Source organism: Millisia brevis NBRC 105863, assembly GCF_001552615.1.
Taxonomy (GTDB): Bacteria; Actinomycetota; Actinomycetes; order Mycobacteriales; family Mycobacteriaceae; genus Millisia; species Millisia brevis.
Genome location: NZ_BCRN01000011.1, coordinates 1 through 201,272, shown reverse-complemented (window position 1 = coordinate 201,272; position 201,272 = coordinate 1). Strand labels below are relative to the sequence as shown.

Genomic DNA, 201,272 nt, shown 5'->3' with positions numbered 1-201,272 from the left:
TTCGATACCGAGTCGACCGCATACAACATTCCGATGGCTCTGCGCCTGACCGGCGACCTCGATGTCACCGCGCTCGAGCAGGCGCTGGCGGACGTGATCGCCCGCCACGAGACGCTGCGCACGATCTACCCCGAGTTCGACGACGGTGCGGTGCAGAAGATCCTGGCCCCCGAGCAGGCGCGGGTCGAACTGCCGGTCGAGAAGGTCAACGAGGCCCAGCTGCCGGAGGCATTGCTGGAGTTGGCGACCACCCGATTCGACGTGACGACCGAGGTGCCGATCCGGGCCCGGTTGCTGCGGGTGATCTCGGAGACCGGCGACGCGCGGACTCACATCCTCGGCGTGGTCATGCACCACATCAGCGCCGACGGCTCCTCGCTGGCGCCGCTCGCCCGCGACCTGGTGCTGGCCTACAGCGCCCGGGCCGCAGGGATCGAACCCGATCAGCCGGCGCTCGAAGTCCAGTACGCCGACTACGCGCTCTGGCAGCGCGACGTGCTCGGCTCGCCGGACAACCCGCAGTCGACCGCCGCGGCCCAAATCGCTTACTGGAAGCAGCGTTTGGCGGGGGCTCCCGACCAGATCGAGCTGCCCGCGGACCGTCCGCGGCCGGCGGTGCAGTCCTTCCGCGGCGGTCGGGTGCACACCCGCGTCGACGCGGACACGCACGCCCGGCTGGCGGCGTTGGCGCGCGGACACTCCGCGACGCTGTTCATGGCGGTGCACGCGGTGTACGCGACCCTGCTCGCCCGCCTGACCGGCACCGGCGACGTGGTGATCGGTTCGCCGATCGCCGGACGCGGCGAACGCGCCCTCGAGGACGTCGTCGGCATGTTCGTCAACACCCTGGCGCTGCGCACCGAACTCGATCCGGCGATGCCCTTCGAGCGGGTCCTCGACCTGGCTCGCGAGGTCGACCTGGCCGCCTTCGACCACGCCGCGGTGCCCTTCGAGCAGTTGGTCGAGGCCATCGATCCGGTGCGCTCGACCGCCCGTCATCCGATCTTCCAGGTCGGCTACACGCTGCAGAACCAGCAGCAGGCGAGCGTCGAGTTGCCGGGTCTGGAGGTCTCCACCTTCGAGGTCGATGCGAACCTCTCGCAGTTCGACCTGCACCTGATCGGCACCGATCGGTACGTCGACGGTGTGCCGGACGGCATCGACATCACCTTCACCTATGCGCAGGACCTGTTCGATCCGATCACCGCGCAGTCGTTCGCGGATCGCTTCCAGCAGTTGCTCGGTGAGGTTCTCGACCGACCGACGACACCGATCGGTGACGTCGATCTGCTCGGGGTCGGCGAGCGGCAGGTGCTGCTCGACGAGTGGTCGTCCGCCTCGGCGCCGATCGGACCGGACGGCCGCAGCGCCATCGACGGTCGCGCATTGCCGATCGGTCTGGTGCTCGAGCAGGCAGCGCTCCACCCGGACGCGATCGCCCTGCGCACCGCCGACCGCGCCCTGACCTATCGCGAGATGATCGACGACGTCGAGGACGTCGCGCGGGGACTGGTCGCCGCCGGCGCCCGACCGGAGCAGCGGATCGCCCTGGCGATGCGCCGGTCGATCGACCTGGTGATCGGCATGTACGCGATCTCGCGGGCCGGTGCGGTCTACGTTCCGGTCGACCCGACGCAGCCTGCCGAGCGCGTCGCCGCGATCCTCGGCGCCGCGCAGCCGATGGCGATCCTCACCGACGCCGACTCGGCCGACCGGCTGGGCACCGCCCCGCCGACCGATGCCCCGGTGCTGCGGATCGAGGCGCTGCGCGGCAGCGCGCCGACCGCCGAACTGCCGAGCAAGCTGCGGCCCGCGTCGGCGATGTACGTCATCTTCACCTCGGGCTCGACCGGCCTGCCGAAGGGCGTCGTGCTCACCCACGGCGCCGTCGCGAACCAATTGCAGTGGAAGCGCAGCTGGTTCGGCCTCGGGCCGGACGATGCGGCGCTGCTCAAGACCGCCGCGACCTTCGACCTGTCGGTCTGGGAGTTCTGGTCGTTGACCACCGCCGGCGGCACGATCGTGATCGCCGGACCCGACGATCATCGCGACCCGGCCCGCCTGCTCGAGCTGATCGTCGACGGCGGGGTCACCACCCTGCACCTGGTGCCGACCATGCTCGAGGCGCTGCTGGTCGAGGGCGACGGCGCCCTGCCCGGTGGACTGCGCCGCATCCTCGCCATCGGTGAGGAGTTGCCCGCGGCGACCGCCCAACGGGCGCTGGGGACCGGAGTGGAGCTGTACAACCTGTACGGACCCACCGAGGCCGCCGTCTCGGTGACCGCCCATCGCGTCGACGCCTCCGAGCGTTCGACGGTGCCGATCGGCGGACCGGAATGGAATACCCGCGTCCTGGTCCTCGACGACCGGCTGCACCTCGCCCCGGTCGGCGTGGTCGGCGAACTCTACCTCGCCGGTGTCCAGCTCGCCCGCGGCTACCACGGACGCCCGGACGCGACCGCGGAACGGTTCGTCGCCGACCCCTTCGGCCCGCCCGGATCGGTGCTCTACCGCACCGGCGACCTGGCCCGCCGCAACGATCGGGGCGAGCTGATCTTCCTCGGCCGTGTCGACTTCCAGGTCAAGGTGCGCGGATTCCGCATCGAGCTCGGCGATATCGAACACGCCCTGCGGTCGATCGACACCGTCGCCACCGCGACCGCCGCCCTCTGGCAGGACGAGCGCACCGGTGACCGCCTGGTCGGGTACGTCACCCCCGCCGCGGGGGCGACCGTCGACGTCGAGGACATCGAACGGCGCCTGGCCGAGGCGCTGCCGTCGTACATGGTGCCCTCGGCGATCGTCGTACTCGACGTGCTGCCGATGAACGTCAACGGCAAGGTCGATCGCAATGCGCTGCCCGCGCCCGCATTGACCGCCGGCGACTTCGTACCCCCGGCCACGCCGATCGAGCAATTGGTCGCCGCGGTCTACGAGGACGTGCTCGGTATCGAGCGGGTCGGCGCCGGTGACGACTTCTTCCGCATCGGCGGCAACTCGCTGGCCGCCACGCGGGCGGTCGCCCGGATCGGTGCCGCCCTCGGCAGCCGGGTACCGGTGCGGCTGATCTTCGAGGCGCCGACGGTGACCGCGCTGGCCCGCCGGGTCGAGTCCGCCGCCGACGGCGACCTGGCCCGCATCCCGCTCGTCGCCGGACCGCGGCCCGATCGCATCCCGTTGTCGCTTGCGCAGCAACGGATGTGGGTGCTCAACCGGGTGGACCCGGGCTCGGCCGCGTACAACATCCCGGTCGCGATCCGGCTGTCCGGGTTGCTCGACGTGCCGGCGATGCGCGACGCGGTGCGCGACGTGATCGCCCGGCACGAGGTGCTGCGCACCCGTTACCCGGAGGACGCGGACGGCCCGTACCAGTTGATCGAGCCGGTCGCGGCGGTCGACACCACGCTCACGCTCGACCAGGTGACCGAGGCCGACCTGCCCGCGGCGGTGATCGCGCTGGTGACCGAGGGCTTCGACGTCACCGAGCAGGTGCCGCTGCGGATGCGGCTGTTCGAGCTGAGTCCGACCGAGTACGTGCTGGTCGTGGTGCTCCACCACATCGCCGGTGACGGCTACTCGCTCGGACCGATGGTCCGCGACGTGATGACCGCCTATTCGGCGCGGCTCGACGGCGAACTGCCCGGCTGGGCGCCGCCGGCCGCGCAGTACGCCGACTACGCGATGTGGCAGCGGCAGGTCCTCGGCGAGGAGACCGACGCGACCAGCGTGGTCTCCGCGCAGCTGCGGTACTGGGCCGACCAGTTGGCCGGTGCACCCGACCTGCTCGAACTGCCCACCGACCGGCCGCGTCCCGCGCGGCAGTCGATGCGCGGCGACTCGATCGACTTCACCGTCGACGCGGAGTTGGTGGCGCGGGTCGAGACGCTGGCCCGCGAACGCGGCAGCACGGTGTTCATGGTCGTGCACGCGGCGCTGGCGATCGTGCTCGGCACGCTCGGCCGCACCGACGACATCAGCATCGGCACCCCGGTGGCCGGTCGCGGCGAGGAAGCCCTCGACGACATGATCGGCATGTTCGTCAACACCCTGGTGTTGCGGACGCGGATCGACCCGGCCGCGACCTTCGCGGACGTCTTGACCTCCGCCCGTGAGGTCGACCTCGGGGCCTTCGCGAACGCCGACATCCCCTTCGAGCGGATCGTCGAGGAACTCGGCCACGCCCGGTCGTCGGCGTACTCGCCGCTCTACCAGGTGATGTTGACCTTCCAGAACGCGCCGAAGGTGCACATGGCGTTGCCCGGACTCGAGATCAGCGCCTTCGACAGCGATATCCAGCAGACCAAGGCCGATCTGCAGGTCGCCTTCGACGGGTCGGCGGCCGGCACCGGCGAGGGCATGCGGGCGATGATCAGCTACGCGACCGATCTGTTCGACCGGTCGACGATGCTCGCCTTCGCCGAGCGCCTCGTCTCGGTGCTCGAACGGGTCACCTCCGACCCGGAGGTCGAGGTCCGCGATATCGATGTGCTGACCGAGGCCGAACGGCGGGAGCTCGCTCCGAGCTTCGGGGTCGAGGACCTGCCGCAGTTGGTGGCCGCCGCCGCCCAGAGCGATCCGGACGCGACCGCCATCGAGCACGACGGCCGGGTCGTGACCTATCGACAACTGCACGAACGTCTGGAGCTGGTCGGGGCCCTCGCCCCGGCGGCGCGGGTACCGGTGGCGCTCAACGGCCTGCTGCCGGGGATGCTCGCGTCCCTCGGGGCGGACGGCTACGCGGCCGCCCTGCAGGCCCTGGTGGCCGACGCCGCCCGCGGCGGCGCGCGATTCTGAGGTGACCGAATCCGAGGGTGGCCCATACCACTCTCGGCTTCGGTCTCCGGCCTGCGCGGGTGTCGCGGAAGTGCAAGGATGAGAAGGTCTCCATCCGACGCGACGAAGGGGAGGTCATGGGCGACGACGTTGTTGTTGAGCTCGACGAAACGCAGGCATGGGAACTGCTGTCCGCGGCACACTTCGGCCGGCTTGCCCTGGCCATCGGTGGCGAGCCGGACATCTTTCCGATCAATTTCTACGCCGGTGAGGGGCGGATCGTCTTCCGCACCGCCGAGGGCAGCAAGCTGGTCGAGGTAGCGGTGAACCCGCGGGTCGCCATCGAGACCGATTCGGTCGACGGCCATACCGCCTGGAGCGTGATCGCGAAGGGTGAGGCCCGAATCCTGGTCTCCACCAGCGATATCGAGGCCGCGGACAAGCTCCCGCTCACCCCGCAGGTACGGACGCTGAAGTACAACTACGTCGAGGTGACCGTCGAGTCGATCACCGCGCGGCGCTTCGCCCTCGGCCCCGAGCCGGAGCGGTACCCGACGTAAAGCCGGCCGCGCGGCGTCGTCCGGTACAGCGCCGGACGACCCCGCGGTCCGCCGTCATCCGGTGGAGCGGGTGTCGCCTACACTTCGGCCCGGTACGTACCGGTTGGTCGAAGGGTGGCGCATGCGAAAGTTCGCTCGGTGGGCGTTGGTCGGCACGGCGGCGATGTGCGCGATGGTGTTCGCGCCGGCCGCGGCCTCGGCCCAGCCGGCCCCGGAGAACGACTGCGCACGCGAACTGGTCCTCGGCGTCGACGGCACCCTGGCGTTGAACTCGCCGTTCTCCTCCGCGTATTCGATCACCAGTCGGTACCGTGACCGGCCGGGCGTCGAGGTGCGACATATCCAGTACCCGGCGGAGATCCGCCCCATCGGAGCGCACACCTACGACGAGTCCAAGGCGATCGGGATCCGGGAGTTGCGCCGCGCGGTCGACGAGCAGACCGCCCGCTGCCCGGACACCGTCATCAAGGTGATCGGCTTCTCCCAGGGCGCCGCGATCGCCGGGGACTACCTGGCCGAGGTCGGGCGCGGCGAGCACGGCTCACCCCGGATCCAGGGTCTGCTTGCGGCGGATCCGCGTACCCCGGACACCGGCTTCGAGGTGCAGGTGCACGGGGCGATCGAGGGGCTCGGCGTGACCTTCACCGGTGAGCGCGGCGGATTCGGCGATGTCCCGGTGACCACGATCTGCGCCAACCGGGACGGTGTCTGCGACATGGTCCCGCTCGATTCGCCGCCCGCGCTGCTGGCCGATCGCTTCTTCGGCTACCTGACCAAGCACACCGGCTACGAGCGCATCACCGTCGACGGACGCCCCTTCGTCGACGTGGCGGTCGACCTACTCGACAACCCCACCGGCGGAGTCCTGCGCATCTGAGCCGGCGGGACCCGAGCCGCCGCGAGCGGCCATACCGTCCAACAACACGGCCAGTCCGAGCCGGAAGTCCCGTTCGCGGGCAGCGTCGTCGCGGGCATCGGGCGCGCGCCGGGTATCGATGTGGAACAGCGACGCCCCCTGCACGAAGCTCCAGATCGTCCGGGTGAGCCCGCGCGCGAGGTCGACGTCGGACGTCAACGGCAGCAGCGCTTCGCGCATCCACTCGAGGCAGTGCTCGTCCGAGTAGTACCGCGGATTGCCGATCACCGGGATCGTCCACGGGTGGCGCCGGTAGACCGCCCAGTCGATCTCGGCGGCCACGGTCATCGCCGCGCGCCAGTCGGAGGGAATCGGCCGCGGATAGGGCGCCCGGTCCATCACGGCGGTGATCATCAACCGGATCAGCGCGTCCTTGTCCTCGACGTGCCGATAGAGCGACATCGCGCCCGCGCCCAGTTCGGAGGCGACCCGGCGCATCGAGACCGCCGCGAGCCCCTCCCGGTCGGCCAGGCTCGTGCCCGCGGCGACGATCTGTTCCGCGGACAGCGCGGTTGCCCGCGAGGTGATCATGCGTACAGTGTACCCACGGAGTGCGTACGGCGTACGCGTCTCCGCGGGTGCGTACGCCGTACGTGTCGAGCGCGCGTGGTCGATCGAAGGGATCCCACATGACAGCCGTCGCATCGTCCTCGGGCCGGGCCACGCGCCGGGACTGGATCGCCCTCGGGCTGCTGACCGGTCCGATCCTGCTGGTGTCGATGGACGGCTCGATCCTGTTCCTGACGATGCCGCGGATCAGCGAGGCGCTCGCGCCGACCGCGCCCCAACAGCTGTGGATCCTCGACATCTACGCCTTCCTCGTCGCCGGCCTGCTGATCCTGATGGGCAACCTCGGCGACCGACACGGGCGCCGCCGACTGATGTGGCTCGGCGCCGCCGTCTTCGGGATCGGTTCGTTGGCGGCGGCATTCGCGACGAGCCCGGAGATGTTGATCGCGGCCCGCGCGTTGATGGGCGTCGGCGGATCGACGCTCCTGCCGTCGTCGCTCGCGATCATCGGGACGGTCTTCACCGACCCCAAACAGCGCTCGACCGCCATCGGGATCTGGGCTGCCTGGTTCGGCGCCGGCTTCGCGATCGGACCGTTGGTCGGCGCGGTCCTGCTCGACCACTTCTGGTGGGGCTCGGTCTTCCTGGTCAACCTGCCGGTGGTGATCGCCTTCCTGGTGCTGGCGCCGCTGTTGCTGCGCGAGGCGCGCACCGAGGAGTCCGCGCCGCTGGACCTGCTCAGCGCGGCACTGTCGTTCGCGGGCATCCTGATGGTGGTCTACGCGCTCAAGTCGATCGCCGCCGACGGGCCCACCGCGGTCGCGATGGTCGTCGGCGCACTCGGCGTGGCGCTGTTGGCGGTCTTCTTGAGCCGGCAGTTCCGATTGCCGGCGCCGCTGGTGCAGGTGCAGTTGTTCCGGCGGCCGCTGTTCACGATGGCGATCGTCGCGGCCGGCTCGTCGGTCTTCTCCTTCTCGGCCGCAACCTATCTGGGCGCGGTCTATCTGCAGACCGTGCTCGGGATGGGCATCGTCGCGGCGGGGATGATGGCGATCCCGGCGGCGATCACTACCTTTGCGCTGTCGACCGGCTCCGGTGCGCTCGTCGATCGGGTCGGCTCCCGTGGGGTGCTCAGCGCAGCCTTCGCGTTCATGGGCACCGGCCTGTTGGTGCTCGCGGCGGCGCCGACGTTCGGTGGTCTGGTGACCTACGGGATCGGCACCGCCGTCTCGGGTATCGGCTACGGACTGGTCTTCGCGGTCGCGTCCGAGATCGCGGTCACCGCGGTGCCCGAACGCAACGCCGGGTCGGCGTCGGCGATCTCCGAGACCAGCTTCGAACTCGGCCAGGCTCTGGGGTTGGCGATCCTCGGGTCGCTGGCCGCGCTGATCTTCCGCCTCGCCGGACCCGGTGTCGCCGACACGCTGAGCGAGACGGTCCGGCTCGCCGGCGACGACGCGGTGATCGCCGAGGCGCAGCGCGCCTTCACCCTCGGCTTCGGTACGGCGGTGGTCGTCGGCGGCCTGATGCACCTCGCGCTCGCCGTGGTCGCCGCGGTGGTCCTGCGCCGGCGGTAGGCGGTGGCGCCACGGATGTCGCGGTGGTGGCGGTGGCGGTGGCTCAGGAAAGCTCGGCGCGGCGCAGTCGCAGTTCGCGTTGTGCGCCCCGCAGGGGAGAGCCGGCGAAGCCCTGTGCGGCGAGATCTACACCGGACGCGGCGCGCAGGGCGACTCGGTGTGCCGACTCCGCAGCCCTGCGCGGCAGGCCGATCGTCTCGGCGAACGCCAGCCAGTGGCGGGCGCGCAAACGTCGGGTGGCCCCATCGACGGGCAGTGCCATCGAGTTGTCGCCGTACGGCAGCGTGCACAGGACGTCGTAGATCGGTGCGACCGACCACACCCCGTTGGGTGCGCGCAGGATCGAGAGATTCTTGGCGTGCAGATCACCATTGCCCACCAGCCAGGCGAAGACGAACTGCAGATACAGCGCGCGCAGCGCCACCATCGGTGCACGACACGGCTCCGCCAGGGCGACGGCAACCTGCTCGGCCGCGGGTCGGTACTTGTCGGCCGGCGGCAGGTCCATGACCTGGGTGGCGTCCTCCACCGCCAGCCGAATCCACCGGTCGCCCTCGAGGAGTCGATCGAATCGACGGACCAGCAGTCCGGAACGACCGCCGACATCATCGACGATGCGGGCGGAGGCCACCGGCAATCTCAGTTCGGCCGCCGCCCGCAGGTGCGCTGCTTCATTGGCAACGATGTTCGGCAGATCCTGGAGCGGAGCAAGTTTCAGAATGAAGTGGCCGGCGTCGCTGCGAACCGGCAGCGTGAGGCGAGAGGCGCTGACCTTCTCCTGCACGCCCGGAAGCGCGTACCGATCGATGACTCCGGTGATCGTCCCGAAGTCGACATCGTCGGCGGCGAGGTCGACCAGCGCCGAGGCGTTCCCGGCGGGTGCGCCGGTGCGCACGACCCGAACGTCCCCGGGGGTGTCCTCGCCGACCGCCAGGAGCAGGCTCAGCTCGTCGTCGGCGCTGGTCTTGAGCGATCGTTGGAGAGCGGACAGGCGACGTCCCTCGGGGAGCAGCCCGGTGAAGAACGCGGGCAGCGCTCCGCCGGAGGTCGTGATCCGCTCGCCCCCGAGCGGCAGGGTGGTCGCCACCGGCCGGGCGTCGACGCGGGCGAGGTAGTCGGGCAGATAGGCAAAGTTCACGGTGCCGCGCTCGCCACGATCGAGGACCGCGGCCTTGTGCTCGCCCACGTATACGTCGGCGGAGGTGACAAAGCGGAAGGACTCCAGGTCGTCGGTCACGTGGCGGTGATCTCCACGCCGACCGTGGCCGCGACGCGCAGAAAGACGCCGAGACCGGTTGATCCGGTGCCCTTTTCGATGTCCCGGATCGTTCGTTCCGAGGTCTGCGCCAGATCGGCGAGTTCGGCCTGCGTCAGCCGGGAATCGCGGCGAGCCCGCCGAACTGCCGCGCCGAGCAGAGCTGCGGTCATAATCACCTCCATTTCGGCAGCATCCTGCCGATCTGACCAGGGTAGAGGCCGAGCGTGCCGGATGCCACCGGATTCGGCAGAATTGTGCCGAATTGCAGGGGCGGGCCGGTTGCGATCCGGACCTGATGTAGAAACCGGCAGGATACTGCCGTCGGTGGCCGGCGCGGATATCGTTTGTCATCGCCGCGCCCCGCGCCGGGCGGGCTAGAGTGACCGGTGTGACAGGGCCGAGCGTCGCCGAACCGCACGTCGCGGTCTACATCGACTTCGACAACGTCGTCATCTCCCGCTACGACCAGGTGCACACCCACACCCGCGATGCGTGGCGATCCGACAACGCGCGGCGGCACGCCGCCGACGAGGACAGCGACGACCCGATCGACGTACGGCTGGCGACCGCCCGCGTCGACGTCGGCGCGATCCTCGACTACGCCGCCTCCTTCGGCCGGGTCTCGCTCTCCCGCGCCTACGCGGACTGGTCGGTGCCCGCCAACGCCGCCTATCGCCACCAACTGGTCGACCGCGCGGTCGACCTGACGCAGTTGTTCCCGGTGAGCGGCACCAAGAACGGGGCCGACATCCGGCTGTCGGTCGACGCGATGGAAGACCTCGGCAAGTACTCGGACCTGACCCATGTGGTGCTGGTCGCCGGGGACTCCGACTACATCGCGCTCGCCCAGCGCTGCAAACAGCTGGGCCGCTACGTCGTCGGGATCGGGGTGGCCGGGTCGACCAGTCGGGCCCTGATCGCCGCCTGCGACGAGTTCAGCTCCTACGACGCGCTGCCCGGCGTCACCCCGGCCGCCGAGATCCAGGCCGAGGCGCAGGAGGCGGCGGCGCAGGAGGCAGCGGCGCAGGAGGCGGCGCTACAGGAAGCCGCGGTAACCGAAGGCGGGACCTCCCACGAGAAGGCGCAGGCCGCGTCCGCGGCCTTGGCCGAGGTCTCCCGCGGGGTGGCGTCCGGCCGGATCGCGGCCGAGACGCCGCCGCCGACGCGGAAGCGGGCCCGCAAGGTCGCCGCCGAACCGTCGCCGGAGGAACTGCGTCAACGCGATGCAACCAATCTGCTGGTCCGCGCGATCCGCATCGCCCAGGACCGCAACGACGAGGACGAGTGGCTCTTCGGCGGCGGGGTGAAGAGCCAGATGCAGCGCATGGACGCCGGCTTCAAGGAGAAGCCGCTCGGCTACAAGACCTTCACCGCCTTCGTCGAGTCGCGCTCCGAGGTTGTCGAGTCCCGCGTCGACCCGGACGATGGGCAACTGCGGCTGCGCCTGCGCGGTCGCTGAGCCACGCTCCCGCCGAGCCACCTCCCGCCGAGCCACCCTCCCGCCGATCGCGCCGACCGCGTGGCAGGGTGAAGGAATGCGTGATCCGCTCGCGTCGCCGCGGCCGACCCGCCGGATCGTGACCGGTGACCTGGTGGTCGCCGGCCTGTTCGGCCTGGTCGCGATCCCGGTGCACCTGACGGAGGGGCCACTGTTCGCGGTGGTGACGGTCATGGTGGTCATCGCGCTGGCCGTGCGGCGGATCGCGCCGAGTCTCATGCTGGCCCTGGCGTTGGCCTCGGCGATCATCCAGGTGGTCTCCGGAGAGGTCACCATCCTGCCGTCGCTGGCCTATGCGGTGCTCTTCCACACCGCCGGCGGCCACTCCAACCGGTGGGTGCGCTGGGGTTCGCTGGCGGTCGGCATCGTCGGGGTGGTCTTCGCCGGCGTCGTGCTGCGCAACGGTATGGGCATCACCGCGGCGGACGGCACGGGGCTGTCGCCCTATCTGCCGCTCTTCGTCGCGATCGCCGCTGCAGCGGCCGTCGTGATCGGCGGGTGGGCAACGGGATTCATCGCCCACCAACGGCGCACGGTCGAACGGGCCACCGTGGCGGCGACGATCGCCGACCTCGAACGCCGCCGCATTCTCGACCGCTACGACGAGCAGGCCGAACGGACTCGGCTCGCCCGCGACATGCACGACGTGGTCGCGCACTCGCTGGCGGTGGTGATCGCCCAGGCCGAGGGGGCCCGCTATGCCCTCGACACCCGACCGGACACCGCCCGCGACGCCCTGCAGGTGATCGCCGGCACCGCGCGCGACGCGCTCGGCGACGTTCGTGACCTGCTGACCGATCTGCGCACCCCCGCGGAGGACGGCGACGGCCGCTCCGACCGTCGGCGGCTCTTCGATCGAATGCGCGCGGCCGGAATGACTCTCGACGTCCGGGAGATCGGTGATATCGACGCGATCGATCCCGGCAGGTCGGCGGTCGTGTACGCGGTGCTGACCGAGTCGCTCACCAATGCCCTCAAGTACGGCGACCTTCGGCTGCCGGTGCGGGTACATCTCGAACGGACCGAGGGGATGCACCTGACCGTCGACAACACCGTCTCGCCGATTAGCAACGCCGGCAGGGGCGCCGGCTACGGGGTGCTCGGCATGCGCGAACGAGCGGCCGAATGGGGCGGCACGCTCACCAGCGTCGGCGACGGATCGCAGTGGAGCGTCGAGCTGACCCTCCCGGCCGGGACGGCGGGCGACCGGTGATCCGGGTGGCGCTGGTGGACGATCAGCCGCTCTTCCTCGGCGGGATCGCGATGATCCTCGACAGCCAGGACGATATGCGGGTGGTCGCGAAGGAGAACTCCGCGGTCGGCCTGGCCGCCGTGGTGGCGGCAACCCGTCCCGACGTGATCCTGATGGACGTGCGCATGCCGGGCGTCGACGGGATCACCGCCACGGCCGAACTGGTGCGCACCCTGGGGGAGCGGGCGCCGAAGGTATTGGTCCTGACCACTTTCGACGCGGACGAGGCCGCGGCGTCGGCCATCGAATCCGGCGCCAGCGGATTTGTGCTCAAGGACGCCCAACCGGAATTCCTGCTCGCCTCGATCCGCGCGATCGCCGCCGGCAACCAGGTGGTCGCCGCCGCGGCGACCCGCAAACTGTTCGAACGGTTCCGCGCCCGGGCGGCGGCCCCCGGGCCCGAGTACGACGAGTTGACCGCCCGCGAGCGGGAGATCCTCCTGCAGACCGTACGCGGCCTGTCGAACGCCGAAATCGCCCGCGCGGAGTCCCTTTCGGAGGCGACGGTCAAGACGCACGTCTCCCGCATCCTGGCCAAGCTCGGTGTGCGCGACCGGGTCCAGTTGGTGGTCTACGCCTACGAGAACAACCTGGTCTGAGCCGGCCCGCCGCCGGGTGGATCCGTCGCACGAACGATGCGGATCATCCCTGCGACGGACCGGGAATTCGATCCCGCGGCCGATGTGTCCGCGCAGGTCACGGACCTACCGTCGAGGCCATGACCACCACTACGACCCTGGCGACCGCCGTGGAGATGCGCTCGGTCCGGCGCATCTACGGCGACGAGTCCCGACCGATATACGCACTGCGCGACGTGAACCTGGACCTGCGACGCAGCGAATTCACCGCGATCATGGGGCCGTCCGGGTCGGGCAAATCGACGCTGATGAACGTGATCGCCGGACTCGACGAGGTCTCCGCCGGCGATATCCGCATCGACGGGCGGTCGATCGTCGGCATGGACGACACCGCGCGCACCGTCCTGCGGCGCCGCGCCATCGGCTTCGTCTTCCAGTCGTTCAACCTCGTGCCGACGCTGACCGCGGACGAGAACATTCGACTGCCGTTCCTGCTGGCCGGTATTCGCCCGGACGACGCGGTCGAGGCGTGGATCGCGCACCTGATCGAGACGCTCGGCCTGACCGACCGGCTGCACCATCTGCCGGCGCACCTGTCCGGTGGGCAACAGCAGCGGGTGGCGATCGTCCGAGCGCTGGCGGGCCGGCCGTCGATCATCCTGGCCGACGAACCCACCGGTGCCCTCGACACCCGCACCGCCCGAGAGGTGCTGACGCTGTTGACGTTGGCCGCCCGCGAATACGAACAGGGCATCGCGATGGTGACCCACGACCCGGTGGCCGCCTCCTACGCCGATCGGGTGCTGATGCTGGCGGACGGTCGGATCGTCGGCGAGTACCGCGGCCTCGATCCGCGGCGCATCTCCGAGCTGATCATCGCGCTGCAGGAGCCGACCGCATGAGGGCTACCGACAGCAGACTGGTCGTCGGGTCGTTGCGGGAGCTGTCCACCGTCGCGGTTGTCGTCGGCCTCGGCACCGCCTACGCGGTCACCCTCCTCGGGGTCAGCGACATCCTCACCCGGGTCGGCGAAGCCGAAGGCGAACAGCTCGGGTCGGCCCTCGACATCGTCGCCGGGGTCTTCATCGCGATCGCGCTGTTCGTCTCGGCGATCGTCATCACCTCGGGCATCGACACGGTGATCGCCGGTCGCCGCCGGCAGCTGACGCTGCTGCGGTTGGTGGGCGCCTCCGCCCGGCAACTGCGCGTCGCGGTGGCCCGCGCGGTCGGGACGGTCGCGGTGATCGGTGCCGTCGCCGGGATGATCCTCGGCGCCGCGCTGACCGCGCTCGGGCGCACCCTGCTGGTGCGCGGCGGGCGCATCCCCGACCTGCCGTACGCCACCGTTCCCCTCGGCGCGCCGGCCGCAGCGATCGCGATGGTCGCCGCCGCGGTGATCGCGACGCTGATCGGTACCCGCACGGTGCTCGGATCGCTCGCGGTCGGCCCGACTGTCGGGTTCGAGCGGCCCGGCCGCGGCCGCGCCGTCGCGGCGGTCCTGGTGGCGGCGGCGTCGGTGGCCGTCCTGGTCGCCGCCTGCGTACGCGGGGAGCAGGGGCAGTCGGACGGCTTCGTGCTCGCCTTCCTCGGCAGCATGCTGCTGGCGATCGCGGTGCTCACCGGCGCGCGGTACGTCGTGCCGACGGCCGTTCGTCTGGTGGGGGTGGTTCTCGGACGCGGTCCCGCCGGACTGGTCGCCCGCCGCAACGCGGTCGCCGATCCGGCGCGCACCACCCGGTCGACGATCGGCCTGCTGATCGGGGTCACCCTGGTCACCACGATCGCGGCCGGCATGTACTCGCTGCAGGGCGCGATCTCCGGTGCGGACGGGCTCGATGCGCAGCAGTCGGGTGAGAGCGCCCGGATCCTGTCGATCGTCACCGCGGTGCTCTTGGCGATGGTCGCGATCTCCGCGGTGATCGCGGCGGTCGGCTTCGTGTCGACCATGTCGTTGACGGTGATCACCCGCACCCGCGAGATCGGGATGCTGCGGGCGATGGGCTTCACCTCGGCGCAGGTCCGATCGATGATCACCCGCGAGTCGATCGCCCTGTCCGCGGCGGCGGTCGGTGCGGGTCTGATGCTCGGCATCACGCTCGGCGCCGTCGGCACCCAGTCGCTGGTGGGATCGAACGTCGAGGGCGTGACGATCGGGCTGCCGCCGGCCACCCTGGCGGTGATCGTCGTGGCCACCACGGTCCTGGTGCTGGTGGCGTCGGTGCCCCCGGCGCGCCGGGCGGTTCGGGTGTCGCCGGTCGACGCCCTCGCGACCGTCTGACTGTCGACCGACCGGTTCTCGAACGCCCGTGCGAGCCGTCCTTCGGGTGGGCCCCGGTGCCCGGTGACTGTAGCGCTCGCCGCCGCAAATACGATGGCTAGATTCGGGGTCTGTATGCGGCGGACCCGTCGAAGGTCGTCCGCGACCGGATGCACGCATCCGGGCATGTCCGGGCGACCGTCGGCGTGCGCTGCGCGATCCCCGTACGCGATCGGTGACGGAGGGAATCGGATTGATGGTTGACGGCGGCGCTCACGGCACCGGCGACGCGGGAGCGGGCGACAGCGGCCACTCCCCGAACGCTCTGCCGGGGGTGCGAGACGTTCCGCGACTGGTCGCGGAACTGGCCGAGAGTCAGCCGGACCGTGCGGCGTTGTCGCAGGGTGACATCGTTGTCACCTACTCCCAGTTCCACGAACAACTCGTCGCCTTCGACGCGTCGATGGGCGGCGCGCTCGACGCCGAGTCGCTGGTGCCGGTCGTCGTGTCCACCGTGCTTCCCGATCTGGTCGCCGCCGGCGGCGATGGTCTGGGCCGAGCGATCGACGATCTGCGCGCCGACCTGGCCGAGGCGCTCGCCGGCACCGCGGGCGCCCCCGCACAGTCCCCGGACACGCTGCCCGCGCTCTTCCGGGCCGGGGTGGAGCAGTTCCCGGACGCGATCGCGCTCGAATTCGGCGACGAGACCCTCACCTACGACCAGTTCGCCGGCCGCGCCCGGGCGCTGGCCCGTCGGCTGATCGCGCTCGGCGTCGGCCCCGAGGTGCGCGTCGGCCTGTCGATCCGCCGGTCGTTCGAACTGCTGATCGGCATGTACGCGATCGTCGAGGCCGGTGGCGCCTATGTGCCGATCGACCCCGACCAGCCGGCCGACCGCGTCGGCTACATCCTGTCGATCGCGACGCCGCCGTTGGTGCTGACCACCGCCGCCGATCGGTCCGCCGGACTCGACGCCGCCGTCGCCGAGCACCCGTCGATCACGGTGCTCGAGATCGACGCCGCGACCGACGCCGCGGCCGCCGATGCCGAGCCGATCACCGACGCCGAGCGACTCGGCCCGCTGCTGCCGGAGCACACCGCCTACGTGATCTTCACCTCCGGTTCGACCGGCCGCCCCAAGGGCGTCGCGGTCCCGCACCGGGCGATCGTGGCGAACCTGCGGTGGCGCCAGAACCGCTACCGCTTCACCCCGGACGACGTGATCATCCAGAAGACGCCGTTCACCTTCGACGTATCGGTCTGGGAGTTCTTCTGGACCCTGCAGGTCGGCGCGCGGCTGTTCATCGCCCCGCCGGACGCCCACCGGGACCCCGAGGTGCTCGCGACGCTGATGGCGCGGCGATCGGTGACCGTGGCCCACTTCGTACCCTCGATGCTCGCGGTTTTTGTCGCCGAACCGGCCGCCGCCGCGATCGACTCGCTGCGCATGGTGATCGCCTCCGGTGAGGCGCTGCCCGCGCACACCGCCGCGCGGCTGCGCGAGATCTCCACCGCCGCGCTGCACAACCTCTACGGACCGACCGAGGCCGCGGTCGACGTCACCCACCACGAGGTGACCGCCGCCGACGCCACGTCGGTACCGATCGGCAAGGCGGTCCCCGAGACCGGCCTGCTCGTCCTCGACGATCGCCTGCGCGCGGTCCCGCCCGGCGCCCCCGGCGAGCTCTATCTGACCGGTATCCAGCTCGCCCGCGGCTATGTCGCCCGCCCGGACCTCAGCTCGGACCGCTTCGTCGCCGACCCGACCTCGCGCGCCGGCGGCCGGATGTACCGCACCGGCGACCTGGTCCGCCGACGCCCGGACGGCACCCTGGACTACCTGGGCCGCACCGACTTCCAGGTCAAGCTGCGCGGCCTGCGGATCGAACTCGGCGAGATCGAGTCGGCGCTCACGGCCGTACCCGGCATCGAACAGGCCGTCGTGATCGCGCACTCCTCGGAGCGCGGCGACCATCTGGTGGCCTATATCGTCACCGATCCCGGCGTCGCCTTCGAGCGTCGATCGGTGATCGCCGCCCTCGGCAAGCGGCTGCCGGACTATATGGTCCCGGCGATCTACATGCCGCTGCAGGAGATCCCGCTCAACGCCAACGGCAAGGCCGATCGCGGCGCCCTGCCGGAGCCGGACTTCTCCGCGGCGGTGCGCGAATACCGCGCGCCGTCCACCGATACCGAGCGCGCTATCGCCGGCGTCTTCGCGGAGATCCTGGGCGTCGACCGGGTCGGCCTGGACGACGACTTCTTCGAACTGGGCGGCAACTCGCTGTCCGCCACCCGGGTGATCTCGCGGGTGAACGCGGGCTTCGGTGTCCGCCTGGACGTGCGCGGCTTCTTCGACGCGCCGTCCGTGGCCGAACTGGCCGCGGCCACCGACGTCGCCGTGGCGTCCGGCGGACCCGGAGTGGCCCCGCTCGCCCCGCGCGAGCGGGGTGAGCGCATCCCGCTGTCGTTGGCTCAGCAGCGGATGTGGTTCCTCAACCGCTTCGACGTCACCAGCGCGGTCAACAACATTCCGGTGGTCGTGAGACTGTCCGGGCTGCTGGACCGTCGCGCCATGCAGGCCGCGATCGGCGATGTCATCGAGCGGCACGAGTCGCTGCGCACGATCTTCCCCGAACACGAGGGCGTCGGGCATCAGGTGATCGTGCCCGCCTCGCACGCGGTACCGCAGCTGTCGCCGGAGGCGGTGTCCGAAGCCGAGGTGGTCGACCGGGTGCGCGACGTCGTGCGCCGCGGATTCGACGTCGCCCTGGAGACACCGTTCCGGGTGGCGTTGTTCGAAGTCGGTCCGCTCGAGCACATCCTGGTGCTCGTCGCGTACCACATCAGCGCCGACGGTTTCTCGATGGCGCCGCTGGCCCGCGACGTGATGACCGCCTACGCCGCCCGCACCGCCGGCCACGCGCCCGGCTGGGAGCCGCTCGCGGTCCAGTACGCCGACTACACGCTGTGGCAGCGCGAGGTCCTCGGTGCGCCGGACGACGCCGACTCGGTGTTGAGCCGCCAATTGCAGTACTGGCGTGACGAATTGGCCGATCTGCCCGACCAGATCGACCTGCCCGCCGACCGTGCCCGGCCCGCGATCGCCACCAATCATGGTGCGGCGGTGTCCTTCTCGGTCGACGCGGTGCGCCACGGTCGACTGCTGGCTATGGCCCGCGAGAAAAACGCCAGCCTGTTCATGGTGGTGCACGCCGCCCTGGCGACCGTCCTGGCGCGGCTCTCCGCCGGCGACGACATCGTCGTGGGTACCCCGATCGCCGGACGCGGCGAGGAGGCGCTCGACGACCTGGTCGGCATGTTCGTCAACACCCTGGTGCTGCGGCTGCGAGTCGACGCGGGGGAGTCCTTCGCCGCCCTGCTCGACCGGGCGCGCACCGTGGACCTCGGCGCCTTCGGCAACGCGGATGTGCCCTTCGAGTACCTGGTCGAAGACCTCGACCCGCCGCGCTCGCAGGCCCGTCACCCGCTCTTCCAGGTGATGCTGTCGTTCCAGAACCAGCAGATGCCCGCCCTCGAACTCGACGGTCTGTCGGTCGAGGTGGTCGCCCTCGAGGAGGACCAGTCCCGCGTCGACATCCAGGTCACGCTGATCGAGCAGACCACCGAGACCGGGGAACCGGCCGGCCTGGCCGCGACGATCGCGTACGCCACCGACCTGTTCTCCGCCGACACGATGCGCAGCTTCGCCGACCGGCTCGTCCGGGTCCTCGGCGCCGTCCTCGACGACCCGACCGTGGTGGTCGGCGACATCGACCTGCTCGACACCGCCGAGTCGACCGCCGTGCGCGCGGACGCCGACGGCGGGGACCACCCCGTCCCCGACCGCAGTGTCATCGAACTGTTCCTCGACCGGGCCGCCGCGACCCCCGATGCCGTCGCCCTGCGCCACGAGGGCTCCTCGATCACCTTCGCCGAGCTCGCCGGGCGGGTCACCGCCCTGGCCGCGCGTCTGCGCGACGCCGGAGTCGGCCGGGAAAGTGCTGTGGCGCTGGTGATTCGACGGTCACCCGAATGGGTGACCGCCATGCTCGCCACCATGGCCGCCGGCGGCGCCTATGTGCCGATCGACCCGGACCACCCGGCGGATCGCATCGCCTACGTCCTCGAGGCCGCCGCCCCGACGGCCGTGCTGGTCACCGCGGACACCGCCGCGATCGTGCCCGCGACGGCGACGATCCTCGACGTCGCGGCCGCGCCGGACACGTCGGCCGAACCGTCCGCGATCCCGGTGCAGATCCTGCCGGATCAGGCCGCCTACCTGCTGTTCACCTCCGGGTCGACCGGCAAGCCCAAGGGCGTGGTGATCTCGCACCGCTCCCTGGTCAACCAGATCGCCTGGATCGCCGACCGGTTCGCGGTCAACGCCGACGACGTCGTGCTGTTCAAGACCCCGGCGACCTTCGACGTGTCGCTGTGGGAGCTGTTCTCCGCGTTGTGCTTCGGCGCGCGCCTGGTGGTCGCCTCCCCGGACGGCCACCGCGACCCGGCCTACCTGCAGCAGGTGATCGCCGACGAGGCGGTCACGCTGACCTCGTTCGTCCCGTCGATGCTCGCCGCCTTCGGCGCGGGTGTCGACCCGGCCGCGATCACCTCGCTGCGCGCCGTGCTCGTCGCCGGTGAGGCCTTCGACGCGGAAACCTTGCGGACGCTGTCCGCGGTCTCGAACGCCAAGGTCCACAACCTCTACGGGCCGACCGAGTTCACGGTGCACGCCACCGAATTCGAGGTCGACGGCCCGGTGGAGCGGGCGGTGCCGATCGGTCGGCCGGTGTGGAACTCGCGCGCCTACGTCCTCGACGCCCGGCTGCACCCGGTCGCCAATGGCGTCCCGGGAGAGCTCTATCTGTCGGGCACCCAGGTGGCGCGGGCCTATCACGGCCGCGGCGACCTGTCGGCCGAACGCTTTGTCGCCGATCCCTTCCGGACCGGCGAGCGCATGTACCGCACCGGCGATCTCGTGGTCCGGCGCGGCGACGCCGGAGTTCTGACCTACCTTGGCCGCACCGACTTCCAGGTCAAGCTGCGGGGCCAGCGCATCGAGCTCGGCGAGATCGAGGCCGCGCTGCTCGCGCAGCCGTCGATCACCCGCGCGGTGGTCACGCTGGTCTCCGGCGACCTCGGCGGCCGCCTGGTCGGCTACGTGGTGCCCGCGGCGAACGCGGTCGTCGACGAGGCGGCCGTGCTGTCGGCGGTGCGCGCGGTGGTGCCGTCGTATATGGTGCCCGCCCAACTGGTGGTGCTCGAGGCCTTCCCGCTCAACGCCAGCGGCAAGCTCGACCGGCGCGCCCTGCCGATCCCGACCTTCGAGGTGCGCGACTTCCGGGCGCCGAGCGGTCCGATCGAGGAGATCGTCGCCGGAGCGTTCGCGCAGGTCCTCGGTATCCCGCGAATCGGCGCCGACGACAACTTCTTCGACCTCGGCGGCAACTCGCTGACCGCCACCCAGCTGGTGTCGCGGCTGAGCGCGGCGCTCGGCACCACCGTGCCGGTGCGGCTGGTCTTCGACTCGTCGAGCGTGCGCGAACTGGCGGCCGTGGTCGATGCCGCCCCGTCGCAGGACCGTCCGGCGCTGGGTGCCTACCCGCGCCCGGAGCGCATCCCGCTGTCGGCGGCCCAGCAGCGCATGTGGTTCCTCAACCGCTTCGACTCCTCGTCGGTCGCCTACAACATGGCCGTCGCGCTGCGGCTGAGCGGCGACCTGGACGTCGAGGTGCTGCGCGCGGCGATCGGTGATGTCGTCGAGCGGCACGAGGTGCTGCGGACGGTGTACCCGGAGCACGAGGGTGTCGGCTATCAGCGGATCCTGCCCGCGGCATCGGTGCCGATCGAGCTGACCGCGGTCGACGTGGCCGCCGATCGGATCGAGGCGCTGGCGCTCGAGGCCTTCGAGACGTCCTTCGACGTGCGGTCCGAGGTGCCGCTGCGGGTGCGGCTGCTGCGTCCGGACGGCTCGCCGACCGAACACGTGTTGATCATGGTGGTCCACCACATCGCCGCCGACGGCTTCTCGATGGGGCCGCTGACCCGCGATGTGATGATCGCCTACGAGTCCCGCCGACGCGGTGAGGCGCCGCAGTGGCCGCCGCTGGTCGCGCAGTACGCCGATTACTCGCTGTGGCAGCGGGAGGTGCTCGGCGACGAATCGCAGGAGCAGTCGCCGGCCGCTCGGCAGATCGACTACTGGCGTACGACATTGGCGAATCTGCCGGAGCAGCTGAACCTGCCGGCGGATCGTCCGCGCCCGGCCGTCGCCGGAAACCACGGTGGCGCCGTGCCGTTCGCCATCGATGAGCAGGTCCACGCCGGCCTCGAGCGGTTGGCCCGCGACCGGGGCGCCACCGTCTTCATGGTGGCCCATGCCGTCTGGGCGGCGCTGCTGGCGCGGTTGTCGGCGAGCAGCGATATCGCGATCGGTACCCCGATCCTCGGCCGCCCCGATGCCGCCCTCGAGGATGTCATCGGCATGTTCGTCAACACCCTGGTGTTGCGTACCGACGTCGAACCGCAGATGTCCTTCGACGACCTGATCGCGCAGACGCGCGACGTCGACCTGACGGCCTTCGCGAACGCCGATGTGCCGTTCGAGCGGCTGGTCGAGGTACTCAACCCGGTCCGTTCGACCGCCCGGCATCCGCTCTTCCAGGTCGCCCTGTCGTTCCAGAATCTGCCGCAGACCCGCTTCGAGCTGTCCGGGCTCACGGTCAGCCCGATCGTCGCCGATGCGGAGATCTCGCAGTTCGACCTGCACCTGATGTTGACCGACACCCACGCCGCCGACGGTGCGGCGTCCGGGATCACCGGCCGATTGACCTACGCCAGTGAGCTTTTCGATCGGTCCACCGCTGAGGCGATCGCCGGCTACTACGCCACCGTGCTCGCGGCGCTCGTCGCCGAGGGCGGCTCGGCGCGCGCCGTCGGCGATATCGACATCCTGACCGCCGCCGATCGCGAGCGCATCGTGGAGCGGGTCAACGCCACCGATCACCGGTGGCCCGCCGACGCGCCGACCACGCTGGCCGATGTGCTGCGTCGCCGCTTCGACGACTCGGCCGACCGCCCGGCGATCACCTCCGGCGGTCGCACGATCGACTACGGGCAGCTGCGTGCGGCGGTCGAACCGATCGCGGCCGGACTGCGCGATCGTGGTGTCGGGCCGGAGGTTCCGGTCGCGATCGCGATCCCGCGCAGCGTCGAGCTGGTGGTCGCGATGTACGCGATCACCCTCGCCGGCGGCGCCTACCTGCCGATCGATCCGGCCCAGCCGGTCGAGCGGCTCGAGCGCATCCTGGCCACCGCCGGGGCGACGATCGTGCTGACCGTCGACGGCGTCCGGCTGCCGGACCTCGGCGACCGCGAGGTGCTGACCCTCGCGGCGGCGCCGGCCCCCGGTGGGGCCGCCCTCGCCGAGGTCGCGGTCGACCCGAGCAATGCCGCCTATGTGCTGTTCACCTCGGGTTCGACCGGCACGCCCAAGGGGGTGACGCTGCCGCACCAGGCGGTGGTCAACCAGTTGCTCTGGATGACTGACTATTTCGACCAGTCCGCCGACGACGTCGTGCTGCTGCATACCGCCGCGACCTTCGACCTGTCCGTCTGGCAGTTCTGGTCCGCGGTCTTCTGCGGCGGCCGACTGGTGATCGCCGACGCCGAGGCGAGCGGCGACCCGGAAGCGCTGGCGACCCTGCTGCGCGACGAGTCGGTCACCACCCTGTCGTTGGTGCCCTCGGCCTTGCAGGCCCTGCAGACCACCGACACCCAGCCCTACGGTCCGGCGCTGCGGCGCATCCTGTCGATCGGCGAGGCGCTGCCGGCCGATACCGCCGTCCGCCACCTGGCCGACGGCACGGGCGAGCTGTTCAATCTCTACGGGCCGACCGAGGCCGCGGTCTCGGTGACCCGCATCCCGATCACCGCGGCCCCCGCCGGGCCGTTCGCGTCGATCGGTTCTCCCGAATTCAACTGTCGGGTCTACGTTCTCGACAGCCAACTGCGCCCGGTCCCCGAGGGGGTCGTCGGTGAGCTGTACATCGCGGGCGGCCAGCTCGCCCGCGGCTACGCCGCCGCGCCGGCGCTGAGTTCCGAACGATTCGTCGCGAGCCCCTTCGTCGCGGGCGAGCGGATGTACCGCTCGGGTGACCTGGTCACCTGGCGACGCGGCGCCGACGGCGAACTCGACTTCGTCGGCCGCGCCGACTTCCAGGTCAAGCTGCGCGGTTTCCGCATCGAGCTCGGCGATATCGAAGCGGCACTGCGGGCGGCGCCGGGCGTGGTCGACGCCGCGGCGACCGTCTTCTCCGGCGACCTCGGCGATCGGCTGGTCGGCTACGTCGTCCCGCGCCCGGGCGGCGCGCTCGACCTCGAGGCGATCGACGCATCCCTGCGCGCGGCGATCCCGTCGTACATGGTCCCCGAGTCGATGATGATCCTCGACGCCCTGCCGCAGAACAGCAACGGCAAGGTCGACCGCAAGGCGCTGCCCGCGCCGGTGCATCGGGAACGCGAATTCCGGGCGCCGCAGACCCACATCGAACGGGTGGTCGCCGACGTCTTCGCCGAGTTGCTCGGCCGCGATCGCGTCGGCCTCGACGACGACTTCTTCGAGCTGGGCGGCAACTCGCTGATCGCCACCCGACTGGTCTCCCGACTGGGCAACGAGCTGCACACCACCGTCGCGGTGCGCACCGTCTTCGAGGCGCCCGACGTCGAACACCTCGCCCGACTGCTCGAGCCGACCGTGGGCAGCGGCTCGCGGCCGGTGCTGCGTCCGGTCCGTCGCCCGCAGCGGATCCCGCTGTCCCCGGCGCAGACCCGGATGTGGTTCCTCTCCCGCCTCGACACCGAGTCGGGGATCAACAACATCCCGGTCGTGTTGCGGCTGACCGGTGAACTCGACGCGCCCGCGCTCAACGCGGCGGTCGCCGATGTGGTGGCCCGGCACGAGTCGCTGCGCACGGTCTATCCGGAGCTCGACGGGGTCGGCCACCAGGAGATCCTCGATGTCGATGACGCCCGGGTGCCGCGGCTGCGGCACGAGACGGTCTCGGCGGCGGAGGTCTCCGACGCGGTGACCGCCGCGCTGGCGGAGGGCTTCGATGTCACCGCCGCGGTACCGATCCGGGTGACCGCCTTCGAGGTCACGCCCACCGATCACGTCCTGGTGCTGGTGGCGCATCACATCGCGGCGGACGGCTTCTCGATGGAGCCGCTGACCCGCGACATCGTGATCGCCTACGCCGCGCGCCATTCCGGCGTCGCGCCGCAGTGGACGCCGCCGGCGGTGCAGTACGCCGACTACGCGGTCTGGCAGCGGTCGCTGCTCGGCGACGAGACCGATCCGCAGTCGATGGCCGCCCAGCAGGTGGCCTACTGGCGCGATCGCCTCGCCGGAGTCCCGGACGAGGTGGGCCTGCCGCTCGACCGCCAGCGGCCGCTGGTCGCGTCCGGCCGCGGCGCGTCGGTGCGATTCGACGTCGACGCCGGCGTCGTCCAGGGCGCCCGCGAGGTGGCCCGGGAATTCGGTGCCACCGAGTTCATGGTGATGCACGCCGTCCTGGCCACCCTGGTCGGACGGCTGTCCGGCAGCGCCGACGTCGTGGTCGGCACCCCGGTCGCCGGTCGCGGTGAACGCGCCCTCGACGACGTGGTGGGCATGTTCGTCAACACCCTGGTGTTGCGCACCGCCATCGACCCGAACCGTTCCTTCGGTGAACTGCTCACCGAGGCCCGCGAGGCGGATCTCGGTGCCTTCGGCAACGCGGACATCCCGTTCGAGCGGCTGGTGGAGGTGCTCGACCCGCCGCGTTCGCGCGGGCGGCATCCGCTCTTCCAGGTGGCGTTGGCCTTCCAGAACCTCGGCGGCGACACCTTCGAGGTGCCCGGGCTGTCGGTGACCGCGCCGGAGATCTCGGAGCCGGCCGCCAAGTTCGACCTGCAGGTCACCGTGGCCGATACCGCCGCAGGCGGCTGGGCGATCGAATTGATCTACGCCACCGATCTGTTCGATCGGGCGACGATCGAGTCCTTCGGTCGCCGGCTCGAGCTGCTGCTGCGGGACGTGCCGGGCCAGGCGAAGACCCCGGTCGGCGACCTGAACATCCTGCTGCCCGGCGAGGCCCGCGAACTCACCGCTGCGGTCGGCGCCGGCGGGTGGGCGGACGAGACGCTGCTCGATCTGCTCGCCGCCCCCGCCGCCGACGCTCTCGCGCTGATCGACGGCGACGTCGAGGTGACCTACGGCGGGCTGCGGGAGTCCGCGCATCGCATCGCCCGGTACCTGTGGACGATCGGCGTGCGGCCCGGCGATGTCGTGCCGATCGCGCTGCCGCGCTCGGTCCGGCTCGCCGAGGCGATCTGGGGCGTGCTCGCCGCGGGCGCCACCTTCGTCCCGATCGATCCGAGCTATCCGGCGGATCGCATCGCGCATATGGTGTCGGACTCCGGTGCGACCGTGGGGATCACCTCGCTCGCCCACCACGACGAGGTCGCCGCCGCGAGCGGTGCAGCCGTGCGTTGGACGGTGCTCGACGACGCCGATGTGCTCGACGCGATCGCCGCCCTGTCGGGTGCCGCGATCGACGACGCCGAGCGCGGCGTGGCGATCCTCTCCGGTCGCCGGGCGTACATGATCTACACCTCCGGTTCGACCGGTCGCCCCAAGGGCGTCGCGGTCAGCCATCGCGGCGTGGCGAGCCTGGTCGCGGATCTGCGCGACCGGATCGCCGTCGACGAGCGGTCGCGGGTGCTGGCGGTGTCCTCGCCGAGCTTCGACGCGTCGATCCTGGAGTTGGGGATGATGCTCGCCGGCGTTGCGCCGCTGGTGATCTCGCCGGCCCGCGTCTACGCCGGGGCCGAGCTGACCGACCTGATCGCAGCCTCGGGGGTGACCCATGCCTTCATCACCCCGGCGGTGCTCGCGTCGATGGACCCGGCCGCGGTACCGGATCTGCGCTGGCTGCTCGCCGGCGGCGAGGCGGTACCCGCCGAGCAGGTCGCGCGTTGGGCGCCCGGCCGCAACCTGCTCAACGTCTACGGACCGACCGAGACGACCGCCGTCTCGCTGGCCTCCGAACCGCTGACGGCGCGGTCCGGCGCGGTCCCGGTCGGCCGGCCGATGCGCGGCGTGCTGGCGGTGGTCCTCGACGACCGCCTGCAGCCGGTGCCCTTCGGTATCGCCGGTGAGCTCTACCTGTCGGGGCCGGGCGTCGCGCTCGGCTACCACGGGCAGCGGTCGCTGACCGCGGAGCGCTTCGTCGCCAACCCGTTCCGCGACGCCGACGGCCCGCTCGGCGGGCCGCGGCTCTACCGCACCGGCGACATCGTCCGCTGGGTGGCGAACCCGAACGACGGGGACGACAGCGTCGACGGCCGTGTCCTCGACTACCTGGGCCGCTCCGACGACCAGATCAAGATCCGCGGTCTGCGCATCGAACTCGGCGAGATCAGCTCGGTGCTGGCCGCCGCGGACGGGGTGGCCACTGCCGTGACCCTGGTACGCGAGATCGACTCCGCCGGAGAACAACTGGTCGGCTACGTGGTGCCCGAACCGGGAGCCCGCCCCGAGCCGAGCCGACTGATCGCCGAGGCCACCGAGCACCTGCCCGGCTATATGGTCCCGGCGGCGGTCGTGGTCGTCGAGTCGATTCCGGTGACCGCGAACGGCAAGATCGACCGGGCGGCGCTGCCGATCCCGCAGATCACCGCCCGCGACTTCCGGGCCCCGGTCGGCCCCGCCGAACAGATCGTCGCGGGCATCTTCGCGGAGGTCCTCGGCCGCGAACGCGACGGTGCTCCGGTCGGCGCGGACGACGACTTCTTCGACCTCGGCGGCAACTCGCTGGTCGCCACCCGATTGGCCGCACGCCTCGGCGAGGCCTTCGGCACCACCGTCCCGGTGCGGGTGATCTTCGAGGAATCGACCGTCACCGCCCTGGCCGAGCGCGTCGCGCCGACCGCCGGCAGCGGCCGAGTCGAACTGACCGCGCGCCCGCGCCCGGAACGAATCCCGCTGTCGTACGCGCAGAACCGGATGTGGTTCCTGGGGCGCTTCGACGCGACCTCCGGTGCGAACAACATCCCGGTCGCCGTCCGGCTGACCGGGATGATCGACCCGGCGGTCTTCGCCGAGGCGGTCGCCGACGTCGTCGCCCGCCAGGAGATCCTGCGGACGATGTACCCGGAGCACGACGGGGTCGGCTACCAGCTGATCCTGCCGGCCGACGATCCGCTCGTGCCGACCCTCCGGGTCCGCACGAGCAGCCCGCAACGGGTCCACGACGACGTCGTCGCGCTGATGTCCGAGGGCTTCGACGTGACCGCCGCCGTGCCGGTGCGCGTCGCGCTGCTGGAGGCCGCGGTCGACGAGTACGTCCTGGTCGTCGTCGCGCACCATATCGCCGCCGACGGGGTCTCGATGGGACCGCTGACCCGGGATCTGGTGGCCGCCTACGCCGCCCGCGCCGCGGGGCTGACCGATGACCGCCCGGCGCCCGCGGTGCAGTACGCCGACTTCGCGCTCTGGCAGCGCGACTACCTCGGCGACGAGGCGGATCCGGACTCGGTGATCGCCGACCAGATCGCCTACTGGCGGCGCACTCTCGAAGACCTGCCCGAGCAGCTCGACCTGCCCGCGAGCAAGCCGCGACCGGCCGAGTTCTCCGGTCGCGGGGCATCGAAGCGGCTGTCGCTCGACGAGACGATCCGGGCGGGCGTCGAGGCGCTGGCCCGCAGCCGCGGCGTCACCCCGTTCATGGTGGTGCACACCGCGCTGGCGATCACCCTCTCGCGCCTGGGCTCGAGCCGCGATGTGGTGATCGGTTCGCCGATCGCCGGTCGTGGCGAACGCGCCCTCGACGAGCTGATCGGCATGTTCGTCAACACCCTGCTGCTGCGCACCGCCGTCGCCCCCGGCGACACGGTGACCGAGCTGCTCGCCCGCGTGCGCGACGCCGACCTCGGCGCCTTCGGGCACGCCGACGTGCCGTTCGAGCGTCTGGTCGAGATCCTCGATCCGCCGCGCTCGCCCGGCCGCCACCCGCTCTTCCAGGTCGCCCTGTCGTTCCAGAACATGTTCGGCGACGTCGACATCGAGCTGCCGGGGCTGACGGTCTCGGCGATCGAGGACCCGGTCGCCTTCGCCCGGTTCGACCTGCAGGTAACGATCGGTGAGACCGCCGTGAACGCCAACGCGCGCGGCTCCTATGTGGTCGACCTGACCTACGCGGCGGACATCTTCGACGACGTCGACATCGACGCCTTCGCCCGCCGATTCGAGCGGGTCCTGCGCGCGGTGATCGCCGAGCCGTCCTCGACGGTCGCCGCGATCGAACTGCTCGAGCCGGCCGAACTGACCGCGCTGACCACCCGCCGCGGCGACGGCTGGTGGGACCACGAGACGCTGCCCGCGCTGCTGGCTGCCGCGGTCGAGATCGACCCGGACGCACCGGCGGTCGTGCTCGGTGACCGGTCCGCCGGTTCCACCCCGGCTCAGGTGTCGTTGACCTACGACGAACTCGACATGTGGACCTCGCGCATCGCGCGGATGCTGATCGAGCGCGGCGCGTCGACCGAGACGTTCGTCGCGATCGGCATCACCCGGTCGATCGAGTCGGTCGCCGCGGTGTGGGCGGTTGCAAAAACCGGTGCGGCGTTCGTGCCGGTCGACCCGAACTATCCGGCCGACCGTATCGCCCACATGCTCACCGATTCCGGTGTGCGCCTGGGTATCACCACCTCCCGGTTCGCCGACGCGCTGCGCCCGGCCGCCGACACCGAGTGGATCGTGCTCGACGACCCGCAGATCGAGAGCCGGCTCGCGGCACTGTCGGACGATCCGATCAGCTACGTCGATCGGCTGCTGCCGATCTCGTCGCAGGCCGTCGCCTACGTCATCTACACCTCCGGCTCGACCGGTCTGCCCAAGGGCGTCGAGGTCACCCACAGCGGGCTGGTCTCGCTGGCCGAGGAGATGCGCGAGCGGTTCGTCGTCGACGAGCGGTCGCGCACCATGGCCTTCTCGTCGCCGAGCTTCGACGCCTCGATGCTCGAACTGCTGCTCGCCGTCGGCTCCGGCGCGGCGATGGTGATCGTTCCCGACACCGTCTACGGCGGACGGGAACTGACCGAGGTGCTCGCCGACGGTGGGGTGACCCATGCCTTCATCACCCCGGCCGCCCTGCAGTCGATGGATCCGGGCGACCTGCCGCGGATCGAATCGATCATGGTCGGTGGCGAGGCCTATCCGATCGACGTCATGGTGCGGTGGTCCCGCGGACGGCGTTACTTCAACGTCTACGGACCCACCGAGGCAACGATTCTCGCCACCAGCTCGCGACCGCTGGTCGAGGGCGACCCCATGCCGATCGGCGAGCCGCTGCGCGGGGTGACCGCCCTGGTCCTCGACGACGGCCTGCGTCCGGCGCCGGTCGGTGTCGCCGGCGAGCTCTACCTCGCCGGACCGGGCGTCGCTCGCGGCTATCACGACCGCCCCGGCCTGAGCGCCGAGCGGTTCGTCGCCAATCCCTTCCCCGTCGGCACCACCGAGGGCGATCGGATCTACCGCACCGGTGACGTGGTCCGCTGGATCGTCGATGCCGACGGTTCGCTGCAGCTGGACTACGTGCGCCGAGCCGATACCCAGGTCAAGGTCCGCGGCTTCCGCATCGAGCTCGGCGAGATCGACGCCGAACTGGTGCGCCACCCGGCGGTCGAGTTCGCCACGACGGTCGTCCACCGCGGCGCCGACGACACCGCGACCCTGGTGTCGTATGTGGTGCCGCGCGCCGGGGCGTCCGTCACGGCGGACGAGCTGATCGACGCCGTCTCCGAACGCCTTGCCGCGCATATGGTTCCGTCTGCGATCATGGTGCTCGACGAGATGCCGCTCACCGCGAACGGCAAGATCGACCGCCGCGCGCTGCCGGAGCCGACGTTCACCGCCGGACGGTTCCGGGCGCCGGAGACGGCGACCGAGGTGACCGTGGCCGGTGTCTTCGCCGAGGTACTCGATCGCGAGCGGATCGGCCTGGACGACGACTTCTTCGCCATCGGCGGCAATTCGCTGATCGCCACCCGCCTGTCGGCGCGCCTGAGTGACGCCCTCGGGGTGCGGGTCGGTGTGCGCACGGTCTTCGAGAACCCGACCGTCGAGGCCCTGGCCGCGCACCTCGCGCACGCCGAGGCCGGGGTGGCGGTGCCGGCGCTGGTCGCCGGACCGCGCCCGGCGCAGATCCCGCTGTCGTCGGCGCAGAACCGGATCTGGTTCCTCAACCGCCTCGACCCGACCTCCGCGATGGAGAACATCCCGATCGGGCTGCGCCTGATCGGCGACCTCGACGTCGATGCCCTGCGCGCCGCGTTGAGCGATGTGGTCGAGCGGCAGGAAACCCTGCGCACCTTCTACCCGCAGGTCGACGGGGTCGGCCACCAGGTGGTCCTGCCCGTCGACGACGAGCGGGTACCGCATCTGGTTGTCGAGGATCGCACCGGAGCCGACCCGACCGCCCGGGTGGTCGACCTGGTCACCACCGGGTTCGACGTCACCACCGAGGTGCCCGCGCGGGCACATCTGCTGCGGGTCGGCGACGACGAACATCTGCTGGTGGTCGTGGTCAACCACATCGCCGGCGACGGTTCCTCGATGGTGCCGCTGACCCGGGATGTGGTGGTGGCCTATGAGGCTCGCCGCCAGGGGACCGCCCCCGGCTGGGCGCCGCTGACGGTGCAGTACGCCGACTACACCCTGTGGCAGCACGCCGTCCTCGGCGACGATGCCGATCCGACCTCGACCGCCGCCCGGCAGATCGGCTACTGGCGGCAGCGATTGGCCGGTATCCCCGACGAGGTGGCCCTGCCGACCGATCGGCCGCGGCCGCTGGTCGCGACCGGGCGCGGCGGTGCGGTGCGCTTCGACCTCCACACGGACGTCGTCGACCGGGTGCACGCCCTCGCGCGGCAGCTCGGCGTTTCCGAGTTCATGGTCGTGCACGCGGCATTGGCGGTGCTGATCGGCCGGCTGTCGAACGCGGCCGACGTCGTGATCGGCACCCCGGTCGCCGGTCGCGGCGAACGCGCCCTCGACGACCTGGTCGGCATGTTCGTCAACACCCTGGTGCTGCGTACCGGGATCGACCCGACCGCCGGATTCGCGGACGCGGTTGCCGTCGCCCGCGACGCCGACCTCGGGGCCTTCGCCAACGCCGACGTTCCCTTCGAGCGGTTGGTCGAGGCGATCGACCCGCCGCGTTCGCAGGGCCGTCATCCGCTCTTCCAGGTGGCGCTGTTCTTCCAGAACCTCGGGGTCACCGACCTCGAGCTGCCGGGCCTGCGGATCGAGGGGTTGACCGCGGACGCCGAGATGGCGCGCTTCGACCTGCAGCTGACCGTCGTCGAGCAGACCCTCGCGGGCGGCGACGGCTGGTCGGTGCAGTGGACCTACGCCACCGATCTGTACGACGAGGCGTCGGTGATCGGTCTGCAGCAGCGGTTCGCCGCGCTGCTCGCGGCGGTCACCGCGCAGCCCGACGCGGCGGTCGGTGATATCCCGCTGCTACTCGACGGGGAATGGGCCGATTCGGTATCGCTGTGGGGCGGTGCGCCTTTGGTGGTGCCTACCGTGGTGACCGTCGCCGAGACCGGCGCGCTGCTGCCCGGTGGTGACGCCTCGGCGCCCGCGCCGATCGACAAGGCCCCGGCGGCCGGCTTCATCGGCGCCGGCGATGTGCTCGCCGGCTTCCGCGGGTGGGTCGAGCGGACCCCCGACGCGCCCGCGCTGATCACCGACGACGGTGCGACGCTGACCTATGCGCAGCTGGGGGAGCGGGTCGGCCGCCTGGCCCGCCTGCTGGTCTCCCTCGGCGTCGAGGCCGAGGTGCCGGTGGTGCTCGGCCTGCGCCGCGGCGTCGACCTGGTGGTCGGCATGTACGCGGTGCTCGAGGCCGGCGGCGTCTTCGTCCCGATCGACCCGGACCATCCGGCCGATCGGGTGCGGTTCGTGCTGTCGGTGATCGGGGAGTCCGCGACCGTGCTGTCGTCGTCGGACCTCGGCTTCGCCGAACGCTTCGACATCGACCCGGCCCGGGTGATCGCTATCGACACCCCGGCGGCGACCGCCGCGGTACCGGCCGATCGCGGGCTGCTGACCGCCGCGGAGCGCACGGGTGCGCCGGCCGGATCGGCCGGCGCCTATGTGCTGTTCACCTCCGGATCGACCGGCAAGCCGAAGGGTGTCGTCGTCTCCCGCGAGGCGATCGTCAACCAGATGCTGTGGATCGCGGATGAATTCGCGTTCGCGCCGGAGGACATCTACCTGCAGAAGACGCCGGTGACCTTCGACGTGTCGATGTGGGGCTATCTGGTCCCGCAGGCGACCGGCGGCTCGGTGGTGCTCGCCTCGCCCGAGGGGCATCGCGACCCGCTGTACCTCGCCGGACTGGTCGATCGGTTCGCGGTGACGCTCACCGACTTCGTGCCCTCGATGCTGGTGGTCTTCGCGCAGACGGTGAAGGGGCCGGACGCGCGCCGGCTGCTGGGTTCGCTGCGCGACGTCCTGGTGATCGGCGAGGCGCTCTCGGTCGAGGCGGTGCGCGCCTTCACCGAGGTCGCCGCCGCACGGGTGTGGAATGTCTACGGCCCGACCGAGGCCGCGGTCTCGGTGACCTGGGCGCCCGCGGAGGGCTCCGGCTCCGGTGCGGTGTCGATCGGCGTCGGTGAATCCGGTGTGCGGTTGTACGTGCTCGACGCGCGACTGCATCCGGTGCCCGTCGGGGTTCCCGGCGAGCTCTACCTCGGCGGCGTTCAGGTCGCCCGCGGCTACCTCGGCCGGCCGGGTCTGTCGTCGGAACGCTTCATGGCCGACCCCTTTGCCGCCGGTGCGGACGCCCGCGCGGTCTCGGGTATCGCCGGCGAGCGCATGTACCGGACGGGCGATGTCGTGGTGCGCTCCGCCGCCGGTCTGGAATACGTGGGGCGCAGCGACTTCCAGGTCAAGCTGCGCGGCCAGCGCATCGAACTCGGCGAGATCGAGTCGGTCCTGCTCGGTATCGACGGGGTGGCCGCCGCGGTGGTCACCGTGGTCGGCTCCGGCGGCGCGGAACGGTTGATCGGCTACGTGGTCGGCGAATCCGGCTCGGCGCCGGTCGAATCGGAACTGGTGCGCACCTCCGGCGACGCGCTGCCCGGCTACATGGTGCCGGACCGCATCGTCATCCTCGACGCCTTCCCGCTCAACGTCTCCGGCAAGGTCGACCGGGCGGCGCTGCCGGTCCCCGACGCCGTCGTCCGGGAATTCCGCGGTGCGGTCACCCCGGTCCAGGAGATCGTCGCGGGCATCTTCGCCGACGTGCTCGACGCCGAACGGGTCGGTCTCGACGACGAGTTCTTCTCCCTCGGCGGCAACTCGCTGCTCGGCATGCGGGCGGTCGCGCGGCTCTCGGAGGCCTTCGGGGTCCGGGTGCCGGTGCGGGTGCTGTTCGAGAACGCCACGGTCGCCGGGGTCGCCGACGCGGTCACCGGCCTGGCCGGCGGCACCGGTGCGGCGCCGCTGACCGCCGGGGAGCGGCCGGACACGATCCCGTTGTCCTATGCCCAGCAGCGGATGTGGTTCCTCAACCGCTTCGACGAGCGGTCCGCGGCCTACAACCTGCCCGCCGCGATCCGGCTGACCGGCAACCTCGACGTGGCCGCCCTGCGTGCGGCGGTCAACGACGTCGTCGCCCGGCACGAGGTGCTGCGCACGGTGTACCCGGAGGTCGAGGGGACCGGTGTGCAGGTGATCACCTCGATCGACCACGCGCGCATCGATCTGGACGTCGACGAGATCGACGAGGCGGACCTGGTCTCCGCGGTCGGCGCCATCGCGACCGCGCCGTTCGACGTCACCACCGATACGCCCCTGCGGGCCAAGCTGTTCCGGGTGAACGGCGAGCGCGGCGCCGGAGCGGACGAGTACATCCTCGTCTTCGTGGTGCACCACATCTCGGCCGACGGATCCTCGCTGGGACCGCTGACCCGCGATGTGATGGTCGCCTACGAGTCGCGCCGTCGCGGCGAGGACCCGGCCTGGCAGCCGCTCGAGGTGCAGTACGCCGACTACACGCTCTGGCAGCGTGCCGTGCTCGGTTCGGAAACCGATGCGGCATCGGTGATCTCCGCGCAGATCGACTTCTGGCGCGGGGCGCTGGCCGGGGTGCCCGATCAGCTCGATCTGCCGACCGACCATCCGCGCCCGGCGATCCAGACCCTGTCCGGACGTTCGGTCGAGTGGTCGATCGACGCCGACCTGCACGCCCGGCTCGTCGCCGCCGCGCAGGCCCGCGGTGCGACGCTGTTCATGGTGATCCACAGCGCCTTCGCGGCGTTGCTGGCTCGACTGTCCGGCAGCGACGACATCGCGATCGGCACCCCGATCGCCGGGCGCGGCAATGCGGCGCTCGACGATCTGATCGGCATGTTCGTCAACACCCTGGTGCTGCGTACCCGGGTCGACGCGGCGGAGCCCTATGCAGCGCTGCTGGCCCGCACCCGCGAGGCCGACCTGTCGGCGTTCGCCAACGCGGACGTGCCCTTCGAGCGTCTGGTGGAGGTGCTCGCGCCGGAGCGGTCGACCGCCCGGCACCCGATCTTCCAGGTGGGCCTGTCCTTCCAGAACCTGACGGCGACCCGGCTCGAACTGCCGGATCTGACGGTCTCGGCGGTCGAGGCCGACTTGGGGACCTCCCAGTTCGACCTGCACCTGATCGTCGGCGATACCTATGCGCCGGACGGTTCGGCCCGCGGCGTCTCCGGTGTGATGACCTATGCGACCGATCTGTTCGACGAGTCCACCGTGCGCACCATGCTCGATCGGCTCACCCGGGTGCTGGTGGCGGTGGTCGCCGATCCGACCGTGGCGGTCGGGGATATCGAGATCCTCGACGCCGACGAGCGGCGCGCCCTGGAGACCTCCAACGACACCGGACACGACCTCGGTGCCGATGCGACCGCCACCCTCGCCGGGCTGTTCGAGCGGACCGTCGCCGCCCACCCGGCGCAGCCGGCGCTGATCACCGACGACACCCGGATCGACACGATCACCTTCGCCAGGCGGGTGCGGCGATTGGCCCGCCTGCTGATCGATCGTGGTGTCGGACCGGACGTTCCGGTCGCCGTCGCGATCGAACGCGGTATCGACCTGGTGACCGGGATGTACGCGATCGTGCTCGCCGGCGGCGCTTATGTGCCGATCGAACCGTCGCAGCCGACCGACCGCGTGCGGGCGATCGTCGACGGGGCGCATCCGCAGCTGCTGCTGGTGGCCGCGGGCGGCGATACCGCCGAGCGGGTCGGCTATCCGACCGACCGCGTCATCGCGGTCGACACCGTCGCCCTCGACGGCTGGTCGGACGCCCCGGTCACCGACGCGGACCGGATCGCGCCGCTCGACGCGCAGCACCTGGCCTACGTGATCTTCACGTCCGGCTCGACCGGTGTGCCCAAGGGTGTCGCCCTGCCGCACGCCGCGGTGGTCAACCAGATGCTCTGGAACCGTGACTACTTCGGCCTCGACGCCGACGATCGGGTCCTGCTGAAGACCGCGGCGACCTTCGACCTGTCGGTCTGGGAGTTCTGGGCGTTGGCCGTCTACGGTGCGGCCCTGGTGATCGCCGCACCCGGTGGTCAGACCGACCCGGCGTACCTCAACGCGGTGATGCGCCGCGAGGCGGTCACCACCCTGCACGTGGTGCCGTCGATGTTGCAGGCGTTGACGATCGACGGCGACCTGCCGACCGATCTGCGACACGTCCTGGCGATCGGCGAGGCGCTGCCCGCGGCGACCGCCCAGCAGTACCGCGCCGCCGGCTCCGGCCGGCTGTACAACCTGTACGGGCCGACCGAGGCCGCCGTCTCGGTGACCGTGCATCCGGTCGGGGACACCGACACCTCGGTCGTGCCGATCGGTGTGCCCGAGTGGAATACCGCGGTGCGGGTCCTCGACGCACGTCTGCGGCCCGTTCCGGTCGGGGTGCCGGGCGAGCTCTATCTCGCCGGCGTTCAGTTGGCGCGCGGCTACCACGGACGGACGGATCTGACCGCGGACCGCTTCGTCGCCGACCCGTACGCCGGTCGGGACGACGTCACCGCGCCGGGCACCCGGATGTACCGCACCGGCGACGTCGTGATCCGCACGGCCGGCGGCGCGCTCGAGTACGTCGGGCGTTCGGACTTCCAGGTGAAGGTGCGCGGCTTCCGCATCGAGCTCGGCGATATCGAGACCGCGCTGACCGCGGGACCGGACATCGCCTCGGCGGCGGTGCTGCTGCACACCGACCGCGCGGGGGAGCGGCTCGTCGGCTACGTCGTCGCCCACCCGGGCGGGTCGATCGACACCGCCGCCACGCTCGACGCACTGCGCAAGGCGTTGCCGTCGTACATGGTTCCGGCGGTCCTGGTCGTCCTGGACACCCTGCCGCTCAACCCGAACGGCAAGCTCGATCGCGCCGCCCTGCCGGCGCCGCCGATCGAAAAAACGCAGTACCGCGCCCCGACGACCGCCAAGCAGATCGTCGTGGCCACCGCCTTCGCCGAGGTCCTCGGGGTCGGCGAGGACGCCGCGGACGACGAGGTCGGCGGGGACGGCCGCACCGGCGTCGGACTCGACGACGACTTCTTCGCCCTGGGCGGCGACAGCATCGCCTCGATCCGCCTCGTCGCGCGGGCTCGCGCGCTGGGGCTGACCCTGCGGCCGGCCGACGTCTTCGAGCGGCGCACCGTCGAGGGGATCGCCGCCGCGGCGACCGAGGGCGTCGCGTCGTCGACCGACCCGCAGGCCGACATCACCGTCGAGGTCGGCGAGGCCGAACGCGAGCGGTGGGCGCTGCGATACCCGACGCTCCAACACATCTGGCCGCCGGCGCCGCTGCAGGCGGGCCTGGCCTTCCACGCGCTGATGAGCGACGACGGGCCGGACGCGTACACGATGCAGGCGGCGGTCGATCTGACCGGAACCGTCGACGTCGACCGCATGCACGCCGCGGCGGCGGCGCTGCTCGACCGGCACGAGAACCTGCGCGCCGCGTTCGTGCTCGACGACGCCGGCCGCACCGTGCAGCTGATCGTGCGCGATATCGACCTGCCGTGGACGTATCTCGACGCGCGCGAGCAGAGCGACCCGGAGGCGGCCGCCGCCGCGGCGACCGCGGCCGACGTCGCGCGCGGCTTCGACCTGGCGACCCCGCCGCTGGTGCGGATGTCGCTGATCCGCCTCGCCGACGACCGGTATCAACTCGGGATCACCGTGCACCACGTGGTGATCGACGGCTGGTCGATGCCGATCCTGCTGCGCGACCTGTTGGTGCTCTACGCCGCCCGGTCCCACGCGGCGGCGCTGCCCTCGCCGGCGAGCTATGGCTCCTTCCTGCGGTGGCTCGACGCCCGCGATCGGGAGGACTCGCTCGCGGCCTGGCAGCGCGCGCTCGACGGCACCACCGAGCCGACCCTGCTCGCCCGCCGCGAGGCGACCGGCGACGGTGTCGTCGAGAGTCGGGACGTCGTGCTCGACGCCGAGACCACCACCGCCCTGGCCGCTTTGGCCGCCGAACTGGGCGTGACGGTCAATACGATCGTGCAATCGGCCTGGGGTGTGCTGCTCGGTCGAACCGTCGGCCGCACCGACGTGGTGTTCGGCTCGACGGTCTCCGGCCGGCCGGCGGAACTGCCCGACGCCGATTCGATCGCGGGCCTGTTCATCAACACGATCCCGGTTCGGGTCCACCCGCGGTCCGGAGCGACGATCGCCGAGGTGATCCGCGAGGTCCAGACCGACTCGACCGCACTGCTCGAGCACCATCACATCGGGCTGCCCGATATCGTCCGGGCCGCCGGCGCGGGCGCGGGCTTCGACACGTTGTTGGTGTACGAGTCGTACCCGATCGACGCGTCGACGATCGAGACCGCCGGCGCCGACATCGACGGCATGACCGTCGCCGGCGTCGACCTGCGCGACGGCTCGCACTACCCGCTGACGATCCTGATCGCTCCCGGCGAGCGGATGCGGGTGCGGTTGAAGTGGCAGACCACCGTGATCGACTCCGCCGAGGCCGTGGCGCTCGGCGAGCGTCTCGCCCGGGTCCTGCGGGCCTTCGTCGCCGACCCCCGGGCGGCCGTCGAGGACATCGCCCTGGTCGACGCCGCCGAGATCGCCGCGATGAGCGCCGCCGCCGCGCACGTGCCGATCGCGGAGACCACCCGCACGACGATCGCCGCCGCATTGGCGGAGATGGTCGAGACCGATCCGGACGCGCCGGCGGTCGTCCTCGGTGAGAGCGATCTGACCTACGCCGACATCGACGCCGGCTCGTCGCGCCTGGCGCGTGCGCTGATCGATCGGGGGGTCGAACCCGGATCGCGCATCGCGGTGGCGATCGACCGGACCCCGCGAACGGTCGAACTGCTGTGGGCGCTGGCGAAGATCGGGGCCGCCATCGTGCCGTTGGAGGGCTCCGCCGCGACGATCAGCGGTCCGGACCACCCGGTCGACCTGCTGATCATCGACTCGGCCCGGCAGGCGGCGATCGCGGCCGACGCCGGCGCCTCCCGGTGGGCCGATGCGCGGCTGCTGCTCGACGACCCGGAGTTGGTCGCCGAGACGGCCGGAAGGTCGGCAGCGCCGATCAGCTACGCCGACCGCGGCAGCCGACTCGAACCCGAGGAGCCGTTCCTGATCACCGCGACCGGCCGGACGTTCAGCCGGGCGGAGGCGATGGGGGTGGTCGATGACCTGCGCGAGCGGTTGGCCGTCGACGAGCAGTCCCGCACCTTCGGCGCGGCGGGTCCGGTCGCGGCGGCGTTCGAGATGTTCACCGCGGCGGTATCGGGCGCGGCGGTCGTGCGCGCGGACGAACCGGTCGCCGACGGGACCGCCCTGATCGACGTGCTGGTGGAGGAGTGGGTGACCCACGCCTTCGTACCGATCGGTCTGCTCGGCGACGACCCGAGCGAGGCGGAGGATCTGACCGCCGTCGTGGCGGTCGGGTCCGGACCGATTCCGGCGCGGTGGAGTGCCGACCGCACGGTGTTGCGGGCGGCGACGGACGGGGATTGGCCGGCGGAACGGACCTGATCCCGAAGGCGGCGGTCGGCGCCGGAGCGCGCCCGACCGCTACAGGTTGACGACCACGTCATCAGACGTGTCACTCCTGTCCCGGGCCGCGGAACGGTAACAAAAACCGGGCGGCCCGCGAGGTTTGCTGTGGGTGGTCGGACCTAGACTGCCCAAGTGCAGCGCGCCGAAAGGCGACAAACATCCCCGTGGTGACCGCGGGGGCGGAAGGACTCCTACGAATGACTGCGGACGAGAAGCAGGCCCCTCGCACGCGTCGGGCTCGCCCGGCGCGGCCCGCACGACGCAGGACCGCCGCCACGCCGATCCTGGCCCAGCTGCTCACCGCGGCGGTCGAGGCCAACCCGACGGGTATCGCCGTCGAGGACGGTGACCGGACGCTGACCTACCTCGAGCTCGACGCCTGGTCCTCACGCCTGGCACGGGTGCTGATGGCGCGCGGTATCGGCCCGGAGTCGTTCGTCCCGTTGGCGATGTACCGCTCGATGGACCTGATCGTCGCCACCTGGGCGGTCATCAAGACCGGCGCCGCCTACGTGCCGATCGACCCCGCGCATCCGCGCAGCCGCATCGACACGATGCTCGGTCGCGTCCGCGCGAGCCTCGGCCTGACCGTCGGCTCCCACCGCCTCGCCCTCCCCGACGACCTCGACTGGCTGGTGCTCGACAACGAGGCGACGATGATCGCCGTCGAGTCGGCGCTGTCCGACCCGATCGGGTACGCCGACCGCCTCGGCCGCGTTCGCCCGGAGAACACCGCCTACGTCATCCACACCTCCGGGTCGACCGGCATGCCCAAGGGCATCGAGCTGACCCACGCGGGCGTCGCGGTTCTGACCGCGCAGCTGCCGCGGCTCTACCACATCGAGAAGTCCTCCCGGGTGCTCGTATTGGCCTCGCCGAGCTTCGACGTCGCGGTGCTCGAACTGCTGATGGCGATCTCGGCCGGGGCGACGATGGTCATCTCGCCGCCGACGATCTACGGCGGCCCCGAGCTGGCGGAGTTCATCCGCACCCGCGCGATCAGCCACGCCTTCATCACCCCGTCGGTGCTGACCTCGATCGACCCGGCCGGCCTCGACGGGCTGACCGACCTGCTCGCCGGCGGCGAGGCGATCTCGCCCGAGGTGGTCGCGATCTGGGCGCCCGGCCGACGGCTCTACAACGTCTGGGGACCGGCCGAGGCGACGATCGAGAACGCGACCAGCGACGTCCCGATGAGCCCCGATCGGCCGGTCACCCTCGGTCGAGCGCTCGACGGCCTGGCGATCCGGGTCCTCGACGAGCGGCTGCGCCCGGTACCCGCCGGCGTCGTCGGCGAGGCCTACCTCGGCGGCCACTGCGTCGGCCGCGGCTACCGCGGCCAGCACGCCCTGACCGCCTCGCGCTTCATCGCCGACCCGGACGGCCTGCCCGGGTCGCGGCTGTACCGCTCCGGCGACCTGGTGCGATGGACGCCGGACGGCGAGCTCGAGATCATCGGACGCTCCGACTTCCAGGTGAAGATCCGCGGCCTGCGGATCGAGCTCGGTGAGGTCGAGTCGGCGATGGCCGCACATCCCGACGTCGAGCACGCGGTGGCCGTGGTGCGCCGCGATGCCCCGAACCAGGTCGATCTGGTCGGCTACGTCGTCGGCATCCCCGGCCGTGAGGTCGACGGCGATGCGGTCCGCGCCGCGGTCGCCGAACGGCTGCCCGGCTACATGGTCCCGGTCGACGTCGTCGTGCTCGACGCCTTCCCGCTCAACACCAACCGAAAGCTCGACCGCGAGGCCCTGCCCGCCCCGCAGCGGCGCCGGGCCGAGTCGCGCGCACCGCAGACCCCGAGCGAGATCGCGGTCGCCGACGTCTTCCGGGAGGTCCTCGACCTGCCCGAGGTCGGCGCCGACGACGACTTCTTCACCATGGGCGGCAACTCGCTGTCCGCCACCCAGGTGATCACCCGCATCAACTCCCGGCTCGGGGTCTCGCTGGCCCTGCGCGCGCTCTTCGATTCCTCGACGGTCGCCGGGCTGGCCGCCCGGGTCGACGAGAGTTCCGCCGGCGGGCGCATCGAGCTTTCCCCGCGGCCGCGCCCCGACCGGGTACCGCTGTCGATGGCCCAGCAGCGGCTGTGGTTCCTCAACCGCCTCGACTCGACCGCCGCCGGGTACAACATCGTGGTCATCCTGCGGCTGACCGGCGCGCTGGACGTCCCGGCGCTGTCCGCGGCCGTCGGCGACCTGTTCGCCCGCCACGAGGTGCTGCGCACGGTCTATCCGGAGATCGACGGCATCGGCTATCAGGACGTGCGGCCGCTCGAGGAGGTCGCCTTCGATCTGGTCGCCCAGCCCGTCGACGAGCGCGACGTGCAGAAGCTGGCGATCGCGACCTTCGAGGCCGGCTTCGACGTCACCTCCGAGATCCCGATCCGACTGCTGCTGCTGCAGATCGGCGCCGACGACTACGTCCTGGTGATCGGGGTCCACCACATCGCGGCCGACGGCCTGTCGATGGGCCCGCTGACCCGCGACATGATGCTCGCCTACGAGGCGCGCCGCTTCGGCGACGCCCCGTCCTGGCAGCCGCTGCCGGTCCAGTACGTCGACTACACCCTCTGGCAGCGCGAGGTCCTCGGCGACGAGAGCGCCCCGGACTCGCTGATCAGCCGCCAGATCGAGTACTGGCGTGGACAACTCGACGCATTGCCCGAACAGATCGACCTGCCGACCGACCGCCCCCGGCCGCGGGTGTTGTCCTCGCGCGGCGGTGCGGTGTCGATCGACATCTCCGCGGACGTCCACCTCGGCCTGGCCGAACTGGCGCGCCGCGCCAACGCCACGATGTTCATGGTGGTGCACACCGCGCTGGCGATCCTGCTCGCCCGGCTGTCCGCCGGCAACGACATCGCGGTCGGCAGCCCGATCGGTGGTCGCGGCGAGGAGAAGCTCGATGGCCTGATCGGCATGTTCGTCAACACCCTGGTGTTCCGGACCCGAATCGACCCCGCCGACAGCTTCGACGACATCCTGGCGCAGGTGCGCGAGACCGACCTGCAGGCCTTCGCCCACGCCGATGTGCCCTTCGAGCGGCTCGTCGAGGTGCTCAACCCCGCGCGTTCGCGGTCGCGGCACCCGCTCTTCCAGGTCGGCCTGTCCTTCCAGAACCTGGGTGCGAGCGCCTTCGACCTGTCGGACCTGCAGGTCTCGCGGATCGAGGCGGACGCGGACATCTCCCAGTTCGACCTGCACGTGATCGTCTCCGACCAGTTCGGCCCCGACGGCGAACCCGCCGGCCTGATCGGCGAGATGACGTACGTCTCCGACCTCTACGACCGCGCGACCGCCGAAGCCTTCGTCGAGCGACTGGTCGGGCTGCTCGGCGTGATCGGCTCCGGGTCGACCGGCGGCCCGGTCGGCGACCTCGACCTGCTCAACGCCGGCGAATACCGCGAGCTGGTCGGCCTGCGCAATGCCACCGCCGTCGAGCGGCCCGTCGAGACGCTCGCCGACCGCTTCGCCGCGGCCGCCGCGACCCACCCCGACGCGATCGCGATCGACGCCGAGGACGGCACGCAGACCTATGCGCAGTTCGCCGCGCGCGTGCACCGGCTCGCTCGTCGGCTGATCGGCCTCGGTGTCGGACCGGATACGCCGGTGGCGATTCGGATGCGCCGCAGCTCGTCGATGCTGGTGGCGATCCACGCGGTGATCCAGGCCGGTGGCGCCTATGTGCCGATCGACCCGGACGCGCCGCAGGATCGGATCGACTACGTCCTGTCGACCGCGAATCCCGCTGTGATTCTGGTGGATTCGACCGACGGCGGCGACGGCGTCGAGATCCCCGCCCTCGTGGTGACCGAGGACGTCGCCGCCGACCTGCCGGCCGGGCCGATCCGGTCGGACGAGCGGCTCGCCCCGCTGCGGCCGGGCAATACCGCCTACATCATCTTCACCTCCGGATCGACCGGTCGCCCCAAGGGCGTTGCGGTCAGCCACGCGTCGATCGTCAACCGACTCGACTGGATGCAGTCGGAATACGTCCTGACGCCGGCGGATGTCGTGCTGCACAAGACCCCGACGACCTTCGACGTGTCGGTATGGGAGTTGTTCTGGCCGTTGGAGATCGGCGCGACGCTGGTCATCGCTCGGCCGGACGGCCACCGCGACCCGGTCTACCTCGCCGATACGATGCGCAGCCGGCGGGTCACCACGGTGCACTTCGTGCCCTCGATGCTGGCGGCCTTCCTCGACGACGAGTCCGTCGCCGCCCGCGCCGACGCGCTGACGAAGATCTTCTGCTCGGGTGAGGCGCTGCCGGCGCACGTGGCCGGCCGGGTCGAGCAGATCCTGCCGAATACGCGGGTGCACAACCTCTACGGCCCGACCGAGGCCGCGGTCGACGTCACCTATCACGAGGTCGGCTCCGCGGACACCATCGTGGTGCCGATCGGCCGCCCGGTCGACAACACCTCGGTCTACGTCCTCGATTCGCGGCTGCGCCTGGCCCCCGACGGTGTGGTCGGCGAGCTCTACCTCGGCGGTGTCCAGCTCGCGCGCGGCTACGTCTCGCAGCCGCGGCTGACCGCGGAGCGCTTCGTGGCCAACCACTTCGGCGTCCCCGGCACGCTGCTCTACCGCACCGGCGACCTCGTGCGGTGGGAACACGGCGAGCTGGTCTACATCGGCCGCAGCGACTTCCAGGTCAAGCTGCGCGGACTGCGCATCGAGCTCGGTGAGGTCGAGTCGGTGCTGGCCGCCGACGATGCCGTCGCCGAGGCGGTCGTGCTGGTGCGCAACGACCAGTTGGTCGCCTATCTGGTGCTGCGGGATACCGCCGCCGACCCGCATACGGTGGTCTCGGCCACCCGCCGCAGCCTGCCCGACTACATGGTCCCCGACCGGGTGATCGTGCTCGACGCGCTGCCGACCAATGCCAACGGAAAGCTCGATCGCAGCGCGCTGCCCGATCCGTCGTTGACCGCGCAGTCGATCCGGGAACCCTCCACCGCGGCCGAGAAGGCCGTCGCCGCCGTCTTCGCCGAGGTCCTCGACCGGGACCGCGTCGGTGCCGACGACGATTTCTTCGAGCTCGGTGGCAACTCGCTGATCGCGACGCGGATGGTCTCGCGCCTGGGCGCCGCCTTCGGCGTCGCGGTTCCGGTGCGGCTGATGTTCGAGGCGCCGACGGTGTCCGCGCTCGCGCAGATCCTGCCGTCGCTGACCAATGCCGAGCACGTCGCGCTGACCGCGCAGGAGCGGCCGGACCGTATCCCGTTGTCCGCCGCGCAGACTCGCATGTGGTTCCTCAACCGCTTCGACACCGCCGCCGGTACCAACAACATCCCGGTGGTGCTGCGGCTGACCGGTTCGGTCGACGTCACCGCCCTGACCGCCGCCTTCGCGGACGTCTTCGGTCGGCACGAGTCGCTGCGGACGATCTACCCGGAGTTCGACGGCGAGGGCTCGCAGCTGATCCTCCCGCAGGACGACCCGCGCATCCCCGGTCTGCAGGTCGTGGCGGTCAGCGAGGCCACGGTGATCGAGCGGGCCGTCGAGATGGTGTGGGCCGGTTTCGATGTCACCACCGAGGTGCCGGTGCGTGCCGGGCTGCTGGTGGTCTCGCCGACCGAACACGCGCTGGTGGTCGTGCTGCACCATATCGCCGCCGACGGTGTGTCGATGGGACCGCTGACCCGCGACGTGATCGTCGCCTACGAGGCGCGTCGGACCGGCACTCCATTGGCCTGGACGCCGCTGCCGGTGCAGTACGCGGACTACACGCTGTGGCAGCGCGCGACGCTCGGCGACGAATCGCACCCGGAGTCGCTCGCAGCCCGGCAGCTCGCCTACTGGCGCGGGAAGCTGGCCGGCGCCCCGGAGGAGGTCACCCTGCCCGCCGATCGGCCCCGGCCGACGGTGATGTCCGGGCGCGGCGGCACGGTCCGCTTCGACGTCGACGAGCAGGTCGTCGTCGGTATCCGGGAGCTCGCGCGCCGTCTCGGCGTCACCGACTTCATGATCGTGCATGCCGCCCTGGCGGTGCTGGTGGGCCGGCTGGCCAATACCTCCGACGTCGTGATCGGTACGCCGGTCGCGGGGCGCGGCGAACGCGAACTCGACGACGTCGTCGGCATGTTCGTCAACACCCTGGTGCTGCGCACCCAGCTCGACTGGTCGGCGTCCTTCGCCGACGTGGTCGCCCTCGCCCGCGATGTCGACCTCGGCGCCTTCGGGCACGCGGACGTGCCCTTCGAGCGGTTGGTCGAGGTGCTCGACCCGCCGCGCTCGCAGAGCCGCCATCCGCTCTTCCAGGTCGCGGTGTTCTTTCAGAACCTCGACTCGGCCCGCTTCGAACTGCCGGGGCTCGAGATCACCGTCCCGCAGTTGGACAACCCGTCGGCGAAGTTCGACCTGCAGGTGACCGTCGGCGATGTGCCCGGTCCGGACGGCGAGGCCGGCCGCATCACCATCGAATTGCTGTACGCGGAGGACCTTTTCGAACCGCGTTCGATCGAGAACTTCGGAGCCCGCCTGCGCGGGATTCTCGCGGCGGTCACCGCCGACGCGAGCGCGGTCGTCGGCGATCTGCCGGTGACCCTGCCCGGTGAACGGGATTCGGCCCTGGCCACCTGGGGCGGCGCGCCGCTTGTGGACGCCGACGGCGGCGCCGAGGTGCTCGACGGATTCTGGGCCCACGAGCGGTCGCAGCCGAACGCGCCCGCATTGGTGACCGATTCCGGTGCGGCGGTGACCTTCCGGGATCTCGGCGATCGGGTCGGCCGCCTCGCGCGGCTGCTGGTCGAGGCCGGGGTCGGCCCGGAGGTCCCGGTCGTCCTCGGGCTGCGGCGCGGCGTCGACCTGGTGGTCGCGATGTACGCGGTGCTGGAAGCCGGGGGTGTCTTCGTCCCGGTCGACCCGGATCATCCGGCCGAGCGGGTGCGCTACGTGCTGGGCGTCGTCGGCGACACCGTGGTGCTCTCGGCCACCGAGATCGGTTTCGCCGACCGCTTCGGGATCGCCCCGGACCGGGTGCTCGACCTCGACGTCGTCGATGCCTCCGCCCGACCGGGCGGCCGACTGCTCCCCGCGGAACGCCGGGCGACGGTCACCGGGACGAACGGCGCCTATGTGCTGTTCACCTCGGGGTCGACCGGTCGCCCGAAGGGTGTGGTCGTCTCCCGTGCGGCGATCTCGAACCAGATCGCCTGGATGGCCGACGAGTTCGACTTCGGGCCGCGCGATGTCTACCTGCAGAAGACTCCGGTGACCTTCGACGTGTCGCTGTGGGGCTATCTGGTGCCGCTGTCGACCGGGTCCGCGGTGGTGCTGGCCTCGCCGGAGGGCCATCGGGATCCCGGATATATCGCCGGCCTGGTCGAGCGCTTCGCCGTCACCCTGACCGACTTCGTGCCCTCGATGCTCGTGGTGTTCGCCCAATCGGTCGGGCCCGCCGCGGCGTCCGCGCTGGCCACTCTGCGGGACGTCTTCGTCATCGGTGAGGCGCTGACCACCGAGGCGGTGCGCGCCTTCGGCGAGGTCTCCGCGGCGCGGGTGTGGAATATCTACGGGCCGACCGAGGCCGCGGTGTCGGTCTCGCTGGCCCCGGCGATCGCGCCGACCGAGGCGCCGGCGGATGCCCGCCGCGGCGGCTCGGTGTCGATCGGTGTGGGCGAGCCCGGTGTGCGGCTCTACGTGCTCGACTCCCGGCTGCGCCCGGTCCCCGACGGCGTCCCCGGCGAGTTGTACATCGGCGGCGTGCAGGTCGCCCGCGGATATCTCGGTCGCCCCGGGCTGTCTGCGGAACGGTTCACGGCGGATCCGTTTGCGCTCGACCCGAGCGCCCTCGGCGTCGGCGGCACCGCCGGCGAGCGGATGTACCGCACCGGTGACGTCGTCATTCGCGACGGTGCCGGGCTGAACTACGTGGGCCGCAGCGACTTCCAGGTCAAGCTGCGCGGCCAGCGTATCGAGCTCGGCGAGATCGAATCGGTGCTCGTGTCGCTGTCCGGGGTGGCGGCCGCGGTGGTCGTCGTCGCCGGCAGTGGCGGCGGCGAGCGGCTGGTCGGCTACGTCGTCGGCGAGTCCGGCGTCGCGATCGACGAGGCCGCGATGCGGGAGCGGCTCGGCGGGCACCTGCCCGGATACATGGTCCCGGAGCGGATCGTGGTCCTCGAGGCGTTCCCGCTCAACCCGGCCGGCAAGGTCGATCGGGCCGCCCTGCCCGATCCGGGCGTTGTCGCCCGCGAATTCCGGGTGCCGGTCACCGTCGTCCAGGGTGTGGTCGCCGCCGTCTTCGGTGACGTCCTCGACCTGGGCCGCGTCGGACTGGACGACGACTTCTTCGAACTGGGCGGCAACTCGCTGACCGCGATGCGTGTTGTCGCGAGACTCGGTGCCTCCCTGGGGATCACCGTGCCGGTGCGCACCCTCTTCGAGGCGCCCACCGTCGAGCGCATCGCCGCGGCCGTCGAGGGTCTGTCGACCGCGTCGCGGCCCGATCTGGTCGCCGTCGTTCGGCCGGAACATATCCCGCTGTCGCTCGCCCAGGCGCGCATGTGGTTCCTCAACCGGCTCGAGCCGGCCTCGGTGGCCAACAACATCCCGATCGTGCTGCGGCTGACCGGCGAGATCGATCTGCCGGCCCTGGCGAACGCCTTCGACGATGTCGTCTGCCGGCACGAGGTGCTGCGCACGGTGTACCCCGAGCGGGACGGCACCGGCACACAGATCATCCTGCCCAGCGATGACCCGCGGATCCCGCGGCTGCAGCAGCGCGAGGTGGCGTCGCCGGACGAGGTCGTTCCGGTGGTCACCGAATTCCTCACGCGCGGTTTCGATGTCACCACCTCGATCCCGGTGCGCGCCGGCATCGTGCGGGTGGCCCCGCAGGAGCATCTGCTGCTGGTGGTGATGCACCACATCGCCGCGGACGGCTTCTCGATGCTGCCGCTGACCCGCGACGTGCTCGTCGCCTACCAGGCGCGGCGCACCGGCGGGGAGCCGAACTGGCAGCCGCTGGAGATCCAGTACGCGAACTACACGCTGTGGCAGCGCGAACTGCTCGGTGACGAGGCCGATCCGTCCTCGATCGCGCACGCCCAGCTCGCCTATTGGCGCGATCAGCTCGCCGGATACCCCGAGGAGGTGACGCTCCCGCTCGACCGGCCCCGGCCGTCGAAACAGAGCGGCGCCGGTGCGGCGGTACGTTTCGGCATCGACCCCGCGACGACCTCCGCGATCGCGGCCGTCGGTCGTCGACTCGGCGCCACCCCGTTCATGGTGGTGCACGCCGCGCTGGCCGCCCTGCTGGCGCGCAGCACCGGCGGCAACGATGTGGTGATCGGTACCCCGATCGCCGGTCGTGGCGAGCGGGCCCTCGACGACCTGGTCGGCATGTTCGTCAACACCCTCGTGCTGCGGACGGACGTGCGGTCGTCGATGACCTTCGCGCAGCTCGTCGACGAGGTGCGGCGCGTCGATCTCGACGCTTTCGCCCATGCCGACCTGCCGTTCGAGCGGCTGGTCGAGGTGCTCGATCCGCCGCGTGCCGGCGGCCGCCCGCCGCTGTTCCAGGTGGCGCTGTCCTTCCAGAACTTCGGACCCGGCACCGGCGCGGCGATGCGGTTCGACGAGCTGACGGTCGAACCGATCGAGGATGCGGCCCCGCCGGCGAAGTTCGACCTGCAGGTGACGCTCACCGAGCCGGCCGATGCGAACGCCGGATATGCCGTCGACGTCACCTACGCGACCGACCTATTCGACCGGGCGACCATCGACGGCTTCGTCGGCCGGTTCACCCGCGTCCTGCGGGCGATCAGCCGAGCGGACGCCGACCCGGTGGTCGGCGACATCGATCTGCTCGAGGAGTCCGAGTTCGGCGCGCTGACCACCGTGACCGGTGGCGGCGAATGGGGCTTCGACACGATGATCGACGTGCTCGAGCACGCGGTGGCCGTCGATCCCGATGCCGACGCGCTGGTGCTGGGGTCCGCGGTTCCGGGGTCGGCGCGACTGACCTACCGCGACCTCGACGAGCGGTCCTCGCGGCTCGCCCGCGAGCTGATCGCCCGCGGGGTGGCGACCGAGACGTTGGTCGCGATCGCGCTCCCGCGATCGTTCGAGCTGATCACGGCGATCTTCGCGGTCCTCAAGGCCGGTGGCGCGTACGTGCCGATCGACGTCCGGTACCCGGTCGATCGGGTGCGCTACATCCTGGAGGCCTCCGGGGCGGCGATCGGCCTGAGCACGTCGGCATTCGTCGACACCCTGGTGTCCGAGGGCGACGCGGCGGCGAATGGGGTCGACTGGCTGCTCACCGACGCCGCCGACATCGACGACCTGCTGGCCGCCCGGTCGGCCGCGCCGGTCACCGACGCCGATCGCCCGGCGCTCGTGCACGCCGGTTCGCCCGCCTACGAGATCTTCACCTCGGGATCGACGGGTCTGCCGAAGGGTGTCGTGGTCCCGCACGGCGGCCTGGTCGCCCTGCTCGGTGAGGTCGCCGAGCGCACCGCGACCTCGACCCCGGTCCGGTCGTTGGCGGTCGCCTCGCCGAGCTTCGACGCCTCCGTCCTCGAGCTGCTGGTGATGCTGGCCTCCGCCGGGACGATGGTGATCGCCCCCGGGGAGGTCTTCGCCGGCGACGACCTGGTCGAACTGATCGACCGCGAGTCGATCACGCACGCGTTCGTGACGCCCGCGGTACTCGCCTCGATGGACGCCGAGGCCCTGTCGGGACGGCTCGAGGTGCTGCTCAGCGGCGGCGAGGCCGTGCCGTCGACCGTGGTCGACGCCTGGGCGCCGGGCCGCCGGTTCTTCAACGCCTACGGGCCGACCGAGACCACGATCGTCTCCGCGATCGCCGGTCCGCTGACCGCCGGACGGTCGGTGCCGATCGGTGGACCGCCGCGCGGTACGACGCTCTACGTGCTCGACGAGCGGCTGCACCCGGTACCGCAGGGCGTGGCGGGGGAGTTGTACGTCTCCGGCGCCGGCGTCACCCGCGGCTACCAGGGACGACCCGATCTGACCGCCGATCGATTCGTTCCCGACCCCTTCGCGGGGACGGACGCACCCGGCCGACGGATGTACCGCACCGGCGACGTCGTCCGGTGGGTCGAGCCGGGTGTGGTCGAATACCTCGGCCGCTCCGACGATCAGGTCAAGATCCGCGGTCTGCGCATCGAACTCGGCGAGATCGACGCGGTGCTCGCGGCGATCCCGCGGGTCTCCGCGGCGGCGACGCTGGTGCACACCGACGACGCCGGGCGCCCGCATCTGGTCGCCTGGGTGGTCGGAGACCCGGCGACGACCCTCGACCCCGACGCGGTGATCGCCGCGGCGGCCGCCTCGCTGCCCGGGTACATGGTGCCCTCGGTGGTGACGGTGATCGAGGCGCTGCCGGTGACCGGCAACGGCAAGCTCGATCGCAAGGCGTTGCCGGCGCCGGTCTTCGCCGCCCGCGAATTCCGGGCGCCCACCACGTCGGTGCAGCAGGCGGTGGCCCTGGTCTTCGCCGAGGTGCTCGCGGTCGACAAGGTCGGCGTGGACGACGACTTCTTCGACCTCGGCGGGCACTCGCTGTTGGTCACCCGCGTCGCGCGTCGGCTGCGCGAGCTGACCGGGGCGCCGGTCAGCCTGCAGCAGGTCTTCGACCACAGCACGGTCGCCGGGCTCGCCCGATCGATCGAGGTCTCCGAGGTGACCGACGAGGCGTCCGACTTCACCCACTACGTGCGGTTGGCGTCGGACATCGTGCCCGCGGCGTCGGGCCCCGGACTCGAGCGGCCCCGGGTGGCCCTGCTGACCGGTGCGACCGGCTTCCTCGGCAGCCACCTGGTGCGGGAGCTGATCGACGCGTCGATGACGGTGATCGCTCTGGTGCGCGCCGACACGGAACAGGACGGCTTCGACCGGGTCGCCGCGTCGATGCGTCGGTACGGCTCCTGGCGCGACGGTGACGCCGACCGGATGCGGATCATCCCGAGCGATCTGGCGACGCCGGGTCTCGGGTTGACCGAGGAACAGTTCGCCACGTTGGCGCGGGAGGTGGACGTGATCGTCCACAACGGTGCCCGGGTCAACCACGTGGAGAACTATCGACGGCTGCACGAGCCGAACGTGCGGGCGACCGAGGACCTGCTGCGATTGGCGGTCACCGAGCGCAACAAGCCGTTCCACTACGTCTCGACCGGCTCGGTGCTGACCGACATCACCGCGTTGGCCGCGGCCGGTCGGATCGTCGTCGGCGAGAACGATCGTGCGCCCGCCGCCGGTCTGCTCGACAACGGCTACGTCCAGTCGAAGTGGGTGGCGGAGGAGATCGTCGAGATCGCCCGCACCCGCGGCGTGACCGCGACGATCCACCGCCCCGGGCAGATCACCGGCGACCTGGTGACCGGCGCGGCCGGTACCGACGACGCGTTCTGGAATATGGTGCGCGCCATCGCCGGTTTGGGCATCGTGCCCGATCTCGCCGAGGGGTCGGTGGCGATGGTCCCGGTCAACTTCGTCGCCCGCGCGATGGTGGCGTTGGTGCTCGAGCCCGCGGCCCGCGGACGCGATTTCAACCTCATCAACACCGAACGGGTGTCGATGGCGCTGCTCGGCGAACGGCTCACCGCAGCGGGATTCGACCTCGAACCGGTGACGACGGAGCGTTTCGCGACCGAATTGTTCACCGTCGGTGAGGAACTCGCCGCGCAGGGTGACGAGGGATTGGTGCGCGCGATCCTGGTGGCCGGCGAATTCGCCGGTGGTATGGCCGAGACGATCGTCATCACCAACGATGCGACGCGCGCGATGCTCGAACCGATGGGCGTGGTCTGTCCGGTCGTCGACCGGGCGGTGCTCGACCGGTATATCGACTACTTCGTGGGGATCGGCTTCCTCAAGAGGCTGCGGTGAAGGCCCGCCGGGCCCGGCTTCCTGCGGGTTCCGGCGGGTGTTCGGTAACTGCGGGGTCGGTCGGTTAAGGTCTAGCGCGAACGCGGTTTAGCCGCGGGGAAGCCAGCGTACGGACGCTAACGATCGGCCGATTCGGGCCGATGCTCAGTGCAGTGAAAGACCGGGGTCGTCGCCAACGGTGGCCCGAGACGACGGATGACGTGAGGTGCATGTTCCCTATGGCCCGGCCTACTTTCCGGAAGGCTCGAACACTGATGGGTTCGATGGCGGTCGCCGCCTCGTTCCTCGCCTCCTCGGTGCTGATGGCGCCGACCGCGACCGCCGACCCGTTGGTCGACAACCCGAACTCGAGCACCGGCGGACCGTCGTCGCTCGGTTCGTACGTCGCCGACTACACCGTCGAGGGCGATCAGTGGCTGCTCCTGGACGTGTACTCGCCGTCGATGGATCGGGAGATCCCGATTTCGGTGTGGCGTCCCGCCGATACCAGCGTTCCCCGGCCGACGCTCTACCTGCTCAACGGAGCGGGTGGTGGTGAGGACGGCGCGAACTGGCAGGCGCGTACCGACGCCATGGAGTTCTTCGCGGACAAGAACGTCAACGTGGTCACCCCGCTGCAGGGCAAGTGGAGCTACTACACCGACTGGATCAACGACGACCCGGTCCTCGGCCGCAACAAGTGGCAGACCTTCCTGACGCAGGAACTGCCGCCGGTCATCAACAGCTTCCTGGGCACCAACGGCGTCAACTCGATCGCCGGCATCTCCTCCTCGGGTACCTCGGTGTTCAACCTGGCGCTGCACGCCCCGGGTCTCTACCGCGGCATCGCGGCCTACTCCGGCTGCGCGCAGGCGTCCGACCCGATCGGTCGCGACTTCATCAAGACCACGGTCGAGGTGTGGGGCGGCGGTGACACCCTCAACATGTGGGGTCCGGACGATTCCCCGCTGTGGGCGCAGAACGATCCGCTGGTGCGGGCCGAGGAACTGCGCGGGTACGACCTGTACATCTCCAACGGCAGCGGCCTGCCCGGCCCGTACGACACCCCGTCGGGTCCGGACCTCAACGGTGATGTCGCGTCGACCGCGAACCAGATCATCGTCGGCGGCGTGATCGAGGGTGCCACCAACTACTGCAGCCACAACCTGCAGCGTCGTCTCGACGAGTTGGGCATCCCGGCGACCTACGACTTCCCGCCGGTCGGCACCCACTCGTGGGGCTACTGGCAGGATCAGATCAAGCTGTCCTGGCCGGTGCTGGCCCGGTCGCTCGGAGTCTGACCCAACGTCGTTTCCGATCCAACGGCGGGTACCACGGCATGAGCCGGGTACCCGCCGTTGGCGTTTGTCCGCGGGGTGAGCCACATCGCCGGCCGGGGTTGTGGGACAACGCGGCGGCCGTGGGGTGTCCCGGTGCCGGGGTCGGGCCGGTGCGGGGGGTGCGGGGGGTGCGGGGGGTGCGGGGTGCCGGGGGCGTCCGCTTACCTCCTGCGCGGCGCTGATCGTCCGAGGAGCGCGGGACGGCTCCGGGATGAGCCGCGCCGGGGCAGGGGCCGACATCGCGACCGTCACCCCGATGGCGGCTGTGGCGCCGGTCGGGCTTCCCGGGGGGGGGGGAGAGGGGGACGCTCAGGAGCGTCGAGCGGCGCTTCGGTATCCGATGATCGCGGGAATGGTGAACACCAGGATCAGGCCCAGCGACCAGGCGAGCGACTTCATCGCCGGTTCGAAGACATCGCCGCCGACCGCCATCGCCCGCATCGCGTCGATGGTCACCGACATCGGCTGGTTCCCGACGACGCCCTGCAGATCCCGCGGATAGGCCTGCAGCGGCACGAAACCGGTGTTGAAGAACATCATCAGGGTGCACAGGATTGACACCAGCTCGACCAGACCGGCCTGGGCGGCCTTACCGGAGGCCAGGAAGGTCACGAAGGTCGAGAAGGCGATCCCGAAGAGGACCGGCAGGGCGATGAACCCGAGGAACTCGATCGGACCCTGGGTGAACCGGAAACCGAGCAGGATCCCGATCAGCAGGATCAACAGCGAGGTGATGACCACGCGGATCGCCTCGGCCATCAACCGGCCCAACAGGCCGGCCGCCCGATGCGTCGGCAGCGTCCAGAATCTGCCGAGCAGCCCCTTGGCCGCTTCCTCGCGCAGACCGACGCCGCTGGCGATCGACCCGTACATCGCGCCGACCAGGATGATCATCGGCACCGTGCCGTTGATCGCCGGTGCGCCGGTCGCCCGGGTGATCGTGTCGCCGAGCACGATGTCGAACATCAGCAGGGTCAGCGCCGGGTACAGCAGGGCCTGGATCATCGTGGCGGGGTCGCGCGACCAGCGGGTCAGCAGCCGTTTGCACTGCAGAGCGCTGTGGACGAACAGCGCCCGCAGCGAGGACTCCTTCGCCGCGCCGACGACCTCCGGCAGCGGAGCGTCGTAGGGGGAGTTAGCGGTCGACTGTGTGGTCATGTTCGCCTCATACTCGCCCAGACGGCCAGCGGCGCGAAGACGAGCACCAGCCCGATGAACCACAGCGCCGCGGGCATCAGTACCGACCAGGTGATCCCGCCGTCGGCCATATCGCGCATCGCGTAGGCGAACTGTGAGATCGGCTGGTTGCGCACGAACGGGCGGATCCACTCCGGGAAGCCCTCTTCGGGTACGAAACCGCAGGACAGCATGCCCAGGATCAGCTGCGGCAGGGTCAGCGCCTGAGCGGTGGCCTCCGGGCTCTTCGACAGGTTGCCGATCGCGTCGCCGCCGAGCGACAACGCCAGTCCGATGCCGAGCGCGGCCAGACAGAACATCACCGCCTGCCCGATCCCGGCCTGGAAGCGGAAACCGATCATGTACCCGTAGGTCAGCGCCGCCGCCAGGGAGACGATCGAGCGGACCATGCAGGCGGTCATGCGGGCGCACAGCGGCACCCAGCCGCCGACGGGCATCGTCTTCATCCGGGTGGTGAAGCCGCGGGCCCGTTCACCGGCCGCGAGCTGGGCGGCCGAGATCGCGGTGAACGCGACCGCCTGCATGACGATGATCGGCATCACGAACTGTGCGTAGTTGATGCCGCTCAACTGCATGACATGCCGCAAGGGCAGGTAGAAGCCGAGGGTGAAGACCAGCGGGGCCAGGGCGGCGATCACCAACTCGCCGCGCACGACCATCGTGCGGATCAGACGGGAGCTCAGCGCCCACCACTGACCGATCGCCGACGGCCTGGCCGCCGGGCCGGTCGTGGTCGGGGCGGCCACGATATCGGCCGTCACGTCACGCGCCTCCGTGTGGACGACGCCGCTGTGGAACCGGGCGGCCACGCGGCGGGAGCGGTTCGCCGAAGGTGCCGTAGTCGGCGGGCTCGTCACCGTCGGTGGACGGTGCCGGACGCAGCGGACGCGGGCCCATCGCCGGCTGCGGGCGGGCGCCCGGTCGGGCGGTGTGGTCGGCGCCCGGTCGGGCTGTGTGGTCGGCGCCCGGTCGGGCGGTGCGGTCGGAAGGTCCCGGGGCCTCGTCCTGCGCTACGGGGTCGGCGGAGCCGTCGCGAGGCACCACCTCGATCGGACCGCTGACCGGGTGGCCGGGCGGGCGGATCCGCGAATGTGCGACATCGCCCGCGTCACCGGCCGTCGGTCGCATCCCGATGCGTCGGACATTGCCGGGACCGTCGCCGTCGGACTCGTCGCGCCGGTGCGCTGTCGCCGGTGGGTCGACGCGGCTGGGGCGGGCCGGTCGGTGCGGTCGGGGCATGCCGTGCCGCGGCGCATCGCCGCGCCGCTCGACCCGGACCGGCTCGTACGCCGGCGAGTCGTACTCCGGCACCGCCGAATGGCGACCGGTGGAGCCGGGGGAGCGCGGAGCCTGCTCGTAGGGCGTTTCCGACAGCAGTTCGGCGGGCACATCGTCGTAGGCACGCGGCCGATCGTCCGCGTCGGCGTCGTCGACCGACGCAGCCGCCGCGGTGTGTTCCGCGGCATGCGCCCCGGTGTCGGCGTCCGCGTGTTCGGGCTCGTACACCGGGCCGTCGTCGAGTTCGTCGACGCGATGATGATCGTGGCCGTTGCGCGGTGGTACGTCGTCGATCGGAGCCGGGGCGGCCTCGACCGTCTCGCGGTGTGCCGTCGGGCGGGGGCGCCGGATCGATTCGATGCCGGAGGCGGCCGGGTCCGGCGGATATGGTCCGCGGATGGCCGGACCGATATCGGTGGGCCGGTCGTCCGGGGGAACAGGCTCGTACAGGGTCGGGTCGAAATTTGCCAACTGCTCGTCGGTCAGATCGTCGAAGTAATCGTCGATCGGCCCGTCGACCGGAGGGTCGCCCCGGTACGCGTCGTAGTCCTCCGGGTGTTCGTTTGCCCCGTGCAGATCGGCCCCGTGCAGATCGGCCCCGTGCAGATCGGCCCCGTGCTGGTCCTCGTGCACTTCGGCCCCGCGTTGGTCGGCACCGTGCAACTCGGTCTCGTGACGGTCGGCGTCGTGCCGGCCGGCGTCGTGCTGGTCGGCCCGGTGCAGATCGGCTCGATCGCTGCGGTGGCGGGGGAAGGCCTCGGCCACCGGGCCGCGATCCGGCGATCCGGTCGTGCTCGACCAGGCGTCGAAATCGTCGTCGAGCACCGGCGGCAGGTCGAAGTGCGCCGCCAACTCGGTGGTGGTCGGACGATCCCCATTGGACCCATTGGACCCATTGGACCCATTGGACCCATTGGACCCGTTGGAAGGCGCGTGCGAGTCGTCGCGGAAGCGTCGCTCGGTCGGCATGTCGAGGTAATCGAAGGACCGCTCGTCACCCGGGTCGTAGCTGGGGCGCTCGTAGCTGGGGCGGTCGAATTCGGCCGCGTCGAAGCCGGTGGCGTTGTAGTCGGCGTCCTCGTACCTGGCGGCGTCGTAGTCGGTCGGCTCGTAGTCGGCCGACTCATAGCCGGCCGCTTCGTACTTGCGCGGGTTGTATCCACCCGCATCGGCGGCGTGCCGGCGGTCGAACCTTCCCCGATCCGGGGACTCGCGGTCGAATGCCGCACGGTCGTATGTTTCACGCTCGTAGGGCCCCGGTTCGTGCGGCGCACGACCGTAGCCGCGGGGGTCGTAGCCGCGCCCGTCGTAGGCGCGCGGGTCCCGGACCTCCCGAGGACCCTGCTCGTCCCGTCGCTGCTCGTACTCGTCCCACTCGAATGCGCCCTGGTCGGCGGCATGGCCGTTGACCGCCGGTCCGTCGAGCGGATCGCCGTCCGTATGGTCCGAGCCGGCGTCGTCGACCGGACCGCCCACGACGATGCGGTCACCCGGAGCGTCGATCTCGAGGGGTAGATACTGCGGGATCTCGCCGGAGACGTACCGACCGATCTCATCGGAGACGTAGCCGGGCTGGTGCGGCAGCTCCCGGTCCTCCTCGGTCGGCGCGGAAACCACGCGGCGCGGCGGAACGGGCCGCGCGGGTGCGACCGGAGTCGCCTCGGCGGCGGGCTGTACGGGGGTGGCGGGAGGTTGCGCGGCGGGCTCGACGACCTCCGGCAGCGGGGCGGCCATCGGCTGCGGGGGCAGCGGGGCGGCCTCCGGTTGCGGGGGCAGCGGGACGGCCTCCGGCTGCGGAGGCAGCGGGGCGGCCGCCGCGTGATCGGCGGACCGGGCGCGATCCCCCGAGCCGTTGCGCTCCCCGGCCGGCGGGGCGTCCGAGGGTGCGGCCGCGGCCAATCCGGCGAGCGGGGCGAAGGCCGTCGGTGCCTCGACCCGCGCGTCGGCCGGCGGCACGACCCGCGGCGACTCGACCCCGGCGGGTGCTGCGGGTGCGGCCTCCTGCGCCGGCGGACGCAGGTCGGCGCGGCGGCGCCCGGCGGCCGGTCGAGCGGTGCGAATGATCGGCATCGGCTGGGTCGGCGCGTTCTGCATCGCCTCGGGATCCGCCTGCTCGGCCCCGGTGAACTGCAGGAAGACGTCGTCGAGGGAGGGGCGGCGCAGGCCGATGTCCTCGAGGTCGATCCCCGCCTGGTCGAGGCGACGAACCGCCTCGGTCAACGTGGTGGTGCCGTCGGGGGCCGGAATGGACAGCAACCGGTCATCCGGCTCCAGCGCCGATCGCACCGCGACCGGCACCATGCCGCCCAACGCGTCGAGCATCGCGGGCAGATCGTTCGGGTCGGCCGGGACGATCTCGCAGAACGAGCCACCGGCCATCGCCTTGAGCTCGTCGGCGGTGCCCTCGGCGATCACGGTGCCCCGGTCGATCACGATGATGTTGTCGCTGAGCTTGTCGGCTTCCTCGAGGTACTGCGTCGTCAGCAGGACCGTGATGCCCTGCCGCTTGAGGCTTTCGACGAGCATCCAGACGTTCTGCCGACTGCGCGGATCGAGGCCGGTCGTCGGCTCGTCGAGGAAGACCACGCTCGGGCGCACGACCAGCCCGCAGGCGATGTCGATGCGGCGGCGCATACCGCCGGAGTATCCGGAGACCGGGCGGCGGGCCGCCTCGGTCAGGTCGAATTCCTCGATCAATTCGTCGGCACGCTGCCGGGCGGCCTTCTTGCGCAGACCCATCAGGCGGCCGAAGAGTTCGACGTTCGCCCGGCCGCTCAAGGTCTCGTCGAGCGCGGCGTACTGCCCGGTCATCATGATCGAGCGGCGCACCATCGCCGCTTCCTTGACCACGTCGAAACCGGCGACGTGCGCGGTGCCCTCGTCGGGGCTGAGCAATGTGGAGAGGACCTTGACGGTGGTGGTCTTGCCCGCACCGTTCGGCCCGAGCACCCCCAGGACGGAGCCGCGCTGCGCCGCGAAGCTGATACCGCGCAGCGCGTGCACGTCACCGAAGCGCTTGTGGACGTTGTCGACAAGCACCGCAGCGTCGCGGGGTTTCTGCATCACACTCCATCATCGTTCGGGCAGGTCGCGATCGTTGCATCCGCGGCCGAATCGGTGGCAGAGGCCGCAGTTTCCCCGAGCATTCCATTCTCGCAGGCCTCGGTAGCCCCGCTGGGGAGCCTTTCGCATGGTACCGCCTGTCGGAAAGTTGAGGCTTTGACCAGCGTTTCTCTCAGTTCTTCACCAGGATCCGACAAAGCGGTCACAGCGGAGCCGGCTCCGGCTGAGTGCCGGTCACCCCTGCTGACCAGGGTGCGAATGACCACCGCCAGATCGAGGACCGCCCCCCGGGTCAGGTAGCCCATCGCACCGGAGTAGAGGCCGCGGCGGCCGCTTTCGACCGTATCGAGGATCGCCATCGTCCGAGCCTTGGGCGCCCCGGTCATCGACCCCGGCGGAAACGACGCCGCGATCGCGTCGAGACCGTCCCGGTCGGCGCGCAGGGTTCCCCGGATCGTCGAGATCATCTGGTGCACCGGGGCGAAGGATTCGATCGTGAACAGGTCGGGGACCTCGACCGAGCCGGGGCGGCAGACGCGACCCAGGTCGTTGCGGACCAGGTCGACGATCATCAGATTCTCGGCGCGATCCTTGACGCTGGTCTGCAGATCCAGTCGGGCGGCCGCATCCGATCGTCGCCCCGCGCCTCGCGGTCGGGTGCCCTTGATCGGTCGGGACTCGACGGTTCCCGCGCGGTCGACGCGCAGGTACCGCTCCGGGGACAGACCGACGACACGGAGGTCGTCGATCCGCAGGAACCCGGCGTACGGCACCGCGATCCGTCGCCGCAGCCGGCGAAAGAGGGCGGCCGGGTCGAGTGACGAGGTCCACTCGATCGCCGTGGTGAGGCAGATCTCATAGGACTCGCCGGCGCGGATCTGCTCCATGCAGCGGTCGATCACGTCGAGATACCGCGCCGGCGGATCGCGCAGCACGCCGATCAGATCGTGCGGATCGACCGCGGGCAGCCGGCCGGCGGTCGCGACCGGTTCCGCGGCCGGCGTCGTGGCGATCGCCCGCTGCGCGGTGGACAGCCAGTCCTCGACCGCCGCGTCGGTATCCGCGTTCGACAGGGCCAGCAGATAACACCGCCGGCCCTCGTGATCGATCACCAGGGCCCGGCCGGCGAAGACGAGCTCCGCATCACACCGGTCGTGCGGGTGCGCCGGGCGATGCGGTTCTTCGAGGCCCGGCGGCGGTGCCGCGTGGTCCGCGTAGCCGGGCGGGCCGATCTCCGCCGCCAGGTCGTAGCCGAGCGAACCGACGAAGCCGAGGCGGAAGTCGAACGGGACGTCGACGTCGGGGGCGAGATCGGGCAGCGCCGCCAGCTCGGCGCGCAGGATAGGAAGGAGTGGGCCATCGAGGCGCCGCACCCCGTCGTCGACGATCACGTCGGCGCCGCTGTCCACCCCGTACCGCAGGACGTACCCGAACGGGCCACCCGCGTCCCCGACGATGCTGAAGCGTTCGCCGACGGCGGCGTGGACCCGGTCGAGCCAGAAGGTGGCGCGGGTGCCCGAGAAGAGGGCGTCGAGAACCGCTTCGGCCTCGGGGTGATGGTCGATGCGCCGACAGATCAGCCGGTGCGGTCGCCGCGGCGTCACCGGTGCGGCGACCGAGGTAGCTCGACTCTCGGTGAGCGACCCGCGTTCCGCCCGGCCGACGGGCCGGGCGGCCGGATCGCCGATGGACCCGCCCGGTCCGGACCGGGTTGCCGGATGCCGCTCGGCGAGCCGGCGAAAGTTCGCCAGCAACTCGCGGCCGCCGACACTGCAGATCGACTCCGGATGGAATTGCACTCCCCAGAGGGGCCGGCTGCGGTGCTCGACCGCCATGACGGTGCCGTCGCTGCCGCGGGCGGTCACCCGCAACTCGTCGGGTACCTCCACGGCGGCGAGGGAGTGATACCGCACGACCGTCAGCGGCTCCGGCAGCCCGGCGAACAGGCCGTCCCGGTCGTGCACGATCGTGTCGATCAGCCCGTGCCAGGGGCGGTCCATCCGTTCGACCGTTCCGCCGAGCTCGGTGATCAGCGCCTGATGCCCCAGACAGACGCCCAGGATCGGCACCCCGGAGGCGATCGCCCGGCGGCCGAGCCCGATATCGCCGTCCCGATCCGGTCGGCCGGGGCCGGGGGAGATCACGATGCGTGCGTAGCGGCGCAGCTGCTCGTCGGACAGCTGCGCGTCGTTGACCACCACGTCCGGTTCCACCCCGTCGACCGCGCAGAGCAGATCGAACAGGTTGTAGGTGAACGAGTCGTAGTTGTCGATCAGCAGGGTGGTGGTCGACATCCCCCCATCCTGGGCCACAAACCGCCCGCCGACCATTTCGGCGGACCGTCGTGCTCAGCCCTCCATCGTTCCGTAGCGGTTGACCGCCCCGGTGTCGGTGACGTCGGCGGTGCCGCTTTCCCAGCCGACGGTGGTCCCGGTGGAGGTGATGATGACGGTGTCGACCGAGGACGTCAGCACCACCGCGACCTGGGCGTCGACGCGCAGGGTGTCGATGTGCTGGGCGAGCACCACCGATCCGCTCGCGGCGGAGGTCAGCGTCACCGCGGCGCAGTCCTCGGTGATCTCGACGCGGGAGACCGCCCGGTCGATGCGCACCTCGCCCGTCGGACAGGAGATCTGGGAAGCGCGGCTCCGGTACTGCTCGCGGGTTCTGTTGATGACCACGGTCGGGGAGTAGTCGCCCGCCGGACGTTCGACCGAGGTCGACGGGCGGGTCGCGGCAGCCTCGACGGAGGTCGTCGTCTCCGCTGCGGCGGTTTCGGTCGAGGTGACGGCTACCGCCGCGGCTCCGGTGGCCTCGTCCCCGCGGTCGAGGCTGACGTCGCAGCCGGTGAGGCCGAGCGCGGCGCCGATCAGGGCGAGAGCGGGCACGGTCGATCGCAGATGGGTGCGCCCGGACGGGCGGCGGTGGACGGCGAAGCGCATGGTTCTCCCCGAGGTGGTCACCACCGGCCGGCCGACGCCCGGGTCGGGTCGAACGGCTTGTTGAGATAGTCGTCGGCACCCTCCTCGAGGGCGGCCGACCGCTCGAAGGACGCGCCGACGCGGGTCAACAGGATGATCGGCGTCCAGTTGTCGGCGGCGCGCAGCCGGCGCACCAGCTCGCGCCCGTCCATACCCGGCATCAGGATGTCGGATACGACGATGTCCACGGCCTCGCCGGCCAGGGCGTCGAGGGCCGCGCGCCCGTCGGCGGCGGTGGTGACCTCGAATCCGGACCGCCCGAGGAAGGGGGCCAGCCCGTCGCGAATGGTCTCCTCGTCGTCCACGAGCAGGACGCGGGCGGTGCTCACAGTCTTTCCCCCTGGCGATCGGCTCGGCGGCCCCGTCGGCGCAGAAACCCTGCCGCTAGTCTGGTCGGGTCGACGGCGGCGCCCGGGAAGGGGGCCGATTTGATCCGACTGCCCGACCCGGGGCATACTATCCGGGTTGCCTTGACGACAGGTGCAGTTTTTCTGCGGCCTGAGTCGGGGACGAGCACTCGAGGGTGCATCCGATCCAAGCGGGTAGGTCAGGTTCGGAGTCGAGGGATGACATATCCCCACGATTCCGACACGCCCGACCGCGTGGACCGGAGGAACACTGACATGTGAACAGCGGCATATGCGGTCCACCGTGGCGCTTCGGCGCCTGCCTTCTGTTCACGGTTCGTGTCCGCCCCCGGTGTCTCGTCGGTCGCAGCAATGACCGAGTCGACGCGGCAGACGCTTCGTCGCTGCGGCAGGACAAACGTCAATCGGCTCCCAGCGAGCCCCCGGACACACGGCAGGGAAGAGGACATCAGCGTGGCGGGACAGAAGATCCGCATCAGGCTCAAGGCCTATGACCACGAGGCCATCGACGCCTCGGCGCGCAAGATCGTGGAGACGGTGACCCGCACGGGTGCGCGCGTGGTGGGCCCGGTGCCGCTGCCGACCGAAAAGAACGTGTATTGCGTCATTCGGTCGCCGCACAAGTACAAGGACTCGCGCGAGCATTTCGAGATGCGCACGCACAAGCGACTCATCGACATCCTCGACCCGACGCCGAAGACGGTTGACGCGCTCATGCGCATCGACCTGCCGGCGAGCGTCGACGTCAACATTCAGTGAGCGCGGAGACCGAACAGATGACTGACAACAAGAATCGTCCGGCCACCGGCATCGTCGGCACCAAGCTGGGTATGACCCAGGTGTTCGACGATCGCAACCGGGTTGTGCCGGTCACCGTCGTCAAGGCGGGCCCCGCGGTTGTGACCGCGGTGCGCACCGTCGAGGGCGACGGCTACAACGCCATTCAGATCGCCTTCGGTGCGATCGACCCGCGCAAGGTGAGCAAGCCGGTCGCGGGCCAGTACAAGAACGCGAACGTTCCCCCGCGCCGGCACCTGCTGGAGCTGCGCGTCGCCGACCCCTCGCAGTTCGAGGTCGGCCAGGAACTGACCGCCGAGGTTTTCGAGGACGGCGCCTTCGTCGACGTCACCGGTACCTCGAAGGGCAAGGGCTTCGCGGGCACGATGAAGCGGCACGGCTTCTCCGGCCAGGGCGCCAGCCACGGCGCGCAGGCGGTGCACCGTCGTCCCGGTTCCATCGGTGGCTGCGCCACCCCGGGCCGCGTGTTCAAGGGCACCCGGATGTCCGGCCGCATGGGTAACGAGCGGGTGACCACGCAGAACCTGACCGTCCACAAGGTGGATGCCGAGCAGGGACTGCTGCTGATCAAGGGTGCGATCCCCGGCCGCAAGGGTGGTCTGGTGATCGTCAAGAGCGCAGTGAAGGGTGGTGCGCACGCATGACCAGCCTGGAAAAGGCCGTGAGCCTGACCGTGCCGGTTAAGGAAGCGGGCGGTGCCAGCAACGGCACGGTCGACCTGCCGGCGGAGATCTTCGACGTCGAGCCGAACATCGGCTTGATGCACCAGGTCGTCGTCGCCCAGCAGGCGGCTGCGCGGCAGGGTACCCACGCGACCAAGACTCGCGGCGAGGTCTCCGGTGGCGGCAAGAAGCCGTTCCGGCAGAAGGGCACCGGCCGTGCGCGTCAGGGCTCGACCCGTGCGCCGCAGTTCACCGGCGGTGGCACCGTTCACGGTCCGCAGCCGCGCGACTACAGCCAGCGCACCCCCAAGAAGATGAAGGCCGCCGCCCTGCGCGGAGCCCTCACCGACCGGCTGCGCAACGAGCGCATCCACGTCGTCACCGAACTGGTTGCCGGACAGGTCCCCTCGACCAAGACCGCGCGTACCTTCCTGGCGGAGTTGACCGACCGGCCCCGGACCCTCGTGGTCATCGGCCGCGAGGACGTCACCGCATGGAAGTCGGTGGCGAACCTGCCGCAGGTGCACGCGATCGCTCCCGATCAGCTCAACACGTACGACGTCCTCTACAGCGACGACGTCGTCTTCAGTCGGGATGCACTGGGCACCTTCATCGATGGCGCCGGGCGCAGCTCGCAGGCCCCCGTCACTGAGGAGACCGACAAGTGACCACCATTGCCGACCCGCGCGACATCCTGCTGGCCCCGGTCATCTCGGAGAAGTCGTACGGCCTGATCGAGGAAGGGACCTACACGTTCATCGTGCACCCCGACTCGAACAAGACGCAGATCAAGATCGCCGTGGAGAAGGTCTTCGGCGTGAAGGTCACCAACGTCAACACCGCCAACCGTCAGGGCAAGCGCAAGCGGACCCGGTTCGGTTACGGCAAGCGCAAGGACACCAAGCGCGCGCTCGTGACCATCTCGGCCGACAGCAAGCCCATCGAGATCTTCGGAGGACCGGTCGCTTAGGCGCCGGTTCCAGAGAGGCTGAGAAGAACTCATGGCAATCCGCAAGTACAAGCCGACCACCCCCGGACGTCGTGGTGGCAGCGTTGCCGATTTCTCGGAGATCACTCGATCGACCCCCGAGAAGTCGCTGGTGCGCCCCCTGCACGGCCGCGGTGGCCGTAACGCGCACGGCCGCATCACCACCCGTCACAAGGGCGGTGGCCACAAGCGCGCCTACCGGTTGATCGACTTCCGTCGCAACGACAAGGACGGCGTGCCGGCCAAGGTCGCGCACATCGAGTACGACCCGAACCGCACCGCTCGGATCGCGCTGCTGCACTACGCCGATGGCGAGAAGCGCTACATCATCGCGCCGAAGGGCGTCGAGCAGGGCACCGCGATCGAGTCCGGCCCGAACGCCGACATCAAGCCCGGCAACAACCTGCCGCTGCGCAACATCCCGACGGGTACCACCGTGCACGCGGTGGAGCTGCGTCCCGGCGGCGGCGCCAAGATGGCCCGCTCCGCCGGATCGGGCATCCAGTTGCTCGGTAAGGAAGGCACCTACGCCACGTTGCGTATGCCGTCCGGTGAGGTTCGCCGCGTCGACGTGCGCTGCCGCGCCACCGTCGGCGAGGTCGGCAACGCCGAGCAGTCGAACATCAAGTGGGGCAAGGCCGGCCGCATGCGCTGGAAGGGCAAGCGCCCCACGGTTCGTGGTGTGGTCATGAACCCGGTCGACCATCCGCACGGTGGTGGCGAGGGCAAGACCTCCGGTGGCCGCCACCCGGTGAGCCCCTGGGGCAAGCCCGAGGGTCGTACCCGCAAGAACAAGGACAGCGATCGCCTGATCGTCCGTCGCCGCCGCACCGGCAAGAACAAGCGATAGTCAAGGAGGGAGTGAAGGATGCCACGCAGCCTGAAGAAAGGCCCGTTCGTTGACGACCACCTCCTTGCGAAGGTGGACGTTCAGAACGAGAAGGGCACCAAGCAGGTCATCAAGACCTGGTCGCGTCGCTCGACGATCCTGCCCGATTTCATCGGACACACGTTCGCCGTGCACGACGGACGCAAGCACGTGCCGGTGTTCGTGTCCGAGTCGATGGTCGGGCACAAGCTCGGCGAGTTCGCGCCGACCCGCACCTTCAAGGGGCACATCAAGGACGACCGGAAGGCGAAGCGGCGATGAGCGCGCAAATCGATACGGAAAACCCGATCGCTCGGGCGACCGCCAAGCACGTTCGGGTCACCCCGATGAAGGCGCGGCGTGTCGTTGACCTGGTGCGCGGAAAGTCGGTCGCCGAGGCGCTCGACATTCTGAAGTTCGCACCGCAGTCGGCCAGCGAGCCGGTCGCGAAGGTCGTCGCCAGCGCGGCGGCCAATGCGGAGAACAACCTGGGTCTCGACCCGCGCACGCTGGTGATCTCGCGGGCGTTCGTCGACGAGGGTGCCACCCTCAAGCGGTTCCAGCCGCGGGCCCAGGGTCGTGCGTTCCGCATTCGCAAGCGCACATCGCACATCACCGTGATCGTCGAGTCGATCCCCCGCGCGGGTGGCTCGTCGCGCGGCCGCAGGAAAGGAGCCTGATCAGTGGGCCAGAAAATCAACCCGCACGGCTTCCGCCTCGGCATTACGACCGACTGGAAGTCGCGGTGGTACGCCGACAAGCAGTACGCGGAGTACGTGAAGGAAGACGTCGCGATCCGCAAGCTGCTGTCGACCGGCATGGAGCGCGCCGGCATCGCCAAGGTGGAGATCGAGCGCACCCGTGACCGGGTTCGCGTCGACATCCACACCGCCCGGCCGGGCATCGTCATCGGCCGTCGCGGCGCGGAGGCCGACCGGATCCGGGCCGAGCTCGAGAAGCTCACCGGCAAGCAGGTGCAGCTGAACATCCTCGAGGTCAAGAATCCCGAGTCCGAGGCGCAGCTGGTTGCCCAGGGCGTCGCGGAGCAGCTGAGCAACCGCGTGGCGTTCCGCCGCGCGATGCGCAAGGCGATCCAGTCGGCGATGCGTCAGCCGAACGTCAAGGGCATCCGGGTGCAGTGCTCCGGCCGCCTCGGCGGTGCGGAGATGAGCCGCTCGGAGTTCTACCGCGAGGGTCGCGTCCCGCTGCACACGCTGCGCGCGGACATCGACTACGGCCTCTACGAGGCCAAGACCACCTTCGGTCGCATCGGTGTCAAGGTGTGGATCTACAAGGGCGACATCGTCGGCGGACGCCGCGAGGTCACCGCTGCCGCGCCGAGCAACGATCGCGATCGTCCGCGTCGTGAGCGTCCGTCCCGTCCGCGTCGTTCCGGTGCCTCGGGCACCACGGCGACGTCGACCGAGGCCGGTCGCGCCGCTACCGCCGATGCCGGAAGTTCGGCATCCGCATCGAATCAGGAGGGCTGACGATGCTGATCCCACGGCGGGTCAAGCACCGCAAGCAGCACCACCCGGGTCGCACCGGCGCCGCCAAGGGCGGCACCAAGGTGACGTTCGGTGATTACGGCATTCAGGCTCTCGAGCCTGCGTACGTGACCAACCGGCAGATCGAGTCGGCTCGTATCGCGATCAACCGCCACATCAAGCGTGGCGGCAAGGTCTGGATCAACATCTACCCGGACCGCCCGCTGACCAAGAAGCCCGCCGAGACCCGCATGGGTTCCGGTAAGGGTTCGCCGGAGTGGTGGGTCGCGAACGTGAAGCCGGGTCGGATTCTGTTCGAGCTGAGCTTCCCCAACGAGGAGACCGCCCGCGAGGCGCTCACTCGTGCGATCCACAAGTTGCCGCTGAAGGCGCGCATCGTCAAGCGAGAGGAGCAGTTCTGATGGCTACCGGTACCCCGGCCCCGGATCTGCGCGAGCTGGGCGAAGAAGAGCTGGTCGAGCGGTTGCGCGAGGCCAAGGAAGAGCTGTTCAACCTGCGCTTCCAGATGGCGACCGGCCAGCAGACCAACAACCGCCGGTTGCGCGTCGTTCGTGGCGACATCGCCCGGATCTACACGATCCTGCGCGAGCGGGAACTCGGCCTGGCCGGTGGCCCGGCCGTCGAGACCGCGGGTGATGCCGCATGAGTGAGGGCGAGAACGTGACTGCCGAAAGCACCGTCGACTCGGCAGCGGGCGAGACCCGCAATGCCCGACGCACCCGCATCGGGTACGTCGTGTCCGACAAGATGAACAAGACGATCGTCGTCGAGTTGGAAGACCGCCACAAGCACAAGCTGTACGGCAAGGTCATCCGGACCACCAAGAAGGTCAAGGCTCACGACGAGAACGAGACCGCTCGTATCGGCGACCGCGTGTCGCTGATGGAGACCCGTCCGCTGTCCGCCACCAAGCACTGGCGGTTGGTCGAGGTTCTCGAGCGCGCCAAGTAAGGGTTTCACCACCCGAGCTAGTGATTCGGCCCGTCGCTGCCACACAATGGCAGCGGCGGGCCGAACGCTTTTCCCGGAACAGTTGTCAGCAGGAGGAGTCCACGGTGGCGGATGCCGAGCAGTACTTCGCGTCGAGCCCGGCGGCCGCGTCGTCGCCGGGGGTCGTTCGGCTCGACCTGGGGGATGTGCGCCTCGAGCTCGCCACCGACGCCGGCGTCTTCTCCCGCACCCGCCTGGACCCGGGGACGTCGGTGCTGCTGCACAAGGCGCCGGTCCCGACGGTCGACGGGGACTACCTCGACCTCGGCTGCGGCTACGGCCCGATCGCGTTGACGCTCGCCGCGCGCCGGCCGCGGGCCCGCGTCTGGGGGGTCGACGTCAACGAGCGGGCGGTCGAGCTGGTGCGGCGCAATGCCGCCGCGGCCGGGCTGAGCAACGTCACCGCCTGCCTGCCCGACGAGGTGCCGGCGGACCTGCGCTTCACCACCGTCTGGTCCAATCCGCCGATCCGCATCGGCAAGCCGGCCCTGCACGAGCTGCTGCGGACCTGGCTGCCGCGGTTGACCCCGGACGGCGCCGCCCATCTGGTGGTCCAGCGCAATCTCGGCGCCGACTCCCTCGCGGGCTGGCTGACCGGCGAGGGCTACGGCGTCGAGCGTGTCGCCTCCCAGAAGGGCTTCCGCGTCCTGCGGGTCTCCCGGGCCGGTTGAGCCGGCGGCCCGTTCTGGAGGCTGTGCAACCGTCTTCCCGAGCGGGCCGCCGCGGCGATAGTCTCCTCGGGCCTTCGCTCACGAAGATGAATGCACACCGCCCCGGGATGCCATCACCGATGTGTGGTGTGTCATAGCGGTGTGTCCGACCGGTACCCCGGCCCGGATGGCCTCGGCGGCCCGAACCGAGTTTGCCCAGGTAGAACGCCGGGCGAATTGTCGTATTTGCCCCGTAATTCGAGCCGATTCGGCTGCGCTCGCGCGCCTCCGCGCCCTCGGATAAAGTTGAGCATGCAACAAAAGTGGGTTACTCTCATCGTCGAAAGTTGATCAGTCAACGAGTTGAGCGACGATTGGAGTCCTTCAGATGAGTAACACCCCTGCGCGAGTTCTCGGCGCACCCGTCGGGACCGCCGCCGAGGTGGCCCGACTCGTTCTGCGCGTCACGCTCGGCGTCGTGATGTTCCTGCACGGCGTGCAGAAGCTCACCGACATGGGCTTCGGTGCCATGGGACCGGCGTTCGAAAGCATGGGCGTCCCTCTGGCGGGTCTGACCGGACCCCTGGTGCTGCTGGTCGAGCTGATCGGCGGACTGGCGATGATCGTCGGCCTGGCCACCCCGATCGTCGGTGCCATCTACGCCCTGGTCATGCTCGGCGCCACGATCTTCGTGCACGCGCCGATGGGCTTCTTCGCGGGCAACGGCGGCTACGAGTTCGTCCTGGTGCTGGCGGTTCTGTCGGCCTACTTCGCGGTGATCGGTGCCGGCAAGTACAGCGTCGACCAGATCCTGGCCCCCCGCCTGGCGGGTCGGTCCGCGGTCGCAGCCTGACCGTCCGGGCTCGACAAGGTCTTCGGGCCTGAGAAGGCCCATCAAGTCCCACGGGTGCGGGTCCGACGTCGTTGTCGGACCCGCACGCGTGTGTGCGGGCATCATGCGGCCGCGCACCGTCACGCGGTCGCATGATGTCGCCACAGGGGAGGGCTACCGCAGCCGGCGCAAGGCCGATCGCGCCGCGTTGTAACCCCCCATCCCGTGCGCCCCCGCTCCCGGCGGGGTCGACGCGGAACAGATGTAGACCCCGGGAATGCCGGTGCTGTACGGATCGAGTCCCACCCGCGGGCGGGCGAGCAACTGCACCGCGTCGTTGGAACCGCCGACCACGTCGCCGCCGACGAGGTTGGCATTGCCGGACTGCAATCCCTTCGGGTCGGTCGATCGCACCATGCGAATGCGATCCCGGAAGCCCGGCGCATAGCGCTCGATCTGCCGAACGATCGCGTCGGTCGCGTCGCCGGTGTACCCGGCCGGTACGTGCGCATAGGCGTAGACCGGGTTGTGGGTGCCGTCGGAGCGGCTCGGGTCGGCGACGTACTGCTGCCCGAGAATCACGAAGGGCCGCTCCGGCATCCGGCCGACCGTGACGTCCCGTTCGGCCGCGACGATCTCCCGGTAGTCCCCGCTGACGTGCACCGTCGCCGCCCGCGCGCAGTCCGGGTTGGTCCACGGGATCGCGCCCTCGATCGCGATGTCGAGTTTGAACGCCCCCGGCGCGTGCCGGAATCGCCGATAGGCGCGGGCGATCCGGTCCGGCACCGCCGACCCGAAGATCTCCAGGACCGCCCCCGGCGCCGTATCGAGCAGCACCACATCGGCGGCCGGCAGATCGGACGGGGATCGGACGGTCACCCCCGTGTGGATGCGCCCGCCGTGTTCGACCAGGTCCGCGGCCAGCGCGGTCGCGATCGCGCTCGAACCGCCCTCGGCCACCGGCCAGCCGTGCACATGTCCGGTCGCCGCGATCATCAATCCGACAGCGCTGCCCGCCGGCCGATCGAGCCGGCGATAGGCGTGCGCGGCGACGCCGCCGTAGAGCGCCCGGCCGGCCCGGGTGCGCAGCCATTGCGCGGTGACCGTGGCCGGCAACAGGGCCCGCGCTCCGAAGGCGGCCAGCCGCACCGGATGCCGGGGCAGATGCACGATCGGCTGCATGAGCTCGTCGGTCAGGTCGCTCATCCCGCCGACGATGTCCGACATCAGCGATCGCCAGCGCGGACCATCCGCGCCGAGCCCGGCCACCGTGTCGTCGAGACTGCGGTACAGCAGCGCCGCCTCCCCGCCGTCGAGCGGATGCGCGCAGTCGATCGGCGCCGTCAGCCACCGCAGGCCGTGCCGCTCCAGACCGAGCGACGACAGGAAGGGCGATCCGGCGCCGACCGGATGGAAGGCCGAGCAGTGGTCGTGGATCAGCCCCGGCAGGGTGTACTCGCCGGACCTGGTGCCGCCGCCGATCTCGTCCGCAGCCTCGAGGACCTGCACGTCGACACCGTTGCGGGCCAGGTGGACGGCGGCGGCGAGCCCATTGGGCCCGCTGCCGACCACGACGGCGGTGCTCACGCCTGCGCCCCACCGAGCGAGCGGGTGCCCGCGCCGGCGTCGCGTCGCCAGGTGACGGTGAACGGGATCGGACCGTCGGGCAGCGAGGGCAGGGCGTCGGCGGCGTCGGCGACCAGGTAGGTGCCGCGCTCGATCACCCCGAGAGCCGCGTCGATCACCTTGTACTCCTGGGTCCTCTTGTGGATCGGCTGCGACTCGATCCAGGCGACGATGAACTCGCCGGGGGCGAAGGAGCAGCGCCGCTGAATCGCCGCGATCAGATCCTCGTTGTGGAAGTGGCCGTCCCCGAAATTGAACGCCACGATCGAGTTGCAGGAGAACTCGGCCTCGCGCAGGTCGTACCGATCGATGTCGTCGCCGAGCTGCCGCATCATCAGCGACAGCAGCGCGCGGCCCTGGCTGTGCAGCGATCGCCAGCCCACCAGCTGGTGCATGATCACGTCCGCGACCTCGGGCTCGTAGGTGTCGAGCAGCTGGGTATAGGTGTTCTTGGCGCTGCGCACGATGTGGGTCTCGAGCTTCTCCTCGGCGCCGGGGGCGAAGGCCCAGGTGGCCGAGGCCCAGTTGCCGGCGTACTGCCGCATCGAGGGCAGGAAGGACACCAGATCGGGGCGCAGGTTGCCCAGCACCGGGAAGACCAAGAGTCCGGCGAGGATGATCAGCGCCAACCACGCCGGGCTCATGTCGAGCACGCCGTAGCCGTCCCATGCGGGGAAGCCCCAGAACAGGAAGACCGTCGCGAAGGCGAAGAGCAGATTCCATTCCAGTGGCACCGCCAGCGGGAACGTCGAGGCGATGAACAGGTGGAAGCAGACCATCAGGATCACCGCGGCCAGGGTCACCGCCGGGCTGGTCGACAGCAGCAGCAGCACCGGGGTCGCCAACTCGACCAGGGTGCCGAGCACGTGACCGATCGAGCTGCCGACCTTCGAGTGCCGCAGATCGTCGGGGAAGTGCCGATAGTGCGCCCGCTTGATCCGCTTGGACGTCAGCCACGGGGTATTGCTGATCATCGGCGGAATCACCATCGCGAAATGCCGACCGAATTTGGAGACCCCGGCGCCGATCCACACCACGGCGATCAGAAGCTTCAGGGCCACAATCATGTTCACGAACGGCAGGACCGAGAAGAAGAGCATCGCCGGGACGTACTGTTCGCTGCGGGCGCCGAGGAAGGGCACCTTGTCCCGTAGGCCCAGCACGAGCAGCAGCACGATGATCGGCACGATCTGAGCGGGGCGCACCAGGCCGACGTTGTCCGCGATCGCCGCGTCCAGGGACGCCGAATGTGCTCCGGGAGTGACGATGGCGGCGAGGAGCAGCAGCAGGATCGCGGCATAGACGACCACGTCGAAGAGCGTGCGCCGGTCACCGGCGGTGAAGGGCACCCGCTTCGGCCAGGGAGGCAGCCGAATCGTGTCCGGCTTGAGCCAGTTGTGGAAGCCGCCGGTCATCGGCTTGAAGTGGCCGGCGAGCGGACCCCAGGAGCCGCCGAGCCCGGACGCCTCGATCAAGGCGGTCCACAGCACGAGCTTCTGGTAGACGATCGGCTCGTTCCACCACGACCCCGGGTCGAGCCAGTTGAGGTCGGAGGTCAGGGTGGCCAGGGCGGTGCCGACGCCGACGTAGAGCACCAACAATTTGACGATGTAGATGGTGTGCACCATCTTCGGTGTGCCGAACCCGTAGTCCACCCAATGGGCGGCGACCGCTCGGATGCGGTCGATGAAGGGGCGTTGGCGGAAGGTGGCGGGGTCGACGTCGGGGAAGTTCCCGGTGGTGAAGCCCATGACGATCTCCTGGGTGCTGCGATGGGGTCGAGCAATACGAGGGTGGAGCGGGTTGGGGCGAAGCGGGTGCGGCCGCGTCGGGCATGGGGGTAGCGCCCGACGACGGCGCCCGTGGTCGGTGGGGACGAGAAGGATGGGGGAGGGGTCAGGCGGTGGACGCGGTGCGCGGCCGATGGTCGCGCCGCAGTCGCGGCTTGTCGATCTTGCCGACGGGGTTGCGCGGCAACGTATCCACCAGGTGGATCTCGGTGGGGACCTTGACCCGGGTCAGTCGGCTCGCGACGTGGTCGGTCAATTCCGTTTCGGTGACGGATATGTCGGGATAGGTGCGCACATAGGCGACCGGTACCTCGCCGTACACCTCGTGGGGTGCGCCGATCACCGCGGCCTCGAGGACGGCGGGATGCTCGGCGAGCGCGTTCTCGATCTCCTTGGGGTACAGGTTCTCTCCACCGCGGATGATCATGTCCTTGATGCGGTCGATCAGCGTCAGGTAGCCGTCCTCGTCGAGGACGCCCACGTCGCCGGTGCGCAGGCGACCGTCGACGATCGTGGCCGCGGTCTCGTCGGGGCGACCGAGGTAGCCGCGCATGACATTCGGTCCGCCGATGGTCACCTCACCGCTGGTCCCGGCCGGGACGGGATTGCCCTCGTCGTCGACGATGGTGATCGTCTGACCGGGCAGGGCGGGGCCGACGGTGCCGAGCTTGCGGGGCCCGTCGACCGGATTGCAGGCCGAGGCGCAGGTGCCCTCGGTCAGTCCGTATCCCTCGATGATCGTCAGGTTCAGTCGTGCGCCGACCCGATCGAGCAGCTCCTTGGAAATGGGTGCGGCGCCGCAGATTCCGAAGCGCAGCGACGAGGTATCCGCCGCCCGATCCTCCGGTTCCGCGGCGAGCAGCGCGTAGATCGTCGGGACCGCCGAGAAGTAGGTCGGCCGCAGCAGGGTGACGTCCTCGTAGAAGCGGCTCGGCGAGAAGCGGCCGGTGATCGTCAATTGGGCGCCTGCGAGAATCGGTGCCAGGAAGCTGACGCAGATCGCGTTGACGTGGAACAACGGCAGTATGAGCAGGCAATGGTCGTCGGACGTCAGGCGCAGATGGCGGCGGAAGGTCTCGGCCATGAACTGCAGGTTGGCGTGCGTCAGTTCCACGCCCTTGGGGCGGCCGGTCGATCCGGAGGTGTAGATCAGCAGGGCGGTTTCGTCCGGTCGGGCCGGGTGAACCTCGTCCCCGGCGATCGGGGTCCCGGAGATCGGCAGGTCGTCGACCCGGTGGGTGTGGCAGCCGAGGTCGGGGGCATCCGGACCGAAGACGATCGCGGCGGCCGCGCCGGAATCGTCGATCTGATACCGCGCCTCGGCCTGCGTGAACGCCGGATTGACCGGTGTCGCAACCGCTCCCAACCGCCAGGCCGCCATGATCGCGATCAGCAGTTCCGCGCGATTGGGCAGCATGATCGCCAGCACGTCGCCGGCGGCGAGACCCTCGCGGCGCAGCCTGCCGGCCAGGACGTCGACGCGATCGGCGAACTCGCGGTAGGTCAGGGCCGTTCGATCGTCCCGTACGCAGGGTGCGTCGGGGTGGATGGCGGCGATGACCCGGGTGAGATAGCGGATCTCGGGGGAGGCATCGCCGGCGGAATCGGAACCACTCATGGCGTCGATCACTTTCTCGAGCAACTGTGGCCTACGACACTAGGTGCCGCGTTCCGCTCGAGATACGGCCCGGGAAGCTCGAGATGATCCCGTTCTTTGTCCTCCGGACACAAACCCCGTCGGGCTCCGAGATCCGATTCGGCCGGTATGTCGTCTCGGTGGGTATGTCGTGTCAGCGGGCCCGCAGGACCGATGGTCCCAACCATCGACTGACCAGCAGCGCCAGTTCGAGCCCGAGCCGATCGTCGTCGAGGGGGCGACCGCGGGCCTCCGTGGCTCGACGGACCCGGTACTTGACCGAATTGTGGTGCAGATTCAACGCTTTACCGGTCGCCACATTGCTCAGGTTGTGATCGAGAAAGGCCGAGAGCGTCTCGCGCAGCCGCGCGGCACCGTCGGTGTCGTCCGCCAGCCCACCGAGGGTTTCCCGAACCCAGGCGCCGGTGGCGGCGGGATCGTCGATCAACAGGGCGGCCGTCGCCACCCCGGGCTGGTCGTAGGAGGCGACCGTCGGAGCGGACGACCCGGCGGCCAGCAGCAGCGATCGGACGCGTTCGGCCTGAACATGGGAGCGGCGAAAGCCCTCGATCCCCGCACCGACGGCGCCGAGAGTTGTGGTGACAGCCGGATGTTCGGCGGTCATCCGCAGACACAGGGATTCGAGATCGAGCGGGGCCGGAGCCGCCCGCCCCAGGGGAATCCACAGCCATCCGGTCACCCGGTCGATCGGCACGAACAGCGGCGACGTCGGGGCGCCGAGGAGGCCGGCGATGTCGGTGCCCACTGTCTGCAGTAGGTGCAGTTCATCGCGTTCGAGATCCTCGGAGGTCCAGCAGACCACCGCCAGGTGGTGCTGGTCGAGGGCGTAGTCGAGACCGCCCGCGCCGCCCGGTCGGTCGTGGCCGGCGAGGATCTCCTGGACCCGCAGGGCGCGCAGGCTCGTGCGGTTGGCCGACCATCGGTCGCGCTCGGTTTCGTGTACGGCGACAACCTGTTCGGACACCCGATCGATATAGCCCGAGATACCCATCATGATCGCCTCGATGACCGGTACGCGCAGTTCCGGTTCGACGCCGAGGCGTTCGACCTGTTCGAAGATCGACGGCAGCAGATTGGTATTGCCGATCCGGTAGGCGCGCACCAGGGCGTGCACCGGTACCCCGTGTTGGGCGAGGCGCCGCGCATATTCGGCTGCGGCCGCCGGGGTTTCGAGATTCTCGGGCGGCACGTGATGTTGCAGGCTGTAGAGGATCGTCGAGAGGTTCCCCTCGACGCTGGCGTTGAGCAGTTCGTAGAGATGTTGATCGCGATGCAGTTCCGGGATCTGCGCGTAGAGCACCGCGGACAGATCCGCGGAGAGGTCGGCGAGCCGGCCGCTCAACGCCGTCGCGATATCGGTGATCGTCTCGGCGATGTTGTCCTGCATGGTCGCCATCGCCACACCCTAGCGATCGGGCGCTCGGTGTCGGGGGGATTCGTGATCCCGACCGAAGGCGGACCCGGCGATCGGGCGAGTTGTCCCGATCCGGATCCGCCCGTCGGGTCGGGTCGGGTCGATCAGCGTCCGCCGGGCCAGTTCGGGTTCGCCCAGAGGTCGCTGCGGAACGAGTCGGGACCGCCGTCGCCGGATCGCCGGTAGCGGCGGGCGGTGCGCGGGATGATCCCGCGGCGCGGCGCGAACAGGTACGCGAGGGTGAACGCGACCGCGAGGGCCAGGACGATCGTTCCGCCGGTCGCGGTGTCGAGGTGGTAGCTGAGGTAGACGCCGAGCACCGAACAGGTCACCGAGATGGCCGGGGCGATCGCGAGCATACGGTCGAATCGATCGGTGAGCAGTTGGGCGGTGGCCCCGGGGATGATCAGCATCGCGACCACCAGGATCACCCCGACCGCCTGCAGGGTGACCACCGAGGTCAGGGCGAGCATCGCGAGCAGGGCCCAGCCGAGCAGGCGCGGATGCAGCCCGATCGCCTGGGCGTGGATCGGATCGAAGGCGTAGAGGGTGAAGTCGCGCCGCTTGAGCAACAGGATGTCCAGCACGATCACGCCGATGATCACCACCTGCACCACGTCGCGCATCGCCAGGCCGAGCAGATTGCCGAAGACGATCCGGTCGAGGTTGGTATCGCTCGGGATGACCGACACCAGCACCAAACCCAGGGAGAACAGGCTGGTGAACACCACTCCGATCGCGGTGTCCTCCTTGATGCGGCCGGTATCGCGGATCGCCCCGATCAGCACCACCGCGAGCAGCCCGAAGACCAGCGCCCCCGCGACGAAGGGCGCGCCGATCACGAAGGCGAGCACCACCCCCGGCAGCACCGCGTAGGAGATCGCGTTGCCCATCAGCGACCAGCCGATCAGGACCAGCCAGCAGGACATCACCGCGCTGACCGCGGCGACGACCACCGCGACCACCAGGGCGCGCACCATGAACTCGTACTGCAGCGGATCGGCCAACCAACTGATCACGTCGGGTCTCCGTCCTCGGTGGTCCGCGGCGGATCGGCCGGGAGGGTCCCGGCGGGCGGGTCGACGTCGGGCGCCGGATCCGCGGGCGCCCCGTCGCTCGGCGGGTCTTCGTCGGTCGGACGTTCGTCGATCGGCGGGCCGCCCGGTACCGGATCGTCCACGCGTCGCATCTGCAATCCGAACGCCTCCGCCAGATAGTGCGGTTGCAGGACGACCTCCGGGCGATCGTGCACGATGACCCGGTTCATCAACAGCACCGCCTCGTCCGCCAGCCCGTACAGTGCGCCGAGGTCGTGCGTCGAGACCAGCACCGTGCGGCCGGTATCCGCGAGCTCCCGCAGCACCGCGGAAATGGTGACCTCCGAGCGCTTGTCGACGCCGGCGAAGGGTTCGTCGAGCAACAGGATCGAGGCATCCTGGGCCAGACCGCGGGCGACGAAGGCGCGTTTGCGCTCGCCGCCGGAGAGCTGCCCGATCTGCCGGTCCGCCTTGTCGATCAACTCGACACGGGTCAGCGCCTGATCGACCGCCAGCACATCGGTGGTGCTCGGCCGGCGGGCGAAGTCCATCAGACCGTAGCGGCCCATCATCACCACATCGCGCACCCGCAGCGGGAAGCTCCAGTCGACGTCCTCGCTCTGCGGAACGTAGCCGACCAGGCCGGCCCGACGCGCTCCGGCGGCCTTGCCACCGGCGAGCCGAATGGTGCCGTGGTCGGGTTTGACGATGTCCATGATCGCCTTGAACAGCGACGACTTGCCCGAGCCGTTCGTGCCGATAAGCGCGCAGATCCGACCCGGTTGCACCAGGACGGTCACCCGATCGAGGGCCACGGTTCGGCCGTAGCGGACGGTGATCCCGAGGACCTCGATGGCGGGGGAGTTCATGGGGCGGCGGCGCCGCCGAGTCCGGCAAGGATCACGTCCGCATTGTGCGCGAGCAGGTCGAGATAGGTCGGCACCGGGCCATCGGGGCCCGACAGCGAGTCGGCGTAGAGGATCCCCCCGAACGCGGCGCCCGATTCCGCGGCGACCCGCCGCATCGGTCCGTCGTTGATCGTCGACTCGCAGAACACCGCGGGCACCGCGCGTTGGCGCACGATATCGATCGTCTCGGTCATCACGCCGGGCGTCGGCTCCACCCCGGTATTGCTCCACAACGCGCGCGCCTCCATCGCGTTGTCGCGGGCGAGATAGGACAGCGATCCCTCACAGGTCACCAACACCCGCTGGGCGACGGGCACCCCGGCCAGCCCGACGATCAGCGCGTTCTGCGCGTCGTAGAGCTGCTGCTTGTACGCCTCGCCGTTGGTGCGGAAGGTCGCCGCGTCCTCGGGATCGAGATTCGACAGCGCGGTGACGATGTTGTCGACGTAGATCCACGCGACCGTCGGCGACATCCACGCGTGCGGATTGACCGCGCCGTTCTCGACGATGCCCAGATCGGAGACCCCGGCGGTGACCTCGACCACCGGGGCAGCGGACTGCGAGAGCAGGTCGGACAGGCCGGCCTCCAGACCCAGCCCGTTGGTCAGGATCAGGTCGGCGTCGTTGGCGCGGCGCACGTCGCCCGGTGTCGGCTCGTAGCTGTGAACATCCGATCCCGCGGGTACCAGCGATTCGACGGTGACCGCGCTGCCGGCGACGTTGGCGACGATGTCGGCCAGCACCGAGAACGAGGCGACGACCGTCGGGGTGCCGGAGGCAGCGGACGAGTCGTCGCCGGAGGACCCGGAGCAGCCGACCAAAAACAGAGCCAGAGTCACAATCATGGCACCGAAGCGGGCACGTTCCCGATTGTGCATGGGGGAATGCTAATCGGAGGCCGGTACTACTCGACCGGGCGGTCCGGCGTGAGCCGTCGCGACCGTATCTTCCGCGGACGCCCGGCGCCGGGTTTCGAGCGTACCGAACAAAGATGGTTGAAATTTGGAATCAGGTGGTCCACCCCTGACGTACTGTCGCTCGCGTATCCGGTACGCCGGGTCCGGGCAATGCTCGCGGAGGTAGGGGGACGCGAGCATTGCCGGCGTATTGCCCTGTTGTCGCGGTTCGGTCGTCGCCTCGGGTACCGGGCCGACCGTATTCTGGGCATCGTGACCACCGGGTCCGATCGCCATCCGTGGATCCTGCACGCCGACCTCGACCAGTTCCAGGTGGCCGTCGAGCGCCGCCGATCGCCCGAACTGGTGGACCGGCCGGTGATCGTCGGCGGAAACGGTGATCCCGAGGAACGTCGGAAAGTGGTGACCTGCGCGTCCTACGAAGCGCGAGCGCTCGGCGTGCACGCCGGGATGCCGCTGCGCCGCGCGTACCTCAAAGCCCCCGAAGCGGTCTATCTGCCCACCGACGGCGACACCTACAGCGAGGCGTCGGTGGAGGTGATGGACACCCTGCGCGCCGCCGGTCACCCCGTCGAGGTGTGGGGATGGGACGAGGCCTATATCGGGCTGCTCCCCGACGCGCCCGATCCCGCGTCCGCGCGCGCGGTCGATCTCGCCGATCGGCTGCGGCGCGCGATCGCCGCGTTGAACCTGTCGCTGTCGGTGGGGATCGGCCGCAACAAACAGCAGGCCAAGACCGCGACCGGATTCGCGAAGCAGGCCGTCGACCACATCTTCGTGATCGACGACGGCGACTGGCTGCCGTTGATGGGCGATCGACCCGCGCGCGATCTGTGGAGCATCGGCCCGCGGACCGACGCCAAGCTGCGCGGTATCGGGGTGCGGTCGGTGGCCGACCTGCTGGCCGTCGAGCCGCAGCGGTTGACCGAGCACTTCGGCAACCATCAGGGGCGGTGGCTCTACACCCTCGCTCGCGGCGGCGGCGATACCTCGATCGTCACCGAGCCGCCGGAGGCCAAGTCGCACTCCAAGGTCGAGACCTTCCCGGACGACATCGACGACCCGTTCGTGCTCGCGCAGCGGGTCGACGCCCTCGCCGGCGAGCTGCTCGATCAGGTGGTCGCCGAGGGGCGGATCGTTGTCCGCGTCGCGGTGACCGTGCGCACCCGCAGCTTCCGCACCCGCACCAAGTCGCACACCCTGCGAGACCGGACGATCGATCGAGCGGCCCTGCAGGCGGCCGCTCGGGCTCTGCTCGACGCCTTCGAGATCGACCGACCGGTGCGGCTGCTGGGTGTGCGCTATGACCTCGCGGACGGCTCCGCCGCCGGCGGGAATGATGAGGCGAGCGGCTTCGCCGCCGGCGCGGGGCGATGAGAATAACGCTATCGGCGTGGCCATTTCGTGCTTTCCCCGAGCGTCCGCTTCCCGATTCGGGAGCAATCGGACTATTCCGACAAAACGCAAGTAATGTGATGCGGATCACAATCCATCTGTCCGAAATCGGACGCTCATCAACTGTTCATCCCGAATAGCATCCCGTCTCGATCCATCTCGGAGACGTCGCCACTGGTGTTGTGCGTCCGTGCCGTGCGGTGGGAATGGTTGCTATTCGACCGGAAGGACACCGGGGATGGTCACTGAAGCCTCGACAAAATCGCATCTGTCACGAACTCTCGGTTTGTGGGCGATCGTGGGCCTCGGCCTGGGGTACATGACGCCGACCGTCATCTTCGACACGTTCGGCATCGTGTCCCAGGAGACCAACGGCGTCGTGCCGGCCGCCTACCTGATGGCGATGGTCGCGATGTTCTTCACCGCGCTCAGCTACGGCCGGATGGTGCGGGTCTTCCCCTCGGCCGGTTCCGCCTATACCTATACGTCCGCGACGATCCACCCGAACGTCGGCTTCGTCGTCGGCTGGTCGTCCCTGCTGGACTATCTGCTGCTGCCGTTGGTGAACGCGCTGATCCTGCGCTCGTACCTCGAGGCCTTCTTCCCGGAGGCCCCCGCGTGGATCTGGGTCGTGCTCGTCGTCGCCGCGGTCACCGGCCTGGTGCTGTTCAGCATGAGCAACACCTCACGGGTCAACGGACTGCTCGTCGCCTTCTCCATCGTGCTGATGGCGGTCTTCATCGTGCTGGCCTGGCGCGCCCTCGCGGCGGGTGACGGCAACGGAACGATCTTCTCGACCCAGCCGCTGTGGCACGAGAACGTCCAGCTCGGTTTGGTGATCACCGGCGCGACGATCGTCTGTTTCTCGTTCATCGGCTTCGACGCGATCACGATGTACACCGAGGAAGCCAAGGATCCCGCCATCGTCCCGCGGGCGATCATCGTCACCCTGATGATCGGTGGCGCCATCTTCTTCGTCACCGGTTGGTTCACCCAGTCGCTGTTCCCGACGCTCGACGGCTTCTCGGAGGACGCGCTCGAGAACAGTGCGCTGCCGGAGATCGCGTACCTGGTCGGCGGATCGCTGTTCAAGGCCTTCCTGACCGCGGCGGCCTTCGCCGCGACCCTGGCGTCGGGCCTCGCCTCGCACGCCTCGGTGTCCCGCATGCTGTTCGTGATGGGCCGCAACGGCACCGGGCAGATCTCGCGGCGCCTGTCGTACATCAGCCCCCGGACGCATACCCCGATCTACACCGTGATCTTCGTCGGGTTGGTGTCCCTGCTCGCGATTCCGCTGAACCTCGACTTCGTCGCCTCGCTGATCAACTTCGGCGCCCTGATGGCGTTCAGCTTCGTCAACGTCACGGTGATCATGCACTTCGCGGTCAAGCAGCGACTGATCCATACGCCGTGGGAGATCTTCCGCAATATCGTTCTGCCGCTGATCGGCCTGGCCTGCACCCTGATCCTGTGGATCAATCTGTCCAGCGAGTCGATGCTCTACGGCTTCATCTGGCTCTGCCTCGGACTGGGGATCCTCGCCTGGTTGACCAAGCTCCTGCGCGAGCCGCTGACCATCCAACTCGACGCGGAGGAAGTCACCACCGCGCCGCCGCCCGGCCCCGAATTCTGACGACATGGCCCCGACCCAACCGGTCGGGGCCATCGTCGTTCGGGGGCCACGTCGGTCGGGGGCGGGTCCGCCGGTCGCGATTTGGGCTGCCCGCGCCCGTTCCTCTACACTGGACCAGTTGCCGGGCACCCGCATGCCCGGACGTCGGCTTGTCCGAGGTCCGGATCGCATGACCGCCCGGGACGGACCGCGCGCATCGGGTCGGAAATTCGATGCGCACGTACATCCAGGTCAAGGAGACACGAGCAGTGATTCAGCAGGAATCGCGGCTGCGCGTTGCCGACAACACCGGTGCCAAGGAAATTCTGTGCATCCGTGTGCTCGGCGGCTCGTCGCGCCGTTATGCCGGGATCGGTGACGTCATCGTCGCCACCGTGAAGGACGCCATCCCGGGCGGAAACATCAAGAAGGGCGAGGTCGTCAAGGCCGTCGTCGTGCGTACCACCAAGGAGCGTCGTCGTCCGGACGGTTCCTACATCAAGTTCGACGAGAACGCCGCGGTGCTGATCAAGGCGGACAACGATCCGCGCGGCACCCGCATCTTCGGACCGGTCGGCCGTGAACTGCGCGACAAGCGCTTCATGAAGATCGTTTCGCTCGCCCCGGAGGTGTTGTGAGATGAAGGTCCACAAGGGCGACACCGTTCTGGTCGTCGCGGGCAAGGACAAGGGCGCCAAGGGCAAGGTCATCCAGGCCTACCCGAAGGACGACCGCGTGCTCGTCGAGGGCGTCAACCGCATCAAGAAGCACACCGCGCAGTCCGCGAACCAGCGGGGTGCCGAGCAGGGTGGCATCGTCACGCAGGAAGCCCCCATCCACGTATCGAACGTGATGGTTGTCGACTCGGACGGGAACCCGACCCGCGTCGGCTACCGCACCGATGAGGACGGCAAGCGCGTGCGTATCTCCCGTCGCAACGGGAAGGACATCTGATGACCACCACCGAAACCACCAGCATTCCTCGGCTCAAGACGCGCTACCGCGAGGAGATTCGCGACGCGCTCAACTCCGAGTTCAGCTACGACAACGTCATGCAGATCCCCGGCGTGGTCAAGGTCGTGGTCAACATGGGTGTCGGCGACGCCGCCCGTGACGCCAAGCTGATCAACGGCGCCGTCGAGGACCTGACCCTCATCACCGGCCAGAAGCCGGAGATCCGTCGCGCCCGCAAGTCGATCGCGCAGTTCAAGCTGCGTGAGGGCATGCCGATCGGCGCCCGGGTCACCCTGCGCGGCGACCGGATGTGGGAGTTCCTCGATCGGCTGCTGTCGATCGCGCTGCCCCGTATCCGCGACTTCCGCGGCCTGTCGCCGAAGCAGTTCGACGGCAACGGCAACTACACCTTCGGGTTGTCCGAGCAGTCGATGTTCCACGAGATCGACGTCGATTCGATCGACCGTCCTCGGGGCATGGACATCACCGTGGTGACCACTGCTACCAACAACGAGGAAGGCCGCGCGCTGCTGCGCCACCTCGGCTTCCCGTTCAAGGAGAACTGACGTGGCGAAGAAAGCTCTGATCAACAAGGCCAACAAGAAGCCGAAGTTCTCGGTGCGGGCCTACACCCGTTGCCAGAAGTGCGGCCGTCCGCACGCGGTCTACCGCAAGTTCGGCCTGTGCCGCGTGTGCCTGCGCGAGATGGCGCACAAGGGCGAGCTGCCCGGCGTGCACAAGAGTTCCTGGTGAGCTACCGGCTCTGAAGCAGGACAGCTCCGAACATCACGAAGCGGCCCGAACCTCCGAGGGGGTTCGGGCCGCTTTGTCGGTCCGGTCGGGTGATTCCGGTCAGCGCCAGAACAGCACCAGCCACCACCCGTAGGCGGACATCACCGGATTGATCCCGGACAGGCCGAAGAGCGAGTCGGTGACGACGTAGAAGCCGTCGCGCACGGGCGGGACGAAGAACAGCGCGGCGAGCAGCAGCAGGAAGCCGAACGGCGCCATCCGCTCCGCGGCGATCTGGGTCGCCGGCGAGAGCCACGGCTCGATGATGCCGAAGCCGTCCAGCCCGGGGATCGGCAGCAGGTTCAGCACCGTGGCGATGATCTGCAGGTTCGCGAGCGCCGACAGCGTCCACCAGAAGTTGCTCTCGAACGTCGTTCCCGCCAGGTCGCGAATGACGACCAGCAGGATGATCGCCAGGAGGATATTGGTCAGCGGCCCGGCCGCCGAGACCAGCGATCGCTGCCGGCGGGTCATCCGCCCCTTGTTGACGTAGACCGCGCCACCGGGCAGGCCGATTCCCCCCATCAGCACGATGACCAGGGGGAAGACGACGGACATCCCCGGATGCGCGTACTTGCGGGGATCGAGGGTCAGGTAGCCGCGGACCTCGACGCCGTGATCGCCGAACGCGTAGGCGGTGATCGCGTGGGCGAACTCGTGCAGGCACAGCGAGATCACCCAGCCGCCGACCAGCAGCAGGATCGCCCCGATGACCGACTCGACGTTACGGCCGGGTTCGGTGATGGTCAGCAGCCAACCGCCGAATGCCGTCACCGCCACCAGTCCGATGAAGACCGGGCCGGGCCGTACGGCGCGGACCGCCTCGTTGACGGTGCTCACGCAGAAACCCTGCGGCAACGGACGCCGCGGTGGATCATGGACATCTCTCGCACCTCCGTCTGGCGGTACGGCACGCGCCCCCGGCGCGGCCGAACCTGATCATGGTCCTGTCCGATCGCATGGTACGTCCGAAACCCTCCGAACCGATCGGTCGAACCGGGCGAACGGCGCATATCGGAAGAGCCGCAACGTGGAGTGCGACCCCATTCGACGTCGACTCGGAATCGTCGGGCGCGCGGGTTGTGGTCAGGCCGGCGCGGTTTCGGGGTCGATCAGCGTCCGCGCGACCCGCTCGGCGGTGCCGCGGGCATGGGCGGTGGTCGACAGGATGCCCAGCGCGAGGATCGCGAGGGCGAGAGCCGCGGTGAGCAGCCACATCGGATGCATCGACACCGCGAACTGCGGGCCGACGGCGGTCGCGGTGGCGATCCCGGTGATGCTGCCCGCCAGGGCCACACCGATGCTGACGCCGACCTGTCGACTCGTGGAGGCGACCGCCGACGCGGCGCCGGCGCGGGTGCGGGGCATCCCGCTGACCGCGGTGGTGGTGATCGGGGCGTTGACCACGCCGAACCCGATGCCGAACACCGTGAAGGTCGCCAACAGGAAGGCCACCGAGGTGCCGGCGTCGACGGTGACCAACATGATCGACGCGACGAAGAGCCCGAACCCGGCGACGATCAACGACGGGCGAGCGCCCCACCGGCCGACCGCCCGTCCCGACAACGGGGAGCAGATCAGCGTCGCGACGGCGATCGGGATCAGCATCGTGCCGGTCTCGATCGCGGTCAATCCGCGCACATCCTGCAGGTACAGCGACATCAGGAAGAGGAACGAGCCGAAGCAGGCGAAGGCGCAAACCGCGATCAGCGTGGCCGACGAGAACGGCACGCTGCGGAAGAACCGCAGGTCGATGAACGGGTCGGTCGCCCGGCGTTCGCGCAGCACGAATCCGACGGCGCCGACGACCGCCAACGTCGCCGCCAGCAGGGTCGTCGGCGACGTCCAGCCCAGTCCCGGCCCTTCGATCAACGCGAAGACCGCCGAGACCAGGGCGACGATCGCGAGGATCTGGCCCGGGATGTCGAGGGTGCGCAGGGTCGTCGAGCGCGACTCCGGGACGACCAGCGCCGTGAGGACCAGGGCCACCGCGCAGACCGGCAGGTTGATCCAGAACACCGCCCGCCAGCCGATCGAGTCGATCAGCAATCCGCCGACGATCGGCCCCAGCGCCATCGAGATACCGACGACCGCACCCCAGACCCCGACCGCCCGGGCCCGCTCGCGCGGGTCGGTGAAGACCTGCGTGATGATCGACAACGCCACCGGGTTGAGCATCGAGCCGCCGACCGCCTGGAAGGCGCGGGCGGCGATCAGGAAGCCGACCGACGGTGCGAGGCTGCACAACAGCGAGCCCACCGCGAAGATCGTCAGACCGATCCGGAAGACGCGCCGCCGGCCGTAGCGGTCCGCGGTTGCGCCGGAGATCATCAGCAGCCCGGCGAGCACCAACGTATAGGCGTCGATCACCCACTGCAGGTTGGACACCGAGCCGTTGAGTTCGGCGCGTATCGACGGCAGCGCGACATTGACGATCGTGGCGTCCATCGACACGATCAGCAGGCTCATACAACAGGTTCCGAGGATCAGCCATCGCCGGGATGCGGTATCGCTCGAGGTGCGGGCCATCGCTCGATTGTAGGAAGCTCCGACGTCGGGTCGAATCGCGGAAGCGGCGGCGACCCACCGTTCGGATCAGATTGATTCCACGGGACGATCCGTCCGGTCCATCGAGGTTGACCGGACATGACCTACAACATCGGCGTGGCACTGCCGGCGGGGGATCCCGACACCGCTTCCGGCAATACGGTGGACGACCTGGTTTCCCTGGCGGCGGATGCCCATCGAAGTGGGCTGAGGTCCGTGTGGTTCTCCCAGAGATTCGATACCGACGCGTTGTCCGTGGCCGCGGTGGTCGGACACGCGGTTCCCGATATCGCGATCGGCACCTCGGTGGTACCCATCTATCCCCGGCACCCGCTGGTGGTGGCCAACCAGGCCAATACCGCCCAGGCGGCCGCACACGGCCGGTTCACCCTCGGTCTGGGCCTGGGCGCCAAGGTGCTGCTCCAACCGACGTTCGGGACCGATGCCACCCGCCCCATTCGGCATCTGCGGGAGTACCTGACCGTCCTCGACCAGCTCTTCACCGACGGTACGGCCGATTTCCACGGCGAGACGGTCACCGCGGTGACCCCGCGTTCCACGCGGGTCGCCGGGGCCGCCCGGCCGGATATCCTTGTCGCGGCCCTGGGCCCGCAGGCCCTGCGGGTCACCGGTGCCCTCGCCGATGGGACGCTGCCCTTCCTCGCGGGACCGCGCACGCTGCGGGAGTTCATCGTGCCGACCATCTCCGAGGCGGCCGCGCGAGCGGGTCGTCGCCCGCCGCGGATCGTCGTGGCGGTCGCCGCGGTGGTCACCGACGAGCCGACCGCGGTCACCGCCCGGATCGCGGAGGCGGGCACCTTCTATACCCGGATTCCGTCCTACCGGGCGGTGCTGGCTCGAGAGGGGCTCGAGGGTCCGGAGCAGTTGGCGATCGTCGGCGACGAAGAGCACCTCGCGCGGGAACTGGAGCGATACCGGCAGGCCGGGGCGACCGAACTGGTGCTGACCGGCACCGCGGTCGACGGTCCCGACAACCGCGCCAGGACGTGGGCGGCCGCCGCGGCTCTGCAGGATGCCGCAGCGGGCTGATCCGCTGCTCGCTATCCGGTGGTCAGCGGGAGTTGTGCCTCGCGCCGCTCCCGCTGGCGAGCCGGGTCCGGGACCGGAACGGCGGCGACCAGCCGACGGGTGTACTCCTGCCGCGGATGTGCGAATACCTCCGCGGGGGTGCCGATCTCGACGATCCGGCCGGCCCGCAGCACGGCGACCCGATCGCAGACCCGCCCGACCACCGCCAGGTCGTGGCTGATGAAGACCGCGGAGAAGCCTCGTTCGGCCCGCAGCCGCGCGAACAGGTCGAGGATCGCCTCCTGGACCGAAACGTCCAGGGCGCTGGTCGGTTCGTCGGCGACGATCAGATCCGGGGCTGCTGCGAGCGCCCGGGCGAAGGCGACGCGTTGACGTTGTCCGCCGGACAGTTCGTGCGGTCGGCGATGAATCCAGGTGCGCGGCAGTTCGACCGCAGCGAGCAGATCGGCGACCCGGCGGCCGAGGTCGGCGCCTGCGGCGAGGCGGTGTACGACCAACGGTTCGGCGATGCTCTGCCCGATGGTGCGGCGCGGATCGAGCGAGGCGGCCGGATCCTGGTGGATCAGTCCGACCCGGCGGTGGAAGTCGCGCCGTTGCGCCCGCTTCGATCGGGCGGGGTCGATGCCGAAGACGTCGATCCGCCCGGCGGCCGCCGGCAGCAATCCCAGGACCGCGCGGCCGAGTGTGCTCTTGCCGGAACCGGATTCGCCGACCACACCGAGGACCTCGCCGGCATCGAGGTGGAGGGTGATGTCCTCGAGCGCTCGGTGCGCGGGGGCGCCGAGGCGGGCCGGGTAGTCGACGGCGACCGCCCGCAACTCGACGATCGGGGCACCCGCGGGATCGGCGGCGGCTGCCTCGTCGCGGGTTGGGATGTCCTCGATACTGGGGATCGCATCGAGCAGCACGCGGGTATAGGGATCGGTCGGAGCGGCGAACAGCCGCGCGACGTCCTGGTGTTCGACGACCCGGCCGCGGCGCATGACCACCACCCGATCGGCGAGATCGGCGACAACCCCGAGGTTGTGGGTGATCAACAGGATCGACGCGCCGGTCCGATCCCGCAGATCGCGCAGGAGCGCGAGGATCTCGGCCTGGACGGTCACATCGAGTGCCGTGGTCGGCTCGTCGGCGATCAACAGGTCGGGCTCGCCGGCCAGCGCCAGGGCGATCACTACCCGCTGTTTCTGCCCGCCCGACAGCTGGTGCGGATACCAGTCGATCCGCCGCGACGGGTGCGGGATGTCGACCGCCTCGAGCAGTTCGAGGGCGCGGGCGCGGGCCGCCGCTCGGCCGATCTGTCGGTGTGCGCGCAGGGCCTGGGCGAGCTGCCAGCCGATGGTCCGCACCGGATTGAGCGCCGTCTGCGGCTCCTGAAAGATCATCGACGCCGCCGTGCCGCGCAGCGCCCGCAGGTCCTTCTCGGCGGCTCCGATCGTCTGGGTCCCGGTGAGGAGCACCGATCCCGTCGCGTGGGCCGTCTCCGGAAGCAACCCGAGAATCGCACGCGCGGTGAGGGTCTTGCCCGAACCCGATTCGCCGACCAGGGCGACCACCTCACCGCGGGCGACCGACAGGGCGACCCCGTCCACCGCCGGGGTGCCGCCGAAGTCGATGGTCAGATCGGAGATGGTGACCACCGACGAGACCTCGGTCGCCGCCGAGTCCCGGCCGTCGGCGACGGATGATGCGGTGGTCTCGACGCCGGCGGTGCCGAGCGTATGTGTGGTCATGCGTCCTGGCCTTTCTTCGGTCCTGTCAGGAGCGGCGTGCGTGTCCGAGAGCTTGTGCGATCAACAGGAATCCGAGGACGAGGGCGGCCACGACGGACAGCGGCCCGATCGCGAAGAAGGGATTGATGTCGAGGTTCGGGATCGACTCGGAGATGATCGAGCCCAGCGACGGGTCCGGTGGACGCACCCCGATCCCGATGAAGCTCATGGCGCTTTCGATGAAGACCGCCATCGACAACGACAGCGCCACCTGCACGCTCACCGATTCGACCGCGTTGGGCAGGATATGGGTGCGCAGCGTCCACCAGCGTCCCGCGCCGATCACCGTAGCCGCCTCGACGTAGGGCTGTTCGCGGACCTTCAGGATCGAGGTGCGGATCAGGCGGCCGAAGATCGGTACCTCCGAGGCGATGATCACCACGATCACCGCCGTGCGGCCGGGGCCGATCACCGCCGCGAGGGCGATGCCGAGAATGAGCGCCGGGAAGGCGAGCAGGACGTCGAAGGTGCGCTGGGCGATCACGTCCGCGGCCGGGTGCAGCGAGGCGAGCAGGCCGACCAGCGAGCCGACGACCGCGCCGATCGGTACCGCGATGAAGGCGATTCCGAGGCTGGCCCGAATCCCGAAGAGCACCCGCGAGAACAGGTCCCGATTGACGTCGTCGGTGCCGAGCGGGTGCGCGGCGGACGGCCCGAGCAGGTTGGCGTCGCGGATCTGCTCGAGCGGGTCGTAGGAGGCGAGCAACGGCGCGGCGAGGCCGGCGAGGGCGACCGCACCGACCAGGATCAGCCCGGCCAACCCCTGCCCACGCAGGAGCGCCCGGCGCAGGGGGGCGGCGCGCCGTTCGACGGCCGGTTCGCCGGCCCCGGCCGGCAGGCAGATGTCGCTCTGCCCGGCCGGTGCGGCCGAGATCGGCTGCGCGGCCTCCGTGCTCACGACGTTCCTCCGATCCGGATGCGGGGATCGAGCCGGGCGTGGGCGATATCGCCGATCAACTGGATGATCACGAAGATGGCGACCGACAACAGCAACAGCACCTGCACCACCGGATAGTCGCGGCGGCTGATGCCCTGCTCGATCAGCTGGCCGATTCCCGGCCACGCGAAGATCGCCTCGACCAGCACCGCGCCGCCGAGCAATTGGCCGGTCTGGATGCCCAGGACCGTCAACATCGGAGGCAGCGCATTGCGCAGGGCGGTTCGGGTGACCAGTTCGAATCGACCGACCCCGAGGGCCCGTGCGGTCAGCACGTACGGCTGACGCATCTCGGTGCGCAGCGACTCGGTCAGGAAGCGGGTCAACGCGGCGGCGACCGGCAGACCGAGGCAGATCGTCGGCAACAGCAGGTATTGCACGGTGATGTCGGGGCGGGCGAGGAAGCCGTCCGGTGGCACACCGCCCGCCGGCAGGATCGGCACCACGATCGCGAAGAAGAGCACCAACAGCACGCCGGTGACGAAGGGCGGCAGCGCCACTCCGATCGTGTTGACCGCACCGACGACCGCCGACAGTCGGCGGCCCGGCCACGCGACGACCGCCACCGACAGCACCAGGGCGACCACCACCGCGAAGAACAGCGCGCTGACCGCCAGGGTCACCGTATTGGTCAGCCCGGCCGTCACCAGATCCGCGATCGACCCGCCGAGCAGGTACGACCGTCCGAGGTCGAAGGTCAGGACCCCGCCGATCCAGGACAGGTATTGATCGAGCAGCGGTGCGTCGAGGCCCAGTTCGGCCCTGATCGCCGCGATCGACTCCTCGGTCGCATCCGGCCCGGCGAGCGAGGTCGCCGGATCGCCGGGCACCAGCCGCAGGATCAGGAAGATCGCGATCGACGCGATCACCAGGACGGTGAGCGCGGAGGCGATGCGGGTGATCAGGTAGCGGGTCATGCGAGATAGGCCTCGGTGAGCAACCATTCGGAGCGCTTGGTCCAGCCGATATCGCGGACCTGCGTCGAGCTGGTCAGCTGGTTGAACACCACTCCGATCTCGATGAGGAAGACCGCGTCGAGCAGTTCGTCGCTCACGCGGCGGTACCGCTCGATCGCCTCGGCGGATCGGCCGTCGGCGACCTCCCAGGCGGCGGTGGCCGCCTCGAGGTAACTCGGGGAGGTGAAGCGCGACGAGTTGCGGGCGGCGTTGAACGGATAGGCGCTGACCGTCAGGGTCGACGGGGTGTACTGCGCCCAGGAGTGGAAGGTCACCCACAGGCCCGGGAACTGTTGCCCGATCAACTGTTTGACGAAGTTCGACGCTTCGACCGGGTCGAGCGTGACCTCGATGCCGGCATCGGCCAGGTCGGCCTGGATGATCTGAGCGGTCGCCTCGTAGTAGGGCACCCCGGCTTGGAAGGTCAGCGGCAGCGGGGCGCTGGGCGCGCCGACCTGCTCGACGAGCCCGCGGGCCCGTTCGACATCGAAACCGTAGGTCGAATTGCGCGATTCGTCGTATGCCGGAGACGATTTCGGCCAAGGCAGGTTGATCGGATAGCCGGCGCCGCGGAAGACCTCGGTGATGACCCGCTCCCGGTCGAGCGCGTAGGCGATAGCCTGACGCAGCCGCGGATCGGCCAGCGCGGGATTCTCGACATTGGCGCCGACGTAGATCTGCAATTCGGCGCCCTCGAGGTCGACATTCGAGAAACCGTCGGTGCCGCCGAGGGTTTCCGCGTCGCGGTAGGCGAGATTGGTAGTCGCCTGCACCTGGCCCGAGCGCAGGGCGTTCACGCGCGCCTGCGCGTCGGGGATGATCGACACGCGCACCGCGTCGAGGTAGGGGCGGTCGGCGATCCAGTAGTTGTCGTTGCGATCGAAGCTCAGCGACGAATTGGGCACCCGCTCGGTCAGCACGAACGGTCCGGTGCCGATATAGGCGTCGCCGGTGGCGAATCGGTCGAACGACTCCGAGTCGATGATCGGGACGGTGTCGAGCAGATCGAAGATATTGCCGAGCGGATGGGCGAAGGTCAGGACCAGTCGATGCGGATCGCTGGTGTCGTAGCCGGTGATCGCGGCCGCGGTGCTCTGCAACTGCGCCGTCCACCGCGGGTCCCCGTAGGTGCGCAGCGCGAACTCGGCGTCGGCGGAGGTGAACGGCCGCCCGCCGTGAAAGGTGACGTCGTCGCGCAGGTCGAGGGCGAGCGAGAGGCCGTCGTCCGCGAGTTGCCATGACGTCGCCAGATGCGGCTGCGGGTCGACGGACGAATCCGGCCCGGTGGGATACCGAATCAGGCTGTCGTAGACCAATCCGATCAGCGCGGTCGCGCCGGCGGTATTGGTCAGGATGTTCGCCGGGACGATGTCCAATTGCGCCGCGGTGTTGAGGGTGCCGCCGCGTACCGGTTCGCCGCCTGCGCCCGTCGCGGCGGACTGCTGCTCGCCGACCGCGGACGAGCAGGCGACCAGCGCCGGTGCGGCGCCGACGCCGAGGACGGCGAGCGCGACGAGTGAACCTCCGCGCAGGAAGCTGCGGCGGCCCAATGGGCCGGGCTGGTCGATACCCACGAAAGCGGTTTCCCTTCGATCCGGCGAACAGTGCTGTGCGCCGACGCCGGTCCACCGGGCTGGTCGGCGTCGGGATCGGGTACCGGAAACGCTACGATCACCGATATCCGAAAGCTGCTGGCTCGCATCGAATCAGATGTCGGTGCAGGATATTTCGGTTGAAATCAGGCCGATCGTTTATCTTCGGGATCAATACGACGCAGGGTGATCATGGCCACATGACATCCACGATCCCTGCTCCCACCGCGTTGAGCGTCACCAAACTAGGGGCCCGTATCGGCGCCGTGGTCGACGGCATCGAACTGTCCGGTTCGCTGGACGGGGAGATCGTCGAGGACCTCCGACGCGCCATCGCCGTGCACAAGGTGGTGGTCGTGCGCGGGCAGCATCATCTGACCGACGAGGAACAGTACAACTTCGTCTCGCTGCTCGGATCGCCCACGACGCCGCACCCGACGGTGCGCTCGCGCGGAACCACCGCCCTGCAGGTCGACTCGCGATACGGCAAGGCCAACAGCTGGCACAGCGATGTCACCTTCGTCGACCGGATACCCAAGATCACGACGCTGCGCGCCGTGGAGTTGCCGCCCTACGGTGGGTCGACCACCTTCGCCTCGACGGTCGCCGCCTACGAGTCGCTGCCCGAGTCGCTGCGTGTGCTCGCGGACAACCTCTGGGCCCTGCACAGCAACGCCTACGACTACGCCGCCGAGTTCGCCGAGAAGGCCGCGAACGACAAGGTCGCCGACTACCGCAAGGAGTTCGAGTCGACCCTCTACGAGACCGAACACCCGGTGGTTCGGATCCACCCGGAAACCGGCGAGCGGGCGCTGCTGTTGGGACACTTCGTCAAGAAGATCCTCGGCGTCTCCACCAAGGAATCGCAGGCGCTGTTCAACCTCTTCCAGGACCGGATCACCCGGCTGGAGAACACGGTTCGCTGGAACTGGTCGCTCGGCGATATCGTGCTGTGGGACAACCGCGCCACCCAGCACTACGCGATCGACGACTACGACGACCAGGACCGCAAGCTCAGCCGCGTCACGCTGGCCGGCGATATCCCGGTGAGCGTCACCGGCGAGCGCAGCCGGGTGATCACCGGCGATGCCGCCGAGTACTCGGTGATCGACGAACCGGTTCGCCTGGCCGGGTGATGGCCGCCCCCAACGACTCCCACCCCGAGTCGGGTGGGTCGAACGGATCGCGCGGCTACGACGGATTCGAGGGGGTGGTGGGCCGCACGGCCGCGGACTCGGTACCGCACTGGGCCGAGCCGCGGTCGGCGCCGCCCCGAGCGCCGAATATCGTGGTCGTCCTGATCGACGATATGGGCTTCAGCGATACCGGTCCGTACGGCTCCGAGATCGAAACCCCGACCTTGAACCGGTTGTCCGACAACGGCTACCGGTTCACCAACTACCACACCGCACCACTGTGTTCGCCCTCGCGAGCGGCCCTGTTGACCGGGGTGAACCCGCACCGCGCCGGCTACGGCTACGTCGCGAACGCCGACCCCGGCTTTCCGGGCCTGCGGCTCGAACTCGCCGACGATGTGCTGTCCCTGCCCGAGGCGCTGCGCGCGAACGGTTACGCCACCTTCGCCGTCGGCAAATGGCATCTGGTCCGCGACGCGAATCTGCGGCCCGGAGCATCGAAGGACTCCTGGCCGCTCGCCCGCGGTTTCGACCGGTACTACGGGTCGCTGGAGGGACTCAACTCGTTCTTCCACCCCAATCAGCTCACCCGTGACAACGCTGCCGTCGACATCGACGAATACCCGCCCGGCTACTACCTGACCGACGATCTGACCGACAACGCCGTGCGATATCTGACCGATCTGCGCGCGCACGAAGCGGACAAGCCGTTCTTCCTCTACTTCGCGCACGTCGCGATGCACGGCCCGCTCCAGGTGCCGGCCGACATTCTCGAGCGTCACCGGGGCCGGTACGACGACGGATGGGACAGTGTGCGCGGCAAACGCTTTGCCGCTCAACTCGCCTCCGGGCTCTTTCCGCCCGGCACGATCGCCGCGCCGCGCCACCACGAGGCCGGCTACGACGTCCCGCCCTGGGACGACCTCGACGCCGAGACCCGCGACCGGTTCGCCCGGTACATGGAGGTCTACGCCGCGATGGTCGAGACGGTCGACTCGAGCATCGGGCGCATCCTGGAGACGATCGACCGGCTCGGTGAACTCGACAATACGATCGTCGTGTTCACCTCCGACAACGGCGGCACCGCGGAGGGTGGGCCGGTCGGAACGCGCAGCTACTTCTCCCAGTTCGCGCACGTCGACGACCCCGACTGGGTGCGCGATGTACCGCATCCGGTCGAGGACATCGGCAGCGAACGGGTCGGCGTGCACTATCCGCGCGGCTGGGGGCAGGTATCGAATACACCGTTCCGGTACTACAAGGGGCAGACCTTCGCCGGTGGGGTGCGGGTGCCGCTGCTGGTCTCGTGGCCGGCGGGCCTACCCCGCGACGTCGGCGACGACGGTCTGCGCACCGAGTACTCCTACGTCACCGACCTGGCGCCGACCCTGCTGGATCTGGCCGGACTGGAGTTCCCCTCGCACCGCCACGGGCGGCCGGCGCTGGATCGGGATGGGGTGAGCTTCGAGCCGGTCCTGCGTGATGCCCGGATCGCCTCGCCGCATCCGGAGCAGTATTCGGAGATGTCCGGGCACCGCGGGTTCTACCGCGACGGCTGGAAGCTGCTGTCGCTGCACGAGGACGGCGCAGATGTCGACGATCCCCGCTGGCAACTGTTCGACGTGCGCACCGACCCGACCGAGCTCAACGATCTGTCCGAGGCATGTCCGGAGAAGGTCACCGAGCTGGCGACGGCGTGGGACGAGGCCGCCTGGCACAACACGGTTTTCCCGCTGCTCACCCGCGGCGACCTCGAACGGCGCCGGCCGTCGGAGGCCCGGCTGTCACAGAATGTGCGCATCCTGCCGGATACCCCGGTCCTCGAGCGCTACCGGTCGTCGCGTCTGGTCACCCACCGGGACGTCGACATCATCGTCGAACTCGCCGGCCATGTCGCCGGGGATGAGGGAGTTCTGCTGGCCCACGGCGATATTCAGGGCGGCTACCTGCTGTACATCGAGGACGGGAGGCTGATCGCGGGCGTCAATTCCTATGGGATCTACCGGGAGTCGCAGCCCGTCGAGGTACCGGTGGGGGCGCGCACGATCACGGTGGCCATCCGGGTGCTCCCGCATCTGCGGTGGTCGGTGCGCCTGTCGATCGACTCGGTGGCGGTCTCCTCGGTCGAGGACGTCGTGCAATTGGTCGGGATGGCACCGTGGACCGGAATCTCGGTCGGCCGCGATGCCCGCGGCCCGGTGTCGAGCGACCTGCGGGAGCGGCGCGGGATCTTCGTCTACTCCGGGGATCTGATCGCCGTCGAGTATCGGCCCGGGCCGGTGCGGGTACCGCAGGAGATCGTCGACCTGCTGGAGACGGAGGCCGAACGGATCGCCGACTGAACCGCTCCCGCGGCTCCGGTGGGGCCGGTCGGCGGGTGGCCCGCAGTTCGGTACCGGCGGTGGGGCGTCAGCGTCCGAGGAACCCGCCGCCGGTGCCGGCCTCCGACCCGCCGCCGGTACCGCCGATCCATCCGCCGGGTGGCAGTTCCGACGGCTGCACGATCACGAATCCCTGCCCGGAGAACGACAAGGTGTGTCGCTCGCCGGTGCTGCGGCCCATCAGGGTTCCCAGCCCGAACGAGTCGTTGTTGCGGGAGCCGACCTTCAGGCTCGACGACCACGCCACCGCGGCCTGCGGGTCGGCGTAGGTCGGTGCGTCGACCGTCAGGACGACCGGGGTCCCGTCGGTGGTGATCGCGATGCGCCCGCGGCCGGTGAAAATGCAGTTGAACAGGCCCGCGTTGCTCGATATCGCCGCGCCCTTCACCCGACCGATCGTGTAGCTCAGGCTCGCGTCGAAGGCCAGGACGTTCGCGCCGTTGATCGTCAACCCGTCGCGGCCGTCGAGGTCGATCAGGTGCACATCCGAGGCGGCGTCGGCGAGGAATAGATCGCCGCGTCCCGACACCTTCATCAGCGGAACACCCTCGCCGGACAGGCGCTGCTTGATCACCGCGCCGATGCCGCCGGCGCCGAGGGCCTTGAACGACATATCGCCCTGGTAGGCGACCATCGATCCGGCGCGCGCCATGACCTCGCCGTTCAGGCCGACCCGCACCATCTTGCTGCCCTGCTTGTGAATGCCCTGCCCGGTGACCTCGGCGTGGGCGGGCGAGAACAGGTCGCTCTGCATCGGAGTCGCTCCTGAAGGTTGGGCCGCGGGTCGAGGAGCGGCAGGAGGGGGCGCCGGTTGCGGCGGTGGATAGTTCGTCGGCCGCGAGGCGGGTCCGGGCGCCGGCGGTACGGGCGGTGGGAACGCGGGCGGTGGGGGAGTGGGGGTCGGCGGGACATCGGGTTCCGCGTCGATGTCGACGCCGTACTCGGTGGCGATACCCGCCAGGCCCGAGTCGTAGCCCTGGCCGATCGCCCGCACCTTCCACGCTGCGCCGCGGCGATAGATCTCCACGCACACCACCGCGGCCTCGGAGGTCAGCCCGGTCGCGGTGAAGGTCAGCCGGTCGCCGGCGTCGACGACCGCGGTCAACGGACCGGTGCCGGCAAAGGTGCGCGGCCCGGAGCCGTCCAGGCTGGCGGTCACCACGATCGACGCCACGTCGGCGGGCACCGAGCCGGTGTCGATCCGCACGACATCGCCGCGCCCCCGCCCGTGGTGATACGACACCCCGGCGCCCACCGGATTGTTGAAGAAGACGAAGTCGGCGTCCGATCGCACCGCGCCGCCCGAGCCGAGCAGCAACGCCGAGACATCCACCGGCGAGGCGCAGGTGACGGTCACCGTGACCGCCGCGGCGGTCAGCGGCCGGTTCTCGCCGGGCGAGAGGGCAGCGGTCACACCTCCAGTGTGGCACGCCCTCTCGGGTCGATCGCCGGCCTCGAACGAGCCGGCCGATGCGGCCGGTCGGGTGCGCTCGACCGCGGTGACCAGGGGCGATTTGGCGAAGGCCGAGGCCATTGCCTACACTGGTCGGGTTGCTCGGGATCCGCATGCCCATTTGTGGGTGAAACGCGGCCCGCTCACACATCGTATTCGGCCCCCGGGCCGAGACACTCTGCGCGTTCGCAAGGGGCTGTTTCGCCCTGCGGGAACCGCCGAGGTACTACCCCTGACCGACAAGTGTCGGTCAGGCCACACGTCTACTTCGCAGTAGGCCCACCACGACCACGTGACAGGCCCACACTTCGGTGCGGGAACCGGTGCGGGAGTGCTGTATGGGAACCGCCGCGGGAAGGGTTGGACGGACACTGTCATGACCATGACCGATCCGATCGCAGACTTCTTGACTCGTCTGCGCAACGCCAATTCGGCTTACCACGACGAGGTCGTGCTGCCGCATTCCAAGCTCAAGGCGAACATCGCCGAGATCCTCAAGAGCGAGGGCTACATCACCGACTACCGCGTCGAGGACGCGCGGGTCGGCAAGAGCCTCATCGTCGATCTCAAGTACGGACCCAGCCGGGAGCGCAGCCTCTCCGGTCTGCGTCGGGTGTCCAAGCCCGGCCTGCGGGTCTACGCCAAGGCCAACAACTTGCCGAAGGTCCTGGGTGGGCTCGGCGTGGCGATCATCTCCACGTCGACCGGTCTGCTCACCGACCGTCAGGCGACCAAGCAGGGTGTAGGCGGGGAAGTCCTCGCCTACGTCTGGTAGAGGAGGAGCACCCATGTCACGCATCGGCAAGCTCCCGATCACCGTTCCGGCGGGCGTCGACGTCACGATCGACGGCCAGGATGTCACCGTCAAGGGGCCGAAGGGCACCCTCGAGCTGACCATCGCCACGCCGATCACGATCGGCCGCAACGACGAGGGAGCCCTCGTGGTCTCCCGGCCGAACGACGAGCGCGCCAGCCGCTCGCTGCACGGCCTGTCGCGCAGCCTCGTGCAGAACATGATCACCGGCGTAACCACCGGTTACACCCAGAAGATGGAAATCCACGGCGTGGGTTACCGCGTCCAGCTGAAGGGCTCCGATCTGGAGTTCGCGCTGGGCTACAGCCACGCGGTGCCGGTCACGGCGCCCGAGGGCATCACCTTCGCCGTCGAGACGCCCACCCGTTTCTCGGTGTCGGGCATCGACAAGCAGAAGGTCGGCCAGATCTCGGCGAACATCCACCGTCTGCGTCGCCCCGACCCCTACAAGGGCAAGGGCATTCGCTACGAGGGTGAGCAGGTCCGCCGCAAGGTCGGAAAGACGGGCAAGTGATGAGCGAGAACACAACTGTCAAGCGCACCCCGGTCGGCACCGACGTCTCGACGGCGCGTCGCCGCTCGAAGATCCGTCGGCACGCCCGCCTGCGCAAGAAGGTGTCCGGCACCGCATCGCGGCCCCGGTTGGTGGTCAACCGCTCGTCGCGGCACCTGCACGTGCAACTGATCGACGACCTGGCCGGTCACACCCTGGCCTCCGCGTCCTCGATCGAGGACGACGTGCGGTCGGTCGAGGGCGACAAGAAGGCGCGCGGCGCCAAGGTCGGTGCCCTGATCGCCGAGCGTGCGAAGGCCATCGGCATCGACGCGGTCGTCTTCGACCGGGGCGGCCACACCTACGGCGGACGGATCGCGGCCCTGGCCGACGCCGCCCGCGAGGGTGGGTTGCGATTCTGATGATGATCACCAGTACGTACACGAAGGAAAGGGCGGCCTGATGCCGGGACGTGCAAGGCGTGACGGCGGAAGCGGACCCGCCGGATCCAATAATCAGGGCGGAGGCGACAACCGCGACCAGCGTGGTGGCGGTCGTGGCGACCGCCGGGACAACCGCGGTGGTGGCGGCGAGAAGAGCAACCACATCGAGCGGGTTGTCACCATCAACCGCGTATCGAAGGTCGTCAAGGGCGGCCGCCGGTTCAGCTTCACCGCTCTGGTGATCGTCGGAGACGGCGCCGGCCTGGTCGGTGTCGGCTACGGCAAGGCCAAGGAAGTTCCCGCGGCCATCCAGAAGGGTGTCGAGGAGGCCCGGAAGAACTTCTTCCGCGTGCCGCTGATCGGCAGCACCATCACCCACCCGGTGCAGGGCGAGGCGGCGGCGGGCGTGGTCCTGCTGCGTCCGGCCAGCCCCGGTACCGGTGTGATCGCCGGTGGCGCGGTGCGCGCGGTGCTCGAATGTGCCGGCGTCCACGACATCCTGGCCAAGTCGCTCGGTAGCGACAACGCGATCAACGTCGTTCACGCGACCGTGGCTGCCCTCAAGGGGCTGCAGCGTCCCGAAGAGGTCGCCGCCCGTCGTGGGTTGCCGATCGAAGAGGTTGCGCCGGCCGGTATGTTGCGCGCTCGCGCGGGACAGGGGGCCTGACGATGGCTCAGCTCAAGGTCACCCAGGTGCGCGGCACCGTCGGTGTCAAGCAGAACCAGCGCGACTCCCTGCGGACCCTCGGTCTCAAGGGCATTCGCAAGTCGGTCGTCCGTGACGACAACCCGCAGAACCGCGGGTTGATCAACGCGGTGCGCCACCTTGTCGAGGTCGAGGAGGTACAAGGATCATGACCCCGATCAAGCTGCACCACCTTCGTCCCGTCGAGGGATCGAAGACCGCCAAGACCCGCGTCGGACGCGGTGAAGGCTCCAAGGGCAAGACCGCCGGTCGCGGTACCAAGGGCACGGGCGCGCGCAAGAATGTGCCGGTCGGCTTCGAGGGTGGGCAGATGCCCATCCACATGCGGCTGCCCAAGTTGAAGGGGTTCAAGAACCGCTTCCGCACCGAGTACCAGGTGGTCAACGTCGGCGATCTGGCCCGGCTGTTCCCGGAAGGTGGCACGGTCGGCGTCGACGACCTGGTCGCCAAGGGTGCCGTTCGCAAGAACGAGCTGGTCAAGGTGCTCGGCGAGGGCGAGCTGACGGTTGCCGTTCAGGTGACCGCCAACAAGTTCTCCGGTAGCGCCAAGGACAAGATCGCCGCCGCCGGCGGTTCCGTGACCGTGGTCGCGGCCGGCGAGGCCTGAGAAGCGTCACCCGTCGACGTTTCGTCGGCACCGTCACCCGTCGCTGGTCGACGGTGACACCGGCGAGCACGACACCAACGAGGCCCGGCCGAATCCATGTGTATTCGGCCGGGCCTCACCGGTTGGTAGCCCCGACCACTTGGTTCCCGACGTCCCCGGCCATCCGGCGGGGGTTCGTGGGGTACCGCCCCTCCGATAGCCGACCGACGGCTGCGAACTGTTATCGTCTTTTGGTCGCGGGACTCCTCGCGCCCACTGTGGCGTGACCGGTGTTTTCGCAACCGACAACAGGCATCCCGGCCCCGACGGCCGAACGATGTCACCCGGGGAACACATCACCCGGGCGACTCGGCGCCACCGAGGTGGCCCCCGAACCAGATGAGCTCCACCAGGAGGTTGAGTGCTTTCCGCCTTCGTGTCGGCCATCAGGACGCCAGACCTGAGGCGGAAGATTCTCTTCACGCTCGGTCTGGTCGCGCTGTACCGATTCGGCGCCAATCTGCCCTCGCCCGGAGTCGACTTCGGCGCGGTGCAGTCCTGTATCGCCCTGATCTCCGGCGGTGACAACGCGGGGATCTACTCGCTGATCAACCTGTTCTCCGGCGGCGCGCTGTTGCAGCTGTCGGTCTTCGCGATCGGCATCATGCCCTACATCACCGCCAGCATCATCGTGCAGTTGCTGCGCGTGGTGATCCCCCGCTTCGAGGAACTGCAGAAGGAAGGCCAGTCCGGCCAGGCCAAGCTGACGCAGTACACCCGCTACATCTCGATCGCCCTGGCGATCCTGCAGGCGACCGCCCTGGTCGCGATGGCCTCCCAGGGCCAGCTCCTGCAGGGATGCCAGGAGAACATCATCGCCGACGACTCGATCTTCAGCCTGATCGTGCTGGTGCTGGTGATGACCGCCGGCGCGGCTCTGGTCATGTGGATGGGCGAGCTGATCACCGAGCGCGGTGTCGGCAACGGCATGTCGCTGCTGATCTTCGCGGGCATCGCCTCGCGGATCCCGGCCGAGGGCCAGTCGATCCTCGACTCGAGCGGCGGCGTCGTGTTCGCCATGGTCTGCGTCGCGGCACTGCTGATCATCATCGCGGTCGTCTTCGTCGAGCAGGGCCAGCGCCGTATCCCGGTGCAGTACGCCCGTCGCATGGTCGGTCGCAGGATGTACGGCGGCTCGTCGACCTATCTGCCCCTCAAGGTCAACCAGGCCGGCGTCATCCCGGTGATCTTCGCGTCCTCGCTGCTGTATCTGCCGTATCTGGCTGCCCAGCTCAGCGGCGCGTTGACGACCGCCGACCCCAGTTGGTGGCAACGGTTCCTCACCGAATACCTGATCAACCCGTCGAACCCGGTCTACATCGTCGTGTACTTCGGTCTGATCGTCTTCTTCACCTACTTCTTCGTGGCGATCACCTTCAATCCGGATGATCGCGCGGACGAAATGAAGAAGCACGGCGGATTCATTCCGGGATACCGTCCCGGACGGGATACGGCCGACTATCTGCACTACGTACTGAGTCGAATCACCCTGCCGGGCTCGATCTACCTCGGTACCGTTGCGGTACTGCCGAATTTGTTCCTCGACATGGGCACCACCGGAGCGGGTATGAATCTGCCGTTCGGTGGTACCGCGGTGCTGATCATGGTCAGCGTCGGTCTGGACACGGTCAAGCAGATCGAAAGTCAGCTGATGCAGCGCAACTACGAAGGGTTCCTCAAGTGAAACTTGTTCTCCTCGGTCCCCCCGGAGCCGGCAAGGGCACCCAGGCAGCTGTGCTGTCGGAAAAGCTCGGAGTTCCGCATATCTCCACCGGTGATCTGTTCCGGTTCAATATTTCGGAGGGCACCGAACTCGGTGTCGAAGCGAAGAAGTATTTGGACGCGGGCGACCTGGTGCCGAGCGAGCTGACCGTCAACATGGTCCGCTCCCGGCTCGCGGAGTCGGATGCCGCCAATGGATTCATCCTCGACGGGTTCCCCCGTTCGGTGGTCCAGGGTGACGCGCTCGAGGAGATCCTGGGCGAGAGCGGTTCGACCCTCAATGCCGTGCTGTCGTTCGAGGTCGATGAGGACGAGGTCGTCGCGCGTATGCTCGCGCGCGGTCGCGCCGACGACACCGAGGACGTCATCCGCAACCGCCTCGCGGTGTACCACGCCGAGACCAAACCGCTGCTCGACTACTACGGTTCGCGGGATCTGCTGATCTCGATCACCGCCAGCGGCACCGTCGAGGAGATCACCGGTCGGGCCCTCGAAGCCCTCGGCGCCTCGGCTACCTAGATCAACCGACCGCCCTCGCGGGCGGTGAACGGCCGGCTGTACCGGCCATGAAGGACCTCAGTGGGATTCACTCGACGTCGTAAAGCGGTTCCGTGGCGGACCGCCGACGAGTTGGACGCGATGGAAGCGGCCGGACGGGTCGTCGGCGCAGCGCTGATAGCGGTGCGCGCGGCGGCCCTTCCGGGCGTCAGCACTCTCGACCTGGACCGGGTCGCCGAAGAGGTGATCCGGTCCGCCGGTGCGGTTCCGTCGTTCAAGGGCTACCACGGCTTCCCGGGGAGCATCTGTTCCTCGGTCAACGACCGTGTGGTCCACGGCATCCCCAACGCGCAGGACGTCCTGGTCGACGGTGATCTGGTGTCGATCGACTGCGGGGCGATCCTCGACGGGTGGCACGGCGACTCCGCGTGGACCTTCGGGGTGGGCACCGTCGGCGACGACGACCGCGACCTCAGCGAGGCGACCCGGCTGTCGATGGAGGCGGGCATCGCGGCGATGATCCCCGGCAATCGGCTCACCGATGTCTCGCACGCGATCGAACTCGGCACCGAAGCGGCCGAGCGGCTGCACGGCCGCACCTACGGGATCGTCGCCGGATACGGCGGTCACGGAATCGGGCGGCAGATGCACATGGATCCGTTCCTGCCCAATGAGGGCAAGCCGGGTCGCGGCCCGGAGCTGGTGGTCGGCTCGACCCTCGCGATCGAGCCGATGCTGACTCTCGGGACCACCGATACGGCGATCCTCGAGGACGACTGGACGGTGGTGACCACCGACGGTTCCCGGTCGGCGCATTGGGAGCACACCGTGGCGGTCACCGCGGATGGTCCGCGCATCCTCACGCCCCGCCCGAACTGAGCAATACCCACAACGTCCCCATCACCCGATCCGGTGGTGGGGACGTTGTCGTTGCGGGGGGTTGTCGTTGTGGGGCCGGGGGCTACCTGCTCGGCGAGCCCGGGGCGGGTGCCTCGGTATGGGAGAGGAACCTGTCGATCACCGGGGCCAGTTGTGGCGCCTTGACCAGCAGGTCGAGATGGCCGCCGGAGAAGATGTGCAGCGTCGAATGCGGCAACAGGGTGTGCAGGATGCGGGCGTTGGCCAGCGGGATGATCGGATCGTCGTCGCCGAAGAGCAGCAGACTGGGCTGCCGGATCAGCGGCAGCCACGGCACGCTGGTCCAGCCCGCGCCGGCGAGCAACTGCAGCAGATAGCCGCGCGACGTTCCGGGATGCGAATCGTGCCCGAGGATCTCCGCCGCCCGCTCCGGCGCTCCGCGCAGCGACCCACCGTAGAGCCGGTCGGCGATCGAGGCGGCGTACGCCGGGTCGCGGTAGCGCCGCGGGGTGAGCATCCGCGACAACGCGCCGATCCGCCCCGGCACCGAGATCATGCCGGTACCCGTGGCGGCGAGGATCAACCGCCGACACCGCCGCGGATTCTGGGCCGCAAACTGCTGGGCGAGCGCGCCACCCCAGGAGAAGCCGAGCACGTCGACCCGGTCGTAGCCGAGGTCGGTCAGGAGCAGGCCGAGCGTATGCGCCAGCCCCGAGAAGCGGTACATATACGGCGGCGTCGACGACGACCCGGTACCGGGTGCGTCGAACCGGATGATCTCGAGGTCCTTCGGCAGGGCCTCGACCAGCGGATCGAGCACCTCGATGTTCGCGCCGATCCCATTGCACAGCACCAGCGGTGGGCGCGCGCCCGTACCGGGTCTGACGTGCACCCGGAACTCCACCCCGTAGAGGTGGACCCGGCGGAAGTAGCCGATGGTGCCGTCGTCGTCGATCACGGTCGGTGCGCCTTCCTCCCCGGGTACCGCCGACAGCCCGCCGCGGCGTGCCCGATCGCGGTCAGTTGTCGAAGACATAGGATCCGGGCGCCGCTTCGAGAATGGGATGGTCGTCGTCGCCCTCGGTGGTCGGCGCGTTGATGGTGCCGCCGTTGCGGTCGGCCAGCCAGGCGGCGTAGTCGACCCACCAGGAGCCCTTCCGGGTCTCCGCCAGTTCCAACCAGTCCTGCGGGTCGGTCGGGGTCGACTCCGCGACCCGGAAGGTCGCCTTGGTGTTGCTGGGCGGGTTGACCAGGCAGGCGACGTGCCCGCTGCGGGACAGCACGAAACGCGTCTTGCCGCCGAGCATCGCCGTCGACCGGTAGCAGCTCTCCCAGGGGCAGATGTGGTCGGACACCCCGGCGACGATGTAGCTGTCGACGGTGATCGTCGACAGGTCCACCGGCGACCCGAGCATCCGGGCGGCGCCGGGCCGGGCGAGCTTGTTCTCGACGAACATGTGGATGAAGTCGCGGTGCAGTCCGGCGGTCATCCGGGTGGTATCCGCGTTCCAGAACAGGATGTCGAACGCCGGGGCCGGTCGGCCCTGCAGGTAGTTGTTGACCCAGTAGTTCCAGATCAGGTCGTTCGGCCGGAGCCAGGCGAAGACCTCGGCGAGCGCGCTGCCGTCGAGGTAGCCGCGCTCCTGCGAGGCGCGCACCGCGTCGGCCGCGCCCTCCTTGTCGGCGAGGGCATTGAGGGTGCCACCGCCGCTCTGGTCGAGGACGGCGACCGCCAGCGAGAAGGTCGCCACTTTCTCCTGCTTGCCGAGGGCCGCCAGATGTGAGGCGTACATCGCCGACAGCGCGCCACCGGAACACAGGCTCAGCAGATGCGCACTCGGCGCACCGCTGATCGACAGGGTCGCGTCGATCGCGGCGCCGACCGCCTCCCCGTAGACGTCGAAGCCCCACTCCCGATGCCGCACATCCGGATTGCGCCACGACATGACGAAGACCTGCTGGCCCATCGAGACCAGGTACTCGACGAGGCTGCGGCCCGGGGAGAGCTCGACCAGGTAGTACTTGTTGATCACCGGCGGCACGATCAGCAGCGGGGTCACCCCGACGGTGGGGGTGACCGGGCTGTATTGCAGCAGTTCGAATTGCGGGGTCCGCAGCACCACCGAACCGGGGGCGGCGGCGATGTTCTGCCCGACCCGGAACGACGAGGTATCGACCATCGTCGGTACCCGCGGCGCCGACGAGACATCGGAGACGAGGTTGCGCAGTCCACGTACGGCGCTGGCACCGCCGGTGTCCAGCAAGGCCTTCCAGAACAGTGGATTGACCGGGGCGATATTGCTGGGAGAGGCGGCGTCGGCGATCAGATCGACCGCGAAACGCGCCCGCTCGGCATCGCGCGGCTCCAACTCCAACTCGTCGACGAGGCTGCGAGCGCTCTCGGCCGAAATCAAGTAGGCCTGCATCAGCTTCTTGAACAACGGATTTCCCGACCAGCCGGGGTCGGTGAAGCGACGGTCGCCGGCGCCGGGGCCGATCGAGGACTTGCCGGTGACGATGCGGGCGTATTCGCTCGCCAGCCCGGTGACCCGCCGGCCGAGCAGCTCCGGCCGATTTGCGAGCGAGACGACGGTATGGCCGGCGGTTCGACCGGGGATCAGGCGTCGCCAGACACCGCCCTTGGCGGCGCGGGTCAGCAGCATCTCGACGGGCGCGGCGACGTCGGCGACGTCCTTGTCGATGGAGGAGGACATCGGTCAGCGGCCCCGTCCGGGAGCGACGATATTGCGGCGCACGATCTTTCCGGTGGGCCCCTTGGGTAGCTCCTCGGTGAACCAGACGACGCGCGGATACTTGTAGGCGGCGACCCGCTCCTTGACGTAGTCGCGGATGTCCTCGGGCGCGGCGGTCGAGCCGGGCACGGGAACGATGGCTGCGGCGATCTCCTCGCCGAGTTCCGGATGGGCGACACCGATCACCGCGGCCTCCTGGACGTCGGGGTGGGAGTACAGTACCTCTTCGATCTCGCGCGGATATACGTTATAGCCGCCGCGAATGATCAACGCCTTCTTGCGATCGACGATGAAGAAGTAGCCGTCCTGGTCCCGGATGCCGATATCGCCGGTCAGGAACCACCCGTCCGCGGAGAGCACCTCGGCGGTGGCCTCGGGCCGGCCCAGATAGCCCTTCATGATGTTGTGGCCGCGGATCGCGATCTCGCCGGGCTGCCCGTCCGGCACCTGTGCGCCGTCCGGGTCGACGATGCGCATCTCGACCCCCTCCAACGGGATGCCGATCGAACCGATCTTGCGCACCCCGTCCGGCGGGTTGAACGAGGCGGTCGGGGAGGTCTCCGACAGGCCGTAGCCCTCGATGATCGTGCAGTCGAACCGCTTCTCGAAGCCGCGCAACACCTCGACCGGCATCGCCGCGCCACCGGAGACACATAGTCGCAGGCTGGGCATCGTCACCTCGGGGCGCTCCCGCCCGGCGGCGAGCATCGCCGAGTACATCGTCGGCACGCCGAGGAAGACGGTGACCGCATCCCGTTCGACGACGTCGAGGGCCGCGGCGCCGTCGAAGCGGCTGATCAGCGTCAGACACGCGCCCGCGAAGATGGTGCTGTTCATCGAGTTGGTCTGCCCGAAGGTGTGGAACAGCGGCAGACAGCCCATGACGACATCCGCCGGGCTCAGTTTCAGCCAGTCCTGCGAGAAGATGTCCGCGTTGCGGCGCAGGTTGGCGTGGGTCAGCTCGGCGCCCTTGGGGGTGCCGGTGGTCCCGGAGGTGTAAAGCACCACGGCGGTGTCGGTGTCGTCGCGGTCGACCGGTTCGAGCGGCAGCTGCAGGCGTAGACGCCTCGTGAAGCTGTCCGGTTCGACGGTGATCAGAGTGGTGCCGGTGTCCGCGGCTCCGGCGGACGGATCGCCGGGCGCGGCATGCCAGGCGAGCAGGATGCCGGCCTCCGAGTCGCCGAGGTAGTGCGCGACCTCCGCCTCCTTGAGCAGCGGATTGATCGGCACGACCACGCCGCCGGCGAGCAGGATGCCGTAGTAGCAGATCGGAAACTCGGGGACGTTCGGCAGCATCACCCCGACACGGTCGCCCGGCTCGACCCCGGCGGTGTGCAGCAGGGCGGCCAGCCGGCGGGCGGAGTCGGCGAGCTGGGCGTAGCTGACCACGCGATCATCGAGACGGAGGGCGTCGGCGTCGGGATCCGCCGAGGCGGAGGCGAGGAGGCGCTCGGCCAGGTTGGACATGGTGGTCTCCGTTCGATATCGCGACAGACCACGAGTGTTCTGCATCGCCGATACCGACGGTTAGGGGTCCGCTCACAGATCGTCTTGTGATGTGACCACCACCACCGGTCACCGCTCGGGTCGGGAGCGCTCCGCGGTGGGTGATCCCGGCGACCCCGACCGCAGCAGACGTACCGCGACGATCAGGTCCATCACCTCGGTGAATCGGCGCAGGTCGCGGCCGGTGCGCTCCGCGATGCGCTCGAGCCGGTAGTAGGCGGTGTTGACGTGCAGGTGCAACCGCTCGGCCGCCACCTTCGCGTTCAGATCGGACTCGACGTACGCCTCGAGGGTGTCCAGGTAGACCCGATCGCCGGCGACCTCCTCGCGGACGAAGGCGGTGATCCGCGGATCGATCAGGCGGTAGGCGGTCGTGTCGTCCGCGCGCAGCAGGTAATCGATCGGGGACAGCGAGGTCGCGGCGCGGACGGTGACGGCGCCGTCGGTTCCGGGGCCGTCGGGTCCGATGCTGTCGCGGGTCACCGTCGCCTCCCGATGGGCCTGCGCCACGAAGTCCCAGTCGTGGTGCACCGTCGAGATCCCGGTGGCGATACCGGAGTTCGGTGTGTCGACGTCCGGCCGGAGCGCGACGAAGCGCGCGACGATCTCGGCCGGGTCGGCGGTCGGGAACAGGCCGATCACCTCGTCGTGGCGCGCGACGATCAGCCCGGTGCCGCCGCGGCCGACCGCGGTGCGCATCAGCGAGCGGATGCGGGTGAGCGCGGAGTCGTCGATCCCGTCGGGCAGGCGGGTCGAGGTCGCGACGAAGGGGGCGCCCGCGGTCAGCCCGGCGGTGTTCAACAGGGCCCGCCGCGGACCGATGATCGGCCGGCGCCCGGCGAGCAGGTCCTCGATCAGGTCGCGCCGCATCCGTTCCCCGTCGGCGAGGCGGAACTGCTCGGCCTCCAGGTAGGCGCTGCCGGCGTCGGAGCTGACCAGTTCGATCACCTCGAGCAGCAATTCGCCGGTGCGGGTGAGGATCGCGGCGATATCCCGATCCCGGCAGCGGGGATCGAGGTCGTCCATCTCGGCGATGGTGGCGACCAGACGTCGCCAGAAGGTGATGTGACCGATCCGGAAGGCGCGCAGGAAGTCGTGCAGGCCGATGCCCTGCTGGACCCGGCTCGACGCGAACTCCGGGGTGGCCGGGAAGTCGGCGGCCGCGGGGGAGCGATTGGTGTGCAGGCAGCTGACCAGGGCGCGGAAGACGCCGAGGCTGTGGTTGTACAGCTGCACCTGCAGCAGGGGGTCTCGGCTGATCCCGTAGGCGGCGACCTCGGCGGTGATCGTGTCGGCCGAGTCGCGGGCGATCGATCCGACGTCCGGGCCGATGCGATCGGCCAGCAGGCGCAGCAGGTGGTCGAGATCGTGTCGGCATCCGAAGTCCGATGGCGCCGTCATTGCACGAACCGTACGCGGTCCGAGCGGGCCGTCGGGTCGAAATCGCCCGCCGCTTCGGCCTTGGCCGGCCGTGCCCCGGCGGTCTGCGACCTAGCCGAGGACGCGGCGCAGATAGCTGTTGTCGAAGACCCGGTCGGGGTCCCACCGGTTGCGAACGCGCCGGAAGTCCTCGAAGTGCGGGTAGCTCGGCGCGAGATCCTCCGCGGTCCGATGGTGGACCTTGCCCCAATGCGGCCGGCCGCCCATCGCCCGGGCCATCGCCTCGAAGGCGCGGAAGTAGTCGTCGGCCTCGCGGCGGTAATATTCGTGCACCGCAACGTATCCGGTCGGCCTGCCGAAGGCGGTGGACAGCCAGATGTCGTCGGCCGCGGCGCAGCGGACCTCGACGGGAAAGGCGGTGCGATAGTCGGTCTGCCCGAACCACTGCGACAGCTCGCGCAGCAGATCCGGGATGCGCTCGACCGGTACCGCGTACTCCATCTCGCGGAATCGCACCCGCCGCGGGGTGACGAACATGCGGTAGCTGCGGCCGACCGAGTGGGAGGTCGATCCGGCCACGCTCGCCGACAATCGGTTGACCGACGGGATCATTCGCGGCACGCGGGTGACGACCCGGTTGATCACCTCGAAGACCCCGTTCTCGAGGGTCTCCTTACCGATCCGGCCGGCAAATCGGGCGGCGGCGGCGCGCCATCCCGGGCTTGCGTCACCCTCGACCGACAGTCGGCGATTGCGCTTGGTGTGGACCTGGTCGGTATGCGGGAACCAGTAGAACTCGTAGTGATCGTTCGCGGTTCGGTCCTGCTCCCAGTTCTCGAGGACCGGGTCGAGCCGGCCGGGCCCCTCGACCGCCTCGAGCAGGAAGGCCGGCACGCAGCGCAACACGATGGTGGTCACGACGCCGAGGGCGCCGAGGCCGAGCCGGGCGGCGGCGAACAATTCCGGCTCTGTGGTCGGATCGCAGCGGACCGCGGTGCCGTCCGCGGTGACGATCGTCATGCCGGCGATCTGATCGGTCAGGCCGGTGAACGCCGAGCCGGTACCGTGCGTGCCGGTGGACAGGGCGCCGCTGAGGGTCTGGGCGTCGATATCGCCCATATTGCGCATCGCCAGACCCAGCGACCACAGCGCCGGGCCGACCTCGTGCAGCCGGGTCCCGGCCCCGAGACCGACCAGAACGGTCCCGTCGGGTTCGGGGACGAGGCTCTCGATACCGCTGAGATTGCGAACGTTGAGGGCGACGCCGTCGGTCACGGCTATCGTGTTGAACGAATGGCCCGAGCCGAGCGCTTTGACCCGCTGCCCGGCCTCGTGCGCGCGGCGGACGGCGTCCTCGACATCGGCGGTGGAGCGGGCGACCACCAGATCGCTCGGTGAGGCGCTGACATTGCGTCCCCAGTTGACCCAGCCCTGCCGGCGTCCGCTGGTCCGATCCGGTTGCCTGTCCCGATCCGGTTGCCGAGCCGGCGGAGGAAGCGTTCGCACGACCCCACTATCTCCTGGACACTTGTTCAGGTCAAGTCGGTGACATCCGAATATCGGTGGTCGGATTAAGATCTGTTCATGCTTTCTCGCATGCCCGCGCCGGAACGTCGAAATCAACTGGTTGAGGCGGCGCTGACTATTGCTTCACGGTCGGGAGTCGCCTCGGTGACGGTTCGCGCGGTCGCGGAGGAGGCCGGCGTCTCCCTCGGTGTTGTGCACTATTGCTTCCAGGACAAGGAAGAAATGGTCACCGCGATGGGGCAGGCTCTCGTCCTGCAACTCGCCGGGTCGATCGACACCCTGGTCGACCTGATCGTCACCCAGATGGACGAGCCGCCGTCGGGACAGTCCGGCCTGCGAGATCTGTTGTACCGCGGCCTGATGGCGATGTGGGCGCATATCGAATCCGTGCCGAACCGCGAGTTGTTGACGTACGAAATCACGTGTTACGCATTGCGCTCGCGCCCTTCCGGTTCCGAGGCGTCGTCGCGAATTGCCGAGGAACAGTATCGGGTGATGGATGCGCAGGCGTTCGAGTTTCTCGATCGGGCGGCGGCGTTGACCCGGACGACGTGGACCGAGCCGTTGGTGGATTTGGCGCGTATGACCATTCTGTCGATCGACGGATTTGTGCTGCGGTGGTTGGTCGATCGCGACGCGGAGGCCGTTCGGCGCCAAATCGAATTGCTGGCGGGACGGCTGGCGGCCGCCGCCGTCGCTCGATGACCCTGCACCGGCAACCGATCCGACCGAACGAATCCGACAGCCGACGCGCATCGGTCGCCCCCGCGATCGACCTCTCGCTCGACGCGGTCGCCCGCCGTCTCAACGGTGCATTCGACACGCTCGCCGCGCCGGTTCTGGCTCTGGACATGGCGGCCCTGCGCGCCAACGTCGAGGATCTGCGGCGCCGGGCGCTGGGAACCCCGATCCGACTGGCGACCAAGTCGATCCGCGTCGAGGCGGTGATCGACCTGCTGGTCGGTGCGGACGCCGGCGTCACCGGTTTCCGGGGAGCGATGGCCTACAGCGCCGCGGAGGCGGTGTACCTGGCCCGTCGCGGAGTCGCCGACATCCTGGTCGGCTATCCGACGGTCGATCGCGCCACCATCGCCGAGATCGCGGCGGATGACGTTCTGCGCGAACGCATCACCCTGATGGTCGACAGTGGGGACCAGGTGGGACTGGTCGCCGACGCGGCCTCGGGCGCCCCGGTGCGGCTCTGCCTCGACATCGACGCGTCGCTGAGGATCGGGCCGGCGCACCTCGGGGTGCGCCGCTCGCCACTGCGCACCCCGGCACAGGCGGCGGCGGTCGCCGCCGATGCCCGTGCCCGCGGGCTGACGGTGGTCGGGGTGATGTTCTACGAGGCGCAGGTCGCCGGCATGCCGGACCGGCAGGACGGGATCGCCGCGGCGCTGCACGAGCGGGCGGTCGCACTGGTCAAGCGGCGGACGATGCGCGAATTGTCGACCCGGCGCACCGCGGTGGTCGACGCGGTCGTCGACGCCGCGGGACCGATCGAACTGGTCAATTCCGGTGGCACCGGCTCGATCTCCGAGAGCGCGGCCGACCCGGTGGTCACCGAGGTGACGGCCGGTTCCGGGGTATTCGGGCCCACCCTGTTCGACCGGTACACCTCCTTCCGTCCGCATCCGGCGCTGATGTACGCGCTGCCGATCGTGCGTACACCCGGCCGTCGGATCGCCACCGCGTTCTCCGGCGGTTACATCGCCTCCGGGCCACCGTCGGCGTCCCGGGCCCCCAGCCCGGTGGCTCTCTTCGGCGCGGGAGGGGTGGCGGTTCCGCTTCGGGGACTGGTCGCCGCCGAGGGGGCGGGGGAGGTTCAGACGCCGATCCGCCACCGGGGCACCGTTCGGCCGGGCGACCGGCTGTGGATGCGGCATGCGAAGTCGGGAGAGATCTGCGAACGATTCGATCGGGTCCACCTGGTCGAGCCCAACGGAGCGGTCACCGAGGTCCCCACCTACCGGGGCGCCGGACTCTGCTTCGGCTGACCCCACGATCCGCTCCCGGACGAACGACAACCGCCGGCCGCCCCGAGGGACGACCGGCGGTATGCCGAACGAGACGGTCGATCAGGAATAGATCGAGTCGATCGCCGCAGCGCGCTCCTTCTGAATGATGTTGCGCTTGAGCTTCATCGTGGGCGTCATCTCGCCGCTCTCGATCGTGAAGTCGGCGTCGAGCACCTTGTACTTCTTGACGGCCTCGGCCTTCGACACGTGCTTGTTCGCGGTGGCGATCAGCTCGTCGAGCTCGGCGATCATGTCCGGGTTGGTGGACAGCTCGGCGACCGTGGTCGACTCCGGCAGGTTGTGCCGCTGCTTCCAGCCCGGCAGCGCCTCCGGATCGAGGGTGATCAGCGCGCCGATGAACGGCTTGGCGTCACCGACGACCAGGCACTGGCTGACCAGCGGATGGGCGCGGATCGCGTCCTCGAGGATCGCGGGGGCGACGTTCTTGCCGCCGGCGGTGACGATGATTTCCTTCTTGCGGCCGGTGATCGAGACGAAGCCGTTCTCGTCGATCGTCGCGATGTCACCGCTGTGGAACCAGCCGTCGCGGATCGCTTCGGCCGTCGCCTCGGGGTTCTTCCAGTAGCCCTCGAAGACGACCGGTCCCTTGAGCAGCAGTTCGCCGTCCTCGGCGATCTTCGCGGACATGCCGGGGATCGGCCGGCCGACCGAGCCGACCCGCTGGAACTCGGGGGAGTTGACGGTGATCGCCGCGCTGGTCTCGGTCAGGCCGTAGCCCTCGTAGACCGGCACGCCGATACCGCGGAAGAAGTGGCCGAGCCGGGCGCCGAGAGCGGCACCGCCGGAGACGGCCGCGACGCAGTTGCCGCCGAGAGCGGTCTTGAGCTTCGAGTAGACCAGCTTGTCGAAGACGGCGTGCTTGAGCTTGAGGCCCAGGCCGGGACCGCCGGTGTCCTGCGCCTTGCTCCACTCGATCGCCGTGGCCTCGGCCTTCTCGAAGATCGAGCCCTTGCCGCCGTCGTACGCCTTCTGCTTCGCGCCGTTGTAGACCTTTTCGAATACGCGCGGCACCGAAAGGATGAAGGTCGGCTTGAAGATCGCGAACTGCTCGACCAGCGTCGTCGTATCGGAATGGTGGGCGACGGTCACGCCGGTCTCGAAGGCGCCGAACGCGATCGCCTGGGCGAAGCAATGCGCCAGCGGCAGGAACAGCAGTGTGGTGCTGCCCGGCCGGAAGAGGAAGGCGAGGCTGGTACGGACCGCGGCGACCTCGGCGTAGTAGTTGCCGTGGGTGAGCTGGACACCCTTCGGCCGGCCGGTGGTTCCGGAGGTGTAGATCAGCACGGCGCCGGTCTTGGCGGTGATGCCCGCGGTGCGCTCGGCGATCACCTCGTCGCCGATCTCGCTGCCGCGGCCGTCGATCTCCGCGAGCGCGCCGTTGTCGAAGACCAGGGTCTCGACCAGGTCGGGAGCGGCGGCGGCGACGTCGGCCACCGTGTCGAGTTCGGTGGCCGAACCGACCACCAGCAGCTTGGTGCCCGAATCCTCCAGGATCCACTTCGCCTGCTCGGCGGACGACGTCTCGTAGATCGCGACCGTCGTCGCGCCGGTGGCCCAGATCGCGTAGTTGAGCACGATCCACTCGTACCGGGTCCCGGACATGATCGCGACCCGGTCGCCGGCCTCGATACCGCTCGCGACCAGGCCCTTGGCCGTGGTGGTTACCTCGTCGGCGAACTGCTTGCTCGTGACGTCGTAGTAGGTGTCACCTTTGCGGCGCTGGAAGGGTACGTGTCCGGGTTGTTCCTTCGCGAAGCGAAAGACCGAAGCAACCAGGGACGCATTTTCCGGAACCGTATAAGTGGCCGGATTCGTGAACTCGAGCACGAGGGAACCTCCGAAGTATCTGTAACGTCTATTTCATCACACCCGGGCCCGAGGAGTGTCCGCCGTCCCCCGTTCGAAACGTGACCGATATGTCGTGTTCGGGGGCGTTCCCCGATGGCCGGTTCGCTCCCCGGCAGCTCTCCCGGCCGGACCCATACCTTCCGGCGGCTCAACTCGGCCGACTGCGGGTCGCGGCCGATCCGTGTCGTCCGGCCGTCGCGAATGGCGGACCCACCGGGTGCCGCGGCACGAGTTGTGAGCAGTCGAGCGCCCGCGCGCCACGGATCGTCGACCGTCGACTACCCTGGTGTGCGGATATGACTAGCTCAGAATCGGTACCAGTCGAGCCGATGACATCGAACCAGTACGCACCCACCGACGCCCCGCCAGTTGGGCTCGAGGGGGAGCGAAGTGACCCCGCGCCCGCCCCGGTGGTGGGCGAGCCGAGCGACGGCCGAACCGTCGCGAGCGCGGACGAGCCCGAGGGCGCGGCCGAGACCGCGGCGCCGGAACGTCCGGACGAGCCCGAGGGGCCGCGCTTCGCCGACCTCGACATCGATCCGCGGGTCCTGCGCGCGCTCTCCGACGTCGGCTACGAGTCGCCGTCGCCCATTCAGGCCGCGACCATTCCGCCGTTGATGGACGGCCGGGACGTGGTCGGGCTCGCCCAGACCGGTACCGGCAAGACCGCGGCCTTCGCGGTGCCGATCCTCTCGCGCATCGACGTGTCGACCCGCCAGCCGCGCGCGCTGGTGCTCGCCCCCACCCGGGAGCTGGCGCTGCAGGTGGCCGAGGCATTCGGCAAGTACTCCGCGCACATCCCCGGCCTGCAGGTTCTGCCGATCTACGGCGGCCAGTCCTACGGTGTGCAGCTCTCCGGGTTGCGCCGGGGCGCCCAGGTCGTCGTCGGCACCCCCGGACGGGTGATCGACCACCTCGAACGCGGCACCCTCGACCTGTCGAACCTGGACTTCCTGGTCCTCGACGAGGCCGACGAGATGCTGACCATGGGCTTCCAGGAGGACGTCGAGCGGATCCTCGCCGACACCCCGGAGTACAAGCAGGTGGCGCTGTTCTCGGCGACGATGCCGGCGGCGATCCGCAAGCTGTCGGGCAAGTATCTGCACGACCCGGTCGAGATCACCGTCCAGTCGAAGACCTCGACCGCCTCCAACATCACCCAGCGCTGGGTGCAGGTCGCCCATCAGCGCAAGCTCGACGCGCTCACCCGCATCCTCGAGGTCGAGGCCTTCGAGGCGATGATCGTCTTCGTCCGCACCAAGCAGGCGACCGAGGATCTCGCCGAGCGGCTGCGCGCCCGCGGCTTCGCGGCCGCGGCGATCAACGGCGACATCAACCAGTCCCAGCGCGAGCGGACGATCTCCCAGCTCAAGAGCGGGCAGATCGACATCCTGGTCGCGACCGACGTCGCCGCCCGCGGGCTCGACGTCGACCGCATCTCGCACGTCGTCAACTACGACATCCCGCACGACACCGAGTCCTATGTGCACCGGATCGGGCGTACCGGCCGCGCCGGGCGCACCGGCGAGGCGCTGCTGTTCGTCGCGCCGCGCGAGCGACATCTGCTGCGCTCGATCGAGCGGGCGACCAAGCAGCCGTTGACCGAGATCCCGTTGCCGACCGTCGACGACGTCAACGCGCAGCGCGTGTCGAAGTTCGCCGACTCGATCACCGAGTCGTTGGCGGCCCCGTCGTTGTCTTTGTTCCGGCGTTTGGTCGAGGACTACGCGTCCGAGCACGACGTACCGATGGCGGACATCGCCGCCGCGTTGGCTGTGGCGTCCCGCGACGGTGAGGCCTTCCTGATGGAGCCGGAACCCCCGCCCTCCGAGCGGCCGCGTCGCGACAAGGATCGGGACCGCGATCGGGATCGGGATCGCCCCGGACAGGGTGGTCGGTCGGGTGGTTCCAAGTCGCGCAGCGGTGTGGAGATGGCCACCTACCGGATCGCGGTCGGCAAGCGCCACAAGGTCGTTCCGGGAGCGATCGTCGGTGCGATCGCGAACGAGGGCGGCCTGCGCCGCAGCGACTTCGGGCATATCAGCATCCGGCCCGACCACAGCCTCGTCGAACTGCCCGCGGATCTCTCCCGCGAGACGGTCGATGCGCTCAAGCGCACCCGGATCAGCGGCCAGCTGATCAACCTGCAGCGCGACTCCGGTCCGCCGTCGTCCTCGGCGCCGAAGAAGCGCAAGCGCGACTGAGGCATCCGATCACCGGGGGCGGCCCGGACTCACCACCAGATGTCCTCCGGTGGAGTCGAATTGATCGACAGGATCGTCCACGCCCCCGGCTCGCCCTCCAGCACGCTGATCCCGCCGTTGCGGATGCGCGGCGGCGGTCCGCCGAGGAGCGGGCCCAGCAGGGCGCGGATCGCGCCGCCGTGGCTGACCGCGATGATCGCTTCCCCGGCATGCTCGCCCGCCAGCTGTTCGATGCGCATCGACATCCGGCGGGCGACGTCGTGATGCGGTTCCATACCGGGGAATAGCCCTCCCGGCCATTGGCGCCATCGTTGATACTCCAGGGTGCCCTCCGCATCACCGAACGACCGTTCGACCAGGTCGTCGTGGGTGGCGGTGACCGTCAGGCCGATCTGCTCGCCGATGGCGGTCGCGGTGGCGTGCGCACGGGAGAGAGGAGAGGACACCAGGGTCGACCAGGAATAGGGCAACGCCGCCAGTTCCGTGCCGGCCCGGGTGGCTTGCCGGCGGCCAAGGGCGTTGAGTGGAATATCGGACGAGCCCTGCAGTCGTCCCTCTCGGTTCCAGTCCGTTTCCCCGTGACGGACGAGCGCGACGACGGTCATAGTGAACGCACACTATCCGATCGGTCGGTAAGGGCCGGCCGGTCGGTGCGCTGCGTGCAGTCGGCCGGGGTACCGTCGAGGCGTCGGCGTGGACGGAAGGATATCGAGGATGATGAAGCTTGCGCTCTCCCCTGAGGAGGCCGAGTTCCGCGACGAGCTGCGGACGTTCTACCGCACCACATTTCCGGAGGACATTCGCGAGAGCAATATTCGCGGTGAGCTCAGCCGTGACGACATCGTCCGGTCGATGCAGGTGCTCAACGAGCACGGCTACGCCGTACCCGGCTGGCCCGTCGAGTGGGGCGGCCGCGACTGGAGCCCGGTGCAGCGCCACATCTGGCTCAACGAGATGCAGTTGGCCGGAGTCCCGGAGCCGTTGAGCTTCAACGCCGGGATGATCGGTCCGGTGATCGCCACCTTCGGCTCGCAGGAACTCAAGGAGCGCTTCCTGCCGAAGACCGCGAACCTCGACATCTGGTGGTCCCAAGGCTTCTCCGAGCCCGAGGCCGGGTCCGATCTGGCATCGCTGCGCACCGTGGCGGTCCGCGACGGCGACTCCTACGTGGTCAACGGTCAGAAGACCTGGACGACGCTCGGGCAGTTCGGCGACTGGATCTTCTGCCTGGTCCGGACCGACCCGAGCGCGCCGAAGAAGCAGATGGGCATCTCGATGCTGCTGTTCCCGATGGATGCGCCCGGCGTGACCGTGCGACCTATCGAGCTGATCGATGGTGGCTTCGAGGTCAACGAGGTCTTCCTCGAGAACGTCCGCGTGCCGGTCGAGAACCTTGTCGGCGAGGAGAACGCCGGCTGGACGTACGCGAAGTTCCTGCTGGGCAACGAGCGCACCGGCATCGCGCGCGTCGGTGAGACCAAGCGTGCGCTCGCCGAGGCCAAGGCCCTCGCCGCCGCGCTGCCCGGCGGATCGCTCTTCGACGATCCGCTGTTCGCCGCCCGTGTGGCCGAGTTGGAGAACGAACTGCTCGCCCTCGAGGTGACGCTGCTGCGCATCGTGGCGAGCTACGAGAAGGGCAAGCCCAGCCCGGCATCGTCGGTGCTGAAGCTGCGCGGCTCTCAACTCGACCAGTTGGTGACGGAGTTGGTGACCGATATCGCCGCGGCCGACTCGCTGCCGGTCGATGCTGCGGACATCGCGAGCCCCGAGTGGGCGCAGCAGTCGGCGCGTCGCTACCTCAACCACCGGAAGGTCTCGATCTACGGCGGTTCCAACGAGATTCAGCGCGGCATCATCTCGTCCGGCATCCTCGGCCTCTAGACCTTCTGTTCGCCCCTTCATCCGCAAGGACACCAGCATGCATTTCGAATTCGATGACGAACAGAAGATGTTGCGCGACACCGTGCGTGACCTGCTCGCCAAGACCTACGGCGATGCCGAGGCGCGCCGCCGCGCAGTGGCGACCGACCCCGGCTACAGCACCGAGGTCTGGCGGCAGCTCGCCGAGACCGGCATCCTCGGTCTGACCTTCTCCGAGGAGGACGGCGGCGTGGGCGCCGGACCCGAGGAATTGATGGCGGTCATGGTCGAGATCGGCCGGGTGCTGGCACCCGAACCGCTGCTCGACGCCGTCGTGGTCCCCGGCGGTCTGATCGGCGCGCTCGGCTCGGCCGAACAGCGCGGCCGACTGCTGCCCGAGGTGGCAGAGGGATCGTTGTTGCTGGCCTTCGCCCATGCCGAGCCCGGAGTGCGGTGGCCGTCGACCACCCTGGCCACCACCGCGACCCCCGTCGGTGACGGCTGGACGATCTCCGGCACGAAGAACCCGGTGCTGCGGGGTGACGGAGCGGCGACCCTGGTGGTCTCCGCGGTGCGCCCGGACGGCACCACCGGGCTGTTCCTGGTCCAGGCCGACGCCGCCGGCGTCACCCGCACCGCCTACCGCACGCACGACGGATTGCGCGGCGCCCAGGTGGTCTTCGACGGCGCGGCCGCCGAGGAGTTGGGTACCGGCGACGCGAGCGCCGCGATCACCGAGGCGACCGTGCGGGCCCAGGCCGGGCTCTGCGCCGAAGCGGTCGGCGCGATGGAGGAATCGCTGCGGCTGACCTCCGAGTACCTCAAGCAGCGCAAGCAGTTCGGCGTTGTGCTGGCGAAGTTCCAGACCCTGACCCAGCGCGCCGCCGATATGTACGTCTCGCTGGAACTGGCGCAGAGCATGAACCTCTACGCCACGATGACGCTGGCCGACGGCATCGTCGACCCGGTGGTCGCCTCGCGTACCAAGCTGCAGATCAGCACCGCCGCACGGCATATCGGCCAGGAGGCGGTGCAGCTGCACGGCGGTATCGGCGTGACGGCGGAGTACCCGGTGGGCCATTACTTCAGCCGCTTGACCGCGATCGAGCACACCCTCGGTGGCCGCTCCGAGCACCTGAAGGTGCTCGCCGATACGGTCAGCGACCACGAGATGGTCGACGTCACCGGCTGAGATACCTACCCGTGGAAGATATTCGGATGGCCGCACCGCTCGCCGCCGACTACCGGATGCTCGTCGACCCGCCGACGGTCGACGAGTACCGGCGGCTGCGAGCGGTGACCGGTCTGTCGCCCAAGACCGCCCGGCAGGCGGAGGGGGCGATCGCCGGCACCTGGACGTGGCGCACGGTGCGCACCGCGTCCGGGGAAGCCGTCGGCATGGGCCGGGTGGTCGGCGACGGCGGTTGGTACTTCCTGATCGCCGATATGGCGACCCTGCCCGACCATCAGGGCCGCGGCATCGGGGCGGCGGTGCTGCAATCGCTGCTCGCCGAGATCCGCGAACGGGCCGAGCCCGGCGCCTACGTGACTCTCACCGCCGACCCGCCCGGTCGGCACCTCTACGAGACCCACGGCTTCGAGGACGTCGCCCCGGCGCGGACCGGAATGTGGTTGCGCGACTAGGGATCGCGTGTGCGGTCGCTGCCGAGGGGCTCGCGTCGAGGTCGTGTGGAAATCGGCACCTATACGGTCCGCGAGCACGTATATCGTGTCCGCGGACCGTATAGGTGCCGATTTCCACACCTCAGTCCTGCGAGCAGGTCCTCGCACAGATCGCGGCGAAGGTCGTACGCGCGTGGTCGGGTTGGTCGCGGTGTGCGGCGATCGCGGCAGCCAGGGCGATCCGCGCCTGGGAGGCCCGGAGCAGTCCGGTCGGGATCGCCCCGGCCGCGGCCATATCGTGGCCGCCACCCCCGCCGCCGTAGGCGGTGCTGATCGCTCCGAACGGGGTGCGACTGGTCAGCGCCACCGGAATACCGGCGGCCGTTGCCTCACCGATCGCGACCGTCACATCGGGGTGGGCGTTGCCGCCGCCGAGCGCGACGACCACCAGACCGTCCACCCCGGCGGCGATCGCCGCGCGGATCGTGCGACCGGTCGCCCCGACGTGCAGGGTCACGATGTCGACCACCACATCGGCGATCGGCGCCGGCGGCAGGGTCATCCGGCCGCCCGACGGCTGCACATCTTCGGTCGGCTGCACATCTCCGGACGGCTCCACATCGCTGGTCCGCTCCAGATCGCCGGCCGAGGGGGCGTCGTCCGCTAGGTTCTGGCCGAAGCCGTCGAGGCGGGCGGTATCGAGCTTGGTGGTCCCCGCCGCGGGAAGCACCCGGTCGGCGAAGGCGATCCAGGTGCGGCCGGCGCGAGCGGGGTCGCGAGCGGCGGCGATCGCCAGTTCGAGGTTGGCCGGGCCGTCCGGATCGGGATGGTCGGCCGTCCGCTGCGCGCCGGTGAAGGCCACCGCGGCATCGCCGGTGTGATGCAGGTCGACCAGCATCGCGGTCTCCTCCATCGTGTCGGTCCCGTGCGTGACCACCACCCCGACGACGGTGGGATCGGCTGCGGCCCGGCGGACCTCGGCGTCGATGCGATCGAGTTGCGCCAAGGTCAGCGCCGAGGAGTCGACCGCGAAGAGGTCGACGATCCGCAGCGAGGAGCCTGTCGCGTCGACGGTGTCGGCCGGGTCGAGGCCGCCCGGCAATCCGTCGGCGACGGTCGCGACCCCGGCGTCGTCCACGCGGGCGGCGATCGTGCCGCCGGTGCCGATCAGCACGACGGTCGAGGCCGTGGTCGACCCGGTCATCGGGCGTCCGTCGCCGACACATCGGAGCGGTGCGGCAGCACGATGAGCTGCCCGGTGCCCGGGTGATCGAAGGTGTCGATCGGATGCCGATAGACCCGGTCGATGTGGTCGGCGGTCAACACCTCGCGCGGGGTACCCGCCGCGACGGTTTCACCGTTGTCCATCAACACGATGCGGTCGGCGTAGGCGGCGGCGAGGGCAAGATCGTGCACGACCACCAGGATCGCCGCTCCCTGCCCGGACCGCTGCCGGAGGGTCGAAAAGAGGTGCTCCTGGTGCCGCAGATCCATCGCGGCGCTGGGTTCGTCGAGCATCAGCACCGGGGTGCGCTGGGCGAGGGCCCGGGCGACGGCGACACGGGCGCGCTCGCCGCCGGACAGGGTCGCCATCGACGCCTCGCGCAGCCCGTCGAGCTCGCAGAGCCCGATAGCCTCCTCGATCGCGGCGGCCGACTCGACCCGCTCGGGGCGGCGCTCCCAGGGGTGGCGGCCCATCGCCACCACATCGTCCACCGTGAACCCGAAGCTCACATCGTTCTGCTGTAGGACGATCGCCCGGCGGCGGGCCAACTCGCGGCGCGGGATCTCCGCCATCTCGACCCCGTCGAGCAGCACCCGCCCGCCGGCGGGCCGCTCGATCCCCGACAGCGCGGACAGCAACGTCGACTTGCCGCAACCGTTCGGACCGATCAGCGCGACGATCGTGCCGTGGTCGACGTGCAGCGAGGCCGACCGCACGATCGTGCGTCCACCCCGCGCGACGGCGACGTCCGTGGCCTCGAGCGCGGGGGTCACCATCCGTGCGCCCGCTTGCGCAGCAGTACGAAGAAGACCGGCGCCCCGACCAGGGCGGTCACCATGCCCAGCGGCAGGTCCGCCCCGCCGACCAGGGTGCGGGCGACCAGGTCGGAGATCAGCAGGATCAGCGCCCCACCCAGGGCGGAGGCCGGCACGAGCACCCGGTGCGCCGGTCCGACGATCATGCGCAGCAGGTGCGGGACCACCAGCCCGACGAACATCACGATGCCGGTGAACGACACCGCCCCGGCGACCAGGACCGCCACCAGCACCATCGCTGTCCGCCGCAGCTTGTCGACGTCGATGCCGAGCCCGGCCGCCTGCGCCTCGCCGAGGGCGAGCAGATCGAGTCGGCGGGCCAGCAACCACGCCGCCGGCACCCCGATCGCCACGATCGCCCCGACGATCCACACCGCCTCCCAGGACGCCGCGTTCAGCGACCCCAACTGCCAGAAGACGATCTGATCGCGCGCGGTCGGGGAGGCGATGAACGTCATCAACGCGATCAGCCCACCGGCGAAGGCGTTGACCGCGATACCGGTCAGCACGATGGTGATCACCGCCGCGCGGCCGTCTTTGACCGCCAGCAGGTAGACACCGGCCGCGGTGATGACCCCACCGAGAAAGCCCGCGGCGACCAGCGGCAACCCGGACGCGAAGAAGCCGCCGGCGACGAAGGCGGCCGACGCGCCGACCGCCGCGCCGGAGGACACTCCGACGACACCGGGTTCGGCCAACGGGTTGGCCAGGACGCCCTGCATCAGCACGCCGGCGCAGCCGAGGGCGGCGCCGATCAGCGCGGCGAGAATCACCCGCGGGAAGCGCACCACCCACAGCGTTTCCTCGCCGCGCGGGTGCGAGGGCAGCGGGCCGATCTCGAGGCCCATATGGTGCAGGACGCTGCCGATCACCTCGCTGTACGGGATGTACACCTGCCCTTGACCGGCGCAGTAGAGGCCGACGGCGACCACGGCGACCGCCAGCACGATCAGCGTCGGCGCGGCGGGCAGAACGGTGCGCCGACGGGTGGGGCCCACCGGCGCCGTCCGTGCGACCTGCGGGGAATCGGTCACCGGTACATCGCATCCGCCAATGCCGAGAGCACCCGCCCGGTGCGCGGGCCGAAGCCGAGGATGTACGAGTCGTCCATCGCGATGATGCGGTCGTTGCTGCCCGCCGAGGTCTGGGCGATACCGGGCAACTGGGCGACCGCGTCGAGGCCGCCGACCGATTCTGCGCCCGCCGCCATCACCAGGATCACGTCCGGGTCGGCGGCGATCATCGCCTCGGTGGTGATCGCCAGGAACGGTTGGGTCTGCCCGGCGACGGTCGCCGCGTCGGTCGCCCCCAGGGCGGCGATCAGGTCGTCGGCGCCGGAGCCGGGACCGGCCATCAGCTGCAGGGCGGCCCCGCGCAGGTAGACGAAGGTGGCGGTGACGTCCTCGGTACCGGCCGGGATCGTCGCACGGGCGGCGGCGATCTCGTCGCCCACCCGCCCGGCGAGGTCGCTCGCCGCGTCCGGTACCCCGAGGGCCGCGCCGACCGCCTCGATCTGGGTGGTGACGGTGTCGACCGATCTGCCCGGGTCGAAGGTGACCACCGGAACGCCGGCCTCGCGCACCCGGTCGATCGCCTCCGGGGGACCGATCGAGGAGTCGACCAATAGCACGGTGGGATCGAGATCGAGGATCGCCTCCGGGGTCAGGCGGTGACCGCTGTCGGTGACCACCGGCACGTCGGCCACCGTCGGATCGTCGGTCGGCACATCGCGCCCGACGATCGAACCGCCGAGGCCCAGTGCGAGCACGGTCTGCGCGAGGGTGCCGTAGCGGTCGAGCGCGATGATGCGCGACGCGTCGGTCACGGTCACCTCGGAGCCGCCGAAATCGGTGACGGTGACCGGCAGGTCCGGGGTGGGGGTCGATTCGGGTGTGACGTAGGGCTCGGCGAGGGTCGCGGTCTGCGGCCCGGGGCGCAGGATCTCGTCCACCGAGGCGGACGACGCCGCCGTCGACGAGTCGATCGGATCGGTCGAGCAGCCCGCGAGCAGGAGCGCGAGCGCGGCGGCCGCCCCCGCGAGCCGCCGCCGTCCGGGAAAGTGGTCGGAACGGGGCGGCATGCGGCTGACGGTCACACAGGACAGGCTAACTGCCCCGCCGGCTGTGACGGGGCCCCCACCCGCGGGAGCCCCGTTCGCCTAGAGGTCGAGCGTCAGTTCGTCGTCGACGCAGCGTGATACGCAGATCAGCATCGATCCGGCGTCGCGTTCGGCGTCCGACAGGATCGTGTCGCGGTGCTCGACCTTGCCGTCGAGCACCTTGATCTTGCACGTCCCGCAGAAGCCCTGCCGACAGCTGTAGGGCACGCCCGGCAGCTCGCGCCGAATCGCCTCCAAAGCGGGCTCGTCCGCGGCGACCGGTACCCGCACCCCGCTCTTGGCGAGCGTGATGGTGAACGGGCGGCCACCGACGACCGGGGGCGCGGAGAACCGTTCGTAGTGCAACTCCACGTCCGGGCGCCCGATCAACGCCTGTCGCAGATTCTCGAGCATCATCGGCGGGCCACAGGTGTAGACGGTCGACGGCTCGGCCGACGGGCTGCCGGAATCCTCGTCGCCCAGCAGATCCGCCGGCGTCGGCAGACCGTGCTCGTCGTCGGTACGAATGGTGATCTTGCTGCCGTACGGCCGCAGTTCGTCGAGGAACGGCAGGCTCTCGCGGCTGCGGCCGACGTAGATCATCGACCACGGCAACTCGAGCCGTTCCGCGGTGGCGAGCATCGGCAGGATCGGGGTGATCCCGATGCCGCCGGCCACGAACCGCATCCGGGTCGCGGGGGAGCCGAATCCGGGCAGTGACAGCGGAAATGCGTTGCGCGGCCCCTTGACTCGGATCGTGTCGCCGACCTTCAGCGCGTCGTGGACCTCGAGCGAACCGCCGCCACCGTCCGGGATGCGCCGTACCGCGATGCGGTAGGTGTCCTGCACGGTCGGATCGCCGCACAGCGAGTATTCGCGCATCCGCCCCGACGGGAGCAGCAGGTCCAGGTGCGCACCGGCGTACCACCGCGGCAGCGGCTCGTCGCCGACCGGGCCGAAGGTCAGCTCGATGACGTTCTCGTCGCGGGCGACCACCCGACGGTCGACGATGCGCACGGTCAGCGTGCGGTCGACCTCCTGCGGCTCGCCGGGGTGGATCAGTCGCTGCCACGCCGGAAACCAGTAGCGTCCGGCGATTCCCAGCCCGCGCAACACCCGGTCGCGTTCGCGGCGTCCGTAGAGATCCGGTGGTGTCGGCAGGAAGTCGGGATCGCCCGCGTCGGGTGCGGTCGATCGATCCATAACGGTCACTGCGCGCCGCCGCGGGCCCCCGGCGAGGCCGCCAGATAGGCGACCGCCTGGGCGGTCGACCCCACGTCGGCCGGATCGTACTTTGTGCTGAAGTACGGCACGGTGGTCAAAATGACCGACCACAGGCTCGGGACGTGGCCGGCGCGCACTCCGCGCAGCCAGCCGACGATGACCTGCGGGAACGGGTAGTTCCGTTCGGGGTCCGCCTTGAGCAGGTAGCGAGTCGTTCGCGAGATGATCAGGAACAGACCGAGGATGGAGATCACCATCGCCCGGATCCGGCTGAGGTAGCTGTTGTCGAAGTAGGTGGCCACCTCGTGGGCAACGCTGCGGTGCTCGACCTCCTCGGCGCCGTGCCACTGGAACATGTCGGTCATCCCCGGATGCGCACCGCCCCTGGCCCAGCCGGAGTTGAGCGCGAAGTCGCCCAGCACCGCGGTGTAGTGCTCGATGGCCGCGATCAACCAGAGGCGCTCGGTGAGGTTCTTGTGCGCCTTGCGCGGTGAATCGGTCTCGCGGGGCTCGAGGAGGCGGCGAAAGATCCAGGCCATCTGTCGCTCGGCCGGATCCGGGTCGATGCCGCCGCGTACCAGGTAGTCGCGCAGAGCCTTGTCGTGGGTATCGGCGTGCACCGCTTCCTGCCCGACAAATCCGCGCATGGCGGAAGCCAATTGCTCGTCGCGGACCAGAGGAAGCGCCTCGTTGAAGGTGCGCACGAACCACCGCTCACCCTCGGGGAGGAACAGATTGAGCGTGCTGATGACGTGCGAGGGCACCGGGTGACCGGGAATCCACTCGAGGGGAGCGTCCGACACGTCGAAATGAACGTCGCGTGCGTGCAATTCGACCGGCCCGGGGTCGAAGGCCTTGTCGTACCGGGGAAGATTGGCGGTCATGGCTCCTCCGATGGGATTGAGGGGGCGGGAATGTCAGACGACGCGGACGCGAGCGAGGGCACGCGAGACGGCGGGCGTGAATCGGTAGGTGCGGTATCCGGCCTGCGCCTCGGGGGTGACCGGGACCACGGCCCGGTTCTTCTCGATCGATCGCACGATTGCCTTCGCCACGCGGTCCGGTGTGTAGTTCCGGCGCCGGTAGGCCGCGGTGATTCGCTCCTGCTGGGCGCGTTCGGTCTCCGCGTCCGCGCCTGCGATCCGGGTACTGCTGGTGATATTGGTGGCCACGATGCCGGGGCAGATCGCGGTGACGCCGATGTGGTCGTCGGCCAGCTCCGCGCGCAGCGATTCGCTGAACAGCAGGACGCCGGCCTTGGTGGCGGCGTAGGCGCCGAGGCCGCGCTGCGGGGTGAACGCGGCGGCCGAGGCGAGGTTGACGATGTGGCCGCCGACGCCGCGTTCGACCATCGCCTTGCCGAATAGTCGGCTGCCGGTGATCACGCCGGTGAGGTTGATGTCGATCAACCGGCGGATCTGCGCATCGGTCGCGTCGAGAATGCTGCCGGCGAGGGCGACACCGGCGTTGTTGACCACGATGTCCGGCACACCCTGGGCGGCGATGATCGCGGCGACGGTCTCGGCGAAGGCCTCGTCGTCGGCGACATCGAGCTGGTAGGCGCGGGCACGACCGCCGGCCGCGTCGATCGTGTCGGCGACCGTCTTGGCGGCGGCGATGTCGATATCGGCCAGCGCCAATTCCGCGCCCCGCTCGGCCAGCGCCAACGCGGTCTCGCGCCCGATACCGCTGCCGGCACCGGTGATGACCGCCAGGCGGCCGGTGAAGGACCCGGGAGCCTCGGTGACGCGGAGCCGGTCGATCTCCGGATCGGGGGTGCCCTCGAGGGAGGCGATGAAGCGGGTGGTGATGTCGGCGATGAACTCCGGCCGGGAGAACGGCAGCCAGTGGCCGTTGGCGGTGTCGATCCGCCAGAGATTGGTCGCATAGCGCCGGCTGTTGTCGAAGATCGGCGGGCGCAGCGCGATATCGCGGTGGTTGACCACCTCGAGCACCGGAATGTCGGTGGGGCGCGCATCCGGTCGCGCCAATGCGGGGCGGATGTTCGCGCGGTAGTAGGCCAACCCGGCGGTGGTGTCGGCGCGGAAGGTCGCCCCGGTCACCACGTCCGAAGTGGGGGTGCCCTCGATGAGGTTGATGAATCGCGGCCAGACGCCGGGCAGTGCGAGGACCTTCGTGGCGAGCACCGGCAGGACCGGCAACTGGAACAGGCCCGTATAGGCCGAGGACGCCAGCTGGGAGAAGGCGGCGCGCAGCGAGGCGGGCGTCGGTCGGGACAGCCGTTCGCGCACCCAGGCACCGAGGTGATCGAGATTGGGACCGGAGATCGAGACGAAGGACGCGATATAGCGGTCGGCGCCCTCGGTGGTCACCGCCTCCCAGGCCTGCACCGAACCCCAGTCGTGGGCCAACACGTGGACCGGGCGGTCGGGGCTCGTCGCCCGAACGACGGCGAACATATCGCCGGCGAGCTGCGGGAGGCGGTAGCGATCGACCGAGCGCGGGCGGGTGGTTCCGCCGTATCCGCGGGTGTCGTAGGCGATGAGGTGGAAGCGGTCGACCAGGTCGGCGGCGGCTGCCGTCCACAGCTCGTGGGTATCCGGCCACCCGTGCATGAGCAGCAGCGGCGTCTTGCCGGGAGTGCCCGCTTCGAAGACGGCGATCGAGATGCCGTCGTGCTCGACCGTGCGTGGCCGCCACGCGATGTGCCGTGCTGTCGCAGTGGCTTGTGTCTCCGTTGACATGGGATAACGCCTCTCGCCGGTCGTACCGCTCGGAGAAATACGTTACCACTCGTATCAGATACTGAGGGTATCTCCTGACGGTCCCGAGGGATTCTCGCGACGCCCTCCGAGGCGAGGTGGAACGCGGGTGCCCGCTGAGCTCGGGTGATGCCGGACACAACCTACACGTGATGTCGAACACACTCTTGGAGTGGCCTCGGACACACGAAAGCGGTGCCATCGACGAGCGATGGCACCGCTTTCGTAGGAGCCGGTGGTCTCCGGCCCCGGTGTTGTCAGACCTTCTGTGGTGTCAGACCTTCTGGGGTGCCTTGTCCTCGGCGCCCTGCGCCTGCGTGCGCGCCATACCGCGTTCGATCGCGGCGACCAGTTCGGCCCGCAGGTTGGACGCGGCCACGATCCGGTCGACCGAACCGACCCGCTGGGCCCGCTCGATGTTGTGGATGCCCTCGAACTCCGCCGCCACCTCACCGAGCTTGTCGGAGCGGACCGCGGCCCGTACGGCATCGAGTTCCAGACGCAGGTGCGCCCGGTCGATGTCGCTGGTCGCGGCCGCGATCTGCGCCTCGATCTGCTGGACCCGCTCGTCCCGAGCGGTGCGGGTGGTCACCTCGCGGGAGAAGACCACCGCGGCCGCCGGGGCGCCACCGATCACCGAGGCGAACGAGCCCTCGACCGCGAGCACCTCCATGTTGTCGTTGAGGGCTCCGGAGAAGACCACGAACGCGCCGCCGTGGTAACGCGAGATCACGCAGAAGACCACCGGACCGTCGAAGTTGACGATCGCCCGACCGATCTCCGCGCCGTTCTCCAACTGGATATTGCGCAGCGACTCGGGGGAGCCGTCGAAGCCGGAGAGGTTGGCCAGCACGACCACCGGACGGTTGCCGCTGGCGGCGTTGATCGCGTGGGCGGTCTTCTTCGACGACTGCGGGAACAGCGTGCCGGAGGTGTACTGCTCCGGGCCGTCGGCCGGGAACCACCCCTTGCGCTGGATCGGCCGCGACTCGATACCGATGACCGTCAACGGATACCCGGCCAGATGGGCGTCGAAGACCACCGAGGTCTCGGCGCCGGCCATATCGGCCCAGCGTTCGAGCACGATGTGGTCCTGGTCGACCACCGAACGCATCACCGTCCGAATGTCGAACGCCTTCTTGCGTTCCGGGTTCTTCTCGGCCGAGAAGATGTCGCCGACGGTGGTGAAGTCGCTCGACGGATGGGTATGCGGGTAGCCGGTGATATCCCGATCGGTCGGGTCGGTGGTCGCAGCGCGGCGCGGGAACCGCTCGCCCGGGGCGATATAGGCGTGCTCGTAGTGCCGCAGCAGAACCTCGCAGGCGGTGGCGAGATTCGGTGCCCAGTACTGCGCTTCGCCGTTCGGTCCCATGACGCGGTCGTAACCGCCGATGCCGAAGTTGTCCTCCGCCGAGATACCGCCGGAATAGTCGAGCGCCTGCTTGCCGGTCAGCACCATCGCGCTGTCCGGGGTCATCACCAGGATGCCCTTGGTGTGGGTGAGCATCGTGGCCTCGGCGTTCCAGTACGGCTGGGCGCCGACGTTGATGCCCGCGACGACGATGTTGATCTCTCCGCCACCCTGGGTGAAGGTGATGATCCGCCGCAGCGCCCGCGAGACCCAGTCCATGTTCTCGGTACCGGAATCCATGGCGATGGTCGCGCCGGAGGAGACGGTGAACCACTCGACCGGGACGCCCAACTTCTCGGCGAGGTCGATACCGGCCACCACCCGGCTGCACTCCGCCTCGGCGACGGTGCCCAGCGCCCGGGTCGGGTCGCCGAAGAGCGTCACGCGGGTCATGCCCTCGGGATAGAGCGCGGTCGGCGTGCTGGTCAGGCCGACGATGATGCCCGCGCGATTGTTGCCGTGCGCGCGCTCGATCGGAACCAGATCGCCCGCCTCGTCGAAGTCGTACTCGACGAAGGTGCCCTCACGGCCGGTGAGGATCGAGACCAACTCGTACGGGTAGACGGTGTCGCGAGCCCGCGAGCGCCGCACCTTCTGCGAGTACTCGTCCTCCGGGCGCAGCGCCTCGGACGGCGGCTCGGTGACATCGACGGTCACCCCGGCGCCGTGCCGGTAGGTGAAGTTCAGCGCGACGTCGCGCGGCTCGCGGCCGACCGCGAGCAGGCGCGTCAGGACGGTGATCTTCTCGAGCCCGGCCGCGACGGTCAACGGCACGATGTCGTCGGCGATCGAGGTCAATTCCTCGAGCGGGGAGGCGACCAGCGGCCACACGTAGAGCACGACCCGATTGCTGTCGAGGCGACGCTTGCCCCGGCGGGCCTGATGGCGGCGGATGCCGTCCAGGCAGGACGCGAGCTGCCGTTCGAGTGCCGGGAAGCCGACCACTCGACCCGCCTCGTCGCGCGACAGATCGATATCGCGGATCTCCGCGAACGCGACCAGCCGCTCGTCCTTCGGGTTCTCCTTGGCCACCAGGTGGAACAGGTAGGTCTCCGGAGCCGCGGGCAGACGGGTCGGGGTGAAGTTCTTCATCCGCCACAGCTGCAGCCGGCGTCCGGTCAGCGGATGCATATCGCGCTGCCGCTGGTCCTCGACCACCCCGACGTCCGGCAGGGCGCGGAAGGTCAGCTGCCGCGGCCGTCCCGAGTCCTGGTCGTCGATCACGGTGACGGTGACCCGCCGCCAGACCTGCATCGCCGGGTGGTCGCGCAGGACCTGGAGCAGCTCGGCGGCGACGGTGTCGGTGTCGGGCGCGTTCGACCAGCTCAGGTAGAGGTCGACCGTCGGCTGACCGGTCGCGTCGGCGGTGCACCGATCGGCGGTCGCCAGCGCCTCGGCGAGCTGGTCGTGCTCACCGGTCAGGGCGACGACCTGCAGGTCGACACCCTCGACGCGGTAGCTGCCGGTCACCACGGTCCGGCCGTCGACCGACGCCGTGGTGATCTGGCCGAGGCCGTGGATCCGGTAGTACTGCCGCGTGATCACCTCGAGCAGGACATCCGGATTGGCCGGACGCTGCCCGAGCAGGTCGATCAGCGGCGCGGAGGAGTCGACCAGCGCGTCGATCCGGCGGGCGCGATCGGCGGCCAACGGATGCTCGCCCAGGTACTGCAGGATGCCGCGGACCTCGTCGTTCGCACGCTCGCGAGCGCGCAGGATCTCCGGCTCGTCGAACAGGCGGTAGCGCAGGTTGCGGGCCAGGTCGCCGATCACCGGGTAGCGAACCTGGGTCGCGACGATCAGCAGATCGAGCACGTCGGCGAATTCCGGTGTCGCCTGGGCGTCGTCGGCCCGGTTGACGATGCGGCTCTCCAGCAGCGCGCTGATCGCCGGCACCTGCTGCTCCATGCGCTGCTGGGCGACGAAGATGCGGTGCACCGCGTCGCCGAGTTCGTTGCGCTCGGCGTCGACGGTCGTGTCGTAGTGCCGCAGCGCGCGGGCGAGCTTCTCGCGGAACTGCTCCGGCAAACCCTGCACGTCCGAGTCGAGCGACTGCAGGAACGAGTGGAAGTGCTCGCGGGGGCTGTGCACCGGGGTGTCGACCAGCTCGCCGACCCCCGGCTTGTTGCGGGACAACTCGCACAGGTCGGCGAAGGTCTGCAGGACGTCGATCTCCGCGGCGAGCAGCACCGGATCGGCGTCGCCGATCTGCGCGCGCAGCTGCTGGTACTCGGCGACCAGTTCGCGGGAGCGTTCCGCGCTGACGTCGTAGCCGGTGATCTGGGCGCGCAGGGTGTCGAGCCGATCGAGCGCCGCCTCGCGCGGGTCGGTCTGCTCGCTGTCGGCCTGCGAGGCGAACTCGACGCGCTCGGAGGCCTCGGCGGTGTCCTGCTCGCCCGCGGGATCGACCCGCAGCAGCGGGGCACCCGAGTCGACCTGCTCGTTGACCACGGCCAACACATCGCGCACGCGCCCGGCAACCGGGGCGCGCACCGCGGTCTCCATCTTCATCGACTCGAGGACGACGACGATGTCGCCCGCCTCGATCTCGTCGTCGACCGAAACCGGCACGGCCACAACAACAGCCGGGGCCGGAGCGCGGACCACGCCCGCCTCGTCCTGGCTGACGCGGTGGGTGATGCCGTCGACCTCGATCAGGTACTGCGCGGCGCCGGGTACAGCGACAACGCGGAAACGCTTGTCGTGCAGGTCGATTCGACGCTCGTACTCACCGATGCGCTCGACGGCGACCTCGATCTCACCGGTGCCGGGATCGACCCGGTAGCTGTGCGGACCGACCTGGGAGACGTCGAGCTGATAGGCCTGTCCGAGGTAGCTCAGCTCGATGCGTCGGCCGATCTGCTGGGACGAGCGCGGGCGGCCGCCGCGGGCGGACCCGAGGAAGCTGTTGCGCTGGTGCTCCTCCTCGAGGGCGTAGCTCTCCAGCGCGGCGGCGATCAGGGCGACATCGGCCAGCGGCGGAACGGTCGACGTACCGGTGGGGCCGGTGCGGTCGAGCCAGCCGGTGTCGGCGGTCGCCTCGATGACCTCGGGGCGGTCGAGCAGGTCGAGCAGGAACGACTTGGTGGTCGTACCACCGTCGATGACCACGGTGGTCTCGCGCAGGGCGGTGCGCAGGCGGCCGAGGGCCTCGTCGCGGGTGCGGCCCCAGGCGATGATCTTCGCGACCATCGAGTCGAAATCGGGCGGGATGACATCGCCGCGGGCGATACCGGTGTCGACGCGCAGACCGGGGCCGAGCGGGAAGTCGAGCAGGCGCACCGCGCCGGGGGCGGGAGCGAAGCCGTTGTCGGCGTCCTCGGCGTTGAGGCGCGCCTCGATCGCGTGCCCCTTCTCCGGCGGGCAGTCACCCTCGAGGGCGCCACCGTCGGCGACGTGAATCTGCAGCTTGACCAGGTCGAGTCCGGTGGCCGCCTCGGTGATCGGGTGCTCGACCTGCAGGCGGGTGTTGACCTCGAGGAAGGTGAAGATCTTCTGCTGCGGCTGGTAGAGGTACTCGACGGTCGCGGCGCCCTTGTACTTGGCGGCCTTGACCAGGTTGGCGGAGACTTCGCGCAGATGGAGCGACTGCTCCTCGGTCAGCAGCGGCGAGGCGGATTCCTCGATCACCTTCTGGTTCTTGCGCTGGATCGAGCAGTCGCGCACGCCCGGCGCCCAGACGTTGCCGAAACCGTCGGCGATGATCTGTACCTCGACGTGCCGCGCGTCGGTGACCAGCCGTTCGATGAAGACGACGGGGTCGCCGAAGGACCGCTCGGCCTCACCCTGGGTGCGCTCGAGGGCGACCTCGAGCTCGTCCTCGGAGTAGACCTTGCGGATACCGCGGCCGCCGCCGCCGCTGCGAGCCTTGATGATCAGGGGGTAGCCGATCGCCTGCGCGTGCCGACGGGCATCGGCGCGGGTCTCGACCGGGCCACCGCTCCAGGGTGCGACCGGCACGCCGACCTTCTCGGCGAGCAGCTTGGCCTCGACCTTGTCGCCGAGCAGGCGCATCGCCTCGGGCGACGGGCCGATGAAGGTGATGCCGAGATCGGCACACAACTGGGCGAAGGTGGGGTCCTCGGCGACGAAGCCCCAGCCGACCCAGACCGCGTCGGCGCCGGAGAGGCGCAGCGCCCGTTCGAGCTCGGCGTAGTCGAGGTAGGGGCTGCCGGCGCCGGTCGCGCGCAGGGCCACGGCCTCATCGGCCTGCCGGACGAACATCGCTCGCCGCTCGGCCTCGGTGTGCAGGGCTACCGTCCGTATCGAGTAGCCGTGCTCGGCGTTCAATTCGCGAACCGCGCGGATGAGGCGTACGGCCGCCTCGCCGCGATTGACCACTGCAATACGTGTGAACATATCCCTACTTCGGTCGAATCGGTGGCCCGCGTTAGCAGCAGTCGAATGCTGGCCCGCGGCGAACGTTGCCCATGAGAATGCAGGAAACGCGGCGCTGTTGTCCACGCGTTGGCCAACCAACGCGCTTGTTACCGAACGGTATTGCTCACGGACAGTCGTACCTTCGGTCGAGCGGGTAGGTTCGTCACCGAGCGCCTGCCCTCTCGATTTCGCCAGTCTATCCGGCAAATTTTGTACCGGCAGGTAGCATGCGCGCGGGACTCCCGGTACCAGACAAATCACTTCTTTCGGAGCGGCCCCTGCTGCCCGATCGGGCCCGCCCGAATGGTTGTCGAGTCGCGGTCGGCGCATTGCGAACCGCCCGTTCAGCGGCCCTTCCGCGGCGATCGCGGCCGGCGCCGGGTCGGGCCTCGGTGGGTTGTCGGTCGACCGAACTAGGGTGAACGGCGTGCGTACACCCGTGTCCGATCCCGCGTCCGATTCGCGGCGCCCCGATCGAGGCCGGTGCCCGTGCCGCTGATCGTTCACCATGCGGCGCGAGCCGATGTGCTCGTCGACGCGCTCGCCGATCTGATGGCCGAACCGCTCGCCGATCCGTTCGCACCGGAGGTCGTCGCGGTCGCCGCCCGCGGTATGGAGCGGTGGCTCGCGCAGCGGTTGGCCCGGCGGCTCGGATCGCATCCCGATGCCGGCGGCGCCGATGTAGCGGACGGGGTGGCCGCCAATATCGACATGCCCTCGCCGGCCGAGCTGACCGATCGGGTGTTGCGCGGCCTGCACGGCATCGACCGCGCCGACGATCCGTGGATGCCCGAGGCGTTGATCTGGACGATCCTCGATCTGCTCGCCGACGGCGGCGCCGCCGTACCGCGGGTCGAACCCGGCGGCCGCTATACCTTCGCCGCCCGCGTCGCGCGCCTCTTCGCCTCCTACGCCGCCCAGCGGCCGACGGTCCTGCTGGACTGGACCGCCGGCCGCGATACCGACGGCGCCGATACCGCGCTGCCGGCCGACGCGCTCTGGCAGCCGCGGCTGTGGCGCGCGCTGTCCTCGCGCCTGACCGTCCCGGATCCGGCGACCCGGCTGGTGACGGCAGCCGACCGGCTCGGCGCCGACCCGACCGTGGCCGCGCTTCCCGACCGGTTGTCGGTGGTCGGCGCGACCCGACTGCCGACCGATCAGCTCACGGTGCTGCGGGCGCTGGCGGATCACCGCGACGTCCACCTGTGGATCACCCATCCCAGCCCGGCCTGGTGGGACGCGATCGGAGCGGCGCCGGGTCGGGCGGCCGGCGGTGTGCCGCCGCGCGCCTCGCTGCGCGCCCCGGCCCGTCGGGAACTCGCGGAGGTCCGGCCCGGGCATCCGCTGCTCGGCGGACTCGGCCGCGATGTGAGCGACCTGCACCGCAGGCTCGCACCCCTGACCGACCGCGATCACCTGCACGAGCCCGCCCCGCACGGAGAGCCCGCACCCCGCACCCTGCTCGCGCACCTGCAGGCCGATCTGCGCGCGGACCGACCCGCGACCCGCCCGGCCGACCCGCGCGCCGACGGCAGCATCGCCCTGCACGCCTGCCACGGTCGGCGGCGACAGGTCGAGGTGCTCCGGGAGCAGGTCCTGCATCTGCTGACCGCCGACCCGACGCTCGAACTGCGCGACATCGTGGTGATGTGCCCGGACGTCGAGGCCTTCGCTCCCCACGTGCGGGCGGTCTTCGGTGACATCACCGGAACGGACGCGCTCGGTGCGGCCGGGGTCGAACCACCGCACAGCCACCCCGGCCGACGGCTGTCGGTGCGCCTGGCCGACCGCGGAATCGGTGCGACCAACCCCTGGCTCGACGTGCTGGCGGAGGCGTTCGACCTCGCCCGCGACCGGGTGCCGGTCTCCCGGGTGCTCGAGCTGGCCGGCGCGCTGCCGGTGCGCACCCGCTTCCGGTTCGACGACGACGATCTCGACACGATCCGGACCTGGATGGCCGCGGCCGGCGCCCGGTGGGGGATCGGTCGACGCCAACGCAGCGCCTTCGGCCTCGCCGACATCGCCCAGGGCACCGTCGCGACCGCGATGGATCGGGTGGCGCTCGGGGTGGCGGCCGACGAACAGGACGAGCTGTGGCTCGGCCTCGCCCTGCCGCTCGACGAGGTCGGCAGCTCGGATATCGACCTGGTCGGCCGCTGGACGGAGTTCCTCGACCGCCTCGCCGCGGTGGTGCGGGACCTCTCCGGTGACTACGACGGCCCGGGCTGGGCCGAGCGGTTGGGACGCACCCTCGACCTGTTGACCGACGCGGACTTCGCGCACCGCTCCGACGCGGCGATCGCCCGCGCGATGGTCGCTGCCGCCTTCGGCCCGGGGACCGGGGCGATGCTCTCCGCCGCCGACGCGCGGGCGCTGTTCGCCGAGCGGCTCGCCGCGCGCCCGACCCGATCGAACTTCCGCACCGGCGAATTGACCGTGTGCACCCTGGTGCCGATGCGCAGCGTGCCGCACCGGGTGATCGTGCTGCTCGGTCTCGACGACGAGGTCTATCCGCGGGTGGGGGCCATCGACGGCGACGACGTCCTGCGCGCGCAGCCGCGGGTGGGTGAACGCGATCCGCGCAGCGAGGATCGGCAACTGCTCCTCGACTCGATCGGCTCCGCCGTCGACGCCCTGATGATCATCCACACCGGTTCCGACCCGATCACCGGCGGACGCCGGCCCCCCGCGGTGCCGGTGGGCGCCCTGCTCGACGTGCTCGAGGACATGGTCGGCCCGGCGGTGATGGAGGACATCGTCGTTCGACATCCCTTGCAGCCCTTCGATCGTCGCAACTTCGGCGCCGTCGCCCCCGATAGCCACGATGCCGCCGCGCTCGCGGGGGCCCTCGCCGCCGAGGACGTCCGGCCCGCGGCGGATCGCTACGCGCGGTTCGTCCTGGCGCCGCGCACCACCGAGACCATCGGGGTGGGGGAGTTGATGCGGTTCGCCGCCCACCCGATCGCCGAATTCCTCGCCGCGCGGCTCGGGGTGCGGCCGAACTCGGTCGAGCCGGATCGCAGCGACGAGCTGACCAGCGACCTCGGACCCCTCGACGGATGGAAGATCGGCGACCGGATCGTCGGGTCGTTGTTGACCGGGCGGACCATCGAGGACGTCCGCGCCGCCGAGTGGCGACGAGGTCTCCTGCCGCCGTTCGAATTCGGTCGGCGGGCGCTCGAGCAGGCCGCGGGCGACGCGGTCCCGCTCGCCGCCGCCGCGGCGGCCGACCGTCCGGGCGAGGCGACGGTCGCCGATATCGACGTCGACCTCGGCGACGGCCGCCGGCTGATCGGTGCGGTCGGTGGCATTCACGACGGGGTGATCGCGCGGGCGAGTTTCTCGCGACTGGGCGTCAAACAGCGCATGCAGGGGTGGATCGAATTGTTGGCGGTCCTGGCGGATGGTCGAACGGCGGTCCGCGGCGCGGCGATCAGCGGTCGGGCGATCCGCGGCCGACGCCCGGTCGCCCGGGCGGCGCTGCTGCCGCCGGAGGACCCGATCGCGGTGCTGCGGGACCTGCTCGATATGTTCGATGCCGGTATGGCGCAACCGCTTCCGGTCTCGCCCGAGGCGGCCGAGATCTACGCGCGGCGCCGCGAATCGGGGGACACCCCCGACGAGGCGTTCGATGCCGCCGAGCGTCGCTTCAGCGATCGCTTCGGTGGCTCGAACGACGAGGCGCTCCGATATTGCTTCGGCGCCGTTGATTTCGGCTCCTTCGCCACTGCGATGCCCGCCCCGCCCGGAGAGGAACCGACAGCTTTCGGTGCGTACGCGCGCCGGTTGTGGGCCCCCCTGCTCGACGCGGAGACCGTCGCCTTCGAACGGGGGCGCCGATGACCGCCGGTCGAACCGAGACCAGGCAACTGGACATTCTCGGAGAACTCCCCGCTCCCGGAACAACTCTCATCGAAGCCGACGCCGGTACCGGCAAGACCTATACCCTCGTGGCGCTGGCGACCCGGTTCCTGGCCGAGGGGGTGGTCGACGCCGAGCACCTGATGCTGGTCACCTTCAGTCGGGCGGCCACCCGGGAGCTGCAGGAGCGCATGAGGCTGCGCCTGGTCCAGACCCTGCGCGGGCTCGAGGCGCCGCCCGCCGCGGATGTCGCCGCCGACCCGGTGGTCGAGTTGCTGCGGGCCGGTACCGCCGAGCAGGTCGCCGCGCGCCGGGATCGTCTCGCCGCCGCATTGGGCAATTTCGACGCCGCCACGATCGTGACCACCCACGCTTTCTGCCGCCGCATGCTGGACGGCCTGGGGGCGATCGGGGCCGGCGAATCGGACGGGTCGACCCGCACCGATCTGACCGAGCTGACCCGCGAGATCGTCGACGACCTCTACCTGCGCACCTACGCCCGATCCGCCGAGCCGCCGCCCTTCGATCGTCGGGCGGCTTCGGCGATCGCCGAAGCCGCCATGCGGGATCGGCAGGCGGCGTTGGCGCCGACCGATGTCGACGGCACCGATGCGGCCGAGCGGGTGGCCTTCGCCGCCGCCGCCCGCGAAGAACTGCGCCGACGCAAGGCGATGTCGGGTATCCGCGACTTCGAGGACCTCCAGGAGGCCCTGCTCGAGCGGATCACCGACCCCGCTTCGGGGACCGAGGCCGTGCGACGGATTCGGGAACGCTTCACCGTGGTGTTGGTCGACGAGTTCCAGGACACCGATGACCGGCAATGGGAGATCCTGCGCACCGCGTTCGGAGCCGGCGGCGACGCCAACCGGTTGATCCTCGTCGCGGACCCCAAGCAGGCGATCTACGCCTTCCGCGGCGCCGACATCTTCAGCTATCTGCGGGCGCGCAACGATGCCGTCGACGGGGGTGCGCTGACCACCAATCGCCGCACCGACCAGCTGTTGATCGCGGGGCTCGACCACCTGCAGGGAGGCGCGGAACTCGGCAATCCGGAGATCGTCGTCGGTAGGCCCGGGGCCCATCGGACGCGCTCTCGATTGATCGACCCGGCGACCGGCGCCGCGCCGGCGCCGTTGGTCCTGCGCATGCTGGGACGCGACGCGGCGAGAGCCCCGGCCGATCGCGAGTTCCCGCCGGTCGCCGATATGCGTGCCGCGGTGGCCGCCGACGTCGCCCGCCGGATCGTCGAATTGCTCGACCGCACGGAGCGGCGGACGGACGGGGACGCGACCGAACCGCTGAGCCCCGGCGATATCGCCGTCCTGGTGCGGACCCACGGCCAGGTCGCCGCCGTCCGCGAGCATCTCGACGCCGTCGGGGTGCCGTCCGTCCCGATCGGTGGGACCAGCGTCTACGCCACCGACGCCGCCCGATGGTGGTTGGCGGTACTGCAGGCCGTCGAACAGCCCGCCCGCAACGGTCTGGTCCGATTGGCCGCCCTGACACCGGTATTCGGCTACACCCCGGCCGACCTCGATCGCGACCCCGACGGGATCGTCGCCCGGGTGGCCGACGAGCTCATCGCCGCGGCGCGGCTGATCGAACGGGTCGGGTACTCGGCGGCGCTGGAACGGTTGGCGCTTGTCGGAGACGTTCCGTTGGCGAGTCGACTGCTGCGGCTGTCGTCCGGTGGCCGCGACATCACCGACCTGCGCCATATCGCCGAGCTACTCGACACCGATGGCCCGATCCCGCCGGTGCCGACCGCGGTACGCCGGCTCGAACGCCGCATCGCGGAGCCGGAATCGGCCGGCGACGAACGCATTCGACGCCTCGACAGCGATGCCGACGCGGTCCAGCTCGCCACGATCCACGCCACCAAGGGCCTCGAATTCCCGGTGGTCTGTCTGCCCTATCTGTGGGACGCGGCGCGCAATCCGAAACCGGAGACGATGGTGCTGCACGACGGCAGTCGTCAGCGGCTGCTCGACGTCGGCGGCTGGCAGGCGCCGGGGGCGGCGCAGCGCTCCGGTAGCGCCACCGCCGAGATGGACGGCGAGGATCTGCGGCTGATGTACGTCGGACTCACCCGCGCCGAGAGCCGGGTGATCCTGTGGTGGGCGCCCTCGGTGGTCACCGCCAAATCGCCGCTGCACCGCATGCTCTCGCGCCCCGCCCAATCGCCGACCGTGCCGGCGGACGCGCTGCTGCCGTCGACCGACGACGCGGTCGACGCGGTGCTGCGGCGTTGGGCGCGCGAGGGGCCGGAGGGCGCGATCGCGATCGAGCGGTTGCGCGGCGAACCCGCCGAAGCGGTGACCTGGCAGCCGCCGACCCCTCCGGTCGACCGGTTGCGGGCGGCACGATTCGATCGCACCGTCGACACGACCTGGCGACGGTTGTCCTATACCTCGCTGACCGCCGGAGCCCATGCGGCGCCGGCGGAGGCTGAACGGCCGGCCGTGGTGATCGACGAGCCGGCGCCCGCCGAAGAGGTCGAGATCGATCGGGACGACATCCCCGTGGAGGACCCGCCCGCGCTGGTCGCCGAGGTGATCGACGATCCCGATGTGCCGGCGCGCTTCCGTTCGCCGATGGCGGATCTCCCGGCCGGCGCCGACTTCGGTGTCGTGGTCCACGAGGTGCTCCAGTTCATCGACACCTCCGCCGACGATCTGCGGGCGGAGGTCGCCCGAAGCTGCGCACAGGCGCAGCGCGAGGGCGGCCTCGAGGTCGACGTCGAGGCCCTGGCCGATGCGCTGACCGCGGTGCTGCGCACCCCGCTCGGGGCGGGCGCGGAGACCCTGGCGGCGGTCGGACCATCGGATCGGTTGTCCGAGATGGAATTCGAGCTTCCGCTGGCCGGCTCCGCCCCCGACGGTCGGCCGATCACCATCGCCTCGATCGCTCGGCTGATGCGCCGGATGCTGCCGGCGGACGACCCGCTCGCCGCCTACCCCGACCACCTCGCGCGGCTCGAACCGACGCGGCTGCGCGGCTACCTGACCGGAAGCATCGACTCGGTCCTGCGACTGCCCGGCCCGCGTTTCGTGGTGGTCGACTACAAGACCAACCGGGTCGGCGGGGAGGCGGTCGACATCCGCGGCTACGACGGCGCCGCGATGGCCGACGAGATGATCCGCTCGCACTATCCGCTCCAGGCGATCCTCTATGCGGTTGCGCTGCACCGTTATCTGCGTTGGCGGCTGCCCGGATACGACCCGATCCGGCACCTGGGCGGTATGAAGTACCTGTTCGTGCGGGCGATGGTGGGCGCCGACACCCCCGACGATCTCGGCGTCTTCACCTGGGAGCCGCCCGCCGAATTGGTTGTGGCCCTGTCCGACCTGTTGGGAGGACGGCGATGACACGGTCCGACCTGTTGGGAGGGCGGGAATGACGGTGGATCTCACCTTCGGGGTCGAGCGGGTGCAACGGCTGCAGCGGGCCGGTGGCCTGCTCGCCGACTTCAACACCGCCGCGGTGTTGACCGCCGCCGACGTCCATGTCGCATTGCGGCTCGGCGCGCTGGCGGGAGAGGCCGACGAAACCGTGCTGCTGGCAACGGCATTGACGGTGCGGGCGGTCCGCATCGGCTCGGTCTGCCTGGAGATCGGCCGGATGCGCGAGATCGTCGTCGACGACGGGGTGGCCCCCGACGAGTCGGCACCGATCGACCCGGACAGCCTCGACTGGCCCAGCCCCGAGGAGACGTTGGCCGCGCTGCGGCGCAGCCCCCTGGTGATCGGCGGCCCCGCCGGCCCGCTGCGGCCGCTGCGTCTGGTCGAGCGCGCCGACGGGATCGCGCTGCTCTACCTGGACCGGTACTACCGGCAGGAGGAGGTCGTGCGCAGCATCTTCGCCGAGCGCGCCGACAAGCGTTACCCGATCGACCTCGCCCGTCTGCAGGGCGAGCTCGACACGCTATTCCCCTCCGCCGGTGACGATCGGCAGCGGAGCGCAGCACTGATGGCGGCCACGCATGCGACGACGATCCTCATCGGCGGTCCCGGCACCGGTAAGACGTACACGATCGCCCGCATCCTGGCGGCGCTGATCCGCACCGCCGACCGGCCGCTGCGGGTGGCATTGGCCGCACCGACCGGCAAGGCGGCGGCGCGGATGCAGGAGTTGGTTCGCCAGCAGGCCGCGGAAGTGGGCCTGACCAACGAGTTCTCGGCGATGACCCTGCACCGACTGCTCGGCAGCAAGCCGGGGACCCAGAGCCGGTTCGAGCACGACGCGCACAACCGGCTTCCGCACGATGTGGTGGTCGTCGACGAGACCTCGATGGTGCCGCTGACCATGATGGCCCGGCTGCTCGAGGCGCTGCGCCCCGATGCCCGGCTGATCCTGGTCGGCGATCCCGACCAGCTGACCTCGGTCGAAGCCGGGGCGGTGCTGGCCGACCTGGTCGCGACGTCCACCCGCGAGCCGTCCGCCACCGCCTCGCGCACCGGGTCCGGTGCGGACTCGGGCGCAGACATCCGGCCCGTTCCGGCCGCCGACACCGCGGTGGCGTCGGGCGCTGCCGATGTCGAGGTGGCGTCGGGTGCGGAGGCCGCGGTGGCGACCGATCCGTCCGGCATCGTGCGGCTGGTCCGCCCGCACCGTTTCGGCGGCCGCATCGCCGACCTGGCCGACGCGGTGCAGCGCGGCGACGAACATCTGGTGCTCGACATCCTCGCGGCCGGTGGCGACGAGGTCGTCCTCGACGCGCCGGACCGGCTCGGCCCGGTGCGCGCCGACACCGTCCGGGCGGCCCGGGCGGCCACCGAGGCGGCCGCCGTGGGCGACGCCGCCGCGGCGCTGCACATCCTCGAATCCCACCGGGTGCTCTGCGCGCACCGCGCCGGCCCGTCCGGGGTGCGGACCTGGGCGCGGCGGGTGCGCGAATGGCTCGACGACGACGGTGTCGACACCCGCGGCGGCGGCACCCCCTGGTTCCCCGGGCGACCGCTCCTGGTGACGGCCAACGACTATCGCCTCGGCCTCTACAACGGTGACACCGGGGTGATCGTCAGCGGTCCCGACGGGGTGCCGATGGCCGCCTTCCCACCGGAGGTCGCCGGGGGATCGGCGCGGCTGGTGCACCCCAGTGCGCTTTCCGCGGTGCAGACCGCCTATGCGATGACGATCCACCGCAGCCAGGGCAGCCAGTTCAAGGAGGTATCGGTCATCCTTCCCGCGGCTCCCTCCGCTCTGCTGAGCCGAGAGTTGCTGTACACCGCGATCACCCGGGCGCGAAGCCGGGTGCGTCTGATCGGCACTCCCGAGGCGCTCGCCGCCGGGGTCCGCCGCCGCGTCCAGCGCACCAGCGGCTTGCGCTGATCGCCGAGTCCCGAACCGATTGCAACACCGCCGGCCGAGAGCGGAATGGTCAGCGGCTGACGGCCTTGCGGAACCGCCAGGACGCCACCGGGATGAAGATCGCCAGGATGACGAAGCACCACAGCAGGCTCGCGAGCACCGGGTTCTGCAGCGGCCACACATCCGGCGGAGGGTCGAGCGGATTGGTATTGCCGAATAGCTCCCTGGTCGCTTGGACCACCGCCGATATCGGATTCCAGTAGGCGATATCGCGCAGCACGCCCGGCAGGTCCTCCGCCCGGACGAAGGCGTTGGCGATGAACGTCAACGGGAAGATCACGATGAAGCTCGCGTTGTTGAAGACCTCGGGACTGCTGATCGACAGGCCGATGGTGGCCATCACCCAGGACAGCGCGTAGCCGAAGAACAACAACAGCGCGAAGGCGGCCAACGCCTCGAGCGGTGACGAGCGGATGCGCCAGCCGACCACCAGTCCGGTGAGCACCATGACGACCAGGCTGATTCCGTTGATCACCACGTCGCTCATCGTGCGGCCGAAGAGCACCGACGACGGTGACATCGGCAGGGTGCGGAACCGGTCGATGATGCCCTTCTGCAGGTCCTCGACCAGGCTCAACCCGGACCAGGTCGACCCGAAGACGATCGTCTGCACGAAGATGCCCGCGATCAGGAATTCGCGGTAGGACATGCCGGGGATCTCGATCGCCGACCCGAAGATGTAGGCGAACACCAGCACGAACATCACCGGCGAGAGCAGGGTGAAGACCAGCAGATCCGGCAGACGTTTGATCTTGATGAGATTGCGCTTGGCGAGGGTGAGGCTGTCGTCGAGCACGGTCAGAGGTGAGTTCATGCGGGATCTCCGGTGGCGGTGGCCGTTTCGGCCGGGGAACCGGTCAGGGTCAGGAAGACGTCGTCGAGGGTCGGGCGCCCGATGCCGACGTCGATCGGGGTGATGTCGTGGTCGCGCAGGATCGTCAGCGCGTCGATCAGCGCCGCGGACGCCGCCGGGACCGATACCGAGATGCGGTCGTCGGCACTGTCGACCTGCAGCGCGCCGGGCCAGACGCCCTCGAGGACCGGGCGGGCCCGATCGGCGTCGCCGGCGGCAAAGCCGAGGTCGATGCGCTCGCCCGCGGTGCGCCGCTTGAGTTCGTCGGCGGTGCCCAGGGCGATCACCCGACCGTGGTCGATCACCGCGATGCGGTCCGCCAGAGCATCCGCCTCCTCGAGGTATTGGGTGGTCAGCAGCAGGGTGGTCCCCCCGGCGACCAGCTCTCGGATCACGTCCCACAGGCCCAGTCGGGCGCGCGGATCGAGGCCGGTGGTCGGCTCGTCGAGGAACAGCACGGCAGGGTTTGCCACCAGGGCGCCGGCCAGGTCGAGTCGGCGGCGCATACCGCCGGAGTACCCCTTGACCGGCCGGTCGGCGGCGTCGGAGAGATCGAAGCGTTCCAACAGTTCACGTGCCCGCTCGCGGGCCCGCTTGCGTCCGAGGTGGTAGAGCCGCCCGACCATGTCGAGATTCTCGAAGCCGGTGAGGTGCTCGTCGACCGCGGCGTACTGGCCGGAGACCCCGATATGAGATTTGAGGGTGCCCGGGTCGGCGAGGACGTCGATCCCGTCGACCACCGCGGTGCCGGAATCCGGCCGCAGCAGGGTGGTGAGGACCCGGATGGTGGTCGTCTTGCCGGCGCCGTTCGGTCCGAGCAGGCCGAAGACCGTGCCGCGCGGGACAGCGAGATCCACTCCGTCGAGGGCGGTCACATCGCCGTATCGCTTGATCAGGCCGGTGGCCACGATCCCGTAGTCGTCCGTCGCGGTCACCATCGTGTGCTCCGCATCCGTCAGTCGCCTCTCGTCGTGGGCCCACATTCGGACACAACGGGTACATGGACGCGGCCAACGCTACAACGGCCCTCCGACACCCGGCATCCGATTTTGTCGTCGCCGGCGGCGGGCTACCGGGACGCGGCGGTGGGCGGCACCGGGCGGGCGGGCGCGCGCAAACCGAGCTCGGCCAACTCGAGGGCGGCGAGCCTTTCGATCGCCGCGGTATCGCCGTTGCGCCAGGCGGCGGCGGGATCGGGGTCGATCGCCACCAGCTTGCGCACCGGTTTGGTCGTCAGGGCCCGCAGCGCCAGCAGATCGGAGTCGAGCGCCCGCGCCGCCGCCGCGGAACCGGCGGCGCGCGCGTAGCGCAGCCGCAGCGGCAACCAGATGGTCAGCATCGGCAGGATGCCGGTAATCGCGATCACGATCGCCAACCCGAGCGCTATCGTGCCGACCGTATCCGATTGGTAGCGACCGGCTTCCGCCAACGTCGTACCGGCGGCGGTGCCGGAGCCGAGCGCGTTCGCGAGGCTGTCGCCGATGAACGGCACATCGGAGGTCGCATCCGACGCGCGTTGGAAGGTATCGCCGATGAAGGTGCCGGCCTGCCCGATAGCGTCCGCCGGTCCCCGCAACCGGCCGACGAGATCGAAGACGAGGGTGCCGACCAGAATCCAGCCGGCCACCCAGGCCACCGCGATCAGATCCCCGAAGACTTGGCGCGCCAGCCGGGCCGGACGCTCCGCATAGAATCGCATGCGCCGACTCTAGTTTCGTCCCACAGGACCGGCGCGGCCGCCGTTCCGACGGGCCGAAGCGGGCCCTCCGATCGGCCCGTCGCGGCCGGGCGCCGGAAGGGCCGCCGACTACGGCGAAGGATCCTCGACCGCTTCGGAGCCGGCGAGCGCCGCCATGACCGCCCGCACCCGCGGGTTGTCCGACAGCTGCTCGACCGAGACCGCCTTGCCGTCGGCGTCGGCCAGCGGAATGCACCAGTTCGGGTACATCCGCTCGTCGGTTCCCGGCTGGTTCTGCGTGCGGTGTTCGCCGACGGTGTCGACCAGGGCCGCCGCGACCAACAGCGACGGCGTGCACGCGATCAGCCGATGCAGCGCGACGATCGTCCCCTCGGTCGACGCCGCCTCCTCGTCGGAGAGCAACCCCCGCTGCCGGGCCAGATCGAGCACCGCGTTGCGGCGCTTCGCGTCCAGGGCGAGTTCCTCCTCGACCGGACGCTCGAGCAGGCCGAGCCGGTCGCGCAATGTGATGTGTTCACCCGCAAGGTAACCGGCGGTCGGCGGGAGATCGTGCGTCGTCACCGCCGTCATGGCGCGGTTGCGATAGACCTCCGGGGGACGCGGCACGTCGTCGTCGTGCTCGAACCACAGGATCGAGGTACCCAGCAGGCCGCGCTCGCTCAGATACTGCTGCACATAGCCCTCGAAAACTCCGAGGTCCTCGCCGATGATCACCGCGCCGGCCTGCTGCGCCTCGAGCGCCAGGATGCCGATCAGCGCGTCGTGGTCGTAGTAGACGTAGGTGCCCTGCTCGGGGGTCATCCCGGCCGGGATCCACCACAGCCGGAACAACCCGAGGATGTGGTCGACCCGCAGTCCGCCCGCATGCCGCAACGCCGCTGCGATCATGTCGCGGAACGGCCGATATGCGCTCTGCGCGAGCCGATCCGGGCGCCAGGGCGGCTGGCTCCAGTTCTGGCCCATCTGGTTGAACACGTCCGGCGGAGCGCCCACGGTCACCGATCGGGCCAGCGTATCGGCCAGCGCCCAGGCGTCCGCGCCGTCGCTCGCCACCCCGACCGCCAGATCGTGCACGATGCCGATGCGCATCCCCGCCTCGCGGGCGGCGGCCTGCGCGGTCGCCAACTGCTCCTGCGTCACCCATTGCAGCCAGCGGTAGAAGTCGACGCGGTCGGCGTGCTTGGCGGCCTGCTTGCGGACCCACTCGCCGGACGGATCGGCCGCCTTCTGCGCCCACCGGGGGTCGTCCGCGCCGAGCCGCTCGCGCAGGACACACCAGATCGCGAACAATTCGAGGCTCTCGCCCTCGCGTTCGAGGAAGCTGCGGTACGCGTACTCGCGGGCGGCCGACCGGGGCACCTGGTGGATATGGGCCAGCGCGTCGTACTTGGCCCGCAGGACCTTGCTGCGCTTGATCCGCCGCGGATTGACGTTCTCGTGGGCGAACCGACGCCCGGTCTCCGCGATGCCCGCCCGGACCTTCGGATTGAGATAGCCGTACTCGGGAATGTCCTCGATACGGATGTACAGCGGGTCGACGAAGCGGCGGCTCGTCGGCAGATAGGGGGAGTTCTCGAACGGCGCCACCGGGGGAGCTCCCGCGTGCACCGGGTTGATCGAGACGAAGTCGGTGTCGTACTCGGAGCCGAAGATGGTGGCCAGATCGGCCAGGTCGGCGAAGTCGCCGACACCGCGCGAACGGGTCGACCGCACCGAATAGAGCTGGGTGGTGATGCCGGTGAGGCGATCACCGAGATGGTCGGCGGTGTCCAACCGATCGGGGGTGACAGCCAGCGGCGTCTCGGCGATCCGCGCCTCGCCGTCGACCTCGGTGCCGGCCCGGATCGTATGCCAGCCCAGCGGCAGGTCGGTGGGGATGGCGAAGGTGGCCCGTCCGGTCAGGACCCCGTCGACCGTGCGCGGATCGACCCAGACGTCCAGCTGCTCGAGGTCGATCTCGACGCCGTCCTCGAGGACCACGCCGGCGTGTGCGGGCGCGCCGTGCGGGACGTGCACGGCGACCTCGGCCGGTCGGCCGGCGCGCGTGACCACCACGGGCGGCAGCATGTCGCGCCACGGGGCGAGCTCGGTCGCGGCGATCTCGGCGCGCAGCTCCTCGACGGTGTCGACCGGGTGATCCAACGCCCGCAGGACCGCCTCGAGGGTGTCCTCGGATACCGCGCGTTGTCGGCCGTCCCAACCGATGTAGTCGATGGCGAGCCCGCAACGGCGGGCCAGGTCGCGGAGGAGTTCGGACCGTTCGGGGGAGGAATCCGGCACGGTTCGATCCTTGTGCACCGGACCGGTTCTGTCGACCGCTCGGCCGGTGATGTTCGCCGGGCCGCCCATCGGTGTCGATCGCCGCGACACCTGCCCGTTCCGCGCCCGGCCGGCGTGCCTAATACGGCGACCATCCGCCGACCGCCCGGCGGTGCCCTGCCGGGCGGTCGGCGGTGATAACGGCCCGGACGCGGGGGTGAAACGGGTCGGACTCGGGGCGCTCTGCCCGAACCGGCGGCGACCGCGATCCCGTGGCGGTCCGGCCGCGGTTTTTCCCGTTCGACCGGCCGAATATGCGGGCCCGGGCGGTCGGGCGACGCGGGTCGGTCGGCCGCAGGCGGGTTCGGCCGGACACGGCGGGCATAGGCATATGCCGGCCGATGGGAATTCTGGGACAGTGGACAGTGCGTTCGCCCGGGAACGCACGATCGGGCGGGAACGGAGGCGGCGATGAACGATACCGGCGGTTTCGAGGCGTCCGACGCCTCCGCCGGTCGATCCACGGATGCGGGCGATCTCGAGGGCGCCCGCGCACGATGGGTCGAGCGCATCGCCGGCTATTGCGAGAGCGGTCGTCTGCCCGGCAGTCATCCGGAGTTGTCCGACGACGCGGCCCTGCTGGTCGCCGAGGGGCTGCTCGATCCGCGGACCCGCCGCACCTTGGCCACCCGCCGCGCCGCCGGACGGGGGATTCCCTCCATCGGTGGTTTCGGGGACCTGCGTCGGATTCGGGAGGAGGTCCGCTGGCTCGACGACCTCGCCGAGCGGCATCCGACCGCCGTCGCCGGTGCGGTGCTCGCCCAGCGCCGCGCCGCGTTGACCCGGCGGATCCGGCACCTGCGCGGACGGATCGAACTGTCCGCCGACCACTTCGCCACCGGGATGCGCGCGATTCGCCGCGACCGCCGGGACGGCACCTATCTGGATCTCGAACAGCGTGCCGCGCTCTTCGACGCCCTGACCTGGACCCCGACCCCGCTCGGCGCCGGCCCCGCACCGCTGGCGCGACTGGTCGCCGGGTCCTTGACCGCCACCGCCCGGGTGGTCGACAACCCGCGCAGCGCCGCCCTGTGGGCGCGGGCGCCGCGGGCGATCGCCGCTCCGGACCCCCGCCAGGTCGCCGAACGACTGCGGCGGGCGGCGGGCGCCGACGAGGCGCGATTCTCGGATCGCTACGACACGCTGCGGTACCTGGCGGGGAACTATTACGACCGCATCCGGCATTCGCGCGCCTGGTACTCGGACTGGTTCGCCGTCCAGCGGGCCCAGATCGATCCGGTGACCGAACTGATCGACACCGCGATCGATATCGAGGAACTGCGCCGGCTCGATCGGGAACTGGCTCGCGTCGAGCGCACCGAGACCGAACGCACCGCACAGTCGGGTACCGCGGACGAGGTGGGAGTGCGCGAGATCGGCAAGCGGCGTGCCGCGCTCGAGCCGGTCTGGTCGGAGCTGGTCGAGCGGGTCGCGGCCTGTGCGCGATTGGTCGATCTGCTCGAGGACACCGACCGGCATATCGCCGCCGCGCCCGCGGCTTCGGCCGCGGCCGCGATGGATTCGCGGATCGATCGATTGATCGCGCGGTCCGGACAACGGGAAATTTCGACGGACAATACCCACTATGTCGGCGATCAGCTCGATTACGGGCATCTGCCCCCCGGCGAATAACGATCGGGTACCGATAACCGGTTCGTCGCTGGATAAACCGGCAACTGTTCGCGACTCGTAAGCCATTTGTGTCTCAACCTTGGCGTCAGCCGGCAGGAAAATCGTGCATGCTGGTAGAGGCGGGTCGGGACGTGCCTTCTTCGGTGGCATCACATGGGTGGGCGGAATGGAGGAATTGGGGATGACTCGGACCGGCCTTCTCTTATCGAGCGTCGGCTAGGCGACGGGGGTGCGCTTTCATGTGGATCCCTCGTCTTCGGTTCCGCCTTTCGAACAGGTGCGTATGCAGATCGTCGTCGGTGTACGCGACGGCGTGTTGATCGCCGGAACTCGATTGCCCACCGTTCGCGGTCTCGCGGCGGAACTGGGAATCGCTCCCAATACCGTCGCCCGCACCTATCGCGAACTCGAACGCCAGGGAGTTCTGGTCACCCGCGGCCGCTCCGGGACGTTCATCGCCGACGGGGTCGACCCCTCTCGCGCCGCCGCCGAACGGGCCGCCGCCGAGTATGTGCGCATCGCGCGGCGGCTCGGTGTCCGTGACGAGGAGATCGTCGCCCTGGTCGACGGCGCCGTCCGGGGGCCGGTCGAGGCCGGCTGAGCCCCGTCGCCCGGCGTCCGGAACGCCCGATCCCACCGCGGGACCCGTTACGGCACGCTTCCGGTCGCCCGATTCGCACCGTATTCACGGGGTGGTTGTTCGGCCTGTCGGTCGACGGATGCCTCGGTGATCGGGCACTCTCGATTCGGAGAGCCGGCATAGTCGGCCGGGCCGGGGCTGAACGGGAGTGGCGACGTTGTTCGATATGAGCAGTGGCATGAGCAACCTGGCGTTGCTGTTTGCGCGTGTCGCCCTCGGTGTCGTGTTCATCGCTCACGGCTGGCGCAAGCTGATCCAGGACGGCATGGACGTGACGGTCGCGCGGTTCGCTGCGGCGCTGTCCAACATCACGTTGATCAACGGAATCAGCATCGAAACCCCGTCGAGTGCCATCACCGTGATCGCCTATCTGGTGACCTTCCTCGAACTGCTCGGCGGGCTGGCGATCATCGTCGGATTCCTGATCAAGACGGTCTGCATCCTGTTGACCATCAACCTGTTCGGTGCGTTCCTGCTGGTGCACATGTCGAACGGGGTGCTGCTGGTCAACGCACCCTTCGAGGGCGGCGGATATGAACTGGTCGCCGCGCTCGGCGCCGCTTGCATTCTGTTGGCGGCCCACGGTCCCGGAAAGATCAGCATCGCGGGCACCCTCATCAAGTGACCGGGACCGGTCGGATCACGTGACGGGGGAGCGGCCGGTCAGCGCCAACTGGGCAGCCACAGCTCCTGCTGCCACATCCCGGTACTGATCGGCAGGCCGGTCAGGATCGGCCACAGCCATACGAAGTTGGCGATCACCACCGCCAGATAGAGACAGACCACCAACAGCCCGGTACGCCGCCGCTCGACCGACGCATCGGCGGGTCCGAGCACGCTCGCGAGGACCAGGGCGAAGCCCATCACCATGAACGGTGCCGCCGGAACCATGTAGAAGAAGTACATCTGTCGATCCAGCGACGCGAACCAGGGCACGATCCCGGCGCCGTAGGCGGCCAGTACCGTCCCGTAGCGCCAATCGCGGCGCACGATCGCCATCCAGGTGAGCCAGGCGAGCATCGGCAGACTCAGCCACCACATCGCCGGCACCCCGACGAGCAGGATCGCCTTGACGCAGGACTCCGTCCGGCAGCCGGAGACGTTCTCGCTGTCGACGTAGTAATAGAGGAGCGGACGCAGGCTCATCGGCCAGGCGAACGGTTTCGACTCCCACGGATGGTGGTTGCCCGCGGAGTTGGTCAGCCCCTCGTGGAACTTCAGCGACTGCGCCGAGTAGTAGATCAGCGCCCGCAGATCGTCGGGTACCCAGCCGAAGAAGCCCCCCTCGGGGACCTGATTGCCGACGACGTGTCGATAGACGCCGGTCTCCGAGGCGAACCACGGCAGGTAGCTGAGCAGGTAGACGACCAGCGGAATGCCGGTCAGCGCGTAGAGCGCGGGGCCGATATCGCGGATCGCGGTGCCCTTCCAGGGCTTGCGCACCCCGTACGCCCGCCGCGCCGCGACGTCGAAGGCCACCGACATCAGACCGAAGACGGCGATGTAATAGAGCCCCGACCACTTGGTGCCCAACGCGAGACCCAGCAGCACCCCCGCGCCGAAGCGCCACCACCGCACGCCCAGACGCGGCCCGTAGTCGCTCAGGCCGATCGTGCCGCGGGCCGCCGCGGCGGCCATCCGTTCGCGCACCCGATCCCGGTCGACGATCAGGCAGCCGAAGGCGCCGACGACGAAGAGCGCCTGGAAGATGTCGAGCATCCCCATCCGCGATGAGATGAACAGCACGCTCTCGAAGACCGCGAGCAGCCCTGCGATCGCGCCGATCAGCGTCGAGCGGGTCATGCGGCGCACGATCCGGGTGACCAGTACGACGATCGCCACCCCGCTCAGGGCGGCGATGATGCGCCACCCCCAGGCGTTGTAGCCGAGCAGCAGTTCGCCGATCGCGATCATCTGCTTGCCGACCGGTGGGTGCACCACCAGGCCGTAGCCGGGGTTGTCCTCGAGCCAGCCGTTGCCCAGCAATTGGTACGCCTGGATGACGTAGTGCTTCTCGTCGAAGACCGGGGTGCCCGCGTCGGTCGGATAGTTCAGCAGCGTCAGCCGGGTGATCGCGGCGAGGGCGCCGATCACCGCGGTGACGATCCAACCGCGGCGTCGATCGGTGGGGCCGAAGGACTCGGCCGTCGCGATCGGTCCGGGGGAGGCGATCGATGATCCCTCGCCGGACGCCCGACGTTCCTGAATCACCACGGCCACCGGACGATAGTAGGCCGTCGGCGAACCGGCACCCGACGGCGCCGGGTGGCCGTGCCGGTCGGGCGGCGATTGGACGTGGGTTGGGGCCGGGTTGGGCTCAGCCGACGGTGGCGTGCTCGGATCGATGGGAGACGATCTGGTCGTACCAGGTGCCGATCGCCTCGATCGCGCGCGCGGCCTCCGGCACCGCGTCCGCGACGATGTGGAAGACGTGCAACTGGTTGTGCCAGACCTGCAGTTCGCAGTCGACACCCGCCGCGGCCAACCGCTGCGCCATCAACTCGGCGTCGGCGACGATCATCTCCGTCGAACCCACCTGGATGAGCACCGGCGGCAGACCCCGCAGATCCGCGTCCACCGGGCTGATGCGGTCGCTGCCGCCGCGGCGCGCGTCGGCGCGATCCGACGACTCGACCAGACGGCGCAGAGCCGCTGCGGGGATCACCGCGCATCGATCGACGTTGGGGTGCGCGAGCTTGCCGGTCGGATCGAGATCGGTCAGCGGGGACATCCCGACGATCGACCCCGGCAGCGGCAGGCCGCGGTCGCGGGCGGCAAGGGCGATCGAGAAGGCCAGGAAGCCGCCGGCGGAGTCGCCCGCGATCACGATGTCCTGCGGGGCGTAGCCGCGGCCGAGCAGGTATCGGTAGCCGTCGAGGCCGTCCTCGATCGCCTCGTCGATGCTGTAGCGCGGCAGCATGCGGTAGTTGACCGCGAGCACGTCGGCGCGGCAGCTGCGCCCGATCCGGGCGGCGAGGCGGCGATGGGTGTTCAGTCCGCCGGCCATGAAGCCGCCGCCGTGGGTATAGAGGACCGCCCGTCCGTCGGTCTCGGTCGACCGGTCGGTGGGGGCGATCCACTCGGCCCGACACTTCGGCAGCCGGATCGACGTATTTCGGGTACCCGCCAGGCCCGGCAGGGCGCCCGCGACCGCGTCGACCAGGCAGGCCGGCCAGGGCAGGCGCGGTTCGGTCGCCCAGGCGGCGATCACCGGTCGCACCGTCAGCCGCGATCCCCAACCGAAGAGGCGGGCGGCGACGCTGGTGCCGGTGATCTCGACGCGTCGTGGAGCCGCGATCGGTGTTGCGGCGCCGGTATTTCGGGTTCCCGACGTTTCCATGTGAATGGTCACGGTGACCTCCTCGTCCCCGAAGACCAACGATGACATGACGATTGGTCAAATATCGGGGAATGAGCAGCCTTTTATGGCGTGGATCACGTGACGTGGCGTAAATCCTGCCCGAATGGAGAGGTACGTGGTCCCATTCGGCCCGGGATTACTCGGCAGGCGCGTCGATATACCGGGGGAAAATCGGCGCCGGCGCCGGAAGCGGCGTGCCCGGAACCAATCGATTGCCGATTGCGGCAAATGTCCGACCAGCCTCGTCGACGCCCAACAGGTCGAGCAGCGTCGCGCCGCTGGTCGGCATCACCGGGGAGACCAGCAAGCCGACGATCCGCAGCACCTCGAGCGTCACCCACAGCACGGTGGCCATCCGGGCCGGATCGGTCTTGCGCAGTACCCACGGTTGCTGGGCGGAGAAGTACCGGTTGGTCTCTCCCAGGACCCGCCAGATCTCCCCGAGCACGAGATGCAGCTGTAGATCGGCGATGTGGGTGCGCGACAGCGCGAGCAGGGCGTCGGCCTTGGCGAGCAGCTCCTCGTCGTCCGCGGTGAGCGGGCCGGGCTGCGGGACGACGCCGTCGCAGTTCTTGGCGACCATCGTCAGCGACCGCTGGGCCAGGTTGCCCAGCTCGTTGGCCAGGTCGGCGTTGATGCGGGTGACGATGCCGTCGTGGCTGTAGCTGCCGTCCTGTCCGAACGACACCTCGCGCAGCAGGAAGAACCGCAACTGGTCGAGGCCGTACTCGGCGACCAATTCCAGCGGGTCGATCACATTGCCCACCGACTTGGACATCTTCTCGCCCTTGTTGAACAGGAAGCCGTGGGCGAAGACCCGCTTGGGCAGCGGCAGTCCGGCCGACATGAGGAAGGCCGGCCAGTAGACGGTGTGGAAGCGGGTGATGTCCTTGCCGATCATGTGCAGATCCGCCGGCCAGAACGTCCGGTAGAGCTCGCTGTCGGTGTCCGGGAAGCCGGCACCGGTCAGGTAGTTGGTCAACGCGTCGACCCAGACGTACATGACGTGCTTCTCGTCGCCGGGGACCGGAACGCCCCAGTCGAACGTGGCCCGCGAGATCGACAGGTCTTTCAATCCGCCCGAGACGAATGCGGTCATCTCGTTGCGGCGGGTCGCCGGCTCGACGAAACCCGGCTGCGTGGCGTAGAGCTCGAGCAGCTTGTCCTGGTACGCCGAGAGGCGGAAGAAGTAGGACGACTCCTCGGTCCACTCGACCGGGGTGCCCGATTCGGTGGCGATACGCACACCATCCTCGCCGACGGTGGTCTCGTTCTCGGTGTAGTAGGCCTCGTCGCGCACCGAATACCAGCCCTCGAAGGCGCCGAGGTAGATGTCGCCGTTGGCGGCCATCCGCTCCCAGATCGCGGCGCTGGCCGCGTAGTGATCGGGATCGGTGGTGCGGATGAAGCGGTCGAAGGTGATGCCGAGTGCGCGCTGCAACCGTTCGAAGACATCGGAATTGCGGCCCGCGTGCTCGGCGGGCGAGACGCCGGCCTTCGCCGCGCTCTGCGCGACCTTGAGGCCGTGTTCGTCGGTACCGGTCAGATAGCGGACGCGGTAGCCGTCCATGCGCTTGAAGCGAGCGACCATGTCGGTGGCGATGTACTCGTAGGCGTGGCCGATATGCGGTGCGCCGTTGGGGTACGCGATCGCCGTGGTGATGTAGAACGGCGCGCCTGCGCCACCGGTCTCCGACCGGTCTGTGGGGTCGCTTGCTGCAGTCATGGTGGATCAACCCTAGCGCCCGTCCATCGGCGTCCGCCGATCGCCGCCCGGCCGTAGCGGGCCCCTATTCTGGCGCGGTGAGCAAGCGCAAGCCCCCACCGCCGGATCCGGAGCGCCTCGCCCCGCTGATCGATTCCCATACGCATATCGATTCCGGCGGCAACCGCACCCCCGAGCAGGTCGCCCGAGTGCTCGACCGGGCCTCGGCCGTCGGCGTGGGCGCGGTGGTCACCGTCGCCTGCGATATGGCCCAGGCACGGTGGGTGGTCGACGCCGCGCACTGGGACGAGCGGGTCTACGCGGCCACCGCGGTCCATCCCACCGACGTCGACGAACTCGACGATGCCCACCGCGCCGAACTGGCGCGGTTGGCGGCCGACCCGCGGGTGGTGGCGATCGGTGAGACCGGGTTGGACTGGTACTGGCTGGGCAAGCGCGAGGGCGTCGCGGAGCCCGACACCCAGCGCGAGGCTTTCGCCTGGCATATCGACCTGGCCAAGCGACTGAACAAGCCGCTGATGATCCACAACCGGGAAGCCGACGACGATCTGCTCGACGTCCTGCGCGCCGAGGGGGCCCCGGAGACGGTGGTGATGCACTGCTTCTCGTCCGGCCCGGCGATGGCGAAGACCTGTCTGGACGCGGGCTGGATCCTCAGTTTCGCGGGCAATGCCACGTTCCGGAATGCGCTCGACCTGCGCGAGGCGGTGGCGTCGGCGCCGATCGATCGCATCCTGGTCGAGACCGATGCGCCCTATATGACGCCACATCCGTACCGCGGCACCACGAACGAGTCCTACGTCCTGCCGTATACCGTTCGCGGGATCGCCGAGTTGCGTGGGGAAAACCCGGAAGACCTCGCGGAAGCGACGACACGGACCGCCCGGTCAATCTTTGGTATAGAACCCTGAACGCACTGGTCGGAGGCGGTGATGAGGGGGGAGGGCCGCTCGGCTCGGACATCTCCGGGTTGCCGGTCCGCGTGCGAGTCGTTACCGTACCGTGACAGCCGCGCCCGCTCCGAACGGATGCCGGACACGGTAACCACCGCAGCAGCACCAGAGGAATCAGTCACGTGACCGTTTCGTCAGCACCGAACGGGTCGTCGCCGCAGCCGCAGGGCAGGCCGACCGCCGGAATCGCAGGCAGGCACTCCGCCGAACGGTTCGGCCCCGAGACCGCACCCTGGTACGCCTCGCGCACCGCACTGCTCGACCGTCCCGCACCGTTGGTGCCCGAGGACGACAGCGTCCTCGGTGCGCCGGCCCCCGAGACGGACGCCATCCCCACCGGGCCGAAGCATCGCGCGGTCGACCTCGGCAAGCTGAACCGCTCGCGTTCGCCGTTGCTGTTCGGAGTCCTGACCGCGGTGCTCACCAGCCTCGGCGCGGGCGCCGGATACGTCATCTCGGCGCAGAAGACCGTCACGGTCGACGTCGACGGCGCCGCCACCACCGTCAGCACCCTCAAGTCGGATGTCGGCGCGGTGCTCGCGGAGGCCGGCTACACCGTCGGTGCGCAGGACGCGGTCTTCCCGTCCGTCGATTCCGGTCTCGGTGACGGCAGCACGATCGAACTGCGCCGCGCCCGGCCGGTCGAGGTGACCATCGACGGCCAGTCCACCGAGTTGATGATGACCGCGCTGACCGTCGGCGAGGCGGTCAACGATCTCGGCCTGCCGAACGACGTGCACGTCTCGGAGCCCGTCGACGCACAGGTCCCGCTCGACGGCACCAGCCTCGACATCGTGACCGCCAAGGCGGTCACGGTCGACGACGGCGGAGCCGCTCCCGCGGGCCACCGCATCGCCGCCCCGACCGTCGGCGACTACCTCGCCGCCCTGGGCACCCCGCTCGGCATCAACGACACCAGCGTTCCGGCCGCCGACGCCGTGGTCACCGAGGGCATGACGATCGACGTCACCCGTCGCACCACCGAGGTCCAGTCCGGCCAGGACCAGGTGAACCTGCCCGATATCCGCATCGAGGACCCGACGCTGAGCGCCTCGCGCAGCATCGTCGAGGACCCGGGCGCCCCCGGCCTGCGCAACGTCACCTGGTCGGTCGATCTGGTCAACGGCGAGGAGACCGGCCGCCGCGAGATCGCGTCCACCGTCATCGAGCAGGCCACCCCGCGTACCGTCCGGGTCGGCACCAAGCCCGGCACCGACGTGCCCTCGGTCGCGGCCGGTTCGGTCTGGGATCAGCTCGCGCAGTGCGAGGCCACCGGCAACTGGGCGATCAACACCGGCAACGGATTCTTCGGCGGCCTGCAGTTCGACCAGAACACCTGGGCACGGCACGGCGGTCTCGACTTCGCCCCGCGCGCCGACCTCGCCACCCGCGAGGAGCAGATCGCGGTGGCGACCAAGACCCAGGCCGCTCAGGGCTGGGGTGCGTGGCCGTCGTGCACCTCGCGGCTGGGTTTGCGCTAGCGTTTCCTGCGTGAGTGATCCGGGCACCGGGGGGACCCGACTGTTGGGGCCCGCCGAGGTCCGTGCGCTGGCCGCCGATCTCGGGGTGCGCCCGACCAAGCAGCGCGGCCAGAACTTCGTCCACGACGCGAATACCGTCCGCCGAATCGTCGCCGCGGCCGGCATCGAACCCGGCGAGCGCGTCCTCGAAGTCGGTCCGGGTCTCGGCTCGCTGACCCTGGCGCTGCTCGACGCGGGGGCCGAGGTCGTCGCGGTCGAGATCGATCCGATTCTTGCCGGCGGGCTGCCCGCCACGGTGGCGCGGTTCGCGCCCGCCGCGGCCCAGCGCCTGTCCGTGGTCACCGCCGACGCCCTCCACGTGACCGCCGACCGGCTCGGACCGGCCCCGACCGCTCTGGTCGCCAATCTGCCCTACAACGTCGCCGTGCCGGTGCTGCTGCACCTGCTGGCCGAGGTGTCGACGCTGCGCACCGCCCTGGTGATGGTCCAGGCCGAGGTGGCCGACCGATTGGCCGCCGGACCGGGCTCGCGCACCTACGGCGTCCCCAGCGTCAAGGCCCGCTTCTACGGCACGGTCGACCGCGCCGGCGCCGTCGGCCGGGCGGTCTTCTGGCCGGAGCCGAACGTCGAGTCCGGCCTGGTGCGGGTGCGCCGCTACGACCGGTCGCCCTGGCCGACCGATCCGGAACTGCGGGCGGAGACCTTCGCCGCCGTCGACGCGGCGTTCGCCCAGCGGCGCAAGACATTGCGCGGCGCGCTGAGTTCCTGGGCCGGCGGTGCCCCGGCGGCCGAGCTGCGCCTGCGGGCCGCCGGTATCGACCCGTCCGCGCGCGGCGAGACCCTCGACGTCGCCGACTTCGTGCGGCTCGCTCAGGTCACCCGCGGCGACCTCGCCGCTGCGGCGGTGGACGGCGATGTCTGACGGCGGGCTGCGCGTGGTGCGCGATCCGGTGGTCGTCCGGGCGCCGGCGAAGATCAATCTGCTGCTCGGCGTGGGGGATCTGCGCCCGGACGGCTATCACGACCTGAGCACCGTCTTCCAGGCGGTCTCGCTCTACGACGAGATCGAGGTGCTTCCGGCGGCTCAGTTGTCGGTCGCGGTGATCGGTGAGCAGTCCGCCGTCGTGCCCACCGACCGCACGAACCTCGCCTGGCGCGCCGCCGAATTGCTCGCCCGCAAGGTCGGGCGGCCCGCGGACGTCGCGATCACCATCCGCAAGGGGATCCCGGTCGCCGGTGGGATGGCCGGCGGCAGCGCCGACGCCGCCGGCACCCTGTTGGCCCTCGACACGCTCTGGGGCTGCGAACTGTCCCGCGACGAATTGTCCGCTCTGGCGGCGAAGTTGGGCAGCGATGTCCCGTTCTCGTTGCACGGCAACACCGCTCTGGGTACCGGCCGCGGCGAACGTCTGGTGCCGACGCTGTCGCGGGGGCGGCTGGAATGGGTGCTCGCCCTGGCCAAGGGCGGCCTGAGCACCCCCGAGGTCTACGGCGAACTCGATCGACTGCGCGCCGCGGGCGACCCGCCGCGGGTGGCCTCGCCCGACGGGCTGCTGCGCGCGCTCGCCGCCGGCGACGTCGATCAGGTCGCCGCCGCATTGGGCAACGACCTGCAGGCCGCTGCGCTGTCGTTGATGCCGATCCTGCGGCGCACGCTGCGGGCCGGTGTCGAGGCGGGGGCGTTGGCGGGCATCGTGTCCGGCTCCGGGCCGACGTGTGCCTTCCTGTGCGCGGACGGTGACGCCGCCCTCAAGGTGGCCGCCGAACTCGCCGGGGCGGGGGTATCGCGGACGATCCGGCTCGCCTCCGGCCCCGTCGGGGGTGCCCGCACCGTCGAGCGCACCGTCGAAGGCTTCCCCGGCTGATCGGGGTACGTCCGATCGGTGTCGATCGGATCGGGGCGTATAGGACGTTGGTCGACCCGAACAGCCGCGACCGGCCGGGCGTGCTGCAATAGGCGATGCCTTCGTCCGGACAATGGGCGGCGTTCCTGCTCGCCTCCATACTGTTCATCCAGGTCCCCGGCCCGAGCCTGCTGTTCATCCTCGGGCGCGTGCTGACCGTCGGGCTGCGCCGCGCGCTGCTGTCGGTGGTCGGCAATGCGGCGGGGCTGGTCACCCAGGCGCTGCTGGTCGCGGTGGGGCTCGGCGCGCTGGTCGCCGCGAGCGCCACCGCGTACACCGCGCTGAAGGTGGTCGGCGCCTGCTACGTCATCTGGCTGGGTATCCGGGCGATCCGACATCGCGGGGCCGCGCGGGCGGCGCTCGCCGACCCGACGCCGGAGCCCGCGGCGGGCGCGTCGCTGCTCGTCGGTTATACCGTCGGGGTGACCAACCCGAAGACGGTGGTGTTCATGGTGGCGTTCCTGCCCCAGTTCACCGACCCGGGCGCGTCCGCGATGCCGCAGATCGCGTTGCTCGGACTGGTTTTCGCGGTACTGGCCTGCGCGTCCGACAGCGTATGGGCGGCGGTGGCCGGTCGGGCCCGGCGCTGGTTGGCCCGCGAGCCGCGCCGGCTGGACGTGATGGGGGCGACGGGCGGCGTGATGCTGGTCGGCCTGGGCACCACGATGCTCGTGCGCCGGTAGCGCCCGACCGCACCCCGGGGCGGGCGACCGACCGCTCCCACCGCGTCGACGTCCGGCCGCACCCGCGGCGGCCGACCGGTCAGCCGAGCGGAACCGGCTGTGCCCGGCGCGCTTCGGGGCCGGCGGCGTAGGCGACCGCGTAGTCGATCAACAACTCGACCGGGTCGCCGGGCTGCAACCCCGCTACCTCCGCGGTCGCGGCGAAGACCGACACCCGGTGGCCGAGCCAGCGGCAGACGACCGTACTTCCGTTGCGCCCGAAGAACGTTGCCTCCACCTCGGCGGGCAGACTGCCGCCGACCGAGTCGGGGGCGATGTGAAGACCGCGCGGTATCAGCGCCAACCTGGTCGGCCCCGGGACCCCACCGTCGATCCGCCCCGCGGGCACCCGCAGCGGGCCGTCGGCGAGGTGGAAGGAGCCGTCGACATCGATCGAGCCGTCGAGAATCGTTGCGTCCTGCAGGAATCGGGCGACCTCGGGGGAGCCGGGACGTTCGAGCAGCTCCCGCGGGCTGCCCACCTGGGCGAGCCGACCCCGATCGAGTACGGCGATCCGGTCGGCCAAGGCGAGGGCCTCGTCCCGGTCGTGGGTCACCAGAATGACCGTCAGCCCCTCGGTATCGACCAGCCGCCGCAGCGTCAACCGCAGAGCGGCGCGCAACGGTTCGTCCACCGCCGAGAAGGGTTCGTCGAGCAGCAGCGCGTCCGGGCGGGCGACGATGGCGCGGGCGAGGGCGACACGTTGGCGCTGGCCGCCGGAGAGAGTATCCGGGCGGCGGTCGGCGAAGTCGGCCAGATCGACCGCGGTCAATGCCTCGCGCACCCGATCGCGCCGCTGCGCAGCCGGGACGCGGGCGCGCCGCAACGGATAGCCGACGTTGTCGGCGACCGACATATGCGGCCACACCGCGTGATGCTGGAAGACCATCGCGAGGTTGCGCTTCTCCGGCGGGATCGACACCGGTCGCCGTCCCTGTGCGGACATCAGCACGCGCTCGCCCGCCCGGATGGTGCCGGCGACCGGATCGACGAACCCGGCGATCGATCGCAGCAGGGTGGTCTTGCCGGAACCCGACGCTCCGAGCAGCGCCAGGATGGCGCCGTCCGGAACGTCGAGGGTGACGTCGGTCAGCACCCGCCGCGCTCCGAACGCGACGTTCACCGAGTGCAGGGCGACCTGGCTCATAGCGTTTCTCCCGCGGTCGGTCTGCGGCGGATGCGGCCGCCGGCTCCCGGGACGACGAGCGCGACCGCCGCCACACCAACGATCATGAAGACCAGCGACAGCGCCGACGAGGCGTTGTAGTCGCCCGCCTGTTGGTAGCCGAAGATGACCACCCCCAGCGTCTGAGTTCCCGGTGCCACCAACAACACCGACAACGTCAGTTCCCGCACCGCGGTCACGGCGACCAGCGCGGCCCCGGCGATCGCGGCGGGGATCGCCAGCCGCGCGCTGGTGTCGGTCAGCGCGCGCACCGGCCCGGCCCCGCTGATTCGGGCCGCCTCCTCCCACGAGGAGTTCATCCCGGCCAGCGGGCCGCGCACCGCCTGCACCACCAACGCGGTGAAGGCGGTCACGTACGCGCCCAGGATCACCCACAGCGTGTTGTACAGATCGGTATAGCGGCCGAGGATCAACCACCCGACCGCGATGATCAGGCCGGGAATCGCCTGGGGCAGCAATGCCAGGAAGACCAGCACGCCGTCCCCGCGGGCGGGCATGCGGGTGGTCAGCAATCCGATCGACAGGCCCAGCACCCCGCACAGCACCGCCGCGCCGAGCGCGAGCAGCACCGAATTGGTCAGGCCCTGAATCGTATTGGGGGCGGTCAGGGCGCGCTGGAGGTTCGCCAGGGTGAGGTTGGCGAACGTCAACGCCACCCCCGGCGCCGGCAGCAGCGCCCGCGCCAGCAGCGCGAGCAGCGGGCCGACGGTCACGGCGAGTGCGACGACCCAGACGACGATCGCCGCGGGGGTCCGCAGCGCGCCCAGGGGTAGCGTCGAGCCCACCGACCCCGATCCGTCGGTCTCCACCGCGCGGCCGGCGAGCAGCCGATCGGCCGCTATCCCGGCCATCGCCATCACCAACAACACCAGGCCGATCTGGGAGGTCACCTGCAGCGGCGCCGAGACCGTCCCCGACTGCAGGAATCGGTAGACCATCGTCGCGAGGGTGTCGTATCCGCCGGGCGTTCCGACGAGGACCGGGATGCCGAAGTCGCCGAGGTTGCCGATGAAGACCAGCGTGAAAGCGGCGATCAGACCCGGCCGAATCACCGGCAACGTCACGTCGGCGAAGACCCGTGTCGGATCGGCGCCGGCGATCCGGGCGGCGACCTCGAGGTCCTCCGGCACCCGGGCGAGCGCGGCCGAGATCACCAGATAGGCAACCGGCACCGAGTAGACCGTCAGCAGGAAGATCACCCCGCCGCCGCCGTAGAACTGCCACGGGGCGAAGCCGAGAAGCTGATCGATCAGACCTCCACGGGTCAACAACCCCGTCCACGCGATCGCGCCGACGAAGGGCGGGATCAGCAGCGGGGTCAGCACCAACAGCCGCGCGCCGCCCCGGCCGGGCAGATCGGACCGTTCGATCAGCAGCGCCGCGGCCGTGGCGATCCCGACCGCCAGGGCGGCGGAGCAGGCGGCGGACACCACCGAGTTCACCGTGGCACCCACCAGCCCGGCCGCCAGCAGTTGGGGCAGATGGTTGGCGCCGAGCGCGAGGGAGACCACCAGGCCCATCGGCGCGATCACCACCGCGAGCAATGCCACCCACACGCTGCCGCGCAGCAGGCCGGTTGCCGGGCTGCGCCGCAGCACCCCGGCCGGTGTGCCGCCCCGCAGCAGAGTGCTCACTGCCCGGTGACCGCCTCCTTGAAGACCTCGACCGCACGGGGCTGTTCGGCGGTGACCTGCTCGAGCGGAACCTCGAGCAGGGCGATGTCGGCGAGGGCCGGAGCGCCCGCCGGGGTGCCGACATCCGAGCGGACCGGCAGGTAGTTCTGCTCGACCGCGATGCTCTGGCCGCGCTCGGACACCAGGAAATCGACAAACGCCTCGGCGCCGTCCGGGTTGTCGGTCGAGCGGAAGATGCCCGCCGGCTGGGAGACGAAGGGCACCCCCTCGGACGGATACGACACCGCGACCGGCGATCCCTGATCGGCGAGATCGCGCACCAGGTAGTCGACCACCACACCGACGGGCCGCGAGCCGTCGGCCACCGCCTGCGAGGCCGGGCCGTTGGACTCGGCGACCAGCACGTCGTTGGCGCCGAGGGCGCGGATCCAGTCCTCGCCCAGCGCCGGGGTCAGCATCCACACCGCGGCGTTGTACGCCGCCGCCCCGGAGACGTCGGGATTGGGCATCACGATCTGTCCGGACCAGCGCGGGTCGGTCAGCGCCCGCCAGGAATCCGGAGGCGTGTCGACCGTGCCGGTGTTGTGCGCGATCACGGTCGGAATGATGCGGGTGCCGACGTAGAAGCCCTCGGGGTCGACCACCGACGGCTCGAGCGCGTCGACATCCGCCGGGCGGTATTCGAGCAGCAGATCCTGATCCTTGTAGCCCTCGAAGGTGCCCGCGTCGGCGGCCAGCAGCACATCGGCGTCGACCGCGCCGGTCTCGAGTTCGGCGGCGATGCGCGCGTTGAGATCGCCCGTGCCCGCCCGGAAGACCGCGACGTCGATATCGGGGTGTTCCTCGTTGAACGCGGCGACGATCCTATCGATCTTCGCCTGCGGCTCGGAGGTGTACAGGGTGATCGAGGAGGCGTCGCTCGCGGCCGCTCCGGTCGTCTCGCCGCCGGAGTCGGTCGCCGGTTCGGAACAGGCCACCACCACCAGCATCGAGACGGTGAGCGCGGACAGCAGTGCGCCGGTGCGCCGGAAGCCGATACGCGGGGCGGCAACCATGGATCCCCCTTCGGGTACGCCGAAACCAACATGGACTACCGCACAGTTGAATCGGCGGGATCGACCGACGGCGCAACCGCGGGCGTCGTTCGGATGAACCCTGAAGGGCGCTACGGCGTCACGGGCGCCGCGGCGGTCAGGACACGGTGTCGGCGGCCGCCGTGATCTGCCGAGCCTGCTCGACGACGGCGGCGGCGGTGCTGCCGCTCAACGGCAGCTGCGGCAGCCCGAGCTTGCGGTGATCCCACGAGCGAACGCGCTGCGGGACAATCTCGATCACCACGCGCTTGTTCATCATCGCCGCGACGAGCGGCGCCTGTTCCTCGGTATACGGCCCGTTGTAGCGCTCCCAGACCGAGACGCCGACGCGGTGGATCGCCTCGGCGTCGTCGCGGATCACCGCGGTGCCCTCGATCGCGATCCCGCGCAGTCCGTCGTAGGTCAGCCCGGCCTCCACCGAACAGGTGACCGCCGGATTGCGGCGGATGTTGACCACCTTCTGCGACTTGACCTTCGTCTCGAAGCAGACCCGACCGTCGATCACCGCGTACCACATGGCCACCAGGTGCGGGTGGCCTCCGGGACCGACCGTCGCGAGGGTGGCGATGCGTTGTTCGGTGAGGAAGTCGGCGATCTCCGCCTCCGACATGACGATCTGTGCGCGCTGGTTGGCCATGCTCGCATCCTTATCGGCGGGGACTCGTCGCGCCAGTACCCACTACCGTCGGTCCATGCTCGAATCGGTCTTCGGCCAGGACGGCTACCGGGTACGGCTGGAGTGGGGAGCCGACGCGGTCGCCGCCCTCGCCCCGCGCTGCGCGGTGACGATCATCGTCGACGTGCTGTCCTTCACCACCTCGGTCGACATCGCGGTGGGCCGCGGCGCGCGGGTCTGGCCGTTGCCCTGGTCGGTCGGAGCCGCCGAGGCGGCGGAGGCGGCGCAACGGGCGGGCGCGACCCTCGCGGTGGGCAGGAGCGAGCCCGGCTGGTCGCTCGCACCGTCGTCGCTGGTCGACCTGCCGGCCGATACCCTGCTCGCCCTGCCGTCGCCGAACGGGGCGACGCTGTCGACCCGGGCCGCCGCGATCTCCGGCTGCGTCCTCGCCGGCTGCCTGCGCAATGCCGCCGCGGTCGCGGACGCGGCGATCCGACTCGCCGACGGCGGTGCGATCGCGGTGATCCCGTCGGCCGAGCGATGGGGACATGTTGGCGCCCTGCGGCCCTCGGTGGAGGACTATCTGGGCGCCGCCGCGATCGCGGCCGCCGTCACCGCGGTCACCGGCGGCGGGTCGCCGGAGGTCGAGCTGGCGGTCGCCGCCCTCGGCGCGGTGCGCGATCGTCTGCCGGAGCTGATCACCGAGTGCGTCTCCGGGCGCGAACTCGTCGAGCGCGGATTCGGCCGGGACGTCGAGCTCGCGATCGCCCGGGACGTCAGCACGTCGGTGCCGATCCTCGACAACGGTCCGCACGGGCGGGGGATCTATCGGCGATGGTAGATCCCTCGAACAGCGCGGATGGGGCTTCCTGCCCCGCCCGGGATCGGCATCCGGGACCGCACGGAAATGGCCGGCCGACAAATGTGTCGCGGCGTATTCGCCGGCCGCGACCGCCATTGCCGAGACCCGGCCCTATACGTCGTCTCACCGGCGCTCCGGCGCGGTCCACGACACGATTCCGGGACATCATCACCCGGTGGGCGCGTCGATTGTCGGAATCCCGCGGACCGTACCGGTGGGCTTGATACTGTCGTGCGGTCCATTTATGTGATCGATCCGGTCACGGTGGGTCGACCGGCGACGATCAGCGATCGCGCGGTTGGTCGGAAAATGTCATGATCGGCCGTCGGGTGATCGGCCGAACGAAACGAAACCGATCGACACACTGTCGGAAGTCGGGTGGGGGGACCGAAATCAACATCGTGCGAAACAACGCTGCCGACCTCGGTGACGGCCACGATGCGTCGGAGGTGGGCGCGGATCGGCCCCGCGACGGCCGGGTGCTCGCCGAACGACAACAGGCCGCTCGGCGCCGCATCGTGCGGCGCACCGGCTCCGCCGACGCCCACAACATCGCTACAGACTCCGGCAGCGTCGACGGCCTCGACAGCTCGGAGGACGGCGACGTCCTGGTCGAGCGTCCCCGCATCCAACCGACGCTGCGCGCCCCCGAGGACAGCTACCCACCCGACGATATCGACGCCGGTCGGGAGACCTCGGCCGGCGCCGGGGCACCCCCCGGCGGCCCCGGCCGGCTCGCGACCGTGGCCGGCATCCGGCCGACCGCCATGCGCCCGGAGGACGTCGCCGCCGCAGTCGGCGATACCACCGGTCGCGCGACGGCGGCCCGGCGGCTCCGCTCCGCGGTCGGCCGGCGGCAGTGGGCGATCATCGTGCTGGTCGCGGCGCTGGTGGGGGTCCTGGTGTTCGCCGCCGGATATCTGTTCCTGAGCACCCGTTCGGCGGCGCAGGCCGACGCCCAGCGGGCGCGGCTGCTCGACACCGCGCGGCAGACCGCCGTCAATCTGACCACGCTGCACGCCGATACCGCCCGCGAGGACGTCGACCGGCTGCTCGCCGGCGCCTCGGGGGCCTTCCTCCAGCAGTTCGCCGACCGGCAGGCCGAGTACGTCGCCACCGTCGGCGGGGCCGGGGTCAACACCGACGGAACGGTTGTCGCCTCGGGCATCGAGTCCTACGGCAACGGCTGCGCGGTAACCCTGGTGGCGGCCAATGCGACGGTCACCAACGTCGACGTCCCCGACCCGCAGGATCGGTACTTCCGCTTCCGAATCACCGTCTGCGAGCGCGACGGCGTCTCGACGGCGACGAATGTGGAGTTCGTGCAGTGACCGCTCCCGTGGTCGCGAGCGACCCCGGCGTCGAACCGTCGGCGCCGGGACGCGGACTCCCCTCGCGGCCGCTGATCGCGGTGGCGGCGGTCCTGCTCGTGCTGGTCGCGATCGTCGGATTCCTCGGCTATCAACGCGCCACGGCATCGACGCTGGAGGCCAACCGGCAGCAGGTCGTCGCCGTCGCCTCCGAGCAGGCGGTGGCGATGCTGTCCTACACCCCGGCGAACGTCGACAGCACGCTGCGCGCCGCGGTCGGTGGTCTGACGGAGTCCTTCGGCGCCGAGTACAGCGATCTGCTCGACTCGGTGGTTATCCCGTCCGCCCGCGAGACGGGCACGACCAGCGAGGTGGCGGTGGTGGGCGCAGCGGTCACCGACGTCGAGCGGTCCTCGGCGACGGTGCTGCTGTTCCTCAACCAGACGACGACGTCCTTCGCGGCGCCGGAGCCGACGGTGACCGGATCCCGGGTGACCGTCGCGCTCGAGAAGGTCGACGGCGATTGGCTGGTCGGCGACCTGACCGCCACCTGATCGCGGCGTTCGGCGCGGGATCGGGGGATCATCGGCGGGACGGTCTCGTGGCGTCCGGAAGGACGCAGCGGTGGGGAAGGGAGCTGTGGTGGAGAGGAAAGCAGCGGCATGAGGATTCGAGAGGCCCGCGACGAGGATGCCGACGGCATCGCCGCGATCTACAACGACGCCGTCCTGCGTACCACCGCGATCTGGAACGACACCGTCGTCGACGCCGACAACCGGCGCGCCTGGATCGCCGCCCGGCAGGCCCAGCGCTATCCGGTACTCGTCGCGGTCGATGACGCCGACGACGTGATCGGCTACGCCTCCTTCGGCGACTGGCGGGCCTTCGACGGCTACCGATTCACCGTCGAGCATTCGGTCTACGTCCGCAGCGACCAACGCGGCGGCGGTATCGGTTCGACGCTATTGGTCGAGCTGATTCAGCGGGCCCGCGACCTCGGCAAGCACGTGCTCGTCGCCGGGATCGACGCGAGCAATACCGGCTCGATCCGCGTCCACGAGCGGCTCGGCTTCCAGCATGTCGGGCTGTTGCCCCGCGTCGGAACGAAGTTCGGCCGCTGGCTCGACCTGGCCTTCCTGCAACTCGTCCTCGACGACCGACAGCAGCCGGAACCCTGACCACCGAGGCGTCTCCCCGGCCCGGCCGCGCGGCCGGGCCGGGAAGAGCGACGGGGTAGGGCCGGCGAACTCACTTCGTTTCGGCGTCACCGGCATCGGCGGCATTGCCGGCGGTCGCGGGCTGGAGGGCGCCGCGGGCGCGGTCGGCCAGCTCCTCGATGCGATCGCCGACGGACTCGGGTGCGTGCTCCTTGGCGAAGGTAGCGAGATCTCCGATCGCCTCGGAGGTCTTCGCGATGGCGCGCTCGAGGCGGTCTCCGCTGTTCGCCAGGTGGTTGTCGAGCTTGCCGGCCATCGTGTCCCGGTGCGCCTGCACGGCCTGCTCCACCTTCTCGCGAGCCGAGGTGACGGTGCCGTCTTCGGTGGTCATTGTTATTCTCCTGCCTGCACTTTCGCCGGAATCTCCGACACCTTCAGTTTCGGTGCCGGAGCGCTCGAGCGCGTCGTCCGCCCGAATCGACCGGTGTCATCCATCCGCAGTAGTTCGCGCGAGCGACGGTTCGCAGACGAGTTCGCGTCGAGCGTTGTGGCGGCTGCGGGGCACTCAGGTCAGGACGGCGGGCGAATGCCGGCGCGCACCGCGAGCACGACCAATTGGGCGCGGTCGCGGGCGCCGACCTTGGCCATCGCCCGATTGACATGGGTCTTGACCGTGTACGGGGAGATGAAGATCCGTCGGCCGATCTCGGCGTTGTCCAGCCCCGCGGTAACCAGCGCGACGACCTCGAGTTCGCGCGCGGTCAGATCGGCGAACAAGCGTGTCGCCTCGGGGTCGCCGGGTGCCGGCGCCGGATTCGCGGCGTGACTGACCAGCGCATCGATCGCCGTTGTCGACAGGGCGTGCTGTCCGGCGGCGACGCGCAGGATTCCGTCGGTCAGTTCGGTGGGACCGGCACCCTTGCTCAGGAACCCGTCGGCGCCGGCGCGCAGGGCGTTCAGCACGTTCTCGTCCTGGTCGAAGGTGGTCAGCACGAGGATGCGCCGCTGCTCGGCGGGCCACTCCGCGCGGATCCTGCGGGTGGTCTCCACCCCGTCGATGCCCGGCATGCGCAGATCCATCAGCACCACGTCGACCTCGACGGACGGATCGCGCAACAGACCGATCGCGGTGAGCCCGTCGGCGGCCTCGGCCGCGACCTCGACCTCCGGGTGGGCGTCGATGATCGCGCGCAGCCCGGCGCGGATCATGTCCTGGTCGTCGACCACCAGCACCCGGACGGTCATGGCGCGGCCCCGGCGACGCCGCCTGCGGTCGGGATGCGCGCGGTGAGCCAGAAGACACCGTCCTCGTCCCGAGCTTCCACCGTGCCCTCCACCGACGCCGCGCGCTCCCGCATGCCGATCAGACCGTTGCCGCCGCCTCCCTCCGGGGAGGTCTGTGCGCCAACGGTGTTGACGACGTCGATGCGTACCGTGTCGGCGCCTTCGGGTCCGACGGTCACCGAGGCGCTGCCGCGCCCGTATCGCCGGGCATTGGTCAACGCCTCCTGGATGATGCGGTAAACCGCGATCCGCGCCTCCGGGGAGAGCGCCCCGTCGACGTCCTCGATGCGATCCTCGATCACCATTCCGGCGTGCCGGTACCCGGTGACCAGGTTGTCGAGCATGTCCCGATCGGGAATCGCCTCGGGCGGTGGGGAGTCCCCGCCGAGCCGCAGAATCTTCAGGATCTGTTGGGTCTCGCGCAGGACCGCCTGTACCGCCTGTCGGGCGCCGGCGATCTCCTCGATGGCGCGCCCGGGGTTGCCGGGAAGGGACACCTCGGCCGCTCCGAGGCGCATATTGACCACGGTGATCTGATGCCCGACGCTGTCGTGCAGATCGCGGGCGATACGCAGCCTCTCGCGGGCGACGCCGCGGTCGACCGACGCGATCCGGACCGCTTCCGCGTCCCGTATGCGCGCCTCGACCTCGCGGCGATACCGCAGATTCGCCCGCACGGCGCTGCCGATCGCCGCACACATCACCGCGGCGAACGCGAAGACCGACGCGGTGGGGTCGGCGTTGAGGTTGATCGTGCCGAGCGTGATCGCTGCGGACACGAAATTCGCGGCGCCCAGCAGGAATCCGACGAGAACCGCGGACAATCCCCGATAGGTCAGGAGCAGCGCCGCGAAACAGACCATCGACCAGGGGGCGGTGGGCACCTCGCCGGAGATGGCCACCGCGCCGGCGGCCGCGACCACCACCAGCAAGCCCGCGATCGGGTGTCGGTAGGAGAGGGCGGCTCCGGCGAGGACGAGAACCGGGCCGAGATAGCCCGCCGCGGAGGCACCCTCCACGGCCAGGGCGATCATGCCGGTGCCGCCCGCCAGCACCAACAGTGTCAGCGTGCCCACCTCGATCGCCCGCGGCGAGGGCTGCCACGGGGCGCTGCGCGACCGGACCGGACTGTGCTGCACGCCTTCGATCCTGCCATCGGCCGCGTCCCGGCCCGTACTCCCGACGCGGTATATCGGCCGATTCGCGTGGACGATTCGCCCGGCCGGGAATCCGGAGAGTCTGGAATAGTCACCGCGGCACAAGGATCGCGGCGAAAACGTCGATTCTCGGGAGTACGTCATGACCAATCCGGCAATCCCCACCGATGCACAGGCCGAACCGTTCGTGTCCTACGAGTATGCGCAGGTGTCCGCGCCGAAAAGCCTCGAGCCGTTGTACACCGACGCCTATCGCAGCCTCGGGTGGACGGTCGAGGCGACCGATGGCGGCGGGGCGCATTCGGTACGCATCGATCTCAAGCGCGATCGAGAGATCCGCAGCCGCTCGGTCATCCAGGAATTGCAGCGCAAGGCGGAGGGCGCACTGGCTCGGATCACCCAACTGGAGCGATCCAGGAAGACGGTGCCGACGATGGTCGGGATCGTCCTCGGTCTGCTCGGCTGTGTTCCGCTGGCCATCTCCGTGTTCATGATTACCGGCGGCGCCGCCGGACTGGTGTCGACCGGGCTCGGAGCGATCGGACTGCTGCTGTGGGTGGCGGGATTCGTGTCGTATCGGGCCGTGAAGTCCGGCCGAGCGTCGCGGATCGACGCCGGGATCGCGAGGGAGCAGGACGTGATCGCCACGGCCGGGCAGCAGGCGGCGCGCCTGTTGTGATCCGAAGCTCGGTCTCACCCGACGTGCCCCGCCCGCCCAGCGGCCGGGGCACGTTTGGTTCCGGCTACCCGTCCCGCGATCGGTCGGGCGGTGACAGTTCCAGGAACTCGGTCAGGTCGGCCAGGGCGAGCTCGGCGATGTCGGTGCGTGCCTCGATCACCGCGCTGAGGATCGACCCGTCGATGACGGCCGCCATCAGACGGTTCGAGACCGCCGATCGGCCAGCGGCAACGAGCAGATCGTCCAACTGGCGGTCCAGGTCGACCCGGTACTCGGCGAGCCGATGGGACAGGGCGGGACTCTCGCGAGCGAAGTCCGCCATCGAGCCGACCGCACCGCGCAGCGTCGCGTCGTCCAGATCGGGACCGTAGTAGGCGACCAGGGCGAGCCGCGCCAGGCCCGCCGTGTCCGGTTGATGCGCCCGTGCCTGCTCGATCGCCGTCGCCGCGGCGTCCCGGCGCACGACCTCGAAGTGGTCCATGCAGGCCAGTACCAGCGATTCGCGGCTCTCGAAGTAGTAGCGGATCGCCCCGAGCGGGACATCCGCCTCGGCGGCAACCGCACGGTGGCTGATCGCGCTCATCCCGGACCGCACGAGCAGTCGCCCGGCCGCAGCCAGGATCGCGGCCCGGCGGCGAACCGCCCGATCCTGTTCCGATCTGCCCGGCGGCGAGCCCACACCGGGAACCGATGTCGGTGCCATGACCACGACTTTAGCGCAGCACATCGAGAAACTTGTACAGTCGTATCAGTTTCCCGTACGCTGATGGGACGCCCCTCGGGGTCATTGATGAGAGAGGTTCCGAGGAGATGTCCGCGGTTGAGATCCGCCCCTCGTTCACCCTGTCGCTGGCCGGAATCGTCGGCCTGGTGCCGTTTGCCATCGACATGTACCTGTCCTCCCTGCCGGCGATCGGCGCCGAGTTCGTCGCGCCGATCTGGGTCACCCAGCTGACGCTGACGGGGTATCTGCTGCTGCTCGGCGTCGGCCAATTGATCGCAGGTCCCATCACCGACACGGTCGGACGCCGCACTCCTCTGCTGATCGGGTTGGGCGTCTTCGTCGTTGGTTCGGTGGTCGCCGCGCTCGCTCCGACGATGGCGGTCCTGGTGGTCGCCCGGGTGCTCCAGGGGCTCGGCGGCGCGATCGCCGTGGTGGTCGCGAACAGTTCGGTGCGCGACCGCACGCACGGTGACGGCGCGACGCGGCTCTACGCGATCCTGCTGACCGTCACCGCGCTGGCGCCCGTGATCGCCCCCGTCGCAGGTGGTTTCGTGGACGCCGCGCTGGGGTGGCGTGCGGTCTTCTGGGTGCTTGCCGTGCTCGGTGTGCTCGTGTTCGCCGCGGCCACGATCTTTCTCCCGGAATCCCTGCCCGCCGGCCGTCGATCCCCGCTCGCTTTGGGCGCGGTCATCGGTGGGTACGGGCGACTGTTCGTCACGCGCGGCTTCGTTGTTCCGCTGATCGCTGTAGCGGCGATGTTCATGCTGCTCTTCGCCTACATCGGCGGGGCGTCCTACGTCTACCAAGGGCACTTCGGCGTCGGTCGAAGCGCGTTCGGCGCCATCTTCGGCGTGACCGCCCTGGCGCTGTTGGTCGGTGCGCTGCTCGCCGGCCGGCTGTCGAGCCGCCTCGGCACGGGCCGGCTCGGTCTGGTCGGTGTCGCGGTCAGCTTCGCCGGCACCGCGATCGCCCTCGGGTCGGTCCTGGTGGGCGGATCGCTGTGGGCAGTGGCGGCCGGTATGGCCCTCGCCTTGCTCGGGTTGGGCATCTGCGAACCGGCGTTGATGAGCATGTGCATGAGTGCGGTCGACGACGGTGCGGGCCGCGCCGCGGCCCTGCTCGGCGGTGCCCAGTACATCTTCGGTGCGGTCGCCACCGTCGTGGCCGGCGCCGTCGCCGCGGCGGGGGCGGGTTCGTGGATCGGGCTGATGCTGGCCTTCGCCGCGGTCGCATTGGTCTTCGCCGTCGTGCTCGCTCGCCCGGTCGCGGCGGATCGCACCGCGGCCACTCATCGGAAGGGATATCAGCCGGCATGACCACCACGACCGAGAAGGCCGGAGTGCGGCAATGGCTGTCGCTGGGCGTGCTGACCCTGGCGGTCATGCTGCTCGCGATCGACGGCACCGTCCTCGCGCTGGCGGTGCCCGCCCTGACCGCCGCGCTCGAACCGACCGCCACCCAGCTGCTCTGGATCGGCGACATCTACTCGTTCGCGCTGGCGGGTCTGCTGATCGTGATGGGCAACCTCGCCGACCGCATCGGCCGCAAGCGGCTGCTGCTCATCGGCGCGGCCGGGTTCGGTGTCGCCTCGGTGATCGCCGCCTTCGCGTCCAGTGCGGAGACGCTGATCGCCGCCCGCGCCCTGCTCGGCATCTTCGGCGCCACGTTGATGCCCTCGACCCTGTCGATCATCCGCAACGTCTTCCTCGACCCGGTCCAGCGCACCCGCGCGATCGCGGTCTGGGCCGCGGGCGCGACCGCCGGTGCCGCTCTCGGACCGCTGGTCGGTGGCGCTCTGCTCGAACAGTTCTGGTGGGGATCGGTCTTCCTGATCAACCTGCCGGTGATGATCGTCATCATCGTCGCCGGTGCGCTCCTGTTGCCGGAATCGAAGAATCCCGACGCCGGGCCGATCGATCCGATGTCCGCGCTGCTGTCGGTGGCGGCGATCGTTCCGCTGGTCTTCGCGATCAAGCAGCTCGTCGGCGGGGGAGCGGTGCTGCCCGCGGCTGCGGCCGTGGTGATCTCGGTGGCCGCCGGGCTGTGGTTCGTGCGGCGTCAGCGGCGGTTGCCGGTGCCGCTGATCGACGTCGAACTGTTCCGGGTCCCCGCGTTTTCCGGGGCGGTGATCGCCAATACGATCGCGATCTTCGCGCTCAGCGGCCTGCTGTTCTTCTTCTCGCAGTACCTACAGTTGGTGCGCGGCTTCCGACCGTTGGTCGCCGGGTTGGCGGAGCTTCCGCTGACACTGGCCTCGATCGTGGTCATTCTGATCATCGGGCGAATGGTGTTGTGGTGGGGCCGGGGACGGTCGATCGGGATCGGATTGTTGGTCGCCGCCGCGGGATTGGTGGCGTTGGCCGGCGCCGAGGGGCTGCCCCAATATGTGTGGCTCGGGCTGGCATTGATTCCGATCGGGCTCGGCATCGGCGTCGCGATGACATTGTCGACCGATGCTGTCGTGGCGGCGGCGCCGCGCAAGCGGGCCGGCGCCGCGGCCTCGATCTCGGAGACCGCCTACGAACTCGGTATCGCGCTGGGTATCGCGGTACTCGGCTCGCTGCAGATGCTCTTCTACCGGTCGCAGCTCCGTCTGCCGGACAGCTTGCCCGCCGCCACCCGCGACGCGGTGACCGACTCGCTGGCCTCGGCCGACCGGGTGCTGGCGGACGGGCCGTTCGCGAACGTGCTTGCCGATGCACAGCATGCGTTCACCGTTGCGATGCAGTTCACGTCGTTGGCGGCTGCGGTGCTCACCGCCGCCGCCGGAATCCTGGCCTGGCGCCTGATTCCGCACGACGGGATTCGGGCCCGGAAGGACGGTGCGGAGGCGGTCGAGGCGACGCGCAGCTGACTCCGATCGACGAGCGGCGTCGAAGGCTGCGGTCGAGCCGGTCAGGCGGTGCCGCCGGTGGAGATCCACGCGCCCAGCGGGGCGTCGGGCACCGCCTCGTCGGTGACCTCCGTCGCGCGGATGACCAGGCTGCGGGCCTGATAGTTCGCCAATGCGGCCGGCCCGTCCAGACTGCAAGTATGCACCCACACCCGCTGTACGGCAGGAAGATCGGCACGTTCGGGTAGCGTCCACGCCGCCCGGATGGCGTGCTCGAGCAGCGGGCCGCCGAGCCCGCGACCGATCGCCTGCTCGGCCACTCCGAAGTATCGGATCTCGACCCGGGTGGCGCCGTCGACGACAAGCGGTTGCAGGTGGGTATATCCGAGCGGAAGGCCCTCGCCGTAGAGGATCCGGAACTCGGTACCCGGCACCTCGAGGTCGTCCGACCACTCCCGACGGCTCCACGCGAGCCGGTCGACCCAGCGCCACGGGCCGCCGACCAGTCCGTACAGGAAGCGGGCGTACTCCGGGGTCATCGACGCCGCCCGCTCGAGACGCACCCCGGCGGGCAGCGGCCGCGCCGCACCCGTCGGCGGCTCGCGCATGTCGAGCGTCCACGTGGTGACCCGCACGTGTTCAGCCCGTGAGTTCGGACAGTTCGAGCCACCGCTCCTCGGTGGCGGCGGTCTCGTCCTGCGCCTCGGTCAGCTCCGCGGTCAGCCGGCCCAGACCCGCGTAGTCGTTCTGATCGTGGGCGGCCATCCGCTCGTGGATGGCACTGATCCGTTCGGAGAGACGTTCGAGCTTGCGCTCGGCGGCAGCGAGTTCCTTTTGGGCCGAACGCAGCTCGGCTCCGGAGAGACCGGCGTCCGCGGGCGCGGCGGACTCGACCGAGCGGGCGGGGGACCCGGACGCCGCCGCACGGGCCGGGGACGCGGACGTCGCGGAGGCGCGCAGGGCGAGATACTGGTCGACACCGCCCGGCAGGTGTCGCAGATGCCGCTCGACGATCGCGTACTGCTGATCGGTGACCCGCTCGAGGAAGTACCGGTCGTGCGAGACGACGATCAGCGTGCCGGGCCAGGAGTCGAGCAGATCCTCCAGCGCGGCAAGCATATCGGTGTCGAGGTCGTTGGTCGGCTCGTCGAGGATCAGCACATTGGGCTGCTGCAGCAGGATCAACAGCAACTGCAACCGCCGCTGCTGCCCACCGGAGAGGTCGCGCACCGGCGTCGACAATTGCGCGCTCGCGAAACCCAGCCGCTCGAGCAGCTGCCCCGGCGTGAGTTCCTCGGCCTTGGAACCGTTCCCGAAGGTGTACGTCGTCTGCAAACGGCTCAGGATCACGCGCACCGGGTCGGCCATCACCTGCTCGAGCCCGTCGAGTTGCTGTCCGAGCGTCGCGACCTTCACCGTCTTGCCGCGCTTGACCCGGCCGGTGGTCGGCTCCACCGTGCCGACGATCAGGTTGAGCAGCGTCGACTTGCCGGCGCCGTTGACCCCGAGGATGCCCGTGCGTTCGCCGGGAGCGATGCGCCACTCGACATCCTCGAGCACGGCGGTATCGCCGTAGGAGACCGAGACGTCGAGCAGGTCGACGACGTCCTTGCCCAGCCGGGTGATCGCCAATGATTGCAGCGCAACGGCATTGCGGATCTCGGGGACGTCGGCGATCAATGCGTTGGCGGCGTCGATGCGGAACTTCGGCTTCGAGGTGCGCGCCGGGGCACCGCGCCGCAGCCAGGCCAGTTCCTTGCGGGCGAGGTTCTGTCGCCGTGCCTCGATCGACGCCGCCTGCCGATCGCGCTCGACCCGCTGCAGGATGTACGCCGCGTAGCCCCCCTCGAAGGGTTCGACGATCCGGTCGTGCACCTCCCAGGTCGCGGTACACACCTCGTCGAGGAACCACCGATCATGGGTGACCACCAGCAGTCCGCCCGCTGATCGGGCCCACCGGTTCTTGATGTGCTCGGCCAACCACGCGATCGCCTCGACGTCGAGGTGGTTGGTCGGCTCGTCCAGGGCCAGCACGTCCCACTCGCCGGCCAACAGCTTCGCCAGCGCCACCCGCCTGCGCTGACCGCCCGAGAGCCCGGCGATCGGGGTGTCGAGCGGCAGGTCGCCCAGCAGACCGGCGAAGACGTCCCGGATGCGGGCGTCGCCGGCCCATTCGTGTTCGGCCTGGTCACCGACCACCGTCTCGCCGATCGTCGCGTCGTCGTCGAGGGTGTCGCCCTGGTCGAGGACCCCGATCGTGACGCCGCCGCGGACGGTCACCCGCCCCGCGTCCGGCGCCAGTCGCCCGGCGAGCATCGCCAGCAGACTCGACTTTCCGTCACCGTTGCGGCCCACGATGCCGATCCGGTCGCCCTCGTTCACCCCGAGGGATATCGAGTCGAAGACCACCTTGGTGGGAAATTCGAGGTGCAGGGCTTCGGCCCCGAGCAGATGCGCCACCCCACGAGGGTAGAAGCGCGGGTCGAACCCTCCAAGTCGGGCGCCCCGGTACCTCTTTCCACCCACCCCGTCCGCCCGCCCCGTGGCGCCGCGAGAGTGACGATTTCTGCGGTGCAGCCGTAGATATCGTCACTCCGGCGAGCGGAGTGTGGGTCGGGCCTGGTCGGATTCACCGACAACGTGCTCCAGGCAGGACGGCGCCACCGAGAAGGAGCTGATCGAGGTGATCACCCATCTGGCTTGGACGCGTCCGAAGGCGTCGGCGATGGCCGCCGTCGCCAAGGAGGCTCTCCGCCCGGCTCAGCCCGCGTGATCGGTGATCGCGATGTGATGCAACTCCGGTTCGGTTCGGGTGCGATGGAGGTCGAGGTAGCACGCGGCGATCACCGAGGCTTCGGCGTCGGGATGGCCGCTTGCCGATCCACGCGCTGATTGCCACGTGCGCCACGTAGATGCCCTCGGGCCCGAGCGTGTTGTGTAGGTTCAGGACCCAATTACCCAGTCCGGCGCCGGCGAGGGTGATCCCGGCGAACGACGGCACCGGGTTGATCGATCCGCCGCCGGTGCCGATGAGGATCGTGCCGGTGCCCCGCTCCCGCATGTCGGGCAGGACTGCTTTGACGGCGGCTATGGCCCCGTTGATGAAGAAGTCGATCTGGGGTTGCAGGTTCTCGGGGGTGATGTCGAGAACCCCGACGATTGGAAGCCCCGGATCGGAGGGCGAGAACTCGAGGACGTCGATCGGACCGACGGTGTCCTTCGCGGCGGTCAACGCGTCGACGAGACTATCGGGCCGGGAGACGTTGCCGCGGAAACCGGCTGCCGAGATCCCCTCGGAGCGAAGCGTTTCGGTGAGAACGTCGAGCTTCTGTGCTGTGCGGGCGATCAACCGGACGCCGACGGCTGGGCGACCGTCGCGGCCTTCCGATCCGGTGGTCCGTCACCGCTGCGGTGCGGGCCGCTGCGACTCTTCGTGCGAACCGGACCGTTCGGCATCGGCCACGGCCTTCGGCTGTGGTGGGCGACTGCCGCCACGGGCGGCGCTGATCCCGGCCGCGACGACGAGGGCGATGCCGACCACCTGGCCGGGCCCCGGCACCTGGTGGAGAAATACCAGGCCGACCAGCAGGGCGATCGCCGGCTCGAGGCTCATCAGGGTGCCGAAGGCGGCGGTGGTCAGGCGGCGCAGGGCCTGCAGCTCGAGGATGAACGGGATGATCGGCAGCAGCAGGGCCAGCCCGGCGCCGACGGCGACCACCTCGAGGGGGCTCAGGACGGTCAGGGTGTCGAGGACGGTGCCGGGGCCGACGACCACGGTGGTGACCAACCCGGCGACCGGCAGGGCGATGCCGAGTCCTGTCACTCCGCTGATCTCGTCGCCGACGCGCCGCGACAACAGGATGTAGGCGCCCCAGCAGGCGGCGGCCGCGAGGGCGCATGCCACACCGATCGGGTCGGTGGTCCCCGTCCAGGGTTCGGTCAGCAGCAGCACCCCGACACCCGCGGCGAGAGCCCACAGTCGCAGCGCGCCGCGTGCGGTCACCAGCGCCACGCCCAACGGCCCGAGGAATTCGAGCGCGCTGGCGGTGCCCAGCGGAATCCGGGCGACCGCCTGCATGAACAGCAGGGTGACCGCCGCGATCACGACGCCGAGCGCGCACGCCGCGAGCAGGCCCTTCCGGGACACCCGCGACGGACGCGGGCGCACGATCACCGCCAGCAGCACACCGGCCCAGAACAGTCGCAACCACGCGGCGCCCTCCGCGCCGATGCGGTCGATCAGGCCGACGGCGACGGCCAGGCCGAGTTGGACGAAGACCATCGACGTGATCGCCATGCCGACGCCGGAGCGGGTGGTGGAAGTAAGCACCCGACCAGTAGAACGGTCACCAACCGTCCGCGTCCACGTGCTATTTGTGGACATACCGTTCGGTAATCATGAACAATTTGTCCGTGGAGACTCGTCGTCTGCGGATGCTGCTGGAGTTGGCCCGGCTCGGGTCGATGCGTGAGGTCGCCGAGGTTCTGCACACCACGACCTCGACGGTCTCGCAACAGATCTCGGTCCTCGCCGGCGAGATGGGAGCGGCGCTGATCGAGCCGGACGGCCGGCGGGTCCGGCTGACCCCGGCCGGGCGACGACTGGCCGACCATGCGATCACCATCCTGGAGGCCGTCGAGGATGCGCGCGCCGACCTCGCCCCGCAGTCGGATCCGCGGGGGACGGTGCGTGTGGCAGGCTTCTCGACGGCCTTTCGCCGCTCGGTGATGCCGGCGCTCGCCCCGCTGGCGGCGGCTCACCCGAACGTGACGGTGCGCATCGTCGAACACGAGCCGACCGAGGCGATCGCGCTGCTGTTGGCCGATCGCGTCGACGTGGCGTTGGTATACGACTACGACCTCGCCCCGGCGACGATCGACGCGGCGATCGACGGGGCGACGCTGTGGTCGACGCGGTGGGGGCTCGCGGTGCCGGACGCCGACTACGCGGTGGCGGACGACGCCGATGCGGCCGCGGTGATGGCGGTATTCCGTCGGGCGGATTGGATCGTGAACTCGCGCAACGACGCGGACGAGCGGGTCCTGCGGACCCTGGCGTCGATCGCGGGTTTCGAGCCGGTGATCGGGCACGCGGCCGAGAGCCTGGAGTTGGTGGAGAGCCTGGTGGTCGCGGGGCTGGGGGTGGGGCTGCTGCCCATGGACCGGCCGCGCGCGGTCGGAATTCGGGTGCTCCCGCTGTCGCGGCCCGGGGTTTCGCTGCGCTGCCGGGTGATCTGGCGCCGCGACCGCCCCCGCTGGCCTCCCTTGGCCGCCGTCATCGCCGCCCTGATCGCCGATCGCCCGGCCGCGAGAGTGACGGTTGCTGCGGTTCAACCATAGAAATCGTCACTCTCGTGGCGGGGTGGCGGGGTGGCGGGGTGGCGGGAGGTCGGCCGGGGTGGCGGGCCGAGTGAGGGCGGCTGGGGCGCGCGGCGACTGGGGCGCGCGGCGAGGAAGGGCGGGCGACGGCGGCTGGGGAGACAGGACAGGGGCCTGCCCCGGACAGCAACAAGGGGTGTGTGGACCTGTGTCCACACACCCCTTGCGCGAGTTGACCCCCTGGCGGCCGATCGCGATGCGTCAGCCGTCCGCCAACGCAGCAGCGATACCGATCAGCGGAAGCCCTTGGCCGGGTTGAGCAGGTCGAGCACGACCGAGGTGCCGTTGGAGCGCACGTGCAGCTCCGGGCTCTGCAGACCACCCGAGGTCAGGTACTCGCCGAGCAGCTGGAGCAGCTCGTCCGGGCCGGTGGAGGCGTCGATCGGACGCGCGTCACGGCTGGAGAGCTCGTTCTGGGTGAGGCGACCGGCGATCCGAATGGCGGCGATTCCCATCGCGGTGCGACGATCGGTCGTCGAGTGGCGGTTGCCGGAGTAGCCACCGCTGGTGGCTCCACCGGTGGTGCCGGGAAGCGCGTGCTCGGAGATTTGTTCGCTGGTGGTCACTGTTTCCTCGCTCTGTGTGTTGGGGGACTTCCGATGCGATGAGGTGCCGCGAGGGCCCCGATCAGATTCGCCTCCGACGTCCTTTCCAGCCTTCGAACGGCCGGAGAGTTCACTCATGTCGGACAGCTCCTTGCGCAAACGAACTTTCGGTCTGTTCGACTGTCCTGGACGGTACCATAACGCCGATCCCATCGAATTTCACCTTCACTATACGGGTGAATCGACGAGTAACCGTGTTCGCGCCCGACTCGTTCGGGAATCCCGGAGGGGTGGTGCGAGGGTCGAGCGATCCTGCGGCCCACCGGCTCAGAGATCGCCCGCCGCCACCAGGGGTTCGAGCGTGGCACCGGGCAGTTCGCGCTCGATGTACTGCAGCCGCCATTTGTCGCTGATCAGCGCGAGCAGGGCTCCGTCGGACCGTGTGAAGACCTCCACACCACGCTGACGGCCGAGCTCGTCCGCGGAATCCTTGTCGGTACGAAGCGCCAGCGTATACGGGAGAGCCTCGAATCGAGCGTCCACCCCGTACTCGGCCCGCATCCGGGCGGCGACGACGTCGAACTGCATCGGGCCGACCGCGGCGAGCACCGGGGAGGCATCGCCGCGGATGTCGTTGCGCAGCACCTGCACGACGCCCTCGGAGTCCAGCTCGTCGATCGCCTTGCGGAACTGCTTGTACTTCGAGGCGCTGTCGACGCGCACCACCCGGAAGTGCTCGGGCGCGAATGCCGGCATCGGCTCGAACAGCGCCGGCCGGTCGGCGTAGAGGGTGTGGCCGGGGGCGAGTGCACCGGCGTTGACCAGGCCGACGACGTCGCCGGGGTAGGCGCGCTCGACGGTCGTGCGGTCGCGGCCGAAGACGGTCAGCGCGTACTTGGTGGTGAACGGCTTGTTGGTCTGCGCGTGGGTGACGACCATGCCGCGTTCGAAGACGCCGGAGACCACCCGCATGAAGGCGAGCCGGTCGCGATGCGCCTGGTCCATACCGGCCTGCACCTTGAAGACGATCGCGCTGAACGGATCGTCGATCTCGCGCTCGCCGCCGCCCTGCAGGGCCCGCGGTCCCGGCGCCGGGCCGTCGCCGATCAGGGTGCCCAGGATCTGCCGCACACCGAAGTTGAGCATCGCGGAGGCGAAGATCACCGGGGAGGTCTCGCCGGCGAGGAAGCGGGCCTCGTCGTGCTCCTGCCCGCTGGCGATCAACAGTTCGCTCTCCTCGACCGCTTCGGTCCAGGCGTCGCCCTCGCGTTCGAGCGCGGCGGCGGCGTCGAGGTGCTCCTCGGGAGCGATCGTCGCACCGCCGGCGGTGCGTTCGAAGCGGACGTACTCGCCCGTGGTGCAGTCGAGCAGACCACGAAAGTCGCCGGCGATGCCCACCGGCCAGAACAGCGGGGTCGGCAGCAGACCGATCCGCTCGTTGATCTCGTCGAGCAACTCCAGCGGCGAGCGGCCCGGCCGGTCCCACTTGTTGATGACGGTGATCACCGGGATCCCGCGGTAGCGGCAGACCTGGAAGAGCTTGAGGGTCTGCGGCTCGAGGCCCTTGGCGGCGTCGATCAGCATCACCGCGGTGTCGACCGCCGAGAGCACCCGGTAGGTGTCCTCGGAGAAATCCGCGTGGCCGGGGGTGTCGACCAGGTTGATCGTGTGCTCGTCGTACTCGAACTGCAGAGCCGTCGACGACACCGAGATACCGCGGGCCTTCTCGAGCTCCATCCAGTCCGAGACCGTCGACTTGCGGCCGGCCTTGCCGTGGATGGCGCCGGCCTCCGAGATCATCCGCGCGTGCAACGCCAACGCCTCGGTCAAGGTCGACTTACCCGCGTCGGGATGGGAGATGACCGCGAACGTGCGACGACGCGCGACCTCGCCGGTCAACTCGGACATGGTATTTCCCCGATATCTGGACGTGGGTGGTTCGTGGACGCCGGCTCGGTCCCGCACGGATGCGGGCCCGAGCCGGTGGGGCCCGGTGGGGCCGGGAGGACTAGAGGTGGTCCGGGTCGGTGACCGGCGCCGGGGCGGGCGGCAACGTGACGACCTGGCCGGCGTAGGTCAGACCGGCGCCGAAGCCGAGCAACAGCGCGGTCTGGCCCTCCTTGGCCTTACCGGTGCGCAGCAACTCCTCCATCGCCAGCGGGATCGACGCGGACGAGGTGTTGCCGGTGGTCGCGATGTCGTTGGCCATCGGTACGTCGTCGCCGAAGCCGAGGTGCTTCTTCATGACCTCGCTGATCCGGGCGTTGGCCTGGTGCGGGACGAAGACCTCGATGTCCTCGGTGGTGACACCGGCGCTGGTCAGCGTCTGATGGATCGCCTTGGGCAGGGTGATCGCGGCCCAGCGGAAGACGGTCGAGCCGTCCATCTCCAGGGTCATCTTGCCGATCGGACCGGTCGCGTTCGCGCCCATCTCCATGTAGTCGACGATCGTGTGGTTCTGCCGGATCGCCTGCGAGTGCTCGCCGTCGGAACCCCAGACGACGGGGGAGATGCCGTTGCGCTCGGTCGGACCCAGCACGACCGCGCCGGCGCCGTCACCGAAGATGAAGCAGTTCCCGCGGTTGGTCATGTCCAACCCGTCGCTCATCCGCTCGACACCGATCACCAGGGTGTACTTGGCGCTGCCGGCGCGGATCAGGTCGGCGCCGACGGCCATGCCGTGACCGAAGCCGGAACAGCCGGCGGTCAGGTCCATGGCGGCGACACCGTTGATGCCGAGGTCGAAGGCGACGACCGGGGCGCCGTGCGGTACCTGCTGCGGCCAGGTCGAGGTGGCCAGGATCAGCGCGCCGATCTCGGCCGGGTCGATGCCGCTGTTGTCGATCGCGCGCTGTCCGGCGATCACCGACATCGCCCGGACGGTCTCGTCCGCGGACGCGAAGTGGCGGGTGTGGATACCCGAACGGCTGACGATCCACTCGTCGGTCGAGTCGATCCGCTCACAGATCTCCGCATTGGTGACGATGCGACGCGGCCGGTAGGCCCCGATCCCGAGCAGGCCGACGTTGCGCACTCCCTCGGCAGCAGCGATATCGATCACGGCTCATGCCTCTCTTGTCTTCATCCCGACCTCCGAGGAGGTGCGCGGGTGCCGGCAGCACCGGTTCTACTGACGCGGTGTCGGCCGATCCGACCCGTCCTACCTGAACGGTATCGCGCGAGATGGCCGGATAGTTAACGATGTCCGGTCGGTCAGCCGGCGTGCAGGCGATTCTGGGCCGCCTCGAGCCCGGACCGGACGACGTCTTCGACCGCGTCCGCGGCCAGTTCGATCTGCAGCGGCACCTCCTTGCGCTCGACGGTCGAGAACCGTTCGAGAACGAAGGCGGCCGGATCCATCCGGCCGGGCGGGCGGCCGATTCCGAAACGAAGCCGCAGGTAGTTGCGGTCGGAGATCGCCGACGAGATCGATCGCAGGCCGTTGTGGCCGCCCTCGCCGCCGCCGCGCTTGAGGCGCAGCGTGCCGAAATCGAGGTCGAGCTCGTCGTGGACGACGATCAGATCGGCCGGCGTGGCCGAGTAGAACCGCAGCAGTGCCGCGACCGCCCGACCCGACTCGTTCATGTAGGTGCGCGGGCGGGCGAGGATCACCGATCGGTCGCCGAGGCGAATGGTCGCCACGTCGCAGTTGGACTTCTTGTGGGTGCCGGCGCGCACCCCGGCGCGGGCGGCCATCGCGTCGACCACCATCGCGCCGATGTTGTGCCGGGTGTCGGCATAACGCGAACCGGGATTCCCCAGGCCGACCACGACCGCCGTATCGGTCACGTCTTCACCTCGGAAATCCCGGTTCTCTCGTCGCAGGCTCCGGAAGCTCCGAAGCCGACCGCAGTGGGGGCCTGTTACTCGGCGGCCTCGGCGGCGGGCGCCTCGGCCGGGGTCTCGGCGGTGTCGTCCAGGTCGGCCTCGGTGGGCGCGTCGACGACGTTGATGACCAGCAGCTCCGGATCGGACTGCAGGGTGACACCCTCCGGAAGGGTGATGTCGCCGGCGGTGAACTGGGTGCCGGGGGTGGCACCTTCGATCGAGACCTCGAGGGACTCGGGGATCGACAGCGCGTCGGCCTCGATCTCGATGGTGTCGACCTCCTGGGTGACCAGGGTGGCCGGGCCGGCCTCGCCGACGGCGGTGACGGTGACCTCGACGACAACCTTCTCGCCGCGGCGGATCACCAGCAGGTCCGCGTGCTCGATGTAGTTGCGGATCGGGTGCACGACAACGGACTTGGTCAGCGCGAGCTGCTTGTCGCCATCGATGTTCAGCTCGACGACGGCGTTGGTGCCGTGGGCGCGCAGGACGGCGGCGAACTCGAGCGCCGGGAGGGCGAGGTGGCGCGGGTCGGTCTTGTGGCCGTAGAGAACGGCGGGAACGCCGCCGTCGCGGCGGGTGCGACGCGAGGCGCCCTTGCCGAAGCTGGTGCGCACGGTGGCGTCGATGACGGTGGTGTTGCTGGACACGAAAGATCTCCTACGGCCGTTGCTGACAAAGTCGGTTCGTCCCCCCGGGCGAGCGGCGCGCGACGACGTCAGCCGTGGCCGCGTCGATCACGGTGGTCGTGGCGTGCACGACGCACCCTCGCCGAGACAATGACAGCCAGTTTACCTCATGGTCATCCAAGGTCCCGAATCGGACTCGGGCAGGTGTCCGATTCGGGACGGGATGGACCGGTTGTCGGGCTTTCGGCCGGTCAGGCGTTTCCGTCGAACAGCGACGTGACCGAGCCGTTTTCGAAGACCTCGCGGATGGTGCGGGCGAGCAGCGGCGCGATCGATAGGACCGTCAGGTTCGGGAATCGCTTCTCGTCGGCGATCGGCAGCGTATTGGTGACGATCACCTCACGCGCACCGCAGTTGGCCAACCGCTCGGCGGCCGGCGGCGACAGGATGCCGTGCGTGGCCGCGACGATGACGTCCGAGGCGCCGGCGTCGAGCAACAGGCGCGCGGCCCCGGCGATCGTGCCGCCGGTATCGATCATGTCGTCGGTCAGGATGCAGGTGCGGCCGGTGACCTCACCGACAACCCGATTGGAGACCACCTGGTTGGGCACCAACGGATCTCGCGTCTTGTGGATGAACGCCAGCGGCGAACCGCCCAGCGCGTCGGCCCACTTCTCCGCGACCCGCACGCGACCCGAGTCGGGGGAGACCACGGTGATGTTGTCGGTCGGGTAGTTCTCGGCGATGTAGTCACAGAGCACCGGCTGGCCCCGCATGTGATCGACAGGTCCGTCGAAGAAGCCCTGGATCTGGTCGGTGTGCAGGTCGACCGAGACGATGCGGTCGGCGCCGGCGGCCTTGAGCAGGTCGGCGATCAGGCGCGCGGAGATCGGCTCGCGACCGCGGTGCTTCTTGTCCTGCCGTGAATAGGGATAGAAGGGCAGGATCGCGGTGATCCGCTTGGCGGACCCCCGCTTGAGCGCGTCGATCATGATCAACTGCTCCATGACCCACTTGTTCAGCGGCTCCGGATGGCTCTGCAGGACGAAGGCGTCGCAGCCGCGTACCGATTCCTCGAAGCGAACGAAGATCTCGCCGTTCGCGAAGTCCCGGGCCGTCTGCGGAGTGACCTCGATGTCGAGCTCCTTGGCGACCTCCTCAGCCAACTCGGGGTGCGCCCGCCCCGAGAAAAGCATGAGGCTCTTCGAATTCTGAACGCTCCGGTTCACTGTTCCCCATCCTGCGTCGACGGTCGCCTGCCGTTGTCATTGTGCTCCTGAGGCCGAGCCGGCGCCGCATCCACTCGGGTCAGGGCCGCCTCGGCCGCGTCGGCCGAGGGCGTGCCACTTCGTTTGCGCAACACCCAGCCCTCGATCACGCGCTGATCGCCCGTCGTGATCGAGAGGGCGCCCGGCGGCACATCGGCCCGCACGACCGTCCCCGCTCCGGTATACGCCCCGTCGCCGACGCGCACCGGGGCGACGAACATATTGTCCGATCCGGTGCGCACATGCGATCCGATGACGGTGTGGTTCTTCTCGACACCGTCATAGTTGACGAAGACGCTCGAAGCGCCGATGTTGCTGTACTCGCCGACGGTGGCGTCGCCGACGTAGGTCAGGTGGGGCACCTTCGAATGCGCGCCGATCCGGGCGTTCTTGGTCTCGACGAAGGTGCCGATCTTGCCGGCGTCGCCGAGGCGGGTACCGGGTCGCAGATAGGCGAACGGGCCGACGGTCGCGTCGGGCCCGATCACCGCGCCCTCGCCGTGGGTGCGGATCACCCGCGCGCCCGCGCCGACCTCGACATCGGTCAGGGTGGTATCCGGTCCGATCGTGGCGCCCTCGGCGACGACCGTCGTTCCGTGCAGTTGGACCCCGGGAAGGAGGGTGACGTCGGGGTCGATCCGAACGTCCATGTCGACGCGGGTGCTCGCCGGGTCGACGATGGTCACGCCACCGGACATGTGCAGGTGGAGCAGGCGGGTATTGAGCGCGGCGCCGGCGGCCGCGAGTTGGATGCGGTCGTTGACGCCCAGCACCACGGTGGGATCGGAGACCGGGGAGGCGAGCACGTATCGGCCGGCGGCGCGGGCGAGCTCGATCACGTCGGTCAGGTACAGCTCGCCCTGCGCGTTGTCGGTGCGCAATTGGGCGAGGGCGTCGACCAGGACCCGGCCGTCGAAGGCGTAGATACCGGAGTTGACCTCGCCGATCTCCCGCTGTTCGGTCGTCGCGTCGGCGTGCTCGACGATACGGGTCACCAGGCCGGCGTCGTCGCGCACGATGCGGCCGTAACCGGTCGGATCGGGGGGCGTGAAGGTCAGTACGGTCACCGCGGCGCCGCCGCCGACGTGGGTGTCGACCAGGGTCGCGAGCGTCGCGCCGTCGAGAAGGGGGACGTCGGCGGAGGTGACGACGATCGTGCCGGGGACCCGGTCGCCGAACGCGGCGACCCCGCAGGACACCGCGTGGCCGGTGCCGAGCTGTTGATCCTGGACGGCGACGTCGATCGGCGTACCCAGGCGCGCGCCGATGCGATCGACCTCCGCACCCACCGCTTCACGGCCGTGTCCGACCACGGTGACCAGCGCGTCGGGTTCGATTGCCTGCGTGGCGCGGAGGGCGTGCTCGAGCAGCGTCCGCCCCGCGAGACTGTGCAGTACCTTCGGCCGCTTCGATCGCATCCGGGTGCCGGCGCCCGCCGCCAGGACGATGGCGGCGATATCGAAAGGCATTGATCTCCTTCGATCCTGCTCGGGACATGTGTCGCAGTCGCTCGCTCGCGAGCTCCGCAGGGGAGTCGCCCGTTCGCGGGCTCCGCCGCCAGGACTCGAACCTGGACTAACTGAGTCAAAGTCAGGTGTGCTGCCATTACACTACGGCGGACTGCCGTCCGGTACCTGGCGCATCTTCCGCTCGTGCGAAGGACGCGCGCGGCATCGGGCGCCCTGAATCCTCGCACGAGACGCGGCCGTGCGTCGAACCGCGTCGGGTATGTCGGACGGCCGGGCGTGTCATGGGGCGGGTAACCCGGCGTGGCGGCGGTTCGACCGCGGCGTGCGCGGCCCCGGCAGATCGTGCGGTCCGGCAGATAGCGCGGTCCGGCAGATCGCGCGGCCCCGGCGGGCGGGAACGCCCCGGCGGCCCGGGCGGGTGGGAACTGCCTCGGCGGCGTGGACGCCCCGCACCCTGCTTTCCGGCGCCCCCCAGTTCCGAGGGTTCCAGGAGGGTTCCGAGGGCTCTGCGGTGTATGCGGTCCGAGGCTCGCCGGCGGCCCGGTCCCGAGCGCGCGCGTTGTACGCGGTCCCGTTGGTCACCGATGACGTGGGTCGAGAGTCCCCGAGCGGTCCGAAGTGTCCGATCCGGACGTCGCTAATACCGGTGATCCCTCCGGATATCGGGTACCGAATCGGATTATTGGTAGGTATTCGAGGCGTGCTGATGGGCGCCGGTATTGTTTCAACGGCAATCAATCATCATGTTATGGCACAACGTCATATTAGCGTAAGTGATTCGATCCGGCGGTTCGCTGTATCGAGACGGTGAACACCACCCGTTCGTCCCGGGGGTTGGAACCGGGCGTACGTCCGAGACGCCGCCCCAGCCTGCGGAAACGGTCGTCGACCAGGGGTCCGTGAGTGTTCCGATTACCGCGTCGGATCGGTGTCGCCTACCGTTCGACTGTCGAATCGCCCGGAGTTGAACGCGGTGGATCGAACGCTTGCCGGTACCGGATGCGGTGGTCATGTTGGGACGCGCCGATAGGTGTTCGTAATCAATCCGGGTGAGCATTACGGCAGCCGGGTGGTACCGTTCATTCATTGTTTGACGAGCATGCTGTTTTCGTAGGGAACCCAGAGGTGGAGCGAATGGTCAGGCAGGCACGTGCGGAAATCACTCGCGATACGGTGCTCACCGGTGCCGCCGATGTCTTTCTCCGCTTGGGATATGCCAATGCCAGCCTGAGTGAGATCATCGCGCAGTCTCAGGTCACCAAGGGTGCCTTGTACTTCCACTTCGGCTCGAAGGAAGAACTGGCGCGCGCGGTCATCGACGAGGGCGGTCGACGGCTCGAGGAGGCCTGCCGGTCGGTGACCGACTCGCGGGTTCCGGCGCTGGAAGCGGCGATCGGTATCTCCTACATCACCGTCGATCTCGCGACCACCGATCGAATGGTCGCCGCGATGTTCCGACTCAAGCATCAGATCGGCGACTTTCGCGGTACCCGCGAGAATGTCATCGAAGGGTGGGGCAACACCTATCGGCGCCTCGCCGAGCGAGCGGTCGAGCAGGGTGACTTCATCGCGGATTCGGACGCCGAGGCGGTCGGCACCCTGATGGTCGAGGCCGTCGTCGGTGTACACATGGTCGCCGCGGCGACCGGCGCGCTCGACGAGCTGCCCGGTCGGATGGAGCGCATGTGGTTCTTCGTGCTGCCGTCCCTCGTTCCGGAGAACAAGCTGGACTACTTCCGCGAGTTCGCCGCCCGTCGCGTCCTGCGCTTCGGGGCCTGATCCGTTCCGTCACCCACCGAGGACCGACCGGCCGTTCGCGGCCGGTCGAGTGCCCCTCGGGTGCGCGATTCACACTCTCTAGAATCGGAGCGATGCCCAGTCGGGTGATCGTCCCCTCCGATCCGGGAGCGCCGTGTCCGTCTCGTCCTCGTCCGCCGTCTCCGCCGCCCCGAGCGGCGAGGAATCCGCAGTCCCGCTGTCGGGGTTGCTGGGGGTTGCCGGCTCCGATGCGGCCCTCGCACGGCTGTCCGGTATCGAACGGGACACCACCGTCGTCGGTGCGCACGGCGCCCGCCCGTTCGTCGCCGCCACGCTCGCCCGGACGGCGCCCGTGCTGGTGGTCACCGCGACCGGTCGCGAGGCGGACGAACTCACCGCGGAACTGACCGATCTGCTCGGCCCGGTCGTGGTGAACTTCCCGTCCTGGGAAACCCTTCCGCACGAGCGCCTGTCGCCCGGCGCCGATACCGTCGGCCGGCGCTTCGAGATCCTGCGCCGCCTCGCGCACCCCGAGATCGACCTCTACGGTCCGCCGCTGCGCGTGGTGGTCAGCGCGGTGCGCTCGGTCCTGCAGCCATTGGCCTTCGGCCTCGGCGAGATCGAGCCGATCGTGCTGCGTCGCGGCGAGGACACCGACTTCGACGAGCTGATCCATCGGCTGGTCGAATTTGCCTACAACCGCGTCGATCTGGTGGGCAAGCGGGGTGAGTTCGCGGTCCGCGGCGGCATCATCGACATCTTCCCGCCGACCTCCGACCACCCCTGTCGCATCGAATTCTGGGGCGACGAGGTCACCGAGATCCGGCCCTTCTCGGTGGCCGACCAGCGGTCGCTGTCCGAGGCCTCGGTCGAGGTATTGATCGCGCCGCCCTGCCGCGAGACGCTGCTGACCGAGGAGGTCCGCCGCCGGGCCGAGGCCCTGGTCGCGGTCAACAGCGCCGATGCCGCCCTGGTCGAGATGCTCGAGAAGTTGGCCGGTGGCGTCCCGGTCGAGGGGATGGAGGCGCTCGCCCCGATCCTCGGCGACGGCCGCATGCAGATGCTGACCGACGTGCTGCCCGCCGATGCGCGGGTACTGGTCTGCGACCCGGAAAAGGTCCGCACCCGTGCCGCGGACCTGGTCCGCACCGGTCACGAATTCCTGGAGGCATCCTGGACGGCCGCCTCGCTCGGCGGCGCGGCCCCGATCGATTCGCGCACCTGGACCGTTCCCGATGCCGACGGCCCCGTCGACCTGAGCGTCTCGGCCTACCGGTCGATCGATGTCGTGCGCGAGGGCGTCGCGGCCTCGGGTCGGCAGTGGTGGACCTTCTCGCCGCTGGCCTCCGGCGACGGCTCGGAGGTGGTCCTGCCGATCGAACCCGCGCCGAGCGCCGGGGGATCGGAGGAGGCGATCGCACGCGTTTTCGCCGACCTGCGCGGACACTGCGCGACCGCAGGTTCCGCGGCGGTGGTGATGGCCGGCCAGGGTTCCGCCGAACGGACGATCGAGCGTCTGCGCGCCGCCGATGTGCCCGCCGCCCTGCTCACGCCGGGTTCCGCGCCCCAGTCGGGGGTGGTCGGTGTCCTGCGCGGCAGGCTCTACACCGGCGGCATCTTCCCCGACGCGCGCCTGGTCGTGTTGGCCGAACCGGACCTGACCGGCAACCGGGTGGCCGGCTCCGAACCCTCCAAGACGGTGCGTCGGCGCAATCAGGTCGACCCGTTGGCGTTGACCGCCGGGGACCCGGTCGTGCACGACCAGCACGGCATCGGCCGCTTCGTCGAGATGATCGAGCGCACGATCGGCGGCGCCCGCCGCGAATATCTGGTGATCGAGTACGCGCCGAGCAAGCGCGGTGGTCCCGGCGACAAGCTCTACGTGCCGATGGATTCGCTCGATCAGCTCTCCCGCTATGTCGGCGGCGAGATGCCGTCGATCAGCAAGCTCGGTGGTTCGGACTGGGCCAATACCAAGCGCAAGGCGCGGGCCGCCGTCCGGGAGATCGCCGGAGAGTTGGTGCGGCTCTACGCCGCTCGGCAGTCCTCGCCCGGCCACGCCTTCGCCGCGGACAGCCCGTGGCAGAAGGAGATGGAGGACGCCTTCCCGTACACCGAGACCGCCGACCAGCTCAACGTGATCGCCGAGGTCAAGGCCGATATGGAGAAGCCGGTCCCGATGGACCGGGTCATCATCGGCGACGTCGGCTACGGCAAGACCGAGATCGCGGTGCGCGCGGCGTTCAAGGCGGTCCAGGACGGCCGTCAGGTCGCCGTGCTGGTGCCGACCACGCTGCTCGCTCAGCAGCACCTGCAGACCTTCACCGAGCGGATGGCGTCGTATCCGATTCGCGTCGAGGGACTCTCGCGATTCACCTCGCCCGCCGAATCCCGGCAGGTGCTCGAGGGTCTGGCCGACGGCACGGTCGACGTCGTCATCGGTACCCACCGCCTGCTGCAGACCGGGGTGCGGTGGAAGGACCTCGGCCTGGTGATCGTCGACGAGGAGCAGCGCTTCGGTGTCGAACACAAGGAGCACATCACCTCGCTGCGCACCCACGTCGACGTATTGACCATGTCCGCCACGCCGATTCCGCGCACCCTGGAGATGAGCATGGCCGGCATCCGGGAGATGTCGACCATCCTCACCCCGCCCGAGGAGCGCCATCCGGTGCTCACCTACGTCGGCCCCTACGCCGACAAGCAGGTCGCCGCCGCGATCCGCCGTGAGTTGCTGCGCGACGGACAGATCTTCTACGTGCACAACCGGGTCTCGTCGATCGACCGGGCCGCCGCCCGCATCCGCGATCTGGTGCCCGAGGCGCGGGTGGTCGTCGCGCACGGTCAGATGGGCGAGGAGGCGCTGGAAAGCACCGTTCAGGGGTTCTGGAATCGCGAGTTCGACATCCTGGTGTGTACCACCATCGTCGAGACCGGCCTGGACATCTCGAACGCCAACACCCTGATCGTCGAGCGCGCGGATACGCTCGGCCTGTCCCAGTTGCACCAGTTGCGCGGGCGCGTCGGCCGCAGTCGCGAACGCGGCTACGCCTACTTCCTGTACCCGGCGGAGAAGCCGCTGACCGAGGCGGCCTACGACCGACTCGCGACGATCTCGCAGAACTCCGACCTCGGCGCCGGTATGGCCGTCGCGATGAAGGACCTCGAAATCCGCGGCGCCGGTAACGTTCTCGGTGCCGAACAGTCCGGTCATATCGCCGGTGTCGGCTTCGACCTCTACGTGCGTCTGGTCGGTGAGGCGGTCGAGGCCTACCGTGCCGCCGCCGACGGCACCCCGATCTCGACCGACGACGCGCCCAAGGAGGTGCGCATCGATCTGCCGGTCGACGCGCACATCCCGGAGCAGTACATCACCGGTGACCGCCTGCGATTGGAGGCGTACCGCAAGCTCGCGGCGGCCGAGGACGAGGCGGCCCTGCACGCGGTGGTCGACGAACTGGTCGACCGCTACGGTCCACTGCCGGAGGTGGTTTCGCGTCTGGTCGCGGTGGCCCGGACCCGCAACCTCTGCCGCGAGTATCGGCTGACCGAGGTGACGGCGACCGATTCCACCCTGCGGCTCTCGCCGTTGGAATTGCCCGATTCCAAGCAGATCCGCCTCAAGCGCCTCTTCCCGAGCGCCGGATATCGGGCGACCACGTCGGCGGTCACCGTGCCGCTGCCGCGGTCGGGTTCCGGCGGGGTCGGTGCGCCGCGGGTGCGGGACGTCGAACTGCTGCAGTTCGTGGTCAATGTCCTGCTCTCCCTGGACGGACGGCCCGCCGACACCGTGGATCTGAGCACCTTCGAGCGCGGCGGCGCGTGACCGCGCACGAGGATCCGGCCGTGTTCGGTGGCGATCCCGCAGTGCTCGGGGGCGATCCCGCGGCGGTGGGCCTCCCGGCGGGTTCGGCGGTCGCCGAGGCGATCGAGGTGATGGACACCCTGCGTCGACTGGGAAGCTGGGAGTCCGGTCGGACGCACGCATCGCTGCGCCCCTATCTGGTCGAGGAGACCTACGAGGTGCTCGACGCGATCGATACCGGGGACGCCGCCGAACTGCGCGACGAACTGGGGGACCTGTTGTTGCAGGTCCTCTTTCACGCCCGCATCGCACAGGACTCCGGCAGTTTCGATATCGACGACGTCGCCGCGGCGCTGGTCGCCAAGCTGCGCCGGCGCAGCCCGCTGTTGACGACGCCCGATCTGACGATGGATATCGCCGCCCAGGAGAGCGCCTGGCAGGCGGCCAAGGCGGTGGAGAAGCCCGGCCGCCGATCCTGTGTGGACGGCATCGCGCTCGGATTGCCCGCGCTGGCGTTGGCGAGCAAGGTTCTCGGCCGGGCGGCCGGCGCCGGGCTGCCCGCGGACCTGGTGCCCGAATCGATCACCCGCATCGCCCTGCCGACCGACGGTGACGGCGACGTCGAAGGGGATCTACGCCGCCGGGTACTCGCCTTCGCGGCGCGCATCCGGGCCGCCGAGCGCGCCGCCGCCGACGCCGGAATCGGACCGGGGGAGATGACCGCCGAGCGCTGGCGGACCCATTGGCCCGCGCCGAGCGCCGGCGTCATCGATGGTGACGGTGACGTCACGAATGACGTCACCGAGGTCTGACGAAGGCTGTTCACCCAGAGCGGACATATCCGACGCGGTCGCGAGTCCGATCGCAGGTCGCGGCCCATAATCGCGTCGTGGGCGGGGACCGGCCGATCGCGACGTGGGCCCGCGGCTGCGCGGCTGACGCACCCGACGTCGGCATCATGGGCGAGTGGACAATTCGCATCGACCGACCGAGCCCATCGGGGCTCGGCCCGAATCGGAGCCGCTGCGGCAACCGGTCGGTGTCGGTTCCTACAGCGCCTATGGCGCCGGCTCGCCCTCCTGGAGTCCGTACCGGCCGCCCGCACCGCCGCCGCGTCGGCGCTTCACCGGTCTCGCCCTGATCCTCGGCACCCTGCTGTTCGTGATGGCCGGCTGCGGCGCACTCGGTATCTACGGGCTGCTCGATCGCGGTCGTCCGGCCATCGACATCCCCACCGACGTCCCACCCGCTCCGGGTGCGGCGCTGCCCGCGATCGACGTCGACGCCCCCGGCCGCACCGCCGACCAACTGGCCGACTGGGCCGCGGGGATCGCCGCAACCACCGACATCCCGGTCACCGCGCTCGAGGCCTACGGCTACGCGGCCGCGGTCTTCGCCGCCCGCGAACCCGCCTGCGGGATCGCCTGGACCACCCTCGCCGGCATCGGCAGCGTCGAGAGCGACCACGGCCGGCACAACGGCGCCTCGATCGAGAGCAACGGCGACGTCGTCCCCGTCATCCGGGGTCTGCCCCTCGACGGAAACGGCGGCCGCGCCGAGATCCGCGATACCGACGGCGGCGCGCTCGACGGCGATGCGGAACTCGACCGGGCGATGGGACCGATGCAGTTCATCCCGGAGACCTGGCAGACCTGGGGTGTCGACGCGAACGGCGACGGTGTCGCCTCGCCGGACAATATCGACGACGCCGCCCTGAGCGCGGCCCGCTATCTCTGCGCCCGCGGCGGCACGTTGACCACCCCCGAGGGATGGTCGACCGCGCTGTACGCCTACAACCTCTCGCGGCCCTATCAGATGGAGGTGCGCGACCGGGCGGCCGCATACGCGCTCGGTATCGAACCGCGCTGACCGTCCGGGTTCGGTGCGATGGCGGGCAATCGGTGTGGCGACCACCATCCGGACCGCGCGCCTGATGCGCGCTCCCGGTCGTCCCGACTAGGCTGACGTCGGGGTCGCCCTGCCCGGCCCCCGCGTGGGCGGTCGACGCCGGAGACCCCGGTCGGCGATCGTGACGACGCCGTACCCGAGACTTCAGTAAGGGAGATCATCCGGTGGCGATCATCGAGCAAGTAGGTGCCCGCGAGATCCTCGATTCTCGCGGAAACCCGACTGTGGAGGTGGAGGTTGCCCTCGACGACGGCACCCTCGCCCGGGCGGCGGTGCCCTCCGGCGCTTCGACCGGTGAGCACGAAGCCGTGGAACTGCGTGACGGTGGCGACCGCTACCAGGGCAAGGGTGTGACCAAGGCCGTCAACGGCGTCCTCGACGAGATCGCGCCCGCCGTGATCGGTCTGGACGCCATCGACCAGCGCGAGGTCGACCAAGCGCTGCTCGACCTCGACGGCACCCCCGACAAGTCCCGCCTCGGCGCGAACGCGCTGCTCGGCGTCTCGCTGGCGGTCGCCAAGGCCGCCGCATCGTCCTCGGGCCTCGAGCTGTTCCGCTATGTCGGCGGCCCCTCGGCGCATATCCTGCCCGTCCCGATGATGAACATCATCAACGGTGGCGCGCACGCCGATACCGGCGTCGACGTCCAGGAATTCATGATCGCCCCGATCGGTGCCCCCACCTTCAAGGAGGCGCTGCGCTGGGGTGCGGAGGTCTACCACGCGCTCAAGTCGGTGCTCAAGGAGCGCGGCCTGGCGACCGGTCTCGGTGACGAGGGTGGCTTCGCCCCCGATATCGCCGGCACCCGTGCGGCCCTCGACCTGATCAGCGACGCGATCGCGAAGGCCGGCTACTCGGTCGGCACCGACATCGCGCTGGCGCTCGACGTCGCGGCCACCGAGTTCCACACCGAGGGCACCGGCTACTCCTTCGAGGGCAAGACCCGCAGCGCCGCCGAGCTGACCGCGTTCTACAACGAGTTGGTCGGCGAGTACCCACTGGTGTCGATCGAGGACCCGCTCAGCGAGGACGACTGGGCCGGCTGGGTCGATCTGACCTCCGAGATCGGCGACAAGGTGCAGATCGTCGGCGACGACCTCTTCGTCACCAACCCGGAGCGTCTCGAGGAAGGCATCCTCAAGGGCGCCGGAAATGCGCTGCTGGTCAAGGTCAACCAGATCGGCACGCTGACCGAGACCCTCGACGCGGTCGACCTGGCCCACCGCAGCGGCTACCGCACCATGATGAGCCACCGCAGTGGTGAGACCGAGGACGTCACCATCGCCGACCTGGCGGTGGCGGTCGGCAGCGGTCAGATCAAGACCGGTGCCCCGGCCCGCAGCGAGCGCGTCGCGAAGTACAACCAGCTGCTGCGCATCGAGGAAGCCCTCGGCGACGCCGGACGCTATGCCGGCGATCTGGCCTTCCCGCGTCTGGTCGTCGAGACCGCGGAGGTCTGACGCATATGGCGGACAGCGGCAACGACCGGCGGCGGCAGGGATCGCCGTCGACCGGTCGTTCCACGTCCGCCCGGTCCGGCGGGCGCGGCACGTCCGGGTCCCGTTCGGGCCCGGCGTCATCCGCGTCCCGCGCGACCACGAAGACGACGTCCCGGGGTGCGTCCACGCGGCGCACCCCGGCGATGCGTCGCCCCGCCGGTGGAGGCATCCGATCCCGTCTGCAGGGTCGCTTCGCCGGGCTGAGCACCGCGAAGCTGGTCGTCCTGGCCGCGGTGGTGATCGGCCTCGCGCTGACCCTCGCCGTGCCGATCCGCACCTATCTGTCCCAGCGCAGCGAATTCATCACCGCGCTGTCGGAGTCGGAGCAACTGCGGCAGGAGGTCGCGGACCTGCAGGCCGAACAGGACCGCATTCACGACGAGTCGTACGTGCGCGCGGAGGCCCGCGAGCGGCTCGGCTACGTCACGCCCGGCGAAACCCCGTACCAGGTGCAGCTCCCCGGCGCTCGACCGAAGAATGACGTCGAGGTTCCCGAGCCGACGGCAAGCGGCAACTGGTACGGCGAGCTGTGGACGCAGTTGAACGAAACCCCCGAGGACGAGCAGACCGTGCGCAATATCCCCGACCCGATCCCGCTGATCGACACCTCCGGGGTCGGCGGGTGACCGCACCCACCGCCGCCGATCTCGACGTGGTGGGTCGGCAGCTGGGCCGCGAGCCGCGCGGAGTCCTGGAGATCTCCTACCGCACGCCGGACGGTCTGCCCGCCGTGGTGAAGACCGCCCCCCGATTGGCCGATGGCACACCGTTTCCCACGCTCTACTACCTGACCGATCCCCGGTTGACCGCCGAGGCGAGTCGGCTGGAGTCCGCCGGTGTGATGCGGGAGATGACCGAACGGTTGGCCGTCGACACGGATCTGGCGGCGGCGTATCGCGAAGCGCACGAATCGTATCTGACGGAGCGCAACGAGATCGAGTCCCTCGGAACGAATTTCACCGGTGGTGGGATGCCGGACCGGGTGAAGTGTTTGCATGTGTTGATCGCCCACTCGTTGGCGAAGGGGCCCGGCGTCAATCCGCTCGGCGACGAGACGGTGGCCCTGGCCGCCGAGGGGCAGCTACGGGGAACGGCGATCCCGGCGGATTGGCCGCGGCTCGCGGACCTGCCGTTCACCGTGAACCGAGAGGAATCCCGATGAGCAGGGTGGCAGCGATCGACTGCGGTACCAACTCGATCCGCCTGCTGGTGGCCGACATCGGCGCCGACGGTGCGTTGACCGACATCGCCCGCGAGATGCGCATCGTGCGGCTCGGTCAGGGTGTCGACGCCACCGGGACGTTCGCCGACGAGGCGATCGAACGCACCCGCGTCGCCCTCGAGGAGTTCGTCGGCATCATCGGCACCACCGGCGGGGTCGACACCGTCCGGATGGTCGCCACCTCCGCCACCCGCGACGCGGCCAATCGCGACCACTTCTTCGACATGACCGCCCGCACGCTGGCCCCCGTCGCCGACGGCGCCATCGCCGAGGTGATCTCCGGGGATGAGGAAGCGCGACTGTCGTTTTCCGGTGCGGTCGGTGACCTCGATCCTGCGGACGGCCCCTTCCTGGTCGTCGACCTCGGCGGCGGTTCCACCGAACTCGTGCTGGGGGATGCCGACGGGGTGACCGCCGCCTACTCCGCCGACGTCGGCTGTGTGCGTGTCACCGAACGGTCCCTGCACTCCGACCCACCGACCGCCGGTGAGGTGGCCGCCGCCCGCGACTTCGTCACCGAACGTTTCGCCCCGGCGCTGGCGACCGTGCCGGTCAAGCAGGCCCGCACCTGGGTCGGCGTCGCCGGCACCATGACCACCCTCGCCGCCCTCGCTCTGGACCTGCCCGCGTACGACCGTGACCGCATCCACCTGTCGACGTTCTCGTTCGAACAGATCGACGCGATCTGCGCCCGCCTGCTCGGTATGACCCGCGCCGAACGCGCCGGCCTCGGCCCGATGCACCCCGGCCGCGTCGACGTCATCGGCGCCGGATCGCTGATCACCGCCACCCTGGCCACCGCCATCGCCGAGGAATCCCTCGTCACCGGTCTGACCGTCAGCGAACACGACATCCTCGACGGCATCGCCCTGTCGATCGTGGGATGATCGCGCCGTAAAACCGGCAGGCGGCCGGTGGGCCCCCATAGCCCAATTGGCAGAGGCAGCGGACTTAAAATCCGCCCAGTGTCGGTTCGAGCCCGACTGGGGGCACCAATTACGGTTGGCCGATTTCGTTGCTGAGAACGTAGATGATTCGAGTGGTCAATCGCATGGCTGTCGGACTTTACCGCCGACGTATTCCGAACGGCGGTACACGGAACGGACGGTATCGAACCGTTCAGTCACTCTTGGATGGGCTGAGTCGAACTGGATATTGAGATACGCACGCCGTCGGGTGCCTGCTGACAGCTGTCGATCCAACGACGTTTCTGCTGCTACGGTGAGGTCCAGGTTGCATGCGACATACGGAATCCGAGGCGTTCGGCAAGATCTGGATACCTGCGAACTATGCGGTCATGGGCCGATTTCATTCGGACGGCGTCCATGAGCTCCGGAAGCAGCAGTAGCTCAAACGCGGACGATTCCAACCACTCGATGTTCTTCGTGTAGCCGGTGATCGCAGCAGCTCCTGTGGCACGACAGAACTGTTGCAGTTCCTGTTCATCGCCTGCCATGGCTCGGCATGATCCGAAATGAAGGACCTTACCTTCGGCTCTGCCATGGATGAGGCCGGCGAGGTGGGGCAGGTTCAGCTCTTGATCCCGGAGGTGGAGTGTCCTTGCTGTTCCATGGAAGCCGAGGTAGGCCAACGTGAACGATCGCAGACGGTACTCGAACCAACGGTCCAGGTACAGTTCCAGCTCGGCGGCGGTGTTCGCGCTTCTTCTGATCAACCGGATGTAGCCTGCTCTCTCGAGGGCCTGAAGTGCAGGCTCGACGCTCTGTTTGCTCTCCATCGAGATCACCCAGTCGCTCTCGATGCAAAATATGCCCGGCAACGTCGTGTTTCCCACAAGTGTAGAATGACACTCGATTGTTGATCATTCAGCCGAATCATTCATTTCGCGGCAAATGGATTCGGCCGTCGATGGCACCTACTCGTCCGAGCACGGGCGGATCAACGCTGATGACGGGGATTCGATTGGTGCCTGTCGTCTGTCGACTTGTCCGGGGCAACTTCTTTACGGTTTGCCCCGCGCCGGCGTCCGTGCCGGTCAAGGATGCGCGTACCTGGGTGGGTGTCGCGGGGACCGTCACGACCATCGCCGCCCTGGCACTCGACCTGCCGAAGTACGACAGCGAGCGCATCCACCTGTCGCACTTATCCTTCGAACAGATCGACGCCATCTGTGCCCGTCTCCTCGGCATGACCCGTGCGGAACGCGCCGGCCTCGGCCCGATGCACCCCGGCCGCGTCGACGTCATCGGCGCCGGATCGCTGATCACCGCGACCCTGGCCACCGCCATCGCCGAGGAATCCCTCGTCACCGGTCTGACCGTCAGCGAACACGACATCCTCGACGGCATCGCCCTGTCGATCGTGGGATGATCGCGCCGTCACCGGCTCCGGCCGGTGCGCCCCCATAGCCCAATTGGCAGAGGCAGCGGACTTAGAATCCGCCCAGTGTCGGTTCGAGCCCGACTGGGGCCACCGACAGCTACGGGTGCCTCCGGCTGCGGTCGTGGTGCCGAATTGCCGATTGAAACGGATAGTCATC

The 201,272-nt window shown here is 69.8% G+C and carries 139 protein-coding genes, 3 tRNA genes and 3 pseudogenes; 79 read left to right on the top strand and 66 right to left on the bottom strand.

The genetic code is table 11. From position 1 onward, the window contains the following. The 3 genes from MB1_RS16380 to MB1_RS16370 form a co-directional block, all read left to right on the top strand. Positions 1 to 4,794, top strand: a 4,794-nt coding sequence (locus MB1_RS16380; RefSeq protein ID WP_281190141.1) for a non-ribosomal peptide synthetase, incomplete at its 5' end; no start/stop codon positions are given. A 116-nt stretch (positions 4,795 to 4,910) separates the two neighbouring features. After that, positions 4,911 to 5,333, top strand: coding sequence for a pyridoxamine 5'-phosphate oxidase family protein (locus MB1_RS16375; RefSeq protein ID WP_066909600.1), 423 nt, complete (start codon positions 4,911 to 4,913; stop codon positions 5,331 to 5,333). A 121-nt stretch (positions 5,334 to 5,454) separates the two neighbouring features. Then, a complete protein-coding gene (locus MB1_RS16370) occupies positions 5,455 to 6,210 on the top strand; it encodes a PE-PPE domain-containing protein (protein WP_066909510.1) in 756 nt (251 codons plus the stop codon). On the opposite strand, the gene MB1_RS26335 is transcribed toward MB1_RS16370, so the two are convergent. Further along, on the bottom strand, positions 6,172 to 6,780 hold the full coding sequence (locus MB1_RS26335) for a TetR/AcrR family transcriptional regulator (RefSeq protein WP_066909507.1): 609 nt from the start codon (positions 6,778 to 6,780) through the stop codon (positions 6,172 to 6,174). The two genes, MB1_RS16370 and MB1_RS26335, sit on opposite strands and share 39 nt — an antisense overlap. A 98-nt stretch (positions 6,781 to 6,878) precedes the next feature. On the opposite strand from MB1_RS26335, the gene MB1_RS16360 reads away from it, so the two are divergent. Continuing rightward, positions 6,879 to 8,336: an MFS transporter gene (locus MB1_RS16360; RefSeq protein WP_066909504.1), complete on the top strand. Its 1,458-nt coding sequence runs from the start codon at positions 6,879 to 6,881 to the stop codon at positions 8,334 to 8,336. A 43-nt stretch (positions 8,337 to 8,379) separates the two neighbouring features. On the opposite strand, the gene MB1_RS16355 is transcribed toward MB1_RS16360, so the two are convergent. Together MB1_RS16355 and MB1_RS16350 are read right to left on the bottom strand one after the other, a co-directional pair. Then, on the bottom strand, positions 8,380 to 9,573 hold the full coding sequence (locus MB1_RS16355; protein WP_066909501.1) for a type II toxin-antitoxin system HipA family toxin: 1,194 nt from the start codon (positions 9,571 to 9,573) through the stop codon (positions 8,380 to 8,382). Next, entirely contained in the window at positions 9,570 to 9,764 is a 195-nt protein-coding gene (locus MB1_RS16350) for a helix-turn-helix domain-containing protein (RefSeq protein ID WP_084351975.1), read from the bottom strand. Before MB1_RS16350 ends, MB1_RS16355 begins: the two co-directional genes overlap by 4 nt. 218 nt (positions 9,765 to 9,982) lie before the next feature. Between MB1_RS16350 and MB1_RS16345 the strand changes: the two genes are divergently transcribed. The 8 genes from MB1_RS16345 to MB1_RS16310 all read left to right on the top strand — a co-directional run bounded on the left by MB1_RS16345 (position 9,983) and on the right by MB1_RS16310 (position 53,461). Then, a complete protein-coding gene (locus tag MB1_RS16345) occupies positions 9,983 to 11,053 on the top strand; it encodes an NYN domain-containing protein (RefSeq protein ID WP_066909597.1) in 1,071 nt (356 codons plus the stop codon). A 76-nt stretch (positions 11,054 to 11,129) separates the two neighbouring features. After that, positions 11,130 to 12,305, top strand: a complete 1,176-nt coding sequence (locus MB1_RS16340; protein WP_066909495.1) for a sensor histidine kinase — start codon at positions 11,130 to 11,132, stop codon at positions 12,303 to 12,305. Beyond that, on the top strand, positions 12,302 to 12,943 hold the full coding sequence (locus MB1_RS16335) for a response regulator (RefSeq protein WP_066909492.1): 642 nt from the start codon (positions 12,302 to 12,304) through the stop codon (positions 12,941 to 12,943). The genes MB1_RS16340 and MB1_RS16335 overlap by 4 nt, the downstream gene beginning before the upstream one ends. Positions 12,944 to 13,062: 119 nt before the next feature. Then, entirely contained in the window at positions 13,063 to 13,824 is a 762-nt protein-coding gene (locus MB1_RS16330) for an ABC transporter ATP-binding protein (RefSeq protein WP_066909489.1), read from the top strand. Next, entirely contained in the window at positions 13,821 to 15,200 is a 1,380-nt protein-coding gene (locus tag MB1_RS16325) for an ABC transporter permease (RefSeq protein ID WP_066909486.1), read from the top strand. The genes MB1_RS16330 and MB1_RS16325 overlap by 4 nt, the downstream gene beginning before the upstream one ends. A gap of 235 nt (positions 15,201 to 15,435) precedes the next feature. Next, on the top strand, positions 15,436 to 39,294 hold the full coding sequence (locus tag MB1_RS16320) for a non-ribosomal peptide synthetase (protein WP_066909483.1): 23,859 nt from the start codon (positions 15,436 to 15,438) through the stop codon (positions 39,292 to 39,294). Positions 39,295 to 39,515: 221 nt separating this feature from the next. Then, positions 39,516 to 52,181 carry a non-ribosomal peptide synthetase gene (locus MB1_RS16315; protein ID WP_066909480.1) on the top strand — a complete coding sequence of 4,222 codons (12,666 nt, stop codon included), beginning with the start codon at positions 39,516 to 39,518 and terminating at the stop codon, positions 52,179 to 52,181. Between the two features lie 254 nt (positions 52,182 to 52,435). After that, positions 52,436 to 53,461, top strand: a complete 1,026-nt coding sequence (locus MB1_RS16310; RefSeq protein ID WP_066909477.1) for an alpha/beta hydrolase — start codon at positions 52,436 to 52,438, stop codon at positions 53,459 to 53,461. Between the two features lie 348 nt (positions 53,462 to 53,809). Here the strand turns inward: MB1_RS16310 and MB1_RS16305 are convergent, their stop codons facing one another. The 6 genes and pseudogenes from MB1_RS16305 to MB1_RS16280 form a co-directional block, all read right to left on the bottom strand. Next, complete coding sequence (locus MB1_RS16305) at positions 53,810 to 54,658, bottom strand: ABC transporter permease (protein WP_066909474.1); 849 nt, start codon at positions 54,656 to 54,658, stop codon at positions 53,810 to 53,812. Beyond that, on the bottom strand, positions 54,655 to 55,458 hold the full coding sequence (locus MB1_RS16300; protein ID WP_245650222.1) for an ABC transporter permease: 804 nt from the start codon (positions 55,456 to 55,458) through the stop codon (positions 54,655 to 54,657). Before MB1_RS16300 ends, MB1_RS16305 begins: the two co-directional genes overlap by 4 nt. Before the next feature lie 2,626 nt (positions 55,459 to 58,084). After that, a pseudogene (locus MB1_RS26595) lies at positions 58,085 to 59,038 on the bottom strand (ATP-binding cassette domain-containing protein); the annotation flags it as partial. Next, positions 59,038 to 61,332 (bottom strand): chorismate-binding protein, encoded by a 2,295-nt coding sequence (locus MB1_RS16290; RefSeq protein ID WP_066909471.1) that lies wholly within the window; start codon positions 61,330 to 61,332, stop codon positions 59,038 to 59,040. The pseudogene MB1_RS26595 and the gene MB1_RS16290, both read right to left, overlap by 1 nt. Positions 61,333 to 61,386: 54 nt before the next feature. Beyond that, a complete protein-coding gene (locus tag MB1_RS16285; protein WP_066909468.1) occupies positions 61,387 to 61,980 on the bottom strand; it encodes a hypothetical protein in 594 nt (197 codons plus the stop codon). A gap of 17 nt (positions 61,981 to 61,997) precedes the next feature. Beyond that, positions 61,998 to 62,348 (bottom strand): response regulator transcription factor, encoded by a 351-nt coding sequence (locus MB1_RS16280; protein ID WP_218000255.1) that lies wholly within the window; start codon positions 62,346 to 62,348, stop codon positions 61,998 to 62,000. Positions 62,349 to 62,840: 492 nt separating this feature from the next. Here MB1_RS16280 and rpsJ point away from each other — a divergent pair, with 492 nt between their 5' ends. The 13 genes from rpsJ to MB1_RS16215 all read left to right on the top strand — a co-directional run bounded on the left by rpsJ (position 62,841) and on the right by MB1_RS16215 (position 69,704). Continuing rightward, positions 62,841 to 63,146: a 30S ribosomal protein S10 gene (gene rpsJ, locus MB1_RS16275; protein ID WP_003938093.1), complete on the top strand. Its 306-nt coding sequence runs from the start codon at positions 62,841 to 62,843 to the stop codon at positions 63,144 to 63,146. Positions 63,147 to 63,163: 17 nt separating this feature from the next. Continuing rightward, complete coding sequence (rplC, locus tag MB1_RS16270; protein WP_066909591.1) at positions 63,164 to 63,829, top strand: 50S ribosomal protein L3; 666 nt, start codon at positions 63,164 to 63,166, stop codon at positions 63,827 to 63,829. Beyond that, positions 63,826 to 64,515, top strand: coding sequence for a 50S ribosomal protein L4 (gene rplD / locus MB1_RS16265; protein WP_066909465.1), 690 nt, complete (start codon positions 63,826 to 63,828; stop codon positions 64,513 to 64,515). The genes rplC and rplD overlap by 4 nt, the downstream gene beginning before the upstream one ends. Continuing rightward, positions 64,512 to 64,817 (top strand): 50S ribosomal protein L23, encoded by a 306-nt coding sequence (gene rplW / locus MB1_RS16260; protein WP_066909462.1) that lies wholly within the window; start codon positions 64,512 to 64,514, stop codon positions 64,815 to 64,817. Before rplD ends, rplW begins: the two co-directional genes overlap by 4 nt. 31 nt (positions 64,818 to 64,848) lie before the next feature. Then, on the top strand, positions 64,849 to 65,685 hold the full coding sequence (gene rplB, locus MB1_RS16255; protein WP_066909459.1) for a 50S ribosomal protein L2: 837 nt from the start codon (positions 64,849 to 64,851) through the stop codon (positions 65,683 to 65,685). Positions 65,686 to 65,703: 18 nt separating this feature from the next. Continuing rightward, complete coding sequence (rpsS, locus tag MB1_RS16250) at positions 65,704 to 65,985, top strand: 30S ribosomal protein S19 (protein ID WP_066909456.1); 282 nt, start codon at positions 65,704 to 65,706, stop codon at positions 65,983 to 65,985. Beyond that, entirely contained in the window at positions 65,982 to 66,383 is a 402-nt protein-coding gene (rplV, locus tag MB1_RS16245; protein ID WP_066909453.1) for a 50S ribosomal protein L22, read from the top strand. The genes rpsS and rplV overlap by 4 nt, the downstream gene beginning before the upstream one ends. A 3-nt stretch (positions 66,384 to 66,386) precedes the next feature. After that, a complete protein-coding gene (gene rpsC / locus MB1_RS16240; protein ID WP_066909450.1) occupies positions 66,387 to 67,193 on the top strand; it encodes a 30S ribosomal protein S3 in 807 nt (268 codons plus the stop codon). A gap of 2 nt (positions 67,194 to 67,195) precedes the next feature. Then, positions 67,196 to 67,612: a 50S ribosomal protein L16 gene (gene rplP, locus MB1_RS16235; RefSeq protein ID WP_066909447.1), complete on the top strand. Its 417-nt coding sequence runs from the start codon at positions 67,196 to 67,198 to the stop codon at positions 67,610 to 67,612. Then, complete coding sequence (gene rpmC / locus MB1_RS16230; RefSeq protein WP_066909444.1) at positions 67,612 to 67,857, top strand: 50S ribosomal protein L29; 246 nt, start codon at positions 67,612 to 67,614, stop codon at positions 67,855 to 67,857. The genes rplP and rpmC overlap by 1 nt, the downstream gene beginning before the upstream one ends. After that, entirely contained in the window at positions 67,854 to 68,162 is a 309-nt protein-coding gene (gene rpsQ / locus MB1_RS16225) for a 30S ribosomal protein S17 (RefSeq protein WP_066909441.1), read from the top strand. The genes rpmC and rpsQ overlap by 4 nt, the downstream gene beginning before the upstream one ends. A 104-nt stretch (positions 68,163 to 68,266) precedes the next feature. Continuing rightward, complete coding sequence (locus tag MB1_RS16220; RefSeq protein WP_066909438.1) at positions 68,267 to 68,872, top strand: class I SAM-dependent methyltransferase; 606 nt, start codon at positions 68,267 to 68,269, stop codon at positions 68,870 to 68,872. 367 nt (positions 68,873 to 69,239) lie between these two features. Then, complete coding sequence (locus tag MB1_RS16215) at positions 69,240 to 69,704, top strand: DoxX family protein (RefSeq protein ID WP_084351951.1); 465 nt, start codon at positions 69,240 to 69,242, stop codon at positions 69,702 to 69,704. Positions 69,705 to 69,857: 153 nt separating this feature from the next. Here the strand turns inward: MB1_RS16215 and MB1_RS16210 are convergent, their stop codons facing one another. From MB1_RS16210 to MB1_RS16180, 7 genes and pseudogenes are all read right to left on the bottom strand, one after another. Then, positions 69,858 to 71,270, bottom strand: a complete 1,413-nt coding sequence (locus MB1_RS16210; RefSeq protein WP_066909432.1) for a phytoene desaturase family protein — start codon at positions 71,268 to 71,270, stop codon at positions 69,858 to 69,860. Beyond that, complete coding sequence (locus tag MB1_RS16205) at positions 71,267 to 73,060, bottom strand: DUF3556 domain-containing protein (RefSeq protein ID WP_066909431.1); 1,794 nt, start codon at positions 73,058 to 73,060, stop codon at positions 71,267 to 71,269. The genes MB1_RS16210 and MB1_RS16205 overlap by 4 nt, the downstream gene beginning before the upstream one ends. A 145-nt stretch (positions 73,061 to 73,205) precedes the next feature. Further along, positions 73,206 to 74,717, bottom strand: coding sequence for a class I adenylate-forming enzyme family protein (locus MB1_RS16200; RefSeq protein ID WP_084351949.1), 1,512 nt, complete (start codon positions 74,715 to 74,717; stop codon positions 73,206 to 73,208). A 172-nt stretch (positions 74,718 to 74,889) separates the two neighbouring features. Continuing rightward, entirely contained in the window at positions 74,890 to 76,152 is a 1,263-nt protein-coding gene (locus MB1_RS16195) for a PucR family transcriptional regulator (protein ID WP_066909585.1), read from the bottom strand. A gap of 122 nt (positions 76,153 to 76,274) precedes the next feature. Further along, positions 76,275 to 77,150 carry a metal ABC transporter permease gene (locus tag MB1_RS16190; protein WP_084351973.1) on the bottom strand — a complete coding sequence of 292 codons (876 nt, stop codon included), beginning with the start codon at positions 77,148 to 77,150 and terminating at the stop codon, positions 76,275 to 76,277. A 206-nt stretch (positions 77,151 to 77,356) separates the two neighbouring features. After that, positions 77,357 to 78,076, bottom strand: a pseudogene (locus MB1_RS16185) (metal ABC transporter ATP-binding protein); the annotation flags it as partial. Then, the gene (locus tag MB1_RS16180) at positions 78,073 to 78,960 is read right to left on the bottom strand and encodes a metal ABC transporter solute-binding protein, Zn/Mn family (protein WP_245650225.1); all 888 of its coding nucleotides are present in this window, start codon (positions 78,958 to 78,960) and stop codon (positions 78,073 to 78,075) included. The gene MB1_RS16180 and the pseudogene MB1_RS16185, both read right to left, overlap by 4 nt. Before the next feature lie 321 nt (positions 78,961 to 79,281). Between MB1_RS16180 and MB1_RS16175 the strand changes: the two genes are divergently transcribed. The 6 genes from MB1_RS16175 (at position 79,282) to MB1_RS16150 (ending at position 83,746) form a co-directional block, all read left to right on the top strand. After that, entirely contained in the window at positions 79,282 to 80,409 is a 1,128-nt protein-coding gene (locus MB1_RS16175) for a DNA polymerase IV (protein WP_066909582.1), read from the top strand. A gap of 256 nt (positions 80,410 to 80,665) precedes the next feature. Then, positions 80,666 to 82,060, top strand: coding sequence for an APC family permease (locus MB1_RS16170; RefSeq protein ID WP_066909425.1), 1,395 nt, complete (start codon positions 80,666 to 80,668; stop codon positions 82,058 to 82,060). A gap of 248 nt (positions 82,061 to 82,308) precedes the next feature. Continuing rightward, complete coding sequence (gene rplN / locus MB1_RS16165) at positions 82,309 to 82,677, top strand: 50S ribosomal protein L14 (protein ID WP_066909422.1); 369 nt, start codon at positions 82,309 to 82,311, stop codon at positions 82,675 to 82,677. Position 82,678: 1 nt separating this feature from the next. Further along, on the top strand, positions 82,679 to 82,993 hold the full coding sequence (rplX, locus tag MB1_RS16160) for a 50S ribosomal protein L24 (protein ID WP_066909419.1): 315 nt from the start codon (positions 82,679 to 82,681) through the stop codon (positions 82,991 to 82,993). Further along, positions 82,993 to 83,559, top strand: a complete 567-nt coding sequence (gene rplE / locus MB1_RS16155; RefSeq protein WP_066909416.1) for a 50S ribosomal protein L5 — start codon at positions 82,993 to 82,995, stop codon at positions 83,557 to 83,559. The genes rplX and rplE overlap by 1 nt, the downstream gene beginning before the upstream one ends. Position 83,560: 1 nt before the next feature. Further along, a complete protein-coding gene (locus MB1_RS16150; protein WP_066909413.1) occupies positions 83,561 to 83,746 on the top strand; it encodes a type Z 30S ribosomal protein S14 in 186 nt (61 codons plus the stop codon). A 99-nt stretch (positions 83,747 to 83,845) separates the two neighbouring features. On the opposite strand, the gene MB1_RS16145 is transcribed toward MB1_RS16150, so the two are convergent. Together MB1_RS16145 and MB1_RS16140 are read right to left on the bottom strand one after the other, a co-directional pair. Then, positions 83,846 to 84,625, bottom strand: coding sequence for a site-2 protease family protein (locus tag MB1_RS16145; protein ID WP_066909410.1), 780 nt, complete (start codon positions 84,623 to 84,625; stop codon positions 83,846 to 83,848). 246 nt (positions 84,626 to 84,871) lie between these two features. After that, positions 84,872 to 86,314 carry an MFS transporter gene (locus MB1_RS16140; RefSeq protein ID WP_066909407.1) on the bottom strand — a complete coding sequence of 481 codons (1,443 nt, stop codon included), beginning with the start codon at positions 86,312 to 86,314 and terminating at the stop codon, positions 84,872 to 84,874. A 117-nt stretch (positions 86,315 to 86,431) separates the two neighbouring features. Here MB1_RS16140 and MB1_RS16135 point away from each other — a divergent pair, with 117 nt between their 5' ends. Beyond that, positions 86,432 to 87,382 carry a TIGR03564 family F420-dependent LLM class oxidoreductase gene (locus MB1_RS16135; protein WP_066909405.1) on the top strand — a complete coding sequence of 317 codons (951 nt, stop codon included), beginning with the start codon at positions 86,432 to 86,434 and terminating at the stop codon, positions 87,380 to 87,382. Between the two features lie 11 nt (positions 87,383 to 87,393). Here MB1_RS16135 and MB1_RS16130 read toward each other — a convergent pair whose 3' ends face one another. Genes MB1_RS16130 through MB1_RS16115 form a run of 4 tightly spaced genes read right to left on the bottom strand, consistent with a single transcriptional unit; the run spans position 87,394 to position 92,621 of the window. Further along, on the bottom strand, positions 87,394 to 89,115 hold the full coding sequence (locus MB1_RS16130; protein WP_084351945.1) for a dipeptide ABC transporter ATP-binding protein: 1,722 nt from the start codon (positions 89,113 to 89,115) through the stop codon (positions 87,394 to 87,396). 25 nt (positions 89,116 to 89,140) lie between these two features. After that, positions 89,141 to 90,052: an ABC transporter permease gene (locus tag MB1_RS16125; protein ID WP_084351943.1), complete on the bottom strand. Its 912-nt coding sequence runs from the start codon at positions 90,050 to 90,052 to the stop codon at positions 89,141 to 89,143. Beyond that, positions 90,049 to 91,008: an ABC transporter permease gene (locus MB1_RS16120; protein WP_066909402.1), complete on the bottom strand. Its 960-nt coding sequence runs from the start codon at positions 91,006 to 91,008 to the stop codon at positions 90,049 to 90,051. Before MB1_RS16120 ends, MB1_RS16125 begins: the two co-directional genes overlap by 4 nt. Then, the gene (locus MB1_RS16115; protein WP_084351941.1) at positions 91,005 to 92,621 is read right to left on the bottom strand and encodes an ABC transporter substrate-binding protein; all 1,617 of its coding nucleotides are present in this window, start codon (positions 92,619 to 92,621) and stop codon (positions 91,005 to 91,007) included. The genes MB1_RS16120 and MB1_RS16115 overlap by 4 nt, the downstream gene beginning before the upstream one ends. A 218-nt stretch (positions 92,622 to 92,839) precedes the next feature. Between MB1_RS16115 and MB1_RS16110 the strand changes: the two genes are divergently transcribed. Beyond that, positions 92,840 to 93,775, top strand: coding sequence for a TauD/TfdA dioxygenase family protein (locus tag MB1_RS16110; RefSeq protein ID WP_066909399.1), 936 nt, complete (start codon positions 92,840 to 92,842; stop codon positions 93,773 to 93,775). After that, on the top strand, positions 93,775 to 96,117 hold the full coding sequence (locus MB1_RS16105) for an arylsulfatase (protein ID WP_066909396.1): 2,343 nt from the start codon (positions 93,775 to 93,777) through the stop codon (positions 96,115 to 96,117). Before MB1_RS16110 ends, MB1_RS16105 begins: the two co-directional genes overlap by 1 nt. Positions 96,118 to 96,184: 67 nt before the next feature. Here MB1_RS16105 and MB1_RS16100 read toward each other — a convergent pair whose 3' ends face one another. Further along, on the bottom strand, positions 96,185 to 97,570 hold the full coding sequence (locus MB1_RS16100; RefSeq protein WP_066909570.1) for an AIM24 family protein: 1,386 nt from the start codon (positions 97,568 to 97,570) through the stop codon (positions 96,185 to 96,187). Positions 97,571 to 97,985: 415 nt separating this feature from the next. Here MB1_RS16100 and rpsH point away from each other — a divergent pair, with 415 nt between their 5' ends. From rpsH to map, 9 genes are all read left to right on the top strand, one after another. Continuing rightward, positions 97,986 to 98,384, top strand: a complete 399-nt coding sequence (gene rpsH, locus MB1_RS16095; RefSeq protein ID WP_066909393.1) for a 30S ribosomal protein S8 — start codon at positions 97,986 to 97,988, stop codon at positions 98,382 to 98,384. Between the two features lie 13 nt (positions 98,385 to 98,397). Then, on the top strand, positions 98,398 to 98,937 hold the full coding sequence (gene rplF / locus MB1_RS16090; protein WP_066909390.1) for a 50S ribosomal protein L6: 540 nt from the start codon (positions 98,398 to 98,400) through the stop codon (positions 98,935 to 98,937). Continuing rightward, entirely contained in the window at positions 98,937 to 99,338 is a 402-nt protein-coding gene (gene rplR / locus MB1_RS16085) for a 50S ribosomal protein L18 (RefSeq protein ID WP_066909387.1), read from the top strand. Before rplF ends, rplR begins: the two co-directional genes overlap by 1 nt. Positions 99,339 to 99,378: 40 nt before the next feature. Beyond that, entirely contained in the window at positions 99,379 to 100,026 is a 648-nt protein-coding gene (gene rpsE, locus MB1_RS16080; RefSeq protein WP_066909384.1) for a 30S ribosomal protein S5, read from the top strand. A 2-nt stretch (positions 100,027 to 100,028) separates the two neighbouring features. After that, positions 100,029 to 100,217 (top strand): 50S ribosomal protein L30, encoded by a 189-nt coding sequence (gene rpmD / locus MB1_RS16075; RefSeq protein WP_066909381.1) that lies wholly within the window; start codon positions 100,029 to 100,031, stop codon positions 100,215 to 100,217. Next, positions 100,214 to 100,672 carry a 50S ribosomal protein L15 gene (gene rplO / locus MB1_RS16070; protein ID WP_066909378.1) on the top strand — a complete coding sequence of 153 codons (459 nt, stop codon included), beginning with the start codon at positions 100,214 to 100,216 and terminating at the stop codon, positions 100,670 to 100,672. The genes rpmD and rplO overlap by 4 nt, the downstream gene beginning before the upstream one ends. 400 nt (positions 100,673 to 101,072) lie before the next feature. After that, positions 101,073 to 102,395, top strand: coding sequence for a preprotein translocase subunit SecY (gene secY / locus MB1_RS16065; protein WP_066909375.1), 1,323 nt, complete (start codon positions 101,073 to 101,075; stop codon positions 102,393 to 102,395). After that, on the top strand, positions 102,392 to 102,952 hold the full coding sequence (locus tag MB1_RS16060) for an adenylate kinase (protein ID WP_066909372.1): 561 nt from the start codon (positions 102,392 to 102,394) through the stop codon (positions 102,950 to 102,952). Before secY ends, MB1_RS16060 begins: the two co-directional genes overlap by 4 nt. A 60-nt stretch (positions 102,953 to 103,012) precedes the next feature. Next, a complete protein-coding gene (map, locus tag MB1_RS16055) occupies positions 103,013 to 103,810 on the top strand; it encodes a type I methionyl aminopeptidase (RefSeq protein ID WP_066909369.1) in 798 nt (265 codons plus the stop codon). Between the two features lie 82 nt (positions 103,811 to 103,892). Here map and phaZ read toward each other — a convergent pair whose 3' ends face one another. From phaZ to MB1_RS16030, 5 genes are all read right to left on the bottom strand, one after another. Continuing rightward, positions 103,893 to 104,825, bottom strand: coding sequence for a poly(3-hydroxyalkanoate) depolymerase (phaZ, locus tag MB1_RS16050; RefSeq protein WP_084351937.1), 933 nt, complete (start codon positions 104,823 to 104,825; stop codon positions 103,893 to 103,895). Then, a complete protein-coding gene (locus MB1_RS16045) occupies positions 104,809 to 106,503 on the bottom strand; it encodes a PHA/PHB synthase family protein (protein ID WP_066909363.1) in 1,695 nt (564 codons plus the stop codon). The genes phaZ and MB1_RS16045 overlap by 17 nt, the downstream gene beginning before the upstream one ends. A 3-nt stretch (positions 106,504 to 106,506) precedes the next feature. Beyond that, positions 106,507 to 108,009: a long-chain-fatty-acid--CoA ligase gene (locus MB1_RS16040; RefSeq protein ID WP_066909360.1), complete on the bottom strand. Its 1,503-nt coding sequence runs from the start codon at positions 108,007 to 108,009 to the stop codon at positions 106,507 to 106,509. Between the two features lie 108 nt (positions 108,010 to 108,117). Beyond that, positions 108,118 to 109,449, bottom strand: coding sequence for a PucR family transcriptional regulator (locus tag MB1_RS16035; protein WP_066909357.1), 1,332 nt, complete (start codon positions 109,447 to 109,449; stop codon positions 108,118 to 108,120). 90 nt (positions 109,450 to 109,539) lie between these two features. After that, entirely contained in the window at positions 109,540 to 110,934 is a 1,395-nt protein-coding gene (locus tag MB1_RS16030) for a D-arabinono-1,4-lactone oxidase (protein WP_084351936.1), read from the bottom strand. A 78-nt stretch (positions 110,935 to 111,012) separates the two neighbouring features. Here MB1_RS16030 and MB1_RS16025 point away from each other — a divergent pair, with 78 nt between their 5' ends. Both MB1_RS16025 and MB1_RS16020 read left to right on the top strand, forming a co-directional pair. Further along, complete coding sequence (locus MB1_RS16025; RefSeq protein ID WP_066909355.1) at positions 111,013 to 111,660, top strand: TetR/AcrR family transcriptional regulator; 648 nt, start codon at positions 111,013 to 111,015, stop codon at positions 111,658 to 111,660. Continuing rightward, complete coding sequence (locus tag MB1_RS16020) at positions 111,657 to 112,952, top strand: type III PLP-dependent enzyme domain-containing protein (protein ID WP_084351934.1); 1,296 nt, start codon at positions 111,657 to 111,659, stop codon at positions 112,950 to 112,952. The genes MB1_RS16025 and MB1_RS16020 overlap by 4 nt, the downstream gene beginning before the upstream one ends. An 81-nt stretch (positions 112,953 to 113,033) precedes the next feature. Here MB1_RS16020 and MB1_RS16015 read toward each other — a convergent pair whose 3' ends face one another. Beyond that, complete coding sequence (locus MB1_RS16015) at positions 113,034 to 114,821, bottom strand: AMP-dependent synthetase/ligase (protein ID WP_066909351.1); 1,788 nt, start codon at positions 114,819 to 114,821, stop codon at positions 113,034 to 113,036. A 350-nt stretch (positions 114,822 to 115,171) separates the two neighbouring features. Between MB1_RS16015 and MB1_RS16010 the strand changes: the two genes are divergently transcribed. After that, complete coding sequence (locus MB1_RS16010) at positions 115,172 to 117,046, top strand: DEAD/DEAH box helicase (protein ID WP_245650220.1); 1,875 nt, start codon at positions 115,172 to 115,174, stop codon at positions 117,044 to 117,046. Between the two features lie 29 nt (positions 117,047 to 117,075). Here MB1_RS16010 and MB1_RS16005 read toward each other — a convergent pair whose 3' ends face one another. Continuing rightward, positions 117,076 to 117,651 (bottom strand): histidine phosphatase family protein, encoded by a 576-nt coding sequence (locus MB1_RS16005; RefSeq protein ID WP_066909348.1) that lies wholly within the window; start codon positions 117,649 to 117,651, stop codon positions 117,076 to 117,078. Between the two features lie 112 nt (positions 117,652 to 117,763). On the opposite strand from MB1_RS16005, the gene MB1_RS16000 reads away from it, so the two are divergent. The 3 genes from MB1_RS16000 to MB1_RS15990 are packed head-to-tail and all read left to right on the top strand — an operon-like array spanning position 117,764 to position 120,550. Beyond that, the gene (locus MB1_RS16000) at positions 117,764 to 118,927 is read left to right on the top strand and encodes an acyl-CoA dehydrogenase family protein (protein ID WP_066909558.1); all 1,164 of its coding nucleotides are present in this window, start codon (positions 117,764 to 117,766) and stop codon (positions 118,925 to 118,927) included. Positions 118,928 to 118,964: 37 nt separating this feature from the next. After that, positions 118,965 to 120,098 (top strand): acyl-CoA dehydrogenase family protein, encoded by a 1,134-nt coding sequence (locus MB1_RS15995; RefSeq protein WP_066909345.1) that lies wholly within the window; start codon positions 118,965 to 118,967, stop codon positions 120,096 to 120,098. 26 nt (positions 120,099 to 120,124) lie between these two features. Continuing rightward, positions 120,125 to 120,550: a GNAT family N-acetyltransferase gene (locus tag MB1_RS15990; RefSeq protein ID WP_066909555.1), complete on the top strand. Its 426-nt coding sequence runs from the start codon at positions 120,125 to 120,127 to the stop codon at positions 120,548 to 120,550. A 121-nt stretch (positions 120,551 to 120,671) separates the two neighbouring features. Here the strand turns inward: MB1_RS15990 and MB1_RS15985 are convergent, their stop codons facing one another. The 8 genes from MB1_RS15985 to MB1_RS15950 form a co-directional block, all read right to left on the bottom strand. After that, positions 120,672 to 121,733, bottom strand: a complete 1,062-nt coding sequence (locus MB1_RS15985; RefSeq protein WP_066909340.1) for an asparaginase domain-containing protein — start codon at positions 121,731 to 121,733, stop codon at positions 120,672 to 120,674. Beyond that, positions 121,730 to 122,530 (bottom strand): heme ABC transporter ATP-binding protein, encoded by an 801-nt coding sequence (locus MB1_RS15980; RefSeq protein WP_066909337.1) that lies wholly within the window; start codon positions 122,528 to 122,530, stop codon positions 121,730 to 121,732. The genes MB1_RS15985 and MB1_RS15980 overlap by 4 nt, the downstream gene beginning before the upstream one ends. Beyond that, positions 122,524 to 123,567, bottom strand: coding sequence for a FecCD family ABC transporter permease (locus MB1_RS15975; RefSeq protein WP_084351971.1), 1,044 nt, complete (start codon positions 123,565 to 123,567; stop codon positions 122,524 to 122,526). The genes MB1_RS15980 and MB1_RS15975 overlap by 7 nt, the downstream gene beginning before the upstream one ends. A 32-nt stretch (positions 123,568 to 123,599) precedes the next feature. Then, entirely contained in the window at positions 123,600 to 124,649 is a 1,050-nt protein-coding gene (locus MB1_RS15970) for a heme/hemin ABC transporter substrate-binding protein (protein WP_066909552.1), read from the bottom strand. Positions 124,650 to 124,727: 78 nt separating this feature from the next. Beyond that, positions 124,728 to 125,870, bottom strand: coding sequence for a PDR/VanB family oxidoreductase (locus MB1_RS15965; protein ID WP_066909331.1), 1,143 nt, complete (start codon positions 125,868 to 125,870; stop codon positions 124,728 to 124,730). A gap of 5 nt (positions 125,871 to 125,875) precedes the next feature. After that, positions 125,876 to 126,775: a metal-dependent hydrolase gene (locus MB1_RS15960; RefSeq protein WP_066909328.1), complete on the bottom strand. Its 900-nt coding sequence runs from the start codon at positions 126,773 to 126,775 to the stop codon at positions 125,876 to 125,878. 33 nt (positions 126,776 to 126,808) lie between these two features. Next, positions 126,809 to 128,596: an SDR family oxidoreductase gene (locus tag MB1_RS15955; RefSeq protein ID WP_066909325.1), complete on the bottom strand. Its 1,788-nt coding sequence runs from the start codon at positions 128,594 to 128,596 to the stop codon at positions 126,809 to 126,811. 292 nt (positions 128,597 to 128,888) lie between these two features. Then, positions 128,889 to 134,384 carry an ATP-binding protein gene (locus tag MB1_RS15950; RefSeq protein WP_066909322.1) on the bottom strand — a complete coding sequence of 1,832 codons (5,496 nt, stop codon included), beginning with the start codon at positions 134,382 to 134,384 and terminating at the stop codon, positions 128,889 to 128,891. A gap of 510 nt (positions 134,385 to 134,894) precedes the next feature. Between MB1_RS15950 and recC the strand changes: the two genes are divergently transcribed. From recC to recD, 3 genes are read left to right on the top strand one after another with little or no spacing between them, the layout of a single operon-like run. After that, the gene (gene recC, locus MB1_RS15945; RefSeq protein ID WP_084351930.1) at positions 134,895 to 138,248 is read left to right on the top strand and encodes an exodeoxyribonuclease V subunit gamma; all 3,354 of its coding nucleotides are present in this window, start codon (positions 134,895 to 134,897) and stop codon (positions 138,246 to 138,248) included. Continuing rightward, positions 138,245 to 141,634, top strand: coding sequence for a UvrD-helicase domain-containing protein (locus MB1_RS15940; protein WP_066909316.1), 3,390 nt, complete (start codon positions 138,245 to 138,247; stop codon positions 141,632 to 141,634). Before recC ends, MB1_RS15940 begins: the two co-directional genes overlap by 4 nt. Positions 141,635 to 141,662: 28 nt before the next feature. Then, positions 141,663 to 143,597 carry an exodeoxyribonuclease V subunit alpha gene (recD, locus tag MB1_RS15935; RefSeq protein ID WP_066909313.1) on the top strand — a complete coding sequence of 645 codons (1,935 nt, stop codon included), beginning with the start codon at positions 141,663 to 141,665 and terminating at the stop codon, positions 143,595 to 143,597. Between the two features lie 49 nt (positions 143,598 to 143,646). Here recD and MB1_RS15930 read toward each other — a convergent pair whose 3' ends face one another. The 4 genes from MB1_RS15930 to malQ form a co-directional block, all read right to left on the bottom strand. Then, positions 143,647 to 144,450: an ABC transporter permease gene (locus MB1_RS15930; RefSeq protein WP_066909312.1), complete on the bottom strand. Its 804-nt coding sequence runs from the start codon at positions 144,448 to 144,450 to the stop codon at positions 143,647 to 143,649. Further along, positions 144,447 to 145,427, bottom strand: a complete 981-nt coding sequence (locus MB1_RS15925) for an ATP-binding cassette domain-containing protein (protein WP_066909549.1) — start codon at positions 145,425 to 145,427, stop codon at positions 144,447 to 144,449. Before MB1_RS15925 ends, MB1_RS15930 begins: the two co-directional genes overlap by 4 nt. 131 nt (positions 145,428 to 145,558) lie before the next feature. Continuing rightward, on the bottom strand, positions 145,559 to 146,188 hold the full coding sequence (locus tag MB1_RS15920) for a hypothetical protein (RefSeq protein WP_066909309.1): 630 nt from the start codon (positions 146,186 to 146,188) through the stop codon (positions 145,559 to 145,561). Positions 146,189 to 146,296: 108 nt separating this feature from the next. After that, a complete protein-coding gene (malQ, locus tag MB1_RS15915; protein ID WP_084351929.1) occupies positions 146,297 to 148,537 on the bottom strand; it encodes a 4-alpha-glucanotransferase in 2,241 nt (746 codons plus the stop codon). Between the two features lie 381 nt (positions 148,538 to 148,918). Between malQ and MB1_RS15910 the strand changes: the two genes are divergently transcribed. The 3 genes from MB1_RS15910 to MB1_RS15900 all read left to right on the top strand — a co-directional run bounded on the left by MB1_RS15910 (position 148,919) and on the right by MB1_RS15900 (position 151,404). Further along, entirely contained in the window at positions 148,919 to 150,139 is a 1,221-nt protein-coding gene (locus MB1_RS15910) for a hypothetical protein (RefSeq protein WP_066909306.1), read from the top strand. A gap of 283 nt (positions 150,140 to 150,422) precedes the next feature. After that, complete coding sequence (locus MB1_RS15905; RefSeq protein ID WP_066909302.1) at positions 150,423 to 150,740, top strand: GntR family transcriptional regulator; 318 nt, start codon at positions 150,423 to 150,425, stop codon at positions 150,738 to 150,740. Positions 150,741 to 150,945: 205 nt separating this feature from the next. Beyond that, entirely contained in the window at positions 150,946 to 151,404 is a 459-nt protein-coding gene (locus MB1_RS15900) for a DoxX family protein (protein WP_084351969.1), read from the top strand. 38 nt (positions 151,405 to 151,442) lie between these two features. Here the strand turns inward: MB1_RS15900 and MB1_RS15895 are convergent, their stop codons facing one another. The 3 genes from MB1_RS15895 to metG all read right to left on the bottom strand — a co-directional run bounded on the left by MB1_RS15895 (position 151,443) and on the right by metG (position 155,866). After that, positions 151,443 to 152,999, bottom strand: coding sequence for a dolichyl-phosphate-mannose--protein mannosyltransferase (locus MB1_RS15895; protein ID WP_439646953.1), 1,557 nt, complete (start codon positions 152,997 to 152,999; stop codon positions 151,443 to 151,445). Between the two features lie 97 nt (positions 153,000 to 153,096). Further along, on the bottom strand, positions 153,097 to 154,131 hold the full coding sequence (locus tag MB1_RS15890; protein ID WP_245650218.1) for an alpha/beta hydrolase: 1,035 nt from the start codon (positions 154,129 to 154,131) through the stop codon (positions 153,097 to 153,099). A gap of 145 nt (positions 154,132 to 154,276) precedes the next feature. Further along, a complete protein-coding gene (metG, locus tag MB1_RS15885; protein WP_066909296.1) occupies positions 154,277 to 155,866 on the bottom strand; it encodes a methionine--tRNA ligase in 1,590 nt (529 codons plus the stop codon). 77 nt (positions 155,867 to 155,943) lie between these two features. Between metG and MB1_RS15880 the strand changes: the two genes are divergently transcribed. The 5 genes from MB1_RS15880 to MB1_RS15860 all read left to right on the top strand — a co-directional run bounded on the left by MB1_RS15880 (position 155,944) and on the right by MB1_RS15860 (position 160,887). After that, entirely contained in the window at positions 155,944 to 156,777 is an 834-nt protein-coding gene (locus tag MB1_RS15880; RefSeq protein WP_066909293.1) for a TatD family hydrolase, read from the top strand. Positions 156,778 to 157,148: 371 nt separating this feature from the next. Then, positions 157,149 to 158,300, top strand: a complete 1,152-nt coding sequence (locus tag MB1_RS15875; RefSeq protein ID WP_066909537.1) for a resuscitation-promoting factor — start codon at positions 157,149 to 157,151, stop codon at positions 158,298 to 158,300. A 10-nt stretch (positions 158,301 to 158,310) separates the two neighbouring features. After that, entirely contained in the window at positions 158,311 to 159,222 is a 912-nt protein-coding gene (gene rsmA, locus MB1_RS15870) for a 16S rRNA (adenine(1518)-N(6)/adenine(1519)-N(6))-dimethyltransferase RsmA (protein WP_157084107.1), read from the top strand. Continuing rightward, a complete protein-coding gene (locus tag MB1_RS15865; protein WP_066909287.1) occupies positions 159,215 to 160,165 on the top strand; it encodes a 4-(cytidine 5'-diphospho)-2-C-methyl-D-erythritol kinase in 951 nt (316 codons plus the stop codon). The genes rsmA and MB1_RS15865 overlap by 8 nt, the downstream gene beginning before the upstream one ends. Before the next feature lie 95 nt (positions 160,166 to 160,260). Then, a complete protein-coding gene (locus tag MB1_RS15860) occupies positions 160,261 to 160,887 on the top strand; it encodes a LysE family translocator (protein ID WP_066909284.1) in 627 nt (208 codons plus the stop codon). 79 nt (positions 160,888 to 160,966) lie between these two features. Here MB1_RS15860 and MB1_RS15855 read toward each other — a convergent pair whose 3' ends face one another. The 4 genes from MB1_RS15855 to MB1_RS15840 all read right to left on the bottom strand — a co-directional run bounded on the left by MB1_RS15855 (position 160,967) and on the right by MB1_RS15840 (position 165,477). Further along, on the bottom strand, positions 160,967 to 162,073 hold the full coding sequence (locus tag MB1_RS15855; protein WP_066909281.1) for an ABC transporter ATP-binding protein: 1,107 nt from the start codon (positions 162,071 to 162,073) through the stop codon (positions 160,967 to 160,969). Beyond that, positions 162,070 to 163,746 carry an ABC transporter permease gene (locus MB1_RS15850; protein ID WP_369406873.1) on the bottom strand — a complete coding sequence of 559 codons (1,677 nt, stop codon included), beginning with the start codon at positions 163,744 to 163,746 and terminating at the stop codon, positions 162,070 to 162,072. Before MB1_RS15850 ends, MB1_RS15855 begins: the two co-directional genes overlap by 4 nt. Further along, positions 163,743 to 164,801, bottom strand: a complete 1,059-nt coding sequence (locus MB1_RS15845; protein ID WP_084351927.1) for an ABC transporter substrate-binding protein — start codon at positions 164,799 to 164,801, stop codon at positions 163,743 to 163,745. Before MB1_RS15845 ends, MB1_RS15850 begins: the two co-directional genes overlap by 4 nt. A 136-nt stretch (positions 164,802 to 164,937) precedes the next feature. Next, on the bottom strand, positions 164,938 to 165,477 hold the full coding sequence (locus tag MB1_RS15840; RefSeq protein ID WP_066909278.1) for a pyridoxamine 5'-phosphate oxidase family protein: 540 nt from the start codon (positions 165,475 to 165,477) through the stop codon (positions 164,938 to 164,940). Positions 165,478 to 165,532: 55 nt separating this feature from the next. Here MB1_RS15840 and MB1_RS15835 point away from each other — a divergent pair, with 55 nt between their 5' ends. The 4 genes from MB1_RS15835 to MB1_RS15815 all read left to right on the top strand — a co-directional run bounded on the left by MB1_RS15835 (position 165,533) and on the right by MB1_RS15815 (position 168,806). After that, on the top strand, positions 165,533 to 166,297 hold the full coding sequence (locus MB1_RS15835) for a 2-phosphosulfolactate phosphatase (protein WP_066909275.1): 765 nt from the start codon (positions 165,533 to 165,535) through the stop codon (positions 166,295 to 166,297). Between the two features lie 422 nt (positions 166,298 to 166,719). After that, the gene (locus MB1_RS15825) at positions 166,720 to 167,649 is read left to right on the top strand and encodes an Rv1363c family protein (RefSeq protein ID WP_157084106.1); all 930 of its coding nucleotides are present in this window, start codon (positions 166,720 to 166,722) and stop codon (positions 167,647 to 167,649) included. Further along, entirely contained in the window at positions 167,646 to 168,182 is a 537-nt protein-coding gene (locus MB1_RS15820) for a hypothetical protein (protein WP_066909266.1), read from the top strand. The genes MB1_RS15825 and MB1_RS15820 overlap by 4 nt, the downstream gene beginning before the upstream one ends. A 108-nt stretch (positions 168,183 to 168,290) precedes the next feature. Then, positions 168,291 to 168,806, top strand: a complete 516-nt coding sequence (locus MB1_RS15815) for a GNAT family N-acetyltransferase (RefSeq protein ID WP_066909263.1) — start codon at positions 168,291 to 168,293, stop codon at positions 168,804 to 168,806. A gap of 70 nt (positions 168,807 to 168,876) precedes the next feature. Here the strand turns inward: MB1_RS15815 and MB1_RS15810 are convergent, their stop codons facing one another. The 3 genes from MB1_RS15810 to MB1_RS15800 all read right to left on the bottom strand — a co-directional run bounded on the left by MB1_RS15810 (position 168,877) and on the right by MB1_RS15800 (position 171,208). Beyond that, positions 168,877 to 169,176 carry a hypothetical protein gene (locus MB1_RS15810; protein WP_066909260.1) on the bottom strand — a complete coding sequence of 100 codons (300 nt, stop codon included), beginning with the start codon at positions 169,174 to 169,176 and terminating at the stop codon, positions 168,877 to 168,879. Positions 169,177 to 169,355: 179 nt separating this feature from the next. Further along, complete coding sequence (locus tag MB1_RS15805) at positions 169,356 to 170,030, bottom strand: response regulator (RefSeq protein WP_066909257.1); 675 nt, start codon at positions 170,028 to 170,030, stop codon at positions 169,356 to 169,358. Beyond that, positions 170,027 to 171,208, bottom strand: a complete 1,182-nt coding sequence (locus MB1_RS15800; RefSeq protein WP_066909254.1) for a sensor histidine kinase — start codon at positions 171,206 to 171,208, stop codon at positions 170,027 to 170,029. The genes MB1_RS15805 and MB1_RS15800 overlap by 4 nt, the downstream gene beginning before the upstream one ends. A 160-nt stretch (positions 171,209 to 171,368) precedes the next feature. Here MB1_RS15800 and MB1_RS15795 point away from each other — a divergent pair, with 160 nt between their 5' ends. Beyond that, on the top strand, positions 171,369 to 171,905 hold the full coding sequence (locus tag MB1_RS15795; RefSeq protein ID WP_066909251.1) for a hypothetical protein: 537 nt from the start codon (positions 171,369 to 171,371) through the stop codon (positions 171,903 to 171,905). A gap of 64 nt (positions 171,906 to 171,969) precedes the next feature. Here the strand turns inward: MB1_RS15795 and MB1_RS26325 are convergent, their stop codons facing one another. Further along, positions 171,970 to 172,608 carry a TetR/AcrR family transcriptional regulator gene (locus tag MB1_RS26325; RefSeq protein WP_066909248.1) on the bottom strand — a complete coding sequence of 213 codons (639 nt, stop codon included), beginning with the start codon at positions 172,606 to 172,608 and terminating at the stop codon, positions 171,970 to 171,972. Between the two features lie 107 nt (positions 172,609 to 172,715). Here MB1_RS26325 and MB1_RS15785 point away from each other — a divergent pair, with 107 nt between their 5' ends. Both MB1_RS15785 and MB1_RS15780 read left to right on the top strand, forming a co-directional pair. Then, positions 172,716 to 173,945, top strand: coding sequence for a Bcr/CflA family efflux MFS transporter (locus tag MB1_RS15785; RefSeq protein ID WP_084351924.1), 1,230 nt, complete (start codon positions 172,716 to 172,718; stop codon positions 173,943 to 173,945). Next, entirely contained in the window at positions 173,942 to 175,483 is a 1,542-nt protein-coding gene (locus tag MB1_RS15780; protein WP_066909245.1) for an MFS transporter, read from the top strand. Before MB1_RS15785 ends, MB1_RS15780 begins: the two co-directional genes overlap by 4 nt. A 41-nt stretch (positions 175,484 to 175,524) precedes the next feature. Here the strand turns inward: MB1_RS15780 and MB1_RS15775 are convergent, their stop codons facing one another. From MB1_RS15775 to MB1_RS15760, 4 genes are all read right to left on the bottom strand, one after another. Next, the gene (locus MB1_RS15775; RefSeq protein ID WP_066909242.1) at positions 175,525 to 176,097 is read right to left on the bottom strand and encodes a GNAT family N-acetyltransferase; all 573 of its coding nucleotides are present in this window, start codon (positions 176,095 to 176,097) and stop codon (positions 175,525 to 175,527) included. A gap of 4 nt (positions 176,098 to 176,101) precedes the next feature. Continuing rightward, on the bottom strand, positions 176,102 to 177,922 hold the full coding sequence (locus MB1_RS15770; protein ID WP_066909239.1) for an ABC-F family ATP-binding cassette domain-containing protein: 1,821 nt from the start codon (positions 177,920 to 177,922) through the stop codon (positions 176,102 to 176,104). 169 nt (positions 177,923 to 178,091) lie between these two features. Next, positions 178,092 to 178,811: an SDR family NAD(P)-dependent oxidoreductase gene (locus tag MB1_RS15765; protein ID WP_066909236.1), complete on the bottom strand. Its 720-nt coding sequence runs from the start codon at positions 178,809 to 178,811 to the stop codon at positions 178,092 to 178,094. Between the two features lie 51 nt (positions 178,812 to 178,862). Continuing rightward, positions 178,863 to 179,792, bottom strand: coding sequence for an EamA family transporter (locus MB1_RS15760; RefSeq protein WP_439646952.1), 930 nt, complete (start codon positions 179,790 to 179,792; stop codon positions 178,863 to 178,865). A gap of 83 nt (positions 179,793 to 179,875) precedes the next feature. Here MB1_RS15760 and MB1_RS15755 point away from each other — a divergent pair, with 83 nt between their 5' ends. Next, positions 179,876 to 180,802, top strand: a complete 927-nt coding sequence (locus MB1_RS15755) for a LysR family transcriptional regulator (protein WP_066909525.1) — start codon at positions 179,876 to 179,878, stop codon at positions 180,800 to 180,802. 272 nt (positions 180,803 to 181,074) lie between these two features. Here MB1_RS15755 and MB1_RS15750 read toward each other — a convergent pair whose 3' ends face one another. From MB1_RS15750 to MB1_RS15715, 8 genes are all read right to left on the bottom strand, one after another. Beyond that, a complete protein-coding gene (locus tag MB1_RS15750; RefSeq protein WP_066909230.1) occupies positions 181,075 to 181,407 on the bottom strand; it encodes a hypothetical protein in 333 nt (110 codons plus the stop codon). Positions 181,408 to 181,713: 306 nt separating this feature from the next. Continuing rightward, positions 181,714 to 183,294, bottom strand: coding sequence for a peptide chain release factor 3 (locus tag MB1_RS15745; RefSeq protein WP_066909227.1), 1,581 nt, complete (start codon positions 183,292 to 183,294; stop codon positions 181,714 to 181,716). Between the two features lie 100 nt (positions 183,295 to 183,394). After that, entirely contained in the window at positions 183,395 to 184,447 is a 1,053-nt protein-coding gene (locus MB1_RS15740; protein WP_066909224.1) for a beta-ketoacyl-ACP synthase III, read from the bottom strand. A gap of 152 nt (positions 184,448 to 184,599) precedes the next feature. Then, positions 184,600 to 185,175, bottom strand: a complete 576-nt coding sequence (gene pth / locus MB1_RS15735) for an aminoacyl-tRNA hydrolase (protein WP_066909221.1) — start codon at positions 185,173 to 185,175, stop codon at positions 184,600 to 184,602. A 74-nt stretch (positions 185,176 to 185,249) separates the two neighbouring features. Then, complete coding sequence (locus MB1_RS15730; RefSeq protein WP_066909218.1) at positions 185,250 to 185,864, bottom strand: 50S ribosomal protein L25/general stress protein Ctc; 615 nt, start codon at positions 185,862 to 185,864, stop codon at positions 185,250 to 185,252. Positions 185,865 to 186,094: 230 nt separating this feature from the next. Next, a complete protein-coding gene (locus tag MB1_RS15725; protein ID WP_281190123.1) occupies positions 186,095 to 187,072 on the bottom strand; it encodes a ribose-phosphate diphosphokinase in 978 nt (325 codons plus the stop codon). Further along, positions 187,069 to 188,580 (bottom strand): bifunctional UDP-N-acetylglucosamine diphosphorylase/glucosamine-1-phosphate N-acetyltransferase GlmU, encoded by a 1,512-nt coding sequence (gene glmU, locus MB1_RS15720; RefSeq protein WP_066909212.1) that lies wholly within the window; start codon positions 188,578 to 188,580, stop codon positions 187,069 to 187,071. Before glmU ends, MB1_RS15725 begins: the two co-directional genes overlap by 4 nt. Before the next feature lie 80 nt (positions 188,581 to 188,660). After that, positions 188,661 to 188,731: transfer RNA gene (locus MB1_RS15715), tRNA-Gln, on the bottom strand. 983 nt (positions 188,732 to 189,714) lie between these two features. Between MB1_RS15715 and MB1_RS15710 the strand changes: the two genes are divergently transcribed. The 9 genes from MB1_RS15710 (at position 189,715) to MB1_RS15670 (ending at position 199,767) form a co-directional block, all read left to right on the top strand. Continuing rightward, a complete protein-coding gene (locus MB1_RS15710; protein WP_066909209.1) occupies positions 189,715 to 190,359 on the top strand; it encodes a ScbR family autoregulator-binding transcription factor in 645 nt (214 codons plus the stop codon). A gap of 133 nt (positions 190,360 to 190,492) precedes the next feature. After that, complete coding sequence (mfd, locus tag MB1_RS15705; protein ID WP_084351920.1) at positions 190,493 to 194,164, top strand: transcription-repair coupling factor; 3,672 nt, start codon at positions 190,493 to 190,495, stop codon at positions 194,162 to 194,164. Beyond that, entirely contained in the window at positions 194,161 to 194,955 is a 795-nt protein-coding gene (locus MB1_RS15700) for a MazG nucleotide pyrophosphohydrolase domain-containing protein (protein WP_245650217.1), read from the top strand. The genes mfd and MB1_RS15700 overlap by 4 nt, the downstream gene beginning before the upstream one ends. Before the next feature lie 352 nt (positions 194,956 to 195,307). After that, positions 195,308 to 196,012, top strand: a complete 705-nt coding sequence (locus MB1_RS15695) for a lytic transglycosylase domain-containing protein (RefSeq protein ID WP_084351961.1) — start codon at positions 195,308 to 195,310, stop codon at positions 196,010 to 196,012. Between the two features lie 203 nt (positions 196,013 to 196,215). Next, positions 196,216 to 197,511, top strand: a complete 1,296-nt coding sequence (eno, locus tag MB1_RS15690; RefSeq protein WP_066909206.1) for a phosphopyruvate hydratase — start codon at positions 196,216 to 196,218, stop codon at positions 197,509 to 197,511. A 182-nt stretch (positions 197,512 to 197,693) separates the two neighbouring features. Beyond that, the gene (locus tag MB1_RS15685) at positions 197,694 to 198,176 is read left to right on the top strand and encodes an FtsB family cell division protein (RefSeq protein ID WP_084351959.1); all 483 of its coding nucleotides are present in this window, start codon (positions 197,694 to 197,696) and stop codon (positions 198,174 to 198,176) included. Continuing rightward, a complete protein-coding gene (locus MB1_RS15680; RefSeq protein ID WP_066909203.1) occupies positions 198,173 to 198,712 on the top strand; it encodes a DUF501 domain-containing protein in 540 nt (179 codons plus the stop codon). The genes MB1_RS15685 and MB1_RS15680 overlap by 4 nt, the downstream gene beginning before the upstream one ends. Then, positions 198,709 to 199,659 (top strand): Ppx/GppA phosphatase family protein, encoded by a 951-nt coding sequence (locus MB1_RS15675; protein ID WP_066909200.1) that lies wholly within the window; start codon positions 198,709 to 198,711, stop codon positions 199,657 to 199,659. The genes MB1_RS15680 and MB1_RS15675 overlap by 4 nt, the downstream gene beginning before the upstream one ends. Positions 199,660 to 199,690: 31 nt before the next feature. Next, a tRNA-Leu gene (locus tag MB1_RS15670) sits at positions 199,691 to 199,767 on the top strand. A gap of 221 nt (positions 199,768 to 199,988) precedes the next feature. Here MB1_RS15670 and MB1_RS15665 read toward each other — a convergent pair. Beyond that, complete coding sequence (locus MB1_RS15665) at positions 199,989 to 200,567, bottom strand: DUF6642 family protein (RefSeq protein ID WP_066909197.1); 579 nt, start codon at positions 200,565 to 200,567, stop codon at positions 199,989 to 199,991. A 188-nt stretch (positions 200,568 to 200,755) separates the two neighbouring features. Between MB1_RS15665 and MB1_RS15660 the strand changes: the two are divergent. Beyond that, positions 200,756 to 201,103, top strand: a pseudogene (locus tag MB1_RS15660) (Ppx/GppA phosphatase family protein); the annotation flags it as partial. 28 nt (positions 201,104 to 201,131) lie between these two features. Then, a tRNA-Leu gene (locus MB1_RS15655) sits at positions 201,132 to 201,205 on the top strand. Positions 201,206 to 201,272: the final 67 nt, after the last annotated feature.

Excerpts from the sequence above, each read along its gene's own strand:
- rpsQ (WP_066909441.1), top strand. The coding sequence starts at position 67,854 with ATGAGTGAGGGCGAGAACGTGACTGCCGAAAGCACCGTCGACTCGGCA.
- MB1_RS15695 (WP_084351961.1), top strand. The coding sequence starts at position 195,308 with ATGGCCGGCTGCGGCGCACTCGGTATCTACGGGCTGCTCGATCGCGGT.
- MB1_RS16035 (WP_066909357.1), bottom strand. The coding sequence starts at position 109,449 with ATGACGGCGCCATCGGACTTCGGATGCCGACACGATCTCGACCACCTG.
- MB1_RS16370 (WP_066909510.1), top strand. The coding sequence starts at position 5,455 with ATGCGAAAGTTCGCTCGGTGGGCGTTGGTCGGCACGGCGGCGATGTGC.
- rpmC (WP_066909444.1), top strand. The coding sequence starts at position 67,612 with ATGGCTACCGGTACCCCGGCCCCGGATCTGCGCGAGCTGGGCGAAGAA.
- MB1_RS16140 (WP_066909407.1), bottom strand. The coding sequence starts at position 86,314 with ATGGCCCGCACCTCGAGCGATACCGCATCCCGGCGATGGCTGATCCTC.
- rplD (WP_066909465.1), top strand. The coding sequence starts at position 63,826 with ATGACCAGCCTGGAAAAGGCCGTGAGCCTGACCGTGCCGGTTAAGGAA.
- MB1_RS15950 (WP_066909322.1), bottom strand. The coding sequence starts at position 134,384 with ATGTTCACACGTATTGCAGTGGTCAATCGCGGCGAGGCGGCCGTACGC.
- MB1_RS16000 (WP_066909558.1), top strand. The coding sequence starts at position 117,764 with ATGAAGCTTGCGCTCTCCCCTGAGGAGGCCGAGTTCCGCGACGAGCTG.
- rplE (WP_066909416.1), top strand. The coding sequence starts at position 82,993 with ATGACCACCACCGAAACCACCAGCATTCCTCGGCTCAAGACGCGCTAC.
- MB1_RS16375 (WP_066909600.1), top strand. The coding sequence starts at position 4,911 with ATGGGCGACGACGTTGTTGTTGAGCTCGACGAAACGCAGGCATGGGAA.
- MB1_RS16325 (WP_066909486.1), top strand. The coding sequence starts at position 13,821 with ATGAGGGCTACCGACAGCAGACTGGTCGTCGGGTCGTTGCGGGAGCTG.
- MB1_RS16025 (WP_066909355.1), top strand. The coding sequence starts at position 111,013 with ATGCTTTCTCGCATGCCCGCGCCGGAACGTCGAAATCAACTGGTTGAG.
- MB1_RS16350 (WP_084351975.1), bottom strand. The coding sequence starts at position 9,764 with ATGACCGCAGCTCTGCTCGGCGCGGCAGTTCGGCGGGCTCGCCGCGAT.
- rplB (WP_066909459.1), top strand. The coding sequence starts at position 64,849 with ATGGCAATCCGCAAGTACAAGCCGACCACCCCCGGACGTCGTGGTGGC.
- MB1_RS15675 (WP_066909200.1), top strand. The coding sequence starts at position 198,709 with ATGAGCAGGGTGGCAGCGATCGACTGCGGTACCAACTCGATCCGCCTG.
- MB1_RS15785 (WP_084351924.1), top strand. The coding sequence starts at position 172,716 with ATGTCCGCGGTTGAGATCCGCCCCTCGTTCACCCTGTCGCTGGCCGGA.
- rpmD (WP_066909381.1), top strand. The coding sequence starts at position 100,029 with ATGGCTCAGCTCAAGGTCACCCAGGTGCGCGGCACCGTCGGTGTCAAG.
- MB1_RS15985 (WP_066909340.1), bottom strand. The coding sequence starts at position 121,733 with ATGACCGGGTCGACCACGGCCTCGACCGTCGTGCTGATCGGCACCGGC.
- MB1_RS15925 (WP_066909549.1), bottom strand. The coding sequence starts at position 145,427 with ATGGTGACCGCGACGGACGACTACGGGATCGTGGCCACCGGCCTGATC.
- MB1_RS15745 (WP_066909227.1), bottom strand. The coding sequence starts at position 183,294 with ATGTCCGAGTTGACCGGCGAGGTCGCGCGTCGTCGCACGTTCGCGGTC.
- glmU (WP_066909212.1), bottom strand. The coding sequence starts at position 188,580 with ATGCCTTTCGATATCGCCGCCATCGTCCTGGCGGCGGGCGCCGGCACC.
- rpsH (WP_066909393.1), top strand. The coding sequence starts at position 97,986 with ATGACCATGACCGATCCGATCGCAGACTTCTTGACTCGTCTGCGCAAC.
- rplP (WP_066909447.1), top strand. The coding sequence starts at position 67,196 with ATGCTGATCCCACGGCGGGTCAAGCACCGCAAGCAGCACCACCCGGGT.
- MB1_RS16040 (WP_066909360.1), bottom strand. The coding sequence starts at position 108,009 with ATGTCCAACCTGGCCGAGCGCCTCCTCGCCTCCGCCTCGGCGGATCCC.
- MB1_RS15900 (WP_084351969.1), top strand. The coding sequence starts at position 150,946 with ATGAGCAGTGGCATGAGCAACCTGGCGTTGCTGTTTGCGCGTGTCGCC.
- MB1_RS16005 (WP_066909348.1), bottom strand. The coding sequence starts at position 117,651 with ATGACCGTCGTCGCGCTCGTCCGTCACGGGGAAACGGACTGGAACCGA.
- MB1_RS15980 (WP_066909337.1), bottom strand. The coding sequence starts at position 122,530 with ATGGTGACCCCCGCGCTCGAGGCCACGGACGTCGCCGTCGCGCGGGGT.
- MB1_RS15995 (WP_066909345.1), top strand. The coding sequence starts at position 118,965 with ATGCATTTCGAATTCGATGACGAACAGAAGATGTTGCGCGACACCGTG.
- MB1_RS15810 (WP_066909260.1), bottom strand. The coding sequence starts at position 169,176 with ATGACCACCGAAGACGGCACCGTCACCTCGGCTCGCGAGAAGGTGGAG.
- phaZ (WP_084351937.1), bottom strand. The coding sequence starts at position 104,825 with ATGTCTTCGACAACTGACCGCGATCGGGCACGCCGCGGCGGGCTGTCG.
- MB1_RS15905 (WP_066909302.1), top strand. The coding sequence starts at position 150,423 with ATGCAGATCGTCGTCGGTGTACGCGACGGCGTGTTGATCGCCGGAACT.
- rplO (WP_066909378.1), top strand. The coding sequence starts at position 100,214 with ATGACCCCGATCAAGCTGCACCACCTTCGTCCCGTCGAGGGATCGAAG.
- MB1_RS15805 (WP_066909257.1), bottom strand. The coding sequence starts at position 170,030 with ATGACCGTCCGGGTGCTGGTGGTCGACGACCAGGACATGATCCGCGCC.
- rpsS (WP_066909456.1), top strand. The coding sequence starts at position 65,704 with ATGCCACGCAGCCTGAAGAAAGGCCCGTTCGTTGACGACCACCTCCTT.
- malQ (WP_084351929.1), bottom strand. The coding sequence starts at position 148,537 with ATGGGCGGCCCGGCGAACATCACCGGCCGAGCGGTCGACAGAACCGGT.
- rplR (WP_066909387.1), top strand. The coding sequence starts at position 98,937 with ATGAGCGAGAACACAACTGTCAAGCGCACCCCGGTCGGCACCGACGTC.
- rplV (WP_066909453.1), top strand. The coding sequence starts at position 65,982 with ATGAGCGCGCAAATCGATACGGAAAACCCGATCGCTCGGGCGACCGCC.
- MB1_RS15860 (WP_066909284.1), top strand. The coding sequence starts at position 160,261 with ATGCCTTCGTCCGGACAATGGGCGGCGTTCCTGCTCGCCTCCATACTG.
- MB1_RS15955 (WP_066909325.1), bottom strand. The coding sequence starts at position 128,596 with ATGTCAACGGAGACACAAGCCACTGCGACAGCACGGCACATCGCGTGG.
- MB1_RS16205 (WP_066909431.1), bottom strand. The coding sequence starts at position 73,060 with ATGGGCTTCACCACCGGGAACTTCCCCGACGTCGACCCCGCCACCTTC.
- MB1_RS15960 (WP_066909328.1), bottom strand. The coding sequence starts at position 126,775 with ATGACCGCCAATCTTCCCCGGTACGACAAGGCCTTCGACCCCGGGCCG.
- MB1_RS16130 (WP_084351945.1), bottom strand. The coding sequence starts at position 89,115 with ATGACCACACATACGCTCGGCACCGCCGGCGTCGAGACCACCGCATCA.
- MB1_RS16180 (WP_245650225.1), bottom strand. The coding sequence starts at position 78,960 with ATGATTGTGACTCTGGCTCTGTTTTTGGTCGGCTGCTCCGGGTCCTCC.
- MB1_RS15865 (WP_066909287.1), top strand. The coding sequence starts at position 159,215 with ATGTCTGACGGCGGGCTGCGCGTGGTGCGCGATCCGGTGGTCGTCCGG.
- MB1_RS16170 (WP_066909425.1), top strand. The coding sequence starts at position 80,666 with ATGGTCACTGAAGCCTCGACAAAATCGCATCTGTCACGAACTCTCGGT.
- MB1_RS15920 (WP_066909309.1), bottom strand. The coding sequence starts at position 146,188 with ATGCGATTCTATGCGGAGCGTCCGGCCCGGCTGGCGCGCCAAGTCTTC.
- MB1_RS16305 (WP_066909474.1), bottom strand. The coding sequence starts at position 54,658 with ATGACCACACAGTCGACCGCTAACTCCCCCTACGACGCTCCGCTGCCG.
- MB1_RS16310 (WP_066909477.1), top strand. The coding sequence starts at position 52,436 with ATGGGTTCGATGGCGGTCGCCGCCTCGTTCCTCGCCTCCTCGGTGCTG.
- MB1_RS15930 (WP_066909312.1), bottom strand. The coding sequence starts at position 144,450 with ATGAACTCACCTCTGACCGTGCTCGACGACAGCCTCACCCTCGCCAAG.
- MB1_RS16315 (WP_066909480.1), top strand. The coding sequence starts at position 39,516 with ATGACTGCGGACGAGAAGCAGGCCCCTCGCACGCGTCGGGCTCGCCCG.
- rplX (WP_066909419.1), top strand. The coding sequence starts at position 82,679 with ATGAAGGTCCACAAGGGCGACACCGTTCTGGTCGTCGCGGGCAAGGAC.
- rplC (WP_066909591.1), top strand. The coding sequence starts at position 63,164 with ATGACTGACAACAAGAATCGTCCGGCCACCGGCATCGTCGGCACCAAG.
- MB1_RS15845 (WP_084351927.1), bottom strand. The coding sequence starts at position 164,801 with ATGGTTGCCGCCCCGCGTATCGGCTTCCGGCGCACCGGCGCACTGCTG.
- metG (WP_066909296.1), bottom strand. The coding sequence starts at position 155,866 with ATGACTGCAGCAAGCGACCCCACAGACCGGTCGGAGACCGGTGGCGCA.
- MB1_RS16360 (WP_066909504.1), top strand. The coding sequence starts at position 6,879 with ATGACAGCCGTCGCATCGTCCTCGGGCCGGGCCACGCGCCGGGACTGG.
- MB1_RS15910 (WP_066909306.1), top strand. The coding sequence starts at position 148,919 with ATGAACGATACCGGCGGTTTCGAGGCGTCCGACGCCTCCGCCGGTCGA.
- MB1_RS15970 (WP_066909552.1), bottom strand. The coding sequence starts at position 124,649 with ATGCCGCCCCGTTCCGACCACTTTCCCGGACGGCGGCGGCTCGCGGGG.
- MB1_RS15815 (WP_066909263.1), top strand. The coding sequence starts at position 168,291 with ATGAGGATTCGAGAGGCCCGCGACGAGGATGCCGACGGCATCGCCGCG.
- MB1_RS15965 (WP_066909331.1), bottom strand. The coding sequence starts at position 125,870 with ATGGATCGATCGACCGCACCCGACGCGGGCGATCCCGACTTCCTGCCG.
- MB1_RS16135 (WP_066909405.1), top strand. The coding sequence starts at position 86,432 with ATGACCTACAACATCGGCGTGGCACTGCCGGCGGGGGATCCCGACACC.
- MB1_RS16200 (WP_084351949.1), bottom strand. The coding sequence starts at position 74,717 with ATGAGTGGTTCCGATTCCGCCGGCGATGCCTCCCCCGAGATCCGCTAT.
- MB1_RS16020 (WP_084351934.1), top strand. The coding sequence starts at position 111,657 with ATGACCCTGCACCGGCAACCGATCCGACCGAACGAATCCGACAGCCGA.
- MB1_RS16045 (WP_066909363.1), bottom strand. The coding sequence starts at position 106,503 with ATGTCCTCCTCCATCGACAAGGACGTCGCCGACGTCGCCGCGCCCGTC.
- MB1_RS16290 (WP_066909471.1), bottom strand. The coding sequence starts at position 61,332 with ATGTCGACCACCACCCTGCTGATCGACAACTACGACTCGTTCACCTAC.
- MB1_RS15795 (WP_066909251.1), top strand. The coding sequence starts at position 171,369 with ATGACCAATCCGGCAATCCCCACCGATGCACAGGCCGAACCGTTCGTG.
- MB1_RS15780 (WP_066909245.1), top strand. The coding sequence starts at position 173,942 with ATGACCACCACGACCGAGAAGGCCGGAGTGCGGCAATGGCTGTCGCTG.
- MB1_RS16010 (WP_245650220.1), top strand. The coding sequence starts at position 115,172 with ATGACATCGAACCAGTACGCACCCACCGACGCCCCGCCAGTTGGGCTC.
- MB1_RS16110 (WP_066909399.1), top strand. The coding sequence starts at position 92,840 with ATGACATCCACGATCCCTGCTCCCACCGCGTTGAGCGTCACCAAACTA.
- MB1_RS15990 (WP_066909555.1), top strand. The coding sequence starts at position 120,125 with ATGGCCGCACCGCTCGCCGCCGACTACCGGATGCTCGTCGACCCGCCG.
- MB1_RS16330 (WP_066909489.1), top strand. The coding sequence starts at position 13,063 with ATGACCACCACTACGACCCTGGCGACCGCCGTGGAGATGCGCTCGGTC.
- MB1_RS15685 (WP_084351959.1), top strand. The coding sequence starts at position 197,694 with ATGCGTCGCCCCGCCGGTGGAGGCATCCGATCCCGTCTGCAGGGTCGC.
- MB1_RS16320 (WP_066909483.1), top strand. The coding sequence starts at position 15,436 with ATGGTTGACGGCGGCGCTCACGGCACCGGCGACGCGGGAGCGGGCGAC.
- MB1_RS16285 (WP_066909468.1), bottom strand. The coding sequence starts at position 61,980 with ATGCGCTTCGCCGTCCACCGCCGCCCGTCCGGGCGCACCCATCTGCGA.
- MB1_RS26325 (WP_066909248.1), bottom strand. The coding sequence starts at position 172,608 with ATGGCACCGACATCGGTTCCCGGTGTGGGCTCGCCGCCGGGCAGATCG.
- MB1_RS15835 (WP_066909275.1), top strand. The coding sequence starts at position 165,533 with ATGCTCGAATCGGTCTTCGGCCAGGACGGCTACCGGGTACGGCTGGAG.
- MB1_RS16105 (WP_066909396.1), top strand. The coding sequence starts at position 93,775 with ATGGCCGCCCCCAACGACTCCCACCCCGAGTCGGGTGGGTCGAACGGA.
- MB1_RS15710 (WP_066909209.1), top strand. The coding sequence starts at position 189,715 with ATGGTCAGGCAGGCACGTGCGGAAATCACTCGCGATACGGTGCTCACC.
- rpsE (WP_066909384.1), top strand. The coding sequence starts at position 99,379 with ATGCCGGGACGTGCAAGGCGTGACGGCGGAAGCGGACCCGCCGGATCC.
- recD (WP_066909313.1), top strand. The coding sequence starts at position 141,663 with ATGACGGTGGATCTCACCTTCGGGGTCGAGCGGGTGCAACGGCTGCAG.
- MB1_RS15855 (WP_066909281.1), bottom strand. The coding sequence starts at position 162,073 with ATGAGCCAGGTCGCCCTGCACTCGGTGAACGTCGCGTTCGGAGCGCGG.
- MB1_RS15840 (WP_066909278.1), bottom strand. The coding sequence starts at position 165,477 with ATGGCCAACCAGCGCGCACAGATCGTCATGTCGGAGGCGGAGATCGCC.
- MB1_RS15940 (WP_066909316.1), top strand. The coding sequence starts at position 138,245 with ATGACCGCCGGTCGAACCGAGACCAGGCAACTGGACATTCTCGGAGAA.
- rplF (WP_066909390.1), top strand. The coding sequence starts at position 98,398 with ATGTCACGCATCGGCAAGCTCCCGATCACCGTTCCGGCGGGCGTCGAC.
- MB1_RS16195 (WP_066909585.1), bottom strand. The coding sequence starts at position 76,152 with ATGGCGACCATGCAGGACAACATCGCCGAGACGATCACCGATATCGCG.
- MB1_RS26335 (WP_066909507.1), bottom strand. The coding sequence starts at position 6,780 with ATGATCACCTCGCGGGCAACCGCGCTGTCCGCGGAACAGATCGTCGCC.
- MB1_RS16215 (WP_084351951.1), top strand. The coding sequence starts at position 69,240 with ATGAGTAACACCCCTGCGCGAGTTCTCGGCGCACCCGTCGGGACCGCC.
- MB1_RS16190 (WP_084351973.1), bottom strand. The coding sequence starts at position 77,150 with ATGGTGCGCGCCCTGGTGGTCGCGGTGGTCGTCGCCGCGGTCAGCGCG.
- MB1_RS16340 (WP_066909495.1), top strand. The coding sequence starts at position 11,130 with ATGCGTGATCCGCTCGCGTCGCCGCGGCCGACCCGCCGGATCGTGACC.
- MB1_RS16120 (WP_066909402.1), bottom strand. The coding sequence starts at position 91,008 with ATGACCCGCTACCTGATCACCCGCATCGCCTCCGCGCTCACCGTCCTG.